Source organism: Roseibium aquae, assembly GCF_008711285.1.
Lineage (GTDB): Bacteria > Pseudomonadota > Alphaproteobacteria > Rhizobiales > Stappiaceae > Roseibium > Roseibium aquae.
Map to the genome: position 1 here is coordinate 54413 of NZ_VXDC01000006.1, position 230686 is coordinate 285098.

197 protein-coding genes, 4 tRNA genes, 4 pseudogenes, 1 CRISPR repeat array and 1 riboswitch (1 of these 207 only partly in view) are annotated in these 230686 nt (G+C 61.1%); of the genes and pseudogenes, 97 read left to right on the forward strand and 108 right to left on the reverse strand.

Features of this window, described 5'->3' with window-relative positions; genetic code table 11:
- Window positions 1–335: 335 nt before the first annotated feature.
- Window positions 336–577, reverse strand: a riboswitch (cobalamin riboswitch).
- 380 nt (window positions 578–957) lie between these two features.
- The 3 genes from F0184_RS10780 (at window position 958) to F0184_RS10790 (ending at window position 5322) form a co-directional block, all read left to right on the forward strand.
- Window positions 958–3045, forward strand: a complete 2088-nt coding sequence (locus F0184_RS10780; protein ID WP_150496199.1) for a S9 family peptidase — start codon at window positions 958–960, stop codon at window positions 3043–3045.
- Between the two features lie 167 nt (window positions 3046–3212).
- A complete protein-coding gene (locus tag F0184_RS10785) occupies window positions 3213–4799 on the forward strand; it encodes an ABC transporter substrate-binding protein (protein WP_150496200.1) in 1587 nt (528 codons plus the stop codon).
- A 169-nt stretch (window positions 4800–4968) separates the two neighbouring features.
- Window positions 4969–5322 (forward strand): hypothetical protein, encoded by a 354-nt coding sequence (locus F0184_RS10790; protein ID WP_150496201.1) that lies wholly within the window; start codon window positions 4969–4971, stop codon window positions 5320–5322.
- A 22-nt stretch (window positions 5323–5344) separates the two neighbouring features.
- On the opposite strand, the gene F0184_RS10795 is transcribed toward F0184_RS10790, so the two are convergent.
- The 4 genes from F0184_RS10795 to F0184_RS10810 form a co-directional block, all read right to left on the reverse strand.
- Entirely contained in the window at window positions 5345–6262 is a 918-nt protein-coding gene (locus tag F0184_RS10795; protein ID WP_150496202.1) for a c-type cytochrome, read from the reverse strand.
- A 204-nt stretch (window positions 6263–6466) separates the two neighbouring features.
- Window positions 6467–6928 carry a c-type cytochrome gene (locus F0184_RS10800; RefSeq protein WP_150496203.1) on the reverse strand — a complete coding sequence of 154 codons (462 nt, stop codon included), beginning with the start codon at window positions 6926–6928 and terminating at the stop codon, window positions 6467–6469.
- Window positions 6929–7090: 162 nt separating this feature from the next.
- Window positions 7091–7690: a superoxide dismutase gene (locus tag F0184_RS10805; RefSeq protein ID WP_150496204.1), complete on the reverse strand. Its 600-nt coding sequence runs from the start codon at window positions 7688–7690 to the stop codon at window positions 7091–7093.
- A 176-nt stretch (window positions 7691–7866) separates the two neighbouring features.
- A complete protein-coding gene (locus tag F0184_RS10810; RefSeq protein ID WP_208998429.1) occupies window positions 7867–8670 on the reverse strand; it encodes a DUF6159 family protein in 804 nt (267 codons plus the stop codon).
- 372 nt (window positions 8671–9042) lie between these two features.
- Between F0184_RS10810 and F0184_RS10815 the strand changes: the two genes are divergently transcribed.
- Together F0184_RS10815 and F0184_RS10820 are read left to right on the forward strand one after the other, a co-directional pair.
- Window positions 9043–9633, forward strand: a complete 591-nt coding sequence (locus F0184_RS10815) for a thermonuclease family protein (protein WP_244299123.1) — start codon at window positions 9043–9045, stop codon at window positions 9631–9633.
- Between the two features lie 207 nt (window positions 9634–9840).
- Window positions 9841–11019 carry a YbfB/YjiJ family MFS transporter gene (locus F0184_RS10820; RefSeq protein ID WP_208998430.1) on the forward strand — a complete coding sequence of 393 codons (1179 nt, stop codon included), beginning with the start codon at window positions 9841–9843 and terminating at the stop codon, window positions 11017–11019.
- An 11-nt stretch (window positions 11020–11030) separates the two neighbouring features.
- Here F0184_RS10820 and F0184_RS10825 read toward each other — a convergent pair whose 3' ends face one another.
- Window positions 11031–11888, reverse strand: a complete 858-nt coding sequence (locus tag F0184_RS10825; RefSeq protein WP_150496207.1) for a branched-chain amino acid aminotransferase — start codon at window positions 11886–11888, stop codon at window positions 11031–11033.
- A 448-nt stretch (window positions 11889–12336) separates the two neighbouring features.
- On the opposite strand from F0184_RS10825, the gene F0184_RS10830 reads away from it, so the two are divergent.
- Window positions 12337–12765, forward strand: coding sequence for a VOC family protein (locus F0184_RS10830; RefSeq protein WP_150496208.1), 429 nt, complete (start codon window positions 12337–12339; stop codon window positions 12763–12765).
- 109 nt (window positions 12766–12874) lie between these two features.
- On the forward strand, window positions 12875–13537 hold the full coding sequence (locus F0184_RS10835; RefSeq protein ID WP_150496209.1) for a haloacid dehalogenase type II: 663 nt from the start codon (window positions 12875–12877) through the stop codon (window positions 13535–13537).
- A gap of 9 nt (window positions 13538–13546) precedes the next feature.
- On the opposite strand, the gene F0184_RS10840 is transcribed toward F0184_RS10835, so the two are convergent.
- On the reverse strand, window positions 13547–14311 hold the full coding sequence (locus tag F0184_RS10840; RefSeq protein ID WP_172972073.1) for an outer membrane protein: 765 nt from the start codon (window positions 14309–14311) through the stop codon (window positions 13547–13549).
- 198 nt (window positions 14312–14509) lie between these two features.
- Between F0184_RS10840 and F0184_RS10845 the strand changes: the two genes are divergently transcribed.
- The 5 genes from F0184_RS10845 (at window position 14510) to F0184_RS10865 (ending at window position 19754) form a co-directional block, all read left to right on the forward strand.
- Window positions 14510–15103, forward strand: a complete 594-nt coding sequence (locus F0184_RS10845; protein WP_150496210.1) for a DUF2975 domain-containing protein — start codon at window positions 14510–14512, stop codon at window positions 15101–15103.
- A gap of 9 nt (window positions 15104–15112) precedes the next feature.
- Window positions 15113–15694, forward strand: a complete 582-nt coding sequence (locus F0184_RS10850) for a DUF2975 domain-containing protein (protein WP_150496211.1) — start codon at window positions 15113–15115, stop codon at window positions 15692–15694.
- 37 nt (window positions 15695–15731) lie between these two features.
- Window positions 15732–15956: a helix-turn-helix domain-containing protein gene (locus F0184_RS10855; RefSeq protein WP_150496212.1), complete on the forward strand. Its 225-nt coding sequence runs from the start codon at window positions 15732–15734 to the stop codon at window positions 15954–15956.
- Window positions 15957–16117: 161 nt separating this feature from the next.
- Window positions 16118–16489 carry a hypothetical protein gene (locus F0184_RS10860; protein WP_150496213.1) on the forward strand — a complete coding sequence of 124 codons (372 nt, stop codon included), beginning with the start codon at window positions 16118–16120 and terminating at the stop codon, window positions 16487–16489.
- Window positions 16490–16745: 256 nt separating this feature from the next.
- Entirely contained in the window at window positions 16746–19754 is a 3009-nt protein-coding gene (locus tag F0184_RS10865; protein ID WP_150496214.1) for an HD domain-containing phosphohydrolase, read from the forward strand.
- 262 nt (window positions 19755–20016) lie between these two features.
- Here the strand turns inward: F0184_RS10865 and F0184_RS10870 are convergent, their stop codons facing one another.
- On the reverse strand, window positions 20017–20844 hold the full coding sequence (locus tag F0184_RS10870; protein WP_208998431.1) for a lytic murein transglycosylase: 828 nt from the start codon (window positions 20842–20844) through the stop codon (window positions 20017–20019).
- A gap of 379 nt (window positions 20845–21223) precedes the next feature.
- Between F0184_RS10870 and F0184_RS10875 the strand changes: the two genes are divergently transcribed.
- A complete protein-coding gene (locus F0184_RS10875; protein ID WP_150496215.1) occupies window positions 21224–22543 on the forward strand; it encodes a bifunctional diguanylate cyclase/phosphodiesterase in 1320 nt (439 codons plus the stop codon).
- Between the two features lie 38 nt (window positions 22544–22581).
- Here F0184_RS10875 and F0184_RS10880 read toward each other — a convergent pair.
- The 4 genes and pseudogenes from F0184_RS10880 to F0184_RS10895 form a co-directional block, all read right to left on the reverse strand.
- Window positions 22582–22689 (reverse strand): annotated as a pseudogene (locus F0184_RS10880) (transposase); the annotation flags it as partial.
- Between the two features lie 41 nt (window positions 22690–22730).
- Window positions 22731–23585 (reverse strand): hypothetical protein, encoded by an 855-nt coding sequence (locus tag F0184_RS10885; RefSeq protein WP_206668335.1) that lies wholly within the window; start codon window positions 23583–23585, stop codon window positions 22731–22733.
- A gap of 138 nt (window positions 23586–23723) precedes the next feature.
- On the reverse strand, window positions 23724–25892 hold the full coding sequence (scpA, locus tag F0184_RS10890) for a methylmalonyl-CoA mutase (RefSeq protein ID WP_150496216.1): 2169 nt from the start codon (window positions 25890–25892) through the stop codon (window positions 23724–23726).
- Window positions 25889–27910, reverse strand: a complete 2022-nt coding sequence (locus F0184_RS10895; RefSeq protein ID WP_150496217.1) for a methylmalonyl-CoA mutase subunit beta — start codon at window positions 27908–27910, stop codon at window positions 25889–25891. The genes scpA and F0184_RS10895 overlap by 4 nt, the downstream gene beginning before the upstream one ends.
- Before the next feature lie 297 nt (window positions 27911–28207).
- Here F0184_RS10895 and F0184_RS10900 point away from each other — a divergent pair, with 297 nt between their 5' ends.
- Window positions 28208–28534, forward strand: coding sequence for a hypothetical protein (locus tag F0184_RS10900; RefSeq protein ID WP_150496218.1), 327 nt, complete (start codon window positions 28208–28210; stop codon window positions 28532–28534).
- Window positions 28535–28546: 12 nt separating this feature from the next.
- A complete protein-coding gene (locus F0184_RS10905; RefSeq protein WP_150496219.1) occupies window positions 28547–29248 on the forward strand; it encodes a helix-turn-helix transcriptional regulator in 702 nt (233 codons plus the stop codon).
- 116 nt (window positions 29249–29364) lie between these two features.
- On the opposite strand, the gene F0184_RS10910 is transcribed toward F0184_RS10905, so the two are convergent.
- Both F0184_RS10910 and F0184_RS10915 read right to left on the reverse strand, forming a co-directional pair.
- Entirely contained in the window at window positions 29365–29772 is a 408-nt protein-coding gene (locus tag F0184_RS10910) for a DUF4332 domain-containing protein (RefSeq protein ID WP_150496220.1), read from the reverse strand.
- Between the two features lie 42 nt (window positions 29773–29814).
- A complete protein-coding gene (locus F0184_RS10915) occupies window positions 29815–30204 on the reverse strand; it encodes a DUF2267 domain-containing protein (RefSeq protein ID WP_150496221.1) in 390 nt (129 codons plus the stop codon).
- Between the two features lie 161 nt (window positions 30205–30365).
- Here F0184_RS10915 and F0184_RS10920 point away from each other — a divergent pair, with 161 nt between their 5' ends.
- From F0184_RS10920 to F0184_RS10935, 4 genes are all read left to right on the forward strand, one after another.
- A complete protein-coding gene (locus F0184_RS10920) occupies window positions 30366–31925 on the forward strand; it encodes a helicase HerA-like domain-containing protein (protein WP_206668336.1) in 1560 nt (519 codons plus the stop codon).
- Between the two features lie 270 nt (window positions 31926–32195).
- A complete protein-coding gene (locus F0184_RS10925; protein ID WP_150496222.1) occupies window positions 32196–33584 on the forward strand; it encodes a dipeptidase in 1389 nt (462 codons plus the stop codon).
- Between the two features lie 72 nt (window positions 33585–33656).
- Window positions 33657–34238 carry an LOG family protein gene (locus F0184_RS10930; RefSeq protein WP_150496223.1) on the forward strand — a complete coding sequence of 194 codons (582 nt, stop codon included), beginning with the start codon at window positions 33657–33659 and terminating at the stop codon, window positions 34236–34238.
- 168 nt (window positions 34239–34406) lie between these two features.
- Complete coding sequence (locus F0184_RS10935) at window positions 34407–35036, forward strand: DUF1131 family protein (RefSeq protein WP_208998433.1); 630 nt, start codon at window positions 34407–34409, stop codon at window positions 35034–35036.
- A gap of 21 nt (window positions 35037–35057) precedes the next feature.
- Here F0184_RS10935 and F0184_RS10940 read toward each other — a convergent pair whose 3' ends face one another.
- Window positions 35058–36095, reverse strand: a complete 1038-nt coding sequence (locus F0184_RS10940; RefSeq protein ID WP_150496224.1) for a phytanoyl-CoA dioxygenase family protein — start codon at window positions 36093–36095, stop codon at window positions 35058–35060.
- Between the two features lie 174 nt (window positions 36096–36269).
- Here F0184_RS10940 and meaB point away from each other — a divergent pair, with 174 nt between their 5' ends.
- From meaB to F0184_RS10955, 3 genes are all read left to right on the forward strand, one after another.
- Window positions 36270–37277 carry a methylmalonyl Co-A mutase-associated GTPase MeaB gene (gene meaB / locus F0184_RS10945; protein WP_150496225.1) on the forward strand — a complete coding sequence of 336 codons (1008 nt, stop codon included), beginning with the start codon at window positions 36270–36272 and terminating at the stop codon, window positions 37275–37277.
- Window positions 37274–37879 (forward strand): pyroglutamyl-peptidase I, encoded by a 606-nt coding sequence (locus F0184_RS10950; RefSeq protein ID WP_150496226.1) that lies wholly within the window; start codon window positions 37274–37276, stop codon window positions 37877–37879. The genes meaB and F0184_RS10950 overlap by 4 nt, the downstream gene beginning before the upstream one ends.
- Before the next feature lie 145 nt (window positions 37880–38024).
- Entirely contained in the window at window positions 38025–38465 is a 441-nt protein-coding gene (locus F0184_RS10955; protein WP_150496227.1) for a YHS domain-containing (seleno)protein, read from the forward strand.
- Window positions 38466–38606: 141 nt separating this feature from the next.
- On the opposite strand, the gene F0184_RS10960 is transcribed toward F0184_RS10955, so the two are convergent.
- Window positions 38607–38894, reverse strand: coding sequence for a hypothetical protein (locus tag F0184_RS10960; RefSeq protein WP_150496228.1), 288 nt, complete (start codon window positions 38892–38894; stop codon window positions 38607–38609).
- 219 nt (window positions 38895–39113) lie between these two features.
- Here F0184_RS10960 and F0184_RS10965 point away from each other — a divergent pair, with 219 nt between their 5' ends.
- Window positions 39114–40487 (forward strand): TIGR03808 family TAT-translocated repetitive protein, encoded by a 1374-nt coding sequence (locus F0184_RS10965; RefSeq protein ID WP_150496229.1) that lies wholly within the window; start codon window positions 39114–39116, stop codon window positions 40485–40487.
- Between the two features lie 9 nt (window positions 40488–40496).
- Here F0184_RS10965 and F0184_RS10970 read toward each other — a convergent pair whose 3' ends face one another.
- From F0184_RS10970 to F0184_RS10985, 4 genes are all read right to left on the reverse strand, one after another.
- On the reverse strand, window positions 40497–41297 hold the full coding sequence (locus tag F0184_RS10970) for a dimethylarginine dimethylaminohydrolase family protein (protein ID WP_150496230.1): 801 nt from the start codon (window positions 41295–41297) through the stop codon (window positions 40497–40499).
- Window positions 41298–41327: 30 nt separating this feature from the next.
- Entirely contained in the window at window positions 41328–42353 is a 1026-nt protein-coding gene (locus tag F0184_RS10975) for an asparaginase (protein WP_150496231.1), read from the reverse strand.
- Between the two features lie 37 nt (window positions 42354–42390).
- Window positions 42391–43572, reverse strand: a complete 1182-nt coding sequence (locus F0184_RS10980) for an aminotransferase (protein ID WP_150496232.1) — start codon at window positions 43570–43572, stop codon at window positions 42391–42393.
- 264 nt (window positions 43573–43836) lie between these two features.
- A complete protein-coding gene (locus tag F0184_RS10985; protein ID WP_208998434.1) occupies window positions 43837–44511 on the reverse strand; it encodes a substrate-binding periplasmic protein in 675 nt (224 codons plus the stop codon).
- A 389-nt stretch (window positions 44512–44900) separates the two neighbouring features.
- Between F0184_RS10985 and F0184_RS10990 the strand changes: the two genes are divergently transcribed.
- Both F0184_RS10990 and F0184_RS10995 read left to right on the forward strand, forming a co-directional pair.
- Complete coding sequence (locus F0184_RS10990; protein ID WP_150496234.1) at window positions 44901–46700, forward strand: adenylate/guanylate cyclase domain-containing protein; 1800 nt, start codon at window positions 44901–44903, stop codon at window positions 46698–46700.
- A 213-nt stretch (window positions 46701–46913) separates the two neighbouring features.
- On the forward strand, window positions 46914–47252 hold the full coding sequence (locus tag F0184_RS10995) for a hypothetical protein (protein ID WP_150496235.1): 339 nt from the start codon (window positions 46914–46916) through the stop codon (window positions 47250–47252).
- A gap of 12 nt (window positions 47253–47264) precedes the next feature.
- On the opposite strand, the gene F0184_RS11000 is transcribed toward F0184_RS10995, so the two are convergent.
- The 3 genes from F0184_RS11000 to F0184_RS11010 form a co-directional block, all read right to left on the reverse strand.
- Entirely contained in the window at window positions 47265–48650 is a 1386-nt protein-coding gene (locus F0184_RS11000; protein ID WP_150496420.1) for a homospermidine synthase, read from the reverse strand.
- Window positions 48651–49093: 443 nt separating this feature from the next.
- Entirely contained in the window at window positions 49094–49660 is a 567-nt protein-coding gene (locus F0184_RS11005) for a GNAT family N-acetyltransferase (RefSeq protein WP_150496236.1), read from the reverse strand.
- A 15-nt stretch (window positions 49661–49675) separates the two neighbouring features.
- On the reverse strand, window positions 49676–50806 hold the full coding sequence (locus tag F0184_RS11010) for a type III PLP-dependent enzyme (RefSeq protein ID WP_150496237.1): 1131 nt from the start codon (window positions 50804–50806) through the stop codon (window positions 49676–49678).
- Between the two features lie 922 nt (window positions 50807–51728).
- Here F0184_RS11010 and F0184_RS11015 point away from each other — a divergent pair.
- The 4 genes from F0184_RS11015 to F0184_RS11030 all read left to right on the forward strand — a co-directional run bounded on the left by F0184_RS11015 (window position 51729) and on the right by F0184_RS11030 (window position 55122).
- The gene (locus F0184_RS11015) at window positions 51729–52073 is read left to right on the forward strand and encodes a hypothetical protein (RefSeq protein ID WP_150496238.1); all 345 of its coding nucleotides are present in this window, start codon (window positions 51729–51731) and stop codon (window positions 52071–52073) included.
- 153 nt (window positions 52074–52226) lie between these two features.
- Window positions 52227–53573 carry a radical SAM/SPASM domain-containing protein gene (locus F0184_RS11020; RefSeq protein ID WP_150496239.1) on the forward strand — a complete coding sequence of 449 codons (1347 nt, stop codon included), beginning with the start codon at window positions 52227–52229 and terminating at the stop codon, window positions 53571–53573.
- Window positions 53574–53650: 77 nt separating this feature from the next.
- A complete protein-coding gene (locus F0184_RS11025; protein ID WP_150496240.1) occupies window positions 53651–54622 on the forward strand; it encodes a hypothetical protein in 972 nt (323 codons plus the stop codon).
- Between the two features lie 83 nt (window positions 54623–54705).
- The gene (locus F0184_RS11030; RefSeq protein WP_150496241.1) at window positions 54706–55122 is read left to right on the forward strand and encodes a nuclear transport factor 2 family protein; all 417 of its coding nucleotides are present in this window, start codon (window positions 54706–54708) and stop codon (window positions 55120–55122) included.
- 564 nt (window positions 55123–55686) lie between these two features.
- Here F0184_RS11030 and F0184_RS11035 read toward each other — a convergent pair.
- Together F0184_RS11035 and F0184_RS11040 are read right to left on the reverse strand one after the other, a co-directional pair.
- The gene (locus F0184_RS11035; protein WP_150496243.1) at window positions 55687–56691 is read right to left on the reverse strand and encodes a hypothetical protein; all 1005 of its coding nucleotides are present in this window, start codon (window positions 56689–56691) and stop codon (window positions 55687–55689) included.
- Between the two features lie 215 nt (window positions 56692–56906).
- On the reverse strand, window positions 56907–57866 hold the full coding sequence (locus F0184_RS11040; RefSeq protein WP_150496244.1) for an EF-hand domain-containing protein: 960 nt from the start codon (window positions 57864–57866) through the stop codon (window positions 56907–56909).
- 243 nt (window positions 57867–58109) lie between these two features.
- On the opposite strand from F0184_RS11040, the gene F0184_RS11045 reads away from it, so the two are divergent.
- Window positions 58110–58838: a response regulator gene (locus F0184_RS11045; protein WP_150496245.1), complete on the forward strand. Its 729-nt coding sequence runs from the start codon at window positions 58110–58112 to the stop codon at window positions 58836–58838.
- Entirely contained in the window at window positions 58835–60229 is a 1395-nt protein-coding gene (locus F0184_RS11050; RefSeq protein ID WP_150496246.1) for an ATP-binding protein, read from the forward strand. The genes F0184_RS11045 and F0184_RS11050 overlap by 4 nt, the downstream gene beginning before the upstream one ends.
- 20 nt (window positions 60230–60249) lie before the next feature.
- On the opposite strand, the gene F0184_RS11055 is transcribed toward F0184_RS11050, so the two are convergent.
- Genes F0184_RS11055 through F0184_RS11065 form a run of 3 tightly spaced genes read right to left on the reverse strand, consistent with a single transcriptional unit; the run spans window position 60250 to window position 61328 of the window.
- Window positions 60250–60648: a (R)-mandelonitrile lyase gene (locus tag F0184_RS11055; RefSeq protein WP_150496247.1), complete on the reverse strand. Its 399-nt coding sequence runs from the start codon at window positions 60646–60648 to the stop codon at window positions 60250–60252.
- A gap of 9 nt (window positions 60649–60657) precedes the next feature.
- Window positions 60658–61005, reverse strand: a complete 348-nt coding sequence (locus tag F0184_RS11060) for an antibiotic biosynthesis monooxygenase family protein (RefSeq protein ID WP_150496248.1) — start codon at window positions 61003–61005, stop codon at window positions 60658–60660.
- A 5-nt stretch (window positions 61006–61010) separates the two neighbouring features.
- Window positions 61011–61328, reverse strand: a complete 318-nt coding sequence (locus tag F0184_RS11065) for an NIPSNAP family protein (protein ID WP_150496249.1) — start codon at window positions 61326–61328, stop codon at window positions 61011–61013.
- A gap of 76 nt (window positions 61329–61404) precedes the next feature.
- Between F0184_RS11065 and F0184_RS11070 the strand changes: the two genes are divergently transcribed.
- Window positions 61405–62094: an ArsR/SmtB family transcription factor gene (locus tag F0184_RS11070; protein WP_150496250.1), complete on the forward strand. Its 690-nt coding sequence runs from the start codon at window positions 61405–61407 to the stop codon at window positions 62092–62094.
- Window positions 62095–62197: 103 nt separating this feature from the next.
- Here F0184_RS11070 and F0184_RS20520 read toward each other — a convergent pair whose 3' ends face one another.
- The 3 genes from F0184_RS20520 to F0184_RS20525 all read right to left on the reverse strand — a co-directional run bounded on the left by F0184_RS20520 (window position 62198) and on the right by F0184_RS20525 (window position 65192).
- Window positions 62198–62362 (reverse strand): hypothetical protein, encoded by a 165-nt coding sequence (locus F0184_RS20520; RefSeq protein WP_172972074.1) that lies wholly within the window; start codon window positions 62360–62362, stop codon window positions 62198–62200.
- A 524-nt stretch (window positions 62363–62886) separates the two neighbouring features.
- Window positions 62887–65049, reverse strand: coding sequence for a malate synthase G (locus tag F0184_RS11075; RefSeq protein ID WP_150496251.1), 2163 nt, complete (start codon window positions 65047–65049; stop codon window positions 62887–62889).
- Window positions 65046–65192 (reverse strand): hypothetical protein, encoded by a 147-nt coding sequence (locus F0184_RS20525; protein WP_172972075.1) that lies wholly within the window; start codon window positions 65190–65192, stop codon window positions 65046–65048. The genes F0184_RS11075 and F0184_RS20525 overlap by 4 nt, the downstream gene beginning before the upstream one ends.
- 130 nt (window positions 65193–65322) lie before the next feature.
- Here F0184_RS20525 and F0184_RS11080 point away from each other — a divergent pair, with 130 nt between their 5' ends.
- From F0184_RS11080 to F0184_RS11090, 3 genes are all read left to right on the forward strand, one after another.
- Window positions 65323–66240, forward strand: coding sequence for a DMT family transporter (locus F0184_RS11080; RefSeq protein WP_172972095.1), 918 nt, complete (start codon window positions 65323–65325; stop codon window positions 66238–66240).
- A gap of 170 nt (window positions 66241–66410) precedes the next feature.
- Window positions 66411–69017, forward strand: a complete 2607-nt coding sequence (locus tag F0184_RS11085) for a cation:proton antiporter (protein ID WP_208998435.1) — start codon at window positions 66411–66413, stop codon at window positions 69015–69017.
- A gap of 118 nt (window positions 69018–69135) precedes the next feature.
- Window positions 69136–69888, forward strand: a complete 753-nt coding sequence (locus F0184_RS11090; RefSeq protein ID WP_150496252.1) for an SDR family oxidoreductase — start codon at window positions 69136–69138, stop codon at window positions 69886–69888.
- Here the strand turns inward: F0184_RS11090 and mnmC2 are convergent.
- A complete protein-coding gene (gene mnmC2 / locus F0184_RS11095) occupies window positions 69872–70645 on the reverse strand; it encodes a tRNA (5-methylaminomethyl-2-thiouridine)(34)-methyltransferase MnmC2 (protein ID WP_150496253.1) in 774 nt (257 codons plus the stop codon). The two genes, F0184_RS11090 and mnmC2, sit on opposite strands and share 17 nt — an antisense overlap.
- 86 nt (window positions 70646–70731) lie before the next feature.
- Here mnmC2 and F0184_RS11100 point away from each other — a divergent pair, with 86 nt between their 5' ends.
- Window positions 70732–71898 carry an NAD(P)/FAD-dependent oxidoreductase gene (locus F0184_RS11100; protein WP_150496254.1) on the forward strand — a complete coding sequence of 389 codons (1167 nt, stop codon included), beginning with the start codon at window positions 70732–70734 and terminating at the stop codon, window positions 71896–71898.
- A gap of 8 nt (window positions 71899–71906) precedes the next feature.
- On the opposite strand, the gene F0184_RS11105 is transcribed toward F0184_RS11100, so the two are convergent.
- Window positions 71907–73343, reverse strand: coding sequence for a hypothetical protein (locus F0184_RS11105; protein ID WP_150496255.1), 1437 nt, complete (start codon window positions 73341–73343; stop codon window positions 71907–71909).
- 311 nt (window positions 73344–73654) lie between these two features.
- Between F0184_RS11105 and F0184_RS11110 the strand changes: the two genes are divergently transcribed.
- Complete coding sequence (locus F0184_RS11110) at window positions 73655–74128, forward strand: YbaK/EbsC family protein (RefSeq protein WP_150496256.1); 474 nt, start codon at window positions 73655–73657, stop codon at window positions 74126–74128.
- A 15-nt stretch (window positions 74129–74143) separates the two neighbouring features.
- Here the strand turns inward: F0184_RS11110 and F0184_RS11115 are convergent, their stop codons facing one another.
- The 4 genes from F0184_RS11115 to cysQ all read right to left on the reverse strand — a co-directional run bounded on the left by F0184_RS11115 (window position 74144) and on the right by cysQ (window position 79095).
- The gene (locus F0184_RS11115) at window positions 74144–75154 is read right to left on the reverse strand and encodes an NAD-dependent epimerase/dehydratase family protein (RefSeq protein ID WP_150496257.1); all 1011 of its coding nucleotides are present in this window, start codon (window positions 75152–75154) and stop codon (window positions 74144–74146) included.
- A 114-nt stretch (window positions 75155–75268) separates the two neighbouring features.
- A complete protein-coding gene (gene cysN / locus F0184_RS11120) occupies window positions 75269–77206 on the reverse strand; it encodes a sulfate adenylyltransferase subunit CysN (protein WP_150496258.1) in 1938 nt (645 codons plus the stop codon).
- Window positions 77207–77208: 2 nt separating this feature from the next.
- Window positions 77209–78138 (reverse strand): sulfate adenylyltransferase subunit CysD, encoded by a 930-nt coding sequence (cysD, locus tag F0184_RS11125; RefSeq protein WP_150496259.1) that lies wholly within the window; start codon window positions 78136–78138, stop codon window positions 77209–77211.
- 63 nt (window positions 78139–78201) lie between these two features.
- Window positions 78202–79095, reverse strand: coding sequence for a 3'(2'),5'-bisphosphate nucleotidase CysQ (gene cysQ / locus F0184_RS11130; protein WP_150496260.1), 894 nt, complete (start codon window positions 79093–79095; stop codon window positions 78202–78204).
- A 228-nt stretch (window positions 79096–79323) separates the two neighbouring features.
- On the opposite strand from cysQ, the gene F0184_RS11135 reads away from it, so the two are divergent.
- From F0184_RS11135 to F0184_RS11145, 3 genes are all read left to right on the forward strand, one after another.
- On the forward strand, window positions 79324–80703 hold the full coding sequence (locus tag F0184_RS11135; RefSeq protein ID WP_150496261.1) for an aminotransferase-like domain-containing protein: 1380 nt from the start codon (window positions 79324–79326) through the stop codon (window positions 80701–80703).
- Window positions 80704–80840: 137 nt separating this feature from the next.
- A complete protein-coding gene (locus F0184_RS11140; protein WP_150496262.1) occupies window positions 80841–81233 on the forward strand; it encodes a DUF983 domain-containing protein in 393 nt (130 codons plus the stop codon).
- 239 nt (window positions 81234–81472) lie between these two features.
- Window positions 81473–81976 (forward strand): PilZ domain-containing protein, encoded by a 504-nt coding sequence (locus F0184_RS11145; RefSeq protein WP_150496263.1) that lies wholly within the window; start codon window positions 81473–81475, stop codon window positions 81974–81976.
- A 107-nt stretch (window positions 81977–82083) separates the two neighbouring features.
- Here F0184_RS11145 and F0184_RS11150 read toward each other — a convergent pair.
- A tRNA-Gln gene (locus F0184_RS11150) sits at window positions 82084–82158 on the reverse strand.
- Window positions 82159–82532: 374 nt separating this feature from the next.
- Here F0184_RS11150 and F0184_RS11155 point away from each other — a divergent pair.
- Window positions 82533–82609 (forward strand) — tRNA-Pro (locus F0184_RS11155).
- Window positions 82610–82860: 251 nt separating this feature from the next.
- On the opposite strand, the gene F0184_RS11160 is transcribed toward F0184_RS11155, so the two are convergent.
- Window positions 82861–83934 carry a tartrate dehydrogenase gene (locus tag F0184_RS11160; protein ID WP_150496264.1) on the reverse strand — a complete coding sequence of 358 codons (1074 nt, stop codon included), beginning with the start codon at window positions 83932–83934 and terminating at the stop codon, window positions 82861–82863.
- Between the two features lie 139 nt (window positions 83935–84073).
- On the opposite strand from F0184_RS11160, the gene F0184_RS11165 reads away from it, so the two are divergent.
- From F0184_RS11165 to F0184_RS11175, 3 genes are all read left to right on the forward strand, one after another.
- Entirely contained in the window at window positions 84074–84988 is a 915-nt protein-coding gene (locus F0184_RS11165; RefSeq protein WP_150496265.1) for a LysR family transcriptional regulator, read from the forward strand.
- 151 nt (window positions 84989–85139) lie between these two features.
- On the forward strand, window positions 85140–86135 hold the full coding sequence (locus F0184_RS11170; RefSeq protein ID WP_150496266.1) for a TAXI family TRAP transporter solute-binding subunit: 996 nt from the start codon (window positions 85140–85142) through the stop codon (window positions 86133–86135).
- Window positions 86136–86489: 354 nt separating this feature from the next.
- Complete coding sequence (locus F0184_RS11175; RefSeq protein ID WP_150496267.1) at window positions 86490–87176, forward strand: hypothetical protein; 687 nt, start codon at window positions 86490–86492, stop codon at window positions 87174–87176.
- Between the two features lie 46 nt (window positions 87177–87222).
- Here the strand turns inward: F0184_RS11175 and F0184_RS11180 are convergent, their stop codons facing one another.
- The 9 genes from F0184_RS11180 to hmgA all read right to left on the reverse strand — a co-directional run bounded on the left by F0184_RS11180 (window position 87223) and on the right by hmgA (window position 97088).
- Window positions 87223–89463: a sensor domain-containing phosphodiesterase gene (locus F0184_RS11180; RefSeq protein ID WP_150496268.1), complete on the reverse strand. Its 2241-nt coding sequence runs from the start codon at window positions 89461–89463 to the stop codon at window positions 87223–87225.
- A gap of 100 nt (window positions 89464–89563) precedes the next feature.
- Window positions 89564–89767, reverse strand: a complete 204-nt coding sequence (locus F0184_RS11185) for a DUF2783 domain-containing protein (RefSeq protein WP_150496269.1) — start codon at window positions 89765–89767, stop codon at window positions 89564–89566.
- 1 nt (window position 89768) lies between these two features.
- The gene (locus tag F0184_RS11190) at window positions 89769–91379 is read right to left on the reverse strand and encodes an FAD-dependent oxidoreductase (RefSeq protein ID WP_150496270.1); all 1611 of its coding nucleotides are present in this window, start codon (window positions 91377–91379) and stop codon (window positions 89769–89771) included.
- A complete protein-coding gene (locus tag F0184_RS11195; RefSeq protein WP_150496271.1) occupies window positions 91376–91927 on the reverse strand; it encodes a DinB family protein in 552 nt (183 codons plus the stop codon). Before F0184_RS11195 ends, F0184_RS11190 begins: the two co-directional genes overlap by 4 nt.
- Window positions 91927–92877: an MBL fold metallo-hydrolase gene (locus F0184_RS11200; RefSeq protein ID WP_150496272.1), complete on the reverse strand. Its 951-nt coding sequence runs from the start codon at window positions 92875–92877 to the stop codon at window positions 91927–91929. The genes F0184_RS11195 and F0184_RS11200 overlap by 1 nt, the downstream gene beginning before the upstream one ends.
- A 55-nt stretch (window positions 92878–92932) precedes the next feature.
- Window positions 92933–93463, reverse strand: a complete 531-nt coding sequence (locus tag F0184_RS11205; RefSeq protein WP_208998436.1) for a hypothetical protein — start codon at window positions 93461–93463, stop codon at window positions 92933–92935.
- Between the two features lie 117 nt (window positions 93464–93580).
- Window positions 93581–94591, reverse strand: coding sequence for a fumarylacetoacetate hydrolase family protein (locus tag F0184_RS11210; protein ID WP_150496273.1), 1011 nt, complete (start codon window positions 94589–94591; stop codon window positions 93581–93583).
- Entirely contained in the window at window positions 94588–95463 is an 876-nt protein-coding gene (locus F0184_RS11215; RefSeq protein WP_244299125.1) for an MBL fold metallo-hydrolase, read from the reverse strand. The genes F0184_RS11210 and F0184_RS11215 overlap by 4 nt, the downstream gene beginning before the upstream one ends.
- A gap of 254 nt (window positions 95464–95717) precedes the next feature.
- The gene (gene hmgA / locus F0184_RS11220) at window positions 95718–97088 is read right to left on the reverse strand and encodes a homogentisate 1,2-dioxygenase (RefSeq protein ID WP_150496274.1); all 1371 of its coding nucleotides are present in this window, start codon (window positions 97086–97088) and stop codon (window positions 95718–95720) included.
- Between the two features lie 204 nt (window positions 97089–97292).
- Between hmgA and F0184_RS11225 the strand changes: the two genes are divergently transcribed.
- The 5 genes and pseudogenes from F0184_RS11225 to F0184_RS11245 all read left to right on the forward strand — a co-directional run.
- The gene (locus F0184_RS11225) at window positions 97293–99326 is read left to right on the forward strand and encodes a methyl-accepting chemotaxis protein (RefSeq protein WP_150496275.1); all 2034 of its coding nucleotides are present in this window, start codon (window positions 97293–97295) and stop codon (window positions 99324–99326) included.
- Window positions 99327–99469: 143 nt separating this feature from the next.
- The gene (locus tag F0184_RS11230) at window positions 99470–99790 is read left to right on the forward strand and encodes a hypothetical protein (protein WP_150496276.1); all 321 of its coding nucleotides are present in this window, start codon (window positions 99470–99472) and stop codon (window positions 99788–99790) included.
- A 255-nt stretch (window positions 99791–100045) separates the two neighbouring features.
- Window positions 100046–101338 (forward strand): hemolysin family protein, encoded by a 1293-nt coding sequence (locus F0184_RS11235; RefSeq protein WP_150496277.1) that lies wholly within the window; start codon window positions 100046–100048, stop codon window positions 101336–101338.
- A 136-nt stretch (window positions 101339–101474) separates the two neighbouring features.
- Window positions 101475–102965, forward strand: a complete 1491-nt coding sequence (locus F0184_RS11240; protein ID WP_150496278.1) for a bifunctional metallophosphatase/5'-nucleotidase — start codon at window positions 101475–101477, stop codon at window positions 102963–102965.
- Window positions 102966–103169: 204 nt separating this feature from the next.
- Window positions 103170–103292, forward strand: a pseudogene (locus F0184_RS11245) (IS3 family transposase); the annotation flags it as partial.
- 99 nt (window positions 103293–103391) lie between these two features.
- Here the strand turns inward: F0184_RS11245 and F0184_RS11250 are convergent.
- Entirely contained in the window at window positions 103392–104624 is a 1233-nt protein-coding gene (locus F0184_RS11250; RefSeq protein ID WP_150496279.1) for a sensor domain-containing diguanylate cyclase, read from the reverse strand.
- 455 nt (window positions 104625–105079) lie between these two features.
- Window positions 105080–106555: a helicase HerA domain-containing protein gene (locus F0184_RS11255; protein ID WP_150496280.1), complete on the reverse strand. Its 1476-nt coding sequence runs from the start codon at window positions 106553–106555 to the stop codon at window positions 105080–105082.
- Window positions 106556–106816: 261 nt separating this feature from the next.
- Here F0184_RS11255 and F0184_RS11260 point away from each other — a divergent pair, with 261 nt between their 5' ends.
- Window positions 106817–107623: a substrate-binding periplasmic protein gene (locus tag F0184_RS11260; RefSeq protein ID WP_150496281.1), complete on the forward strand. Its 807-nt coding sequence runs from the start codon at window positions 106817–106819 to the stop codon at window positions 107621–107623.
- An 18-nt stretch (window positions 107624–107641) separates the two neighbouring features.
- Here F0184_RS11260 and F0184_RS11265 read toward each other — a convergent pair whose 3' ends face one another.
- On the reverse strand, window positions 107642–109000 hold the full coding sequence (locus tag F0184_RS11265) for a malonyl-CoA decarboxylase (RefSeq protein WP_150496282.1): 1359 nt from the start codon (window positions 108998–109000) through the stop codon (window positions 107642–107644).
- Window positions 109001–109276: 276 nt separating this feature from the next.
- On the opposite strand from F0184_RS11265, the gene trhA reads away from it, so the two are divergent.
- Window positions 109277–109924, forward strand: a complete 648-nt coding sequence (gene trhA / locus F0184_RS11270; protein ID WP_150496283.1) for a PAQR family membrane homeostasis protein TrhA — start codon at window positions 109277–109279, stop codon at window positions 109922–109924.
- Between the two features lie 13 nt (window positions 109925–109937).
- Here trhA and F0184_RS11275 read toward each other — a convergent pair whose 3' ends face one another.
- A complete protein-coding gene (locus tag F0184_RS11275; RefSeq protein WP_150496284.1) occupies window positions 109938–110675 on the reverse strand; it encodes a L,D-transpeptidase in 738 nt (245 codons plus the stop codon).
- 198 nt (window positions 110676–110873) lie between these two features.
- On the opposite strand from F0184_RS11275, the gene F0184_RS11280 reads away from it, so the two are divergent.
- Complete coding sequence (locus F0184_RS11280) at window positions 110874–111908, forward strand: dipeptidase (protein ID WP_150496425.1); 1035 nt, start codon at window positions 110874–110876, stop codon at window positions 111906–111908.
- A gap of 398 nt (window positions 111909–112306) precedes the next feature.
- Window positions 112307–112993 (forward strand): GntR family transcriptional regulator, encoded by a 687-nt coding sequence (locus F0184_RS11285; RefSeq protein WP_150496285.1) that lies wholly within the window; start codon window positions 112307–112309, stop codon window positions 112991–112993.
- Between the two features lie 39 nt (window positions 112994–113032).
- Here the strand turns inward: F0184_RS11285 and F0184_RS11290 are convergent, their stop codons facing one another.
- The 5 genes from F0184_RS11290 to F0184_RS11310 form a co-directional block, all read right to left on the reverse strand.
- Window positions 113033–114655, reverse strand: coding sequence for an ABC transporter ATP-binding protein (locus F0184_RS11290; RefSeq protein ID WP_150496286.1), 1623 nt, complete (start codon window positions 114653–114655; stop codon window positions 113033–113035).
- Window positions 114656–114669: 14 nt separating this feature from the next.
- A complete protein-coding gene (locus F0184_RS11295; protein WP_150496287.1) occupies window positions 114670–115797 on the reverse strand; it encodes an ABC transporter permease subunit in 1128 nt (375 codons plus the stop codon).
- An 11-nt stretch (window positions 115798–115808) separates the two neighbouring features.
- Window positions 115809–116732: an oligopeptide ABC transporter permease OppB gene (oppB, locus tag F0184_RS11300; RefSeq protein WP_150496288.1), complete on the reverse strand. Its 924-nt coding sequence runs from the start codon at window positions 116730–116732 to the stop codon at window positions 115809–115811.
- A gap of 106 nt (window positions 116733–116838) precedes the next feature.
- Window positions 116839–118425 carry a peptide ABC transporter substrate-binding protein gene (locus tag F0184_RS11305; RefSeq protein WP_150496289.1) on the reverse strand — a complete coding sequence of 529 codons (1587 nt, stop codon included), beginning with the start codon at window positions 118423–118425 and terminating at the stop codon, window positions 116839–116841.
- 223 nt (window positions 118426–118648) lie between these two features.
- Window positions 118649–119128 (reverse strand): BA14K family protein, encoded by a 480-nt coding sequence (locus F0184_RS11310; RefSeq protein WP_150496290.1) that lies wholly within the window; start codon window positions 119126–119128, stop codon window positions 118649–118651.
- A 196-nt stretch (window positions 119129–119324) separates the two neighbouring features.
- Between F0184_RS11310 and F0184_RS11315 the strand changes: the two genes are divergently transcribed.
- Window positions 119325–121136, forward strand: a complete 1812-nt coding sequence (locus F0184_RS11315; RefSeq protein ID WP_150496291.1) for an ABC-F family ATP-binding cassette domain-containing protein — start codon at window positions 119325–119327, stop codon at window positions 121134–121136.
- Between the two features lie 306 nt (window positions 121137–121442).
- On the opposite strand, the gene F0184_RS11320 is transcribed toward F0184_RS11315, so the two are convergent.
- From F0184_RS11320 to fabI, 8 genes are all read right to left on the reverse strand, one after another.
- Complete coding sequence (locus tag F0184_RS11320; RefSeq protein ID WP_150496292.1) at window positions 121443–122330, reverse strand: dihydrodipicolinate synthase family protein; 888 nt, start codon at window positions 122328–122330, stop codon at window positions 121443–121445.
- A gap of 16 nt (window positions 122331–122346) precedes the next feature.
- Window positions 122347–123060 carry a pseudouridine synthase gene (locus F0184_RS11325; RefSeq protein ID WP_150496293.1) on the reverse strand — a complete coding sequence of 238 codons (714 nt, stop codon included), beginning with the start codon at window positions 123058–123060 and terminating at the stop codon, window positions 122347–122349.
- On the reverse strand, window positions 123060–124106 hold the full coding sequence (locus F0184_RS11330; RefSeq protein WP_172972076.1) for a class I SAM-dependent methyltransferase: 1047 nt from the start codon (window positions 124104–124106) through the stop codon (window positions 123060–123062). The genes F0184_RS11325 and F0184_RS11330 overlap by 1 nt, the downstream gene beginning before the upstream one ends.
- Window positions 124107–124179: 73 nt before the next feature.
- Window positions 124180–124755: a GDYXXLXY domain-containing protein gene (locus F0184_RS11335; protein WP_150496294.1), complete on the reverse strand. Its 576-nt coding sequence runs from the start codon at window positions 124753–124755 to the stop codon at window positions 124180–124182.
- Entirely contained in the window at window positions 124752–126104 is a 1353-nt protein-coding gene (locus F0184_RS11340) for a DUF2157 domain-containing protein (protein WP_150496295.1), read from the reverse strand. Before F0184_RS11340 ends, F0184_RS11335 begins: the two co-directional genes overlap by 4 nt.
- A 99-nt stretch (window positions 126105–126203) precedes the next feature.
- On the reverse strand, window positions 126204–128210 hold the full coding sequence (locus F0184_RS11345) for a methyl-accepting chemotaxis protein (protein ID WP_172972077.1): 2007 nt from the start codon (window positions 128208–128210) through the stop codon (window positions 126204–126206).
- 237 nt (window positions 128211–128447) lie between these two features.
- Window positions 128448–130997 (reverse strand): DUF3141 domain-containing protein, encoded by a 2550-nt coding sequence (locus F0184_RS11350; protein WP_150496297.1) that lies wholly within the window; start codon window positions 130995–130997, stop codon window positions 128448–128450.
- Between the two features lie 10 nt (window positions 130998–131007).
- The gene (fabI, locus tag F0184_RS11355; RefSeq protein ID WP_150496298.1) at window positions 131008–131772 is read right to left on the reverse strand and encodes an enoyl-ACP reductase FabI; all 765 of its coding nucleotides are present in this window, start codon (window positions 131770–131772) and stop codon (window positions 131008–131010) included.
- Window positions 131773–132080: 308 nt separating this feature from the next.
- On the opposite strand from fabI, the gene F0184_RS11360 reads away from it, so the two are divergent.
- Complete coding sequence (locus F0184_RS11360; RefSeq protein ID WP_150496299.1) at window positions 132081–134843, forward strand: sensor domain-containing protein; 2763 nt, start codon at window positions 132081–132083, stop codon at window positions 134841–134843.
- 10 nt (window positions 134844–134853) lie between these two features.
- Here F0184_RS11360 and F0184_RS11365 read toward each other — a convergent pair whose 3' ends face one another.
- Window positions 134854–135750 (reverse strand): alpha/beta hydrolase, encoded by an 897-nt coding sequence (locus tag F0184_RS11365; protein WP_150496300.1) that lies wholly within the window; start codon window positions 135748–135750, stop codon window positions 134854–134856.
- Between the two features lie 335 nt (window positions 135751–136085).
- On the opposite strand from F0184_RS11365, the gene F0184_RS11370 reads away from it, so the two are divergent.
- From F0184_RS11370 to F0184_RS11380, 3 genes are all read left to right on the forward strand, one after another.
- Window positions 136086–136793 carry a ParA family protein gene (locus tag F0184_RS11370; RefSeq protein ID WP_150496301.1) on the forward strand — a complete coding sequence of 236 codons (708 nt, stop codon included), beginning with the start codon at window positions 136086–136088 and terminating at the stop codon, window positions 136791–136793.
- Window positions 136794–137121: 328 nt separating this feature from the next.
- Window positions 137122–138732, forward strand: coding sequence for a peptide chain release factor 3 (locus F0184_RS11375; protein ID WP_150496302.1), 1611 nt, complete (start codon window positions 137122–137124; stop codon window positions 138730–138732).
- A gap of 585 nt (window positions 138733–139317) precedes the next feature.
- A complete protein-coding gene (locus tag F0184_RS11380; protein WP_150496303.1) occupies window positions 139318–140709 on the forward strand; it encodes a diguanylate cyclase domain-containing protein in 1392 nt (463 codons plus the stop codon).
- Between the two features lie 47 nt (window positions 140710–140756).
- Here the strand turns inward: F0184_RS11380 and minE are convergent, their stop codons facing one another.
- The 3 genes from minE to minC all read right to left on the reverse strand — a co-directional run bounded on the left by minE (window position 140757) and on the right by minC (window position 142685).
- Entirely contained in the window at window positions 140757–141020 is a 264-nt protein-coding gene (gene minE, locus F0184_RS11385; protein ID WP_150496304.1) for a cell division topological specificity factor MinE, read from the reverse strand.
- The gene (gene minD / locus F0184_RS11390) at window positions 141017–141838 is read right to left on the reverse strand and encodes a septum site-determining protein MinD (RefSeq protein ID WP_150496305.1); all 822 of its coding nucleotides are present in this window, start codon (window positions 141836–141838) and stop codon (window positions 141017–141019) included. Before minD ends, minE begins: the two co-directional genes overlap by 4 nt.
- 61 nt (window positions 141839–141899) lie before the next feature.
- The gene (gene minC, locus F0184_RS11395; protein ID WP_150496306.1) at window positions 141900–142685 is read right to left on the reverse strand and encodes a septum site-determining protein MinC; all 786 of its coding nucleotides are present in this window, start codon (window positions 142683–142685) and stop codon (window positions 141900–141902) included.
- A gap of 291 nt (window positions 142686–142976) precedes the next feature.
- On the opposite strand from minC, the gene F0184_RS11400 reads away from it, so the two are divergent.
- Both F0184_RS11400 and F0184_RS11405 read left to right on the forward strand, forming a co-directional pair.
- Window positions 142977–144176, forward strand: coding sequence for an FIST signal transduction protein (locus F0184_RS11400; RefSeq protein ID WP_150496307.1), 1200 nt, complete (start codon window positions 142977–142979; stop codon window positions 144174–144176).
- The gene (locus F0184_RS11405) at window positions 144176–145594 is read left to right on the forward strand and encodes a sensor histidine kinase (RefSeq protein WP_150496308.1); all 1419 of its coding nucleotides are present in this window, start codon (window positions 144176–144178) and stop codon (window positions 145592–145594) included. The genes F0184_RS11400 and F0184_RS11405 overlap by 1 nt, the downstream gene beginning before the upstream one ends.
- Window positions 145595–145911: 317 nt before the next feature.
- On the opposite strand, the gene F0184_RS11410 is transcribed toward F0184_RS11405, so the two are convergent.
- The 6 genes from F0184_RS11410 to F0184_RS11435 form a co-directional block, all read right to left on the reverse strand.
- A complete protein-coding gene (locus F0184_RS11410) occupies window positions 145912–147864 on the reverse strand; it encodes a sensor histidine kinase (protein ID WP_150496309.1) in 1953 nt (650 codons plus the stop codon).
- Complete coding sequence (locus F0184_RS11415; protein WP_206668338.1) at window positions 147849–148724, reverse strand: phosphate/phosphite/phosphonate ABC transporter substrate-binding protein; 876 nt, start codon at window positions 148722–148724, stop codon at window positions 147849–147851. Before F0184_RS11415 ends, F0184_RS11410 begins: the two co-directional genes overlap by 16 nt.
- Before the next feature lie 101 nt (window positions 148725–148825).
- Window positions 148826–150031 (reverse strand): HD domain-containing phosphohydrolase, encoded by a 1206-nt coding sequence (locus tag F0184_RS11420; RefSeq protein ID WP_172972078.1) that lies wholly within the window; start codon window positions 150029–150031, stop codon window positions 148826–148828.
- On the reverse strand, window positions 150028–151041 hold the full coding sequence (locus tag F0184_RS11425; RefSeq protein WP_150496311.1) for a response regulator: 1014 nt from the start codon (window positions 151039–151041) through the stop codon (window positions 150028–150030). The genes F0184_RS11420 and F0184_RS11425 overlap by 4 nt, the downstream gene beginning before the upstream one ends.
- A gap of 180 nt (window positions 151042–151221) precedes the next feature.
- The gene (locus F0184_RS11430) at window positions 151222–152211 is read right to left on the reverse strand and encodes a DNA-binding response regulator (RefSeq protein ID WP_150496312.1); all 990 of its coding nucleotides are present in this window, start codon (window positions 152209–152211) and stop codon (window positions 151222–151224) included.
- A 102-nt stretch (window positions 152212–152313) separates the two neighbouring features.
- Complete coding sequence (locus tag F0184_RS11435) at window positions 152314–154302, reverse strand: putative bifunctional diguanylate cyclase/phosphodiesterase (RefSeq protein WP_150496313.1); 1989 nt, start codon at window positions 154300–154302, stop codon at window positions 152314–152316.
- A 265-nt stretch (window positions 154303–154567) separates the two neighbouring features.
- Here F0184_RS11435 and F0184_RS11440 point away from each other — a divergent pair, with 265 nt between their 5' ends.
- Both F0184_RS11440 and F0184_RS11445 read left to right on the forward strand, forming a co-directional pair.
- The gene (locus F0184_RS11440) at window positions 154568–155461 is read left to right on the forward strand and encodes an HD domain-containing protein (protein WP_172972080.1); all 894 of its coding nucleotides are present in this window, start codon (window positions 154568–154570) and stop codon (window positions 155459–155461) included.
- 140 nt (window positions 155462–155601) lie between these two features.
- Window positions 155602–156819, forward strand: coding sequence for an AGE family epimerase/isomerase (locus F0184_RS11445; protein ID WP_150496315.1), 1218 nt, complete (start codon window positions 155602–155604; stop codon window positions 156817–156819).
- Window positions 156820–157017: 198 nt separating this feature from the next.
- Here F0184_RS11445 and F0184_RS11450 read toward each other — a convergent pair whose 3' ends face one another.
- The 7 genes from F0184_RS11450 to F0184_RS11480 are packed head-to-tail and all read right to left on the reverse strand — an operon-like array spanning window position 157018 to window position 163121.
- Entirely contained in the window at window positions 157018–157458 is a 441-nt protein-coding gene (locus tag F0184_RS11450; RefSeq protein WP_150496316.1) for a DsrE family protein, read from the reverse strand.
- A 24-nt stretch (window positions 157459–157482) separates the two neighbouring features.
- On the reverse strand, window positions 157483–158472 hold the full coding sequence (locus F0184_RS11455; protein ID WP_150496317.1) for an SLAC1 anion channel family protein: 990 nt from the start codon (window positions 158470–158472) through the stop codon (window positions 157483–157485).
- Window positions 158473–158480: 8 nt separating this feature from the next.
- Entirely contained in the window at window positions 158481–158840 is a 360-nt protein-coding gene (locus F0184_RS11460) for a DUF5368 domain-containing protein (protein WP_150496318.1), read from the reverse strand.
- 28 nt (window positions 158841–158868) lie between these two features.
- Window positions 158869–160194 carry an NAD(P)/FAD-dependent oxidoreductase gene (locus F0184_RS11465; RefSeq protein ID WP_150496319.1) on the reverse strand — a complete coding sequence of 442 codons (1326 nt, stop codon included), beginning with the start codon at window positions 160192–160194 and terminating at the stop codon, window positions 158869–158871.
- Window positions 160187–160342 (reverse strand): cytochrome bd-I oxidase subunit CydX, encoded by a 156-nt coding sequence (gene cydX / locus F0184_RS11470; RefSeq protein ID WP_150496320.1) that lies wholly within the window; start codon window positions 160340–160342, stop codon window positions 160187–160189. The genes F0184_RS11465 and cydX overlap by 8 nt, the downstream gene beginning before the upstream one ends.
- A 17-nt stretch (window positions 160343–160359) precedes the next feature.
- Window positions 160360–161511 (reverse strand): cytochrome d ubiquinol oxidase subunit II, encoded by a 1152-nt coding sequence (cydB, locus tag F0184_RS11475; protein WP_150496321.1) that lies wholly within the window; start codon window positions 161509–161511, stop codon window positions 160360–160362.
- Window positions 161512–161516: 5 nt separating this feature from the next.
- Window positions 161517–163121: a cytochrome ubiquinol oxidase subunit I gene (locus tag F0184_RS11480; protein ID WP_150496322.1), complete on the reverse strand. Its 1605-nt coding sequence runs from the start codon at window positions 163119–163121 to the stop codon at window positions 161517–161519.
- A 305-nt stretch (window positions 163122–163426) separates the two neighbouring features.
- On the opposite strand from F0184_RS11480, the gene F0184_RS11485 reads away from it, so the two are divergent.
- On the forward strand, window positions 163427–163882 hold the full coding sequence (locus F0184_RS11485; RefSeq protein WP_150496323.1) for an RrF2 family transcriptional regulator: 456 nt from the start codon (window positions 163427–163429) through the stop codon (window positions 163880–163882).
- 19 nt (window positions 163883–163901) lie between these two features.
- Here F0184_RS11485 and F0184_RS11490 read toward each other — a convergent pair whose 3' ends face one another.
- The gene (locus tag F0184_RS11490) at window positions 163902–164816 is read right to left on the reverse strand and encodes a hydrogen peroxide-inducible genes activator (protein ID WP_150496324.1); all 915 of its coding nucleotides are present in this window, start codon (window positions 164814–164816) and stop codon (window positions 163902–163904) included.
- Between the two features lie 108 nt (window positions 164817–164924).
- Here F0184_RS11490 and F0184_RS11495 point away from each other — a divergent pair, with 108 nt between their 5' ends.
- Both F0184_RS11495 and F0184_RS11500 read left to right on the forward strand, forming a co-directional pair.
- The gene (locus F0184_RS11495; RefSeq protein WP_150496325.1) at window positions 164925–165575 is read left to right on the forward strand and encodes a peroxiredoxin; all 651 of its coding nucleotides are present in this window, start codon (window positions 164925–164927) and stop codon (window positions 165573–165575) included.
- 256 nt (window positions 165576–165831) lie between these two features.
- Window positions 165832–166146, forward strand: a complete 315-nt coding sequence (locus F0184_RS11500; protein ID WP_150496326.1) for a (2Fe-2S)-binding protein — start codon at window positions 165832–165834, stop codon at window positions 166144–166146.
- A 178-nt stretch (window positions 166147–166324) separates the two neighbouring features.
- Here the strand turns inward: F0184_RS11500 and F0184_RS11505 are convergent.
- From F0184_RS11505 to F0184_RS20530, 9 genes are all read right to left on the reverse strand, one after another.
- Window positions 166325–166400: transfer RNA gene (locus F0184_RS11505), tRNA-Phe, on the reverse strand.
- A gap of 356 nt (window positions 166401–166756) precedes the next feature.
- Entirely contained in the window at window positions 166757–166951 is a 195-nt protein-coding gene (locus F0184_RS11510; protein WP_244299129.1) for a DNA gyrase inhibitor YacG, read from the reverse strand.
- Between the two features lie 63 nt (window positions 166952–167014).
- Window positions 167015–167644, reverse strand: coding sequence for a Maf-like protein (locus tag F0184_RS11515; protein WP_150496327.1), 630 nt, complete (start codon window positions 167642–167644; stop codon window positions 167015–167017).
- A gap of 38 nt (window positions 167645–167682) precedes the next feature.
- Window positions 167683–167901, reverse strand: a complete 219-nt coding sequence (gene infA / locus F0184_RS11520; protein WP_006939340.1) for a translation initiation factor IF-1 — start codon at window positions 167899–167901, stop codon at window positions 167683–167685.
- Window positions 167902–168012: 111 nt separating this feature from the next.
- Window positions 168013–168465 carry an arsenate-mycothiol transferase ArsC gene (locus tag F0184_RS11525; protein ID WP_280176944.1) on the reverse strand — a complete coding sequence of 151 codons (453 nt, stop codon included), beginning with the start codon at window positions 168463–168465 and terminating at the stop codon, window positions 168013–168015.
- Window positions 168466–168471: 6 nt separating this feature from the next.
- Window positions 168472–168975: a UPF0262 family protein gene (locus F0184_RS11530; RefSeq protein WP_150496328.1), complete on the reverse strand. Its 504-nt coding sequence runs from the start codon at window positions 168973–168975 to the stop codon at window positions 168472–168474.
- Between the two features lie 14 nt (window positions 168976–168989).
- Window positions 168990–170285: a histidinol dehydrogenase gene (hisD, locus tag F0184_RS11535; RefSeq protein ID WP_150496329.1), complete on the reverse strand. Its 1296-nt coding sequence runs from the start codon at window positions 170283–170285 to the stop codon at window positions 168990–168992.
- Window positions 170286–170347: 62 nt separating this feature from the next.
- Window positions 170348–170785 carry a DUF2948 family protein gene (locus F0184_RS11540; RefSeq protein ID WP_150496430.1) on the reverse strand — a complete coding sequence of 146 codons (438 nt, stop codon included), beginning with the start codon at window positions 170783–170785 and terminating at the stop codon, window positions 170348–170350.
- A gap of 273 nt (window positions 170786–171058) precedes the next feature.
- The gene (locus tag F0184_RS20530) at window positions 171059–171280 is read right to left on the reverse strand and encodes a hypothetical protein (protein WP_172972082.1); all 222 of its coding nucleotides are present in this window, start codon (window positions 171278–171280) and stop codon (window positions 171059–171061) included.
- 135 nt (window positions 171281–171415) lie between these two features.
- Here F0184_RS20530 and F0184_RS20535 point away from each other — a divergent pair, with 135 nt between their 5' ends.
- On the forward strand, window positions 171416–171910 hold the full coding sequence (locus F0184_RS20535) for a DUF3124 domain-containing protein (RefSeq protein ID WP_172972083.1): 495 nt from the start codon (window positions 171416–171418) through the stop codon (window positions 171908–171910).
- A 59-nt stretch (window positions 171911–171969) separates the two neighbouring features.
- Here F0184_RS20535 and murA read toward each other — a convergent pair whose 3' ends face one another.
- Window positions 171970–173259 (reverse strand): UDP-N-acetylglucosamine 1-carboxyvinyltransferase, encoded by a 1290-nt coding sequence (murA, locus tag F0184_RS11550; RefSeq protein WP_150496331.1) that lies wholly within the window; start codon window positions 173257–173259, stop codon window positions 171970–171972.
- A gap of 664 nt (window positions 173260–173923) precedes the next feature.
- On the opposite strand from murA, the gene F0184_RS20540 reads away from it, so the two are divergent.
- The 4 genes and pseudogenes from F0184_RS20540 to F0184_RS21125 all read left to right on the forward strand — a co-directional run.
- On the forward strand, window positions 173924–174064 hold the full coding sequence (locus tag F0184_RS20540) for a hypothetical protein (RefSeq protein ID WP_172972084.1): 141 nt from the start codon (window positions 173924–173926) through the stop codon (window positions 174062–174064).
- Window positions 174055–174129, forward strand: a tRNA-Thr gene (locus tag F0184_RS11555). Before F0184_RS20540 ends, F0184_RS11555 begins: the two co-directional genes overlap by 10 nt.
- Before the next feature lie 89 nt (window positions 174130–174218).
- Complete coding sequence (locus tag F0184_RS11560; protein WP_150496332.1) at window positions 174219–175817, forward strand: tyrosine-type recombinase/integrase; 1599 nt, start codon at window positions 174219–174221, stop codon at window positions 175815–175817.
- Window positions 175818–176020: 203 nt separating this feature from the next.
- A pseudogene (locus F0184_RS21125) lies at window positions 176021–176140 on the forward strand (transposase domain-containing protein); the annotation flags it as partial.
- A 223-nt stretch (window positions 176141–176363) separates the two neighbouring features.
- On the opposite strand, the gene F0184_RS11570 reads toward F0184_RS21125, so the two are convergent.
- On the reverse strand, window positions 176364–176606 hold the full coding sequence (locus tag F0184_RS11570) for a BrnA antitoxin family protein (RefSeq protein WP_150496333.1): 243 nt from the start codon (window positions 176604–176606) through the stop codon (window positions 176364–176366).
- A 7-nt stretch (window positions 176607–176613) separates the two neighbouring features.
- A complete protein-coding gene (locus F0184_RS11575; RefSeq protein ID WP_150496334.1) occupies window positions 176614–176892 on the reverse strand; it encodes a BrnT family toxin in 279 nt (92 codons plus the stop codon).
- A gap of 275 nt (window positions 176893–177167) precedes the next feature.
- On the opposite strand from F0184_RS11575, the gene F0184_RS11580 reads away from it, so the two are divergent.
- Window positions 177168–177362 (forward strand): DUF898 domain-containing protein, encoded by a 195-nt coding sequence (locus F0184_RS11580; protein WP_150496335.1) that lies wholly within the window; start codon window positions 177168–177170, stop codon window positions 177360–177362.
- A gap of 14 nt (window positions 177363–177376) precedes the next feature.
- Here F0184_RS11580 and F0184_RS11585 read toward each other — a convergent pair whose 3' ends face one another.
- The 6 genes from F0184_RS11585 to F0184_RS11610 form a co-directional block, all read right to left on the reverse strand.
- Window positions 177377–177727 carry a hypothetical protein gene (locus F0184_RS11585; RefSeq protein ID WP_150496336.1) on the reverse strand — a complete coding sequence of 117 codons (351 nt, stop codon included), beginning with the start codon at window positions 177725–177727 and terminating at the stop codon, window positions 177377–177379.
- A complete protein-coding gene (locus F0184_RS11590) occupies window positions 177712–178026 on the reverse strand; it encodes a hypothetical protein (protein WP_150496337.1) in 315 nt (104 codons plus the stop codon). Before F0184_RS11590 ends, F0184_RS11585 begins: the two co-directional genes overlap by 16 nt.
- Window positions 178026–178670, reverse strand: a complete 645-nt coding sequence (locus F0184_RS11595) for a hypothetical protein (RefSeq protein ID WP_150496338.1) — start codon at window positions 178668–178670, stop codon at window positions 178026–178028. The genes F0184_RS11590 and F0184_RS11595 overlap by 1 nt, the downstream gene beginning before the upstream one ends.
- A gap of 133 nt (window positions 178671–178803) precedes the next feature.
- A complete protein-coding gene (locus tag F0184_RS11600) occupies window positions 178804–179394 on the reverse strand; it encodes a KTSC domain-containing protein (protein WP_172972085.1) in 591 nt (196 codons plus the stop codon).
- Entirely contained in the window at window positions 179394–179684 is a 291-nt protein-coding gene (locus tag F0184_RS11605; RefSeq protein WP_150496340.1) for a hypothetical protein, read from the reverse strand. Before F0184_RS11605 ends, F0184_RS11600 begins: the two co-directional genes overlap by 1 nt.
- A complete protein-coding gene (locus F0184_RS11610; RefSeq protein WP_150496341.1) occupies window positions 179681–179896 on the reverse strand; it encodes a hypothetical protein in 216 nt (71 codons plus the stop codon). Before F0184_RS11610 ends, F0184_RS11605 begins: the two co-directional genes overlap by 4 nt.
- 149 nt (window positions 179897–180045) lie before the next feature.
- On the opposite strand from F0184_RS11610, the gene cas3 reads away from it, so the two are divergent.
- From cas3 to F0184_RS20545, 11 genes are all read left to right on the forward strand, one after another.
- Window positions 180046–182541 carry a CRISPR-associated helicase Cas3' gene (cas3, locus tag F0184_RS11615; RefSeq protein ID WP_150496342.1) on the forward strand — a complete coding sequence of 832 codons (2496 nt, stop codon included), beginning with the start codon at window positions 180046–180048 and terminating at the stop codon, window positions 182539–182541.
- A gap of 10 nt (window positions 182542–182551) precedes the next feature.
- The gene (locus tag F0184_RS11620; protein ID WP_188656271.1) at window positions 182552–184051 is read left to right on the forward strand and encodes a CRISPR-associated protein Cse1; all 1500 of its coding nucleotides are present in this window, start codon (window positions 182552–182554) and stop codon (window positions 184049–184051) included.
- A complete protein-coding gene (locus F0184_RS11625; RefSeq protein ID WP_150496343.1) occupies window positions 184044–184574 on the forward strand; it encodes a type I-E CRISPR-associated protein Cse2/CasB in 531 nt (176 codons plus the stop codon). The genes F0184_RS11620 and F0184_RS11625 overlap by 8 nt, the downstream gene beginning before the upstream one ends.
- Window positions 184567–185706 carry a type I-E CRISPR-associated protein Cas7/Cse4/CasC gene (gene cas7e, locus F0184_RS11630; RefSeq protein ID WP_150496344.1) on the forward strand — a complete coding sequence of 380 codons (1140 nt, stop codon included), beginning with the start codon at window positions 184567–184569 and terminating at the stop codon, window positions 185704–185706. The genes F0184_RS11625 and cas7e overlap by 8 nt, the downstream gene beginning before the upstream one ends.
- Window positions 185703–186392 (forward strand): type I-E CRISPR-associated protein Cas5/CasD, encoded by a 690-nt coding sequence (gene cas5e, locus F0184_RS11635; RefSeq protein ID WP_150496345.1) that lies wholly within the window; start codon window positions 185703–185705, stop codon window positions 186390–186392. Before cas7e ends, cas5e begins: the two co-directional genes overlap by 4 nt.
- Window positions 186389–187123, forward strand: coding sequence for a type I-E CRISPR-associated protein Cas6/Cse3/CasE (locus tag F0184_RS11640; RefSeq protein WP_150496346.1), 735 nt, complete (start codon window positions 186389–186391; stop codon window positions 187121–187123). Before cas5e ends, F0184_RS11640 begins: the two co-directional genes overlap by 4 nt.
- A 4-nt stretch (window positions 187124–187127) precedes the next feature.
- A complete protein-coding gene (gene cas1e, locus F0184_RS11645) occupies window positions 187128–188003 on the forward strand; it encodes a type I-E CRISPR-associated endonuclease Cas1e (RefSeq protein ID WP_150496347.1) in 876 nt (291 codons plus the stop codon).
- The gene (gene cas2e / locus F0184_RS11650) at window positions 188003–188296 is read left to right on the forward strand and encodes a type I-E CRISPR-associated endoribonuclease Cas2e (RefSeq protein WP_150496348.1); all 294 of its coding nucleotides are present in this window, start codon (window positions 188003–188005) and stop codon (window positions 188294–188296) included. Before cas1e ends, cas2e begins: the two co-directional genes overlap by 1 nt.
- A gap of 64 nt (window positions 188297–188360) precedes the next feature.
- Window positions 188361–190342: a CRISPR direct-repeat array (repeat unit 29 nt; unit sequence GGTTCCCCCGCACCCGCGGGGATAGACCC).
- A 413-nt stretch (window positions 190343–190755) separates the two neighbouring features.
- A complete protein-coding gene (locus tag F0184_RS11655) occupies window positions 190756–191115 on the forward strand; it encodes a hypothetical protein (RefSeq protein WP_150496349.1) in 360 nt (119 codons plus the stop codon).
- Between the two features lie 465 nt (window positions 191116–191580).
- Window positions 191581–192651 (forward strand): hypothetical protein, encoded by a 1071-nt coding sequence (locus tag F0184_RS11660; protein WP_150496350.1) that lies wholly within the window; start codon window positions 191581–191583, stop codon window positions 192649–192651.
- A 1512-nt stretch (window positions 192652–194163) separates the two neighbouring features.
- Complete coding sequence (locus F0184_RS20545; RefSeq protein WP_172972086.1) at window positions 194164–194454, forward strand: hypothetical protein; 291 nt, start codon at window positions 194164–194166, stop codon at window positions 194452–194454.
- Between the two features lie 51 nt (window positions 194455–194505).
- On the opposite strand, the gene F0184_RS11670 is transcribed toward F0184_RS20545, so the two are convergent.
- Window positions 194506–194763, reverse strand: coding sequence for an addiction module antitoxin (locus F0184_RS11670; RefSeq protein ID WP_150496351.1), 258 nt, complete (start codon window positions 194761–194763; stop codon window positions 194506–194508).
- Window positions 194764–194981: 218 nt separating this feature from the next.
- On the opposite strand from F0184_RS11670, the gene F0184_RS11675 reads away from it, so the two are divergent.
- The 6 genes from F0184_RS11675 to F0184_RS11700 all read left to right on the forward strand — a co-directional run bounded on the left by F0184_RS11675 (window position 194982) and on the right by F0184_RS11700 (window position 202986).
- Window positions 194982–195830, forward strand: a complete 849-nt coding sequence (locus F0184_RS11675) for a substrate-binding domain-containing protein (RefSeq protein ID WP_150496352.1) — start codon at window positions 194982–194984, stop codon at window positions 195828–195830.
- Window positions 195831–195833: 3 nt separating this feature from the next.
- Window positions 195834–197264: an ATP-binding protein gene (locus F0184_RS11680; RefSeq protein ID WP_150496353.1), complete on the forward strand. Its 1431-nt coding sequence runs from the start codon at window positions 195834–195836 to the stop codon at window positions 197262–197264.
- Entirely contained in the window at window positions 197251–198498 is a 1248-nt protein-coding gene (locus tag F0184_RS11685) for a sigma-54-dependent transcriptional regulator (RefSeq protein ID WP_150496354.1), read from the forward strand. The genes F0184_RS11680 and F0184_RS11685 overlap by 14 nt, the downstream gene beginning before the upstream one ends.
- 167 nt (window positions 198499–198665) lie before the next feature.
- Window positions 198666–199187, forward strand: a complete 522-nt coding sequence (locus tag F0184_RS11690; protein ID WP_150496355.1) for an arsenate reductase (azurin) small subunit — start codon at window positions 198666–198668, stop codon at window positions 199185–199187.
- Between the two features lie 13 nt (window positions 199188–199200).
- Window positions 199201–201666 carry an arsenate reductase (azurin) large subunit gene (locus tag F0184_RS11695; protein ID WP_150496356.1) on the forward strand — a complete coding sequence of 822 codons (2466 nt, stop codon included), beginning with the start codon at window positions 199201–199203 and terminating at the stop codon, window positions 201664–201666.
- Between the two features lie 63 nt (window positions 201667–201729).
- Window positions 201730–202986, forward strand: coding sequence for a molybdopterin molybdotransferase MoeA (locus F0184_RS11700; protein ID WP_150496357.1), 1257 nt, complete (start codon window positions 201730–201732; stop codon window positions 202984–202986).
- A 21-nt stretch (window positions 202987–203007) separates the two neighbouring features.
- Here F0184_RS11700 and F0184_RS11705 read toward each other — a convergent pair whose 3' ends face one another.
- Entirely contained in the window at window positions 203008–203379 is a 372-nt protein-coding gene (locus F0184_RS11705) for a hypothetical protein (RefSeq protein WP_208998451.1), read from the reverse strand.
- 52 nt (window positions 203380–203431) lie between these two features.
- Window positions 203432–203566 (reverse strand): annotated as a pseudogene (locus F0184_RS11710) (helix-turn-helix domain-containing protein); the annotation flags it as partial.
- Window positions 203567–204205: 639 nt separating this feature from the next.
- Here F0184_RS11710 and F0184_RS11715 point away from each other — a divergent pair.
- Window positions 204206–204466 carry a hypothetical protein gene (locus F0184_RS11715; protein ID WP_150496358.1) on the forward strand — a complete coding sequence of 87 codons (261 nt, stop codon included), beginning with the start codon at window positions 204206–204208 and terminating at the stop codon, window positions 204464–204466.
- A gap of 113 nt (window positions 204467–204579) precedes the next feature.
- On the opposite strand, the gene F0184_RS11720 is transcribed toward F0184_RS11715, so the two are convergent.
- Window positions 204580–205014 carry a hypothetical protein gene (locus F0184_RS11720; protein ID WP_150496359.1) on the reverse strand — a complete coding sequence of 145 codons (435 nt, stop codon included), beginning with the start codon at window positions 205012–205014 and terminating at the stop codon, window positions 204580–204582.
- 549 nt (window positions 205015–205563) lie between these two features.
- Between F0184_RS11720 and F0184_RS11730 the strand changes: the two genes are divergently transcribed.
- Complete coding sequence (locus tag F0184_RS11730; RefSeq protein ID WP_208998439.1) at window positions 205564–213168, forward strand: type I polyketide synthase; 7605 nt, start codon at window positions 205564–205566, stop codon at window positions 213166–213168.
- 53 nt (window positions 213169–213221) lie between these two features.
- Entirely contained in the window at window positions 213222–214550 is a 1329-nt protein-coding gene (locus F0184_RS11735) for an aminotransferase class I/II-fold pyridoxal phosphate-dependent enzyme (RefSeq protein WP_150496432.1), read from the forward strand.
- Window positions 214551–214624: 74 nt separating this feature from the next.
- Here F0184_RS11735 and F0184_RS11740 read toward each other — a convergent pair whose 3' ends face one another.
- From F0184_RS11740 to F0184_RS11755, 4 genes are all read right to left on the reverse strand, one after another.
- A complete protein-coding gene (locus F0184_RS11740; RefSeq protein WP_150496361.1) occupies window positions 214625–215467 on the reverse strand; it encodes an SDR family NAD(P)-dependent oxidoreductase in 843 nt (280 codons plus the stop codon).
- A gap of 211 nt (window positions 215468–215678) precedes the next feature.
- Complete coding sequence (locus F0184_RS11745; protein WP_150496362.1) at window positions 215679–216971, reverse strand: capsule biosynthesis protein; 1293 nt, start codon at window positions 216969–216971, stop codon at window positions 215679–215681.
- The gene (locus F0184_RS11750; protein ID WP_208998440.1) at window positions 216964–218316 is read right to left on the reverse strand and encodes a capsule biosynthesis protein; all 1353 of its coding nucleotides are present in this window, start codon (window positions 218314–218316) and stop codon (window positions 216964–216966) included. Before F0184_RS11750 ends, F0184_RS11745 begins: the two co-directional genes overlap by 8 nt.
- 208 nt (window positions 218317–218524) lie before the next feature.
- The gene (locus F0184_RS11755; RefSeq protein ID WP_150496364.1) at window positions 218525–219655 is read right to left on the reverse strand and encodes a polysaccharide biosynthesis/export family protein; all 1131 of its coding nucleotides are present in this window, start codon (window positions 219653–219655) and stop codon (window positions 218525–218527) included.
- A gap of 537 nt (window positions 219656–220192) precedes the next feature.
- Between F0184_RS11755 and folD the strand changes: the two genes are divergently transcribed.
- The 6 genes from folD to F0184_RS11785 all read left to right on the forward strand — a co-directional run.
- Window positions 220193–221104 carry a bifunctional methylenetetrahydrofolate dehydrogenase/methenyltetrahydrofolate cyclohydrolase FolD gene (gene folD / locus F0184_RS11760; protein ID WP_150496365.1) on the forward strand — a complete coding sequence of 304 codons (912 nt, stop codon included), beginning with the start codon at window positions 220193–220195 and terminating at the stop codon, window positions 221102–221104.
- A 314-nt stretch (window positions 221105–221418) separates the two neighbouring features.
- A complete protein-coding gene (locus F0184_RS11765) occupies window positions 221419–223314 on the forward strand; it encodes an autotransporter assembly complex protein TamA (protein ID WP_150496366.1) in 1896 nt (631 codons plus the stop codon).
- Window positions 223315–223335: 21 nt separating this feature from the next.
- Window positions 223336–227697, forward strand: a complete 4362-nt coding sequence (locus F0184_RS11770; RefSeq protein WP_150496367.1) for a translocation/assembly module TamB domain-containing protein — start codon at window positions 223336–223338, stop codon at window positions 227695–227697.
- A 172-nt stretch (window positions 227698–227869) separates the two neighbouring features.
- Entirely contained in the window at window positions 227870–228265 is a 396-nt protein-coding gene (locus tag F0184_RS11775; RefSeq protein ID WP_244299133.1) for a helix-turn-helix domain-containing protein, read from the forward strand.
- Window positions 228266–228456: 191 nt separating this feature from the next.
- Window positions 228457–229914, forward strand: coding sequence for an NAD-dependent succinate-semialdehyde dehydrogenase (locus F0184_RS11780; protein WP_150496368.1), 1458 nt, complete (start codon window positions 228457–228459; stop codon window positions 229912–229914).
- Between the two features lie 135 nt (window positions 229915–230049).
- Window positions 230050–230686: the beginning of an ArgE/DapE family deacylase gene (locus tag F0184_RS11785; protein WP_150496369.1), read on the forward strand. 650 nt of this gene lie beyond the right edge of the window; the window shows 637 of its 1287 coding nt (coding positions 1–637); its start codon is at window positions 230050–230052; its stop codon lies off the right edge, out of view.

Below are 230686 nucleotides of genomic sequence, written 5' to 3' on the forward strand. Positions count from 1 at the left end.
CTTTTTCCGGATTTCGCTCCCGTCGGGGGTGGATACGAGTTCAATATGTAATGTTATTACATTACATTTACCGGGCATGGCAAGCGGGTTCCCGCCGACCGGTTGGGGCTGCGAATACCTGGCCATGCCATTTGCCGCCATGGCCCGCGCCGCGCGCGCGCCGGGGCTGCCAGCAAACATACCAATTTCAAAAGCGGAAAAAGTGGATCTCCGGCTCATAACGCCCTCCGCGTTGCAACGGGGCGGGAAAGAGAGCCGTCATGGTGTTTTGAGGCGCAATACGCCGGGTCAGTCGCATCATGGCATCCGTCTCCTCCGGGGCACCCCGCCCGGGTTGATGATGAACGCACATGGCAGGTCTCCTGACTCGCGGGTCGCCGCTTGCCCGTTGCCTTCCCGGTTGTCAGGTTCCCATTGATTTCGGGCCATTGATACCAGTGGCGTCAGCCGGGGTCGCTCGCCGCTCACAGTTGCGGGGGCAGTCACGGATTTGGCGCCTGATGGCTACACCGCACCGTGTTCCCTTTTCATCCCGGCCTGAACTTCAGCGCCGGAAACCATGAACTCCACGTTGATAGACCGGGGCAAAGACAGCGTCAATTGAAAGTGAGGGATCTGGATCGCGCTTCAACGCTGCCGTGGCTTTCTCCTCATTTTGAAAAATTCAGACCGAGGGTATGGCACAGTCTACCCAACTGCACAGTGTCATCCCCGCCCCCGAGCGGGGAACCAAACCCATATCGTGCCCCAAACACTGGTGTGCCATATGAAAGCCGAACGGAATGGATCCCCGATCAAGTCGGGGATGACATCGGTGGTGTGGCGGGGCTGGTGCCCAAGTCAGGCCTGACGAAGGAGGGGATCTCGCCCGGTCTCGAAGACTGCATCACGGCTCGAGCACGGTCCTCCACCAACCGCCCCCTTGCCATCGCCGTTCAAACCCCCTAGCTCAGCGCCATGACAAAGACACCGACTCCTCCCCGCGCGGACGCGCGCCCGCTCATTCTGAAAACCCACGGCCTTGAGCGTCAGGACGACTATGCCTGGCTGCGCGCCGAAAACTGGCAGGAAGTGATGCGCGAAGGCCGCGCCGCCCTCTTCGACGACATCGAAGCCTATCTCGATGCGGAAAACGCCTACCAGCAAGCAGTCATGGCGCCAACGGAAGAGCTGCAAGAAACGCTCTTTGCCGAAATGCGCGGGCGGATCAAGGAGGATGACAGCTCCGTCCCCGCTCCCGATGGGCCTTATGCGTACGGTCTGAAATTCGAGACCGGCGGCCAACAGCCCATCTTCTTCCGCACGCCGCGCGACGGGGGCGCGGAAACCATTCTGCTGCACGGCGACAAGGAAGCTGAGGGCAAGACCTATTTCAAGATTGGAAATGCCGGCCAGTCGCCCGACCACACCCTGTTGGCCTGGGCCTATGACGACAAGGGGTCGGAGTTCTACAGCCTGCGGTTGCGCGACATCGCGACCGGCACGGACCTGGACTACACAATCGAGAACACCGGCGGCGGCGGCGTGTTCTCGGCGGACAGCCGGTATCTGTTCTACATCCGGCTCGACGACAATCACCGCCCGTCCAGGCTGTTCCGCCACGAGGTCGGCACCGATCCGGCCGGAGATGTGCTGGTCTACGAGGAAAAGGACCCCGGTTTCTTCATGGGTGTTGGCAAGACCCAATCGGACGAAACCATCCTGATTGACATCCACGATCACGAGACCTCGGAGGTGTGGATGATCCCGGCGGACCGGCCGCTTTCCGATCCCGTTCTGATCGCCCCGCGCGACACCGGCGTTGAATACTCGGTCGAGGATCACGGGGACAACCTATATATTCTGACTAACCTGGGAGATGCTGAGGATTTCAAGATCGTCACCGCGCCGAAGGCCACACCCGGCCGGGAGTTCTGGAGTGACCATGTCCCGCACAAACCCGGCTGCCTGATCCTGTCGCACACGCTGTACAAGACCTTCATGGTCCGGCTGGAGCGCGAGGACGGACTGCCCCGGATCGTGATCCGCCGCCTCGCGGACAATGTGGAACACCAGGTCGCTTTCGACGAGGAGGCCTATTCGCTCGGGCTCGGCGGCGGCTATGAATTCGACACGCCGACGATCCGCTTTTCCTATTCCTCCATGACCACACCGGCGCGGACCTACGACTACAATGTCGAGACCCGTGAACGGGTGCTGCGCAAGGAACAGGAGGTGCCGTCCGGACACACCGCCTCCGACTACGTCACGAGACGCCTGCAGGCCCCCGCGCCGGATGGCGAGACGGTGCCGATCTCCCTGTTCTATCACAAGGACACGCCGCTCGACGGCTCGGCGCCCTGCCTCTTGTACGGCTACGGATCCTACGGCATCTCGATCCCGGCGAGTTTCAACACCAACGCGTTGTCGCTGGCCGACCGGGGCTTCGTTTATGCGATTGCCCATATCCGGGGCGGCAAGGACAAGGGATTCCGCTGGTACAAGGACGGGCGCCGGGAGAAGAAGACCAACACCTTCACGGATTTCATCGCGGCAGCCGATCACCTGGTGGCGCAAAACTTCACCGCCTACCAGCGGATCGTCGCCCAGGGCGGTTCGGCCGGCGGCATGCTGATGGGCGCGGTCGCCAACATGGCGCCGGAAAAATTCGCAGGGATCATCGCCGAAGTGCCGTTTGTCGACGTGCTCAACACCATGCTGGACGAAACCCTGCCACTGACCCCGCCGGAATGGCCCGAATGGGGCAACCCGATCACCGACAAGGCCGCCTTCGAAGCCATCGCCGCCTATTCTCCCTACGACAATGTGGCGGCCAAAGCCTACCCGGTGATCCTCGCCGTGGCGGGCCTGACCGACCCGCGCGTCACCTATTGGGAACCGGCCAAGTGGGTGGCGCGGCTCAGGGCCACCATGACGGGCGGCAATCTGCTGATGCTCAAGACCAACATGGATGCCGGACATGGCGGCGCGTCCGGCCGGTTCGACCGCCTGAAGGAGGTTGCGCTCAATCAGGCTTTCGCCCTGATGGTGGTCGGCAAGGCTTAGGCGGCCCGGTGGTCTCCCATCCCGGGCCGGCCCAGGATGGCAAGGCGGCGCCAGCCTTCACGCAAAACTGAACATGCAACTCCGCACGGATCGGTGCAATGGCGTATCCTTGGCTTGGCAAGGCCGAGAGGCAGTCTCGCCTGTTCCTGTGTCCGATGGAGGTTCCGATGTCTTTGCCCAGCCGGCGCGTGCGCCATCTCCTTCTATCCGCCGGTTTGGCCGTCGCAATTTCAAGCGGCGGCGCGTTCTCCAAGGAACTGCGCTGGGCCTCCCCGACCGATCCGCAGACCATGGATCCGCATGCGGTCAACTCCGCCCCAGTGCTTGGATTCTTGAACAACATTTACGAAGGTCTGGTCCGGCGCGACAAGCAAATGCAGATCGAACCCTCCCTGGCCACGGATTGGGAACCGCTCGGCGACGAGGGGTGGCGCTTCCATCTGCGCCAGGGCGTCACATTCCATGACGGGGCGCGGTTCACCGCCGAGGACGTTCTGTTTTCCTATCAACGCGCCTCTTCCGAGCAGGCCGACACCAAGTCCTGGTTCGCGCCGGTCAAGGAGGTCCGGATTGTCGATGAGTACACAATCGACTTTCTGACCCACGCCCCCGACCCGATTTTTCCCGATTCGATCGCCAACTTCCTGATCATGGACAAGGATTGGGCGCAGGCCAAACAAACCGAACGTCCCGCGCGCGATACGGAGACCTACGCGACCCTGTTCGCCAACGGCACCGGCCCGTTCCGCCTGACCGGGCGGGAGCCTGGCCTCAGCACCGTTGCCGAGCCCTTCGAGGCCTGGTGGGACACGCCGGAACACAATCTGACGAAAGCCACCTTCCTGCCCATCTCCAATCCGGCCACGGCGGTCGCCGCCCTGTTGAGTGGCGAAATCGACCTGATCGAGCCGGTGCCGGTGCAGGATGTCGAGCGGATCGCCCGGCATGCGGATCTGACGCTGCACCAGGGGATCGAGGCCCGGGTGATCATGCTCGGCTTCGGCCACAGCCACGACGTTCTGAAGTATTCCGACGACATCAGGGACGAGAACCCCTTCCAGGACCCGCGGGTCCGCAGAGCGGTTCAGCACGCGATCCAGGCCGATGTGATCGTCGACACGATCATGCGCGGCAAGGCGGAAGTGGCCTCCCAACTCGTCAGCCCGCAGATGAAGGGCTACAGTCTGGCCGCGGCCGACCGGTTTGCCTTTGACCTGGACGCAGCCAGGGCCCTGCTTGGCGAAGCCGGTTATCCGGACGGTTTTTCCTTCGGTCTCATGTGCACGAATGACCGCTACATCAACGATGAGAGCATTTGCACCGCCGTTGCGGGGATGCTCGCCAAGATCGGGATCCGGGCGAACCTGACAGCCATGCCCGTGCGCAACTACTGGCCGGAACTGCGCGCCGGTCATTTCGACATGTATCTGCTGGGCTGGTCTCCGGGAACGTTCGATGCCGAGCATCCGGTCCGCTTTCTGGTTGCCACGCCAAACGAGGAGAAGAAGCTCGGCAGCTGGAACTTCGGCGGTTACTCCAACGCCCGGATCGATGAACTTCTGCCGCAGGTTCAACGGGAAATCGATCCGGAGGCGCGCCAAGCCATGCTGGATGAAATCGCGGCGCTGGTTCGGGATGAGGTCGCCTACGTGCCTCTGCATGTTCAACCGCTTCTGTGGGCATCCAGATCGAACGTCAGTCTGACGCAACGGGCCGACAACATGATCATGCTGCGCTGGATCACGGTGGAATGACACAGGCGCAGCCTATCCCCTGCCGGATGCAGACGCGCCAGCCGGCCAGCGTACCGGGAGCGCGGCTGGTTTTGTTTTCAGGCGATCTTGGCAAGGCGTCCAAAGACTTGTACCGGTAGCCCTGCCGGGCCGCGCGCGGCGCGCCCCTCAGGACTGGGAAGGACGGAACATGTTGCGATTGGGTCGCATCCCCTCATCACTGCCGAAGCTTGCCGGGACCATGGCGCTCGCCGTTTTTCTGGCGGGATGCCAATACCAGAGTGCGGATGACCTTCTGTTCAAGCCGGTGGTGACCCCGGACAATGCCCCTGAGACCTATGGCACGCAATTCAGCTGCCGCGGATTTCAGGGGCCAGGCTACAAGGGAACGGCCGCCGGGCAATATTTTGACTTCGGTGTAACCCGGAACTTTTCCCGCGTCGGATGTTTCAAGACGCAGTCGGATTGCCAGGCCTTCTTGAACTATATGAGCGGCTTCATCGACCAGGTGGTCTATAGCCGGTGCCAGCCGGTCAGGGTCTAGCCTCCCTGACCCGGGCAAGCGCTCAGTTCGAAGGCGGCAGGGCCTTGAGATAAACGGCGATGGCTTCCCGATCCTGTGCGGGCAGCCGCGTCATGTTTTCCTGCACGGCGACCATCTCACCACCGACCGAATCGTAGTCCGGCGTGAAGCCGCTTTCCAGATAATAGGCAATGTCCGACACGCTCCATCCGCCGATACCGGCATCAGAGGGCGTGATATCGGGGATCCGGCCCTCTCCCGCCGGGTTCGGGGCACCCGCCATCCAACGGCCGGTCTCAAGCCCCCCCAGGGGCCCGCGCGGCGTATGGCATTCGGCGCAGTGCCCAGGCCCCTCGACCAGATAGCGGCCGCGCTCCCAGAGTGCCGGATCGGCATCGCCGGCCTCAGGTTGCGAGATCGCGAAGTCCGGCCGGAGATAAAGACGCTTCCACAATCCGACCGTCCGGCGGATGTTGAATGGAAACCCGAGCTCGTGATTGCCCGGAACCGTCTCGACAGCCGGCAGGGTTGTCATGAAAGCGAACAGGTCCGCCACATCCTGCAGCGTCATGTGCGTGTAGGAGGTGTAGGGAAAGGCCGGGTAGTAGTTCGCGCCGTCAGGCGCGGTTCCCTTGACCATCGCATTGACGAACTCAGGCAGCGACCAGGCGCCGATCCCCGCACTTTCGCTCATGGAAATGTTCGGCGCGACGAAGGTCCCGAAAGGACTTTCCAGGCGGACGCCTCCGGCCAGAACAAGCTTGTCTTCGCCTTTCGCCTCTGGGGCGGCATGGCACGATGCACAACCGCCGGCCCAAAACAGCCGTTCCCCGTTGACCGCATCGCCTGGCGTCAGGGCGGCCAGCGCTTCGGTGCTGACGACCTGCGGCGCCGAAAGGACCCAGGCGCCCCCGAAACCGGCGGCCCCCAATATGGCGAATGCGACAATGAGTTTCTTCACTGTGCGGGATCCCCTGACCTGCGCGCATTGTCCTTGCGCATCACATTGTCCTTGCGCATCAAATTGTCCTTGCGCATCACATTCGCGCGCGGCGGGCGGTCATTTCCGCCCGCCTGTTGTCCCATTGCGGCCCGCGGCCGCCCACCAGGCGGGCAGCCCGGTCCGGACGCGGCCGCACGCAACCTAACGTGAAGGCAATCGGGTTTACCGCTTCACGCGGAACCCTTCGTGGCACGATTTGCAGGTCTGCAAAACCGGACCGAAGGCCGCCTTGAACGCGTCGAGATCGGCGGGTCCGTCCTTGCCGGATGCCTGCATCGCCCCGCCCGTGGCCGACGCGAATTTCGCGAGTTCCTGAGCGAACCCGGCACGATCCTCCCAGATCGCCGCCGCGGCCGTGGTGTCGCCGCCGCTTTCCGATCCTTCGGGAAAAAAGTCACCATAGGACAAGGCCGCCGCATTCATGCTGGCAATCGCCGCCTTTCCGGCGGCCGGGGTATAGGCGATCTCGCCCTTCATCATGCCGCCACCAAGCCCGGCGGCCGCGCCAACCGACTGCATCACGGCCTTCCGCACGGCAATCGGATCTCCAGCCGCCTGGACCGATACCACCGGCCCTCCCAAGACCACCGCGCCCGCGACCAGACCCAACATCACTTTCCGCATTGCCTCTTCCTCTCATGCTCCAGGGCCGGCGGCCCAAAGTCTCCCAACGCAACTGTAGGCTCGCGCTTGTGAAGGTGGCAAGACACTGAAAGGTGAACGGAACCAACGAAAAAACCCCGGCCAAGGGGGCCGGGGCTTCTGACGATTGAAAGGCCGAAAGGATCAGGACGCGGCTTCGTACAGCTCGAGGACGTAGTCCCAGTTGACAAGGCTGTCGACGAAGGCTTCCAGATATTTCGGGCGCGCGTTGCGGTAGTCGATGTAGTAGGAGTGCTCCCACACGTCGACGCCGAGCAGCGGTGCCGCGCCATGAACGAGCGGATTTTCGCCGTTCGGGGTCTTCATGATTTCCAGTTTGCCGTCCTTGAGCGCAAGCCACGCCCAGCCGGAACCGAACTGGCCGACGCCGGCCGCGATGAAGTCGGCGCGGAACTTGTCATAACCGCCCAGATCGCTGTCGATCTTGGAGGCCAGCGCAGCGGGAAGCGCGGTGCCACCGCCATTCGGTTTCATCCATTTCCAGAAATGAATGTGATTGAAATGCTGGCCAGCATTGTTGAAAAGCGGCGCGTTCTTGCCGTAACTTTCCTTCACAACTTCCTCGAGCGATTTGCCCTCAAGGCCACTCCCGGCAAGCAGCTCATTGCCCTTGGAGACATACGCCAGATGATGCTTGTCGTGGTGGAATTCCAGTGTTTCGGCCGACATATACGGGCCGAGCGCATCGTAAGCGTAAGGAAGATCCGGCAATTCAAAAGACATGGCAAAACTCCTTTGGGTCAAGTGACCGGCGGGAGGCGCATAGGTGAACTTCCATACCCCCCGCTCCGTGCCGCAACATAGGAGCCGAAGTCTTTTGCGGCAATGACCCGCAGCTTAAATAAAGAATATTTTTCTTGCTTATTCCGAGCGGGATTTGGGTCCACTGCTTCCCGGTGTCAGGCCTTTGGCTGGAAAGCGTTGCGGATGAGCTGGGAATCGAAGTTTTCCGGCGTGACGCCTTCAACCGCGTAAATGTAGAGCGCTGCCCGAAGGATCGCACTCAGCGTTGAGATGACCAGCACGCAGATCATAACCCAGATCACCGCCAGCCCGATCATCGCATAGCCGGAAACCGGATCGCGATCGGCCAACTGGATTCCCAGGAAGATCAGGAGGATCGCCGGTAGGATGCTGATGACATGCAGCGCGCCCAGTCCGATGTGCCCCACCAGGGCCTCGCCCCAGGTCTTGCGAACGGCGGACACGGACCGCTTGACGGCCTGAACCGGACCGACGCCGTCCACCACGAGGATCGGGACCGCGAAGTATGTGGCCACGGCCCAGCCCGCGCCGAGCAAACCGACAAAGAACCGGCCAAGCCCTTTCAGCCGGTTCTCCAATTGCTCCAGCAAAAAGCCCACACTGGCGGTCACCAGCGACCAGAGCAGGATTTGGGGCAGATGCCGGGTGGCGAGCCGGAAGCCGTCGCCGACGGTCGGGTTCCCGCCGGCAAAGCGGATCAACGCACAGCCGATCAAGGCGGCGTTGAAGTAGATCATGATGAAGTAGTTGACGAAATAAAAGGCGAACAGGCCCGCCAGAACGCGTGGATCGTTCTGTAATTGTGGATTGTTTTCCAAGGCCTGTACGAAGTTCTGGAGTTCTCCGCTCATGTAAAAGGGATATCCGACGCCGGCAATCACCGCGACCAGCGCCAGCGTGCTCATGACCGGAAAGAGCAAAAGCTCCTTGTCAAGCATCAGAACCTTCCAACACGCCCCTGCAAGAGTGAACGCCCGAAACACCTTGTCCATCATCGCGCTGCCTCCCTGAGGACCAAATCCGCGAGCAACGCTACGTCAGGAACCTTGCCATTCCCTGAAGCTTTCCCGCGCCCCTGTCCCGCATGGCGTCACAAATCGTGTCGAAGCCCGTCCATCCACAGGCAATGGTGGCGGTTTTACCGCTTCTCAAGACCTTCGATTGAAGGCTCACCGCCCGACGGTCAGCGTGGGTTCGTCAAAGGCAAGTGAGTCGAAACCATGAAACATGCGTCCACCCGCGTGGCGCTGGTGATATGCGCCGCAGTTTTTAGCCTGTCAGGGCCAACCGCCCCCGGGGCTAGCACGGCCGTGCAAGTCGTCGACGGCGACGCGCTCGTCGTGGCGGGCGAACGGCTGCGCCTGAACGGCATTGATGCGCCCGAACTGGGCCAGACCTGCCACGACGGCTCGGGACGGAAGGTGAAATGCGGACACCGGGCCAAAGCGCATCTGGAACGCCTGATTGCCGCCGGATCTTTAACCTGCTCCGGCGACACGATGGATGCATATGACCGGCGCATCGCGACATGTTTCGTGAACGGGCAGGACATCAACGCCCGGATGGTGCAGGACGGGCAAGCCCTCGCCTTCCGCAAGTATTCCAACCGGTATGTGCGCGAGGAAACGGCCGCACGCCAGACCGGCGCGGGTCTGTGGAACGGAGCATTCGACCCGCCCTGGGACTACCGGGCCGCCCGCTGGCGGATCGCGCAAGCGGATCAAGCCGCGCCAAACGGCTGCCCGATCAAGGGGAACATCTCGTCCAATGGGCGGATCTATCACCCGCCCTGGTCGACCTCCTATGCACGGACCCGCATCGATCCGTCCCGCGGCGAACGTTGGTTCTGCTCGGAAGCCGAAGCGCTTGCCGCCGGCTGGCGTCCGCCGCATGGCTCGTGAAACAAGATCCGGCAAGGCGGCCGGGGCTCATCGCCATGCCGCACAAGACCCGGAAACGCGCAAGCGGCCCGCTACGAGGCGGCCCGCTTTCCCGGGTATGACCGGGCCTGGATAACAGCGCCGGGATAACTGGACCGGGCCGCTTGCCGAAACCCGCTGCCGAACGCTAGGGTCTTCGCGCCCGCCTTCTCTGTCCGGACCAATCCCGTGCCGACTTCCCCGATCCCGCAGCGCCCGGAATGGCTTGCCCTAGGCGGGCTTCTTGCCCTGGCGGCCGCAATGGGGATCGGCCGCTTTGTATACACGCCAATCCTGCCGTTCATGGCGGACAGCGTGCCGCTTGGCACCGGCGAGGCCGGTCTGATCGCCTCGGCGAATTTCGCCGGTTATCTCGCGGGGGCGCTTGCGGCCAGTATTCCCGCTTTGTCCGGCAATCCGAGGGTCTGGTTTCTTGCGGCCCTCCTCGCCAGCGCCGTTACCACCGCAGCCATGGGCGCCAGCGGCAGCTTCGGCGCATTCCTCGCGCTCCGGTTTGCAGGGGGGCTGGCCAGCGCCTTCGTGCTGGTCTTCGCCTCCACGCTCGTCCTGGACCGGCTCAGACAGGCCGGGCGGCCCGATCTCTTCGCCCTGCATTTCGCCGGGGTTGGAGCGGGGATCGCGTTGTCGGCCCTGATGATTTCCGCAATGGCACGATCGGAAGCGGAGTGGCAGACCCTGTGGTTCGTGTCGGGCGCGGCAACGCTCGGGTTTTGCGGTCTTGCGGCGATCTTGACGGCTGGCGGCCCCTCCGGCCCCACCCCTTCCGGTGCGGTCTCCAGCGCACCCAGCCGTCCGCTGAGGACCCGGTTCGATGCGGCACTCGTCCGGCTGATCATCGCCTACGGGTTGTTCGGGTTCGGCTATGTCATAACCGCCACTTTCGTGTCCGCGATGGCCCGCACAAACCCATCGCTGCAGTCCGCCGAACCCTATGTTTGGCTGATCGTGGGGCTGAGCGCAGCACCCTCCATATGGGTCTGGAACCGGGTCGCGACCCGCGCCGGCCGCAAAGCCGCGCTGGTCGCGGCCTGCCTGGCGGAGGCCGCCGGCGTTGCCCTGACCGCCATTGGCAGCACGCCGGCCGTCTTCAGTTTTGGCGCGGGGCTGGTCGGCGGCACGTTCATGGGCATCACCGCGCTAGGTCTCGTGGAGGCGCGCGCAAGGGTCGAAACACGTGGCGGCAACACCCGGCAGATCCTCGCGCTGATGACCGCAAGCTTCGGTCTGGGGCAGATGGCCGGGCCGACCGCCGCGGGGATCATGCACAGTGTGGCCGGATCCTTCGCGGCCCCCAGCCTTGCGGCGGCTGCCGCGCTTTTGATTGCCGCGATTCTGTTTTCCAGATGACCGGCCCGCGGTCAGGCGTGGGCGAAATCCCAGTATAGCTCGCGGGCCTTGGCGCCGATCGGACCGGGTTGCAGGTCACGGGTCTCAATGCGCTTGACCGGCGACACCTTGTTGTAGTTGCCGGTCGAGAAAATCTCGTCCGCCTCGAGAAAGGCATCATATCCGAGCGTGCGCTCATGCACCTTGTAGCCCGCGTCGCGCAAAAGCTTGATCACGCGCTGGCGGGTGATGCCGTTCAAGAACGTGCCATTGGCGGCCGGCGTGTGAATCTCACCCTCCTTGGCCATAAAAATGTTGGCCGAGGTCAGTTCGGCGACATTGCCCAGCATGTCGAGCACCACCGCGTTGTCGAAGCCACGCGCCTTGGCTTCCATCATTGCCCGGGCGTTGTTGGGATAAAGGCATCCGGCCTTGGCGTTGACCGGCATGGTTTCCATGGTCGGACGGCGGAACGGTGACAAGGTGATGGCCGCCGCCGTGCCCTTCGGTGCCATCGGCGCATCGAACAGGCACATGCAGAAGCGCGTGCTGTCCGGATCGGCGGCGATCACGCCGGGTCCGTCACTTTCAGCCCAGTACATGGGCTTGATGTAGATCTGTTTGTCCGAGGAGAACTTGGCGATCCCGTCCTGGCAGAGTTCCAACATCTCGCCCACGGCCATGGTCGGCTTCATGCCCAGCGCGAGAGCCGAATCGTTCACCCGCTGGCAGTGAAGATCGAGATCCGGCATGACGCCTTCGAAAAACCGGGCGCCATCGAACACGCTGGAGCCAAGCCAGGCTGCATGGGTGCGCGGCCCCATGATCGGCGGATTGCCCTCATGCCATGCTCCATCGAACCAGGTCCAAGTCTCACTCCAGCCGCTCATGTTCGCTCCATCCCCATGTCATTCATGGCTCATGTTTTTGCTTGCACGGGACAAAACGCCGTTTCGCGGCAGAGGTCAATAGCTTGCCCGAGAGCATCGGAAATGCGGATATTCCCTTCGTTTTTCACCGCCAAATCAGCTATTTTGTTTCTTTCTTCTTCGTAATCTGGAACCCTTTGCCCCCACACTGAAAACCTTATGAGCGAGATAACGAAACTTTGTCGCGTCCACGGCGCGCCGCATGGCAAGATGCTCGATCGGACGGCGCGCGCACCCGCTGGTCCGGACGGATAGGCTCTGCCGGATCGCGATTTTCCCGGACCGGTATCCCCGTCCCCCATGGTCCAAATGGGGTGTCCGGCGCGCCATTTGACAGACAACCGGCGAATCCAATACGCCTTGCCCGGTGATTATTGATGTTGACTTTATTGAGGAAAATTGGCGCGAAATGGACCAGCGGATCAGCATGATTACCCTTGCGGTCGACGACGTTTCGCGCACGCGCCGCTTTTTTTCTGAAGGTCTGGGCTGGACGCCAATTGACGAGCCCGGCGGCAGCATCGTTTTCTTTCAGATTGGCGGCAGCATCCTGGCGATCTATGGACGCGAAGCACTCCAGCATGATTTGGGCAGACCGGTGTCCAACGAGACCTCCGGCGCAGTCACATTGGCATGGAATGGACGCAGCGAGGCAGAGGTCGACGCCGCCTATGCAAAGGCGCTTTCGGCGGGTGCAGAAACGGTGACGGCTCCAACAGCCGTCTTTTGGGGTGGCTACTCGGGCACGGTCGAGATCCCTGGCGGGCACCTTCTGGAGATTGCCTACAATCCGTTCTGGCCGATCGCGGGCGACGGATCTGTGACCATTCCGCAATAGGCCCGGCGGCGCGGACCTAGAGTCCGCCAGGTCAGACCAATGGCGCCTTGACGCGCCGCACCCAACCCGATTTGCTTCGCCCACCTTTCGGACAAACTCGGAGCTTGTGATGTCCCGCGCAGCCTATGTCTTTGATGCTTATGGCACTTTGTTCGATGTGCACGCTGCCGTCCGGCGCCATGCGGAAAAGCTCGGTCCCGATTCGCAGCGTTTGTCCGCGCTTTGGCGGGAAAAGCAGCTGGAATACTCCTGGGTGCGGGCGCTGATGGGCCAGTACAAGGACTTCTGGGTCCTGACCCAGGAGGCGCTGGACACGGCATTCGCCTTGGTGCCCAGCGCCGACAAGAGCCTGAAGGATGATTTGCTGAACGCCTATTGGACCCTGGACTGTTATCCGGAAGTGCCGGAGGTGCTCACGCAGTTGAAGACCACCGGCGCGAAAATGGCCATCCTGTCCAACGGATCACCCGAAATGCTGGACGCCGCGGTCAAGGCCGCCGGATTGGCGGATCTGCTAGACGACGTTTTCTCCGTTGATGAACTGAAGACCTACAAGACCGATCCGCGGGTCTACGAACTGGCGACGTTTGCCTACAGGGTTTACCCGGACGCCGTCTCCTTTCAGTCCTCCAACAGGTGGGACATTGCCGGCGCGACCGCCTTCGGCTTTCGAACCGTCTGGATGAACCGCACCGGCATGCCCGACGAATACCTGGACCTTGCCCCGGCCGCCGTGCTTTCCGACCTCACGGGCTTGCCGGGACTGGGATGACAAGCGGGATCAGAAAGCCCTCGATATTCCAAGCATCAGGCGGTGATTTCCTGCCGATCGCTTGATTGTGGTGCCGTTGAAGTTTTCCTTGTCCTCCCCCAGCACGCCGGTAAGCGCGTAATCCGCCCGCACCCGCCATTTATCATGGGCCGCGACTTCCAGTCCCGCTCCGAGCATCGGACCGAACTGCACCTCCGATTTTTTTCTGCCGTTCGCTTCGAAAGTGTATTCCGTGGCCGCCAGACCCGCTGACAGGTATGGCATGAAGTTGCCGATCGGGACCCCGGCCCGGCCCCTCAAGCTTGCTGTCCACTGACTGCCGCCCTTGATCGCCCCCACTCCCGAAAGCGTGCCTTTGCCCTGACCGCCGAGATAGGCGCCGCCTGCTTCAACGCCAAGGACAAAGCGGGAGACTTCCCAATTGTAGCCGGCGAAAGCCCCGAAGGCGGCATCGGTCCGGTCGAAGTCGGTTTTGGCACTGCCGGCCTCAGCTTCGGTGCCGCTTTGCGACAATCCAGCTTCGAAACCGGCATAGGATCCGGCCCATATGGATCCCGGCTGAAACCCCTCTGGACCCTGTGCCGACGAAAACTCTCCGAGATCGGCCGCACGGGCCGATCCGACCAAAGCGGTGAGAACCGCGCACAACATCAAAGGTTTCACCATCCACGTCAACACGGGCCGGTGATCTGCGGATACCGGTGGGCCTTTTCGGAATGCGCCGGTGGGACGGGTCGGTCCCGCCAGGACGTAGGCGCTCGGGATAGTTTGCATGTTCTGTCTTGCTCCAAAAATGACGGACAACCGCCTCGCTTCTAAATATTATTGCGAGACAATAATTTTTAAATCTTAAAATTATAATTTTTTGTCAATGAAAATATTTTCTTCTTGCCATCTCGACAAATTGTCCATAAACAGCACGGCAATCGGACCTCTTCTCAAAAGGGGCCATTGACGACAAAGGAGGCGAGCATGGCTCTTTCCGGTAGCCCGGTCAGCACTGAGAACGACCGCAAGAAGCGTGACACGCGAATCCGCCGTCTATCGGCTTTCATGAAATGGTTCGTCACTGCCACCCTGGCTCTGGTGATCCTTGCCTGGGGTCTCTTGATCGTGGCCCTGGTCGTGCCCGAACTGATCGCCGACAACACGGACATGCTTGAGTGGGGGGAAATCGAACGCCCGCTTCTGGAGGTCCCTCAAACACAGAGATTGGGTTTTGTGGTTCTGATCACAGTGATCTTCTCGCTGATCGGCGCGACCTGCTGGAACATGCGCCAGCTCTTCGAGCGTTTCCGCAAGGGCGAGTATTTCGCGACACAAACCTTGACGCGGATCGTCTCGATCGGCACTTGGCTGCTTAGTCTTGCCGTTTTCACGGTTCTAAGCGGCCCCGTAGGGTCCGTTCTCCTGACCATCGACTATCCACCCGGCGAGCGCGTCTTGCATGTGGAACTCGACGGCGGAGAACTGCTGCTGTTGACGTTCGGTGGCCTGATGCTGGTTTTCGGCTGGATCATGCGCGAAGCCGCGCTGATCGCGGACGAAAACCGGCAGTTCGTCTAAGGAGAGCCTATGCTAGACACCAATCCGAACATCCCGGACTGGGCCGTGCGCGCGCGCCGGATCCAGGTGGCGTCCCGTCTGCTGAAATGGATCTGCACCTTGGGCACGGTGGCATTCGGGGTTCTTTCCGCCGGCATTGTCGCAGCCCTGCTCGTTCCTTCCTTCGACCATTTCGCGGCCGACACCTCCGTCAGTTTCGAGGACTGGGAACGGCCGTTCGCCGAGATCCCGCTGGCTCAAAGGATCGGGCTGGCAATTTTCCTCCTGCCGGGTGCCGCGAGTTTGATCGCCGCCGCCTGGGCGTTCCGCACGTTGTTTGCCCGCTTCGAGCAGGGCCGGTTCTTCGATCCGGCAACCGCCGTATGGTTGATGGCCGCGGGCGCGGCCCTGCTGGTTCACGGGCTCCACGATCTGGTCAGCGACCCGGTGCGCTCGGCGCTTGCAAGCTGGGACCAGGAAGAGGGAATGTTTCTGTTTTATATCGATGGCGGCGAACTGTTTTTCCTCATCTTCGGCGCCCTTGTTCTGGTCTTCGGCTGGATCCTGCGCGAGGCGGCCAGTATTGAGGAAGAGAACAAATCGTTCGTGTGAACCTTTCCATCCCCGGATGATCGCTCAGAGGTCGTGAATGCCCATAGTCATCGAGTTGGACGTCATGCTCGCCCGGCGCAAAATGCGGTCGAAGGAACTGGCCGAACGCATCGGCATAACCGAACAGAACGTCTCGCTTTTGAAATCGGGCAAGGTGAAGGGCGTGCGTTTCGAAACGCTGGAGCGGATCTGCGAGGCCCTCGACTGCCAGCCGGGCGATATCCTCATCTACCATCCGGACGAGCCTGCCGCCAAGGACTGACCCCTGACTCGCAGTTGCGCGCCAACGTTACTTTTCCCACTGGAATTATCTGCTGAAACCCGATTTCCGCAAGCCTGGGGCAAGCCCGGCCGTCTATCCCCGATCTATATGCAGGGTTTTTCAACTTTTAGTTGATTTCTTTGAAGATCAGGATCGGCCCCATGACTGACCCCAAAGGCACCCCGGATCGCCACCAGGATACCGGCCAGCGTCACACCCCCGCACCGCGCACGCGCCTGCGCAAGGGGCGGATAGCCACGCTGTCGGATGAGCCGGTGAGCGATTGCACCCTTTTCGATGTCGAGGAAGGCACTATCGGCATTACCCTTCCGCAAAATATCCAGCTGCCGAACGGCTATCTGCTTTATGACGAGCGGGAACATACCGTGGGGATCGCGCGCACAAGCTGGCGAACCGGCCTTGAACTGGGCGTTGTCTTCAATGTGACGCCCATGCCTGTGAGCTACTTTCGCAAGCATCACGCCAAAGCCCTGAAGGAAGCGCAAGCCGGTACTCCGGCATCGAAACTATAGGTCCAGAAAACCTCGCGCCTGCGCATTGGAACGGATAGTCTTGATGTCTGCAACAAAGACAGTGGACGCTGGTTTCCCTCTACTTGCATCACGGCGGACAACTATTGCCTTGGAGCCAAACACGGGTCGAGTCAGGGTTTTCTTCAGGCCCCCTCACCCCTCCGGTTTGCACGTCGGCCATTCCGGATACCGGATCAAGGCCACCGGGTAAATCCGGCGCATGATTTAACGGCACATACACCAGAAACGTGCCTCAATGGCGAGACCGGAAGGCATTTCCGTCCATTCACTCTGGGTAGGCATCGCCATGATTGTTTCCAGACGGCTTCGCCAGACACTGCAGTTCCATTTGAGCGTGGTGTTTCTTGCGCTTGTCCTCACCGTCGGATCGGTGATCGGCTGGCTCACCTATTCGCGGATGGGGGATGTCATTGCCGATGCCTCAGGAAATCTCTTCAACGTGACCAGCACGGAGGCTTTGGCCGGACTGGAGCGCCTGTATGCACCCGCCGAGCTTGCTGCCGAAGTACTCGCCCGGCATGATATCACATGGGCTGAAACCTTGGCGGAGCGGCTGGCACACATGCCGGTTCTGGCCGGCTTTCTCGATGAGGCCCCCGCGCTGGCCGGCCTTTTTGTCGGTTATGACGACGGTGACTTCGTCATGCTGGTGCCGGTGCGCGACGAGGCCGCGCGGCGCCGCTATGCCCCACCGGCGGGAACGTCATTCGTCGTCCAGGCGGTCGACCGTTCGCCCGGTGAGGTGGCGCAGGGCCGCTTCGTGTTTCTCGATTCCGCTTTTCGGGTACTGGGCGAAGAAAACAGAACGACCTATGCTGCCTATGATCCGAGGACCCGGCCCTGGTTTGAAAGAGCCACGGCAGAAAACGTTCAAATCAAAACGGACCCTTACATCTTCTTCACGGCCCAGACACTGGGTCAGACGATTGCCCTGCGAAGCGCCGCCGGGACGTCAACGGTCGGTGTGGATATATCGCTCTCTACACTGGCGGAGTCGCTCAGTCGGGAACGGATCACAGAGCGCGCAGAGCTTGCCTTGTTTGACCGCGACCTGCGCATGATCGCGCATCCCGACAAGACGAAGGTCGTCAAGATTCTGCCGCCCGCAGCGACAGGAGGCGGCCCTGCCCTTGGCCGGTTGTCGATCGAGGAAATGGAGGGATCCGCCCTGTCGTCTGTTGCGAAGGCTGCAGTCGCTGCGGGCGTAACAACCGGCACGGACAAGACCCTGAATGACCGGCTGCGCATTGACGGTGCTGCCTGGCGCATTCAGGTGGCGCCTCTGGAGATCCGCGGATCGACACCTTACTACCTCGCCATTGCGGTTCCGGAAGCCGAACTGCTGGCTCATGCGCGCCTGCTGCTGCAGCACGCCGCGCTTGCGATCGCCGTTATCCTGCTTCTTGCTGTCCCCATCACCATGACGGCTGCGCGGCTCATCGCCAAGCCGGTGCGTGCCTTGTCGGCGGAGGCAGAAAAGATCCGGCGCTTCGACTTCGCCGACCCAGTCGAGGTGGACAGCTTCATCATCGAAATCGACGATCTTGCCCGGTCGATGAATGACATGAAATCGGCCATCCGGCGGTTTCTGGACATCAACAAGACCATTTCCGAGGAAACCGATTTCGACCGGCTGCTTGACACGCTGCTGCAGGAGACAGGCGGCATTGCGGGCGCGCGGCGTGGTGCCATCTATCTGGTTTCCGAAGACAATGCGGTGCTGCAACCGGCCGCGGCCATGGGCGGGTCCCTCGCCCTGCTCCAAGCCTTTCCCCTTGACGGGCTCCCCGGCATTCTCCAGCACGCCTGTACCCACAACAAGACCTACGCAACCCCCGTCAGCGGCGCCAGCCTGGCCATTTGCGGCGGGGATCCGGCGGCCGAAGACAATCCGGACCGCAATGCCGTGATCGTGCCGCTGTTCAACCGGGCCGGGGCGATGATCGGCATGATGACGCTGGTGAGGGAGGAAACGGGGAACAGCGCACTGATCGGGTTTGTCGACGCCCTCTCCGGAGCGGCCGCGATTGCGCTGGAAACACGGCAGCTGATTGCCTCCCAGAAGGCGCTGTTCCAGGCCGTCACCCGAATGATTGCCGGCGCGATCGACGCCAAAAACCCCTCCACGGGCGGGCACTGCGCACGCGTGCCGGAACTCACCAAAATGCTCGCCGAAGCCGCGCACGCGGCCAGCGAGGGTCCCTTCGCCAGCCTCACACTCACCGAGGACGACCGCGAAGCCATCCACATCGCCGCCTGGCTGCATGACTGCGGCAAGGTCACCACGCCGGAATATGTTGTCGACAAGGCCACCAAGCTGGAAACGCTGTATGACCGCATCCATGAAATCCGCATGCGCTTCGAAGTGCTCAAACGCGATGCCTGGATCGCCTTTTGGAAAGGCGTGGCGGGCGGCGGCGATGCGGCAAAAATGGCCGAAAAGCGGCAACTGGAACTGGCCGCGCTCGATGCCGATTTCACCTTTGTCGCTGAATGCAACCAGGGCGATGTCTTCCTGTCGCCGGAGCGCCTGGAGCGGCTCCAGGACATTGCGGCCCGGACCTGGACCCGAACCCTGTCCGACAGAATCGGCATCGGCCATGAGGAACTCAGCCGCAAGGCCCAGATCCCGGAGCCGGACCTGCCCGCTGCGGAACCGCTGCTGGGCGACCGGCCGGACCACATTCTGCCGCGGCGGCCGGAAGACCGGTTCGAACCCGGCAACCCCTGGGGCTTCAAGCTGGCACAGCCCGAACACCTCTACAATCGCGGCGAACTCTACAACCTGTCGGTCGCCAAGGGCACACTGACGGCAGAGGAACGCTACAAGATCAATGACCACATCGTGCAGACCATCATCATGCTGTCGCGCCTGCCCTTCCCGCAGCATCTGCGGCAAGTGCCGGAGCTGGCTGGCGGGCATCACGAAAAGATCGACGGCACCGGCTACCCCCGCGGTCTGACACGCGACGAGATGAGCCCGGTCGCCCGCATCATGGCCATTGCCGACATTTTTGAAGCACTCACTGCCGCCGACCGGCCCTACAAGACCGGCAAGACCGTGTCGGAAGCGCTGAAGATCATGGGCTTCATGGTCAAGGACGGCCACCTCGACCCGGACCTTTTTGACCTGTTCCTCACCTCTGGCGTCTGGCGCGAATACGGCGAACGTTTCTTGAAGCCGGAGCAGATCGGTGTGGTGGATGTCGACGCGCTGCGTCCCGGTCCCCGGGTGGCCGCGTAAGGTCAAGCGGCCCGCACCTCAGCGGTTTTCTCAAGCGGGCACAACGCATGATTTACCACGGGCCGCGTTTTGCACGTCAGGTCCCCGGATGGGGATGGCCCGCCGCGCCGGTCCGTCGCATAACACAAGGGCACCAGACACACGCCTGGTCCTCTGGGGCGCAGCCCGCGTCTCCCTGTCAGCAGAAAACTTCGCCGGGTGCCTTGCGCCCGGCTTTTTTCGCTGCAAGCCGGTCCTTCATCACTTCAGGACGGAACACCGCTCATTGGTCGATCAGACCGGCGGCATAGGCGATGGCGCGCTGATAGTTGCCGCTGTCGTTCCAGGTCGACAGAACCCGGAAATTGGCCGATCCGTCCGCGAAGGAACCGCCCGGGCGCCAGCCGTTCTGGCGCAACATGTTGGCCGCGGTCGCCAGCGCGTCGGCCGCGTTGTTGGGATCGGCGCGGCCGTCGCCATTTCCGTCGGCGGCAAACCGCACCCAGTTGCCCGCCAGAAACTGCATGTGCCCCAGTTCGCCGGAGGGCCCGCCCCGGCTGTTGCCGTTGATCAGGCCCCGGTCGACCAGCTGCAGGGCGGCAATCGCATCGTCCTCGAAGCGCGGATGGCGGCGGCAATAGGAGGCCAGGGTGACGGCGCCGCTGACAATCGGCGTTTCGCCGGTATAGCCGCCCCAGCTGGTCTCATAGCCCCAGATCGCCACCAGAATGGACCCCGGCACGCCATAGCGCTGCTCGATGGCCTGGAACAGACGGGCATTTTGCTGCAGCCGCCGCTTGCCGTTGGTCACGAAGGAATTCACGCTGGAAAACCGGCTTTTCAAAAACTCTTCCGGGCTGCGGTGGCGCATGCTGGACTGGGAAGCGGGATTGGATTCGAACCGCCAGGTGATGCCCGACAGGCGCGCCTCGCGCAGCGCCTGCATCCCCCTCTGGCCGACCCCGTAGGAGGTGGCCTGCTGGGCCAGCTGCTGCTTGTAGGCGTCGAACTGCCCCTTGCTGGTGATGCACGTGGCGGCGGACGCCTGCGCCGCCAAAAGCGCGCCTGCCCCAGCCAGCACCATGCGCCATGTGGCCCGTTTGCCTGTCATTCCCATCTCCCCAAAGAAATCGCCCAAAACCCTCTCGCCAAGGCCGGCTGACCGAAGCCCCCACCCCGAAGCGGCGAGGATCCGCCGAACCGGTATGCCCCCGCTCCTCCGGTTCCATACACCGGCCGGATCACCATTATATTTACGCAATTCGATCTTTGGCTGTTTTTCGGCCGTTGCCAATCGCCTTTTTCGCCGCCAGCCGCCAGGCCCTCATGGCGTCGCAGGCAAGGTCTTTTCGCGGCGAAGGCCGCCGACCGGTTTTGACCGCGATGTGACAGCTTGGCCTTGTGCCTGCGCCAAGGCGCGATATTCTGGGGCTCAATGACCGATCTGACAGACGGGTCAGAAACGGCGAGGCAACCGCACAGGGACGCGTTTGAGACCATCGATCGACATCGCCGACAGCCCGGCCGCCTTGAAGCGCCGGATCGCGGAGCTGGAACGGCGGCTGGAAACGGACGATCTCACCGGCCTGCCGACAAAGCAGTGGTTCTATCAATATTTCAGCGATCACGCCCGGGTTGGCGACGCCGTCCTTTTCATCGATCTGGATGATTTCAAGTCGGTCAACGACACTTACGGCCACGCCACGGGCGACCAGTTGCTGGTCGGGATCGCGGCGGCGCTGGACACGTCGATGAAAGGAATTGGCGTGGTCGCCCGGCTCGCGGGCGACGAGTTCATCGGTCTGCTGCACGGACCGGACGAGCAACGGCTTGAAGCCGTGGGGGCCGGGATCATCGCCGCCATCGGCGCCTGCCGCGTGACAGCCGGGGAACTCGCCGTTTCGCGGCATGCCTCGCTGGGGCTGGCCCGGGTCCGGCCCGGGATGCAGCCGCGCGAGGCGCTGATCGAGGCGGACAACGCGCTGCGGGAGGCCAAGCGGTCGGGAAAGAAGCAGGCGGTCCTGCTGGAAGAGCGCGCCCTGCAGCTCACCCCCGGGCGGCCGAGCCTGGAGGAGGTGCATCTGGGATTGACCCGGCAGGAGATCGGCTACTACCTGCAGCCGGTCTTCAACCTCGCCCGGTCCGAATTGTGGGGCTATGAGGCCCTGCTGCGCTGGCGGCGCGCCAATGGCGAGGTGCTGGGCCCGGCCCAGTTCCTGACGACCATGACAAAGGCCTATGGCTATGGCGCTGATCCCCCGCTCGAGGCGGCGCACGCGGCGGCGGCCTGGGCCGCGCTCGACCAGGGCAAACACATCGCCTTCAACGTCTCCAGCGCGTTTCTGGCGCAAGTGGCCGACCAGCGGCTGGACTGGGTGCAGAAGATCGTGGGCGACATCCCGGCCGAGCGCATCGTGCTGGAAATCGTCGAGACGGTGGTCGACCATAAATGCAGCCGGATTGGCAAGGTGGTCGCCGACTTGCGCGACAGGGGCGTCAAGGTCGCGCTGGACGATTTCGGCATCGGCCAGTCCACCCTCTCCCGGCTTCAGACCATCCCGGTCGATTACGTCAAGATCGACAAGCATTTTTTGAGCGCCGCCGTACGGAGCGGGCGGGACCGGGACATCCTGTTCAAGATGATCGACCTGATCGGCGCGAGCGGGGCCAAGCCCATCGTCGAAGGGATCGAAACCGCAGAGCAGCTCGCCCTCGTCCGGCAAACCCCGGCGGAGTTCGGACAGGGGTTTTTCCTCGGCCGCCCGAACCCCGTGAGCCATTGGACCGCCACACCGCCATCGATCGGCTGACCGCAGCGGGGCCGTGACCATTCCCGGCGGTGGTCTTAAAGCCTTACGGCATGGTTCGCGTACTGATGCAGGTAGCGTGCGCTTATGTGATGATGTTGGCCGCGCACCATGCGGCGCAGGCGAGCGAAGAAGCTTTCTGCTTGGTTCAATGCCTCGATGTAATGGCGGTTGAGACGGTACAAACCCCCTAGTCAGATATTTCAATAATCTGATGGAGATCGATAACTGAGTAGGCCGCAGGCTTACCGCCATTCACCATTTTAACGATAACGTCAACGATGAAGCCTTTTTTGTAAACGTTGTCATCAGCTTCGCGGATTTCGTGCTTTATCTGCTCTTCAGCGATCTCTGAACCATAGACCAATGGCATTGATTTATCGGATAATTCTTCAATCCGTACCAATTCGCCGGATCGCTTTCCGACATTTGCATCATTGACGTCAGACCGGGTAAACACCATCAAAACACGTCTATGAGTTTCGGTTTCCGGTTTGGCTAACATTTTTCGTCGGTCTTCAATGTTTTGTAGCACGGCACGAGCTTCTGGAGCTTTGAACTCGAATGATGCTTTGATTTGTCTTTTGCCATCCTCAAAATGAGCAGCTTCAAGCCGATGCCCACCGATTGGGTCGTTTGCTATTGATTGTGCTGCGTCTGCCCAATCTTTCAATTCTTTTGGTGTTTCGAGCTCCCCGTCAGGTACCTCGCCTTTTCGAAGAAAGGTGAATCTCTGGCCCCATCGCTTAACAAAATCCTCAAGGATTAAGACTTGATCCATATTACCGATTGATGTCGCGGCGATTGCCACCAACCCCGTGAACAAGTCGGCTTCGATGCATCCGCTACGAACTTCACGGACGTACATTTTTGGATCAGATTTTACGTTGTCATAGGTTGTTTCAACAAATCGCTCAAACTCATTGGCAAGCGACGTGAATGCGCCCACGAAATCTCGCAATTCAACAGGTTCATCCGTATCAATTTTTAAGGTCAATACTGCCGACTGCTCCCCCATGAGTTGAGAATACGATTTTTCAATCACTTGTCCACTCTGCAAATGGCTTGGTGCGTTTGCTACCTAATGCCGAGGCTGCTGTGGGCTTTGCCTGTTAAGGGGCTCTGGGCACACACATCCCGTGGCAATCCCCAAGAGCCATGCGGTGCTTGTGCTCAGACAAACCTACTCCGCCGCTTGTGCGGGGCCGTAGCCGAGCTGCGCGTTGAGTTTGGCGATGAGGTCGATGGCGGCTTCCGCGATGACCGTGCCGGGGGGGAAGATGGCGGCGGCGCCCGAGGCATAGAGTTCGTCATAATCCTGCGGCGGGACGACGCCGCCGACCACGATCATGATGTCTTCCCGGCCCTCGTCGGCCAGCGCTTTCTTGAGCGCGGGCACCAGCGTCAGGTGGCCGGCGGCGAGTGACGAGACGCCGACCACGTGGACATCGTTCTCCACCGCCTGGCGGGCGGCCTCGTCCGGGGTCTGGAACAGCGGGCCGATATCGACGTCGAAGCCGAGATCGGCGAAGGCCGAGGCGATCACCTTCTGGCCCCGGTCGTGCCCGTCCTGGCCCATCTTGGCAACCAGGATGCGCGGCCGGCGGCCGTCATTGTCCTCGAATTCGGCGACCAGTTTCTCCACCTTCTCCAAGGTTCCGGACATGGCGCCCGCCTCCCGCTTGTAGACGCCGGAAATCGACTTGATCTCGGCCTTGTGCCGGTCGAAGACCTGCTCCATCGCCAGCGAGATCTCGCCGACGGTGGCCATGGCGCGCGCCGCCTTGACCGACAGGTCCAGAAGGTTGCCCTCGCCGCTTCTGGCGCAGGCGGTCAGCGCTTCGAGGGCTGCCTGGGTTTCGGCCTCGTTGCGCTCCGCGCGCAGGCGCTGGAGCTTTTCGATCTGGGCCGCGCGCACCTCGGCATTGTCCACCTTCAGGACGTCGATGGGCTGTTCCCGGTCCGGCTTGAACTTGTTGACGCCGACCACCGTCTGCGCGCCGCTGTCGATGCGCGCCTGGGTCTTGGCGGCCGCCTCCTCGATCCTCAGCTTGGGGATGCCCTTCTCGATGGCCTTGGCCATGCCGCCGAGGCTCTCCACCTCGCGGATATGGGCCATCGCCCGGGCGGCGAGATCGGCGGTCAGCCTCTCGACATAGAACGAGCCGCCCCAGGGGTCGATCACCTTGGTGGTGCCGCTTTCCTGCTGCAGGAAGAGCTGGGTGTTGCGGGCGATGCGGGCGGAAAAATCCGTCGGCAGGGCCAGCGCCTCATCGAGCGCGTTGGTGTGCAGCGACTGGGTGTGGCCTTGGGTGGCGGCCATCGCCTCCACACAGGTGCGGATGACATTGTTGAAGACGTCCTGCGCGGTCAGCGACCAGCCCGAGGTCTGCGAGTGGGTTCTGAGCGACAGGGACTTGGGATTCTTCGGGTCGAAATTCTCGCGCATGAGCGTTGCCCAGATCAGGCGGGCGGCGCGGAGCTTCGCGACCTCCATGAAGAAGTTCATGCCGATCGCCCAGAAGAAGGAGAGCCGCGGCGCGAACTTGTCGATGTCCATGCCGGCGGCAACGCCTGCGCGGGCATATTCGATGCCGTCGGCGATGGTGTAGGCGAGTTCCAGATCCGCCGTCGCGCCCGCTTCCTGCATGTGGTAGCCGGAAATCGAGATGGAGTTGAAGCGCGGCATGTGCTCGGAGGTGAACTTGAAGATGTCCGAGATGATCCGCATCGAATGCTTGGGCGGGTAGATATAGGTGTTGCGGACCATGAACTCCTTCAGAATGTCGTTCTGAATGGTGCCGGACAGGTCCTTGTGGGCGACGCCCTGCTCCTCGGCGGCGACGATATAGAGCGCCAGAACGGGCAGCACGGCCCCGTTCATGGTCATCGACACGCTCATCTTGTCGAGCGGGATGCCGGAGAACAGCGTGCGCATGTCATAGATCGAGTCGATCGCAACGCCCGCCATGCCGACATCGCCGGCCACCCGCGGATGATCGCTGTCATAGCCGCGGTGGGTGGCCAGATCGAAGGCGACCGAAAGCCCTTTCTGGCCCGCGGCCAGATTGCGCCGGTAAAACGCATTGGAAGCCTCGGCGGTCGAAAAGCCCGCATATTGGCGCACGGTCCAGGGCTGCTGGACATACATGGTCGGATAGGGCCCGCGCAGGAACGGGGCAAGACCCGGCCAGGTGTCGAGGTGTTTCAGATCCGCGATGTCGGCCGCGGTGACGACCGGCGGCACGTCGATGCCTTCGGGCGTGGTCCAGTCCGCCATTTCCGGCGAACGGGCGGCAGCGCCGAGACGGTTCTGGAAGGCAATCTTCGAAAAATCCGGAATGCGGGTCATGCCAAGTCCTCCTGTGCCGGCGACGCATCGTCCTCCGCCAGTCCCAAAAGCCGGTGCGCGTCCTGCAAAAACGTCAGCAGGTCCCCCCCAGCATACAGGAAGCTGTCCACGCCCGCAGCCCGCAAGGGCTCTTCCTGCTCGCCCGGCCGGCCGGCCAGATATAGATGGGCGGCGCCCGCCGCCTTCAGTGCCGTGGCCGCCGCGGGTCCCTGTTCGGCATAGACGCGGTCGGACGACACGAGGCAGGCCAGCCGCGCGCCGCTTTGCTTGAACTGCGCAACAAGGCTGTCCAAACCCTCGACAGGCTCGCCCCCGGCCGAGGCCAGGCCGCCGGCGGCAAGGGCGTTCTTCGTCCAGGTCGCGCGCGCGGTGAACTCGGCGAGCGGTCCAAGGCATGCGAGGAAGACGGCCGGACGCCGCCCCGTCACGCGCATGGCGTGATCGGCGCGCCGGCGCAGGGCCTCGAAAGGTTCGGCGTCGCGCTGGCAGTCAAGCGGCCGGACGATCGTCCGCGTGGCGGCCTCCGCACCCAGCCCGCCCTGGAGCTCGGCCACCCGGGCCCCGTCCTTGAACGCCTTGACCAGCGCTTCGAACCGCGCGCCCCCGCCCGCTTCGGGCAGCGTTTGCGTCATGTCCACCTCGCCGACATCCTGCATCGGCACGTCGAGCACCAGAACCGGCTTTTCCTCCAGATCGGGAAACTCGCTCACGCCGGTCACCGGCCGTTTGCGGCTGGCGATCGCGCGGGCCCGCTCGGCGCGTGTCTCATTGAGCCTGTCCTGAATGAAGCCCGGTTCAAGCGCCCGGCCCAGCCCGCCCTTGGCCTCGATCTCCTGAAAGAAGGCCCAGGCGGCATCGGCCATCTGCCCGGTCCGCGCCTCGATGGCGCCCGATCCGGCGGACGGGTCGGCCACCTTGTGCAGATTGCTTTCCTCGATGAGGATCGACTGGGTGTTTCGCGCCAGCCGCCGGGCAAAGGCATCGGGCAAGCCGACCGCGGAGGTGTGGGGCAGCACCGCGACGCTATCGGCGCCGCCGATCCCGGCGGAAAAGGCCGCAACCGTGTTGCGCAGCAGGTTCACGAAAGGGTCCCTTGCGGTCAGCATCCGGTGCGAGGTCTGCATGTGCAAGGCCAGGGCGTGGTCTTCCAAGCCGCATTCGGAAAGGACACAGGACCACAGGCGGCGCAGGGCGCGGGCCTTTGCGACCGTGCCGATCTGATCGGCATCGGCCACAAGCGTGAAGCCGATCAGCGCCGCCCACCTGGCGGGATCGATCCGGCTGTGTTCCATGGCCCGCAAATACTCGACGCCGGTGGCCAGAACGCATCCCAGTTCCTGCGCGGCGCTTGCGCCGCCATCATGCCACGGCCGTCCGTCGGCTTCCGCCAGGATCGGTGTGGCCCCGAGGCGGCTCAAGGCGAAATAGGCATCGGCGGCGCGGGCGACGCCGTCCGACAATCCGGCAAGGGCCCATCCGCGCCGGGCGAGCAGACCGTAATAGTCAAAGCCGGCATGGATCCGCACCCGCGACGGGTCCAGACCGATGTGGTCCAAATACGCGACGAGCAGAGGAAGCACGGTGGTGCCCTCATGACCGGCGACCAGCCGGAGATCGATCAGATCGAGATAGACCCCGGACAGGAGCTGGTCCATATCCTCCATGCTGTTCATGCAGATGCCGCCGCCCGGCTGCGCACCGGAGGAGCTTGCGAACACAAGTTCGAGACCACTGGCGCCCCCCTCAAGATCGTCGAGGATCTGCGCATTGGCCAGTTTCACGTCGGGATGATCGATCCGCTGGATGATCGACCACGGCCGCCCGGCGGGCCGCGCCATCTGCGGCTGCGCATCGGACCGCTTCGGATAGAGCGGCTCGACGGCATATCCGTCCTCCGTCCGGGTCTGCAACCGGTCGCGGCTTGCCCCCTTCAAGGCGGCATCCACGGCCGCCAGCCAATCGGCCCGGTCCGCTCCCAGAAACGCCTCGGGGATTTCGAAATCAGTCAGGTCGGTCATCACAGTCTCCCATTGCGTCGGTTTTAGTCCCGAACTCGAAGTCATGGCAACTCAACAGAAGACCAACCCGCCAACGGCTCCCGCCGGTCAGTGCCGGGCGGAGGCCACACCCCACACGGACAAACCGGTCCGATCCGGCCCTGGCCGCGCCCCGGCACCCGGCCCGGCGCAAGATCGCGCTATGAAGAAACGGCGCCTGGCCCGAAGGACACAGGCCAGCAACAGATCCGTTTTTCACAGGGGTTTCACGGTCACCGGGCTGTCCAAAAGCAACCCGAAAGGCAAAATAGGGAAACAATGCAGACCCTTACGGCAGAGCGCGCGCATTACACTCTGGACCTGCGGAAGCGGCAAATGTGGAGGATCATGCCAAGTTTATGGCGTGAAATGCTAAATCACGCAAATTTCCCTATTGGTACCTTGCGCAATTATATTGTAATTTATCAGAACTGCCGTATGGGCATGAAAAAAATCAACAACGAAGACGGGAGGTCGAAAGCAAAACTTTCCACCGAACGACCAAACGAAGCAAATAAAAAAAACCCATCGGCGGAACGCTACGTAATCCTGCCTGAACAGGTGTGGCGGTTCGTGAAAAACAGCAGCGCAATGTTGCGAACATAATGGATGTGCACAATGTTTGACCAGACCGAACTCAAAAGCAAATTGAGAGCGATTTCCGAGTCCACCGCAGCCCACCACGTTTTGGACATCGTTGAGTCCAACCTCAGACGGATGGGCGCAACCCATGTTCTGATCACGGGTTTGCCGATGCCGAACCGGCCCATCGACAGCCTGGTTCAACGGTTCCGCTGGCCCGACCAACGCAATGACGGCATTGAAAGCACGTCCCTGTCCGCCAATGACAGCGCATTGATGCTGGGGCTTGCCAGCGACCGCGCCATGACTTGGACCATTTCTGCCGGGGACATGGAGCACTCCGATTTGCTGGCGGCCGCTGGCGAAGGCAGTCAGATCGTGGTGATCCCGGTCACCGAACTCTACCCGTTCCAAGCCTTTGTCTATGCCAGCGGACCCGCGCTTCAGCCGACCAAATGGGAGTTGTCGGCTCTTGAGGTCTTGTCCTCCGCGGCATTCTCGCGCCTGCGCGACCTTGGCGTCATCTCCGGCCAGCGGCCGGGTGCCCTGTCGACACGCGAGCGCAAGGTGCTCGAGCTGACCGCGTTCGGCAAGACGGCCGGTGAAATCGCCGAGGTTCTGGATATCTCCCAGCGTACCGTTCATGCCCATCTGCAGAACGCCAGTGTCAAATTGAACGCATCGAACAAGACCCACACGGTGGTGGAAGCCCTGCGCTACGGCCAGATCCGGGTGTAACGGTCCCGGCCATACTGCGGCCGATGTTTGAACAAGATCCCCGGCCATGCCGGGGATTTTTTTACGCGGACGCCTGAGCCATCAGCCCAGGCGTCTTGGGTCACGAGACCGGCAGTTCAGTAGGTCATCATCGGCGGCAATTCCTTTGCCTGCTCGACCCATTTGACCACTTGCGACTCGCTGGGGACCTGGCGGACAAGCTTTTTCGTCTCGTTCACTTCAGCCATCTTCGCCGCCAGATTTTCCGGTTTGCGGTGCTTGAGCTCCTTGACCGTATCGACACCCGCGGCCTCGAGCAGCTCGGAATACTCCTCGCCAACCCCGTTGATTCGCATCAAATCGGCCATATTCGCCCATTTAAGGATCCGCTTTTCCTCGATCCCGGTTTCCTCGGCCAGTGCCTTTCTTCCCTTCGGGTCCTTCGCCCGCTCCAGATAGGCTTCGGTGGTCTTGATCCCCACGGCCCCCAGTTTTTCCGCGTAAACCGGACCAATTCCCTCGATTTCACTGATCGCATAGGCCATCTGTCACTTTCTCCTCCGCCGGACCAATGACCGTCTATGGGGCTACACGATTTGGTTTAGGCCCGGGATCTTTGAAATAACTTCGTCGACGGTCTCTTCCCCCGCTTTTTCCTTAGCATAAGCGACGAGTTCTTGGGTTACGGATTTGATCTCATCCATCGAAAGGCCGGCGGATGTGAGTTCGTTCAAGGCGGCCATGGCCGCGCCCATCCCGCCCATCATATTGCCGAGGCCGGACAACATGCCGCCGGACTTTTCGGCCGCCTTCTCATCTACCAGTTCACGTGCTCCGGGAAGGGCCGCGAACACCTCCGCAACCTTGTCTTCCGGGCCCGCTTTTTCCAGGAAACCGAGGATGATCCCGATGGCCTTCCGGGATGTTTCGGCTGAGATATCGGCTGCCTGTGCAATCCGGTCGATGAGGTCCTGCATGTCGTTTTTCTCCCTGACGTGCCAAGGCGGCCATGGGGCCGCGTATTTCGACACGCTATACGCCAGAAGAGACAGCGCGTCGACGGTGACAAGGGCCCTGCGGGGTGCTTTGCTTACGCCAAACTGATCAGACAGATTCGCAGCGCATTCAGGAGGCACCCGTGGGTGATCACAGTTCGATTTTCATCGGTGGGGCCAATCGGGACATCGAGCTGGCATTGAAGCTTGCAAACCGCCACGGCCTGATCGCCGGGGCGACCGGTACGGGAAAAACCGTTTCGCTGCAGATCCTGGCCGAAGGCTTCTCGGCGGCGGGCGTCCCGGTTTTCTGCGCCGATATCAAGGGCGACCTTGCTGGACTGGCAATGCCCGGCGAACCCAAGGACTTTCTGGACAAGCGCGCCCAAACGATCGGATTTGCGGACCGCTACACGTATGAGGCGTTCCCGGTCGCCTTCTGGGATGTCTTCGGCAGCCAGGGACATCCGGTCCGCACAACCTTGTCGGAAATGGGTCCTCTCCTGCTGTCCCGCCTGCTGGAGCTGAACGATACCCAGGAAGGTGTCCTCAACGTTGCATTCGAGCTGGCCGACGACAATGGGCTCCTGCTCCTCGACCTGAAGGACCTGCAGGCGCTCCTGACCCATCTCGCCGACCGGGCCTCGGAACTGTCCAAGCTTTACGGCTTTGTCTCGAAGGCATCGATCGGCGCGATCCAACGCCGGCTGCTCGTGCTGGAGCGCCAGGGCGCGGAGCATTTCTTCGGGGAACCGGCCCTTGATATCCGCGATCTCTTGCGCGTCGCACCGGATGGCCGGGGACTGATCAACGTGCTCGCCGCCGACAAGCTGATGCAGGCTCCGCGCCTTTACGCAACGTTCCTCCTCTGGCTCTTGTCGGAGTTGTTCGAAGAGCTGCCCGAAGTCGGAGACCCGAAGAAGCCCAAGCTCGTGTTCTTCTTCGACGAAGCGCATCTTCTGTTCAACGATGCCCCGAAGGCGCTGATCGAAATGGTGGAGCGGGTGGTCCGGCTCATCCGCTCCAAGGGCGTGGGCGTCTATTTCGTGACACAAAATCCGATGGATCTGCCCGATACCGTGCTGGCCCAGCTCGGCAACCGGGTGCAGCATGCGCTCCGGGCGTTCACACCACGCGACCAGAAAGCCGTGCGCGCCGCCGCCGAAACCTTCCGCCCGAACCCGGACCTCGATACGGAACGGGTCCTCCAGGAACTGGGTGTGGGGGAAGCCCTGGTTTCAACGCTGGAAGGCAAGGGGATCCCGTCGGTCGTGGAACGCACGCTGATCCGCCCGCCCTCGTCCCGGCTCGGACCAATCACCGAGGCGGAAAGGCGGGCGGTGATTCAGGCCAACGCGGCTTTCGGTCTGTACGAGCGTGTGAAGGACCGGAAATCAGCCTATGAGATCCTCGCGCAGCGGGCCGATGAAACCTCCCGCCTGGAGCAACGCCAGCGCGGATTGGAAGAAAAAACCTGGCGGGATGAGGGTGTACCCAGACGCACCCGCTCCGGCTTCCAACTGCCCGACTTTGGCCGCGACGACCGGTCCCGGCCCGAAAGCATCGCCCAGAAAGGCCAGCGCCGGCGCAGCCGTGACACGGCTTTGGAGGCGGGCCTCAAATCCGCGGCGCGCAGCTTCGGAAGCTCCCTCGGCCGGGCGTTGGTGCGCGGACTGATGGGGTCTTTGAAACGCGGCAAATGACAGGTTGGTGGCGATGATGCGCGATCCGGACCAGGCAAGCGAAAGGCGGGCTTTGGCTGTCGGGAGCAACTCCAGGAAACGGTGCAAGACAGAGACGGTCTTTCCGCTGGAGCCAATGCCCCCGCATGATGTGAGGGGACACAGCCAGCGCGCGGAAAACACATCGATAATCCACTGACAAACGAATTGCGCTTTGCGCCGCGATATGGCCTGTTAGGCGCCCCACGGCTCAAGGCCGCCCTATTGAAAACACCCTTGGAAGGATGCGCGATGAGCACCATCGACACCGTCCTCGCCCGGATCGATCAGGATCTGGATGCGAGCCTCGACCGCTTGTTTGATCTCCTGCGGATCAAGTCCATTTCAACCGACCCCGCCTACAAGGACGACTGCCGGGAGGCGGCCGAGTGGCTGGCCAGGGAACTGACGGCGATCGGGATCGAAGCCAGCGTGCGGCACACGGCGGGCCACCCCATGGTGGTGGGCCACCGCAAGACCGGCAAACCCGGGCCGCATGTGCTTTTTTACGGCCACTATGATGTCCAGCCGGTCGACCCGCTGGACCTTTGGACCCGCGATCCGTTCGACCCTGCCCTGGTCACCCGCGAGGACGGCTCGAAGATCATCGTTGCCCGTGGTTCGGCGGACGACAAAGGCCAGCTCATGACATTCGTGGAGGCCGCGCGTGCCTATATGGCCGAGACGGGCGACCTTCCGGTCGATGTATCGATCCTGTTCGAAGGCGAAGAGGAAACGGGCTCGCCTTCGCTGGATCCGTTTCTCCAGGCGCACAAGGACGAATTGAAGGCCGATCTGGCGCTGGTGTGCGACACCGGCATGTGGGACGCCACCACCCCGGCCATCTCCATCATGCTGCGCGGCATGGTGGGCGACGAGATCGTCGTGCGGGCCGCCAACCGCGACCTCCACTCCGGCCACTACGGCGGCTCGGCGCAAAACCCCAACCACATTGTCGCCAACATCATCGCCGGCCTGCATGACGAGACCGGACGGATAACACTGCCCGGGTTCTATGACGGCGTGGTGGAGATGCCGGACGACATCACGGCGATGTGGGACAAGCTCGGGTTTTCGCTCGACACGTTCCTCGGCGAGATCGGCCTGAGCAAACCGCGCGGCGAAACCGGCCGCAAGCCGCTGGAACACATCTGGACCCGGCCGACAGCCGAGGTGAACGGCATGTGGGGCGGCTACCAGGGCGCCGGATCCAAAACGGTGATTCCCGCCCAGGCCCACGCCAAGTTCACCTTCCGCCTTGTCGGCGACCAGGACCCGGACAAGATCCGCGAGAGCTTCCGCGCCTATGTGCGCTCGAAAATCCCGGAGGACTGCTCGGTCGAGTTTCTGGCCAAGGACGGCAGCCCGGCGCTGCGGCTCGACCCGGACATGCCCGCTCTCGCCAAGGGCAAGAAGGCGCTGCATGACGAATGGGGCGTGGAGGCCGCGTTGATCGGCATGGGCGGCTCGATCCCGATCGTCGGCGATTTCAAGCGCGAACTGGGCATGGACACGCTTTTGATCGGTTTCGGTCTGGAAGACGACCAGATCCATTCGCCGAATGAAAAATACAACCTGACCAGTTTTCACAAGGGAATCCGCTCCTGGGCCCGGGTGCTGGACGAACTGGCGAAGAACTGACCGGCCGGCGGGCGCGGACCGAAATGGCCCGTGCACGCTCCTCTCCGCCCCCCTGCTCACGGGACAAGGCAAATGAAATCCATCTGTGTGTTCTGCGGCTCCAGTTTTGGCGCCCGCGCCCTTTACACCGACGCCGCGCGCGCCACGGGGCGGGTTATAGCCGAAGCGGGTCTGACGGTCGTCTATGGCGGGGCGTCCGTCGGTCTGATGGGAGTGGTCGCCGATGCCGCGCTTTCGGCCGGCGGAACGGTGATCGGTGTCCTGCCGAAAGTGCTTGAGGAAAAGGAGCTCGCCCACAAGGGGCTCACCGAACTCCATATCGTTGACAGCATGCACGAGCGAAAGGCCCTGATGGCCGACCTTTCCGACGGGTTCGCGGCCCTGCCCGGCGGGGCCGGCACCATGGAAGAGATTTTCGAGATCTGGACCTGGGGACAGCTCGGCCTGCACCGCAAACCCTGCGGCTTCGTGAATATTGACGGGTTTTATGATGGTTTGATCGGGTTCTTAGACCACCAGACACGGGAAGGGTTCATGAAGCCGGTCATGCGCGACATGGTGAAAGTGGCCCCCACACCCGAAGACCTGATCGCGCAGTTCAACCGCTACGAGCCACCTGCGACGCCCAAATGGATCGGCAAGGACGAGACCTGAGCGGAAAAGGCCAGCGGCGGGCGCCGACGCGGCTTTCGGCGGGAATGCGGCGGTTTGGCGGATACACATTCCGACCGGCCCCGGCACTCCGAACGGCAAGCCGAAAAACGTGAATTGTATGACCGGTGGCTTTTGCGCGGGTCCGGCCGATGTTAAGAGGCCGCCACCGTGAACGACACCCCAACAGTGCCGACCGAGAAAGTGGTTTTGATGCGTTTTTCCGTTGCAGGAAGTTTTTTGGGCCTGTGCCTTCTCGCAGGCGCGTGCTCTCCCTCGAGCGATCTCGAGACACCCGCCAGCAGCTTCAGGACATCCAACCTGACCTTGATCCAGATCGATGACGATCATGTTGGCGGGATCAACGCCGAAACGGCCTATGGCCCGAAATCAATCGAAGCGGCCCTGCCGGGGTTCACCACGGAGGGGATCCAGAGCGCGGTTGAAGACAACACGCAATGGGCTTTGGCCGCCTTCAATTCGGACGGGTTTCAAGTGCTGCAGATCTTCAAGGGGCCGAACGGCAGGATTGGCGCCGTGCATGGCGTGACCCACCATCTGGCCGGGCCGAATGGCGAGCGGATCGGGATGACCTTTTCCGAGATCGGTACCGCGGCGGCCGATTGCCGGGTGGGCCGCAACCTGTGGCGCGGCATGGCGATCTGCACATCGGAAGGCCATCCGAATATCGAGCTGGTCTATGCCATTCCCGGCTATCAGGGACCGTTCGACCGGCTGCCGCCGGCAAAGGAGCTTTTTGACGCCGAGCTCCAGCGGATCCTGTGGACCCCGAAAACCTGACGGCAAATGCACGGCGGCGGGCTACACCCGCGGCCGATCGGTGATCAGCATATCCCCGACAGGACGCCACACCGAGCCACGGCCGCCGCGCCGTTCCATGAAATCCTCGGCAGCCAGCGCCAGCGGCAACGCCCGGTCCTTCACGCCGGGCAAGGCCTTCACGTCCAAGCCCGTCCACGGCAGGAAAGGGTTGCGCCGCATGTGCCAATGGACCTCGGACCGGATCGTCGGTTTCGGCGAGGGCGTGCGGCCGTGAAAGGCATAGGTATCGGCCACGATCAGAGTGTTTTCCGGCACCACCATGCGCTTTGGCTGGGGAAGACCCAGCGCCTCCAGTTCGTCCGGCCGGATCCGGAACGATCCGCTGGCGTGGTGGGAACGCGGATCCCGTGCCGCCGTTAACGAACACTGATACTCCCACTCCAGCCGTTCCGGCGTGAGTTTGTGCGATCCCGGCACGAAACAGAACGGACCGTCGTCCTCGCCCACGTCCTGAAGAAAGAGCCAGGCCTTTGAGGTCGCGTGGAAAGTGTCCGCGTGCACATCCGATTGCGGGTCTTTTTCCGGCTGACCGTGCGGATCCACGATGACGGTCTGCAAAAACGAGATCGGCACGCCGCCCTGGGCCGCAGCATAACGGATCAGTCCGAGGGCGCGCGGATCGTGAACCGCCGACTTCAAAGCCGGGTTCTTCTTGAGAACATCGGGCGGAAGCGGCGTCATGCGGGTCACGGCCTGACCTTGCCGCATTTCGCGGCAGGGCAAGGGCTGGCCGAACACCTCTTCCTTGAGCTGTGCGTAAGTCTCCGCAGGCAGAAAATCGCGGACGAGCACATAGCCGTTCTCATCGAAAAATGCCTGATCCTCCGGCCGCAATGCCCGCCCCAGGAGCTTGCGACGATGCGCGGCCATGCGGGCCGCGAGGCGCACCCGCTTACGATGCAGTCCCCAGGCATTCAGCCGCTCACTGCCAAGAAAAGGGTTCTTGCGGGGCGATTTGTCGGTCCCCGCCAGTCCAAGCAGCCAGATCGGCGCTTTCAGATAGTTCAAGGGTGTCACAGCGCGCCTTCCTCATTTCAGACGGTCTGGTGAGGCCTGATGAAAAACCTGATTGCCGCAAAACGCAAGCTGCGGGCGTCGTCGCACGTGATCCGTCCACCGCTCAGACCTTGGATCAGCCTTTGTTCAAGTTCCGCCGTGACCCGTCGCGATTCCTCGGGTAAGCCTTGTGCCATGGCGACACAAACTCTTTCCCGAACAGATCCGGCGGCCCTGGCGTCAGCCCTGCGCGCGGGCAACAGGGCCGCGCTGGCCCGCGCGATCACCCTGGTGGAATCCCGGAAGATCGAGCACAGGCGGACCGCCCACCTGTTGATCCAGGACCTTCTTCCCCTGACTGGCCGGGCGCACCGGGTTGGCATTACCGGGGTTCCCGGCGTCGGTAAATCCACCACCATCGACACCCTGGGATCCAATCTGACCGCCAGGGGCCACAAAGTCGCCGTGCTGGCGGTCGACCCGTCGTCCACACGGACCGGCGGCTCGATCCTCGGCGACAAGACCCGCATGGCCCGCCTCGCGGTCGATCCGAACGCCTTCATCCGGCCGTCCCCGTCCGCAGGCACATTGGGCGGGGTCGCGGCGAAGACGCGCGAGACCATGCTGTTGTGCGAGGCAGCCGGCTTCGACGTCATTCTGGTCGAAACCGTCGGCATCGGGCAATCGGAGACAACGGTTGCCGACATGGTGGATTTCTTCCTGGTCCTCATGCTCCCGGGAGCGGGCGACGAGTTGCAGGGCATCAAGAAGGGTGTCCTTGAAATCGCGGACATGATCGCGGTCAACAAGGCCGATGGCGAAGGGGCCGACCGGGCGCGCGCGGCCGCCTCGGACTACCGGGCCGCCCTGCATATACTCGCCCCCAAATCACTGACCTGGTCTCCCCCGGTCGTCACTGTCTCGGGCCTTGCCAATGAGGGCCTCGAAGCCCTTTGGGAACAAATCGAGCTGCACCGGTCCAAGATGACGGCCACGGGCGAGTGGCAGAGCCGGCGCGCGGATCAGCAGGTCGCCTGGATGTGGGATCTCCTGCAACAACGGATGATGGACGCGCTTAGGTCCAACCGGAAGACCGCCGGACGGCTTGCCGAACTGGAAGGCTCCGTGCGCGCGGGCGAAACGGCAGTCTCGCTTGCCGTTGACGAACTCTCGGCGCTGATTGGCCTGGCCGATATCCCATGACAGGGCGAAAGACCATTCTGGTGACCGGGTTTTCCGGCTTCCCCGGCGTTCCGGTCAATCCGACGGAAAGGCTAATCAAGGACCTGGCCCGGCGGTTCCCCCGCTCCTCCAGCAACGCCTTCGTGTTTGCTGTCCTGACGCCCGCTTGGGACGCGCGCGAGATGACAACGCGGATGATCGCCGAGGAGGTGAAAGCCGACGCAGTCGTCCATTTCGGGGTTGATGGCAAAGGGCGGACAATCCGCATCGAGACCCGCGCCGCCAACCGCGCGACGCGGTGCCGACCAGACACCGCCGGCCAGCGCTTCGCCTCGGCCTGTCTCGATCCGAAAGGTCCAAAATCCCGTTCTTCCACATTATCCGTGCGGCGGCTGGCCGCCGCGGCCCGGCGCAGCGGCGCGGCCGTCGAATTGTCCCGCGATGCCGGAACCTATTTGTGCAACGCCACGCTTTGGGACACGCTCGGTCTCGGCATCCCCGCCGTGTTCGTTCACGTTCCGGCCCTGCCGCGCGGACGGAATGATCCGCGCCCCGGCTACCCGCGGATCGAGGCGGCCACGATCCACATCTTGCGGGAAACGGACCGGATCCTGCGCTCTTGAGACAGTTTTGTTGAGGGCAGGACCGCCCTTCACGACCGCCTCACCGGCATGTTGGTTGCGGTGAATGCCGGTCCGTTCCAATGTCAGGTGAGCGGCAGCCGGGGAACGGCTTGGCCGGATTTGGATGCATACCGGGGACCACGACATGCTCAGTCTCACACGCCTTGCCCTTTTCGCTGTGTTTTTGACCGGCTCGGTGTTTCTGCTTGTTGCCGACCTGAAGGCGCAAAGCCCGGATCTGGCGATCAGCGGCTATGATCCAGTGTCGTATTTCACTGGCCGGCGGCCCGTGGAAGGCAGTGCCAGCCACAGCACCGTTCACAACGGGCGGACCTATCATTTCGCGACGGCGGAAAACAAAGCCAGGTTCGTTGGCGATCCCGAACGGTACGCTCCCCGGTATGACGGTTATTGCGCCTTCGGCGTTGCCCGCGGCTACAAGGTCGGTATCGATCCTTTGTCGTACAAGGTCGTCGATGGCGCGCTCTATCTCAACTATTCCCGATCCGTGCAGCGCCAATGGAGCCGGGATATTCCGGGCTTCATCGCTCAAGCCAACGCCAAATGGCCGGCGCTGAAAAACTAGAGGGTCGGGCGTCCTGTCAGAAGCGCCCGAAGATGCATGGCAACCCGAGACCCGATCGGCTTTGGGTGCGCAATCGGTCCCGGCTGAAAACCCGCAGGTCCAGGTGGCGCGGTGCCGGTCCCTTGAAAAGGGATCCCGGCCCTAGATCCGGCGCCCGGTTTCAAGGTGGAACGCCTCGCGATGCTCGGTCAGGAAATGCCTCAGGGCCATGAAAAGCTCGCGCGCATGGTGCCGGTCACCCCGGGCAAGCGCCTCGCGGATGTCATCCTTGATCATGGCGGAGATCTGAACGGCCCCGCGCGGCTGATCGAGGAGATAGGCACCCAGAGCCGCCGCGGCGATCTCGCTGATGTGCTCATGTTCGGCGAGCGCCATGACCTCCGCTTCATCCAGGCCACTCATGTCGATACAATCTTGAATGGTTATCATGCCGGGTCCTCCCACCCGTTACATGGTTAGCGTAATGCTTAGCCGTCTGAATTGTCCTTGATGCGGATCAATCCGCTCTCGCACGCGCCCGGGCCGGTTCCAAAACGCCCTTTCTGAGCGGTTTCGGGAACAAAAAGCGCCAAGCGGCACGGCTCTTGCGAGGCATGAGGTCGAGACCCCACCCTGTCCGATAATGGGACATACTGGAGCCCGATCCGCATGAAACCGACACAACATCCGTCCCTAAGCCGCCGGATGTTCCTCGCCGGAACCGCCGTGTGCCTGTCCGGCACAACCGCCCAGGCCCTGGTGCAACTCGCCGAGATGCGCGGGTCGATCGATGCCGGAGACCTGGGCCTGATACCGAACGCAACGTCCGACCAGAGCCAGGTGTTTCAGACCGCCATCAACCGGGCGGTGGAAAAGGGGCGTGCCTTGTTCGTCCCGGCCGGCACCTATCCGGTCGCCAACCTGCGTTTTCCCTCCGGCACGATGATCGTCGGCATTCCCGGCCGCACGCGGCTGATCTATCAAGGCGGGGGCGGCCAGCTGGCCCGAGCCGAAGGTGTCAGCCATGTCGAACTGCGTGGCCTCACCTTCGATGGAGCCAACCGGACCATCGGCGATTTCACCGAAGGGCTGGTGCATTTCATTGCTTCCCGGCACATCACGCTGGACAATTGCGAAATCGTCGGATCCAGCAGAATGGGTCTGTTGCTGGACCGATGCTCCGGCCGCGTGGAAAACTGCCGGATTTCAGGAGCCGCGGAGGCGGGTCTGCGCTCCAACGAGGCACAAGGCCTCGAAATCACCGGCAACACCGTCAGCGACTGCGCCAATGGCGGCATCTGGGTGCATCGCTGGCAAGAAGGCGAAGACGGGACGCTGGTGTCCGGCAACCGGGTTGAACGGATCGGCGCGAAATATGGCGGAACGGGTCAATTCGGAAACGGCATCAACGTGTTCCGGGCCCACGGTGTCGTGATCTCCAACAATCGCGTGACCGATTGCGCCTTCTCCGCGATCCGGTCGAATGCCGGCTCGAATGTTCAGATCCTTGGCAATTCCTGCGTGCGGTCCGGCGAGACCGCGATCTATTCCGAATTCGGATTTCAAGGTGCGATCATCGCAAACAATCTTGTCGACGGCGGCACGATGGGCATATCGATCGCGAATTTCATGGATGGCGGCCGCATGGCCGTCTGCTCGGGCAATCTGATCCGCAACCTGTCGGAAACCGGTCCATACCCGCCCGAGGTCGCGGGGTTCGGCATTGGGATCGCCGCGGAAGCCGACACGACGATTACCGGCAATGTGATCGAAGGCGCGCCCAAGTTCGGCCTGCTTCTGGGCTGGGGCCCCTACATGCGCAATCTGGTTGCGTCGCAAAACATCCTGCGCGAATGCGATACCGGCATCGCCGTCACCGTGGTCGACGGCGCGGGTTCCGCTGTTGTCACCAACAATGTGATCCAGGGCAGCCGCCGCGGCGCAATCCTGGGCTACCGATGGCTGGATCAGACCACAAACGAACTCAACGGCTCCCTGGCCTTTGCCAACCTGTCGATCGAAGGCAACCAGATCGCGGGCTGAGGCCCGCGCTCAAGACCGTGCGAAGCGCAGCGACAGGCAGGACAGGCCGCCATCGACCTTGCGCGCCTCATGGGTTGGAACGGCGACGGTCTTGAACCCCGCCGCTTCCACGGCCGCCAGGGTGCGCGGAAAGCCCTCGGGAACCAGCACGACATCGTTCACCCGGATGACATTGGCCGCGTAGTCCTCCCCGTCAGGGACCACCACAAGCTTGCGATCCCCGAACAGGCCACTCTCCGCGATCGCTTGCGCCGCGAGAATGACGCCCCCGCCGAGGGTCGAACAGGCGGTCTTGAGATGCAGAACCCCCGGCGGGGTTTCACAAACCCGGGCCGTGTAGCCCCAGGCTTCCAGAATGCGCTTGAAGTTTTCGGCCCCCTGCCGGTCGGTCCGGGCCGACAGGCCGATCAGGATTTCGTCATCCAGCATCAGAACATCGCCGCCATCGACATAGCCACCTTCGGGCAAATTGACCACAATGTCGAAGAAGCGTTCGATATCGGGCTGGATCGCGGCCGCCTCGCCTTCCCGGCTCTCCGCGCCGGGGCGAAGGACAATGGCCCCTTCCGGCAGGCAGAAGGCGGGATCTTCGACGAAACAGCTGTCCGGAAAGTCTTCAAGCGCGGGCAGGACCTCGACCTCAAGGCCCGCGGCCTTGAGCGCGTCAACGTAAAGCGCGTGTTCCTTGCGGAACGCTTCGCCGCTCGGATCGCCGTGATCGGTGGCCCGCAATCCCCTGGCCACGCTGTCCGCCGGGGTGCGCGTGATCGCTTGGGTAAACTGCCAGGACAGGCCGGGACGGGTGTTCATGATCGCGTTCCTTCTGAAAACGGCTGGACATCAACCGATCGACATCAGCGCGGCCAAAAAGTCCGGCGCCGGGCGAACCTCGCCCGCGCGGACACCGCGGCGTGTCTGGATTTCCGGCGTCACTTGCCGCGCGAGAACCTCTGCCTGCTCCTCATCCGTATCGAGCAAGACCTCAAGAAGCGCCGCGGTCATCACTTCTGCGGCGCGGGTCGCACCATCCTCGCATTTCAGGGCAAAACCAAAGCCGAGCTCGGGGATGGATCCGCAAAAGACACCCTCCGCCCCGGTCTTCACGAAGACGCGTCCCCGGAAGGCATCCATCACTTCGGTGCAGAAACGGCCGGCTCCAGCGACCATGTAGGGCTCGTTGACGCAAGCCTCGTAGAGGCGTTCGCAGGCGCGCGCGCGCCCGGGCGACAGACCTTCGCCGGTTCCAAAGACGGCAAAAGCCCGCGCAAATCCATCCAGGGGCGCCGCGTAGGTGGGGATCGAGCACCCGTCCGTGCCACAGATATCCGCCGTCAGCTTCTGACCGGTCATCTGTTCCAGAACGATCCGGATTTCCTGCTGCACCGGGTGCTCAGGCGCGACATACCCGGCGGTCGGAGCGCCCAGAACCCGCGCGAGACCCAGGAAAGCGGCATGTTTTCCCGAACAGTTGTTGTGCAGCGCGCAGGGCTGCTCGTCGGCCTGGATCAGCTTGGCCGCGTCCTCCATGCGCTTGGGCCATTGCGGTCCGCATTCCAGCGCCTCTTCGGTCAGGCCGGCCTTCAAGAGCATGATCCGCGCGGATTTGGCGTGCACCTCTTCCCCATTGTGAGAGGCGCAGGCGAGCGCCAGTTCCGCATCGTCAAAGTCGAGGGCATCCGCCGCCCCAGACTCAAGCAGCGGCAAGGCCTGCAGCGCCTTGATGGCGGAGCGCGGGAAAACCGGCGTCCCGATATCTCCGAGGCTGAACACGGTCTTTCCCGCGCTGTCGGCAATGACAAGAGCCCCGCGGTGCCGGCTTTCGACCAGCGGGCCACGGGTTGCCTCGACGAGGACCGGATTTTCCATGGGTCAACTTTCCTGGATTGCAGTTGCAAAGGGCCGGTCAGCCTGCCGCCGACCGGGCCGATGGAGAAAGATAGGCTTCCAACCGTGACAGGGCCTCGTCAATCACCTCATCCTTCTTGCAAAAGCAGAAGCGAATGAACCCGCCCGGTGCATTGTCCCCGTAAAATGCGGAAACCGGCACCGTGGCCACACCGGCCTCTTCGACAAGGCGTTCGCACGCCGCCACGTCGTCCTCGCCAAGACCGAGCCCGGCGATTCCGCAGGTCAGGAAGTAGGTTGCATCGCAGGGCAGCACTTCAAACCCCAGACGGCTCAGCCCCGCCGCCATCCGGTCGCGCTTTGCGGCCATATCCTCGGCAAGGCCGGTATAGTAGGTATCGTTCTTCGCCAGCCCGAAGGCCACCGCCTTTTGCAAGTTCGGCGGCGTCGTGAACGTGACATATTGGTGCGCCTTGGCGATCGGGTCGAGCAGGTGGGCCGGACCGGTGATGTAGCCGACCTTCCATCCGGTCAGGGAGAAGGTCTTGCCAGCGGATCCGATCCGCACGCAACGCTCCCTCATGCCCTCGAAAGTCATCAAGGGGCGGTGCAGATTGCCGTCGAACACCAGATGCTCGTAGACTTCGTCACAGATGGCATAGACATCATGCGCGCGGCAAAGCCGGGCGATCTGCGACAATTCCTCCTGCGAGAAAACCTTCGCGGTCGGGTTCATCGGATTGTTGATGAGAATAGCCTTGGTGTTTTCCGTGAAGGCCTTTTCGAGCGCGGCGATATCGAGCTCCCATTTCGGCGGGGTCACCCGCAGCCGCACCGGAATCCCGCCGGCGCGTTTGACCAAGGGCAGATAGCAGTCGTAAAGCGGTTCGATCATAATGACCTCGTCGCCCGGCTCGACCAAAGCCATCAGTGTATCGGCGAGGGCTTCCGTTGCCCCGGACGTCACGACCACCTCACGAGTCCAGTCGACGTCCAGATCATAGAACCGCTTGTTGGCGGCGGCGACCGCCTGGCGCAGTTCCGGCAGCCCCAGCATCGGAGGATACTGGTTCGGGCCCTCCATCAAGGCCTCGGCGGCCACCTGCCGAATGTCCTGCGGACCATCGACGTCCGGAAACCCCTGGCCCAGGTTCACCGCCTGATTGGCCATGGCCCGCCGGGACATGGTTTCAAAGATGGTCGTCTCAATCCCCGTGAAGACCGGATTGGTCGGCTTCATCGCAACGCCTCCCGCAACGATGCGGCGCTCCCGCCGCTTGCGCTTGATTTTTCCGCCTTTTACGCGGCTGAAGCGCGCCCGTCGAGAACAGCTTTTGCTTCATTGCAGCAATTCGAACGACATCCTCACCCCGAAGCCGGGGAAAGACACAAAACTGTGCTGCAGATGCAGTTCGGTCCGGAAAGGCCCCTTTGGTTCGGGTGCGGCGGTAGGGTCGGCGGGAAGAACGGCACGGGTCCGCGCGGGCGTTGAGCCGCCCAAGACCTATTGGACAGCGAGCTTTCCGTAGTATTCGTGGGCCGCATTGGCGACGAAGCCTTCGTCCAGAAGCTCGCGGATCACGCGATTGAATTCGTCGATCCGGGCGGCCCATGGAGACTTCCTGGAGATCCCGATATAGAGGCCCACGGCATTGCCCGGCCGAAAATCCGCCTTCTCGATAACCTCGTCGAGACCTTCGCTCTTGATAAAGTAGTCCAATTGGCAATCGGTCCCGATGATTGCGTCGAGGCGATTGTTCTTGAGCATCCCGATCAAGCTGATCTCTTCGGCAACGCCCATTTTACTGAGCGTTTCGTCCGTATCGAATTGCTCGAAATAGGCGGAATGCAAGACATAACCGACACTCATCTGGCGCAGGTCCTCGTACTCGGACAGGTCCCGCGCCCGCCCCTTTTGGGTATAGAACACCGTCGAGCACTGGAAGTAGGGCGTTTCGGTATAGGCAATGTATTGGGCCCGCTCCGCCCTGTAGGCCAGCCCGGTCATCAGGTCGATCGTTCCCGCCTCCATCGACTTCAAGCTCCGGCCCCAGGGAAACCGCAGCGCAAGTACGTTGATTTCCATGCGGCGGGCGACTTCGTTGATCACGTCAAGATCCAGGCCGACGAACCCCCACTCGGTCCGGATGCGGAAGGGAGGCCAGTCGTCGGTCCCCATTCTGACCTCCGCCTGGCCTGATGCCGATGCCAGGTTTGCGTGAAAACCAGCTCCAGCGATCGATGTGAGGATCACAAACAGGCCTGTGGACAGGATACGCATGACACGGCGGCTCTAGGGTTTGAAAAACGCTTTCATACGAAAGTTGTAGTGAGCTGCGGGTTCCCAAAACAGATGTCACAATTCGCACTGCAGTAAATGACATTAGTGGTAGTTTTCCCAACTCTTTTGGCCGGGATCGCCATTTCCCTCACGGTCGGCGGAAACGTCCAAGCGCCGCACGACACGCCATCAAACCGGCTCCGGCGGACTTAGATCTGGCGCGGACCGACGGGTTGGCTCTATACCTTTCCACAAGTCCCAACGAACCGTAGCCGGATCCCGTCCCCTTGTTACGCCATCTGCATCTCACGCCGACACTGACCGTCGTGATTGGCCTGTTGGTCGCCGCCACGGCAGGCCTTGTGCTCGCCGTCCAGGCGATCACATCGGACCGGGTCGCCCGTGAGATGGGAGCTGAGCTCGTGACCACGGGCATAACCGCGCTGAGGCGCGAATTCACCGGGCAGCTTGACAACATCGAGGAACAGGCGGCCTTCATCTCGCGTGCCATCAAGACGGGCACGGTGCTGCTGGAGGGGGACGAAGGCCTCGGTGCCTTCACCTTCGGCAGCTTGGCCGGAACACCTCAGGTATCGCTCATCGCCATCATCCCGGCCGGCGCGAGCGCGATCGTGATCCAACGCGGCGCCGATGACGGTGTTCTGGTGACGGCCCGCGTCCCCCGCGACGGACTTCCCGCAGCCCTCGGCACCCCCGACAAATGGGAGGGTGGCCGTGAGGCCTTCTGGACGCCGGTGTCCTACAGGGCCGCCATGGATCAGAGCCTTGTGACCTACATTCTGCCGGTCTGGAAAGACGGCACCTTCCTTGGAACGGTCGCGGTCGGGGTGTCGCTCGATTTGTTGTCGGCTTTCACGGCGCGGATATCGGGCGAGAACCTGAAGGTCTACCTGATCTACGATGACACCCATCTGCTGGCCCACCCGGACCTGCTTAAAGTTCGTCCGGACCGGTCGGTACGCGCGCCCATGGTCCCGCTGGATCAGGCTCCCGATCCGTTCCTGCGCGCCTATGGCAGTATGGAAATCCTGGAAGCGAGTCATACGTTGCCCGAACGGATGACCCTGCGGGTCGGGGTGTCAGATACGGGCGAACGCCGTCTGCTGGTCACCGAAGTCACCGCGGAAGAGTTTGGCGCTCTGCCGGTAACGGTCGGGTCGGATTTTCCCGCCGCCTATCTGGAGCACTCTTTCGACGAACTCTACCAGGCCCTTTTGATGGGCATCGCCATGCTCGGGATGTCGCTGGTGGGCGCGGCCCTTCTGGCTCATTCCATTGCCAAACCGGTGCGCCGCGCGGCCGAGAGCGCGAACCGGGTCGCAGGCCTGGATTTGGAGCATGTGGCTCCTCTGCCGCCAAGCCCGATCACCGAACTCGACAGTCTGGCAAGGGGTTTCAACGCAATGGTCGCGGGCCTGAGGGCGTTCAACCGCTATGTGCCCAAGGCTCTCGTCGAAAAGCTCCTGGCCGAAGGCCGGGCCGAGGCCCCGCCCGAAACCCGCCGGGTCGCCGTCCTGTTTACCGATATCGCAGGCTTTACCTCCGTGTGCGAGGGGGCAACGGCCAGCGAGACGGCGAACTTCATCAATGACCATCTGGCGCTCATTGGCGGCCAGGTGCGAGCCCATGGCGGCACGATCGACAAGTATATCGGGGATTCCGTCATGGCGTTTTGGGGCGCGCCGGAGGAAATCGACAATCCGGCGGAACAAGCCGCCCATGCTGCGCTGGCGATCGCCCGCGCCCTGAAGGAAGACAACCGTGCCCGCGCGGCCCGGGGCCTTCAGCCCGTGCGCCTGCGGATCGGGCTGCACGTCGGCCCGCTGGTCGTGGGGGATATCGGTGCCCCGGAGCGGGTGAACTACACGGTGATCGGCGATACGGTGAACATCGCCTCCCGGCTGGAAAGCCTTGGCAAGGAAATCGATCCCGGCGCCGAGGTCATCATCCTCTGCTCGCGCGAGGTGGCCGGCGAGTTGGATCGCGATATCGGGATTGCCGATGTCGGTTCGCAGCAGGTGAAGGGACGCGGACAGGCCGTGGATGTCCTGCGCCTTCTCCCCTGATCCCCCAAGCCGCGAAAACAGAAGAGCCGCACCAATACCTGCCCAACACCCCAAGATTTATTCAAGGTTCGATGATGTTAATAAAAAGTAAACAAATAGTATTTGGGCATTAGGTTGTTTTGACTAGCGAAAACTTCCATCGGGTTTTCCAGCGATTTACGGCAGCCTTTTGAAGTGGCTACACTGATGATCATTCGATGCAGGAGGCGTTCGATGACCGTCAGAAAAGACTTGAGAACCATGCTGGAACTCTCGCGGCCCGAAGCCGCGGCCCTGCTTTACGTTCCGCTGGGCCATCTTGACGCCTTCCTCGCCAAAGAGAAAATCGAGTACGTGTACCACGGTGCCGAACCCCGAGTCCGGCTGCATGATGTCATGGCCTACAAGCGGAAGCGCGAGACGGTGCGTGCCCGTGCCTTGAACGAAATCGCAAAGCTTAATGCGGCCATGTCCCCGCCAACGGTCTTGACCGCACCGCTGCCGCTCGCGGCGGCCGCCGAAGACGAGGCCGCCGGATCGGATCCGGCGGCACCATCGCCCGCATTCGTTTGACCGGTCAGCTGATCAGCGCACCAGAATGTTCTTGAACTGCCAGGGATCGGTCGTGTCGAGGTCTTCGGGAAAAAAGCCCGGACGGCCCTCAAGCGGCGTCCAGTCTGTATAGTAGCCCTTCACCGGCCCGAGATACGGCATCTGGATTTCAAGGCAGCGCTTGTAATCCATCTCGTCCGTTTCCACGATGCCCGCTTCCGGGTTCTCCAGCGCCCAGACCATGCCGGCCAGGACCGCCGAAGTCACCTGAAGCCCGGTGGCGTTCTGATACGGGGCGAGTTCGCGCGTTTCCTCGATCGTCAGCTGCGAGCCGTACCAGTAAGCGTTTTTCCCATGGCCATAGAGCAGCACGCCAAGTTCATCGGCCCCATCCTGGATTTCGGTCTCGTCGAGAACGTGCAAGGTCTCCTGGATCTTTCCGGCCGAGCCGAACAATTCATGAAGTGACAGCACGGCGACGTTCGCCGGATGGTAGGCATAGTGGCATGTGGGCCGGTATTTCAGCTTCTTTCCGTCTTCCAGCGTGAAGTAGTCGGCGATCGAAATCGCCTCATTGTGGGTGACCAGGAAACCGTATTGGGCGCCGGGGGTCGGGCACCAGGTGCGCACGCGGGTGCTGGCCCCCGGCTGCTCCAGATAGATCGCCGCCCGGCAGCCCTTCTTGTGTTCCTTGGCGTTTTTCGGCTTCCATTTCTCATGGGTGCCCCAGCCCAGTTCGGCCGGCTGGAAACCTTCGGACAAAAAGCCTTCGACCGACCAGGTGTTCCAGAAAGCTTCCATGGGCTTGGGCTCTTTCGCCCGCTGCGTGTCGCGTTCGGCGATATGGATCCCCTTGACACCGACCTTGCTCATCAGCTTGGCCCAGTCCTTCCGGGAGGACGGCTCTTCGAACTTCAAACCGGTGTCGGTCGCAATATCGACCAGTGCTTTCTTCACAAACCAGGACACCATGCCCGGGTTCGCGCCGCAGCAGGAAACCGCGGTGGTGCCGCCGGGGTTTTTCTTCTGTTGCTTGCGCACGGTTTCGCGCAGCGCATAGTTGGTGCGGTCGGAAGCCTTGGCGCTGTCATCGAAGTAGAACCCCGCCCAGGGTTCGACGACCGTGTCGATGTAAAGAACACCGAGCTTGCGGCACAGTTTCATGATGTCGAGGGAGGACGTATCGACCGACAGGTTGACGCAAAAGCCCTGCCCCTCGCCCTCGGTCAACAAGCCGGTGAGGATCTGCTCGTAGTTCTCCGGGGTCAGAGCCACCTTCTCGAACGTATAACCCCGCTCTGTGACCAGCTTGGCATCGGTATCGACCGGGTCGATGACGGTGAAACGGGTCTTGTCAAAGTTGAAATGACGCTCGATGAGCGGCAGGGTGCCCTTTCCAATCGACCCGAACCCGATCATGACCATAGGGCCGGTGATCGTGCCATGCACCGGCCAGTCCGCCTTGACCGCCGCATCGGGCTGACCGGACGCCGCTTTAGCCACCGGCTTTTTCGCAGCGGAGGCCCGGCGCGGCGATGTCTTGCGCGCGGCAATTTGCTTGTCTTGGGCGGGCTTGGCTTGGGCGGGCTTGGCGCTGGCCCTGCGCCGTTTGGCGGCCGGCTTGTCCGCGGGCGTTTTGGCAGGGGTATCACCGGTGTCATCGGTCATTGTCGGCATTTCTCCTATGGTCTATCGCACCGGATGCACCGCTCCGGCCTTCATCTGTCCGGCCCTTCTTCAGACGAACGGATCACTCGTTGATAAAAAGCGCACAAATTGCGCTTTTGCAAGCGTGTTGTGCCCGGCTTCCGGCCGGGCACAAGATGCCGTCCCCGACACACATACGTATGACGGGCAAGGGATCAACCGCTACGGGACCTTCCCCGGCGCGGCAGCAGGAGATGCTCGGAAAGCCCCGTGCCCGTGCCGGAGGGGCACAAGTCGCCAGCGGCCTTCAGGCAGCCCGTCAACGTGGCGGCATGACCCGGGATCAGGTCGGCGGCAAGGAACCGATGACGATCGACGGGTCCGGGCAACGCAGCCCGGTCCAAAAGACCGGGTGCGAAGCCGAAACGCCGGTAGTAGGCCAAGTCCCCAACCAGCAACACCGAACCGAACCCGCCGATCGCGGCGCGCGTCAACGCATGCCGTACCAACCGGTCGCCGGCCTTCCGGCCGCGCAACTGCGGGGCGACCGCAAGCGGGCCAAGCAGAAGAGCAACGCGTTCCGCGTGATCGCGCACAAGCCACAGACGGACCGTTCCGGCGAGTTCCCCCTCGCCGGTCACGGCGGAAAAGGCGAAGGCCGGCACCCGGCCCTCGCGCAGCCGCTCACTGGTCTTTTCGCGGCGGTCGAGGCCAAAGCACAGGTCGAGCAAAGCCTCGCGGGCGCCGCAGTGCTGCGGCGCCTCGTCCAGAATATCGAACATGATAATGCCCGCCGATCAGATCACATAGGATGCAAGGGGGGCGAAACCGTTGAACCCGACCGACGAATAAGTGGTCGTGTAGGCGCCCGTTGCCTCGATCAGAACCTTGTCGCCGATCGAAAGACTGACCGGCAGAGGGTACGGTGTCTTTTCATAGAGCACGTCCACGCTGTCGCAGGTTGGTCCGGCGAGCACGCAAGGAACGGTTTCCGCACCGTCCTTTTCGGTCCGGATCGGATAGCGGATAGCCTCATCCATGGTTTCGGCCAGGCCATGAAACTTGCCGATGTCCAGATAGACCCAGCGCACCTCATCCTGCTCCGACTTCTTGGAGATCAGAACCACCTCGGCCTCGATCAGGCCCGCATTCCCCACCATGCCGCGGCCCGGCTCGATGATGGTGGCGGGCAGGCGGTTGCCGAAATGCTTGGTCAAGGAACCGAAGATCGCAGCGCCGTAGCTCGGAACGCCAGGCACATCCTTGAGGTAGCGGGTCGGAAAACCGCCACCCATATTGACCATTTTCAGGTCGATCCCGCGAACCGCCATTTCCTGGAAGACCCCGGCTGCCATGGCGAGAGCGAAATCCCAGGCCTGGAGGTTGGCTTGCTGGGAGCCGACATGGAACGAGACGCCATAGGCTTGGAGACCGAGCCGGTGGGCGTGTTCAAGGACATCCGGAGCCATGGCCGGATCGCATCCGAACTTTCGGGACAGCGGCCATTCGGCGCCGGCGCCATCGCACAGGACGCGGCAGAAGACGCGCGATCCGGGTGCGGCACGGGCGATCTTTTCGACCTCTTCGGGGCAGTCCACGGCGAAAAGGCGGACGCCATAGGCATGGGCTTTCGCAATGTCGCGTTCCTTCTTGATGGTGTTGCCGTAGGAGATGCGGTCCGCCGACGCTCCGGTCGCCAGAACCATTTCGATTTCACCGACCGAGGCGCAGTCGAAAGACGACCCGAGGCTTTCCAGAAGGCTCAGGATTTCCGGGGCCGGATTGGCCTTGACAGCGTAATAGACGGACGTGTCGGGCAGAGCCTTGGCAAAGGTCTCGTAGTTGTCGCGCACAATGTCGAGATCGACGACCACGCAGGGTCCATCGTCATCGCGGCGGCGCAAAAAGTCGCGGATGCGTTCGCTCATGGGGTAGCCCCCTTTCCATATCTTCAGCTGCAGCCGCGCGCATGCTGTTCGGCGCGCTGCAGGTTCACGTCGCAGGGTGCTGCAAAAGCACTCGTCCGCCTCAGGTTTGGAGCCCGAGGGGGAGCGGCTTTAAACAGCGACGGTTGGGCGAAACCGCTCGAACTGGAGCAGCGCGCTTTCCCGCGTCGGAAATGCCGTTGATTGGATCGGAAGACCGAACCGCACGTCGGGCAAGGATGTAACAAGTGCCTCTTCTGTTACCCCGGGGGTTGGAGACCCCGGCAGAGACCAAAAGGGCCCTCTTACGTCGTTGCTTTCAGCCGTCCGGATTGACTGCCCCGCCCCTTGGCGGTGTTTTACGGCAGCTACCCCTTAAGAGATCCGAGTTATGGACAGATCCAAGTGTCGAACCCCATGAACGGCCACGGGCACGTGCGAATTTGGGCAGCGCGTAGATAAGCGACAATAATCCGCAGCGCAAGCGCTTTTTGCCAAAAAACGCATCGGTGGCGATAGCGGCCGGCGATTGCCGGGCGGCGACAACCGGACCGCCCCACTCAGCGTGCTGGGGAGCCGTTGCGCGGCTCGCCGGACCAGCGCCCGCCCTGCCGGCCATCCCTGCCCTCCGACCGGTCGCAGGTGCCTTTCGCGCAAATCCGGCGCGCAGATCCGGCGGCCCCTTCCGGCGCGGGAAATTTTAGTTTGGGAGCAGGCCCCGGATCGCCTTGCGAGCGACGGCGGAACACTCATGGAGGGGTCGTGTGCAGGGACACGGCAACGGGGGGCTGGGGGCGGGCGGACAAACGCCTCGGCCCCAAACGGGACGCAATTCCTAATTTAAATTTTATACTGACATATATCTTAAGTGGTGATAACTTCCGCGAGTGACGTAAAGTCACCTTTACTTATAAGGGAGATGATCATGGAAGACAATGAAGTTGCCAAACTTCTAGCCGATGCCCAGGTGGGAATTGGCGCGGCTTTGAAAAACATGAAAAAGAGCGGCGTCGCCATTGGCGGTCTGGCCGCCGGGGCGGAGGCGGCGGCCGGCAACCTGGCCTGCGATTCCGGCTGTGATGCCCTTGCGCTCGGCGCGGAGCGCGACATGAAGGTCAAGCGGGTCATTGAACTGGAGAACTTCGCCGCGTCGAAGGGCGGTCAGCTTGAACTCCAGAAAATCCTGAAAACCGGACCGGAAGTCGCGGGCCACAACCTCGGCTGCGATTCCGGCTGCGGCTCCGAGGCGTTTGTGAAGACCCTCCGCTGACCGGCTGCCGCACAACCTATCGGTCATGCAACTTGCGCGAAGCGGGCGTCGCGGTCCCGAAGCTGTTTTCGAAAAGCGGCTCCGGGACCGCGATGCGGAAAAGCGTCCAAGCGGGCCGCCGTCTGCCGGGAACGGGGGGATCGGGAGAGGTGAATGTTGAAGCTGTCCAAGTACTGCATCGCGTCCGAGCCTTTTGGAGATTTTGCCTCGGGTGACACCAAACATGTCCTTTTGTCCGGCCGGACCGGCGAAATAAGGGTGATTGGCGCGCAAGGCTGGGACCTGCTCAGCGCGCCGGACTTTTCGGGCAACGATCTACCGGGGGATCTGCGCTACGAGCTCATGTCCATCGAGGCGCTTGTCCCCGAGCAGGAAGACGAATTGACCGTCATCCTGGACCGCAACCGGGCCGCGCAGGAAGACACCGGCCAGTTCTATCTGGTGATTCAGCCAACGGCCTCGTGCCAGCTTGGCTGCGGCTATTGCGGCCAGGCCCATACCAGCCAGAAACTCGACGATCTCGACACGGACCGACTGGTCACCATGGTCTCCGAGAAGCTGGAAACCGGCCGGTTCGAGCATTTTCAGGTCGGCTGGTTCGGGGCCGAACCGCTCAACGCGCTTTCAAAGATTTACGAGCTCAGCGTCGCATTCGAGAAAGCCGCCGCAAAAGCCGGTTGCAGCTACGGCGCGAAAGTGGTCACGAACGGCATGAAGCTTACCGTGCCCACGGCCCTGAAGCTGGCGCGTGAAGCCGGTGTCCGGCTTGTCGAGATCACTCTCGACGGCGATCGGGAGTTTCACGACAAGCGCCGTTTCACAAAGAAAAACCAACCCTCCTTCGACCGGATCTACGGCAATCTCTTGAAGGTTGCCACGCACCCGGACATCGATTTTCAAATCAACATCCGCGCCAATGTGGATGAGCACAATGTGGAGGGCGTGTTCGCGCTGATCGACCGCTTGGCATCTGACGGGCTGCAAGAGCGGATCCGGTTCTACACCGCGCCGGTCCATTCCTGGGGCAACGATGCGCATCTTCAGGCCGTGGAACTGGCTCGTTACGCGAAATGGGAACTCAATTGCCTCGCCTATCTGGTGAACAGGGGGTTCCGCTCAGGTCTCGTCCCAAACCGCAAGAACGTCGTCTGCATGGCCGCGATGAAGAACGGATTGCTGGTCGATGCCTACGGGGAAGCCTTCGACTGCACGGAAGTCTCCTATGTGCCAGCCTACGGGTCTGACAATACCTACAAGATCGGCACCTTGGCCGAGGGAATAGATGCGAACAAGCGCAAGATCTTTTCGGAGTATCTGGGCAATGTGAAATCGGGCGAATTGCCCTGTGCGTCCTGTGAAATCCTGCCGATCTGCGGCGGCTCATGCCCCAAGCAATGGAATGAAGGCCTCACCCCCTGCCCGCCGACCAAGCTGAACATCCGTGGCCGCCTCCTGCTGCACTATTGCGCGTCCAAAATCCGTGAAGAGATCCCCGCGTGACGCCCGGAAACGGCAAGACCGCGCCGAGACGAAGCCCCGCCGGGACAAGGGTTGCGACAAGGAAGGGGAGCGCGCAGGTGGCGCGGCTGCTCGACACCGCCCAACGTGCCCTGCAGCCCGCGTCCGGCCAGCCAGACGCCGCCTCGTTCGACCGTCAGTTTACCGAAGAGCTGATGCGGATCGTACCGGAAACGGACATCATCGCCCTGCAGGCCTGCGCCCTGCGCCGCAAGACAGCCCTTTCTCATGCCCGCCAGGGAGCGCGCCGCCAATCCGCGCAGGTCTTTTCGGAAATCCGGCAGCTTCTGGCAGGAGCCCGGCTGGCGGCGCCCACCCAATTGACGATTTCATCGTTTCTCGCCTCCGCCGAAGCCTATCACCATTTCAAGTTCAACGAGCGCGGCGAAGACACGGCGAAGCTGATGCTGTCCCTGCGGCTGGACCGCGTCCTCCATGACCGCTACCGGCTCGAGTCCATCGATATTCATCGCCTGCAGACCGTGTCCAACTTTGCCCGGATGAAAAAGGCGGACGGCGACCTGCCGGGCGCCCTCCGCCTGCTCTGGCAGGGCATTTTGTATTGCAACGCGGACAGGTCTGCGTGGCCCTTTCCCGAACTGGCCCTGCGCCGGACGGGCGTCCGCGGATCCGCGGTCTGGACAACGATGGCGGGGCAGCTTCTGGGGGAATTCGCGCTCATCATCTCCGAAACCCAATCAGGCCCCCGGCGCGGCGAGGTCATGGCCTGTCTCAAAAGCCTTTCGGCCGATGCGGGGGCACCGCTGCCCGAGGCCTGCCGCGCGGCGGTCAGCGCCAAACACGCCTTGTTGAGCGGAGACGAGACCGGGGTTCTCGCCGGAGCGGAACACGCCCTCAGCGCAGGTTTTCACGACAACCCGCTCGTTTGCCTCTTGCTGCTGAGGGATGCGCGGCAGGTCCTCGAGCAAACCAGTCCGCGCGATGCGAAGATCCTGGTCAAGCTGATGGATCAGGCCCGGGCCAGTTTCCAGAGGATCCCGAAGCTTTTGCTGGAAGCGGCCCCCGCCTGAGCCATGCCGCGCGCCGAATAGTCTTGACCTCACCTTAACTCGAGGCCCCAAAGACCTGTGTCCCTGCCATCAGGAGACACGCGATGATCCCCAAACAAGACGCCGCCGAATGGCTGAGAGCCTACGGGCAAGCCTGGATCGACGGCGACCCGACAGCCGTGGCCGCGCTTTTCGGAAGCGCTGCGGCGTATCACGAAACGCCGTTCGACCCACCCCTGAAAGGCACCGCCGCCATCCGGTCCTACTGGCAGGCCGGTGCCGCCGAAGCCCAGGCAGACGTGACCTTCGAAAGCGAGATCTGGAGCTTGTCGGGCAGTGTGGTGATCGCCGGATGGCGGGCCGCTTTCACCCGCATTCCCTCCGGCGCCCGCGTGGACCTCGACGGCGTCTTCCGGCTTGTGCTGAAAGAGGACAACGGCACCGTGCTCTGTACAGAGCTGCGGGAATGGTGGCACCGCAAGGAGCACCCCCGTCTCCAACCCTTCCATGAGACGGCTTGAACCTAGCCTGCACCATCTGGGGTCACATGTGCGGTTTTTAAGATGCCAGCCGGGCGGATCACTCGGTGTGCAGCGGTCGGGCACCGTTACCGGCGTCAGCTTGACGTGTCACCGCAAGGGCAGCGGGCAATGGCACAGGGCTGTCCGCCCCAAGGCGTATGGACGTCTTTTTCACCGACTGCGACCGGTTGCGCGCAACCAACTAAATGTATTCAATCGGAGTTTTATGTATTCTTATGTATACACACCATATTCTTATATCACATCTTTGCGTAAATCAAAGTTTACACCATGTCATTTTGACGCACATTCACGATAACGAAAACCAGAATGACCGCGTATCCGTAAATCATCCAAATAAAAATACTTGGGGGAAAAGTAACTCTGAAACATGGATACACACATGGCTGAACTTGCATTCCCGCTGCTGAACACGGTTATTCTGAGTGCCCCGCTTGCCTATTTGTACGCCGATCAGGCGTTCAACAGGGGTAGCAAATCCGGCAAGTAACAACCTGCGCCCGGCAGCCAATGCCGGGCGTTGTCAATGGTTTACGCAGAGGATCACACCTTCTCGAAAAGCGCCCTGAGAGCCGGATGGATGACCGGGCTTTCCTCGCTGATGAAACGCAACAGCGCCTTTTCATTGTCATGCAGCACGCCGTCGCGGCCAATGCGCTCGACCAGCCATTCGGCCTCCGTTTCGGTGACGACTTCATTGACGGCAATTTCGGCTTCCATGGCTGCGCCGCGCGCGGCCGCCGCATCCGGCTCATCCTCGCGATATGCATCGCGAATGCCGGCCAGCCCCCCGCCGAACATCGCACGGAAGAACCCTTTCATGCCCCCATCGAAGCCACCTTCACCGGCCAGCCAGTCCTCCCGGGCCAGCGCAACCTCCCGCGGCGGCGGGGTGAAACCTGACAGGGCCATCACATGGTTGGCGATCGCCTTTGCGAACAACTCCGACCAGGCCGGTGCGTTGCGGGCCTGCGACGTGGCTTCGTTGATATCGAACAGAACTTCCGCCTCGGGACGCGAGATCGCGATACTGCCGCACCCTGCCCCGGCATAGAGCAGACGGCGAAGCAGTTCCACCTCTCCATCCAAGATCACGCCGGGCTCAAGATCGTGACCGCCACGGGTTGCACCTGTTCCGCTGATGACCGAGTCCTTCACGATCCGCAACGCGAAGACCTCAAGGGCTCGCGGAGCCTGGCGGGCCTTTTCCAGGACATGGATGACAGCATCGAGTTCGGTGCGGGTGCACACGCGCCCGTCATGAGAGACGGCCCGGATCAGCCAAGCGGCCAAATCCTCGGTGATGTAGCCGGCCGGGTGCACCTGGTGGACCAGCAGATCCGCCATCGCTTCGGGAAACAGCTCGTGCCAGGCGGAGTCGGCATCCGAGACCTGCTCGTTCAACCGGAACAGCCCGGCCGCTTCCGCAAGGCTGACAGCACCATCGCCGCCGTAAATCGCCTGCCGCAGCCGGCGCACATCCTCGCTGGCGACCTTGCCCCTTGCTGCGATCTCATCAATCAGCGTGCTCAGCGCGTGTTCCGGCATTGCCCATACTCCTCCCTGCCACTCGGCGGTATCCTGCAAGGAGGAGGTGAAAATTACGATAATCCGGCGCTTCGATCTCCCGGACAGCGCCTTTACGGTCCGCAGCAGAGCAGTGGGAGGGCGCACAGAACGGCCCGGCGCCGGTCAGCCCGGCTCTTCCGGACGGGACCGGAGAGCACCGGGCGGACCGGGCGCCCAGGAAACCGCTGGCCGGCTTAGCCGCGCTGACCGCCCTGCTTGCCGTGATGGCGGCCGTTCTTGCCGCCCTTGAAATCCGCTCGGGTCACGACACCATCGCCGTTGCTGTCGAGCCGGCTCATCATGCGCGCTGCTTGGGTGGAGCGCTCCTCCGGGGAGATCGCCAGATCTCCATTTTCATCCAGACGCTGGAACATCGCCACCACCCGGCTGTCGTTGATCGCCAACCAGGCCGGTGCAAAGTCCTCCAGCGCAAAGGAACCCGAGCCATTGGCATCGGCGGCCGCGAACAGCTCGCCGCGCACGGCGTCGAATTCTTCGCGGGTGACACGCCCATCGCCATTCTGGTCGAGTAATTCGACCATCATCCGCATCGGGCCGGCTCGACGGCCGTCATCCCCGAAGCGGCTGCCGCCATTGCCGCGGTCTCCGGTTTCGGCCCTGCGTCCCTCGCCCATACGTTGACCTTGGCCCAGGCCTTGACCTTGGCCCTTGCCTTCATCCGGGCCCTGGCCCGGCTTCATGGCCCCCTGCCCCCGGCGCTCGAAGCGGGCGAACATCCGGTCGGACACTCTGTCATATTCGGCCCTTGTCACGGTACCGTCGCCATCACGGTCCAGTCTCTGAAAAGCCCGGATCCTGGCATCGGCGCTTTGTTCCAGGAACCCCGCCTTCATCTCGTCAAGGCTCAGGCTGCCGTTCCCATCCGTATCCGCCCCGGCGAAGTTGGCGGCGGACGCCTCTTCGATTTCCGCGGAACTGATCGAACCGTCGGCGTTGACATCAAAGCGGTCGAACAGACGCTGCATGTGCCGGTCCCCGCCGGGACCGCCACGCATCATCCGGTGCTGGCCCGGGCCTCCGCCCTCTTGCCACCCCGCGCGGTCGCCGGCATGGGCGGACACGCCGCCCAGGATGCCTGTCCCCGCAAGGCTCAGGGCGACAACGGCAAGCGAAACAGTCGCAAGTTTGTTCATCTTGGCTCTCCTTCTTCACAATGCGGCGGACATGCCGCTGTGGGATGAGCTCAATGTGGGCGCGACCTGTCGCATTTTTGTGCCGGCGGGAGCGTGCAGTTGTCGCCGTTTGTCCGGATCGGGCCATCTGATACATCTTGTTACAACTTGGCCTGGCGGATCATGATGAATGGCAATGAAATCGGGCGGGATCCCGCTTAAACCCGCAACAGAAAGCCGGTGGACACCAGTCGGAGCGCATTCGTGAATACCCCGAGCCCGCATATCCTCGTCGTCGACGACCATCGCGACATCCGCGAGACGCTCGCGCGCTACCTCGTCAAGAACGGCCTTCGGGCCAGCACGGCGGACAGCGCCGCGCAGGCCCGCAAGGCGCTGAAAGCTGCCGCTGTGGATCTGGTCGTTCTGGACATCATGATGCCCGGCGAAGACGGGCTGTCGCTGTGCCGCCATCTGGTGGAGACCAGCTCGCAGCCCGTCATCCTTCTGACCGCCATGGCAGACGACACGGACCGGGTGATCGGGCTGGAAATCGGCGCGGATGACTATGTCACCAAGCCGTTCAACCCACGTGAGTTGCTGGCCCGGATCCGTGCGGTCCTGAGGCGGACGACCCAAGGTGCGCGGGACCGGGATCCGGTCGAGCACGAGGAGCTCCACTTCGAAGGCTGGCGGGTTGATATCACCAAACGGGAGCTGTTTGCCCCCAATGGCCGGAGCGTGCCGCTGTCGAGCGGCGAGTTCCAGTTGCTCCGCGCCTTCCTCAAGCGGCCGAACATGGTCCTAAACCGGGATCAGTTGATGGACCTGACCTCCGGCCGCACGCCCGGCGTGTTCGACCGGTCTATCGACAATCAGGTCTCGCGCCTGCGCCGCAAGATCGAAACCGATCCGAGGGACCCGAGGCTGATCAAGACCGTCTGGGGCGGCGGCTATATGTTCACCGCGCCGGTTCGGGACAAACCGTCATGATACGTCTCCCGAAACCCGGCCTTTGGCCCCGCAGTTTCGCCGGCCAGCTTATTCTCCTGCTGCTTCTGGCCCTTTTTCTGACCCAGGCGTTCAGCCTGTGGCTGTTTCACGATGCCCGGCGCGTGGCACTGATCGAGGTGGCGCGCGACAACATCCTCATGCGCACCGTGTCCATGGCCAAGTTGCTGGAAGACACGCCAACGGCCATGCACTCCCGCATTCTGGAAGCCTCGACCAGCCGCTTCGCCAGCTTTTGGGTGGCGGATGAACCGATTGCCCTTCAGACGGGCAGCAGCGCCTCCGAGCAGCGCCTGCGATCCATCATGTCAAACCGGTTCGACCCACCGCGGGACGTCCGGCTCGATCTCGAAGAGCCGCGCCGGTTCGGAACAGACCGGAAAGACACATCACCCGAAGCCGCGGACCGGCGCAAACGGCCGGAAAGCCGGATCGGCCGGCGGGACGATCTCTCGGTCTCCATTCCGTTGCAGGACGGCCGGTATCTGAATGTCGCGACCAGCTACCGCCCTCCCCCGCAGGCCTTCGTTCCGCTGATCGTGCAATTGCTCTTGATGGCGCTTGCCACGATCCTGATCGTCGCGTTCGCCGTGCGCCGGATGGCCCGGCCGTTGCGCGATCTGGCGCGCGCCGCCGACAAGCTCGGACGGGGGGAAGACCTGGCTCCCCTACCTCAGCGGGGTCCCAGCGAGGTCCGGAGCGTCACGTTGGCCTTCAACGACATGCAGGATCGATTGACCCGTTTCGTCAAGGACCGGACCCGCATGCTGGCCGCGATCAGCCACGATCTGCGCACGCCAATCACTTCGCTGCGCATCCGGGCGGAGTTCATAGAAGACGAGGAAAACCGGGAAAAGATCATTCAGACCCTGGAGGAAATGTCGGCGATGGCCGAGGCGACCCTGGCATTCGCCCGCGATGAGGCGGCGCTGGAACGGGGGGAACCGGTGGATTTGCTCACCCTCCTGCGCGACCTCACGGACGAGCAGGAGGACCTGGGCACCCACGTTGCGCTCAACCCGGCGCCCTCCGTCCTGGTTCCCTGCCGCCCGGTTGCCCTCAAGAGGGCCCTTCGCAACCTGATCGACAACGGCGCGCGTTACGGCGAGGCGGTCACGCTCACCCTGGCCACGGAAGGCCGGGATGCGGTCATCCGTGTCCAGGACGAAGGGCCGGGCATTCCCGAAGAAAGGCTCGGCGAGGTGTTCGAGCCCTTTGTCCGGCTGGAGGCATCCCGAAGCCTGGAAACCGGCGGCATCGGGCTCGGACTGGCGATCGCCCGGTCCATCATCCATGCGCATGGCGGAACGATATCACTGTCCAACCGATCCGAAGGCGGGCTGACCGCGGAGGTCCGGCTGCCGCTGGCCTGACCGCGGTTCGTCCAAGCCGGTCAAGCGCCGGAATATTGCGCGTCGCTGACCGGCTCGAGCCAGTCCGCGGCCGACCCGTTTTCCTGTTCCTGGATCGCCAGATGAACCATCGACGTCTCCGGGGCGGCGCCATGCCAGTGTTTCACATGGGGCGGGATCCAGACGCTGTCGCCGGGCCGGATCTCCTGAACGGGTTCGCCATCGACCTGAATGCGGCCGACGCCGGACAGGACGTGGAGCGTCTGCCCCAGCGGATGGGTATGCCAATTGGTGCGCGCGCCCGGTTCAAACGCAACCCGGATCGCCATGACCCGGGCCGGCTCGGGCGCGTTGACAATCGGGTCCTGCCAGACCGTACCGGTGAAATAGTGCGGATTGGCGCGCATGGTGGGACGCTCGCCGGCCTTGAAAATCTGCATGAGAACCTCCTATCCGCCATGTTCGGCAAGACTGTCGGCCGGAGCCTCGGCCCGGTCGAACATGCCATAGTCCCGCATCACGCTCACGACGCGAAGGCGATAGTCCTTGAAATAGTGGTTCCGCCCCGCTTTCTGGGCCTTGCGGTGCTGCGAAAGCTGACGCCAGGCATCGAGTGCCGCCTCATCCCGGAAGAACGAAATGGAAAGCAGCTTGTCCGGATTGGTCAGGCTCTGGAAGCGTTCGACGGAGATGAACCCGTCGATCCGCTCGACCAGCGGACGCATCTCCGCCGCCATATCGAGATAGGCCTGATTTTTGTCAGGATGGGGTTCGACCTCGAAAATGACGGCGATCATGCGGTTCAACTCCCCTCACCTTTTGATGCCAGCTTCAGAAATGTTCGATCCTCCCGCAAGAGGAATTTTTCCTTTTGCGCGAAGAGATAGTTTTCTCTGCCAAGCGGATCATTCGTCAGGCGCTGGCGATAGGCTTCGTACTCGGCAAGGCTTTCGATGTTGTAGACGCCATAGGCAAGTGTGCTGGAGCCTTCGTGCGGCGCGTAGTAGCCGATCAGGTCGGCTCCGCAGCGCGGGATGGCGACACCCCAGTTGCGCGCATATTCCTCAAAAGCGGCCTTCTTAGTTGGGTCAATATGATAGCGAATAAAACAAGTGATCATTGCGTGCACTCCTGTGGTTGGTGTGCCCGGCTTGTGCCATGTTGCCGAACGCAAATGCTTCGACTAGGAACGAAGTATGAAAGAAGGACCGGATATTGCCCAGATTGGCGCGCTGATTGGCGATCCTGCACGGGCCAACATGCTGACCGCATTGATGAGCGGCAAGGCTTTGACCGTTTCCGAGCTTGCGCAAGAAGCAGGTGTTGGCCTTTCAACCGCCAGCTCTCACCTGACAAAGTTGCAGGATGGAGGCTTGCTGAGCCAAGCCAAACAGGGGCGACACCGATACTTCACCTTGGCGGGACCGGAAGTGGGCGAGGTTCTGGAAGCGTTGATGGGCCTTGCCGCGCATCAGGGCCATTTGCGAACACGCACCGGGCCGAAAGACCCAGCCTTGCGAGCGGCCCGCGTCTGCTACGACCATCTCGCTGGTGACATGGCGGTTCGCATATTCGACAGCCTGTCACAGCGAGACTTTCTTTCCCTTGACACTCACACAAGCAGTCTAGCGCTCACTCACGAAGGCGAAAATTTTGTCGAGAAGCTAGGGATTGACCTTGAACCGCTCAAGAAGGGCCGACGCCCGGTTTGCCGCTCCTGTCTGGATTGGAGTGAGCGCCGAAATCACTTGGCTGGAGCGCTCGGCGCAGCCCTCCTGACCCGTTTTCAGGACCTCGGCTGGGCCCGGCGAGAAAAAGCGAGCCGAATCGTTCAAATCTCGCCTGCCGGACAGCAAGAGCTTTTGAAGGTCTTTCCCGTCGCCTGACAAAGACGTTCCCACCCCAAAAACAACAAACCCGGCTCGAAAGCCGGGCATGTTGTCACGAACGCGGGTGAAGCCCGGCCCGGATCGGGCCATTTTTGGCCCCTTACTTGGACCGTTGCCGGAATGGCCGGGTCAAGGGTCCCGTATCTGCGATCGGAACGGCTTCCTGCTTCAATCGGTACAGCCAAGACGGGAACCAGCGGCCCCGGTCCCGATTATAGTCGAGACGATGGGCAACGAGAAAGCAGCGTGCGGTCTCAAGATTCATGGTCATCTCCTTATGGTTTTAAATTTGTGACCTGCACCTTGAATATAGGCGCACAAGGTGCACTTTTCAAGCGCACTCTGTGCATCATATGTGTGAAACGGCACGTGAAACGGCTAGCGGGTTGATGCTGCCGGACAAAAAGCCCTGCATTTTTTCCAATTCCCGCTTCAAGGATTGCGGGCCACGCACCGCCAGGGGACTGAACACGTGCCATGGTCCGCGCCGCCGGACCAGCCAGAACCGGGGGGATCTTTTCCTTCCCTCCCCCTTGTGGGGAGGGCAAGGGCGGGGGTGAGCGTCTCTCCGCACGACACGGTTTCGGGATCGGGTGAGATGTCCCCCGCCCCCAACCCCTCCCCGCAAGGGGGAGGGGAACGGGTCCCAACATGATGCCGCCCACCCTCCCCGCAAGAGCAAGTCCCGTCAGGTTGAACCGGCACGCTCCAATCGGCCCGGGAAAGTCCCAAACGCAAAAAGCGCGGGCCGGAGCCCGCGCCTCTTTGCTGCGATCGTGCCTAAAAGGATCAGGCGGCAGTCCTCGCCTTGAACTCGATCCGGCGGCGGTGCAGCACCGGCTCGGTGTAGCCGTTCGGTTGCCGGGCGCCGTCCAGAACCAGTTCCAGAGCGGCCTGGAACGCCACGGAGCCCTCGAAATCGGCCGCCATCGGCCGGTAGAGCGGATCGCCCGCATTTTGCGCGTCGACCACCTTGGCCATCTTTTTCATGGTCTCGACAACCTGCGCCTCGCTGCACACCCCGTGCCGCAGCCAATTGGCGATATGCTGAGACGAAATCCGCAAGGTCGCGCGGTCTTCCATCAGACCGACATTGTTGATGTCCGGCACCTTGGAACAACCGATCCCCTGCTCGACCCAGCGCACCACATAGCCGAGAATGCCTTGCGCGTTGTTGTCGAGCTCGGCCTGGATGTCCTCCGGCGCCCAGTTGGGACGCTCGGCCACCGGGATCGACAGGATGTCGTCCAGCTTGGCGGGGTCGCGGGATTTCAGTTCGGCCTGCCGCTGCGCGACGGACACCTTGTGATAGTGCAGCGCGTGCAACGTGGCGGCCGTGGGCGAGGGTACCCAGGCGGTGTTGGCGCCCGCCATCGGATGGCCGGTCTTCTGTTCCAGCATCGCATTCATGAGATCCGGCATCGCCCACATGCCCTTGCCGATCTGCGCATGGCCCGGAAGCCCGCAGGCAAGGCCGACATCGACATTGTTGTTCTCGTAGGCGCCGATCCAGGTGGCCGCCTTCATGTCTGCCTTGCGGATCATCGGCCCGGCTTCCATGGAGGTGTGCATCTCGTCACCCGTCCGGTCCAGGAAGCCGGTGTTGATGAAGAACACGCGGTCCTTGGCCTGACGGATGCATTCCTTGAGGTTCACCGTCGTGCGGCGTTCCTCATCCATGATGCCCATCTTCAGCGTGTTGCGCGCCATGCCCAGCGCGTCCTCCACCCGGTTGAAGATCTCGCAGGCAAAGGCGACTTCTTCCGGTCCGTGCATTTTCGGCTTCACGATATAGACGGACCCGGCGCGGCTGTTGGTGTTGGTCCCGTTCGGGCCAACATCGTGGAGGCCGATCAGCGCGGTGATCATGCCATCCAGAAGACCTTCCGGCACCTCGTTGCCGTTCCTGTCGAGCACCGCATCGATAGTCATCAGGTGGCCGACATTGCGCACCAGCAAAAGCGAACGGCCATGCAATGACAGCGCCGAGCCGTCCGGCGCCGTGTACTGACGGTCCGCGTTCATCCGCCGGGTGACCGTCTCACCGCCTTTTTCGAACGTTTCCTCCAGGTCGCCCTTCATCAGGCCCAGCCAGTTCGAGTACACAATCACCTTGTCTTCGGCGTCGACGGCAGCTACGGAATCCTCGCAGTCCATGATCGTGGACATGGCCGATTCCAGGATGACATCGCAGACATGCGCCTTGTCGGTCTTGCCGATCGCATGCTGGCTGTCGATGTTGATTTCAAGGTGCAGGCCGTTCCTGACCAGAAGCACCTTGTAGGGAGACGCGGTATCGCCGGCATGGCCGGCGAATTGCGCCGGATCGCGAAGACCTGTCATGCCGCCGTCCGTGGCAAGCGACAGGACGCCGTGCTCGACCGCAAGCCCGGTGATATCCGCCCAGCTCCCGGCGGCCAGCGGCGCGGCCTCATCCAGGACCTTGCGGGCATAGGCAATGACCTCAGCCCCGCGCGCCGGATCGAACCCGCCCGCTTGCGGCCTGGAGCCCATGGCGTCGGTGCCATAAAGCGCATCGTAGAGGGAACCCCAGCGGGCATTGGCGGCATTCAGCGCATATCGGGCGTTCATGACCGGCACGACGAGCTGCGGGCCGGCAACGGATCCGATTTCCGGGTCGATATTGGCGGTGCCGACTTGGAAATCGTCCCCTTCGGAAACCAGGTAGCCGATCTCTTCCAGAAACGCCTTGTAAGTGCCCATGTCCGGCGTGCCCGGATGGGCGCGATGCCAGGCATCGAGTTTTTCTTGAAGCGCGTCCCGCTTCTCCAGAAGCGCCTTGTTCTTCGGCGCAAGATCATGGATGAGCGCGGACAGGCTTTTCCAGAAATGCTCGGGCTCTATTCCGGTTCCAGGCAGGGCCTTGCCGTTCACGAAGTCATAAAGCTCCTCGGCGACTTGCAGTCCGTGGCATTCAACTCGCGGGCTCATACGTTCTCCGTGACGATCAAAAGGCGATCCAACATCGCACAGGCGGAAGGGACCGCCAGATTGCCACCAGTTCTGTCGCCTTGCCCGCCCAGCGTCAACCGGACCCGGCCGCGCAGTACCTTTTCCATTTCGGAAACAAACATGGAAATTTTCTCTGGCAAACAAGGCAAGCCCGTTCACAACCGGAGCGGCCTTGTTTCCGGCCACAAACTGCGCCATGTGGAGACGTCACAAACGCTGGCCGCTCGACCGGCGCACGACCCGGACCTGCTCATGACCCCCGCCTCTCCGACCCTGGGCAGCCGTTTATACGGCAATGCCATCCTGCTTTTGATCCTCACGACGCTGTTCTGGGGGGGCAACGCCGTGGCCGGACGGCTTGCGATCGGAGAAGTCTCGCCGATGGTCGTGGTCGCGTTGCGATGGGTCATTGTGGCCGCCCTCATGTGCGGCTTTCTGTGGCCCCGCATCGTTGCCGAATGGCCGCTCATGCGCCCCCATTTTCCGCGCATGGTCCTCATGGCCGTGTTCGGCTTCGTCGCCTTCAACTCGCTGTTCTATATTGCCGCCCATTCCACGACCGCCGTCAATCTGGGCATCATTCAAGGTTCGATGCCGATCTTCGTGCTTATCGGGTCGGTGCTGGCTTTCGGCACCCGCGCCCGGGTACTCCAGGTGGTCGGGATCCTGGTGACGCTTGTCGGCGTCACCCTGGTTGCCTCGCAGGGAAGTCTGGAAGTGCTGATGACCCTGTCCGTCAATCCCGGCGACGGGATCATGCTGATTGCCTGTTTTCTCTACTCGTCCTATGCACTCGCCCTGCGGAACAGGCCCCAGGTTTCGGGTCTCGTGTTTTTCGCGGTTCTTTCGATGATTGCCTCGGTCGCCTCGTTGCCGGCCCTGGGCTATGAAATCGCCACCGGCACCGCTCAATGGCCAACGCCGGAAGGCTGGCTGATCGTGCTTTTCATCGCGATTTTTCCCTCCTGTCTCAGTCAGATTTTCTTCATGCGCGGCGTGGAACTGATCGGCCCGGCCCGCGCCGGTGTGTTCATCAATCTGGTGCCGATCTTCGCGCCGATCCTGGCTGTGCTTGTTCTCAACGAACCGTTCCGCTGGCACCATGGCCTTGCCCTGGCGCTGGTGCTGAGCGGGATCTTCCTGTCCGAGCGGAAAGCCAAAGGTCACTAGAGCATCTCCTGACAAGAATGACTCACTTTGCGATCAATCTTGTCAGGAAAAGATGCTCTAACACTTGAAAGTTGCGAGCAATTTCTCACCGGTTAGATTGGAGCGCACCGCTTCAACCTGACCGGGAATTGCTCTAGCCTGCACAAAAAAGCACTTTCAACAGCTTGGAAATGCTGGCGCTTGCGTTCACATTGCGGCTCATGGAAACACCGATCGTCGTTGGCGCATTCGCGCTTTTGCTAGTCACAATCTCGCTGCTTCAACCCTTGGCCCGGCGCCTTGGCGTGGCCCCCTCGGTTCTGGTCGCCATGGTGGGCACGCTCATCGGCATCGGCGCCACCTACCTGCTGTACACGCCGCGAACGGATCTGTTCAACGAGATCGCCAATGTCTTTGTGAATCCACCTCTGGATTCGGAGCAAATTCTCTACATTTTCCTGCCCATCCTCTTGTTCCAGACCGCGCTGACCCTCGATTTCCGCCGGATCATGGAAGATATCGGTCCGATCCTTGTCATGGCGGTGGTTGCCGTCCTGGTTGCGACGGTGTTCATCGGCTTCGCCCTCTATCCGCTGTCGGGGGTTCCCCTTGTGGCCTGTCTGCTGCTTGGGGCGATTGTCGCCACCACGGACCCGGTCGCCGTCGTCGCCATCTTCCGGGACATCGGCGCCCCGGCCCGGCTGGGCCGGATTGTGGAGGGCGAGAGCCTGTTGAACGATGCCGCCGCAATCGTTCTGTTCGTGATCCTTCTGGGCATCCTGACCGGCGAGGCCGAACCAGGCATTTTGGAGGCCGCGGTCGCCTTCGGCCGATCCTTCATCGGCGGCCTTGTTGTCGGTGTCCTGATGGCTCGCCTGTTTGTCCTGCTGCTGCCGCTCATGCGCGACCTGCCGCTGGCCCAAGTCACGCTCAGTCTGGCGCTTCCCTATGTGATCTATGTGCTGTCGGACCAATTCGCCGATGTCTCTGCGGTCGTGGCGGTGGTCGCCTCGGGGGTGGTCTTCAGCCTTTATGGCCCCTCGCGGATTGCCCCGGACAACTGGACCTTTCTCAACAATGTCTGGGAGCAAATCGCCTTCTGGGCTTCGTCGCTGATCTTCGTGCTTGCAGCCATTTTGATCCCGCGGCTGGCGGCCGGATTTCAACTTCTGGACCTGCTGCTTCTGGCGGTTGTCGTGGTCTCGGCACTGGCGGCCCGCGCGCTGGTGATCTTTGGCATTCTGCCGGCCCTGAGCATGTTTGGCCGCAGCGCCGCCGTGAACACAAAGTTCAAGACGGTGATCCTCTGGGGCGGCATGCGCGGCGCCATTACCTTGACCCTCGCCCTGAGTGTCGCCGAGCATCCCGCCCTGTCCGACGAGATCAGCCGGTTTGTGACCAATCTGGCCACCGGCTTCGTGCTGTTCACGCTGCTGGTTTACGGGACGAGCCTGAAGGCCCTGATCCGCTTCCTCGGGCTCGACAAGTTGACGCCGCGCGATCAGGCTGTCCGCAGTCAGTTCCTTGCGCTGGCCCTGGCCGATGTTCAGCAAAAGGTCGCACTGGCGGCCAACGACTACCAGATCGACCCGGGCATCGCCGGACCGGTGACCGCCGACTATGCAAAACGGGCTAAGACCGCGGTTGACAATGCCGCCCAGTCCGAAGGTCTCACCGACAAGGACAGGGTCACCCTCGGACTGATCGCGCTTGCCGACCGGGAACGGTATCTGGTGCTTCGGCATTTTCATGAAAAGACCGTCTCCATCCGGACCATAGGTCTGCATCTGACGGCATCCAGCCGGATCAGCGACCTTACCCGCACAGAGGGGCGCGCCGGCTACAACCGGGCCAGCCGAGAGCCGCTCAAATTCGGCTGGGGCTTCCGGTATGCGCAATTTCTCCAGAGGCGACTGGGGATTACCCGTCCGCTGGCCACACGCCTTGCGGACCGGTTCGAGTACCTGCTGGTGTCCCGCATCATTTCCAGGGAGCTGATCGCCTTCAACCGCAGCAGGATCCGGCCGCTCGTCGGCCCCAGGGTGGGTGATATCCTTCATGAAACGCTGGCAAGCCGCCGGGGCGAGGTGCTCAAGGCCATCGAGGCCCTGCGCCTGCAATATCCCGAATACGCGGATGCCCAGGAAACCCTGTTCCTGAGCCGGACCGGCGTCCGCCTTGAAGAAACCGCCTATGCGGAAGCCCACGACCAGATGCTGATCGGGGCGGAACTCTACAACGATCTCCAGCGGGAGATCGGGCAGATCCGGCAGAACATCAACGCCCGGCCAGACCTCGACATGGGCATGAAGACAAAGGACCTGCTCGCCCAGCATTCCCTGTTTGCGGATCTTTCAGAGACGCGGCGCCGCGACATTTCCAAGATGATGCGACCTGTGTTCGCGACCCCGGGGGAGAAACTGATCAGCCGCGGGGAGCGCGGGGATGCAGCCTATTTCATTGCCTCCGGCGCTGTGGAAGTGCTTACCGATACCCATTCCCTGCGGCTGGGCCGCGGTGACATTTTCGGTGAGATTGCCCTGGTCACAGGCCAGCCGCGCAGCGCGGATGTGGTCGCCCTTGGATATTGTCAGCTGCTGAAACTCAATGCGGCCGATTTCCGGAACCTGATGGACAAAGCGCCGGACTTGAAGGCCCATGTCGACGATCTCAGCCGCAAACGGCAGCGGATGAACGAGACCGAACCACCTGCCGGCGATGCGGGGGGCGACAAAACAGGCGGGGAGGCCAGCGGCACGGTGGCGGATACCAGCGAGCCGAAAGCCCCCAAGACCTAGAACAACCCATGATAGGGAGATCCCTGTTGCACCACGCTTCGCGCCGTGCTCCAGTGCCCTCATCTCGCCGGAAGCCGCGCCGGCAAGAAACCGGAAGAGCGGATTTGGGGGGGATTGAATGAGCGTCGAGGGGCAAATTGTTGCGATCACGGGGGCAAGTTCGGGGATTGGAAAGGCCACCGCCCGCGCCTTTCTGAGCAAGGGCGCATGCGTCGTGCTTGTTGGCCGACGGGAAGACAAGCTGCATGAAGCGGCCGATGGTTTTGACCCCGCCCGCGCCCTGTGCGTGCCCTGCGATGTCAGCGACCAGGCCGAAGTCGAGCGGCTCTTTTCCCAGATTTCGGACCGTTTCGGACGCCTGGACGTCGTGTTCAACAATGCCGGCACGAATGTCGCCGCCGCGCCAATCGACGAAATACCGGTCGAAGACTGGCAAACCGTCTTGAACGTCAATCTACATGGGGCGTTTCTGGTGGCGCGCGCGGCCTTCGCGATGATGCGCCGGCAAACCCCGCAAGGCGGGCGGATCATCAACAACGGCTCCATTTCGGCGCATGTCCCGCGGCCGGGTTCGGTGCCCTACACCGCCACCAAACATGCCATTACCGGCCTGACAAGAACGCTCTCCCTGGATGGACGGGCGTTCAACATCGCTTGTGGGCAGATCGACATCGGCAACGCCGCCTCCGAAATGACCGCCCATTTCGATCAGGGCCTGCCGCAGGCCGATGGCAGCGTCAGACCGGAGCCTGTGATGGATGTCGCTCACGTGGCCGATGCCGTCGTTCAGATGGCGGACCTTCCGCTGTCCGCGAACGTGCAGTTCATCACCATCATGGCCACCGCCATGCCGTTTATCGGCCGGGGATGAGGGATGTGTCTGCCGGACCGGGCAACACACCTTCGACCATTTCCCGCTTGCCCGCGAACCCTTTGGCTTTTGCGATGGAGAAACCGGCCGCGATCAGGTTGCGCCGGACCCAGCCGGCGGAGGTGTAAGTTGCCAATGTTCCACCCGGAGCCGTAAGGCCAGCCGCGGATTTCAGAAGATCTTCCTGCCAAAGCTCGGGATTGCGGGCCGGGCTGAATCCATCGAGAAACCAGGCGTCGACCGGCGCGACCACGACCTTGCCCGCGACCGCCTCGACCCGCGCCCTTCCGGCTGCCGCGTGCGGCTCCACCTGCGCGATCATCTGCCGGGCATCGCCGATGCCCAGAACCAGATCGGCCCCGTCAAAAGAAAGGATCTGCCAACCGGGCGCCGGTCTCCAACGGTCCAGCAGCGGTCCTGTCAAGCTCGCCAATTCTGGAAAGGCGGCAAGCGCGCGTTCCAATTGATTCCGGCTCAAGGGATGAAGTTCAAAGGACAGGAAGGTCACATGCGGCGCGGGATCCATGGCCGAAAGCGCCTCAAGGGTCGCGAGGAAATTGAGGCCCGTTCCGAAACCGAATTCACCTATCGTGAACGTGTCCAGGCCGACCCACCGGCCGGGAAGGCGATTGCCCCGAAGGAACACGTGCCGTGTTTCGGCCAGCCCCCCCGCCTTCGAAAAATAGGTGTCTGCGAACTGGCGGGCCCGCGGCACATCGCCGTCCAGCCATTCCAAATCCGGTGTATCCTGTTGCATCGCGTCCCGCTGATCCGTTAGACCGCACGGGGTGCGTGACTACACCGCGCGCCGCTTCCTGTCACCAGTCCGGATCCGTGTTCACCGTGCCATCCCCGCTTTCCGATCCCCCTTTCGATCTCGTGGTTTGCGGCGGCGGCGTGTTTGGCCTCAGTCTCGGCTATCGGGCCCTGAAGTCCGGGCTGAAGGTTGCCGTTCTGGAAAAGGACCGGATCGGTGCCGGTGCCAGCGGGGGCCTGCTCGGCGCCTTGATGCCGCACATGCCGGCGCGCTGGAACGCGAAAAAGGAATTTCAATATCAATCGCTGAAAGGCATGGCGGACCACATCGCCGGGTTGGAAGAGGCGACCGGCCTGCCCACCGGATATGCCCGATGCGGCCGCATCCTGCCGTTGACCAGCGAAGACAAGCTGATCCATCACCGGGAGCGGGCGCAGGAGAGCCGGTTGCGCTGGTCTCCCCAAGCCACCGGCTTCACCTATGAGGTGGAACCGGCAGGCCGCCGCTCGGACTGGCTGTCGCCTAGCGCGGCGCCGTTCGGTCTTGTGTATGAGACGCTCGCCGCGCGCCTTTCCCCGCGCGCCTATCTCGCGGCGCTGGCCGCATATATCTCCGCCCACGGCCAACTGCTGGAAGGCGCCGACGCCCTCGCCTTTGACGAGCAAACCGGGCAGGTCCGGCTTGCTTCGGGCGGCACGATCGCCGCCGGCGCCTTCGTCTATGCCAACGGCTACGCCGCGTTCGCGCAACTGTCCGACCTGACCGGCGAAACCATCGGGCGCGGCGAGAAGGGCCAGGCACTGATCCTGGAAGGCAGCGGACTGGAAGGCCGCCCGGCGATCTATTGCGACGGTCTTTACGTTGTGCCGCACGACAACGGCACGGTTGCTGTCGGCAGCACTTCGGAACGCCATGCGACAGATACGGCTGTGGACCCGGCTGCGACGAAAGAGTTGCTCACCCGCGCGATCCGGTTCTGCCCCGCGCTCGAGGGGCGCGCCATCCAGGAGGAATGGGCCGGGGTCCGGCCGCGCTGCCACAAGCGCGATCCCATGATCGGCCGCTTGCCCGGCACCCGGCGCACTTACGCGGCCCTCGGCGGGTTCAAGATCTCCTTCGGAATCGCCCATCTGATCGCCGACGCGCTGGTTTGCGAGATTGTCGGGACCGAGCCCGCGATCGCGCTCCCGGAAACATTCCGCCCCAGCCATCATTTCGGGGTAGAGCGGGTTGAAGCGGACGCGCACAGGTAAACCGAAGCCTATTTGTTTCCAAGCAGCACCTCCAGCGCGGCAAGACGCTTGGGATCCAAGTTCCTGAGCTGCTGGGCGATGCTCAAGGGCGGTTGTCCATTTCCGGCGGACGAAGGGGATGGAGCAACGGCGGAAACGGCCTCACCGGTGCCCGCTGCCTCTCGCGGAGCACCTGAAGGGGCTGGCTCCCCGGACGGCGCAGCCGCAAGGGCCGGTGCGGGTTTGCCCGCGGCAATCAGCGCTTTGTCCAGATCATTGAAAACAAGCCCGCTGCCGACGCCGTTCCGCAGATCTTGCAGACCCATATTGTCCATTTTCACGAGGTCCTTGAAGGGAACTCCTCCCAGCACATCATTGCCGAATATCCCGTCGGCATAGACCGCGAGCGACGGGTCTCCGCTCGATTCGGCCTGTTCTTTCCGTTCATTCGAGAACGCGTAGTAGCTCTTGTTGATCTGGAACAAATCGTTCTTGGCGGGGTTTTCAAGCAGGAGTGCGATCTCCGTATCCATGAAGTCATTACCTTGGATATCGATCACGTCCCGGATCACGGCCAAACCACGTCCGGCGAGGTTGGCCGACACAATCTTGTTTCCCCGCTCAAGAACCGGGGTAATGGGTTCCCGCGCCGCGCTGTCGTTCAGGGTGTGATAGTCGTAAAAATTGAAACTGCTCAGGGCTGCGGCGGTTTCGCGGTCCCCCGGACTCATGGATTGGCTGGCAAGCGACAAGGCCAAGCCGCACTCCATCAGGCTGTGATGGTATTGGAGGACCATGCAGGCAATCGGCACCAATTCCTCGCCGAGCCGGATGGCGCTTCCCGCCTGGATCTGCAGCCGCTCCTTGGTCACCTTTGGATTGATGCGTTCCGCCAGCCAATAGGCAAGGACATCCAGGGCATCCGTGGTGGTGCCCGAAATGTCCGCCCCGATATAGGGGCCATAGAACCGCTCCATGAACTTGACTGTCGACCGGTCCAGCAATTGCAGCTTGAAAATCCCAAGATCGGGATGTTCGCTCAGATCGAAATCCTTCACAGGCTGGCGCGCACGGTTCGCCCTGTTGAAGGCGAGCTGGTTGCGCAACTGGGCACGAAACGCCTCGACCGTGGCACTGTTGTCTCCCCCGCCGCCCTCTTCGATGTATTCGCCGACCAGCCGCAGCACATCCCCGATGGCGAACACGTCGAGGATCGTGCCATCGTCCGCGACAAAATCGCGGCTGCGCATTTTGGCGGCCGCCAGCTTGTCTTGCGCCTTTTGAGGACCCGCGGCCGGCAAGGCGTTCAGCCAAATGGAAAACGCGCTCGCAAAAGCACTCGCCGACGCCGATCCAGATTTGAACAGCTCGTTTTCCAGGATATCGAACATCGTCGAAATCTGAGCGGATCGCAGCAGGTTGCGGGCCTGCTGAACGGCTCTTCCATAAATGACAATCGTGGCCATGCGGCGGTCCTTTCGCTTATCCCTCAATGCCCGACCGGGTGTATCGGGAAGGACGCGCGAACCGCATGGTTGTGACCACCAGCCAGCAACCGGCATCGAATTGGCCAGCGGCGCAAGCGCGCCGGAGGTCCGAACCGCATGCCGCGGCGCATGGGCGAAACCGGTCCCCTTCCCTCCGCGTGCGCAGGCCCGTGACCGAACCGTGTTGCACCGGACGCCGGAAGACGGCAATTTGACCGCCAGACCCGTCCTTCAAGGTCCGGTCAAGCGTCGGACCGGCACCGCCCCACCCCGAACCCGGAAGTCCGCTCATGAGCCTTGACACTGTCCGCGCCCATTTGGCTGACGTTGCGCCAGATCTGAAAATTCTCGAAACCAGCGACAGCAGCGCGACCGTTGAACTGGCCGCGGCCGCATACGGGGTTGCCCCTGCGCAGATCGCCAAGACCCTGTCGATCCGGCTGAAGGACGAGGTGTTCCTGCTCGTTGCCCGGGGCGATGCGCGGATCGACAACAAGAAGGCCAGAGCCGCGTTTGGCGGCAAGATCAAGATGCTTGGCCTTGAGGAGGTCGAACAGATCACCGGGCACCCGGTCGGGGGCGTTTGCCCCTTCGGCCTTGCCCGGCCGCTGAAGGTCTATTGCGACATATCCTTGAAGGCCTTCGACGAAGTGATCCCGGCCGCCGGCTCGACGAATTCGGCTGTTCGGGTCAGCCCGGACCGGCTGGCCGCGATCACGAATGGCGCATGGGTGGATGTCTGCGTGGACCCTGCATCCGGCTGACGGATCGGAATGGGGTCAAACCTGATAATAGTCCCGGTACCAGGCCACGAACCGGGCCACCCCTTCTTCGACCCGCGTTCTCGGCTTGAACCCGGTCAGCTCCTGCAGCAGCGCCGTATCCGCCCATGTCGCGGGGACATCGCCGGGCTGGATCTCCATCATATTGCGCTGCGCCGTGCGCCCGAGCGCCGTCTCGATGGCGGAGATGAAGTCCCCCAGCTGAACGATTTCCGAATTGCCGATGTTGACGATCCGCCACGGCGCGACCGGCGAAAGGCTGTCGCCATCGGGAACATTCCCTCCTTCCGGGCGAACCGGCACGGCATCGATCAAGCGGCGAATTCCCTCAACAAGATCGTCGATATAAGTGAAGTCGCGCTTCATGTTGCCATGGTTGTAAACGTCGATCGGCTCGCCATTTAAAATCGCGCTTGTGAACTTGAACAAGGCCATGTCCGGCCGGCCCCACGGCCCGTAAACGGTAAAGAACCGGAACATGGTGACAGGCAAATCGAACAGATGCGCATAGGAATGGGCCATCGTTTCCGTGGCCTTCTTTGTGGCCGCGTAGAATGACATCTGGTGATCGGCCTTGTCCGTTTCCCGGTAAGGCATCTGTGTGTTGGCGCCATAGGCCGACGAGGTTGAGGCCAGCAGCATGTGTTCGGGTGGAAAGGCCCGGGCCGCCTCCAGGAGTTCGAACGTGCCGCAGATATTGCTCTCCAGATAGGCGCGCGGCGCTTCGATCGAGTATCGCACTCCCGCCTGAGCCGCCAGATGGACGACGATCTGAGGGCGTTCCTTCTCGAACAGCCCCATCAGCAAACCGGGCGTTTCGACATAGTCGTTGACCGCGCGGAAGCGTTCGTTCTGCAACAGCCTCTGCTGGCGCCGCTGCTTCAACGCCACATCGTAGTAATCGGTCATGGCATCGAGACCGATGACCCGGAAGCCATCATCGAGCAACCGTTGGCTGACGAAGGACCCGATGAACCCGGCCGATCCGGTGACAAGCACTGTTTTCATGATGCGGCGAGAATCTCCAGCGGTGATGCGGCCACACCACTAGACCAAATCCCGGCGAGATTGAACCATTTCCGCTCAATCCCGCCGGTGTCCCGAAAGGTCCCGGCACCTTGCTCAGATATAGGCGCCGGTGTCGGCGAATTGGGAGCTGGTCAGCAATCCGTTGTCGCGCAGGTAGGACAGGATCTGTTCGGCGGCAACGTCCGGATCCGAAACGCTCCGAAGATGGATTTCCGGGTTTTCCGGGGCCTCATAGGGGCTGTCGATGCCGGTGAAGTTCGTCAGTTCGCCCCGCGCCACCTTGGCGTAAAGGCCCTTGGGATCGCGCTTCTTGCAGTCCTCGAGCGGTGTGTCGACAAATACCTCGATAAACTCCCCCTCCGCCATCAGATCGCGCGCCATCCGGCGCTCTGCCCGGAAAGGCGAGATGAAAGAGACCAGCGTGATCAGGCCCGCATCGGTCATCAGCTTGGCGACTTCCGCCACGCGGCGGATGTTTTCCACCCGGTCCGTAACGGTGAAACCAAGGTCCCGGTTCAGCCCGTGACGCACGTTGTCGCCGTCCAGCACATAGGTGTGCTTGCCATCCAGGTGCAGCTTCTTCTCCAGGATGGAGGCAATGGTGGATTTGCCCGCGCCCGACAGGCCCGTGAACCACAGGACCACCGGCTTCTGTCCCAACCTGTCCGCCCGCGTCTGTTTGTCGATATGCAGTGACTGCCAGTGGATGTTGCTCGCCCTGCGCAGCGCGAACCAGACCATCCCCGCCCCCACCGTCTGGTTGGTCATCCGGTCGATCAAGATGAAGGATCCGGTCTCCCGGTTGGCTTCATAAGGGTCAAAGGCAACCGGCGCCGACAGGCTCAGGTTACAAAACGCGATCTCATTGAGGTCCAGCGTCTTGCCAGCGACATGCTCGAACGTGTTGACGTTGATCTTGTGCTTGATCTCCGTCACGGTCGCCGTCACCGTTTTCGGCCCGATCTTCAACAGATAGGACCGGCCCGGCAGAAGCGCCTCGTCCGCCATCCAGATGACATGAGCCGCGAACTGGTCCGCCACGTCCGGGCGGGCGGCCGTCCCGGACAGAAGATCTCCGCGGGAAATGTCGATCTCGTCCGCAAGCGTCAAGGTCACGGCCTCGCCGGCCCGGGCTTCCCCGGCTTCGGCGTCTGCGACAAGGATCTGCCGGACTTTCGACACCTTGCCGGGTCCGGCGACCACAACCTCATCGCCCACGGCGACCCGGCCACTGGCAATCGTTCCGGAATAGCCGCGGAAGTCGAGGTTCGGCCTGTTGACCCATTGCACGGGCAGGCGGAAGGGAGCGTCCAGCTCGTGCTCGCCCACCTCGACTGTTTCCAGATGGTCCAACAAGGTCGGCCCGGTGTACCAGGGCATGGCTTCGCTTTTCACCGTGACGTTGTCGCCGTAGCGGGCGGACATCGGAATCGCCTGGTAGGTATCGAAATCGAAGCCGCTGGAAAACGCCTCGAACTCTTTCCGGATCTCGTTGAAACGGTCCTCAGAATAGTCCACCAGATCGATCTTGTTCACCGCCAGAACGACATGCCGGATGCCCAGCAGGGAGGCGATGAAGGCATGCCGGCGGGTCTGCACCTGAAGTCCGTTGCGCGCATCGACCAGAAGCACGGCAAGATCAGCGGTCGAGGCGCCCGTCGCCATATTGCGGGTATATTGCTCGTGGCCGGGCGTGTCCGCCACGATGAACTTGCGTTTGTCGGTCGCAAAGAAGCGGTAGGCGACATCAATGGTGATGCCCTGCTCGCGCTCGGCCTCCAGACCATCGACCAGAAGCGCCAGATCGATTTCGTCTCCCACGGTACCGTGTTTCCTGGAGTCCTTTTCCAGGGCCGCCAGGTGATCCTCGAAGATCAGCTTCGTGTCGTAGAGGAGCCGCCCGATCAGGGTCGACTTCCCGTCATCCACCGAACCGCAGGTCAAAAACCGCAACTGGTCCTTGGATTCCTGCGCTCTGACGTACTCGGCAACCGCCGCATCCACACCCAAAGTCTCTTCCGCGAATGCCATGATCAGAAATATCCCTCGCGCTTCTTCTTTTCCATCGATGCGCTCTCGTCCTTGTCGATCAGCCGCCCCTGCCGCTCGGAGGTGCGGGCAATCAGCATTTCCCGGATGATGGCAGGCAGCGTGGCCGCCTCCGATTCAATCGCCCCGGTCAGCGGGTAGCAGCCGAGCGTGCGGAAACGGATCATCTTTTCCTCGACCTTTTCCCCGGGCCTCAGCTTCAGCCGGTCGTCGTCCAGCATGATCAGCATGCCGTCGCGCTCCACCACCGGGCGCTTGGCCGCCAGATAAAGCGGCACCATCGGAATGTTCTCGGTCAGGATGTATTGCCAGATGTCGTGCTCGGTCCAATTGGAGAGCGGGAAGGCGCGGATGCTCTCGCCCTTCGCCACCCGGGCGTTGTAAAGGTTCCAAAGCTCCGGACGCTGGTTCTTCGGGTCCCAGCCGTGCGACGCATTGCGGAAGGAAAACACCCGCTCCTTGGCCCGGCTCTTCTCCTCGTCCCGGCGCGCGCCGCCAAAGGCCGCATCGAAGCCATACGTGTTCAGCGCCTGCTTCAAGGCTTCGGTCTTCATGATGTGCGTGTGCACCGAAGACCCGTGGTCGATCGGATTGATCCCCTGGGCCACGCCCTCCTGGTTGGTGTGCACGATCAGGTCGAGGCCGTATTCCTTCGCGATGTTGTCGCGGAAGGTGATCATGTCCCGGAATTTCCAGGTCGTGTCGACATGAAGCAGCGGAAACGGCGGCTTGGACGGATAAAACGCCTTCATCGCAAGGTGCAGCATCACGCCCGAATCCTTGCCGATCGAATACAGCATCACCGGATTGGAGAATTCCGCCGCGACCTCGCGGATGATGTGGATGCTCTCCGCCTCCAACCGGCGCAAGTTGCTCAGGCGTTCGATTGTATTTTGTGAATAATGAACATTCATGGTTGTGCTGCGTCGCGCGCCGAGGCGCGATCCCTTGTTCAAGGTCTCATCTCGCTTGGGCGGTCAGGTCCGCCCGGTGCAGTCCGGCAAAAGCTCGATATGGCTCAGCGCGACAAACCCCGGGTTCGTCAGATCGCGCTTTGTGGCGTTGGCCGGCATCCGGTATGCCAGACAGGCGCGGGATGGCAGTTCGAGCAGACAACCGCCTGCCGCCCGGACAATCGCGTGACCCGCTGCAATGTCCCACTGCATGGTCGGCGTCAGGCGCGGGTAGATATCGGCCCGACCGGCCGCAACCCAACAGAGCTTGAGCGAAGAGCCCACCGACACGCGCTTGCTGACATTCAATCCGGCAATCAGAGCCTCGGTCTCCGCTGATCCATGGGACCGGCTGACCAGCGCGCAAATTTCATTCTCCGGAACCGCCCGGACGCGAATAGGCGTCACATCGACCAGGCGCCCCTGGACGACCCGGGCGACACAGGCACCCCCGCTGTCGCCGGGATCGGACACCCCCAGTCCCGGCAAGCGGCCGCCCCAGTAAATCTCACCCAGGGCCGGGGCGTAGACCACCCCGAAAACAGGAACTCCGGCATCCACCAGGGCGATGTTCACCGTGAACTCGCCAATCCTGTTCAAGAACTCCTTGGTGCCATCAAGCGGATCAACGAGGAAAAAGCGATCGCTGGCGTCCGGGATCGTGCCCGCCTCCACTGCCTCTTCGGCCACGACTGGCACAGCGGGGAAACCCGCCCGCAACCCATCCAGAATAACCCGCTCCGCACGCCCATCCGCCTCGGTCACGGGCGAGCCGTCGGATTTTTGCACGGCCTCCACGTCCGCACGGGCATAGACGCTCATGATCTCGTCACCCGCCCGGAGCGCAAGGGCGATCAGCGACCCGATCTCCGGGTCGGTCTCCGGCGCAGTGGTTTGGCCGCTTTCAGCCGCAGACATCACGTCTGTCTCCGTTTCCAATCAACTTGGCGCCGACAATAAAAAGACCGCCGGGCAAGCCACAAGGAATATTGTTCCACCGATTGCGGCAAGCGTAGAAAAGAAAGGCCGATTATCGCCTGCGAGCCCGGATGCCCCGCGAGAAACGGACAAACCTATCCTGCAAACTCTTTTTTACAGACAATATTGCTGCTATTATCCATACAAATTGACCCATCGAGACGCTTCATGACCGATTGGCTGCCGCCACTTTCCTCCACCGACCGGCCGCTTTACAGAGCCATTCTTGACGCCCTGCGCCGCGATATCGTCAGCGGCCGGCTGAAAACCGGAGACCGTCTGCCCGCGCAACGACAGCTGGCGGAGCGTCTCAGCATCGATTTCACCACAGTCAGCCGCGCCTACAACCAGGCGCGGGCCCTTGGCCTGATCGAGGCTCATGTGGGGCGCGGCACGTTCGTCGCGGGGCGCGGCATGCAGATGAGCGGAACGGGATCCCGGCGGGCCATCGACATGAGCATGAATCAGCCGCCTCCCATTGCGGATAACGGCTTGGCCACACAACTGCGCGGCATGATGGCACAGTGCCTGACCGCCAATACGGTGGAACTGTTGCAGGCCTATCGCGGCGCCGGGGGAACGGAAGCGGACCGGATCCTTGGTTGCCACTGGCTGGAAAGGCGCAGCCTGACAGTCCCGCCCGACCGCCTGCTGGTGGCCCCCGGCGCTCAGGCCGCCCTGCTTGCAAGCCTGTCCACGCTGGCCCGCGAAGGCGACACCCTCCTGTGCGACGCCCTCACCTATCCCGGTTTCCGGGCCGCGGCGGCGCAGTTGCGGCTCAAGGTCTGCGGACTGGCCACCGACGCCAATGGCATTCTCCCCCAGGCGCTGGACACCGCCTGCCAAAGTCTGGGGGCCCGCGTCCTTTATCTCTGCCCCACCTTGAACAATCCGACCACGCTGACGATGTCCGGCGACAGGCGCGCGGAGATCGCCGGGATCGTGCGGCGGCACGATCTGCTGCTGCTGGAAGACGATGCTTATGGCGCGCTGGACCCGGACGCTCCGCCGCCGCTTGCCGCACGCGTGCCCGACCGGACGATCTACATCGGTGGCCTGGCAAAATGCCTGTCTCCCGCCTTGCGGATGGCCTATATGGTGGCCCCGGATGCAGGGCTCTCTTCACGGCTCGCCGGGGCGTTGCGGGCATGTTCGGGCATGACCTGCCCGCTCAGCACGGCCGTCATGCGGGGATGGAGCGAAGCTGGCCTGGCCGAGGCCGCCCTTGCCGCCATACGGGCGGAAACGGCCAACCGCCAGTCTATCGCAAGAGCCCTCTTGCCGCAGAACCTCCTGATGACAGACCCCAGCGCGTTCCACGCCTGGCTGACCTTGCCGGGCGCCTGGACACGTGGCGAATTTCTGCTGCATCTGCGCGCCAGAGACATCGGCGCCGTGGCCAGCGACGCGTTTTCCACTGGGCCCGCGCCGGAAGCCATCCGGCTCGGCTTGGGAGCGCCGGAAAGCGCCGACGACTTGACCCGCAGCCTGACGGCAGTAGCCGATCTGCTCGCGCAGCCCCCCGCGCTCGCCGGCGGAATTGTATGACACTTTGACGCGACAATAAGACATACAATATCCATTCATTTGACTCCGGATTTTTGCTAGAACTCCCGGACATTGAAGAAGTGGCGTGGCCCGGATCTTTCGGCACGGCCCGCCTGATTTTGTTGGGAGTCATCCTCATGACCGGCACACATTCCACCGCATGGCCCAAACTGCCCCCCTATACCACCGGCCCGCGGGGCCTATGCCCGCGCTGCGGTCAGGGAAAACTGTTCAACGGCTTCCTGACCCTGCGCCCGTCTTGCGAGGTGTGCGGACTGGATTACTCATTCGCCGATCCGGCCGACGGCCCGGCCTTTTTCGTGATTTGCTTCGGCTGTATTCCCAGCGTTGCGCTGGCGATCTGGATCGAGATCGCCTACACGGCGCCTTATTGGGTCCACCTGTTCACCAGCCTGCCGTTTCTGCTTCTCACCTGCATTCCGCCCCTGCGGCCTTTGAAGGGATGGCTGGTCGCCAGCGAGTACTTCTATAAGGCCGGAGAAGGAAAACTGGCGGATCGCGGCAGCTGACCGGCCGAGGTCGTGAAGGGCGGCCCGCCAGGCAAGCCCCGCCGAAAACCAATGCGTGCCAAGAAAAGGACCGACCAGGACTTGGATACGCCGCATCCGGGCCAGTTCAAACAGATCTCCGGCCGGTCTCTGTCATGGCCGGTCAAATGCGTTTTCTGTCTGTTTGTTTAGAAAACGGCAATGGACTTACGATAATGTACGGTCCCGTGTAACTGGCAACGGAGCTTCAGGCTGTGGCTGTGTCGGACGAAACTGACAACCCGCAGGACGGATCTGACGACCCGCAGGCGGAGAACGCCTATTTTGACGCGGACCTGCCCCGCGAGCGCCGGTCGCGCGTTCTGAAAAAGGGCAAGCTGATTTTCGATGGCGGCTTGCGCAGCGTACCTGTGCTTGTGCGCAACATCTCCAACAGCGGTGCCAAGCTTCAATTCGAACAAGCGTACCTGCTTCCAAAGGTGTTCACCCTCCATATCGAACTGGACGATTTCGAGGTCGAATGCGAACGGCGCTGGGAAAACGGGCTGCACTGCGGCGTGGCGTTCGTTGGCGACAAAAAATATGTCGGCAGGGAGCGGGTCCAGGTGCTCAAGCCGTCCGATCACGAGCTCGTTGAGAAAATCGATGCGGATCGGGTCACTCTGGATGGGTATTACCAGCGGGCTCATACACCTGGCCAGGCCGCGCCCCGCGAACCAACCCCGCCGAAGTCGACGCGGCGGGTGTTCGGCAAACGCCGCTGACCCCATCGACCCACGCGAGCCTCTACCCTCGAGAACGGCGATTGAAGCGGATCGCAAGAGCTGTCACTCGCCTGCGCGCCATCGATATCCAGCAATGTTCGGAAAACTGGCTGGGGTGGAAGGATTCGAACCTTCGCATGGCGGTACCAAAAACCGCTGCCTTACCGCTTGGCTACACCCCAATGCCGTGGTGAGGGTGTATAGCGGGGCGTTTGCGGGAGTGCAAGGGTCCTTTATGCGTTTTCTCGCCGCTGCCCCGGATGTTTTCAACAGGCTTCAAAATGGCGCTTGAGATCCCGGTTTTTGGATCGCCGGCTAAACGCCGGCGATGCCCGGATTGAGTGTTTCTCCATGATCCGGCGGCAAAACTTCCGCCGTTCCCGGCAGGGGAAAGGCCCTGGCGCCGGCGGATCGAGACGCACTTGCCCCGGACATGAAAAAGTCCGCCACAGTCCGAAGAAGACCCTTGCAGGATCAAAACCGGAGTGATAATTACCCGCTCCATCAGTGGCGGTGTGCCATTGCCCGGCCATGATGAAACATCTTGGCAGAATGTCGGAGTGTAGCGCAGCCTGGTAGCGCACCTCGTTCGGGACGAGGGGGTCGGAGGTTCGAATCCTCTCACTCCGACCATTTTTTGAATATCCTGATTTTAAAGCGGTTTTCCAGCGCCTCGAACGAAGCGAGGGACCCGGAATTGCATACCAATTACTGGGCCAACGGTTCAGGCGGGTCCTTCGGACCTGACTGCCCAAGAATTCCGGATGCCCGAAGACGGCGTTGGCTGCTGGCGAACCAAAAACCAAGCATCCCGCCCTTCGATGTCCGCATTGCGCCCCGATTCAAGCGGCCGGAAAACTGACGCGGCCTTCGAGATGCCCAAGTTACGTATTCGATCCGTGGATTGCCTGGATAACGGCATCGGTCACTTCGCGCGTTGTCGCTTTGCCACCGACATCCGGCGTGAGGATGCCGGCATCGCAGACCCGCTCGACCGCAGTCATCAGGCGTTCACTGGATTCCAGCTCGCCGAGGTGATCCAGCATCTGCGAGGCCGTCCAGAATGTTGCAATGGGATTGGCAATGCCCTTGCCCGTGATATCGAATGCGGATCCGTGGATGGGCTCGAACATCGATGGAAACCGCCGCTCTGGATCAATATTGGCTGTAGGAGCTACGCCCAAACTGCCGGCCAAGGCACCGGCCAGATCGGACAGGATGTCCGCATGGAGATTGGTCGCAACAATGGTATCGAGGCTTTGCGGGTTCTTGACCATTCGAACGGTCATCGCGTCTACCAGCATTTTATCCCAGGTCACATCCGGGAACTCTTTCGCGACTTCCGCGGCGATTTCATCCCACATGACCATACCGTGGCGCTGCGCATTGGACTTGGTCACCACCGTTAGCAGCTTTCGCGGGCGCGATTGCGCCAGCTTGAATGCATATCGCATGATGCGGGTGACACCGGCACGGGTGAAGATGGCGACTTCCGTGCCCACCTCTTCCGGCAAACCACGGTGCGCACGCCCGCCATTTCCGGAATATTCGCCTTCCGAGTTCTCGCGCACAATCACCCAGTCCAGATCCCCAACCCCAACGCCCCGCAGTGGGGAAGTCACGCCGGGAATAATCTTGGTCGGCCGGACATTGGCGTATTGGTCAAACCCCTGACAGATCGGCAGGCGCAGGCCCCAAAGGGTGATGTGGTCGGGGACGTCCGGCGCGCCGACAGCTCCGAAATAGATCGCATCGAAGGGCTTGAGCTGGTCCAACCCGTCTGCCGGCATCATCTCGCCATGTTTTTTGTAGTAGTCCGATCCCCAGTCGAAAAAGGTGAGATTGAACCGCACATCTCCAGCCCGTTGCGCAAGCGCGGCCAGGACCTCAGCGCCAGCATCGATCACTTCAGGCCCAATGCCGTCCGCCGGTATGGCTGCAATCTCAAAAGTGCGCATATCAAATTCCTATTTTCGTTAAAGGGGCTTAGTCGCCCTGCCCATGGACCGCCGCATCTCTTCCCATAGTTTGCAAGTCCGTGCCGTTGCAGCAATGGCAAAACAATCATATAAAAAATTGTTATAATCGGGACGTGATATGGAACTCCGTCAACTCAGGTGCTTCATTGCAGTCGCGGATACGCTGCATTTTGGAAGGGCCGCTCAAAAGCTGAGCATGCTTCCGGCATCCCTGGGTCGGCATATCAAGTTGCTGGAAGACAATCTCGGCAGCCGGTTGCTTACCCGCACGACACGCAGCGTCGTGCTTACCCCGTCAGGCAATGAATTCCTGACCGCGGCACGGGACATCGTGGAGAGAGCCGACAGACTGGAGGCGTCATTTCGCGAAAGCCAACGCAACAAAACATCGGTTCTGCGGATTGGCGCGATCGACAGCGCAGCGGTTGGCCTGATTCCCCAGATCCTTCCCCATTTTCGGGATGCCCATCCGGACATTGATATTCAGCTACTGGAACAAAAGACAATTCGGCTTTTGCCCCGTTTGCTGACCGGACGTCTCGATGTCGCGATCGTCCGCCCGCCCGAGATCGTTGACCAGCGCCTGATGCTGAATTCCCTGTTCCATGAGACGGCTGTCGTCGCGGTGCCCAGTTCCCATCCGCTCGCATCCAGGGCGACGCTAACGGTTGAGGACATGGCGGATGAACCCCTCATCGTCCCCGACAAGGGATCCCGGCCCCACAGTCATGACCTGACCATAAAGCTGTTCCTGGAAGCTGGTTTGAGTGCACGCGTCGCCCAAATTGCCGAAGAAAAGCAAACCATTGTCAATCTGGTGAGCACCGGGGTTGGCATCGCCATCGTCCCGCGCTGGATTTCCCGGCTCGCGGTCGGCGGTGTGACGTTTGTGTCCCTGGATTTGCCATCGGGATCGGCAAGAAACAGACTGGCGCTTTCCGTTGCCTGGGTCCGGGACACCAGAGATCCGGCCCGGGATGCATTTCTGGACGTGCTCCACCAAAAGACGGAGCAGTTGGCGCAATCGGCATGACGCCTATTATTAAAATTAATTATATAATTTGTGTGATCTGGGTCGATCGAAGCGATCGAACTAACCTTTCTCCGGTCAGAGCCGCGTCTCTATCCCGCAAAGGAGGTTGCGGGCTGGGACAGCAGGCTCCAACCAAAATCCGGAGGAGCACATGAAAATCAATCTGATAACCGGCGCCGTCGTGATCGCCGCCATCACCGCACTGCCAGCTGTTGCGGACAGCCAGGCGCTGGACAAGACGGGCTGGCCCGAAAGCTTCACCGTTGGAACCGGCTCACAAGGCGGAACATATTTTGGATATGGCACCGGTTGGGCAAACATCGCCGGTGAGGAACTCGGCGTTTCCGGCGCGGCGGAGGTCACAGGTGGTCCGATGCAGAATATGGCTCTGGTGCATTCCGGCGATCTGCCGTTTGGCATGACCACGATGGGCCCCGCGGCGGAATCCATAGCTGGCTCCAACCCGATTGCGCCCGGCCTGAAGATGGACAAGGCCTGCGCCATGTTCCCGATGTATCAAACACCGTTCTCCATCACCGCGTTAAGCTCATCGGGCATTACGTCCGTTGCTGACATACCGGAAGGCGCGCGGATTGGTTTTGGACCGGCCGGTTCCACGTCCGACACCTATTTCCCGCGCATGATGGAAGAACTGGGCGTCAAGTTTGAAAGACGCAACGGGGGCTGGTCGGACCTTGGCAGTCAGTTGCAGGATGGTCTGCTGGACGTGATCGCATTCGCGGCCGGCGTCCCTGTTCCAGCGGTCAGCCAGCTCGAAGTCCAGACGGACATCAACATTATCGAGTTCACGGAAGAAGAGCAGGCCAAGATCACCGGGGCGTTCCCAGTTTCAGATTTTGACATTGCCGCGGAAACCTACAGCTCTCTGGATAATCCGGCCCGCTCGGTTTCCATGTGGAACTTTGCGATCGCAAACTGCGACCTTCCCGAGACCTTCGTCTACGGCGTCGTGAAGGCCGTGATGTCCGACAACGAAAGAATGGTGAATACACATAAGGCCGCTCGCTCGACCCTGCCTGAATTCTGGGATCGCAACAAGGTGATGAAATGGCACCCGGGCGCCTCCCGCTGGTTCCAGGAAAATGCGGGCGCGGATATTCCTGCCGACATGATCTACAGCAACTGATTGCCGTCTTTGCCTGCACGGAGTTCCCCCGTGCAGGCTTTTTTCCGGCCCCACCGAAAGGCACGCGGCGTTCCATCCGACCGAGACAAGCGGCAGCGCCGACGCCCGTGGACGGACATGGCGGGCCACCTATTGCTCCATAAGCGCGATACCATTTGCTAACCAAATTGCGTGAAACACGCGCGTATTCTCGGCCATTGACCATTTTTAGGCGTTTTGTCGGCTAGCATCCTTTGCATCGTCACACAGAGGGTGCAGCCGGTTCTAGTTCACCAGGCAAGACCGTGCACTCCGGCGTCTTTGAAGGGTGCTCCGGCGGTGAAAAATTCTAGTGCCAAGGATCAGGCCACACGATTGAGCGGTCCCCATATCTGCACCGGGGTGGGCAACCAGGTCACGGCCGTCATCCGTGACAGCCTGTTATGGGCCGCCGATCAGAAGGGAGGCACCCTGACCGCTTCGGAAATCTCGGGCATCATCGACAATGTATCCAGCTCCGAAAGTCTGTTTCGGATTTACCAGCACAACTACAACAAATGCGGCGAGATACACGAACGGCGCAAGTTCGTCATCATGGACAAGAATTTCTTCTCCGTGTTCGTTATCCGGATACTATGCAGGAGAACGGCAAAAAGGGTCTTCAGCGACCAGATCAAGCGCTCCGACCGGTTCTGGGAGGTTCATTTTGCCCGGGCTCAAGCCGATTTTTTCGATACGGAAATCGATCAGGAGTTCAAAGACCACCTTTATGCCCGCTATCGGGATCTGACCCGGATCCATACGGCTCAGCTTTCGCCCAAGCAGATTGTCGGAGATACGGATCTGATCAAGATCGTCCGCAATACGGTGATGCACATGCAAAAGCGCCCCGACTACAGCGAGGCCTTTTCCAACTGCGTCAACCAGGTGCTGTCAAAGACCTATCACGCTTTCGGCCCCTCCCCCATCAAGATTTCGGAGCCTCTGGTGGAGAAATACACCAAAGCTTTGAGAGAGGATCCGCTTCTGGGTCCGAAACCGAAAACGGCCATCCTTGGTTAGGCCGGGCCCGGGCAAGGCGCAAATCCATTAAAGACCGGGACCAAGGCTAGCCGCTGTCCGCGGTCTTCAGCCGCGCAGCGATGGCATCGGCCGAGACCGCATTTCCGAACAGCACACCTTGAACGTTGAAGCAGCCCAGATCGCGCAAGCAGTCCGCCTCCTGTTCGGTCTCCACACCCGTCGCCACCACATTGAGCTCCAGGCTGCGCGCCAGGTCGATAATCGCCTTCACGATCAAAGTGCTCGGTTCGTGCTGCCCAAGGCCACGCACGAACGAGCGGTCAATCTTGATGGTATCGATCGGAAAGTCGCGCAAATGGGTCAAGGAGGCAAAGCCGGCCCCGAAATCGTCAAGCGCGACGGACAGGCCGGCTTTGGACAGGCGTTCAAGCTGTTGCTGGACGATCTGGAGATCCTCGTTGAGCAGTGTCGTCTCACCGATCTCGAACCGGATGGAACCGGGATCGATTCCGGCGTCTTCCAGGCAGGCAAGCGTCTGATCGGCAAATCGGTCCGACTGGAACCAGTGATCGGAGATGTTGAGCGATATGATTCCCGGATTGCCGCCTTCGGCCTGCCAGCCGCTCATATGGGAAAGAACCGTTTCAAAAACGCATTTATCGATGATCCGTGCGCTTTCCGGGTCATCAAAGGCCGGCTTGAAATCATCGGGCCCAAACAAGGTGCTATCCGGCATCCGGATCCGCACCAGGGCTTCGGCGCCCAGCCGGATCCGCGTCCTGGAATCGATAATCGGCTGATAATGCGCCTCGATCCGCTGTTCATGGAAGGCATCGCGCACCCTGTCGATGGCGGCCCGGCGGACGCTGAAAATGTTCTTCAGCCCTTCATGGTAGAACATGGTCCGGCCACGGCCGCTGCGTTTGGCCTTGTAAAGAGCCATATCGGCGCAGCGCATAAGATCTTCCGGCCGCTCCGCATCGTGCGGCGCCCGTGCAATGCCGATCGAGGCCCCGATATACAGGCGCTCCTGGCCGTAAATCACCGGCTGTTTCAAGGCCTCGATCAGGCCGTCCGTCAGCACCCGGAGACCATCGACCGTATCGCGCATATTGGCGGCGGTCGGCACCAGCATGGCAAATTCATCGCCGGCAAGCCGGGCGCAGAACACATCAGCTCCGGCATGGGCTTGCATGCGGTCTGCCATGACGCGGATAACACGGTCTCCGGCGGCATGTCCCAAACTGTCGTTCACCAGTTTGAAGCCATCGAGATCGATAAGGATCAGCCCAAGTCCGCCCGGCGCGGATGCCCCCTTTCTCAAGTCGGCATTCAAGCGTTCATGAAACCACTTCCGGTTGGCCAGACCTGACAATCCGTCGATATGAGCCGCTCGCCAAAGCGTCTGGGCATCCTGGTATTGGCGGGTAACGTCCTGCATCACCCCCAGAACCGTCTGCTTGCCGCCCTCTCCGGATTGCAGCTCACCGGAAAACCGCACGCGCCGCTTCCGGCCCAGTGCGGTCACGAAATCCGCCTCCACATAGGTCGCACGGCCCAGCGCGAAATCCTTCTTGAACTGGTCAACGACACGTTGCCGCTCATCACCGGGAAAAAACTCGACCGCTTCTTCCAGTGACGGAGATGCGCCGATCGGCAGATCGTGAAGGCGGAAAATCTGGTCGGACCAGCTGGTTTCACCCGTATCCCAGTCAATCTTGAACGCTCCGACCTCCGCCATCTGCTCGATCTGTTTCAAGAGCCGATGCTGGGCGGCTAACTCGTCGTGCTGATTTTTGTTGCTGTGCGCGGCGGCCTCGAGATCGGCGGCCGCCTTGTAGGCCCGAACCAGCCCTTCGGTGACTTTCGCCATACGCCGCAATTGGTCGATCTCAGCCGGCAAGGGCTCACGCGGTTTTTGATCAATGACGCACAGGGTCCCGATGTTGTGCTTGCCGTCGATGCTCAGCGGACAGCCCGCATAAAAGCGAATGAAAGGCTCTCCCGTGACCAAGGGGTTGTCGGCGAAACGCCGATCTTCAAACGTGTCGGGCACGATCATAACGTCTTGCCCGGTGATCGTATGGGCACAGAACGCCGCTTCGCGTGGCGTATCCTCCGCATCAAGGCCGCATTTGGCTTTGAACCACTGGCGGTCGGCCTCAACAAAGGAGATCAGGGCGATCGGCACGCCAAATGTGGCCTGCACGACCTGTACCACAGCGTCGAATTCGGGCTCCTGGGAGGATCCCACGATCCCGATTGCCCGCAAAGCCTTGATGCGTGCCTCCTCATGCGGGGGAAGCGGGAAGTTATTTGACGTCATTCAGAATCCCACCTACGCGTGCTTCCGCGACCGTAGGCTGAATTCCATAACAAAATTCGAATACATGCACCTGAAATTTCAAAAGAACTTTCTGCATTCTTTATATTGTAATATTTAACATTGCTTTTTCTATAGAGGACTTAAGAATTGCCCTGTCGCCGATCTCATTGGCGAGGATAAGGATCAGGCGTGCGTTCAACGCATCGCTTTCGTCTTTGCTCAGCCCCTCATGGGCAGCCAAAAGATCTGCATAGAAGTCATCCGGACGGTCAAGATTTGGGGTCGCGGTGGTCGATGCAGACATATCAGAACTCCTTCCCAATTGATTTGGCAACGGCGCCAGCAATCGCTCCCTCGTCAAAACCGGTCCATCTGGCGGCCACATGCTGATCCGGCCGGATCAGATAGACGGCCCGATCGGCCTCGCCCATGTATCTGTCCCGAAGAACCGGATTGAGGCCCGGACCGGTCAGGGTCAGGCCCTCAACGGCAAGGCCGTCACAGTGAAGAGCCGGTGGTACTTCACAATTCATGCCGAGCAATACAAACCGATTGCCGAGCCTGTCGATCAGCCAGCCCTCATCCAGCGGCGCATCCACAACCGGGGCGCCGGGACAGAGCCGCGCCGGCAGGTCCGCCGCGTCCGGCCCGTTCAACGGAGAAACGCGATAGGTGCTCGGCAGGGACAGCCGGCCCGAATTCACCAGCGGACGGGCAAACGCTTGGGTCTCGGCAAGATCAAGCACCGCATCGCGGAACAAGCGACTGACCTCGGACTTCGGCGTGATGAAGTCCGTCGAGCGGCTGGAGTTCAGAATATTCTCGTCAGCCGCGTACACCCGTTCGGCATCATAGCTGTCGAGCAGGCTCTCGGGCGCTTTTCCGGACAGCACAAGATCGAGTTTCCAGGCCAGGTTGTCGGCATCCTGAAAGCCGGAGTTCGCGCCGCGGGCGCCAAAAGGCGACACCTGATGGGCGCTGTCCCCGGCGAAGATCACGTGCCCGTGCCGGAACTTCTCCATCCGCCGGCATTGGAAGGTGTAGATCGACAGCCATTCGAGAGAAAACTCGACCTCCTCGCCGAGCATCTGCTTCAGACGCGGGATCACCTTTTCCGGCCTTTTTTCCTCGTCCTTGTCAATGTCCCAGCCGAGTTGGAGGTCGATCCGCCACACGCCGTCTGGCTGCTTGTGCAACAGCGCGGACTGGCCCGGGTTGAAGGGGGGATCGAACCAGAACCAGCGTTCTGTCGGGAAATCCGCCTGCATGATGACGTCGGCGATCAGAAAATTGTCTTCAAAGACACGGCCCACGAAGTCGAGCCCCATCATGTTCCGGACCGGTGAAGCAGCCCCGTCGCAAGCGATCAGCCAATCGGCGTCGAGATCATAGGACCCGTCCTGGGTGTCGATGGACACGCGGGTATGATCCTCGCGCCGGTCCAAACCGGTAACCCTGTTGCCGCCCCGGATCTCTATCGGCTTTCCCTTCGACTGGAGTTCCCGCGCCCGCTCGACCAGATAAAGCTCACAGTAATACTGCTGGAGATTGATGAAGGCGGGACGCTTGTGATGATCTTCGGGCAGAAGGTTGAAATCGTAGACCTTCCGGTCCTTGAAAAAGACCTTCCCCAGGTTCCAGACCACACCCTTGTTCACCATCGGATCGCCGCAGCCAAGCCGGTCGAGGATCTCAAGCGAACGTTTCGCGAAACAAATGGCCCGCGAGCCGAAGCTTACCTTGTCATTGTCGTCCAGCACGACGACTGGCACATCCTTCATCGCCATGTCGATCGCGAAGGCAAGGCCGACCGGCCCCGCGCCGATCACCACGACCGGATGCCGCACGGGCGCTGCCGCCGACTGGTCGGGCGAAGGCTGATAGGGATAGAGCGGCGTTTCAAATATCTTGGTCATTCGGTGTCCTCCCACAGCCTGTTGGCAAGATGTTTCTCGGCGACAGGATGCCGGTCGAAGCGGATGAAAAACTCGTCGAGCTGGGGCGGCGCGACGGATGTCGAGTCCAGCATAGCGTGCACCTGGCCCCGGTGATGGATCTGATGCTGGAACAGATGCAAAAGCGTATGATCGACGCGCTCGTGCCACAGGCCGTCCCCGCCCCGGTCTTGCGGGACTGTGCGCTTGAGGTCCCGATCGGCCAATCCATCGCAAAACGCAGTCAACCGGCCGTCATGCGCGGTCTGGGCTCCGGCCAGTTCGGCGGCCGTCTCCAGAGCCGGCGCATCAAAGACCGAACGCCCCCGCCCGCTTTCGGTCAAGGCGTCAAGATAATAGCGGTCCACCTGCAGAATGTGGTTGAGCGTTTTGGAGATGGACGGGAAGAAGCCCGCCCGCGCGGCATCAAACTCCGCCGCCGAAAGGGCGCAACAGGCCTCGTAGAGCCGTTCATTGGCGTAGGCGTTGTTGCGCGCCATCAGGCGGAGATGATCCAGCACCAAAGACATCAGCCCTGGAGATCCTGCCACATCCTGGCATCGCGCTCGGCCGTCCAGATGCGCGGCGTATCGATACCGCGGGCCTCGTCATAAGCCCTTGCGACATTGAACGGGAGGCAGTGCTCGTAGATGGCGTAGTCCTTGAACTTCGGATCGCATTCGGCCCGGACCGCGTCCCAGGCTTCTTTCAGACTGCCGCCGCGGGCAACCACCTTGGCGACCGGACGATAGGTGCTCTCCACGAAGTCGCGGGTGCTTTCGATGGCGGCATACACCATTTCGGGACCGACCAGCGCGTCGCCGCGCCCCGGCGCGATCGATTGCGGATCGAACGAGCGGATGGCATCCAGCGTGCCGCCCCATTCCTCGAAATGGCCGTCCCCGCAATAGCAGGCCGAGTGGTACTCGACGATATCGCCGGTGAACATCACCTCCTCATCCGGCACCCAGGCCACGATATCGCCCGCCGTGTGGGCCCGGCCCAGATGCATGAGATCGACCCGGCGGTTGCCAAGATAAACGGTCATGCGCTCGGAAAAGGTGGTCGTTGGCCAGGTCAGGCCGGGGATGCTTTCATGGCCCTGGAACAGGCGCGGAAACCGTTGGAATTCGCTTTCCCAGTCCTCCTGACCGCGCTCCGCCACCATGGCCCGCGCGCCGTCGCTCATGATCACGGTGGGCGCCTGATAAGCCGATGCCCCCAGCACCCTGACCGCATGATAGTGGGTAAGCACAAGGTGGCTGATCGGCTTGTCGGTGACGGAGCGCACCTTTTCGATCACCTTGTTGGCAAGGCGCGGTGTCGCCTGCGCCTCGATGACCATCACGCTGTCATCGCCGATGATCACCCCGGAATTGGGATCGCCCTCGGCGGTAAAAGCCCAAAGATCGCGGCCGATCTCGGTGAAGGAGATCTTCTTTTCTTCCATATCGCCTGCGGAGGCAAATTGCTTGGTCATATCTCTCTCATCTGTTTTCGAACACCGGACCGGCGACCGGGCCAGTTTGGAAATGTCAGTTCGCGGTTTGCGCCAGTTCGCGCAGAATGGCTTTCACCGACAGGACGTCCCCATCAAGGTCGGTCACGATGTCGTCGACAACGGACTGGTCATCCTCCACCACCACGGTGAAACGGGTTTCCCGGTAGGCCTGGAACTCGGCCTGTGTTCCAAAACACGCCATTGCCTGAAACCGGGCAACAACCTGGGTCACACCATTTGCGCTTGACCCCGGTTCGATCGTGAGGTTTTCCAGCGGACAGCCGTCCTGCGCATTGACGATGACGTCCCAGTTGAACGGTGACCCCATCTCTTTTGCATCTTCGGTGGCGGCCGCCTTGCGGTAGAGCTCGGCAAACTCGGTGCTGTAAAGCGCCGCCAATCGGTCATCCGAGAAATAGTCCTCATAGCCCGAAGCCGAGGCCGACCAGTTCGTTTCGGCAAGCGCCATCAGTGACGCGACCGGCGCAGTTGGGTCGGTGGCCAGAGCGGACGCCGGACATAAAACCAGCGCCGCAATCGGCAAAACCTGTCGGATCATCTTCATCTTCTCGTCTCCACTAACGGGCGCGGGGGGCGTCTGACAGGCCCTCTTGCGGCTCCGGCCCAATTCCCCCCGTTATCCGCCGGTTGCGTGACCGGGCAGTGATCGGCGGCGCCGCCTTCAGGCCGCCTTTTCAACTTTCTGCTCAATCGCGCCGAAGACCGAATGCCCTTGCTTGTCGAGCATCTCGATCCGGACCTCATCGCCGAACTTAAGGAACGGGGTCTTCGGCGCGCCGGCGTTGATGGTTTCGATCATGCGGATCTCGGCGATGCAGGAATACCCGACACCGCCATCTGCGACCGGCTTGCCCGGACCGCCGTCCAGCTTGTTGGATACGGTGCCCGAGCCGATGATCGTGCCCGCGCCGAGCGGCCGCGTCTTAGCCGCATGGGCGATCAGCTGGCCGAAGTCGAAGGTCATGTCGACCCCCGCATCAGCCCGGCCAAAGGGCAGGCCGTTCAGGTCGACACGGAGCGGCAAGTGCAGTTTGCCGCCGTCCCAGGCCTCACCCAGACTGTCCGGCGTGACAGCGACCGGCGAGAAGGCCGAAGAAGGCTTGGACTGGAAAAAGCCGAAGCCCTTTCCGAGTTCGGCCGGGATGAGGCCGCGCAAGGACACATCGTTCACCAGCATCACGAGGCGGATGGCCTCGCGGGCCTGTTCCACGCTCGCGCCCATCGGCACATCATCGACGATCACGGCGACCTCGCCCTCCATGTCGATGCCCCAGGCTTCATCGCCCATCACGATGGGGTCGCGCGGGCCGAGGAACGTGTCCGAACCGCCTTGATACATCAGCGGATCGGTCCAGAAACTGTCCGGCATCTCCGCGCCGCGCGCCTTGCGCACCAGTTCCACGTGATTGACATAGGCAGAGCCGTCCGCCCACTGGTAGGCCCGCGGCAAAGGCGACATGGCGTCGTGCTCATGGAACCGCAAAGACGGCACCGCATCATGGCTCAGGCTCTCGGCCAGGACCTGCAGTTTCGGGGCCACCTCCGCCCAGTTGTCGAGCGCCGCCTGAAGGGTCGGAGCAATGTGGTCGGCATAGCTGCAGCGGGTGACACTGTCATTGACGACCACCAGCCGTCCGTCCCTTGTGCCATTCTTCAGTGTGGCGAGTTTCATTGAGCGCTCCTCGTTAGGGTCAGGCCATCGCGGCCGATTGTGATTGGTCCGGCATAGTGGCCCCGAGTGGCCGCCAGCCAGTCTTTTTCGTCAAACCCCGGCAGATCCGCCGGGATCAAATGGTTCAGCACAAGCTGCTTGGCACCGGCCGCCGACGCGATCCGGGCGGCATCGGGAGCCAGCGTATGGCTGTCCATCAGATGGGTGCGCAGACGTTCTCCGTTGCCGGTGATCTCGACGATCTTGTCGACCCCGTCCGCCAGCATGGCCTCATGGACCAACACATCGCAACCACTTGCAAAGCCGGCCAGCGGCGGGAAATAGGTGGTGTCGGCGCTGAAGACAACACACCAGTCGGGGGTGCGGAACTTCAACGCGAAACACTCGGTCACCGGCGGATGCTTGACCCGCAGGGCGGAGACCTCGAGGCCTTCCAACCCAAGCGGCCCTTCGCCATATTCAACGACCGTCACAAAATCCCGCGGGTCCGGTCTTCCCTCATCGGCAATCCGAAGGTCGATATCGTATCTCATCGAGGCCAGGAAGCCCGTCCAATAGGCGGCGGTGCCGGAGGGGCCGAACACCGTCACCGGCGTTTTCAAGCCGGTCGTCCAGGCCGTGTGGATCAGCGGCCCCAGTTCGAGGATGTGATCAGAATGCAGGTGCGTGATGAAAATGAGATCGAGCTCTTTCAGTGTGACACCAGCTTCGACCAGCCCGCGCGTCACCCCCAAACCGCAATCGATGACGCAGCGGCGCCCGCCAATTTCCAGGAGGCTGCTGGTCGGTGACGGCCCGCCAGGGCGGATCGCCGGTCCACCCTTGGTACCCAGCAGCACAAGGCGGTCCTCTATGGTTTTTCGGTCTCCCACGAACTGATTCCCCAGAAAGCCGCCTGAACGCTGATGTTCCAACCAACCCCAAAATGGTCATCCCGGACGCAGCGCAAGCGGAGATCCGGGATCGGGGCACCCTCATTCCATCTGTGTGATGCCGCACATCCACCAGAAACTTCGAGGCTCGCCGATCCCGGCTCAAGGCCGGGATGACGGCAGCGGGCTCGATTCACTTAGAGACCCAAGTCCCGGATCACATCCGGCACGGCAAGGCCCCTGCCCCTTTGCCTCTACTTGTCCCAAGTGCCTTCAGGCGTGCCGTCGTATTTCTTTTCCAAACTGTCCCAGCAGTCGATGTAATCGTCTTGGAGGGGGGCCTCCTTGGCCGCAAATTCCGTCAGGTGCTGCGGGAACCGGGTCTCGAACATGAAGGACATGGTCTGGTCGAGCTTATGCGGCTTCAGATCGCTTGTGGAGGCGCCTTCGAACGCTTCGCGATCCGGCCCGTGCGGCAGCATCATGTTGTGCAGGCTCATGCCGCCCGGCACGAAGCCCTGCGGTTTGGCATCATACTGGCCATAGATATTGCCCATCAGCTCGGACATGATGTTCTTGTGGTACCAGGGCGGACGGAAGGTGTTTTCCATCACCATCCAGCGCTCGCGGAACAGCACGAAGTCGATATTGGCCGTACCCGGCACGCCGGACGGCGCTGTCAGGACGGTGAAAATCGACGGATCCGGGTGATCGAACAGGATTGCGCCGATCGGGCAGTAGGTCCGCAGGTCGTATTTCACCGGCGCATAATTGCCGTGCCAGGCGACCACATCGAGCGGCGACTGATTGATGTCGGTCTTGTGGAACTGGCCGCACCATTTGATCGTGAGCGTCGACGGCACCTCGCGATCCTCATACCAGGCGACGGGTGTCTTGAAGTCGCGGCGGTTGGCCATGCAGTTGGCACCGATCGGACCCCGGCCCGGCAGCTCGAATTTCTGGCCGTAGTTTTCGCAGACAAAGCCGCGCGCCGGCCCCTCCAGAAGCTCGACCCGGTAGACCAGCCCGCGCGGGATGATGGCGATTTCCTTCGGCTCCAGGTCCATGACACCAAGCTCGGTGTAGAACCGCAACCGGCCTTCCTGAGGCACGATCAGGATCTCGCTGTCGGCGGAATAGAAATAGTCATCGATCATGCTGTCGGTGACCAGATAGATATGGCTCGCCATGCCGACCTGCGTATTGACGTCGCCGGCGGTCGTCATGGTCCGCATGCCGGTCAGCCAGGTCAGCTTGTCTTCCGTGTACGGCACCGGGTCCCAGCGGTACTGGCCGAGCGAAATCACATCGTCGACCACATGCGGGGCGGACTTCCAATAAGGCAGATCGATCTTCGTATAGCGGCCCGAATGCTTCACCGAAGGCCGGATCCGGTAACACCAGGTCCGCTCGTTCTGGTGGCTGGGTGCCGTGAAGGCCGTGCCGGAGAGCTGCTCGCCGTAAAGGCCAAAGGCGCATTTCTGCGGGCTGTTCATGCCTTGCGGCAGGGACCCCGGAAGGGCTTCGGTCTCAAAGTCATTGCCGAAACCGGGCATGAACTCGAGCTTCGCCTGATTGATGGAAAGACCACGCGAATCTGCGTGGGCGGTGTTGATTTGGTCCATGGTTGCGTCCTCCCGCACCGTGCTGGCCTCAATTTAGTTTCACTTGTAACCAAATGGATCGTAGCGGTCAAGCGCGACCTCATCCGCCCCGGCCGCAAACGCCTTTTGTGGCCGTCCGCAGGCCATTTCTTCCGAACGGGTAGCTTTGGCTTAACTTTCCCAGCCTACCCTGAGAACAGGTTCGTTCATGCATAAGGTTGCCCGATGTCACTCAGAAACCGCATCTTTTTTGCCGCCACCGGCGTTTTCCTTGTCGGTTTTCTCGCCTTGGTCACATCCATGACCTTGATGATCCAGAGTACGACCAGCAAGTCTGGGGAAGACCTGATTATCAAGACATCGGAAGCACTTTCTCTGGAAGCCAGCGAAACGATCGGCGCGGCGCAATTGGCGGCGCGCGCGGCCGCAGATGCCCTGGAAGGCCTTCAACATGCCGGCGTGACGGACCGGAACGCCTATGGCGCGGTGATGCAGCACCAGATCAGTCAGAACAAGCATTTCGTCGGCGGCGGCGCGATCTTCGAACCCAACATGATCGGAGCCGATGCCGATAGCCCCGGGACGGGCTTTTCCGACGACAGCGGCCGCTTCATTCCCTATTTCTACAACGATGGAGCTTCGGTTGCCTGGGAGCCTTTGATTTTTGGAGGCGATAGCGGGTCGGAAGAATGGTACGACAAACCCAAGAATCTTGGCCGCGACACCGTGACCGAGCCTTATCTTTATCCGGTCAATGGCGTTGATGTTCTCATGGCGACCGCCTCGTCTCCCATTCTGGACCAATCCGGCAAGGGCATCGGCGGGGCGACCATCGACATCTCTTTGGCTGGCCTCCAGGAAATCATCAGTGCCGATCGAGCCTATCAAACCGGCTTTTCCGGTCTCTTGAGCGAAAATGGTGTCTGGGTATCCCATCCCGATACCAAGCTTTTGGGACAGACTGCGGACGCCTCCTATCTTGCAAAGATCCGGGCCCTTTCGGGGGGCTCATCCTTTACAACCGAAGCAGGCATGGCTGAGGTCATCCACGCATTTGAACTCAACGGCACGGGCCAGAACTGGTTTGTCGTGGTTGCCGTTGAGGAAAGCGAGCTTCTGTCGGCCGCGAATTCGACCATGGGCATCGGGCTCCTGATCGCCGCCATCCTGCTGGTCGGCGGAACAGGACTGATGTGGGTGTTGGGCACGACCATCGCAAAACCTGTCCAGGATCTGACGGCTCGCATGCGGGATCTGGCAGCTGGGGACGTGGATACCCAGGTGGCCCACCTCGAGCGCAAGGATGAAATCGGCGAGATGGCCAACGCCCTCGAGGTCTTCGTCGAAAACGAGAAAGAGCGCCGTGTTCTCCAATCGGACACGGAACGGAGCACTGAAGCCCAACTGCATCGGCAGAAAATGATCGATGCCATGATCATCGACTTCGAAGACAGTGTTCGCATGGCCCTTGAGCAAGTCGCGAATGACAGCAGGACGATGGAGCGGACGGCCGAATCTCTCGACACGATCGCACGCGACACCAGCGCCAAGGTCGCGAACGTATCGTCTTCGTCGCAGGTAGCCCAGGGCAGCGTTCAAACCGTTGCTTCGGCCGCGGAAGAGTTGTCGGCCTCCATCTCCGAGATCAGCCGGCAGATCGATCAAACGAAGGAAGTCGTCAGCAGCGCAACCGGCGCAGCTCAGGCATCGAACCAGAAAGTGGAAAGCCTTGACAGCGCCGCACAGAAAATCGGCGAAGTCGTGAGCCTGATCCAGGCGATTGCCGAGCAAACCAACCTCCTCGCCCTCAATGCCACGATCGAGGCCGCGCGGGCCGGCGAGGCCGGAAAGGGGTTTGCCGTCGTGGCCGCCGAAGTAAAGGAACTGGCGACACAGACCGCAAAAGCGACCGAAGAGATTTCAACCCAGATCACCGGCATCCAGGCCTCGACAAAGGACGCCGCCGGATCGATCGAGGAAATCGCGGCCATCATGGAACGCGTAAACGAGTTCACCGGCTCGATTGCCGAGGCGATTTCGCAGCAAGGGGAAGCAACGCAGGAAATCTCGAATAATGTGCAGCAGGCTGCGCAGTGCACCAACGAGATGACCGGCAGCGTCGAGGATGTGATGCACGGGGCGACCGAAACCAGCACATCGGCCGCCGATGTCTTGTCCGTGTCGCAAAGCGTTTCCGCGCAAGCCCAGGAGCTGGGCAAAAAGATCGCGGACTTCCTGGCACGGGTCCGGGCCGCATAAACCCGGCCAACCCAAGACCGATCCGACCCCCGGACGTGAAAATCCGGGGGTATTCTTTACGCCGTTTCCAGCCGAACCTTCTTGCCTGTGCGCCCCTTTCGCGATAAGAACAAAACAAGAACTTTGAACAGATCGAGTTTGCCATGACCGCGCCATTTGCACCTCCGCCCGCATCCGCAGAGCCGACACCAAAACCGGCCGGTGTCGCCGGTACGCTACTGGGGGAGCTCACCCGGACCGATCTCGACACAATGGTGCTGTATCTGGAGAGGGCGCAGGACAGAGCGGAGCGGATCCGCGAGAACACGCCCGCTGGCAGTTATCTGGACCGGGTGCTCGAGCGGACCATCGCGGGCATCGCCCTGGAACTCACCCAGCTTCGCTACCTGCTTGGCGAAAGCAACGAGTTGCCGTCGGGCTTTTCCTCCCCTTTGACCAGACGGCGCATGCATCCCGCGCTTTAGGCCGGCGGGTGGCGGAGCGGCATCAACCAACCGGCCAGAGCCGCCGGTTCCAATGCATCCAAAAAACGTCCGGCCTTGCCCGTCGATCTTGACGGTGCTGTCCATGCGCTCAATGGGCGGGACGCCTCTTGAAAATGCGCCTCGGCCACCACACGACTTTGAATCGGACGCAAGAGCACCGACTTCTCTTTGAGAATTCCCCGGGCCAAACTATTGTCCGGTGAAGTGCCCCCTGTCGGTGAGATCCGTTTCCAAATGGTCCTTGAAACCAGCATCCTGTTCTGCCTGATCCTTCTCAACGGCGCCCTCGCCATGTCGGAATTGGCCATCGTTTCCGCCCGTCCGGCTCGGCTCAAGACACGCGGAGACCGGGGCGCCCTTCTTGCGCTGAAGCTGGCGGAGGATCCGGGCCGGTTCCTGTCGACGGTTCAAATCGGAATCACCCTTGTCGGCGTTCTGTCCGGCGCCTTTTCCGGCGCCACACTGGGCCTGAGGGCATCGACCGCGCTGGAGGCGGCCGGATTGTCCCCGGATGTCGCCCAGCCGCTCGGCGTCGGGTCTGTCGTGGTTGCTGTGACTTATTTGTCCCTAGTGATTGGCGAACTGGTTCCCAAACAGGCCGCCCTCGCCAATCCGGAAGGCATCGCCGCGCGCGTGGCGCCGGCCATGACGGTGCTTGCATTTTTCGCCGCGCCGCTGGTCTGGGTCCTGGACAATTCGGGAAAACTCCTCTTGTCGGTGTTGGGGCTCGACCGCAACCAGAAGCAGCGGGTTACGGACGAAGAAATCCAGCTTCTGATCTCCGAAGCAGCGACGGATGGCGTGATCGAAAAGGGCGAGACCGAAATGATCGCCGGCGTCATGCGCATTGCCGACCGCTCCGCGAAAGGCCTGATGACCCCGAGGCACGAAGTCGTGGTGGCGGATGCGAGGGAAAGCCGCGAGCAAATCCTGAACCGGTTCATCGAGAGCGGCCGGACACGCCTGCCTTTGCGGGACGGCGGCGCGGACGAGATCATCGGCATTTTACACATCCGCGACCTGCTGGCCTCACGTCCCGACGCCTTCGATCCGCGTGAGTTGATGATGAACGCCCCGGTGATCCATGACGGCCTTCCCGCCATGGATGTGGTCGACCGTCTTCGCGCATCCAAGGAACACATGCTCCTGGTTTATGACGAATACGGTCATTTCGAGGGCCTGGTCACCGCGATGGATATTCTGGGAGCGATCGCGGGAGGATTCGATGAAACCGAGCACGACGAGCCGAAGATGGTGGAACGGGAAGACGGTTCCTTCCTGGTGGCCGGCTGGATGCCGATCGACGAATTCTCGGTTTCGCTGGGCCTCTCGCTGGCCGATGACGGCGACTATGAGACGGTGGCCGGGCTTGTACTGTTTCTCTCTGCCGAACTGCCGAAGGTCGGGCAGATCGTCCGGTTGGGTGACTGGCGGATCGAAGTGGTCGACATGGACGGACGCAGGGTCGACAAGCTTCTGGTGCAGAAGGTCCCCGTGAGCGCGCCAGATGCGCAGTCCACCAGGTGACCGGAGGCTTACCAAAACAAAAAGTGATCCGCCGCCATTTTCCTCTTCAGGTTGCATTCTGTGAGTTGCTGATATCTCTTTTCAACCGCCAATCCCTCGGCTAGCGTCACCAAACCCGTAACTGGAGATCCCCCTCATGCGTCTTGCCGCCCTACTTGCCGCAGCTTTGCTTGCGTCTGTCTCGACAACCGCATTCGCGAAAGACAGGCTGACCATCGTTCACGTCAATGACCTTGATCGAATGGAGGGGACGGGCGACACCGGCGGTGTCGCCCGGCTCGCCACGGTGATTTCGGATATCCGCGCCCAAGGCGGCACCGTTCTGGCGACCAGCGCCGGCGACAGCATTTCCCCGTCCTTGTTGTCGAGCTTCGACGAAGGCGCACACATGATCGCCCTGATGAACATGGTTGGGCTGGACGCCATGGCGCTTGGCAATCACGAGTTTGATTTTGGCCCCGATGTGCTGCGCACGCGCATCTCGGAAGCGAATTTCACCATGCTTTCCAACAATGCCTACGAGCCGGACGGCACCCTTGTGGACGGGGTTGCGGACAACATGATGGTCGAGGTTGGCGATCATACCGTTGGCCTGTTCGGCCTTACCACCGACGGCACGGCCGTGAAATCCTCACCGGGCGATGTCACCTTCAAGGATCCGGTCGAAGTGGCGGCGGCAACGGCGGCCGCGCTGCGCGAAGCCGGGGCGGATGTCGTGATCGCGCTGGCGCATACGGACCGGCCGGAAGACATCCAACTGCTTGAGGCCGGTGACATTGACCTGCTGCTGTCGGGCGACGATCACGACCTGGTCATCAGCTACAACGGCCGGGTCGCCATGGTCGAGAGCAGCAGCCAGGCCAGTCTCGTGACGGTGGTCACGCTTGACATCGAGACGGTGGAAGGCCGCAGGGGACCGCAGGTCGAATGGAGTCCGGCATTCGAGGTGATCAACACGGTGGCGGTCGAGCCGGATCCCGTTGTGGCGGCCGAAGTGGCGAAATATGAAGCGTTCCTGTCAGCCGAACTCGACATTGAAATTGGCGAGACCCCGGTTCTGCTCGACACGCGGCGGACAACCGTCCGGGCCGCTGAAAGCGCATTCGGCAATCTGACCGTGGACGCCATGCGGCTCGAAACCGGGGCCGATGTGGCGATCACGAATGGCGGCGGCATCCGGGGCGACACGACCTATGAGCCGGGCACGGTGATCACCCGCCGCGATATCCTGACGGAACTGCCCTTTGGCAACAAGACCGTGTTGCTGGAGGTTTCGGGCGCCGACATCCTGGCGGCGCTGGAAAATGGCGTTTCGGCGGTCGAGGATGGCGGCGGCCGCTTTCCCCATGTGTCCGGCATGACCTTCGCCTTTGACAGCTCCAAGCCGGCCGGCAGCCGGGTGTCCGGCGTGATGATCGGCGGCGCACCCCTCGACGAAGGCGTGACCTACCTTCTGGCGACCAACGATTTCATGGGCAATGGCGGGGACGGCTACGCCATGTTCGCCGGCAAGCCAAGCGTGATCGAGGCAAACGCGGCCGAGTTGATGGCCGCGCAGGTGATCCGCGCTTTTGAAACCGGCGGTGCCGTTCCAACGCTCGACGGGCGGATCACCCAGATCAATTAAAACAGGTTCCGGTCGGATTGCCGCATCACGCTCCAATCTGACCGGGACAATTCCTGGTGTTTTCGGAGTGTAGAAGCGGTCTCTCCTGTTTCGATTGATCGCGAGGCGATTCAGTCTTGTCAGGAGAGCAACCAAGCACAGCAATCGGTCGTGGCCTTTGGAGGCGTTCCGGTTTTCCCGAAGGCCGCAGCCGGATGGCGGGACCGGCAGGATGTGTTCGACTACATAGAGATGTTCTACAACCCGAAGGGCAAGCATGTCAGGAACGGGATGCTGTCGCCCTTCGAGTTCAAACGACGACAGGAAATGAGAACCGAGGGTGTCTAGAAAACTCGGGGCGTTTTTATAAAGCGTCCAAAGATGCCCGCCCGCTCAAGACGCGATCAGCTCGGGACGTGATTCAGGTCCGATGAAACGCCCGCTGATCTAGGTCAGCCCCGCGAAGCGCACGCAATTCCGGCCTTCTTTCTTTGCCGTGTAGAGAGCGGAATCGGCGCGGGCGATCAGGTGTTCGGCCACCTCAGAGCCATTGAACAGCGCAACGCCCTGGCTCAGGCTCGTCCGGATGATCTGTCCCTCGTGATGGACCGTCACCGATCCGACCGCGATGCGAACCCGCTCAGCAACTTCCAGAACCACCGTTTCATTCGCATCGGATAGAAAAACAAGAAACTCCTCGCCGCCATATCTTCCCAGATGGTCATAGCCCCGGAGGGTGTGTTTGATCCGGCCTGCCACTTCCCTCAGGACCGCATCCCCACCCAGGTGACCGTGCGTGTCATTGACGGATTTGAAGTGATCGATGTCCGCCATGATGACCGCAACACCATGGTCCTTACGCCGGGCTTTCGAGAGCTCGGCTTCAAGCAGTTCCATGATGGCGCTGCGGTTCAAGATCCCCGTCAACCCGTCGTGCATCGCCTGGTCCTTCAGCTTCTTGTGCGCCTCGACCAGCTGTCCGTTAAGATCATAAAGCTGCTGATAAAGTAGGCTTTTTTCGATGATCACCGAAACCTGTCCGGCGATCTGCAAAAAAGTCTCGTGATGAAGGTCGCGATACGTGTTCTTTTCCCGGCTTGAGAAAAACAGAAAGCCGAGCGGCTTGCCGTTGGCGATCAGCGGGCATGTCAGGCTGGAGTTGATGCCTTCAGCCACAACAATGCGGGTCGCTTTCGAATGCGGGTTCTGCGCCAGATGCGCCTCAAGATCGTTGAGGATCCGCGGCTGGCCGGTCTGAAGGATCTTTTCCAGGCTGCTGCCGGCCATTCGAGCCGAATAGTTCTTGCTGATGCGAAGATCGCGATAATCCGCCTTCGCCCAGAAAGCGCGCAGCTTGCCACCGTTGTCTTCCAGCAACGCGCAGCCGATGCGGTCATAAGGGATAAGCTTGTGAAACGTCTGATAGATCCGTTCCAGAACGTTCTCGGCAAAAAGCTCGCTCCCGATTTCGAGCGAGAGTTCCTGAAATTTCCGGAATTCGTCGAAGCGGGCTTCCAGCCAGTTTCCCAACTGCGCCAGCTCGCTGCCGAAGGCATCAATCGGGTCGGCGATATTGCCGGGAACGGGAACGGCGCCGAATTGCCCGGTCCGCATCTGCCGGACAGCGGCTTCATAGGCTTCGAGACGCTGGAGGTCATTTGCTGTGATTGAGACTGGCATGTTCTTCTCTACTCCTCCACTGTTTGCTCCGCCCGTCTCCTTGCCAGCAACGTCGGGAGCACCCTGACGATCTGATCAGCTGCGACCCGGCCACTGCGGCGTCGAGCCGAAGCTGCCACAGGGCTGACAAGCTCCGCCGCAGCCCCTTCCCAAACCGCCTGCCCAAGAATAAGCAAAACAACGTACCCTGCACTTCAAAAATTACTGAAAGAGGGGCGATATCTTTACTTTCAAGAGAAATGTATTTCTCAAACCTCACCCAATAGTGAATTCAAAGCTACACACAAATAAGCAATCCTGCTTGGAAATGCCGGGCCAAAACCGTTTTCGAAGTTGGGTAGAAAACCGGGCGTCCGGCCAACGGACCCTGCGGCACCCGTGGCGTCACGGCAGGCCGACGGCCCTGCGCGCGGCAGCGCTTTTTTTGAAAAACCGGGTTTGCGCCGATCTTCGGCTTACGCTGCGGCCTCGTCGCCCGGCGCCGTTTGCCACCCCAGATCGGTCAATGTCACGATGCGGTTGCCCCGCAAGTCCGTTGCGCAGACCAGAAACCCGCGCTCTTCCATATGGCTGAGCAGCCAGCGCGCCCGGCCGGGCGACCTCGTTCCATAGACGGTCGCAATTTCCTGGTTGCCCGGACAGGGGGCTTTGGCCAGCGCGGCCTTGGCCAAAAGAAGATAGACCCCGCGCATGTCATCGGGAAGTTCAGCGGCGATGAGTTCGGCCTGCTGCCACGCGCTTTCGTCGACCTCTTCCCTGTCAACACCGGCCCGGGCCACGGAGAGCTTTTCGCGGAAAACCTGAAGATCCGGCGCGCCGCCGGGCAGTTTCGCGATCCGGCACCGCACCTGGAAATCCTGATACAGCGCGGCAATCGGCTGGAATGCAGCATCCGGGTCTTCCAGCATGTCCGCAATGATGGCGTTGATCCTGTCTTCGCGCTCCCCGTAGTCGAGCAAAGTCCGGGCTGGTTCCACAGCGTCCCGCGCGGCCTGGCTCGCTGCGTTGAGTTGATTTAGAACGTCACCAGTGGAGGCAACCGGCTCGGGCGCACGCGGCCGCGGGACCGGCAACTCTCCAGGTGCCGGGGTGAAGATCAGGTCCTTCGCATCGCCCGCGGGCTGATCCGGCAAGGGCAGAAGCTTCGGGCTCCCGCCCCGGCCGGCGGTCTCGACAGGGCCGATCTTCACGGCCAGGGGGCGGCGCGACAAAGCCGGCCCCAGTGCAATGAAATGCCCCCGGTCCAGATTGCGGAACTGTTCGGCCTGACGCCGCTCCATGCCCAGAAGGTCGGCGGCGCGGGCCATGTCGATGTCAAGAAACGTCCGGCCCATCAGAAAATTGGAGGCCTCGGCAGCCACGTTCTTGGCAAGCTTTGCCAGGCGCTGCGTGGCGATCACGCCGGCCAGTCCGCGTTTGCGGCCCCGGCACATCAGGTTGGTCATCGCGCCAAGAGACCGGCGGCGTGCTTCTTCCGTCACCTCGCCCGCCGCTGCCGGTGCAAAAAGCTGCGCCTCATCGACAATCACGAGCATCGGATACCAAAGTTCACGGTCCGCCTCGAACAGTCCATCCAGAAAGGTGGCGGCCGCCTTCATCTGACGGTCCGCATCCAGCCCCTCCAGATTGAGGATCACTGAGACCCTATGCTGACGAACGCGGCCCGCGATCATCTGCAGGTCCTTTTCGGTTCCGACCGCGTCAACGACCACATGGCCGTATTTGTCCGCGAGCGAGACGAAATCGCCCTCCGGATCGATGATCGCCTGCTGAACCCAACTCGCGGACTGTTCCAGAAGCCGGCGCAACAGGTGGGACTTGCCCGATCCGGAATTGCCCTGCACAAGCAGGCGCGTGGCCAGGAGTTCTTCCAGGTCCATGCCGGCGCGCGCGCCGCCCGTCATCTCTCCCATGTCGATTTGAACCGTCATGCGTTTTCCCGGCGCGAAGTTGGCAACCTGGCAGGCCTCTCAAGTCAACTGTGTCGTGCAGGAACGGCGGAGCACGAATCGAATGCCCGCAGCAAAGTCCCATGGCGCATCCGTTGCGGTAACCAAAAAGGAAGGCTGGGGCAAGTAATGCTGAACATTTCCCCGTTATGCTGACGGGAAACTTCACCTGTTTGTTCATCGCAAGCCGCTGGTCTGGCATGCTATGACCCGAATGGCGGAAACGAATGAGGGAAACGGCCAATGACGTTGTTGAAAATCGGTGTCCTCGCTGCCGCACTTCTCCTGCCGGCCAGTGAAGCCGTGAAGGCCGCCGTTTGCGACGCTCCGGTCCGGGTTCGTGTGTCCGCCGATTACGCGCCCTTCAGTTTTGCTGATGCCAAGGGCCGCATAACCGGCATGGACGTCGAGTTTCTCCGGAAAATCTTCGCCAAGATCGGCTGCGAATACCAATTGATTCCGATGCCGTTCAAAAGGTCGATCACCGAATTGGCCGAAGGCCGGATCGACATGATGCCGTTCATGTCCATCACCTATCAACGCCAGCAATTCGCCAGGTTTTCAGCCGCCTATCGCAATGAAACCGTCGGTCTTGTGATGCGCACGGAAGATGTCGACCGGTATGCGATTGACTCCTTGCAGGACATCATCGATCTCGGCCTGATTCTGGGGCACGAGTTGGGGACCTATCGCGGCGAGCTGTTTGAACAATTTCTCGAAACGGACCATGCGGACAGCCATGTCTTTTTCGTGGGCTCGACGGCCGAGGGCATCCGGATGCTCTCCGTGGGGCGGATCGATGCCTATGTGGAGGTCCCGAGATCGGGTCTCGTCGTGGCCGAAGAGCTTGGTCTAGCGGACGGATTGGCGCCGCATCGCTTCATCCTGTTTTCCGAACCGGTCCATTTCATGTTCAGCCAGCGCACCGTTTCGGGGGATCTGATCCGGGCCGTGAACGCGGCGATCCAGGACCTGACGAAGACCGACGACTATCAGAACACTTTCGGCCCGATGGCGCTAACCTCGCAGACGCAGGATGCCGTCAACTGACGCGCCGCGGCCCGAGCCTCAAACCGGCAGCACCGTCTTGGGCGGCTCCTTGACGCCCTTCGCCAGTTTGCCCACCGCCGAGCTGGCCGCAACCTCGCCGGTTGCGGCGAAGGCCTCGTGGTTCCGCTCAATATAGCGCAGATCGTAAAGATAATTGACCAGAAACCCTTGCGCCTGGGTCATCCCGTTCGCCGACAGATCGCCGCGCCAATTGATCCGTTCCAGACGCGCGCCGTTGCCGATGTGAAACCGGGCCACCGGATCGAGCGGCCGTCCGTTGCGGCCTTTTTCCCGAAGCAGATAGTGCGCGCAGAGCGGAACGAGGGCGGCCTCCATTTGTTTTTGGAGATCGGGCTCATCAAGCCAGCGGCCATCTTCCAGCGCATCCTGCAGCTCCGGCCCGAGCAGTTCGCCCGACACCGAAGGCTCGCTGGCAAGATCGGCCCGCAACCACCGCGCAAAACCCGGCACGGGAGACAAGGTCACGAAGGTCCTCAGACCCGGCAGCTCGCGACGCAGTTCCTCAACCACCTGCTTGATCAGGAAGTTGCCAAAGGAAATGCCGCGCAGCCCGACCTGGCAGTTCGAGATTGAATAGAAAACGGCGGTCGTCGCCTCTTGCGCCCGAAGCTCCGCCCGTTCTTCGGCAAGAATGGGACCAATGGCCGCCGGGATGTCCCGGGTCAAGGCCACCTCGACGAAAATCAGCAGGTCATCCACGAGTGCGGGGTGGAAAAAAGCATAGAGACGCCGGTCCTCGAGGCCGATCCGGCGGCGCAAATCCGCCCACCCCTCGATTTCATGGACCGCCTCGTAGTCGATGATCTTCTCTAGAATGGCGGCCGGGGTGGACCAATCGATCCGCTTCATGACCAGAAAGCCCCGGTTGAACCAGAAACTGAAGAGGCGCTCAAAATCCCGGTCGACTTCGCGCAGATCCGGGTGGTCCGGCAGCAGGCCGAGCAAATCGGACCGCATGTCCACAAGGGCCCGGGTGCCGCCAGGCGCAAGGTTGATCCGCCGGATCAACTCCTGACGCTTGGGTTCGGTAGCGGCGTGAAGCTGGCGCACGAGGGCCTGATCCTCCGGCGCGTTCTGACAGGCCGCGAGCGCTGTCTGGACCGCGTCCAGATCGGGCCCGAACCGCGCCAGAAGGGCCTGGAAGAAGGTCAGGCGCTGCTCAGCGCTCAACGCCGCGTATCCGGCCAGAATTTCGCCCGCCAGCGCCACGCCGGAGGCTTCCCCGCGCCCCGACAAGAGCGCTTCGCACAGATCGATCAGCGGCATATCGCCAGACCGGTTGAGCCGGGGTCCGATCAGGGCCCTCCCCTGCTCCGTGATGGATGACAACAATTCGCCGAAAAAACTGGTGTTCATCTGGACCTGACCCCTCGGTTTTTCCGATCTCAACTGCCCGGTCGGGACAGGTCAAGCGCTGCCTTCGTTTTATACTCTGTGCAATTCAGGAGAGCGGCGTGATAGGGAGCGTGATCTTGCATGCGACCGATTGTTCGGGCAGTCTCGCGCCCGCAAATAGGCGCATCCGACAAGACAGCGTGAGCCGCTGCGGCTGGTCCCGGCGACCGGGCCGAGCATGGCGCATAATCGATGCACAGCGGATTGAATTGACGAAACGATTGCCGGGAGTGGCGGATGGAACGTGTACAGACCCTCAATGAGATGATCGCCGACGGGGCGGTGCATGTGATCGGCATCACGCTGGGGCTGGCCGCCACGATCTCGCTTGTCTGGGTCCTGTGGAACACGCCGGATATCGGCCGTCAGGTCAGCGTTTACATCTATGCCGGATGTCTGCTGGCGATGCTCACCTGCTCGGCGCTGTACAACATGTTCGCCAAGACCAACAAGTCCGGGCTTCTGCGCCGGCTCGATCACGCCGCCATTTTCATGATGATTGCGGGCACCTATACGCCGCTTGCCGCCATGATCATCGGCGGATGGACGGGCGGCATTCTGCTCGCGATCGTCTGGACCGGCGCAATTGCGGGGGCGATCATCAAACTCGTGAGCCTGAACCGGATCGACAAGATTGCCCTGCCGATCTATCTCGGCCTGGGCTGGGTGGTCGTGTTTGCGTTCAAACCCTTGATGGACAACGCCTCCGGGTTCGGTTTCCTCATGATCCTGGCCGGTGGACTGTTGTACACGCTTGGCACGATCTTTTACTCTTGGAAAAATCTGCCATTCCAGAACGCGATCTGGCACGTGTTCGTCCTGGCCGCCGCCATCTGCCACTTCACCGCAGTGTATCATGACGTCGCGCTGGCGGCAGCACTCTGAGTCCGCTTGCGGTCTAGGTCGACACCGCCTGATCTTCGGTCAGCACAACCACCTTGGTGCGCAGGGGCACCCGGTTGAACAGATCGATCACATCCTGCTGCCACATCCGGATACAACCGGAAGAAACGTTCTTGCCGATGCTCTTGGGATCCGGCGTGCCGTGGATCCGGTAGAGCGTATCGACCGGACCTTCCCAAAGATCCATCGCCCGCGCGCCCAGCGGATTTTTCAAACCGGACGGGAAGCCTTTCTCCCAATATTTTTCAAGATTGGGGCGCCGCGCGATCATTTCCCGCGGAGGGCGCCAGATCGGATGGACCCGCTTCACCCGGACCAAAGCCTCCCCGGACCAGGCGAAGCCGGCACGGCCGACGCCGATCCCGTATCTCAACGCCTTGCCGCCCGGCAACACCCAATACAAGAAGGTGTTGTATGGATCGATCACGATCGTGCCCGGACGCTCGCGCGTCTCATAGTCCACAACCTGACGCCAGAACCGCTGGTCAAAAGCCTTGTAGTTGACGGTAGGCCAGGTGTACTCGCCATCCGGCAGCGCGGCATAAGCGGAGGCGTAATCGAATTCCTCATCCGGCAGAGCCGGCTGATCGGGCAGTCCGACTGCTTCCATACTCTGGCACCCGGCCAGCACCCCGGCCGTCAGGAGCGCGCCGCCGTAGAGAAAGCCCCTGCGGCTCAACAATCCGCGGCGCGCGGCGGATAAACGGCTTTGTGTCCGGCAATCGCTCATCATGAAGAATTCCAATCCAAAGACCGGCCGTTCTTGGCGCAAACGCGGCCGGGTTGGCAAGACACATTTACGGGAAGGACCAAAACCGCTGCCGGTTTTTCCATTTTTCCGCTCGATGTTCCATGCTAGGCGGGTAAGCGAAACAAGAACAGTCCCCGTAGGTCTCCTGTGTCCCCAGCCGCGACTTCAACCCATACTCCAATTTTCGATGGCCACAACGACACGCTCTTGAAGCTTGAGATCGACGCTGGCGCGGGGCGTGAACGCGATTTCTTTCAGCGCTCGCAACGGGGTCACATGGATCTGCCACGGGCGCGCGACGGAGGGTTCGCCGGCGGCCTTTTCGCCATGTTCGTTCCCTCCAATCCGGATCAGGATTTTTCCAAGCCCTTCAATCCGCGCGATCCCGCCAATTATGCCGAATTGCCGCAACCGGATGCGCTTGCCTTCACCCACAGTCTTATGGCGCGGGCCTTTCGGCTGGAACGGGCATCGGGCGGGCGAATGAAGATCTGCCGGAATGCCGCCGAAATCCGTAGCGCCATGCAACAGGGACAGGTCGCCATATCGCTGCACATGGAAGGCGCCGAAGCCATCGACGGCGATTTTCACGCGCTTGAAGTTCTTTATGCCGCGGGCCTGAGGTCGCTCGGACCGGTCTGGAGCCGGAAGAACATCTTTGCCGATGGCGTTCCGATGGCATTCCCCTCCTCGCCCGACACAGGCCCCGGTTTGACCAGTGCCGGCCGCGCGCTCGTCACGGCCTGCAACCAGCTCAAGATCCTGATCGACCTGTCCCATCTCACCGAAAAGGGATTCTGGGATGTCGCCTCGATCACGGACGCCCCCCTGGTGGCAAGCCACTCCAACGCCCATGCGCTTTGCGCCAGTGCCCGAAACCTCACGGACCGGCAACTCGACGCGATTCGTGAAAGCCGGGGCCTCGTCGGGCTCAACTTTCATGTCGCTTTTCTGAGAGAGGACGGTCAGCACCGGTCCGCCACGGCTTTGGACGTCATTGCCCGGCATGCCGCCTATCTGGTTGAACGCCTTGGCGAGGACCATGTCGGGCTTGGGTCCGACTTCGACGGTTGCATGCCCCCGGCCGATCTCAAAGACGTGTCACGGCTGCAATACCTTCTGAGCGCCTTCCGAAACGCGGGCATGACCGACGCCATGGTGGAAAAAATCGCCTGGAAGAACTGGCTGCGGGTCCTGGAAGAAACGCAGTCTTGAGGTGAATCCACCCACTCGCGAAAATGTGAAAGCCCTTTCACATTTCGATGATTGCGTTTCGAAGCGAACCACGCAACGATCTTTCGTGTTGGGCACATTGGCAAGCACAGTGAGACTGCCCCACCAGCGCGAGTAAGCTGGTCGAACCTGGGTTGGTTTCCAAAAAATGCCAAGGCTCCACAGAAACAGTTTTGTGCCGGCCCCATCGGCAATCTTCAGCTACAGGTCAGCTCCCCTTTTGAGATGGCTGGCTCAGCTTGATCAATGCGGAACGCATAAGCTTTGCGTTGCGTTCATCGTGTGACTACGAGGCCCGCCATGTCGGAAGCCAGGGCCCTCGGGTTGGACGTCTTTTTTGGTCTTTTTCCAACACTTGATTGCGACATTCACCTCTGCTCATGACATCCCGCAAGGCACACGGTGTTTACAAGAAGCTCCAGGAACGCATCCTGATCGGAGATCTGACCTCAGAGAGCCCGATCACCGAACAGGCGTTGGCCGAAGAGTTCGGCTGCGCCCAAAGCACCATTCGGGAGGCGCTGCTGCGTCTTCAGGAAGATGGTCTTGTCGACCGCCGTGGATACCAGGGAACATTCGTCACCCATTCGGGAAATGACGAGATCCTGGTGATGATCCGGCTGAGAATGGAAATTGAAGCGGTCGCAGTTCAGCGGTTTCTTGAAGGATACACGCCAGAGCAGATCACGGACTTGCGCGCGAAAGCCGACACCTACAACGTCAGACGCCGGGACCGGGATCGGCTGGGCGTGTCAGATGCCGATGTCGATTTTCATCTCACGCTTTTGGAAGCGGCCGGCATGCCGCTCCTTGGACCTATCCTTCGCCGAACGCTTTTGCACCTGCACCGCTTCATCGTCTCCCAGCACCGCGACAATCTGGTCTGGATCGACAAGATCGAAGCGTCACACGAGGCCATCCTGGACGCGGTGGAGCGGCGCGATGCCCCTCTGGCCAACAGATTAATCCTGCAGCACGGCACGACCAACACCATCGAGGTCAAATCGGAAATCTACCGCACCGTCTTCTCCCGGCTGAAGGGCGTTCCGCTTGGCTGGACCGGATAGCGCTCAAGGTGGAGCCTCTTCCAAGCGCTGCGAAAGACATCAGGCCGGGAGCGGGCCGGCCAAACGCTCTTGGGTCAACATGGCGGCCCGGATCAGTTCACGGGTATAAGTCTCCCGGGGAGCCTCGAAGATATTCTGCGTCGGCCCGGCTTCCACGACCTGGCCGCGCTTCATCACCATCACCGTATCCGCGATCGCCCGGACCACCGCCAGATCGTGGCTGATGAAAATGTAGGTCAGGCCATGGGCCGCCTGGAGCTCGCGCAAAAGCTCGACAATCTGTTTCTGAATGGTGCGGTCAAGCGCCGATGTGGGTTCATCGAGAACGACAAGATCCGGTTTGAGGACCATGGTGCGGGCAATCGCGATCCGCTGTCTCTGGCCGCCGGAAAACTCGTGCGGATAGCGGTTGCGCGTGGCGGGATCGAGCGACACCTCCTCCAGAGCCAGACACGCCCGCCGGTCCCGTTCCCTTGCAGACAGGGACGGCTCATGGACCAGAAGCCCTTCCGAGATGATCTGGCCGACCGTCATGCGCGGGCTCAACGAGCCGAACGGGTCCTGAAACACCAGCTGCATGTTCCGGCGCAAGGCTTTCATCTCGCGGCGGCTCTTGCCGGTGATGACGCCGCCCTGATAGACCACCCGTCCCCCGGCCGGCAGAAGATTGAGGATGGCGCGGCCCAGCGTCGACTTGCCCGATCCGCTTTCCCCCACCACGCCCAGCGTCTGTCCCCGGCGCAGGACAAAGCTGACCCCGTCGACGGCCCGCAGCACATGTTTGGGCCTCAAGAACCCGCCGTCGAGCGCGAACTCGACCTCTACCTTCTGCGCCTCCAGGAGCACCGGGGCCTGCGGTGGCACAGCCGGCTTGCTGCCCGCCGGTTCGGCATCCAGAAGCATCCGCGTATAGGGATGAGCGGGCCTGGAAAAGATCTCCTGTGTTCTGCCGGTCTCGACCACTTCGCCGGTCTTCATCACATAGACCCGGTCGGCAATCTGCCGCACGATTCCCAGATCGTGGGTGATGAAGATCACAGCCATGCCCAGGCGTTTTTGAAGGTCCCGCAATAGCTCCAGGATCTGGGCCTGGGTCGTCACATCGAGAGCCGTGGTCGGCTCATCCGCGATCAGGACATCCGGGTCGTTGGCGAGCGCCATGGCGATCATCACGCGCTGGCGCTGCCCGCCGGACATCTCGTAAGGGTAGGCTTTCAGCTTGCGCTCCGGCTCGGGGATGTTCACCAGTTTCAGAAGCTCCAGCGCCTTCGCCTGTGCCTGCTTCCAGGACAGCCCGCCATGGACGACCATCGGTTCGGCCAACTGCCGGCCAACGGTGTAGAGCTGGTCGAGCGAGGTCATCGGCTCTTGGAAAATCATCGTGATCCGGGCACCACGGATCTTGTTCAACTTGCCGGTGGACAATCCAAGGATGTTCTGACCGCCATAGATCACCACGCCCGACGTGCGGCCGTTGGACGCTAGCAGCCCCATCGCGGCCATCATGGTCTGGCTCTTGCCCGACCCGCTTTCACCAACAATCGCGACCGTTTCTCCGGCGCCGACCTCAATATCGACCCCCTTCACCGCCGCGATCGGGCCGGTTGGGGTATCGAAATCAACCTTCAGGCTCCGGATATCGAGAACCGTATCATTGGCCATCTGTTTCTCCCCCCTCACCTGTCTTTCGGATCCAGCGCATCGCGCAAGCCGTCCCCGATGAAGTTCAGGGCGAACAGCGTCGATGTCAGGAAAATGGACGGGAAGATCAGCATCCAGGGCGCGCCTTGGAGATTGCGGGCGCCTTCGGAGATCAGCACGCCCCAGCTGGTCATCGGCTCCTGGATCCCGAGCCCGAGGAAGGAGAGAAAACTTTCCAGCAAGATCACCTTGGGCACCAGAAGGGTCATATAGACAACGACCGGGCCGAGTGTGTTGGGAATGACATGACGGCGGATGATCCCGCCATCGCCGACCCCCATGGCCTCGGCCGCCTGCACATATTCCTGCCGTTTGATGGTGAGCGTCTGGCCGCGCACGATCCGCGCCATATCCAGCCACTCGACCGCTCCAACGGCAATAAACATCAGGACGAAGTTGCGGCCGAAGAACACGACCAGCATGATCACGAAGAAAATGAACGGAAGCGAATAGAGAATGTCCACGACCCGCATCATGAGCTGATCCACCCGCCCGCCGAGATAGCCGGACGTCGCCCCGTAAACCACGCCGATGCTGATGGCGACGGTTGTGGCGAGCAGGCCGATGGTCAGGGAAATCCGGCCCGCGATGAATGTCCGCGTCATCAGGTCCCGCCCGTTGGCATCCGTTCCGAAATAGAAGTGCAGATGCTTGATGTCAGCGGCCAGGGTCGCGCGGGTGTCATTGTCCGAAAGATCGCTCAACACCGCGTTCTCGAACATGTCGCTGCGATCGATATAGCGGGTCGAGCGGGGATCGATGCTCCGGCTCGACGTGACCCTGGCCACAACCCGGTCCCCGGTCCGCTCATAGCTTTCCAGCCTCAGGCGCGCCCGTTTGACCAAAGCCTCGAAGGCCGGTTGCACCTGGTCCGCCTTGGGATAGGCCTCAAGGCTCGCCGGCACCTTCACATAGTCCCGGTAGACCGCGTCATAGTCATGCGGCGACAGGATCGGCCCCAGAATGGACAGCAGGGTGATGACGGCAAGCACGATCATGCTGGCGACCGCGGCCCGGTTGGCCAGCAGACGGTCCCGTGCGTCGTCCCAAAGTGAACGTCCCTTTTGGGGACCAACGACAGTTTCCGGGCTTGTAACAGCCATGTGGCGGTTCCTCAGTCGTAGCGCACGCGCGGATCCAGCAGCGCGTAAAGCAGATCCACGATGAGATTGAAGATGATGACAAAGCACGCCACGACGACAACCGTCCCCATCACGAGCGTGTAGTCCCGGTTCAGCGCGCCTTGCACGAAATACCGGCCGATGCCGGGAATCCCGAAGATCGTCTCAACCACGACGGACCCGGTGAGAAGGGCAGCCGCGGCCGGCCCCAGATAGGACACCACCGGCAGGATCGCGCCACGCAGCGCATGCACCCCGATGACCATGTAGGCGGTCAGCCCATAGGCCCGGGCCGTGCGCACATGATTGGAGCGCAGGGCCTCGATCATGGAGCCGCGTGTCAGACGGGCAATGACCGCGATCTGCGGCAGCGCCAGCGTCACGACGGGCAGGACTTTGTTGACGAAGGCACCGTCTCCCCAACCGCCGACGGGAAGCCAACCGAGCCAGACCCCAAGAACAAGGGTCAGAACCGGCGCCACGACAAAATTCGGGATGGTCACGCCCAGCGTCGCTGCCGCCATGACCCCGTAATCCGCGGGTCCGTTCTGGCGCAGCGCCGCTACGACGCCCAGCATGCCGCCAACGGCCAGGGCAAGACAAAGCGCGCTCAAACCGAGCTGGATCGAGATCGGCAGACTGGCCGCGAACAACTCATTGATCGTGAAGTCCCGGAAATAGAAGCTCGGACCGAAATCCAGCTGTGAGATGGACCGCAGATACAACAGGTACTGGGTCCAAAGCGGTTCGTCCAAGTGATAGATCTTGTTCAGGTTTTCCATCACCTTGGCTTCCAGGGGGCGCTCCAGGTCGAACGGCCCGCCGGGCGCCACCCGGATGAGGAAAAACGAGATTGTCACGATCAAAAAAATGGTCGGGATGGCCCCGAGCAATCGTCCGAGCACATAGCGGCTCATGGGCTTGCCCTTCTCGCTGAAGCGGTGGTCTTGAGCCGTTGCCGGCGCCACCTTGCAAAACCGGCGGCGGCGGAAACCCCGCCACCGCCAATTCCGTTGCTCGCGGTTACTCGGAAATACTCATCCAACGGGTCGGATGAATGTCCTGAAGATTGTCTTCAAACCCGCTCACCTTGTCGGAGACGAGGTTCATCGAGCCGAAATACATCAGCGGGATGAACGGCAGGTCGCGCATGAAAAGCGTTTCCGCCTGCTTCAGTATGGCGGCCCGCTTTTCAAGGTCGACGGTCTTGGCCGCCTCGTCCATCAGCGCGTCGTATTCCGGATTGTTGTACCGGGCATAGTTGAAGCCATCATTGTCGGATTCGACCATGAACAGGAAGTTCTGCGGATCGGAGTAATCGCCGATCCACCCGGCCCGGGCGACATCGAAGTCGCCGCGATCGCGCAGGTGCGCGTAGTGGGACGCGACATCGGTGTTCAGCATGGTGACTTCAACCCCGAGCGGCTTCCACATATCGGCAATCGCAACGGCTGTGTTCTTGTGGTTTTCCGAGGTGTTGTAGCGGATCTCCAGCTTCAGCGGATTGTCTGGCGAGAACCCGGCGGACTGAAGAAGCTCAATCGCCTTGTCCTCACGGTCAATCAAGGACAGGCCTTTATAGTCGGCATAGGCCGGCTCGCCATAGTTGCCGATCCCGGGCGGCACGAAGGAATAGGCCGGCACCATGACGCCGCCCCAGATTTCATCGGCCAGGAACTCGCGGTCGATGGCCATGGAGAGCGCACGGCGCACGTCCGGATTGGACAAAGCCTCGTCCTCATGATTGAGGGCGTAGTAGTAGTTGCCGAGATAGGGCGCGACCCGGAACTGCGGGCCAAGCTCTTCCTTCATGAAGGCGACCTGTTCGGTCGGGGCGTCGTTGTTGGTGTGGAGTTCGCCAGCCTGGAACCGGCGCAGGGCCGCCCCGCGATCTTCCGTCGGATAGAAGATGACGGTATCGATCTGCACATTGTCCGCGTCATGGTAGAAGGGATTTTTCGTCGCCTTCAGTTGTGCGTTCGGGGTGAACTCGACCAGCGTGAACGGCCCGTTGGTCACGATGTTCTCCGGCTTCACGAAATCCGTGCCGTGAGCCTCGACAGTGGCCGGGTGGACGGGCAAGCCTGTCTGGTGCCCCAGCAGGTCGATGAAATACGGCGTCGGCGCTTCGAGCGTGATCTCCAGCGTCCGGTCGTCGAGCGCTTTGACGCCCAAGTCCTCAACAGGCATGTCGCCAGTGTTGACCGCCTCGGCGTTTTTCACCGGGTACAGAATGTTGGCGTATTTGGCGCCGGTTTCCGGATTCATGATCCGGCGCAGCGAATAGACGAAATCTCCGGCAACGACCGGATCCCCGCTGGACCATTTCGCATTCTCGCGCAAAGAGAACGTGTAGACGGTGCCGTCGCCGGACACGGACCAGCTTTCAGCCACGCCAGGGATGATTTCCCCCTTGGCGTTATGGGCGACCAGACCTTCATAAAGATCGCGCAAGATATGAGCTTCGTAGACCGTCGATGTCTTGTGTTGATCGAGCGTTTCCGGATCGCCGGTATTGCCGCGATGGTACACCACCTCGGCAAATGCCGTCAGCGACGTGGCTGCCATAAGCGCCGCTGCCAGCGCGGTGGCGCGCAGGGACTTTTTCATCTGGATTTCCCCTCTTGGTTGTTGTCCCACTTCAGTGGGTAAGCCCGGACGATTTCACGAGCACGCGCGGGGATCAAGCCCTTCCTAACGTCATCTTCCGCTGTTTTTTGCTACTTTATCGCAGATATACGGGAAACATATCCACAGCGAATAGAATTTTCCGCTTTCTGTTTGAAAAACGAATTTTTCTCCCACTTCGATTCGGTTTGGACGGAGCACAACCTTAGCGGCAGTAGCGCCGTTTACCGCTGTAGGCCAGATAGGTGCCCGACCGGGGATCGAAGGATTTGAATTTGCGCGAGCAATAGGCAATCCACTCCGGCGTGAACGGGACCAGCCCGTTCTTGGCGATGGGAATACCGGCGGGCGCCGCATGGCGGGGAACGGGGGCGGGCAGGATATATGGCACGCCCGGATAGTATTTCGGGCGGTAGGGGCGATAGACACGGCGCGGATAGTAGCGCGGCGGATAATACCGGGGCGGCGCGTAGCCCGGGCGGCCGTAATCGTACCGGCGGGTATCGTAATAGATGACCCCCTTGCCGGTTCCCACCACGATACCCGATCCGATATGGACCCCGCCGTAAACGCCCTGATAGTGCCACTTGCTGCCGGCATCCGCGGGCACACTCAAAAGGAAAAAGGCACTGAAGACGGCAAGCAGGGCCGCTCCGGCTTTCAGAAATGCAAAGTTCCGCATCATCACGCAAACCTCTCCGGTTTTCACGCGCGGTGCCGCGCGGTCCGTCTGCCGCCCCCTTTACCGGTGGCCAGTTTAACCCAAATGCCCTGTCACGTCGCGGGTCCTGTCCGCAATTTGGATCACGGGTCTTGCATTTGATCCGCTTATCGGGTTCCTGACCTCGAAATTCCCGCCCAACCGTCAATCCAAGGGTTCCATGGCTCCCCCTCTCCTGCACCTTCGCGACATTCATCTGACATTTGGCGGCACGCCGCTTCTCACAGGCGCGGAAATTGCCGTCAGCGAGGGAGACCGCCTGTGCCTTGTGGGACGCAATGGATCCGGCAAGTCGACACTCTTGAAGATCGCTGCCGGCATGGTGGAAGCGGACAGCGGCGAACGGTTCTTCCAACCGGGCCGGACCCTGCGCTATCTGCCCCAGGAGCCGGACCTGAGCGCCTATGCCACGACCCTGGACTATGTGAACGAGGGATTGACGGCTGGCGACGATCCCTACCGGGGGCAATACCTGCTGGACGTTCTGGGTTTGAGCGGCACGGAAGACCCCAAAAGCCTGTCCGGCGGCGAAGCCCGGCGGGCAGCCCTTGCCCGCACATTGGCGCCCGAGCCGGACATTTTGCTTCTGGACGAGCCAACCAACCATCTGGACCTGCCGGCCATCGAATGGCTGGAAAGCGAATTGAAGAGCCTCAAATCCGCGCTTGTCCTGATCTCGCACGACCGCCGGTTTCTGGAAAACCTGTCCCGGGCCACGGTCTGGATCGACCGGGGTCAGTCGCGGCGGCTCGACAAGGGTTTTGCCCATTTCGAGGCGTGGCGGGACGAGGTGTTCGAGCAGGAAGAGATCGACCAGCAAAAACTCGCGCAGAAGATCAAGCGTGAAGAGCACTGGATGACCTACGGGGTCACCGCGCGGCGCAAACGGAACATGCGCCGGGTCCGGGAACTGGCGGATCTGCGCAAACAAAAGCGCGAGCATCGCGGCCCGCAAGGCACAGCGAAACTCTCCGCAACGGAAGCCGAGGTGTCTGGAAAACTGGTGATCGAGGCAAAGGGCATCTCGAAAGCTTTCGTCGGCCGGACAATCGTCAAGGATTTTTCCACGCGCATCCAGCGCGGCGACCGGGTGGGCCTGGTCGGCGCAAACGGGGCCGGAAAGACAACGCTTCTCAAGATGCTGACGGGTGAGCTTGGCCCTGACAGCGGGTCGGTGCGTCTTGGCACCAATCTGGAGATGGTGACGCTCGACCAAAAGCGGGAGATGCTCGACCCCAATGACACGCTGGCCTCGGTGCTGACCGGTGGACGCGGCGACACGGTGGTGATCGGCGAGGAAACCAAACATGTCATGTCCTACATGAAGGACTTTCTGTTTTCGCCCGAACAGGCACGGACCCCGGTGGGGGTTCTGTCCGGCGGCGAGCGGGCCCGGGTGATGCTGGCGCGGGCGCTGGCCAACAAGTCCAATCTCATGGTGCTCGACGAACCGACCAACGATCTGGATCTGGAAACCCTCGACCTTCTTCAGGAGCTTTTGGCGGACTACCAGGGCACGGCCTTGATCGTCTCCCACGACCGGGACTTTCTCGACCGTGTCGCCAGCTCGGTGATCGTGTCGGAAGGCAACGGCATCTGGCAGGAATATGCCGGCGGCTATTCCGACATGGTCGCCCAGCGCGGCGAAGGAGTGACAGCGCGGGCGAATGAAAAAGCTGCCCCCGCCAAGAAGCCGAAAGCCTCCGGCCCTGCGGTCACCGTTGCGCCCGGCCCGCGAAAATCAAAGCTGAGCTTCACCCAGCAGCACCTGTTGAAAACCCTGCCAGACACCATCGCCGGGCTCGAACAAAAGCTGGCCAAGTTGCAGAGCGACATGGCCGATCCGGATCTTTATTCCAAAAATCCGGACCGCTTTGCCAAACTCACCGCAAAAATCACCGAGCTGACAGAAGAAAAGGACAAGGCCGAAGAGCAATGGCTCGAACTGGAGATGCTGAACGAGGAGACTTGACCCGCTAACGGCCCTATTCTTTGCCTGTGAAGCAGTTCGCCCCCAAATGGGGACTGCTGGGCAACGGCCAAGGCGTTAGGTCCGTAACTGTCTTCAGCGCGCCGGCACCGGCGCCCGAACCAACACAAAAAATGTGCACGGAAGACCCCATGCGAAGGCCCTCCCGTCGATCGGGAGGGCCTTTTGCACGCCGGATGGCGGCAAGCTTGCTTGCTCTTGGCCACGCTCCCCATCCAACGCGCGGCAACCGCCCAACGGATGCCACCGCGCGAACGATCCGGATCCGTCAGCCGGCCCTGCTGCCATTCAGTCCGCTAGTGTCTCCAAGGCTGCAGCGACCCGGCTTTCGGCGTCCCGCTCCAGCGGCAGCAGAGGGCGCGGCAGGCTGCAGGTTGTCAGCCCCATTTGACCCGCAGCCGCATAGACCACCCGCAAGGAGCCGAATTCCTTGAACAACGCCCAAAATGGCGCGAGTTTCATGTCGATCCGCCTGGCGCCGACCTCATCGCCCCGTCGCGCGGCCTGGGCCAAACTGGCGGCAAGCTCCGGCAGAAGACCTCCGATGACGCTGTACCACGTGTCGGCGCCGCAAAGCAGCGCTTCGCCGCATCCCCAGTCACCGCTATAGCCGACGGCAAACTCGGCTGGCAGCGCAGCGCGCAAGACTTCCAAATCTTCTCCAAGGCTTCGCGCGGCGGGCAAAGGCATCTTGACGGCCGAGACCGTATCGAGGGCAGCAAGTCTGACAAGCAGGTCGAGATCGAAGGTAAAATGCGTGGTACCGGGATTGTTGTAGATGCACAGGGGCAGGTCGGTGACTGATGCGACAGCCTTGTAATGCTGGTAGGCTTCTTCCTGTGTCAACGGCGTATAAGAGACCGGTGCCATCAAAAGCGCATCCGCGCCTGCAGCCTTCGCGTCGCGTGCATGCGCGCAGGCCTCATCGGTGCGCAGCGCGCCGACGCCGACAATCAAGGGCACATCGCGGTTGAGCACCTCTACTGCGACATCAACCGCCCGGCGCCGCTCCGACCTGCTCAGATAAGCAAAAGTCCCCGTGCTTCCAAGCAACCCGACTGAGCCTACGCCCGGGATCTTCAAACGCTCCAAGAGACCCGCCAATTCCCTGATATCGACCTCACCCGCTTCATTCGCCGGCGTAATTGGAAAAGCGGACAGTCCTGAAAACATCATGGTGACCCCCTCGTGCTCAAGCTTCTGGCGTGATCGAAAATATCCGCGCCTTGTCGGTTTCATCGAGCAAGCGCCAACTCCCCTCCTCCAGAGCGTCCAGTTCCAGACCGCCGATGCGGATGCGGGAGAGCGTCACGACATGATTGCCGGTGGCGGCGAACATGCGGCGGACCTGATGATACCGGCCTTCATGCAGCGTCAACCGGACATGCGTTTCGCTGAGAACCTCAAGCGCCGCCGGCTTGAGCGGTTTCGTCTCGCTCTCCAGCATCATCCCGCCGGAGGCAAACAGTTTGCCTTCATCTCCGCGCAAGGGCCGATCCAGCGTGACCTCGTAAACCTTTGGCACGTCCGATTTGGGCGAAATGACCCGATGCAGGAAGGTGCCATCGTCGGTGAACAGCAGCATCCCGGAGGTTTCCTTGTCCAGCCGCCCGACCGTGGACACGGGCGGTTTGCGCAGACGGAACCGGCCTGGCAGGAGATCGTAGACCAGCCGGCCCTGGTCCTTGGTGGAACAGGTGTAGCCAAGCGGCTTGTTCATCAGGAGCACCATGCCCGGTGCCGGGTCCAGCGGTGCGTCATCGAACAGGATGTCCTCGTGCGCCGTCTTGCTGTCGGGTTTGAGCTTTGTGCCGCCACAGTCCGTCACCCAGCCGTTGCGGATGGCGGCCTGGATCTCCTTGCGGCTGCCGTAGCCGAGGTTGGCGATGAGCTTCACCAGACGCATTATCGCTTGCCCTTGCCCTTGACCGCGCGGATTACCTTGTAGCCGCCCTCATCCGCCACCATGTCGGCACTCGCGAAAAGGTCTTTCAGCGTGTGCTCATAGGGCAGATGCCGGTTGGCAACCAGGAACAACACCCCGCCCGGTCTCAGCCCGTCGGCGGCCGCGCGGATGAATCCTTGCCCGATATCGGTCCGCCCGGTGCTGCCGGTCTGGTGAAACGGCGGATTGGTGACGATGAAGTCATAGGGGCCGTCGATCCCCCGGGTCACATCCGACCAGATCCCGGTCAGCGTCATCCGGTCCCGATAGGCGGCAAGGTTCTTTTCGGCCAGATCGAGCCCGCGCTTTTCGGCCTCGTACAGATCAAGGCTGGCAACCTTCGCCGCCTTGTCCAAAAGCCCCTTCGCCAGCACGCCAAACCCCGCGCCCAGATCGGCGCCCCGCCCGCTCAACGTATCGGGCAGATGGCGGATCAGGAGCGCTGTCGCCGGATCCACCCGGTCCCAGGCGAACAGGCCCGGACGGCTGTGGAACGCGCCGTCCATGACCGCGCGCGCAGCATCGAGAGCCTGCCAGTCGCCGATGAGGGAGGCGTTCATACTGGATGCCTCGACCGTCTGCCAGACCGCCCGGCACTTGTTCTTCACCAGCTTGCCGCACCCGCCCATGAGCGCGGTAAAGTCACTTTCCAGCGTTTTGGCCCCTTCCGCATTCGGCGCGCAAGCGGCAACCACACCGCCGGACCGAACACGGGCCGCGGCCCTCGCCAATTGTGCGCGCGCCTCTTGCCTCTGACGGGACGGCAGGACAAAGACCGCATCGAAGTCTCCTCCATCGGCCTCCGGCACAACCGTCCGCCCGGCTGCCTGAAGTGCGTCCCGGTCCGGCGCGAAGCTCTGTTCGCACGTCAGCTGGAAACCGTCGAAGACGGAAAGCCCCAGCCCGGCCCGCGCGCGCATGAACAAAACACGCGCGCCTTCTGCCAGATCGATCTGGCCGGTCTCGAGCGGCAGGACAAGGGTTTCAAGCGCGGGATCGCCAATCATGTGAGCTCTTTCAATATGAACGCGCGGTCTCTTGCCGCGCGAACCGGCTGCTTATCCGGTCACGGCTGGAAAATCAAAAGGCCGCGTCGGATTTGAACGGTTCGCCATCCACCAGCAGGCGAATGGGAACGGACCGGCCATCGCCGCTCAAGGCAATGACAAGCTGCACGCGCTCGGCCGGAAGGCGCTCGATCCGGCGGCCCGCGCCCTCGGGCAGAAAGAAGGCATCGATGCCGTAGTCGATGACGATCCGGTCCGGACCGGCGCGCTCCACGGTCCCGGCCAGCGCCAGCGGTCCGGCTGCGTCGCGGCGGGTGGCGATCCGCACCGGCTGGGCCAGACCGGCTTCGTCTTTCTCCAGTCCAACGAAAACACGGTCGCCCCTGTCAATCGCCTGTCCTTCGACAGCCAAATTGGCGGGCAGACGGCCGGCCGCCAGGTTCAAGATGACATAATCGCCGCGCAGCAGATCCCGCGGGTCCACCGGCACCAACTCCAGCGTGACCTCCTGACCGCCCAGTTGCACCTGAAGCCGCTCGAACAGAGGCAGAGCGATCAGGCCAAGCTGCAGGACGGCAATCAAAATCCAGCGCGGATAAGCCCACTTGATGCTCTGTCTTGAAGCCCGCGGGGCGGCGGCAGTGCTCATGCCGTGCCCTCCCCTGGTTCCTGCGCCGTAGCCCTGCTCCGGGTGAGCCAGCGTCCGGCGATCACCGCAAGGCCGAGGAGGAGAAGCCCGGCCAACAGGAAGAACACCGCCTGTCCGAGCAAGGAACCGACCGTTTCATGCAGCAGCCAGAGCAGCGCCACAGCCAAGCCCGCATAGCCGCAGAACGTCCAGAAGCCGTTCTTGTAGAGCGTACCCATGAGGCTGACGGCGATGAGCGCGGTCAAGCTGCCGGCCGCCGCGAGCACCAGATTTGGCACCAGCAAAGGGAGCCAAATTGCGATCCCGGCAACAAGCACGGCGGCAAACAGTCCCCGGGCCTTCGGCGTTGCGAAGGACAAGAGGAAGCCCGCAAGGTTCAGAAGCACGGCGCCCACGACGGGCACGAAAACCGGCGCGATCGTGAGAGCCGTCCAGACCCCGGCGAGCCCCGGCCCTTCGTGGACGAAGAGGCCCACGACCGCCAGCCCGGCGAGGATCGCCACTCCGAAATCCTGCGCAGACAAAGCCAGCAGCCACCGCCCCTGGCTGCGGTCGGGATAATCGCTGCACCATTTCACATAAAGATCAGCCACGGCCCCGGCCTGGATCAGGGTGGCCGCCACTCCAACCGTCCCCAGAAGGACCATCGCAAACCCCGTCCCATCGGAAACCCCCAAACGCTCTCCCGTATCGGCGAGCCAGCGGCCATAGGTAACAAGAAACAGCGCGATACCGGCCCAGCGCGACAGGCGCATAGGGTGCACCGCAGGGTGCAGGGCAACCGCAACAAGCAGTCCGAGGCCGATGAGATCGCCGGTCAGGGTGGTCTCGCCGATCTCCGCGCGCCCGGTCTGCCACAAGATGGCGGCAACGGCCGCCACCAGAAGCGAGGCGCGCGAGCCCGCCAGCCAGGCGGCCGCCAGCGCCCCGAGGCAGACCAGCAGCGACCCGCCGGCCCAATCGGCCGGCAGATGAAAGATCTGTCCGACCAGCGCCATTCCAGCGACAAAGGTAAGGGTGGCGAATGCGGTCGCCAGATCGGCAATGCCCCTCCGCCCCCGCGCGGCCCAGCGCGCGGCAAGCATATGGCTGCCAAGCACGAGGACGGCTATGCCGACCAGTTTCTCGGCCTTGCCGATGCCCTCCCAATTGGCCGCGATAAAGGCGGCCACCGCGAGGGCGACGCACACCACTCCGATCCCGCCCAATACCATGGGAAGACGGGAGCGGCCGTCGCCGCTTTCGAGATCCGAGAGGATGCGGGCAGCGCCCTGAGGCGTGACCCACCCTTCAGCTTGCCACAGTTCAAGGTCGCGGCGCAGGCGTTTATGATAGGAACTATCGAACATTCGCAGCATGATCCATTGCAGGTGCTGCGGAGCTTATCGCAATTCTGGCGCCGGCCACAGGGGGGGCTTGGAGAGCCTTTCGGACCACTTTGCCGGAGATCAGCCTCCCCTTGCGTTGCCCAGGAACCGGATGCCACCACGGTTTCCATCGCTCCAAACGGCTTCTCCAAGTTGCTCTTTACCTTGGAAATGCACCTTCATGGTTCGGCCCACATGCGCCTGTTCAAGGCCCGACACTCCCATCCCCGTCCGCGAAATGTCGTGAACGTCCACGGACTTGCTGCCGTCGGTGGTTTCGACACGCGCCTCACCATAGGCCATCCGGCGCGAAAACTGCCGCTGTTCGTGGTCGACCAAGCCGTGACGCAAGGTCTGATGCAGTTGGACAAGCCCCTGGATGACCTCCTTGCTGGCGGCTTCCAGTTCCTGAAGCGCGGCGAACGCTGTCTTCGGATCGCTGGCCTCGTGCGCGGCCAATGCAGCTTTTGCCGAGGCGTGCACGCGCTCATGCGGTCCAACCAGGGCCTTGAACACCGGAAGATCCCGCACCTGTGGGCTTTTGATCGCGTCGTACCATTTGCCAAGCCGGCAGGTGTGATGGTCCGGGACTTCATGGGAGGCCCAGTTTCCAAGGCCGGTCACCGTGTCCACGACACGTTTCTTGAACAGCACATGGTCGATCCGCGCTATTTCGACAAGCGACAGATCGGAATCGGCCTCGAAGTACATTTTCGCACTCTCTGCGAACTGCTGATTGCATTTTTGCAAAACACCTTGAACGTCGTGCAGACACTCGTCGTTCGTCTGATTCAAATCCGCCACACGCGCGACATTGCGGGCGATTTCGTGACTTGCCTCTTTCTGCTGCCCGAGAATCTCCGTGATGTCGCGCACGCGCGCAGACACGCTGGAGACCTGCTGCTCCATAGACTGCATGATCTCGTTGGCCGAGGAGATCGCAAGCTCTCCGTTTTGAACCGCGCCCTGGGAATTGGCGATCGAGCCCTGTATCATTTCCATGCCGCTGCGCAGCGCTTCGATCCGCTGGGAGATATCCTCCGTGGCCTTGCTTGTCTGCGAGGCTAGCGCCTTCACCTCTGACGCCACGACCGCGAATCCTTTCCCCGCCTCACCGGCACGTGCGGCCTCGATCGTCGCGTTCAACGCCAGCAGATTGGTCTGGTTGGCGATGGTTTCGATCACGGTCAGAAATTCACTGATCTGCATCGCCGCCTCGTTCAGATCCGACAGGCTGGACGAGGTTTTCTGGGAGGTTTCCGCAATGTCCGACATGGCTTGCGAAACGGCCTGCATTTTGGTCAAGCCGTCCTGCGCCGAGGCGGTGGTGGCATCCGCTTCCTGCGCGGCGCCCTCGCTGTTCGTGGAGATCTGCTCGATGGACGCCACGAGCTGATCGGCGGCGGCGGAGATTGACTGGCCATTTTCGCTGGCCGACTGCGTGTTCCGCGACAGCTGTGCGACCGACATGACGATCTCATTGAGATCGCAAACCATATTCGCCGTGATCTTGAGACTTTCGAGATTTTTCACCTCGCGCTGTTCGTTGTCCTTGCTCAACCGGTCAGCTTCCTCAAACGCCTTCTGCGCGAGGATCATGTCGAGGAAGAACCGGGAAATCAGCGCCTGTACCGTTTCCGTTGCCTTGGAGCGGGAAAACCGGTGGTGCGCCATCACCACCGGCACGGCCTCGTTCAGCAGGCGTCCAAAGGCCGCCATCAACCATTCTGCGTCCAATCCAATCCGCACATGGGCCTGACCGATCCTGGCGGCCTGGCCTTCGAACTCAAGGTCCGGCGCATTGTTGAACATATATTCCCAATGGCTGAACTGGCGCTTCTTCAACCCGTCCGGCTTTTTGGCGTGATCGCCCATCTTGGCGCGCAACGCGTCGGTGGCGATCATCTTGTCGTAAAACCGCTCCATGATTTCCGGAAGCCGCGGCTCGATGGTGTGCCAGGCCTCCTTGACGGACTTTTCCGAGCCGCCTTTCGGCAGCATGAAATCAAGCAATTCACCGAGCTGCATGGTGTCTGTATTTGCAATATTGCTTGTTTTTGTGCCGTTCGACGCAGGTTGTGCGGCCATCGATCGATCTCCGGAAGTTGAGGAGGCTGTCATCTACGGAAATTTGTCCGAAATTTGTTAAAAAAATAGTCATCCGGTATTTCTGGTAAAATACCTATCCAGAGCCCGCCGCGGTCCTCGCACCGCACAATTTATGCCCCACGCAGCCGGGCCGGCACCGCCCGAATGACAAAGGCCGGACCACACGGATCCGGCCTTTACGCGGAGACATTCCGCCCCCTTTAATGCCCTGCCGGTTTACTCGGCGGGTTCATTCGCGCTTTTGCCACGGCGCGGCGCGGGGGAACGTTTGCGCGGCGGCTCGGCTTTCGCGGGCGCAACCGACCCGGTCGCCTCAGCCATGACCGGCACCGGTGGAGGGGTTGTCGCGGATTTGGGTGTGCGGGATGTCGGCTCAGATGTTTGGAGCGGATCTTCCGTGATATCGGAGGCGACCGGCGGCAGTCCAAGCACCTCATGAAAGGTTTGCAGCATTTCCAGCGTATGCGGTGCCATTTCGTCGATCGCGCCTGGAATATACTGGACGACCTTGGCCGCCAGTTCCCGGTCCTTTTTGGTTTTCAGCAGCTTCGGCAGGCTGGAAACCGCCTCGTCTCTGGCGAACTCCACGATCAGGTTTTGCTCGTTCAGGATCATCGACCGCTCGTCGACCGTCAGCGACTTGAAAGGCTCGTCATTGGTCAGCACATGGGCGGACCGCTCGAGCCGGTCACGCCTGACGTTCCCCCGGCTGTCGGCAAGCAGGATCAGCATGCGGATGACCGCTTCGCAGAAACCGCCTTCATCGATCCGCATCAGGGCCGACTGCACAGCCGGCAAGGCGCGCAGGTCCTCTTTGCGTTTCAATGTCCGGCCAGGCTGATGGGTCCGGCCGAACCAGCGCATGTAAGGCGTTCCCCACATCGCGAAAAACATGTTTTCATACATCGTGTCGCGCACATCGCGGTACAGATCCAAGCTCTGTTCAACGATGGCCGCGGTGATGTGCTCGGCCTGCACGAACGGGTTGTCCGAGCCGGCCGGCTTGCGCTCCCCGCGGACCCGTTGCGCCCACTCGGCAAGAGGCGCGACCATCGGGTTTTGGCTTGAGAACGCGGCCCGCTGAACGCGGAGAGGATGGATCTGCCGGCGCAGTTCGGCGGACTTTTCCGTCACACCGGCCTGCACCCAAGGACGCACACACACATCGTAGAACTCCGCCTGCTGTTCGGAGTTGCGCGCCACCGCCGCAAAGGGCACCTCGTCGTCCCGTCCGTCATCGAGGGTTTGAAGATCCTCGATCTTGCGCTCATGGAAGCTGACCGTGAACGTGCGGTCCAGAAGGGGGCCTTCGTAGTCGTCGATTTTCATCTCGTAGAGACCCGGCGCCAGCGCCTCGATCGTCTTCAGCGTCGAGGTGACTTCGGAATGCTCCTTGTTGGCAATTTTCGACGACACGAAAATGCCGAGGTGGCCGACCTGCTCATGGATCATGTAGATGATGCGCTGGCCACGGATCGCGATCTCGCGCTCGTCGGCATATGTATCTGCGATCCAGTTCAGCGCCTGTTGCGGCGGCGTGATGTTATCGCCCCAGCTGGCAAACACAATGATCGGCGAGCGGATCTGCTTGAGGTCGATGCTGCGGCCCGGCTCGAGGCGGGCCTCGTTCTTGGCCAGGCGGTTGCCAACAAACAGCTGTTCCACGATCCATTTCATTTCCGCTTCATTGAGCAGGAAATAGCCGCCCCACCACCGTTCAAACTCAAGAAAGCGCTGTTGCTCGGTATCAACCTTTGAGTACAGGTCGTAGTATTTTCCAAAATAGTTGCGAGCAGGATTGAGCAGCTCGAAATTCTGAACAATATCCGCGCCGTCGAAAACGCCGTGACCCAGGTCGGAATACAGCATGGCATTATAGGTTCCGCCCAGAATGCCGCCATTGTAGCGCATCGGGTTTTCGCCAACCTTGCCGGACCAGGTCTGAACCGGGGACCCGTTCAACACGATCGGCCCCGTCAGGTCCGGGTTCATCGCCGCAAGCAGCAAGGTCGCCCAGCCGCCCTGGCAGTTGCCGGTGACGACCGGCTTGGGCGCGTCGGGATGCAGATCCATCACCGTGCGGACGAAGCTGGCTTCGGCATGGGTGACATCGGCCAGCGTTTGACCCTTTTCCGGCATTCGCTTGAAGCCGACGAAATAGACCGGATGACCGTCCTTGAGGGCAACCCCGACCTGGCTGTCCGGCTTGAACCCCCCAATGCCCGCGCCGTGTCCGGCCCTCGGGTCGATGATAATGTAGGGACGCTTCCACTCCTTCACGGGAAAGTCCGCTGGCGGCACGATTTTCAACAGCATGTAGTTGCACGGGCGCGGCAAATCCGCCCCATCGACCACGACCTCATAGTCGTAGATCAAGACCGGAGGACAGCCTGCGGCCTCATGCTCCAGAAAAATGTCGCCGCGCCGGCGCAAGGTATCCAGCGTGAGCACCATGCGCTGGCTGGCGTCGGTCCAATAGGACTGCCAATAGTCCATCAGCGATCCGTCGGCATGATGGTCTTTCACCGTTTCCGCGAGATGGCCAAGGGCGTCGACATTCTTTTGCGCCCGCGCCTTGTGGGTCGTGGAAATCGTGTTGAAGTGGCTCGTAAGCGCCCGCAACATCAATTCACTCATGTTGGAGAACTCGGTGAATTGCGCCTGCATCGCCACGACCCGGTCGCTCGGTGACCAGGCGGTTGCATCGGTCATGGACTTCAGGAACTCGTTCTGGCCTGCTTCCAGTGCGTCGAACACGTCTTTCATGGGTCTCGTCCTATCCGATTATGCTGTAGCCGCCGTCGATGGGGTGCACACCACCGGTGACGTTGAAGGCTTCCTTGCTGGCGAGAAACGCCGCGTATGCGCCCACGTCGTCAATGGTTGCCAGGTGATGTGTCGGCGCGCGTTCGGCGGCATCGTTCAAAAGCGCGTCAAATTCCGCGATGCCCGAAGCGGCCCGCGTCTGGAGCGGTCCGGGGGAGAGGGCATGAACCGAAATACCCTTGGGACCGAGTTCGGCGGCCGCATAGCGGACCGTGGCCTCAAGGGCAGCCTTGACCGGTCCCATCACGCCGTAATGATCGACCACTTTCTGCGCGCCCATGAAGGAAACGGTCATGCATGTACCGCCATGGGACATGAGGGGCTCGCATTTCTGTATCAATCGCAAGAAAGAGTGAACCGAGATGTCCATCGCCAATGAAAACCCCTCGGCTGAACAGTCCACCACGCGGCCGTGCAGATCTTCCTTTTTGGAGAAGGCGATGGAATGGAGCAGCGTGTGCAGTTCGCCCCATTCGGAGTTGATCCGGGCCATCAGATCATCGATCTGGTCTTGGAAACGCACATCGAGCGGGGCGATGATCTTCGCACCGAGCTTTTCGGCGAGCGGGCGCACATGCGGCTCCGCCTTTTCATTCAGGTAGGTAACAGCCAATTCCGCGCCTTGCGCCGCGAAGGCCTTGGCACAGCCGTAAGCGATGGACTGGTCATTGGCGATGCCCACGACGAGGGCTTTCTGGCCGGTCAGGTCAAACATCAGTCTGGCGAGCTCCGTATGCGAGGCGGGTGTATCTTCGTTCGCATTTTATCGCAGTGCAACATGCCAAGTATGACGCTTTGGTTACTTTTGTCGATTCTAAGCGTTCTTACGCAGGCACGCCCTCGGCATTCCACGTAGCCCCCCAAAACCGGCACGTTAAAAAACAAGAAAACTCAAGTCGGGGCGAATGGTATTGGGCAAAAATACTAATCGTAAAACCACCTTATACTTCCGACTCTGATCTTTGAAACCGCTTGTAAACAATTCAATCTTACGTTTCATGGACAACAGAAAGCGCAATTGCCATGTCAGTGAAACGCCGAAGCCGAAGCAAAGGACTCAATTTCAAGATCCACGGTGTTGCGGCATGCATCGTTTTCACAGTCATGCAAACGGATCTGGCCCGGGCCGAGCGTCCGCCGGAATTCGGGCTGGACCAGTTCGCGAAATTGAACGACGCCCAGCCCTTTCCGGTTCTCCTGATAGACCCCGCCAGCGGCGACATCACCTATGCCAATCCGGCGGCATCCGAGTTTTACGGCTACACCCGGGAGCAACTGGACAGCCTGGCGATTCAGGAGATCAACCAGCTTACGCCTGAAGAAGTTGCGAACGAGCGCAAACGAGCGGCCGAACAAAACCGTAAATATTTCATCTTTCAACATAAGCTGTCGGACGGCAGCCTAAGAACGGTAGAAGTCAGATCGATCCCGATCACTGTCGAGGGTCAACAACTTCTGTTTTCCACGATCAACGACATCTCGGCGCAACGGGAAGCGAATGCCGGTCTTTGGCACTACCAAGAGCGACTCGAGCGGGCGGTAGAGCAAAAACGTCAGGAGCTCGAAACGCATTACACCCACCAGCGGACGTACTTAGGTGTCGTCGCGGGCCTTTTGTTTTTGCTTCTTGTCGCGGTCGGGATTTACGCCCGTCTCTTGCATCTCTCGCGCAGCACTGTCCGCGAGGCCAACCGCCATCTTCGGCTGGCCGACCAGGTGTTCGAGAATGCCAGCGAGGGTATTCTGGTAACAGATGCGAACGCCAGGATCATCCGGGCCAATCCCGCTGTCAGCAAGATTTCCGGATACGACATGGAGGAGATCATCGGTTCGAATCCGAGGATATTCTCTTCAGGGCGCCAACCCCCCGCGTTTTACAAGGAGATGTGGGAGAGCCTGAGTGGAACGGGAAGCTGGTCGGGCGAATTGTGGAACCGGACAAAGACCGGAAAGGACTATGTCCAGCGGGCCGCCTTGGCGGCGATCCGTGACGATGACGGCAAAACCACGAACTATGTGGCCGTATTCTCCGACATCACGGCCCTGCTGAACCATCAAAAAGAGCTTGAGCACACCGCGCATTACGACGCACTGACCCAGTTGCCAAACCGCATGCTCTTGCTCCTGCGCATGAACGATGCGATCGAACTGGTCAGATTGGAGGATGCTTGGGGAGCGGTGCTTTTCCTCGACCTCGACGGCTTCAAGACCGTGAACGATCATTACGGCCATACCCTGGGCGATGAACTGCTGATCGCCGCATCCCGCCGGATCCTCAGGCATTTCCGGACGGAAGACACATTGGCGCGGCTTGGCGGCGACGAGTTCGTGGCGGTGGTGGTGGGGCTCGAATCCCCGATGCAGGCTGAGGAACTGGCACGGCGAATACTGGCGGAAGTGGCCAAACCCTTCGAACTGGAAGGCACGAGGCTCACGATTTCCACCAGTATCGGTGTGGTCACCTTCAACGCCCGGACCGAGACCTCGCCTGACCAATTGCTCCGGCAAAGCGACGCGGCCATGTACCAGTCGAAGCTGCAAGGCAAGAACCGCTACACGGTCTTCAATCCGAAGACCGAGCTTGCCATCACGACATTCAATAACAAAATCAATGCATTGTCAGAGGCCATAGACAACGAGGAACTGATCTTTCATTTCCAGCCGAAGGTCGATGTCGTACGCGGCCAAATTCATAGCGCGGAAGCGCTCGTGCGGTGGAACCACCCAACGGACGGCCTTCGGCTGCCCGGCAGCTTCCTGGAGGCGACGGAACACCCGGACCTGTCGCGCAAGCTGGACGGCTGGACCTTGGCAACCGCTTTCCAGACCCTCGAACGTTGGCAGACTGCCGGTCACAGCGTCCCGCTGTCGGTCAATATCGACCCGCGAAATCTGGCCTCCGGATGGCTGCACAATGAGCTGAAAGTTCTCATTGGCCGGTTTGAAACTGTCGACCCGAGCTTGCTGGACGTCGAAGTTCTGGAAAGCACCGACGCAACCCGTGACCGGAAGGTCGGCGATGCGATCCTGGATTGCAACCGCCTAGGCGTGACCTTCTCGATCGACGATTTCGGAACAGGCTATTCGACCCTGACGCATTTGCGGAACTTGCCGGCAACCCACGTTAAGATCGACCAGAGTTTTGTTCAGAACGCAATCAACAACCTTGAGGACCTGGCGATCGTCGAGGCCGTGCTCGGGCTTGCAACAACCTTGAACCGGGAAGTGATTGCCGAAGGCGTCGAAACCAAGGACCACCAGAACCTGCTGATCAGCATGGGTTGCTCTCTGCTTCAGGGCTATTCACTGGCCCGCCCGCTGCCCGAAACGCACTTCTTGTCCTGGCAAGCCCAATTCGTGCCGGATCCGGACTGGGCGCGTCTCATGTCGCTGTCCAAGCGCCACGCAAAACTGCTCTATTTCCAAGTCGAACTGCGGAATTGGGCCATGGCGATCCGCAGCGGCCAGCAACCGGACACCCCCCTGCCCTGCTTCTCGGGAACAGAAAACCTTCACAAAATCTATTGGCCCTGGCTGAACAAGCAGGGAATGAGTCTGTTTTCAGACAGCCCGCACTACGCGGTTTTGCTGCAACACGCGGGCGAGCTTCGCGTTGCCACGGCCCCATGCCTGACCGAATGTCCGCAAGACAGTAGCCGATGCCGAACCGAAGTGCTCCAGCTCGAAGAACTGGCGGACATCTGTGTGTCCACCATTGACGACATCATTCTCCGCCGGCCTGAAATCGTTGATCTGGCACCACCGCAAAGCGTGTTCTTGCGCTAGGTTCCATGTCCTAATGCAGCGAAAACATCCAGTTCAGGACGCTGCGCCAATCCGTCATCCGGATCGGCGTCCCGTGGGAGCCGGTGTCGAACAAGGTAAAGCGGATCGGATAGCCCGGTGCGATGGATCGGATCTGGTCAAAGAACCCCGCCTTCTGCCGCCAGTCATAGACGGCATCGTCGCTTCCATAGGACATGTGGATCGGGATGCGGCGCTGCAGGACCGACGGGTTGAGAACCGCGGGGTCAGCGGGAGACCCGAGCAGGATCAGGCCATCGATCTGGGCGGCATACCGGGGGGTCTTCAGAAGGTTCCAGCAGATGATCCCGCCCATGGATCCGCACGCCACAACGACCTTGGCATTGGGGGACACCATCTTCTGGTGCTGCACGAGCGCCGCGACATCCGCCGTTCCCCGCGCCCCGAAATCAGAAAACTCCGCCGACAGATAGGCCCCGCCATTGCGGACCATCAGATTCTGGATGCGATTGAAGTTCCCGCCAAAGGTGACGTCGTTCACACCTTGAAACCGGTTGCCGCCTTGACCGTGGACGTAGATAACCGACGCTGACGCGCCCCCGCGGACCTTTCCTACGCCCATGAAATTGACGGTCCGGCCGTTGGCCTGCAAATCGTAGCCCTGCCGCGAACGCCGGGGCTGGTAGGAGACGTAATTGCCAAAAACCTCGCGTTCTGGAACCTTGTCGCGGCCATGCAGATCCCGCTGCTTCGAATATTCGACGACGAGAAAATCGCCGTTCCGGGAGGTTTCAAGGATGCGCTTGTAGGAGAACAGGCGGTCCTTGAAGGGCGCGAGCGTCTGCCCCGCAACGGGTCCCGACGCGCCAAGCAACAGACCGGCCATCAGAAGGATGGTTTTCGCAGACCGGAGTTTCAGCACTGACATGAGCGGCCCCCTGCTTGGATGCGGATCGCCGGGCATGAACGGCGACACTCTCTCCCCTACCCGTCATCGCGAAAACCTTCAAGGCGGTATGGACCTTAAGCCCCGGCGGCTCGATCTCTGCTTCGAAGCCTCATCAACGACCATGCGCATATATATCACTTGTCGATAATACGAATATTATTTCGTGTTTTACCGGCGGTCTTTTTGTCATTTTTCTATCGGTATTTTTTGTTTTTTCAATCTTTGGGCAATTTAATAGATTATTAACCATGATTTACTGAAACTGCGAAGCAAGGTTGCCAGAACAGCGGCCGGGTCGGTTCAGGAGAACATGTATGCCCATCATTTCTTTTGCAAATGCCAAAGGTGGCGCTGGAAAAACGACCGCCGCACTCCTGCTTGCGACGGAAATCGCGTCCCTGGGGAAAACCGTCACGATTTTCGATGCCGATCCCCAGAAATGGATCTCGAAGTGGTCTGAACTTACCGGAAAACCCGACAATATCACGGTCGTGAGTTCGGTCTTTCCCGCGACAATTTCGGGACAGATCCACGATGCGGAAGCAACGTCCGACTACATCATCGTCGATCTGGAAGGCAAGGAGAACCTGATGGTGGCAAATGCCATCTCCGTCTCCGATCTCGTCGTGATCCCCATCCAGGGCTCCTCCATGGACGCGCGCGGCGGCGCGAAAATCCTGAGACTGATCTCGAAACTCGAAACCATTGTACGCAAGGATATCCCGCACTGCGTGGTTCTGACGCGCACCAACGCCGCCGTCACCACACGGGCGATGAAGGCTGTGCAGGATTCACTGAAGACCAATGGCGTCGATGTCCTGTTCACGCCGATCGTCGAAAGGGCGGCCTATCGCGATCTGTTCGAATTTGGGGGCGGACTTGCGGATCAAGATCCCGCGCTCGTCAGCAATATCGAAAAGGCGCGGGAAAACGCCCTGCGTTATACGGCTGAAATTCTGGAAAGGACGGTTGATCTTCCCAAGAAACACTCCTGGTTCCAGACCTTCAGAAAAGCGTCATAGGAAACAGGTTACTATCACATCACATTAGAAGTAATTCCAAAACACGTGCACCTCCCCATCCCAGATGGCCGGGCGATGAAAACCGCCCGGCCGATCCTTTTCGGGCCAGCCTTTTTCAAGGCGCGGCTCCTTCCGGAGATGCCGTCCCGGGCTTTGGGCCTCCAGCCTTGAAAATCGGCTCTGGAAATCGCGCGGATTCCCTTTTATGGCTTGCGCTGACGGTAACAGTGTATCCGCCTCAGCGACGGCATTGCGCACGCGTCCCGATCCTTGACAAATCAGAGAGATCGAAGCGACGCGAACCCGCGGGCGGACCAGGGAGAACTTCATGTCAGCTGCCAATGGGCTGAATGGCGAGGCGCCTTACGCCAAACGCCGGACCTTCGCGATTATCTCGCATCCGGATGCGGGCAAGACGACGCTTACGGAAAAGCTGCTTCTGTCGGGTGGCGCGATCCGTGCCGCCGGTCAGGTCAGGGCCCGCGGTGAACGCCGCCGCGCCCGGTCGGACTGGATGAAAATCGAACAGGAACGGGGCATTTCCGTCTCGTCCTCGGTCATGACGTTCGAGCGCAATGGCATCATCTACAACCTTCTGGACACCCCGGGTCACGAAGACTTTTCCGAAGACACCTACCGCACGCTGACGGCCGTGGACGCCGCGATCATGGTCATCGATGCCGCCAAGGGGATCGAGAGCCAAACCCGCAAGCTTTTCGAGGTCTGCCGCCTGCGGGACATTCCCATTATCACCTTTGTGAACAAGATCGACCGGGAAGGGCGGCATGCCCTGGAAATACTGGACGAGGTTCAGGAGGCGCTGGCGCTCGATGTTTCGCCCATGACCTGGCCGGTGGGCATGGGGTCGGACTTCTTCGGGGTCTATGACTGGCAAAAGAAGCTCTTCTACACTTCGGATGGCGAACGCGGCGGCGCTTTCACACAAACCAAGACGGTCTCCGGCCTGGACGATCCCATTTTGACCGGCACCGTGTTCGACCGCATCATGGACGAGTTGCAAGAAAATGTGGAACTGGGCGCTGAAGGCTACGCCGCTTTCGACAAGGACGCCTTTCTGGAAGGCCATCTGACACCCGTTTTCTTCGGCTCGGCCCTTCGCGACTACGGGGTCGAGGAACTTCTTGATTTCATCGCCGCGCATGCACCGGCCCCGCATTCCCAGGCTGCGACCGGGGGCCGGACGATCATGCCGGAAGAGGACAAGGTCACAGGATTTGTCTTCAAGGTGCAGGCCAACATGGACCCGAAGCACCGGGACCGGATCGCCTTCGTGCGCTTGTGTTCCGGCACGTTCAGGCGCGGCATGAAGCTCAAGCATGTACGGGCAGGCAAACAGATCGCCGTCTCGGCCCCGATCTTCTTCTTTGCCGAGGAACGCGAAATCGCCGATCTCGCCTATCCGGGAGATGTCATCGGCGTTCCGAACCACGGCCAGTTGCGCGTCGGCGACACACTGACGGAAGGCGAGGAGATCCACGTTACCGGACTGCCCGCCTTTGCACCGGAAATCCTGCGCCGGGTCCGTTTGTCCGACACGATGCGGGTCAAGCAAATGCGCCAGGGCTTGCAGGATCTCGCCGAAGAAGGCCTGGTCCAGATCTTCAAGCCGGATATTGGCTCAAACTGGATCGTCGGTGTCGTGGGCGTCCTGCAATTGGATGTGGTTGTCGACCGGCTGAAGGCCGAGTACGGAACGGAGATCGGTTTCGAGGCCGTCAACCTCTCCACGGCGCGCTGGATCGAGACTGATCAGGCCACGCTCCAGAAAATGATCGAAGCCCATCGCATGTCGATCGCCAATGACCGCGATGACAGGCCGGTGTTCCTGTTCAAGAATGCCTGGGAAGTCGGTTACATCACGGACAAGTATCCAGACGTGACGTTTCGCGAGACCCGCGAAATTGTCTACGAAGCCTAGAGCAATTTCAGTAAAAGTTGGAGACTTTTACGCTCGCGAAATCGCGTAAAACAGGAACATAGAGCATTTCAAGTGATTCAGATTTCACGAGAAATGCTCTAGATCAGCGTCAAGGCGGCCGCCGGTCATCCCCGAGCGTCCGCCACGGCGTCAGCGCCTTTGGGCCATCGCCCGTTTCCGGAGCGCTGCCCCCGCCCGGGGACCGGCCGCCATTGCTGCGCTTGGGCACAGGCCTTGCCTGTTCAGGGAAATCAATCCGGCCCGCCACATGGTAGAATTACCAGTATTCCTTAAGGGAATTCTACCCTTTCCCTTCACACTTCATGAACCAAAACGTTGAGTTATCTAATTATTCAACTGGAGATGGAATTTTTTCATCAATATTTCGGTTGTTTTGAATAACGTTCTAGCCGGACCGCCCCCTGGCGGATACCGTTTTGAAACCGATCCAGTCGAAGCAACGTGAGCATCTGTTTGACGACCAACCGGACATTGGCAGGTTCAAAGGCTTCTTTGCCATTTCTTGCGCATCCCCCCGATATCCTGCCCCAGACTTCGCCCAAAAAACGCATCTCCGGGTTGTTCATGCCGTTCTGGACGGTGTTTGCCCTCGGCGCTATCGGTTTGCTGGCCTTCGCGACAATCCTGATGATGTCCCTCGATCGCCAGGCGGTCGCAACATCGAAACAGATATTCACATCAGCCATTGCGGACCAAAAACACAGTCTTGCAAACATCGCGATGGAATATGGCTTCTGGGACGCCATGGTCGAAAACACGGTCTTCGAGCTGGATCCGGAGTGGGTGAAAAACAACGTTGGGACCTATATTTACGATCAACTCGAACTCTATGGAATGCACGTTCTCGACGGCCAGAACCGCACCCGCCTGTCCCTCGTCGAAGGTGCGTTTTCCGATGCCGATCCCACCGCTCTCTACGGCCAACAGCTTTCGGTTCTGGCGGCCCGGGCCCGAGACATTGATCACGATGCGGACCCGATCGCCGTGACGGCGATCATGGGTGACCTGGCGCGATTGTACTTGGTCGCCGCCGTCCGGCTGACGACCTATGAATCCACGACAAAGATCGGCACGGATCACGTTCTGATCGTCAGCCGGGAACTGCATGGACAAGCCCTGTCCGATCTCGAAGCCCGATACGATCTGCCAGACCTGAACGCGGCCGACGAACCGGCCGGTCCATTTGACGCTTCTTACGAAATCCGCGGCCCTGACCGGGCGGTCCGGGGATACTTTGTCTGGAGGTCTCCCCTGCCGGGCTCGAAGCTGCTGCCGTACATTGCCGTGACGATCATATTGATCTACACGGCCATGTTTCTGGCGGCCCGAATGTTCCTGCAACGCACTGGAACGGTCGTCGCAGCGCTGGAGAGCGCGCAGATCGAAGCCCGGACAGCAAACGAATTGCTCGCGCAAAAGCTGCTGACGGATCCCTTGACCGGACTTGGGAACCGGCGCGCCCTCGATCAGCAGCTGAACGATCTGGAAAACAGCTCTCCGTCGGACAATGGCGCGGCGCTGCTCTATGTCGATCTGGATCACTTCAAGGAAGTCAACGATACCCATGGCCACGAGACCGGCGATGCGGTTCTGCAACACACGGCCCAAAGCCTGAAGCGGCTTGCGCCGGACGCCTCCGTATTCCGGCTGGGAGGCGATGAATTCGTCATGATCTTCGACGACAAGCCGCGAAACGCGGTGGAAGAGGTCACGGCGAAGATCGTCTCGGAGCTTCAAAGGCCGCTGATCGTGGGGGACCGGACCTGCACGTTCGGCGCAAGCATCGGGATCGCCTTTCAGGCCGACTCAACCAACCTGCTCCGCCATGCGGACAACGCGCTTTATGCGGCAAAACGAGACGGCAAGGGACGCTATGTGGTTTACGATCCCAATCGCTCTTCGCGGCCGGCCGGTTCACAGCCGGCCCGGGCTTTGCCACCTGGACGATCCGCGTAACGGGCACCGGCCCCGCCAGTCGCGACAAGCCGCGATCCCGGTATCGCTCAGGATGCCTTCTTTTCCTGAGGCAGTTCGATATCGATCCCCAGCGTCATGACGTCGCCCGTGCGATCCATCTCCAGCCGCACGGAATCGACATCGATATCGACCCGCCGCTTCACCACTTCGAGAATGTCCTCGCGCAAGGAGGAGATCAAAGCGGCATCGGCCCCGTCGTTGGTCCGTTCATGGGCAAGCAGGATCTTCAGGCGGTTTTTGGCGACGGTGGCGCTCTCCCCGCGGCGGCCAAAGAGGTTGAGGAGGTTCATGCCGCCCTCCCTTTGAACAGCTTGCCGAACAACCCTTTTTTCTCGCTCGGAATCGTGACCGGGAGATCCTCGCCAAGGAGACGTTGCACGGCCTCCGTATAGGCCCGCGCCGGGGCGCTGTTTTCATCGGACATCGTCACCGGCATGCCGACATTCGAAGCCTTGAGAACGTCCTTGCTTTCGGGCACGACGCCGATCAGCGGAACGGAGAGAATGTCCACCACGTCGTCCACCGCCAGCATGTCGCCCGACTTTGCCCGCTCGGCATCGTAGCGGGTAATCAGCAGGTGCTTCGGCATCCGCCCGCCCTGCTCTGCCACGGCGGTCTTGGCGTCCAGAAGACCGATGATCCGGTCACAGTCGCGGACCGACGAGACTTCCGGATTCGACACGATGATCGCCTCGTCGGCATAGCGCATGGCGAGCGTGGCGCCGCGTTCAATCCCGGCCGGGCTGTCGCACACGATCCAGTCGAAATACATCCGCAATTCGCTGACGACGCTGGCCACGCCCTCATCCGTCAGAGCGTCCTTGTCACGCGTCTGGGACGCGGGAAGAAGGTAGAGGTTCTCCAGACGCTTGTCGCGCACCAGCGCCTGCTTGATGGTCGCCTCACCACGGACAACGTTCACCAGATCGAACACGACCCGGCGCTCCGCCCCCATGATCAGGTCGAGATTGCGCAGACCGACATCGAAATCGACCGCACAGACCTTGTATCCCTGCTTGGCCAACGCGGTTGCGATCGCGGCCGTCGATGTGGTCTTGCCGACGCCGCCCTTGCCCGATGTAACCACCAAAACCGTGGCATTGCTCATGATATGATCCTATGTTTCTGGGGCTGCCGGAGACGGGACTTGGGAAGAGCCCCCACTCTGGTCAGCCCAGTTTTTCAAACACCAGCGTTTCGTCTTCAAAACGGATCTGGGCAGGCGTGTTCATCCAGGCGTCCTCGAAATCGTCGGCGACCTTGTAAAGACCGTTGATCGATACGAGTTCGGCATCCAGCTTGCCGCAGAAAATGCGGGCGTTCTCGTCGCCCGCAACGCCGGCCAAGGCGCGGCCCCGCAGCGCGCCGTAAATGTGTATCGACCCGCCCGCGATCACCTCGGCTCCGGAACTGACAGACCCGATCACCGTCACATCCCCGCCCGGGTGCATGATCCGCTGACCGGACCGGACGGGTTCGCTGATGACAATCGATGACCCCGATCCAAAGGATTCGCCAGACGCGCGTTCCCCGGCGAGGGCCGTTTTGCCGTCCAAAGGCTCTGCAACTCCGGAGCCCGCTTTTTTTCTAGGGGCAGGTTGATCCGCGCCGTCTCCGGATGCACCGTTCTCAACGTCTCCAGCCGGAGCGTCGGGCACGCTAACGTCGGATGTCAGGCGGCCTCCGGAAAAGCTCGGCGGCATTCCGGGTTTCAGCCGGCTTCCCGCCACGCCGTCGATGCCCATCACCCGGATCGTGCGCTGCGCCATTCCGTCCAGAATGGTCTCCAGATCTTCGATCGCGATTTTCTGACCCCGGACATCCAGAATGATCGGCCGGTCGATGAAAAAGCCAGGCGAACGCGCAATGATGCGGTCGATCTCGCCAAACCATGCATCCAACGGCGCATCGGGCGTCAAAACAATCGCAATGAAGGACTTGCCCTTGAATTTCATGAAAGGGTTCGAAGCTCTCGCAAATCAGATGATAATTTCGTTAAAACTAACATCAGGATGACGCCATAATGGGGCGCCGATCGGTTTTCCACTGATATAAGCGACAATAAACACCGGGATCCGGCAGCAAATGTCGCCTTTGGCGGGGTTTCACCGCCCAAGGCCGGCCAACAAGGCGCATGGCCGTGACGGCATTTTCGCAGGGGAAAGGACACTCATCCCCATTTGGGAATAGTTGTTTGCAGTCCCACAACTATTTTGCGGCAAACTGGTTCAGAGTTGGAGGATTCCGTGACCCGCATCGCAACCGGCTGCAGTGCCGACCCAGACACGAATACCGCCGTGCAGGCCTGCCTCGACACGGTCCTGGATCAGTTGTCCGGTGAACCGCATTACCTGATGGTTCACGCGAATTCGGCCTATGACCGCGATCACCTTCACAAGGCCCTGCGGGAGCGGCTGCCGGAAACCTCCATACATGGAGCCACCTCCTGCCTCGGGGTGATGACCGACAAGGCTCTGTGCAATGCACCTGCCAACGGCATGGGTGTTTGGGCCGTGACCGATGACGGCGGCGACTTCGGCACCGGCATGGCCGAGATTGGCGAAAATGCCCGGCAATCGGCCGCAAACGCCGTCCTCAGCGCTTTGGCGGACGCTGGCCGGACTGGGGAAATTCCCCAGATCGTCTGGATCAGCGCCTCACCGGGACAAGAGGAGGATATTCTCGCGGGAATTCAGGATATCGTTGGAACCGATGTCGCCATTGTTGGTGGCTCGGCCGCCGATGACGAGATCGCCGGCCAATGGTGGATGTTCACACACCAGGGAACCTGCTCCTCTGGGATTGTCGTCAGCGTGCTGTTTACCTCCTTCTCGATCGGGACGGCGTATCACAGCGGATATAGCCCTTCGGGCAAGCATGCTGTCGTAACCAAGGCACACGGGCGTATTGTCGAAGAACTGGATGGCAGGCCGGCCGCCGAGGTCTATTCCGAGTGGACGGGTCAAACCTTTGCCACAAGCGGAACCGATCCGGTCAATGTGCTCGGCTCGACCACACTGCAACCGCTCGGGCGCGAGCGCGGAAATCTCGCAGGTTCTCCCATTTATATCCTCAGCCATCCGGAAACCGTGCGCCCGGATGGCAGCATCAGCCTGTTCACCGACATATCGGTTGGAGATGTGCTCCATCACATGACCGGAACGGTGGAATCGCTGATCGAGCGCCCGGTGAACGTGTGCGCGTCCGCCATGGAAATGGCTGAACTGGATCAGGGCGATATAGAGGGCGGGATCATCGTCTATTGCGCGGGCTGCATGCTGACCGTCCGGGACCGGCTTCCCGAGGTCCGTGACAACCTCTTGAAAACATTGCCGGGCGTGCCGTTCATCACGACCTTCACGTTTGGAGAGCAGGGGCCCGTTCTGGATGAGGTCAACCGCCACGGGAACCTCATGATTTCCGCGGTGCTCTTGGGAGATCATTGATGACCGAACGGGCCGCGGACCTCCGCGATTCGCTGGTGGAACTGGACCGGCTGCGGCGGCGCGAGGTGCTTCGCCGGCGCGAGAGCGAAAGCATGCTTCAGGCGCTCAAGGTTCTCGCCGACCAATCCGATGATTTGCAACTGCCGGCCGCGATGCTGGCAGCGCTGCGGGACATGTTCGCCCTCGACGGAGCCGCGATCCTGAAGGACATCGGCGCCATCGGGCTGTCGAGCGCTCAAGTCCCGGAAACCAGAGCGATCCAGGCCCTTCCCGAGCGCACCTGTTTCGCCGTTTGGCGAACGCTCCCCGAATTCAAAAGCTATATCAGCAAGAACCCGCGGCTCATACCCGACAGCCGCAAGGTGCCCGCTCTGGCCGAAAGACTGGAAAATCACGGCTCTTACATGCTCGGCGGGCTGAACGTTTCGGAAGACCGGGCGTTGATGGTGGTGTACCGCGCCGCCGCCCGCGACAGCTTTTCACCGGACGAACTCGGCCTTTTCCGGCGGATCCTGCCTCTCGTCGAACAGGCCCTCGTAAGGCAGCGGGAGCGCATCGTACGGGACCGGCTCGAGCACGAATTGCGCGAAAAGCAGAAAATGGAAAGCCTCGGAACGCTGGCCGGCGGCATCGCGCATGAAATCAACACGCCGCTCCAATATGTGACATCCAATCTGAGCTATCTCGATGAGGCGGCGCGCAAGCTGCTCGCCTTCGCGGAGAACCTGAAAAAGCTGGCCGAGTATCCGCCGCGCACCCAGGGCCTTCACGATCAGATCGAGCACCTGAACGATCTTTGGGAGGAAATCGACGGCGATTTCCTGCGCGAGGACCTTCCGGACGCCTTCGAGCAATCGCGGGACGGTCTGGACCGTATCAGCCGGATCGTGCAGGCGATCCGCGAGTTTTCCCACCCCTCCTCGGACCAGGAGGGGGACATCGATCTGAACCATGAGGTTGAAACCGCTCTCATCATTGCGGGCAACCAGTGGAAGCACATTGCCGAATCAACCACTGACCTGGATCCGTCCTGCCCGCAGATTTTGGGCGCCTCGGACAATATTCGCCAGGCGCTCGTCAACCTTCTCGTGAACGCGGCCCATGCCATCGAGGACCGGCTTGCGTCCGGCGACAAAACCCCGGGCCTGATCCGGATCGGCACCCGCGTGTCGGACGATAGCGTTATTGTCTCGGTTTCCGACAACGGAATCGGCATGAGTGAAGACGTGCGGCACAAGATCTTCGATCTGTTCTTCACGACCAAGGCACCGGGGCGGGGCACAGGTCAGGGGCTGGCGTTGTGCTACACCATGATCCAAAATCTTGGCGGCCGGATCGATGTGAAGACGGAAGAAGGAAAAGGCAGCTGCTTCTATTTGCATCTGCCTCTGAAAACCTGCGGAACCGAAGCCGCCTGAGAGGGGCAGTGCTGTCAACCGCGGGTGTAGGCCGGCGGCTTGACACGTCCGGGCAAACCCGCAGGCCGGGATGCAAGTCCGCTCATTTTCCAGACCATTTTTCCCAGACGATTTCTGAGACGGCCGGCCGTGAACTTCCGGTCGTTCTGTCAACGCGCCTCCGTGGCAGCGTTACATGGCGGGAGATTGACGACCAACGCCCGGACCGATGAAGCCAGCTATCGCTGCATGAAGTGCCACATTTTTCGAACCTTCAGGCCCGGCCGCGGCAGGCCCGGCGGTGATGGGCGATCTCCCACTGGATGACCCCGCCCCCCTCAGGCGGCCTTGCCCGCGGATGGACTTGCGTGTTCGGCGACCAACGGCTCCACCGGCAATTGAATGGTGAATTCAGCCCCCTTGCCCGGTGCGGAGCGGACGCTCAAACGGCCCTTGTGCTTAAGCTCAACGATTGATTTGCAGATCGACAGCCCCTGCCCCGTGCCCTTGCCGGGCGCCTTGGTTGTGAAGAACATGTCGAAGATCCGCCGGGCCGTCGCCGCGTCCATCCCCGGGCCATTGTCGATCACCTTGATAAAGCAACTGTCGTGCGTTTTGGAGAGCTGAACGCGGATTTCCCCTTTGCCGGTCTCGTAGTCGTGGGTCTGTGCATATTCGCCGATCGCATCGGCCGCGTTCACGATCAGGTTGATCACGACCTGCGAGATGTCGCCCGGGTAACAGGGGATGGTCATGTCCGGCTCGCTGGCCTCGATCTTCAGATCGGCGGCATGGCGCCATTGCGAGCGGGCGACCGTCGCTGCGGTTTCCACCAGCCGCTCCAGATCAACCTCCTGCTTCTCGGAATCGTCCGGATGCGCGAACTCCTTGATTGAGTGGACGATTTTGCCGATCGACGCCACTCCATCGCCCGCCTCCGAAAGCGCGGCGGGAATCTCTTCCTTCAGGAACTCCCAATCGAGTTCCTCAAGCTCGGCAAGAACGCCGGCCCGGTCAAGTTCCGGCAGTTTGTCGACAAACCCCATCACGTCCTCGAAGGCGCCCCGCAGAAACTTGAGATTGTCGCCGATGAATTGTGTCGGAGTGTTGATTTCGTGAGCGACACCGCTGGCCAATGTGCCGAGCGACTCCAGCTTGTGCGTCTCCATGAGTTCTTGCTGCAGGAGCCGGTTCTTCTCATTCGCCTGATAGAGCTCCGTCACATCGGTATCCACCATGACCATCCCGCCAGAGGGCACCGGCCGCTGGGTGTGCATCATCACTCGGCCGTCGGGCCACGCGCTTTGCCATGTTTGTTCCGTTTGCGTCTCGAAACGCTGCAAACGCTCCTCGAGCAGTTTCTGAGCCGATTCCCCAATCGACGACGGCGCGTTGGCGACAAGACGTAAAACCACATCCTGAAAGGCGCAGCCGGTGACCGGATTATCGGAAAAGAGACCGTAAACGCTCATGGCCGTCCGGTTGACAAAGGTCAAACGCCCGTTTTCGTCGGTAATGAAAACCGCCTGCGGAACGCTGTTGATCGCGTTGTGCAGCAAGCTTTCGGCGAACAGCCGGCGGGCCTCCGCCATATCGCGCTCGCTTTCCGCCTGATCCGCGTATTCCGCCAGGGCGCGGGACATCTGGTTAAAGGCATCCGCCGTCACCGCCATCTCATCCTTGCCATTAATCTCGATCTGATAGCCGAAATCACCCGCCGCAACTTTCTGGGCGCCGTCCTTCAACCGGTAGAGGTTGCGGGTCAGGAAGGACCCGAGCAAGAATCCGAATACCGCGACAAGCACGACAACAGCGGCCGCGATGGCCACCATACGCTTGGTTCCCGCGGCCAGAACATGGTTCAGCACATCCGTGGACAATCCGATGGCGACAGTTCCGAAATTGGCGCCGCCGACGAGGATCGGGGCCTGGATATCGATCCTGTCGTCATCGGCTGCCAGGTTCTGCTCATTCTCAAACGGCCGGGACAGCAGGACCGAGGTGTCTCCCCCCTCCGACAGAACCAGACCGTTGTTGTTGCGGATCTGAATGTAGAGAAGCCCCTCGTTGTTGAGGCCTTTCTCGACCAACGCATCCAGGGTCGCAAGGTCAAGCGAAACGACCGCATCGGCTGTCATGGATGCCAGCAGTTCCACCGTGGTCTCGGCCCGGGTCATCAGTTCGCGTTCATTGGAACTGCGGAGATCTTGAAGGCTTGTCACAATCATGAACCCAAGAAGAACGACTTGGATCAGTCCCACGCCTAAGAAGGTTTTCAGCCGGAATGACATTGGGATGCTCCTTCAGACCGGATGTCGGTTTGCTCCTTGGAGAGGTTCAGCGCGCGAACATCGTCCCAGTCATCGTCGCCGGCCCGCACCACGCCCTTCATGGCCAATCCCTCCAGAATCCGGGTGTCATCGAACCCGGCCATAACTTCTGCGAGATGGTCAACGACCTCGGGATCGACGCGAGGCGCGGCCGCAAACGCATGCGGGGTGTATGCAGCCGTCTCATGGAACACGTGCAATCTCGATTTCAGGTCTTCCGGAAGACTTTCGAAGGTCCGCAGCACACCACCGCCGGCCGGGAACAGTCCGATGTCCACCGCCCGGTAGACCGAATCGTGAGATTTCACATAGACCGGCTCGATCTCGATCCCCAGAGCAGCCATTTCCGCGCGCGGCAGCACGCTCGCGCCAAATGCGGCGGGGGACGGAAAGGCTACTTCGGCCTTGTTCAAATCCTCCAGGCTCTGGATGCCGCTGTCCCGCCGGGTCACCAACACCCCTTTCAGGGCCTTGTCCGCCTGCTTGGCGAAGGCGCGATATCCGGACGTGTCGTGGAACGCGACATAGTGATAGGGGTTCATGTAGGCGATGTCATAGGCGCCTTCCAAAAGGCACAGCTCGAATGTCGGTATATCCTTGGCCGTCGCAAAAGTGATCGACAAGCCCGTGCGTTCCTCGAGCGCGTTCAAGAACGGCACCCACATTTCCGCAAGCCGGGTGGCCGATTGTTGGGGAACCACCCCGAAGAACAGCGTGTCCGCCCGTGCCGGAAGGCTCGAGATCGCCTGAAGGCAGGCGGCCAACATCAGCCCAAGAGAGAACTTGGCGCCAAAACGGGATTTCGATCGAACTCGCAACATGGTCTCACTTCCGGTCTTGATGTCTACTATGCCCGCAAGGCACGCAGGAAAAACTCCTATCCGGGACCACAGTCGCAACAACGTTCCCACAAGGTGAATATTTAGCCAACGGCGCGCTGCGGAACGGTATTGAGGGGCGCATCCACGTCCCGCCAGATCTCGAACTCCAGATCCGAAGCGGAGATGGAATTGAGCATTTTCAGTCGCTTGAGCGTCACCGCGCTGATCTGGTTCCCGGCAGCGAGCAACAGCCGGCCCGATGGGTCCCTGATCTCGCGCGCGAGCGTATCGCCAGGCGTCAAATGGTCGACGCCAACCTTGTGCCGCGCTGACCCGAGGCCGGCGGAAAAGCGTTCGTCGCCGCCCAGGACACCGCAAATGGCCTCCCAGATCAGCGGATCATACCGGGCCATTTTCGGCTCCAGCAGAGCGAGACAGTCCCGGAACACCGGTTTCTGACCCGCCGAGACTTCCGCCAGATCGATCAAGGGACAAAGGATCCGCGCGGCTTCGGGCAGCGCGTCACCGGCGATCTCATCGTTCGGGAAACCACTGCCGTCAAAGCCTTTCCGGCAGTATTTGATGGCCTCCGCGACCCCTTCCATGCGTGGAATGGGCCGCAGGAGATCGCTGGCTTGCGAGAGCGCGCTTGTCACGAGTTCCCGTTCATCCCCGGACAGATCATCACCACTCAAATAGCGGTCGGCAACAAAGTCGGGAAGCGTCAGGCAGCCCAGGGAACTCAGCATGCCCGACACGCTGATCTCGAGAGAGGCATCGGAAGCAACCACCTTGCCGACCTTGCGGGCCCATCGGTGCATCAAGGTCGCGCGTTCATGAGCCAGCGGCCTTGAGACGGCCAGGACTTCGACAAGGACCTTGATACTGGCAGACAGGGACTGCTCCAGAAGTTCCCGCTCGCCGACCAACTCCTGATGCCTCTTCAGGCTGTCCTCGATGGTCTTGATCAGAGTATCTGAATTGCAGGGTTTTGTGATGAACCGGAAAATGCTTCCATTATTGACAGCATTCACAGCGGTCTTCGGGTTGCCATCGCCTGTCAACATCACCCGGATAGTGGCCGGATTTTTCCGCGCAATCAGGCTCAGCAGCCGGATGCCGTCCATTCCCGGCATGTTCTGATCGCTGACAACGACCGCAAAAGGCCCTCCCTGCCGCATCTTTTCGAGCGCATTCTTTGGGCCATCGGCCAGAACGAGGTCGACAACCCCGCGCAGCGTCCTGCGAACCGAACTCAAGATGTGGACGTCGTCATCCACAAACAGCACTTTGCGGTTTTCTGTCATGCAGCAACCTCCATACCCTCCGGCCGGCTGGAACGGACTGCCTCGGCGATCAGCTCTGGCCATCTGGTAAATTCCGCATTGGGCTCCAAGAGGCTGAGAGTCCGCAATGCGGAGGTCAAAACCTCCGGCAGACCAAACAAAACGGAGACATAGGCGGCGCGCCGGGCCACGTGTCCCAGGGGCGCCTCGGGATCGACCACCGTCGAGCGAAGGCAAAGGCCGGAAATGTAAACGGCGTTCACCTCGTCCGGTGTCAGATCCAGTTCCTCGGATGCCTGAACGGCGGCGTTCGCCAGGGCGGATGCCGTGCCTGGCGCCACCGCCTCGGGCAACCCGTCAGGGGCCGGCTGCCCGAGGCGGTTGACCGATTCCAGCTCCGCCAGGCGTTCCAGGCCGATATGAGACACAGCCCGGCGGATGCTGCAGGTCGAAATCGAACGCTTGAAATAGGTCGAATTCGCCATCTGCAACACGCGCAAGGAAAGGCTCGGATCCCTTTTGACGATGCCCGCGACATCATTCACCGTCGCGGTCTCGTCGCTCAGCTTTGCTTGCAGTTCCCCCAGCAGGAAGGCCGGCGTGTGCAGATTGTCGAGCAAGGCCATTCCGCCTCCGCGGAGCAGGTCCTCATCGCGCCCGCGCGCCTCGACAACCTGCTTTATGACAGAGATCAGGGCATCCGGCGTGCAAGGCTTTGCAAGGAAGCGATGACTGCGGCCGACGATGCGGTAAATCTCGTCGAGCTTGGCTTCACCGGACAACACGATCCGGATGATTTCGGGATGATATTCGGAAATCCACTCGAGCAGGCGCGTTCCGTCAACCTCCGGCATACGCATGTCCGTAACGATCAAATCCACACGTTCTCTGGTGATGATCTTGACCGCCTCGACTCCTCCAGCGGCAAAATGGAGTTGCCAGTCGTCGCGGAATGCGCGGGTGTGTCTTTTGACACCGCGAAGGATCAACGGTTCGTCATCTACGAAAAGAACGCTGATTTTGTTTGTCATTGAACACGCCTCGGTCAGATCGTCATGATTATGACTTGATGTATCGTGACCGGAGTGAGGCGCCCATCCCCATATGGGTACGACTCAACCTCACCGTCGAAATGTGCGGGGTCCGGCGATAACCCTGCGAGAAAGGAACCGGGTCGGATCGTCGATGGAGCCCGCCTTGGCCCCGTTCTTCTAGCCGGTCTTGCGGCGCGCCCGGATCAGACTGGCCGGCGTGCTCAGAATAAGCTGCACCAGATCGACCTGGCGGTTCACGCCCGTCTTTTGAAAAATGCGCTTGAGGTAGGTCCGCGCGGTCTCGACCGTGACCTTGCTGCTTTTGGCCGCGGCTTCGATGGTTCCACCACATGCAATTGTTTGAACCAGCGCCGCTTCAACACGGGTCAGCCCAAACAATTCCACAAGACTGTCAACCGACGGAGGCTCGAACCGGTCAGGTGCCGACAACAAGATCGCAGCACGCCCGGCTCCAAGCGGCATGACAACAACCTTCAGCTCGTCGGCTTCGTGGTCATCCAGCAATTTCACAAAGCGCGGCGCGATGTCAGCGGACTGGATTGCCGAGTCAACGGCCTTGCTGAGCGCGTCTTGGCCCTTGGCGGTCTTGACCCGCAAATGTCCACGCGGATCCAGAACCACAAGACTGCTCGACTTTGCCAATTCATCGGCGCTGTCATTCAAATAGGCGACTTTGAGGTCCCGGCCGACAACGACCACCGCAGCCGACAAATGCGCCAGGGCCGCGCTGGCCAGATCGCCCGGATTGTCGCGGGTCAGATTCACAGCGGCCAAGGCGGCATCGATCGCCTCCACCAGATCCTCGGTGCTGGTCGGTTTGGTGAGGAACCGGAAGACCCCGGCCGAATTAATGGCAGTCATGGCCGAATCCAGATCGCCATTGCCGGTCAGAAGAATGTACTCGGTGTGGGGCGGACCAAACTCCTGGATCTGCAGGATCATTTCGAGCCCGGTCAGGCCGGGCATGCGCAAATCACTCACCACCACATCGAAGGGCTGCTCACGGAACCGCTCAACGGCCGCCACCGGGTCGCTTTCATAGTGCATGGACCAACGTCCCGACTGGGCACGCAACACGCGCCGCAGGGAACTGAGCATTCGCTCTTCATCATCCACAAAGAGGATTCGGGATATCGACTGGTCCATGGGCCCGTCTTAGCACCAAATGTGTAAATCAATCCTCCACACGGGATGGGCCGACGGCCCTGTTGCTGGAAAATCGCCGGCACTGCCGCTGCGTTGCTGGGCCTAATGAAGGCTTGGTTCCAACGGCTCCTCCAATGACCGCGACGTGAGAACGAAGGGGGATGCATTCAGGTCCTCAAATGACATTGGCTTGCTGTAGAAATACCCTTGGGCAACCTGATAGCCGAGCGCCGCGAAGACATCGCGCTGATCCGCGGTCTCGATCCCCTCGACCGTCAGTCGCGCGTCCATCGTGTTGGCAAGCGAGCGAACGGTCTCGACAATCGACCGTGCACGATCATTCGCTATGGCTTTTGCGACAAAGCTTCTGTCGATCTTCAGTTCGTCCCAGTCGAACTCGGTCAGATAGGACAGGGCGGAATAGCCCGTGCCGAAGTCATCGAGAGAGATCGCAACCCCCATCGCCTTGATCTGCTCCAGCGTTTGGCGCACGCGTTTCGTATCGCCGATAATGACGGACTCGGTCACCTCCAGCTTCAACCGGTCCGGCTGAAGGCCGGTTTCGTCCAAAACCTCGCGGGTGAAGCGGGGCACATCGTCATTCAACACCTGCAGAACGGACAGATTGACGGACACGGTTGGGCGTCCCCGCATGGATGCCGCATCCTGGCAAGCCGTGCGCAATATGTGACGGCCGATATCGACGATGCCGCCGGCGCTTTCCGCGGCCGTGATGAACTCAAGCGGAGGAATCATGCCAAGCTCAGGATGTTTCCAGCGCGCGAGAGCCTCCATCCCGACCATCTTTCCGCTCTTCATGTCGAACTGGGGCTGATAGACAGGATAGATATCGGCGTTGCGGATCGCGGTCTTGAGGTCTTCCTCGATCCTCCGGCGGCGGCGCAGTCCGGCCCGCAAATCAGGGGTGAACTGGACCAGGCTGCCTGATTCCTTCAACCGGGCTTCATGCAGTGCCAATTCAGCGTTCAAGGCAAGATCCCGATCACTGATACCGCCCTTAGGAGCCAGCGCCAGCCCGGCACTTCCCGACAAACGTGCGCTCATATAGGCGTTTTTCTGCGGCGCCTTGATCACTTCAAGCAGCAAAGCCGCAGTCTTGCTCAACTCGGACGCACTGCCCCCGCCCCGCAGGAGAGCCATGAATGTCGTGTTTCCGGTGCGGGCCAGCATGTTGCGCGAATCCAGAGCTTTCAGGCTCATCGACAACCGCTCCGCCACACATTCGAGAGTGCTGTCCCCCACCTGAAACCCGTATTGCTCATTGATCTGCTTGATGCCGTCGATTTTGAGCGCGACCAGCGCGAACCGCTCCGCATCGTCCACCGCCTCAAGCGCATCTGAAATGTTACGCATGAAGGCGTCGCGATTGGGCAGCCCTGTCAAGCGGTCATGATCGGCTGCGAACGCCGCCTTGTCAGAGTGTTCAGCCGCCTTCCGCCTGATCCGGCTCATGGCAGCGGACTGATAACCGGTCATCAGGAAGAATGCCGCCGCGATCCCCGCAATACCGAGAGCCAATCCCATCTGGATGTCCGCCTCGCGCATCAGGACGGCACGGGTCTGGTTCCGGCTTTCCACCAGGGCCGTATCCATGGCAATGGCGAGCGTCATGTCCTGCGCGTCTATGCGCTCCATGGCGCTGGCAAGGCGCCGTTTGGAATGTGGCGCCTCCAGATGAACGATGGGGTGCCGCAAAGCCTTGACCTCTTGCAGAACCCGCGCGACCTCCGTGCCAGCCGCATGGACAACAGTGGAGGAACCGTTGGTCAACAGCATCTCAACGGCACTCGTGCAGGCGATGAACTGCTGAAAGGCGTGCTGCACATCCGCGATGTGATCGGCCGACCCAGGCGTTGCAAAAAAACGGGTGACGGACAGCTGAAACGCGGCCAGTTCACGGCGCACGTCGGCGATCATGAGGAGCGCCTCCTGGTCGTCAACCTTTTCGATCGCTATGTCGGCAGCGTCATAGATATAGGCTCGGCCGAGAAACAAACCCGCCGCGCCGAGCAAGAGCACCAGCCCAAGGGCCTTGATCGGCCGGGTCAGCAGCGTGGTGAAACTCAACATGGTCAAAACCTTCGGATCTGGCGCCCGCGCGGGCTTCACCCCATGCACAGGCTTTGGTCAATGCCGTCAAATTATGTAAAATCCCACAGATCGATATCCTCATTTGAGGACGTTCTACCTGACCGGCCCGGCATGGTTGAGAAAAGCCTAATGCGGGTATCGCGGGGTTTTGCTGGTGGCGGAATGGCCAACCCGCCCCAAGCGAAACCATAGCGCGCATGGGATGTTCACGGAACGGACACCGATCTGTCTTACGCTCGCGGGCATGAACAAGGACGTCCTCCTCCTGACCCAGGCGCTGGCCTTCGCCGCCCGTGCGCACTGCAACCAGCGCCGCAAGGGCCCGGCGCAGGAGCCCTATATCAATCATCTGATCGAGGTCATGGACATTCTCGCCGCTGCCACCGGCGCCGAGGACACCGAGTTGCTGGTGGCCGGCCTTCTCCATGACACACTCGAAGACTGCGATGTAGGCGAAGCGGACCTCACCGCGCAGTTCGGGGAGCGCGTCAACCGCATGGTCCGGCAGAACACCGACGACATGTCGCTGCCAAAGGCCGAACGCAAAGCCCGCCGCATCGCGGCCATGCTCGAAAAGCCGGCCGACAGCCGGATGGTGAAACTGGCCGATGTGATTTCGAATATGCGCGCCGTGGCAAGTTCACCGCCGGCCGGCTGGACGCAAGACCGAAAACTTGCCTATCTGGCCGATTGCCGCGCCTTGCGCGCGGCGGCACGGGGCACCCACACGAAACTCGAAGAGATGTTCGACCACACCGCCTACACGGTCGAGGCTGTCTTGAGCGGAAAAATCGACGGTGAACCGGCAGGGCTCGAGGAACACCACCTGGATCACAGGATTGGCGACCAGGTGCACAAGGTCTATCTTGCCAACACGCGGATTGAGACCTTCGATACGGCGCTGGTCGAGCGGTTCGCCAAGGCCATCGCCGAAACCTTCCCGACCGTTGTCGTTCAGGAAGCCCACGGGTTTTACGATGGCGTGATGCGCCCGATCCTGATTGCCCGGTTCCGGGCGGGGGAACCGGATGAAGTCGTGTCCCTGGCCCAAAGGCTGTGCCTCGCCTTTCATCAACGGTTCATCGGCATTGAAGTGGGCGGCCGGTATATCCGCGTCCATTCCGACGACACGGGCTGAGACCCGGCCCGCGGGCTCGCACGGGGTCCGTGCCAGAAATTCGAAAATTCGGAAATTCGTCTTTCGCGGTCCCTCCATCCATCCTGAATGGTGCATGCGCCGGTTTTTTGGTATGAGACCCGACGCTCAGGAGCCCTTGCATGACACCCGACCAGGCGCCCGATCTGGAAGCCCGTTTCCAGCAGGACATTTCCAACCTAATTGGTTGGCTAAGACGCGACGCGTTGCCTTTATGGTCCAAGGCTGGCCGCAACGCCGATCATGGCGGCTATGTCGAGCGGCTTGACCAGGGGGGCAGACCCTCTTTGAATGATCCCGTGCGTTCGCGCGTGCCGCTGCGCCAGCTCTATTGCATGGCCAAAGCCGGGACCCGCGGTTTTCTGGGATCCGGAGACTGGGCAGCCGCGTGCCTTGCGGATCTGGCCTGGTTCGAACGGGTGTTTCGCCGCAAGGACGGCTTTTTCGGGAACCTGGCGTCCTCCGATGCGGTGCTGATCGATCCGAGCTTCGATCTTTACAATCAGGCATTTGCCCTTTTCGGCTATGCCGCCGCTGCCCGGGCGATCGAGAGCGCGCGCGGCGAACTGGAACACCGCGCCCTTGGCCTTTTGCATGCCTTGATCCAAGACTACAAACACAAGGTCGCGGGATTTGAAGAAACTGTTCCGCCGTCGGCGCCGTTGCGATCCAATCCTCACATGCACATGCTGGAAGCCTGTCTGGCCTGGGAGGAGATATCGGACACCCCGGATGTATGGGTCCGGCTGGCCGACGACATCGTCGCGATGGCCTTCGACAGACTGATCGATCCCGAAACCGGAGCCCTGCACGAGTTCTTCGATCGCCAGTGGGTTCGTCTCACGGGAGAAATGTGCGCCGTGGAACCGGGTCACCAGTTCGAGTGGGCCTGGCTGATCTGGCACTGGGCCACCCGCCGGGATCAGCGCGCAGCCCACAATGTCGCGTCGCGGCTGTTCCAGATTGGCCGTCAGAACGGGGTCTGCCCGATCCGCAAGGTGGCGGTCATGCGCTTGAACGGCGATCTTTCCATCGCAGATCCGGTGGCCCGGCTCTGGCCGCAGACCGAATGGCTGAAGGCAGCCTGCACTCTGGCGCGCACCAGCCACGGGGAAGAACGGCAGGCCTATCTGGCAGAGGCCCGGGCCGCGTGCCACGCGCTGAGGCTTTTCCTGGAAACGGACACTCCCGGCCTGTGGTTCGACAAGATGATGCCCGATGGGAGCTTCATCGCGGAACCTGCCCCCGCCAGCAGTTTCTATCACATCGTCTGCGCCATCTTCGAAGCTGCCGATACGGCCGGACAGCTTGAGCGGCGACTGCACGGGTCGGCAGCTTGATGAGATTTCCCGGCCGCCGCCACTGAAGGCAACCCCGCGGGTCCGGCGGCCGGATCGACCGGACTTGGAACGGCTCCCGGCCAGATCGAAGCGGAACGCTCCAATCTGACTGGAAAAATGCTCACCCTTTTAAGGTGTTGAAGCATCTTTGGCTGCTTCGATTGATCGCGAAGCGATCCAACCTTGCCCGGAGACCCTCTAGAAGGACATGACCCGGGTATCGTCCGCCATGATGGACTCCGCCATTTCGGGTGGTTTGGCCACAGTGACGCCATCCAGCAGCGCCTCCGGACCGGTGCCCTTGTTGGGCAGATAGATCGCACAGACCTCGACCTTGCCGCCGGCTTGCATGATCTTTTGCATCAGCCCCTGGGGGCTCATGTCCCTTGGTGCCTGACCGGCGGTTGCGCTTGCCGGCGCGTCTTTCAGCGCCAAGTCCCCGGCCGGACCGCACAGGAGGATCTGGGCGGACGCGTTTTGCTGGATCGCCTGCATGGTCAGGACCATGGCCATCAGTTGGGTCTGGGGCTCGGGTGCGGTCAGGATCGTGACCAGCTTGTCCGGCCCGTCGGCCTTTGCCGGTGCCAGGGCAAGCAATGCGCTCCCCACCAGGGCGGCTGCGAATGTCTTCAGGTTCATCGTTTTCTCCTTTTCAAAGAGGGGTTATTCCGGAAGGCAGATTTCTCTGCGAAGGATCGCTTTGCCGGTTCGCACCAGAAGAAGGGCAATGATCGCAATCAGCAAAGCCAGCACCAATGTCCCAAGCCCGCGGTAAGTCGCCGACCCGGTCTCCTGGGCATGAACGAAACTTGCGATCGAAAGCGCTGCGACGGGGAAGGACAAAGCCCACCAGGACAGCGCAAACGGGATGCTTCGGAAACGCTGGGCCTGCGTCACAACAATCAGGAAAAAGACATAGCCCAGGCTGAGGAGGATCTGCCCGAACGGTCCCGGGTCCGGCACCAGATGGCTCCACGCCACATAGGCGACCGCCGGCGGGGCGATCAGGATGGTCAGGGTCGGCACCAGCCGTCCGGGCAAGGGGTCATGAAAGACCAGGCGGTTCATCACCAGGGTCAAGAGTACAAGCCAGAACAGAAGGCCCGCCGAGAAGAACAGCCAGGACAGATCGGTATAGCCCAGTTCGACCCCGGCTATCGGCACGAGCACATTCCCGACCGCGGGGATGAACCAAGCCGGTGACAAATGCGGTGTCTGGAAGGGCCGGTGGCTGATCCAGCTTCCGATCACGGCCAGCGACAAGACTCCTTGGACACTGACGCCAATCAGCCAAATGGCCTCGGCCGCGACCGGGGAAATCGGCAGCAGCGCTGTAGCCAACAGGATCGTCGAGATGGAGATGGCCGGGAAGAAGGCAACCTTGACCGGATGGTTCCACTCGGCAACCACGGCAGACGGCATGCGGATCGCCTTGGCCAGATAGCCAACCGCCACAGCGGCCAGCAGCAGACAGGAGACGAGCAGGGCGAACCCGGACACCGTTGCGGGAAAGCCCCAGGCGCGCTCTGCGCCGCGCAAAGCCAGCGTCAATCCCAACATGCCCATGCCGATGGCAAAGAAGGTGACCGGATAGTGTTCCAGACGGGTCAATGCCCCGTCTGGAACCTGGGTATCGGGCGTGGTGGAGGACATGGGTCTTCTCACCAGCGCGGTTGGGGTTTGCCACGGATCAGGGACTGAAGCGTGTAGACCAGGATCGCCATTCCGATGGCACCCACCACACCGACAGCAAGATACACGATCACGTCGATCGGACCGCCCAGATCGCTGATGCCGGAGTGGGTCATCACCTGAACAAACCAGATCGCGGCCACGGCACCGACCGGCATCGACAGTTGCGCCAGAAGAAACTTGCGCATGGACATGGACCGGTCACGGATCAGGACATAGAGATAGGCGGCGGTGATCGCCACCGCGACAAGCACCATGGCCCAGAACACGAAGGGTCCGAAAACCTCTTCGAAAACGGCAATCATCATGCCGGGTGTCAGCTCTTTCACGGATCTTTCCTCCTCTTGGACGGCAGGGTCACGCGCGCCCGCGCAGCATGGCGTTGTAGGTTGCCTTGAGCGCGATTTCCTTCATCAGCCAGGACACCCACAGCTCCTCCAAGGGTGCAATGACACCGGGAAAGGACGGCGTAAGATTGTTGTCGTAGTCGAACTCCACCAGCATGGCCCGGCCAACGCGGGTGATCAGCGGACAGGACGTGTAGCCGTTGTAGGTTTCGGTTCCCTCGCGGCCGGCGATCTCGGCGACCAGATGATCCTCCACCACCGGAACCTGCCATTTGACGCTGGCCGCGGTCTTTCCCTTGGGCACACCGGCCACGTCGCCAACGGCGAAGACATCGGCATAGCGGGTATGGCGCAAGGTCGCCTTGTCGACCTCGACCCAGCCCTCTTCGACCCACTTGCCCGTCTTCCAGGACAGCGGGCTGTTCCTCACCACATCATGGGCGCGCATGGGCGGGACGACATTGGTGAAATCGAAGGGCAGTTCGACAGCGCCTTCCGGGGTGTTGAAAGTGGCGATCTTCCGTCCCGGATCAATGGCCGTCATGACGTGATTGTAGACACTCTTGACCCCGCGATCCTCATAGAGCATTCGCACCTTCTCGTTCACAATGGGAACGGAGAAGAAGCTTGCGTTGTGGGCGGCATAGACCATCTCGACCTTGCCGCGATTGCCTTTGCGCCGTGCGTAGTCTTCGGTCAGAAAGGTGTATTTGAGCGGCGCACCGGCGCATTTCATTTCCGTCGCCGGCCGTGTGAACAGCGCAACGCCGCCTTCATCGGTAAACCGATCCATGGCAGCCCAGGTTTTGGCCGCGTAGTCCGGCCCTGCGTAGACCGACCCGATGCCGTTGGTGCCGATCAGATCGACGGACATTCCGTCGATGGCGTCGTAATCGAGTTTGAGCCCGGTCGCGACGACCAGATAGTCATAGTCGAGTTTCGTGCCACCGGACGTCGTCACTGTCTTGGCTTCCGGGTCGATCTCCTCGGCGCTTTCCGCGATCCAGTTCACCGAACGCGGCAACCAGTCCGTGGTCTTGGTCACGGAATAGCCGGAGGGCTTGAGACCGGCAGCAATCAACGTATAGCCAGGCTGATAGTAATGATCCTGACGCGGATCGAGCAATGTGATCTCAGCCCCGTCGAGCCGGTCCGTCAGCCGGTTGGCCAGCGCCGTTCCAGCCGCACCAGCCCCGAGAATGAGAATCTTGGCCTTGGTCTCGACCGGAGCGGCAGAGGCTGGCGCAGCGGTCAGACCGGATCCGAGACCAACAGCACCGCCGCCAAGAGCGGTGAGTTTCAGAAAATTTCGCCGATCGATAGAAGTCTTATCCATGGCGCCCCCTCCCCGTATCGGAGGTCTCACCCCTTGCCTGAGCGTCAGCGAACACAGCGTTGTCCTGCTGGAACTCAAGCCACATCGCGTTCACCACGGCGAACATCGCGGCAGCGAACAATCCCAATATCCAGGCAAAATACCACATCGTTTCCTCCTCTTTTTTCAGTAAACGGTGTCCGTGTTGGACCGCACTTCCTCTTCGGTGACCTTGCCCCAGAGCACCTTGTAGACCCAGGCGGTGTAAGCCAGGATCAGAGGCATGAAGATCACCGTCGCCACCAGCATGACAAACAACGTCAGATGCGACGATGAGCTATCCCAAACCGTGAGCGAAGATTTCGGGTCGATCGACGAGGGCAGGATGAACGGGAACATGGTCAGTCCCACGGACGAAATCATGCCGAAGATCGCGAGCTTGGAGCTCAGCAGGGTCGAAACTTCCCGGCCTGCCCGCAGCCCGAGAAAGGTCAGGACCGCGCCGACAATTCCCAGAACCGGAGCGATCGCGATCCAGGGCCGCTCGGCATAGGCCGCCAGCCAGCTGCCGCCCTTCGCGACCTCGGAAAAGAGCGGGTTGGACGGACCATCCGTCACGCTGGGGCTTGTGAACGCATAGCCGTCCAACCCGATGGCCAACCACAGGCCGGCGAGGAGAAAGCCGAGCAAAGACCCGGCCGCCGCGTAGCTGCCATAAACGCGCGCCCGCTCGCCGACGACACCGTCGGCCTTGAGCGACAGCCAGGCTCCGCCATGCATGATCAGCATGGCAAGCGACGTCAGCCCGGTTAGAAGCGCAAAAGGATTGAGAAGACCGAAGAAGGAGCCCTCATAGAGCGGCATCAGATCTTCGGTGAACCGGAAGGGCACGCCCTGCAGGACATTGCCGACCGCCACACCGAAAATGAGCGCCGGAACTGCACCGCCAATGAACAGGGCCCAGTCCCAGGTCTGCCGCCAGCGGACGCCGTCCCGCTTGGACCGGTACTTGAAGGCGACCGGCCGCAGGATGAGAGCGGCGAGGATGAGGAACATTGCCATGTAGAAACCGGAAAAGCTCACCGCGTAGAGCGGCGGCCAGGCGGCAAAGATCGCCCCGCCCCCGAGAATGAACCAGACCTGATTGCCCTCCCAGACCGGGCCGACCGTGTTGATCGCCACCCGGCGTTCGAGATCGGTTTTCGCAACGAAGGGAAGCAGTGCGCCCACCCCCATGTCGAAGCCGTCGGTCAGGGCGAAGCCGATCAGGAGAACGCCCAGCAACAGCCACCAGATGACGCGCAGGACTTCGAAATCGATGAGTTCGTGCAAGATCATAGGACTTACTCCGCAGGCTGGAGACCGGCTGCCGGGGCAGCCCGTGAAGCTGAAGGGGCGGACCCTGAGACCCCCGCCGTTTCCGGCACGTCGAGATAGGGTCCCTTGCGGATGTATTTGATCATCAGGCCCATCTCGATCAGGAACAGCACGCTGTAGAGGGCAATGAACCCGGCGAGCGTGATGGCGACCTGGGTGATGCTCAGGTGCGAGACCGACAGCGCCGTCGGCAAAACACCGTCTACGGTCCAGGGCTGGCGGCCATATTCGGCGACGAACCAGCCGAGTTCGGCCGCAATCCAGGGTGCCGGGATCATGATCACGGCCAGATAAAGGGCGGGCCGCGGGAAGGTCATCTTCTTGAAGCTTGCGACAAAGAAGAAATAGGCCATGACACCGATGAAGGCGAAGCCGAGGCCGACCATGATGCGGAAGGCCCAGAACAGCGGCCAGACGGTGGGCACCGTGTCTTCCGCGGCCTTGGCGATGTCCGCCTCGGTGGCATCGCGCGGATCATCGACATAGCGTTTCAAGAGATAGGCGAAACCGAGATCCTTGCCATGCTGCTCGAACAGGGCGGTCGCATCGGCCGGCGCATGCTTCGGGTCCTTGCGGATATCCATGAGCGCGCCATAGGCGATGATCCCGGAACGGATGCGTGTCTCGGCATCCTCGACCAGTTCCGCAATTCCCGGAATTTCTTCGGTGAGCGAGCGCGTGCCGATCAGGCCCATCGCATAGGGAATGTGAATCGCATAGTGCGTCTCGCGTGCTTCTTGATCGGGAAACCCGAAGGCGGTGAACGAGGCGGGAGCCGGCTCGGTCTCCCACATGGCCTCGATGGCGGCGAGCTTCATTTTTTGCGAGTGCGTCACGGAGTAACCGCTTTCGTCGCCCAGAACGACGACGGACAGCGCCGAGGCCAGCCCAAAACTCGCGGCAACAGCGATCGACCGGCGGGCAAGCTCCGTGTGACGCTCTTTCAGCAGATACCAGGCCGACACGCCCAGCACGAAAACGGCCGCCGTGACATACCCGGCAGATACCGTGTGGACGAACTTGGCCTGCGCGACCTCGTTGAAGACGACATCATAAAAACTGGTCATCTCCATCCGCATGGACAACGGATTGAACTGTGCACCAACCGGGTTCTGCATCCAGCCGTTGGCGATCAGGATCCACAGGGCGGAGAAATTCGAGCCGATCGCAACCAGCCAGGTGACCGTGAGGTGACCGACCTTGGACAGCTTGTCCCATCCGAAGAAGAACAGGCCGACAAAAGTCGCCTCCAGGAAGAACGCCATCAGCCCCTCGACCGCCAGCGGCGCCCCGAAGACGTCCCCGACATAGTGGCTGTAATAGCTCCAGTTCATTCCGAACTGGAATTCCATCGTGATCCCGGTGGCAACGCCCAGAACGAAGTTGATCCCGAACAGGGTTCCCCAGAACTTGGTCATCTGCCGCCAGATGAGACGGTTGGTCATGACATAGACCGTCTCCATGATGGCGATGATGATGGACAGCCCCAATGTGAGGGGCACGAAAAGGAAGTGATACATTGCTGTCATCGCAAATTGCAGGCGCGACAGCTCGACGACATCCAGATCCATGGGTAGGCTCCGTTTTAATGTGTATTTCAGATACACCTTAGAAAGACAGCTAACACCGACCCAGGCGCAGGACCATACGTAGAAACATTCATTTTTTCGAAATTAATAAACTCTCCCTGATTTCATGTGCTTCGTCACATGTACGGGCAAATCCGGACTCGGTTGGGCGCTTGGGCCTCATGCGCTAAGAACCCAACCGATGCCCCGGATGGCTTTGCTCCGACCTTGCGAAACCCGCCTGGCCGCTTGAATCGGAACGTCAAAAGATATATTTGGGACTCATATTCTCGATGGAACCAACTGCCATGCGCCTGACGACCCGGACCAACCTTGCCATGCGAATCCTCATGTTCTGCGGGGTTCACCCCGACAGGATCGCAACAAAAGGGGAAATCGCGCGGGCCTGCCATGCACGGGAATCGCATATCGCCCAGGTGGTCAACATGCTGGCGCAAAGGGGGTATTTGACGACAACCCGTGGCCGCGGCGGCGGCATCATGCTCGCCTCCCCGCCGGCTGCGATCAATGTCGGCGAGATCATCCGGACCATCGAACCCACCTCCGAATTCGCCGAGTGCTTCAAAAGCGAGGGCAACACGTGCCCGCTGACGCCCGCCTGCCGCCTGAAGTCCGCTCTCAGCGTCGCGCTCGGCGCGTTTTACGGCGCCCTCGAAGGCCTCACTCTGGAAGATCTGGTGGGCGGCAATACCGGACTTGCGGATCTTCTGTCCCTGACCCCGCCGGCCGGCGCCGCCGCCTGACGACCACGCCCCTTCGCGGTTATCTTGCCGCCCGTTGCCCACGGGCAACGACCGTGGCCATAACCTCGGCGAGGCGGGAAATCTCTTCTTTTCGCGGGGAGTGTTTCCGGCAGGCCAGCGCGACCTTGCGCGGCAACGCGCCCTCCAGCGGCACCAGTTTGACGTCATAGCCGCGGGTTACCCCCGCGCGAATGGCAAGATCGGGAAGCAACGTCGTTCCCAATCCCTCGGCCACCATGGCCACGAGCGTGGGCAAGCTGGTCGCTTCGAAACTGCGGTCCTGGGCCGGACCGTTCCGGCCGAATGCGGACAGGGCATGGCGCTGCAGGCAATGCCCCTTTTCCAGAAGCATCATTTCCAGTTCCGCAAGGTCCGTCTTGGCCAGGCAATCGCAAGCCGCCAGTTCATGGGACGCAGGCACCGCCAGTTCATACCCATCGTCGAACATCTCAAAGACGGCCAGATCACCCAAGTCATACGGCAGGGCAATCAGGATGGCATCGAGACGGCCGGCCTGCAGCGCGTCGAGCAAATCATCGGTCACCGCCTCGCGCACATAAAGGCGCAAGTCCGGGTAGCGCTTCTGGATATCCGGCAAGACCTGCGGCAGGAGATAGGGCGCCAGCGTCGGAATGGCGCCGAGCCGAAAGTCACCCGAAAGCGCCCCTTTCTGGCTTTTCGCGTAATCGACGAAGGCCCTTGCGTCGGACAGGATATCCCGCGCCCGGCGCGCCAACTCCCGGCCGACCGGGGTCAGAGTGACGCTCCGCCGGGTCCGTTCGGCAACGCTCACGCCGAGCCCCGCCTCTAGTTCCTTGATTCCGGCACTCAGCGCGGACTGGGTGACATGGCAACGCTCGGCCGCGCGCCCGAAATGAACCTCTTCATCCAGGGCCGCGAGGAATTCAAGATGTCGTAGGTTTGGACGATACATGGGTCCGCTAATCGAATTTGGTGATCACAGAGGACAGTTATATTCGTTTTTCTTTAATTTCAAAAACACGCATATTCAGGCCATCGCATTCAACCGATGGAGCCTCTCATGACCATATCGCCTGACAGCCGGCCAGTCTTCCCCGAACTGAACAAGCCCGCGCCGGCCTTTACCGCCCCCACGACCCACGGCCCGATCAGCCTGTCGGATTATCGCGGCAAATGGCTGGTGCTGTTCTCGCACCCCGCTGATTTCACGCCCGTGTGCACGACTGAATTCATCGGTTTTGCCCAGGCCAAACCGGAATTCGACCGTCTGAATTGCGCGTTGCTCGGCCTGTCGATCGACAGCCACTATGCGCATATCGCCTGGATGCGGAACATTGAGGAAAAATTCCAGGTCGAGATTCCATTCCCCATCATCGCGGACCTGTCCATGGAAGTCGCCAACGCCTATGGCATGATCCAGGTCGGCGCATCGGATACCTCCGCCGTGCGCGCCACCTTCATCATCGACCCGGACGGCGTCCTGCGGGCCATGGCCTATTATCCGATGACGAACGGCCGGTCCGTCGCGGAATTCGTCCGCCTCGTGGAAGCGCTGCAAACCTCGGACGCCAACAAGGTCGCGACACCGGAAAACTGGCATCCCGGCGATGAGGTGATCGTTCCGCCGCCTGCCACAGCGGATCTGGCCAAGACCCGGGCCGGCGAAGGCTACAACTATGTGGATTGGTACTTCTCCAAGCGGGCCCTGTGAACAGCCGGCAGGGTCTGGCCGGAACGCGGCCTGCCCCTGCCCCTGCCCCTTCTCCGGCCCCTGACATTGGCGATGGGGCGTGCCGACCGGCTTGGATCGGCGGGCGGTAGACCGGCAACGGTTCCCGCCCGCTGTCTTGCGCCAAGTGTCCACCGTGGTCCAGGATATGGGGAGAATTACAAACTTGACTTTTCTATTCCAGTTAATAATCTGCCCGTAAAGGTGAGGATTTTCGTCAAGTTAAAGAGACGCTGGAATGCTGGTCTGCAGCTGCAACGTAATATCGAAACGGGACATTGAAGAGGTGGTTCGGTCGTTTCTGGCGGTCGACCCCTGGCAGCTGATCACACCGGGCAAGGTCTATCACGCGCTGCAAAAGCGCGGCCGTTGCTGTGGGTGTTTTCCGAACCTCATCAACATCATCGTCGCAGAGATCGAGAACCACCACCGGCAAGCAGAAACCCCGGAAGCCGATATCCTGCCATTCCTCGCGCAATTGAGATCCGAATACGAGCGGACCCAGGACCTGCGCAAACAGGCCGTGTCGAGACGACGCGCGCTCGCCTCCTGACGTTCCGCTTCATGCGTTGACCTGCGGTTCGGCAACACGTCTTGCCATCTTGGACACGGGCACACCTACCCATGCGGAACTTGCGGAGGGGCTCACCCTCATGGTCCATTTCGAAGCGGAAAACCGCGCGGTTTTCTGACCTGGCAGGTCTTTTCAATTTGGTAAATACAGGGATAAGTGGTGCCCAGAGCCGGAATCGAACCAGCGACACGCGGATTTTCAATCCGCTGCTCTACCAACTGAGCTATCTGGGCATTTCACTGGCGCGGATCAAGTCCCGCCGCTGAAGTGCCGCCGTTATAGAGGCTGGTTTTGAGCTTGTCCAGCACCCCGGCAAAGCTTTTTTGATTTTCTTTGTGCTTGTGCAGCTCGTCTGGGGAAAAGCCTAGACCCTTGTTTTCAATGTCGATTTATCGCTGCGCGGCACCTTGTCCAGACCATATGGCCGCCAGGGCTCTCTCCGGTGCCCAAGGCACGCCCGATCCCGTCTCTCCCCGGTTCAACGGGCGACGGCCTCGCGCCCACAGGCCCGGTTTGACGGGCCCAGCCATGCCCCATGGGGAACGTGAAGGGACCCGTTAGACCGCGCGGTGGGAACAGATCCGGCTCTCTATTTCGGATCCTCTGGATCCTCGATGTCATCGGTCTCGACGACCGGCACCGTGTAACTTTCATTGAACCAGCGGTGCAGGTCGATATCGGCGCACCGCTTGGAGCAGAAGGGATAGGCATCCGGCGTCGAAAGTTTCGAACAGATCGGACACGGACGCATGCGGCGTCCCGATGAACTCGTTTCTTCGCTCATGGCCATTCCTTGTGTTGAAAGGGGCGGTCCGGGCTTGGCGTGCGGACCACCGGCCAGCCCCGGTCAGGCGGCGGCGTCCGCCCAGCCCGCGCGCACCGGAAAGCCCGCGCCCGACAGCAAGGCTACTGTTTCCCCGAGGGGCAATCCCATCACCGCCGGGTAAGATCCTGTCAGCTTCACCACGAAACTTCCCGCCAAACCTTGAATGGCATAACCGCCCGCCTTGCCGCGCCACTCTCCGGAGGCCAGGTAGTCGTCCACTTCGGAGCGGGACAGGCGTTTGAACCGCACGCGGGTCTCGACCAGCTTGGAGCGCACGGCCCCTTTCGGCGTTGCCAGCGCAACCCCTGTGAAGACACGATGGCCCCGGCCCGACAGAAGGGAGAGGCATGCAAGCGCCTGATCCGACAACTCCGCCTTGGGAAGCACCCTGCGCCCGACCGCCACGACCGTATCGGCTGCCAGCACGAGCGCGGGTTTCAGATCGTCGGACTTGTCGGCGATTTTCCGCACAGCCTCGGCTTTTTCCCGTGCCAGACGGCCGGCAAGCGCCCGCGGGGTCTCGAACCGCCTCGGTGTTTCGTCGAGATCGGCCGGGATCAGATGATCCGGTTTAAGCCCGATCTGCTCCAGCAACGCCAAACGGCGCGGCGATGCCGATGCCAAAATCAGGGGAGGAGGAGGCGTGGCCATGGGCGCGGGTGTCTTTTCGTCCGTGGACTGCGAAACCGCTACTTGAAACGGTAGGTGATGCGGCCCTTGGTGAGGTCGTAAGGGGTCATCTCGACAAGCACCTTGTCGCCCGCCAGCACCCGGATCCGGTTCTTGCGCATGCGCCCGGCGGTGTGGGCAATGATTTCGTGGTCATTTTCGAGCTTGACGCGAAAGGTCGCGTTGGGAAGCAGTTCCGTGACCACGCCCGGAAACTCCAGAGCTTCTTCTTTTGCCATATGATATCCTGATTGAGGCGTTCAGATGAGCGGCGAACCTAACGGATCACGATGGGAAAGTGAACCGCAGAATTCCGCTCGTTCCGGTAAAATACAAGCGGCGCGGAAACGCTAACCGCTGGGGGACGGCGCCCAGTCGAGGCGCTTCTTGATACGGGCCATCAACTGGTCGCGGACGCCGCGATAACTGTTGAGTATTTGCTCCCGGCTGCCGGTTGCCAAGGTCGGATCCAGCGTCGGCCAGTATTCCACGTCGACAGCTTCCGCACGGGTGATGTCGAGCGCTTTGTGATGGGCTTCGGGCGCGAGCGTGATGATCAGATCAAAGCCGGATTCGTCCAACTGTTCGAATGTCTTGGGACGGTGGCTTGCCATGTCGATACCGATTTCCGCCATCACCGCATCCACGAACGGGTCGAGTTCGCCTTGGCGCACGCCGGCGGACCGGACATAGATCTCCCGTGGAAAAAGCGTGCGGGTGATGGCCGCCGCCATGGGCGAGCGGACGGAATTCATGCCGCAGGCGAACAGGACGGCGGACGGGCGGAAAACTGCCCCGACCACGCGCCGTCAGCCCTTCCAATGCAAGGCGTAAACGAGTGTGAACAAACGGCGTGCAGTGGCCATGTCGACACCGATCTTCCCATTCAGCCGTTCCATGAGAATGGCCGACCCTTCGTTGTGGACCCCTCTGCGCCCCATGTCGATGGCCTCGATCTGGCTCGGGGTCGCCGTGCGGATCGCCTCGTAATAGCTCTGGCAGATCAGATCGTAGTCCTTGACGATCTTGCGGAGCGGCGTCAGCGACAGAACATGGGTCACCACGGTCGAGCCATCCTCGGTCTTGATCTCGAAGACCAGCTTCTTTTCGATAACCGAAAGGCACAACACGTAATTGGAAGGCGGATGCCCCTGGGGCTGGAAGACGTTTTCCTCGATGAGATCGTAAATCGCGACGGCCCGGTCATGCTCCACATCGGGCGTGGAGCGCGCGATCGACGCCTCATCCAGTATGACGTCGACCAGTTTTCCGGTTTCACCGGCCTGCGATGAGGTCTCGTCCGCCTCGGTCATGATTCTCCGTCCGTCTAAAGGTTCAGTCTGATGGAAACAGACCGCGCGTGTCCGGACAAGCCCTCGGCTTCACCAAGCGCGATGGCCGCCGGCCCCAGGGCACGCAAGGTTTCGGGGGTACACTTGAGAACCGAGGTGCGCTTGACGAAATCAAGGACTGACAAGCCCGAGGAAAACCGCGCGGAACGGGCCGTCGGCAGGACATGGTTCGACCCGCCGACATAGTCGCCGATCGCTTCCGGCGTGTGCCGGCCCAGGAAAACCGCCCCGGCATTCAAGACCTTGTCGAGCAGCTTTTCCGGCTCGGCCACCGCCAATTCCAGATGTTCGGCGGCAATCCTGTTGACCAGCGGCATGGCCCCTTCAAGGTCCTCGACCGTTATGATCGCTCCAAAGCCGGTCCAACTGGCGCGGGCCACCTGTTCGCGCGGCAGGCGGGTCAACTGGCGTTCGACAGCCTCGGCCACCGCCTCGCCGAAGCCGGGATCGTCGGTGATCAGAATCGATTGGGCGTTGGTATCATGTTCGGCCTGCGCCAGAAGATCGGCCGCGATCCAGTTCGGATCATTTTCCCCGTCCGCCACCACCAGCACTTCGGACGGGCCCGCAATCATGTCGATGCCGACCGTTCCGAACACCCGCCGTTTGGCGGCCGCGACGAAGGCATTGCCGGGTCCCACGATCTTGGCCACGGGAGCGATTGCCGCCGTTCCATAGGCCAGCGCGGCAACCGCCTGAGCGCCGCCGATCTTGTAGATCTCCGTAATGCCCGCAATGGAAGCTGCCGCCAGAACCTGCGGGTTCAACACACCGTCGGGACTGGGCACGACCATGACGATCCGCTTCACTCCGGCAACGTTCGCCGGTACGGCATTCATGAGAACCGAACTGGGATAGCTCGCCGTGCCACCCGGCACATATAGTCCCACGGACTCCACCGACGTCCACCGGGACCCCAGTTCCACACCGATCGGGTCCGTGTAGCGATCATCCTTGGGAAGCTGGCGCGCGTGGTGGGCGGCGATCCGGTCATGGGCCAGTTGAAGCGCGTCGCAGACCTCCTTCGGGACCCGGTTCACCGCATCGGCGATCTCCTGCGGGGTGACGACCAGTTCGGCCATGCTTGCGACGGCCAGACGGTCGAATTTTGCCGTGTAGTCGATGACGGCCGCATCGCCGCGGGCGCGCACATCCTCCAAAATGGCGCGGACCGTCTGGTCCACATCCTCCGAAACCTCTCTTTTGCCGGACAGAAGAGCAGCGAAACGGGCTTCGAAATCGATGTCGGTCTGGTTCAGGCGGGTGACCACGCAATCAGCTCCTTGGATTTTCGGTGTGCTTGGCGAAACGGCCGGAAATACAGATTGGCCGGTCAGGACAGATCATGCGACGGGCGGTTCGGCGTGGCCCAGGCCGCACCAAGGTCGCTGAGCTGGACCTCGATGCATTCGACCTCCATGACGATAGAACCGCCACCGGCAAAATCGAGACGCAGGCGGCCCGAGGGGGCGTCATCTTCCTCGAATGTTACCGCGAGCAATTCGAGAACCGCGTCTTTCGCGCCCTGCCGGATCTGGGTGGCCTTCATCGCCTTGACGCGCGCGACCGCAAGGGCGGAGCGCCTGCGTTCGTGATCCCGCGTGCGCGTGTCCGCTTCCTTGTCCCAAACGAACCGGTTCATGATGAAGACGGCGCGATTTTCCTTGTGCAGGTAGCGAACATCGCCCACCAGCATGACCGCGTCCTGAACATGCGCCGAAATCACTTTCAGGTCGTCTTCATCCAGGGCGGAAAGCTTCAACTGATCCATCTTGTCCAAATACGCATCCGGCAGGTCTGAAAAGCGCGCGAGGACACTGTGCATGAGCCTCGCCTTGGTTCGAAGTGTTGACCTAGCGGGGAATGCCGCTTTTGTCTATGTTCAAGGCACAGGGCGCTGCGCAAGTGTCCGCCGAAAAGGCCGGACTTCAACAAAGACCATTCAGCGCCGCTTCCTGCGCCGGACAGGGGCCACCGGCCGCTCTTGGGGAAAGCCCGCCCGAACTTTCCGGACAAGGCGCGTGTTGTGATGGTGGCCCGGCCCTCACGCATCCCCGCCGGTCTCATGCGGGGGGAAGGGCGGGCGCTGCGGGCGCGGGACAAGCCGGAAATAAATGAAACGGCTGACCCAGAGGCCGAAAACCACGAGGAACAGGCCCAATGTCGGCCCATAAGGCATGGGGACGAGAAAAACCGCTGCGAAGCCGCACAGGATGAAGTCCAGCAGGATAAAAAGACGAAGGCGGCGGGCGGATCGCGGGGACATCTTCACTTTTCACCTCCAGTCAACCGCCGGCCGCGCGGCCGGCTGGTCTGCGGGAGCGGTTGTCATCGCCCCTTGTCCTCACGCACAGTGCGGTCAAGCCTTCTTGGCCATCGCCGGAACCGGAGACCGACAAACGTGCGCAGCAATTCCCGCCCTTTCCTCATCATGTGCCTCGTTACCCAATTTGTGGCGGCCATCGCAAGTGGCAAACCGGCCGCCGCGGAAACGGTGCGTTCCCTGCTTAGCCAGACGGTCTATACACCCGCGTACTCCAGGGTGTTTTTGACGCAGAACCGCTCTGAACTGGTGGCGGCGACATTGACCGTTCACAATGTGGACCCGGAGCGGACCATTCAGATCGACCGCGTCGACTACCACGACCAGGATGGCAAGATCATCAAGTCCTTCATCGACACAGAAATCACTCTGCCGCCTTTCGCCTCGAAAGACTTTCTGGTTCCGATGAACGACACAACCGGGGGCACGGGGGCGAACTTCCTCATGGTCTGGTCGTCCGAGCGGCCAGCCCTCGAGCCCATCGTTGAAGCCCTGATCATCGGCGGCAGCGGCACCGCCGGACTGGCCTTTACCACGACGGGAAAAATCATCGGCAGCCGTGCGGCCGAGTGACCGGACCGGCGAAACCGGCAAGGGCCGGACATGCCGGCGGCAAATGATGCGCGCAGCGCCTAGCCCGAGATGCGCTCGATCCGCGCACCGCAGCGCGAAAGCTTGTCTTCCAGCCGCTCAAACCCGCGATCGAGGTGATAGACCCGGTTGATTGTCGTCTCTCCCTTGGCCGCGAGCCCGGCGATGACCAGCGAGACCGATGCCCGCAAGTCCGTGGCCATGACAGGGGCCCCCTTCAGTTCGGATACGCCATCCACCGTGGCGGTGCGGCCATCCACATGGATCTGCGCGCCAAGACGGGCCAACTCCTGAACATGCATGAAGCGGTTCTCGAAGATGGTTTCGGTGATCCGGCTCGCCCCGCCGGCCATGGTCATCAAGGCCATGAACTGGGCCTGCAGGTCGGTGGGAAAGCCCGGAAACGGCTCCGTGGTCACATCCACCGGCTGAATGCCGTTTCCATTGCGGTATATCTTGAGGCCTTCCGGGGTTTCGGTAATGTCAGCGCCGGTTGCGCGCAATGTTTCAAGGGCCGCGTTCAAAAGATCCGCCCGCGCGCCTTTCAGTAGCACATCGCCGCCCGTCATGGCGACCGCCATGGCATAGGTTCCGGTTTCGATCCGGTCGGGCAGCACCGCGTGATGGGCGCCGTGCAGCCGCGGAACGCCCTGGATCCGGATGGTGGACGTGCCCTCGCCTTCGATCCGGGCTCCCATGCTCTTGAGGCAATGGGCAAGATCGACCACTTCCGGCTCCCGCGCGGCATTGACGATTTCGGTTTCGCCCTGCGCCAGCGTCGCGGCCATCATGATGGTGTGGGTCGCGCCGACAGATACCTTTGGAAACTCCACACGGCCGCCGGTTAGTCCGTTGGGCGCGCGAACAACGACATAGCCACCCTCGATCTCGATATCGGCGCCCAGGGCCGCCAGACCATCGATGAAGAAGTCGACTGGCCGGGTTCCGATCGCGCATCCGCCCGGCAAAGACACCCGCGCCTCGCGCATGCGCGCCACAAGAGGACCGATGACCCAGAAGCTCGCCCGCATCTTCGAGACCAGTTCATAGGGAGCCGTCGTGTCCACGATCTCTCGCGCCGTCAGATGCACGGTCTGCCCATCGAGCGCATCCTGGCCATTGCGTTTGCCGTTCACCGAGTAATCGACGCCGTGGTTGGACAGGATCTGGGTCAGAAGCGCGACGTCGCGCAGCCGCGGCACATTGGCGAGCGTCAAGGTTTCGTCGGTCAGGAGCGAGGCGATCATCAGGGGAAGCGCGGCGTTCTTCGCGCCGGAAATCGGAATGACGCCATGAAGCTCCGCGCCCCCGGTGACCTTGATGCTGTCCATATGTTCTTCCCCTGCCGGCGCGGTCTCTGGCAGAAACCGCCACTTTAAAACCGGCCCGTTCAAAAATCGTCAGACCGCCGTCTACCGCCAAGATGTGGCCCATGCAAGGCAGGGGCTGGGCAATCCTGTGTTGGAAAAAGCATGCACCGGAACGCGGAGACCGCGCAAGGCCCGCTCTCCGGCCTGCCGGAACACGGCTCATAATCCGCCTGCTAGCGGGGGCCGTCTTTCTTGGCCGCAGCTTTGCGGCGGCGCAAATTCGCTCTCAAGGCGTCCGAGAGCCGTTCTTCACGGCCTTTTTCCTCGGGTTTACCAGGTTTTGGGTCGGGCTTTTGCGAAGGGTCCGCTTTGTCATTGTTCATTTTGGTGTCCATTGCGCTGTATTGGGGTCTTGTTATTCGTATTGTGGAGGGATCGCGAGCCCGTTTCAGTCTGGCCGGCCGATGGTCCCTGCCGGTCTATTTGCCGCCCGGCGCGCCTAGGTGCAAAATCTTTTCCACAGGGCAGACCATCCGACCGGGCGGAAACGGACCTGAACAGCCCCTTGAACGGACCGGGCGAAGGCGGCGTGAACGGACTGGAGCCAGGCCGGAAACAAGGCCGGATCCTGTGCAGCGATGGACCCTTCTCCGTCCCCTGCCTTGCGGCGGACAGGCGGAAATCGATGGCCCTGCCGGGCCGCGCGAAAAAAAACCTGCCGCCCTGTTGCGCACCTCAGGTCTTTATGGCAAAAGCCGCGTCATTCCGGCAGAGCGCGAACGCGCTGGCCGGGCGTTTTGTCTTCATCGACAACCGGCTGCCGTAGCTCAGGGGTAGAGCACTCCCTTGGTAAGGGAGAGGTCGAGAGTTCAAATCTCTCCGGCAGCACCACTTAACCATCTGAATTCCCATTAAGTATTTGCAATTGGGCCGTTTTTCTACAAAATGCGTCTACAAAGCCGCATACAAAAACGACTTCCATGCCAAGCAAGATCAGACACCTCCATCAAGATGCCCGCGGTCGTTATCACGCTCGAATGGGCGTTCCCAAAAATCTTCGTAGCCAGATCGGTAAACGTGAATTGATAAAGGCGCTGGGCGGAGATCGCAAAGTCGCCTTGCGGGCCCTTCCTGGTGTTATTGCTGGTTTTCAAGCAATTTTGGAATCAGCACGCAAAGAGGTTAAGTTACAATCTGCAGATGAAAATGCGACCATGCTCTCCAAGAGGCCTTTGACCATCGAGGCGATCGCTGCCAAGCATTACTCGCAAAAAATGGCGCTCGACGACGAGCTCCGGGGTTTGCGTGCGGGGTACGCAAAGGTCGGCATAGACGACGGCTATATCTCTGATTTGAAATCGATCTACGCAGGATCTTCATCTAACGAATTAATCAAAGACGTCCTTGGCGATGAACTGCAGCAATATCGACTTCGCGGTTACTACTCTGCCAGTATCGGCAGCGCCGAGTGGCGACGACTTGCCTCCCGCATAGCGTTGGCCGAGCTTGAAGTTATAAAACGAATGTTTGAGCGTGATGATGGAGCATTTGTCAGCGACACGCCCGATTGGCTAAAAGAAAAACATGATCATACCGAAGCGCCTAAGTCACCAATTCAAGATGCAGGCCATGTACGATACGGCCTTCTTGACCTGTTCAAGATGTGCCGCCGCGCCAAAACGGGTAGCGAACAACTTCTTGACAGAACGTCAAAGGCCTACGCTAAACCGATAAATGACTTTATCTCTTTCGCTGGAATAGATGACGCTTCCAAGATTACCAATCTACACATCAGCAAGTGGGTCGATCATCTACAATTTGAGGTTGGACTAGACCCAAAGACAATAAAGGCTCGTTATCTACCAGCCGTTAAACACACGTTGCGCTGGGCGGCGAACCAGGGGCACATCGATCCGGTCGTCTTAACGGCATCGGTAACTGTGCCCAAGAAAAAGGTCGATCGCGACAAGGGATACACGGAAGCGGAAGCCGCAGCGGTTCTTGTGCATGCGATGAACTATAAGCGCCAACAAAACTCACGGGAAAGCCAGCAGTTATCGGCCGCAAAGCGCTGGGCGCCCTGGCTAGCCTACTACACAGGTGCTCGAATTGGGGAAATCGCACAGCTTCGCAAGCAAGATATCCGAACAGAAAACGAGATAAACTATATACACATAACGCCTGAGGCGGGCACAACGAAGTCAGGCCTATGGCGCGATGTGCCCCTACACTTCCAAATCATAGATCACGGTTTTCTGGAATTCGTCGAAAAGGCTCCGGATGGCCCACTCTTCTACCCAAATACTACAGCCAATGAGGACGCCATCAAAGCAACCGAAAAGATTGCTCAACGCATCGGCAAGTGGATTAAAGACGCTGGATTAACCCCAAGTGGCGTTGCGCCAAATCATGGCTTCCGTCATACGTTCAAAACGCTCGCACGGCGATACAACATTCCGATCGAATACATGCACGCGATTCAAGGGCATGCCACAACTAGCTCTGGACAAGAGTATGGCGTCGTCGATCTTAAGACAATGTCGCGCGAAATTTCCAAGCTTCCGCCTGTTAAAATATGAGTTTTCGGTGCAGTCGCGGTACCCGCAACGTTTTAGACACCCCGGCCGGACGAACACCATGTGTGTTGATTTTCATCGAGAACTGACCCGGTATTTCCACCGAGAATTGACCCGCCTTTTTGTGTACGGAACGGCGGTTGCGCCGCGGTCAAGATTTTGGTTTATCGAGAGGGTCGATCACCCCTGCATCAGTAGCAGGTCGGATGACGGTCATCGAAACCGTCAAGATGAACGGGCTCGATCCACAGGCCTATCTGACCGATGTTCTCGATCGCATCCACGATCACAAGATCAACCGTCTCGACGATCTGCTTCCCTGGAACTGCGTGATGTTCGAGCGGCGCGTGCCGACGCAGAATTTCAGCTCCAACGTTTCGAGCTTGTATCCAACGGCCAGAATGTGCATCGCGCATCTTCTTGCGTTGCGCTGTTGATGATCGATCATCGCGCAACACCGCATGGAAAGCGGCTGGTAAATTAAGTCAGTGATGATTTACCTTTTCAGATATGGAAACGCAAGCCATGGCACGCAGCAAAGACCCAGGTTCAGCCCCGGGCCTTGGCATGCTCCACATACTGCCGCAGAACGTCGGCCATCGCGCTGGTGTGTTTCCTGGGGAACTTCTCCTTGAAGAAGCTGATCACCTCCGGATCCAGGCGCAGGCTTGCCACCTGCTTGGTCTTGGGAAGAACCACCCTGGCATCGGCCCAGAACGCTTCGTCTGTTGCCGGAATGTCGGAAAAATCGATGTCCTCGTCGTCCAAGGTCTCGAATTCGGCTTGCGTCATGGGCTGCTTATATCTTCTTGGCATCGTGATAGACCTTTCTCTCTGCGCGATTGGCGGCACGCGCTGAAATCAGACGGCAGGTGCCATTGCGGTCTGTGTGAACGACGGTGGTGATGATCATCGATCTGATCATCCCAATCGTGATTTCGCGGCGCTCGCCATAGTCGAAGCGCGTGTCTGTTTTTGTGATGTGCATACCATCGAACACATGCTTGGCGTCATCAAACGAAATACCATGCTTTTCGATGTTGGCTTTGTTCTTGTTCTCGTCCCACTCGAACTGCATGGCGTCTCTCGTTTGCGTCTTCATAAGATGTATTACATTATGTAATACTATTCAAGAGAAGAACGGTGGAATCGAACAAGCGATTTTAAGAGTCGCTGACGCGCGTTTTCGTTTTCATGTGTGATTGTCTATCGAAGACGCTTGGCGCGCGCTGAGCACGTGTTTCTGTGCGATCTTGAATCGCTTTGACGTGTTGCCTCAACGTATTTTTAGCAAATTTCCGCTTGTATGCCTGCTATACACGCTCGTGTTGGATGCACAAACTGAGGTAGAAAATGGTCAAGGGTAAAATCGTATTCAAAGGCAACTTCTGGGAGTTCTTTTTCATGGCCATCGGCCTGATGATCCTTTCGATCATCACCTTCGGGCTGTTGCTGCCGTACCTGTTCTATTGGCAGCTGAAATATTTCTTCAACAACATGGAAATCGAAATGTACGACAACCGGGCGTCCGTGCCCCAGGCCTATTGAAAAGCGCGGATCAGCTAGAACAGGCCCCAGTCCGGATTGTCCAGCTGATCCGCTGTCGGCTTTGTGCGATTGGCCAGCCGCTTCCTGGTTTGAGCGGCTGCCTCCTCCAGGCGCAGGTCTTGCAGGCCCTTTTCGAACAGGCTTTCGGCGATTTGCGCGGTCTTGGCGATCCCGTGAACGACAAACTTGCCGGCAGGGTCGAAATGACCGGTCAGATATTCCTGGTGCCCCGATCTGTAGCTCACCAGCAGGCAATGAAATTCCAGGCCGCTGTCCAGAATCTCGCGCCTTGAAACATCGTAGCGCAGCATGCCGTTCTGAAGCTCGGCGTTGATGTCGTAGGTTCCGGTCAAAACAGACCCCATGTCGGCTGTGCCTCGATCTTCTTTTCCAGGGCGCGGCGCTCCGCTTCACGCTTGTCGATTTCCATCTGGCCTTTCTTCATGGCGCGAGCGGCTGCGCATTCTGCGGATTTTCGGGCGGTTTCAATGAAATTCTGCGTGTCGATCCGAACAGGCTCCTTGTCTTCGAAGACCCGGTAGATATCGAAGTGGCCAAAGCCATGTGCATCGCTGGCCTGTGCAACGACCACGCGATCACCTCGTTCCGGGTGCGCTGCATAGCTGGCGACAAGAACGTTCTTGAGAAATTCCGGCATATTCATCAAAACACGCCCCACTGCGGATTGAGCTTGTCCTGCTCCAGCTTTTTCAGGCGCTCACGTTCCTTAAGCTCTCGCTCGATCTTCATGTGGTAGGCCTGGTTCAGCTCGATGATGAGGTTGTTGGCGCGCTTGGTCGCTTGCTGTGGATCATGGCACTTGTAGATCATCGGGCCTGGGAGATCGGCGCCGTTGATATGCGCCTCGACCCAGTAATGCGGCTCGCCGTCCTTAAGCGCCGACTTGGCCTGAACGACAGAGCCGTCAAGTGACACGTCCTGGCAGAAGATGTCCGCCATCAGAACGCGCCCCAGGCCGGGTTCCCGGTCATGGCTTCCCGTTTCGATGCCTGCTGCCGGGCCCTGGCTGTCAGACGCTTGTGCTTGACCGCCGTCCCGCTCGGCCCGCCGTTTCATGTCCGCGACCGTTTCCAGGTGCCGCTCCACTTCCCGCTCGACACGCCAATCCATCTGGAACTGCTTGATGCGCCGGAGAACAGGCACACGGCGCAGGATGCTTTTCTGCCACCAGGGCGTGACATAGATCGCCGCGAACACCAGTTTGCGCACGATGTCCTCATGCCAGGTCTGTGCGATCAGTTTGCCGCCACCATCGACGGCGGCATAGGTCGAAGGGGTTTTCCTCATGACGCTGCCTCGCGCAGCGCCAGGCTTTCAGCGTGAGCACGGGCCTTCTCCAGCGTCTGATAGCCCACGCCTGTGCCGTCCACCATGAAGACACGCCCGAAGCGCGAGTTGACCGGCCGAATAGCGGCTGGTTTCAGTCGCAGCGGTAGCGGCCCTTGATGTGATTGTTGTAAAACTTGCCAGCGCTTTCGGCCCGAACCAGATCGTAGACTTCGTAGCCTGTAACATCACAGTACCGATATGCTCCGTTGGGAAAGACGAAGATCACGTCCATGTCTGGGATATATTCCTCAACGTTGATGTCATAATCGATGTCCCGATCGCGGCGATCCGTGCAAGAGGGAGAGCCATCTTCCTCAATATCGAAGCCGCAAGTGATATCCATGTCGCTTCCGAGATATTCGATTTCGATCCAGCCCTCTTCGATATAGATTTTTTCAATCCAGCTGCTGGTGAAATTGACTTCGGAAAAGGACCCAACATCGACATAGCTGCCGTTGGCGAGCTGAATGACTTCTTCTCTATGGAGACCCCACTTACGCGGGTTCTTTTCGGGTATGCCGATGCCATTCACGACACGGACGACTGGCTCAGGCTCTTCCTCCTTAAACCAGCCTGTTTTGGCCGCGAATTCCATACCTCCCGTGATGACACCCGTGCCTATGATGGCAAAAATAAAAATGCCGAACATCGAGCTGTCATCGTCTTTCTTTTTATCCGTCATCAGTCGCATACCTGAACGTTTGACCCGTACCGGCGGCATGTTCGGTTGTAATATTTTCCATCGATCGTGCCGGTCGTGACAGATCGATCGCCATAGTCCTGGGTGGTGAAGTTGAACCGCTTGCCGTCCGCGGTGCCGGAGGTAACCGTTGTGCTCCCAACGCGCGAGGAGCTGGTGTAGTCGGACGACTTGGGATGCACCGGCATGCCGTAAAGGTCAGGGTTGTTTTGTCCGCCGGCGAACGCTGGGAGCGTCATGGCGACAAGCGCGACAAGGGCTGCACGGATCATTCCGCCTCCTGCAGGAAATAGGTGTTTTCAGGCACATCGTCAGCGTCATGCCAGGCGCGAATCTGATCCGCAGCATGCGGAATACTGACAGCGGATCCAACTTTCTCAAGCACTGGAATGTCGGCGCCGCCTGCGCTTGTGAAAAGGTTCTGGCGCTTCAAGATGGTGATGCTGCCAAAAATCTGCGGCGTTCGCATATTGAGACGTGCCACAACAAAAAGGCACCGGACCTCCTGAACACTTGATTTGATTTTGTATTCAATACTTCAAGCGATTGTTTTCTGGCTGCTTTTATAGCAGCATACTTAAAGGTGTACTCTTCGAATTTTAAGAGCCAGTATCAAGGTTCCCGGATGAGACAATGACTGCTTGGGGAAAATCGGACGGTGAAACTGGCGCGCGGCATCACTTGGCACACCATAGTGCAGATGTCGCGGCCGTATTGATTGCGCTGCTCGAGACGCCGACGTTTCGCGCCAGAGCTGAGGCGGCGGCAGGGCAGCCCTTGTCGCCACAGGAAATTTCATGCTTGGGTGCGCTTTCTTTCCTGCATGATATCGGCAAGCTCGCGACCGCATTTCAAATTAAGGCATGGCATGGCAACTCAGGCATAACACCGCGAGGGCATGTACAATGCGGCTGGCTTTGGCTCAGACAGGATGATGCAACTAATGCCCTAGATGGAAACGCTCTGTATTTAGCGCAATGGGGGCCTGACCTTTTAGTTTGGTTTCGTCTAATTTTTGCCCATCACGGTCGCCCAGTACCAATCCCCGACGAAAATTGGGGCCGTGATGCCTTCGCACCGCTATCGGGCTATAACTGGAGGGACGAAGAGCGGTCGATGGGCAAGGCCCTGATTAAATGGTTTCCAGAAATCAGCGATCATGCGCCCCCGCCCCTCACACATGAGTTCGCACATTTCTTCGCTGGGCTTCTGGCTCTTGCGGACTGGGTTGGGTCGGATCGGCAGGTGTTTGATTTCATCGAAGAGTTTGATCCGGCCTACTGGACCATAGCCACTCAAAAAGCGCGGCGACATTTGCGCGACATTGGCCTTGATACATCCGACACGCGACTGGCCGGACCGGCGACTTGGCCACTGTTGTCCGATCATCCCGCGCCGCGCCCGGCACAGCGGATTGTCGCAGACGTTGAAACCTCCGAAAAGCTGATCATCCTTGAGGCCGAGACAGGTGCGGGCAAGACCGAGGCGGCACTTTGGCGATTCGCAAAGCTTTTCGAGGCCGAAGAAGTAGAGGCACTTTATTTCGCGGTACCGACGCGCGCGGCAGCGCGACAGTTGCAGGCCCGGGTCAACACCGCCCTAAAGCGGATGTTTGCTGATCCTGTTCCAGAGGCAATACTGGCGATACCAGGGCAGGCAAAGGCAGGCGAGGCGCTAGGCCACCGCTTGCCGGAATTTCGCATGCGTTGGGACGATACCGACGAAGTTCGCCCGGCCCGATGGGCCGCAGAGCATGCCACTCGGTTTCTCGCGGCGCAGATTGCCGTGGGAACTGTTGATCAAGTCATGATGGCGGGCCTTAAAGTAAAGCACGCGCATCTACGCGGCGCGGCGTTATCGCGGGCGCTCATTGTAATCGATGAGGTCCACGCATCAGATGCCTGGATGACCGAAATCCAGCGATCGCTCGTTGCAGACCACCTTGCCTTGGGTGGACATGCAATGCTGATGTCGGCGACCCTGGGCTCAGTGGCACGTGCCGCTTGGCGGAGCGAAGAGCTACCATCACTAAAAATGGCACAGGTTATGGCTTATCCCGCCGTATGGACAAAATCCGAGTGTTTTCCTGTACATGATGTAGACACAACCCGGAAGACCGTTTCTATCCAGCCTCAATGCGGCTGGAGCGGATCGCAAGCTAGCCAGCTGGCAGTTGCGGCAGCCCGCTTGGGCGCGCGCGTTTTGGTGATCCGCAACACGGTCGACCGAGCACGCGAAACTTGGCGCGCCTGTGCCGATGTTAATCCTGAACTGATCTTTTCCTTAAACGGCATCCCCACGTTGCACCACAGCCGGTTTGCTGCTGAGGATCGTGCGAGGTTGGATGCGCGGGTCGAGGAGGCACTCGGCGCAAAGCGCGGCACGGGCGGGATGATAGTAGTGGGCACGCAAACGCTCGAACAGTCACTAGATATCGACGCTGATTTTCTTATCACTGACCTCTGCCCGATGGACGTCTTGCTGCAACGCATCGGGCGCCTCCATCGGCACACGCGCGTCCGGCCACCGGGTTTTGAAACGGCTAAGACGATCGTGCTGCACCCTGGAAGCGGCCTTGATGCGCTGACGCACATGCCCGAGAATGGCCTTGGTGCTTTCGGTAAAAATGCGTCGCTTTCGGGCGTATACCTCGACGTACCCGGTCTAGCGGCAACGCTGGCCGAGGTTGTCAACAGCCCGAAATGGAATATCCCGGACATGAACCGCCAGCTCGTTGAAAGCGCAACACACCCAGAACGCTTAGATCAGATTGCCCGGGAAAACGGCTGGGAGGACTATCGCCGCCGCGTCACTGGCAAGGCCATCGCGGAGACACAAGGTGCGAAATTGGTTACTCTCGACCGCACATTGGAATTTCCCAGCCTATTCCCGGACGACGAGTTCATTGGCACGCGCCTCGGAGAAAAAGGCGCGATCCTCGCCCTGCCTGAGGGCACGATCGGACCTTTCGGACACCCAGTTAAGACAATGGCCTTGCCGGTTCACTGGTCACTCGGGTTGACCGGTGACGAAGAAGTGATCGTTGATGGCGATGGCCCCTTGAGGCTGTCTGTCGGGGAAAAGCAGTTTCAATACGGGGCCGACGGCCTCACCAAGGTCGAGGAGTGACGCGGTGCGGATGAACCTTTTGACCGAACCACTAATCCAGACGGACAAACAGATGCTGAGCCTTCCGGGCCTTCTTGCGGCGATGGCGCGGGGCGAGGTGGCGTCCTTTCCTGCCCTCCGACCGCATCAACGGCCCGCATGGCACATGTTTCTGGTGCAATTGGCGACGCTTGCGTTGTCCAACGCTGGAGTGACCGACCTGCCCGATAATGAGGACAGTTGGAGCGCGGCACTCCGAGGTTTGACCGCCGACTTTCCCGACGACGCGCCATGGCACCTTGTCGTCGAGGATCGCCGCAAGCCTGCCTTCTTCCAGCCGCCCGACCCCGGCGGACTCAAATGGCAAGAGGTGACAACGCCGGATGCGCTAGACATGCTGATCACCTCGCGCAACCACGACCTCAAGCGTAAAATCGCCTATGACGCCGCGCCACAGGACTGGATATTTGCGCTGATCAGCCTGCAAACTATGGAGGGCTTCGGCGGTGCGGGAAATTACGGCGTTGCTCGAATGAACGGAGGTTCGTCATCGCGCATCATGATCGCGCTTGCTCCAATCACAGGCGGTGGCTCGGTCATCGACACGTCAGCGTGGTGGCGACGCGAGGTGAAGCATCTGCTTTCGGGGCGCAGCGGGCTGAGCGGCCAAGCACTGCTATGGTGCCGACCTTGGCCCGAAGGGCAGCTACTTGATCTGATAGGACTCGATCCGCTCTTCATCGAGGTCTGCCGCCGCGTGCGCCTTGTAAATGGCGACACCGGGCTACACGCACAGCGCACGACGTCCAAAGCCGCGCGCATTGCCGCGAAAGAGGCTAATGGCATGACCCAAGACCCTTGGGCGCCGGTTCATCTGGCGGAGGCAAAAACTCTGACATTGGGCGAGCGCGACTGGACTTATGGCCTGCTCAGCGAGCTATTATACAGCGGAAAATGGCAAGAGCCCCGGCTCGTAAATGAGACGGTGAAGGAAAAAAATGAATCGATGGTGCTGGTTGCCGAAGCGTTCGCACGGGGCAATTCCAAGACCGATGGCTTTAAATCCCGCGTCATCCCGGTGCCCAAGGCAGTGCGCAAGGAAATGTTCGGCACCAGGGCGATCGACTTGTCGGATGAGCAGATCAAGACCATAGATCAATTCGACAAGGCGCTGCGTGACGGGTTGGCGTTGATAGCAGCACAGGGCGATCGCGAAAAACGAGGCAAGGCCGAATACGCCCGCACTGCGCCTGCCCGTGCAGCACTGCATCGGCTGGCCGATTCTCTTTTCTTTCCAGCGCTTTGGGACAAGCTCGCAGCCGGCTCTGAAGATGGTCGGAAAGAGGCTCACATGCGCTTTGTCCGTCGCTTGGCGCAGGCCGCGCGGGAAGAATTCAACCGCGCCGTGTCCGGCATTCCCTGTGCGCAGATCATGCGACCCCGTGCCGAGGTACGTGGCCGCGCGGAGCTGAATGCAAGACTAACAAAGATTTTCAAAGACATTGGTGTGAAGGAATTCGAGAATGTCTGACGACGGTGAAGAGGTGGCGCGCCGCGCATTGGCCATTGCGGGCGAGCTTGCGCGTGTTGATCCTGGCGAGCGCGCCGCCGCTCGCCGAATGGGCCCAGAGGGTGCCGCGTTGTTCTGGCGCCTCTCGGCACGGCACGGGATCGCCCGACACGAAGAAGAGAAATGGCGCCGCATTACAAAGTTTCTGGCACTGCTGACCCCAGCCAACGCAACCGACAGCGTGCACCAGAGCAGGCGTGATTTTGGCGCGGTGTTAGCCGACGGCGGTGATGAGTGGGCGCGACTGGACAAGCCCGCATTGTCCGAACAACGCCTCGCAAGGCTTCTTGCCGCGCGGGGGCAATCGCGGCTCGACGCGCTAGAACGAGCGGTACGCGCGTTGGCACGCAACCGTCCGAAGGTGGATGCGCCAAGCCTCGCTTGGGCCGTTCTCAACGACGATACCCGTGCCATCGCGCGCGCTTATTACGCCCGATTCGACCGCAGCGCCGATTTAAACGAAAAGGAAAAGACCGATGCCTGATCCGAGGTTTCTGCAAATTCACTTTTTGGCACCCTATACTGCAGCGCTGCTCAACCGAGACGATGCCGGACTTGCAAAACGTCTTCCCTATGGCGGCGCGTTGCGAACGCGCGTGAGTTCGCAATGCTTGAAGCGTCACTGGCGGCTGGCGGATGATCCGCACGCACTCGCGACAATAGACGGGGCCGATGCGGCCTATCGTTCTCGCGAAATCGTCGAGCACAAGGTGTTTGGTGACTGGGCCGCTGACGTTGACGACAATGTTGCGAACGAAATCAAGGACGCCTTGTTAAAAGTCGTCTACGGTGACAAAGGGACCGATAAAAAATCTCGCCAGACGCTGTTGCTGGGCGAGGTCGAGGTCGCTTACCTGACCAAGCAGGCTAGAGCGCTCGTTGCGGAGGCCGCCGGCGACAAGAAGGCGGCGAAGGAGATCTCGGCCGCCTGGCTTAAGGAACACAAGGCCAATCTCAAGGCCCTGAGCGAGGGTGCGAAACTCCCCGGTGGCCTTACCGGCGCACTGTTCGGGCGCATGATGACCTCCGACCCGCGCGCCAATATCGACGCGGCCGTGCATGTGGCCCATGCCTTCACGGTTCATGCCGAGGAGGCAGAGAGCGATTATTTCATCGCCGCCGACGATCTGGCACGTGAAGAGGATACCGGCGCGGACACGATTCAGGAAACCGAACTCACCTCCGGCCTCTTTTATGGTTATGTCGTGGTGGACATCCCGGGCCTGCTGGGAAATCTTGGTGGCGATGCGGAAATGGCTGGTGCGGTATTGCACAACGTCGTGTACTTGATCGCTGAGGTTTCGCCAGGAGCCAAGCTAGGCTCGACCGCGCCCTATAGCCGCGCCTCGCTGATGCTGCTGGAAGCCGGCGACCGGCAGCCGCGCTCCTTAGCCGAGGCGTTCCGCAAACCATGCCCGCCCGAAACCGGGCAGGCCGTGGCGGCTTTGTCGGACCATCTAGGCGCCCTCGACGCCGCCTACGCGACGGGCGAGATCCGCTGCGTAATGACCCTGGCCAATCAAGATGTGCCGATGGCCAAGCGCGGCACGCTAGCCGATCTGGCAGCCTTCGCGCGCGACCTTCCGACACGCCTCGGCGGACCCGCCGCGGCATGAGCTATGAATGGCTTCATCTGCGCCTTGCGGCGCCCCTCATGGCCTTCGGTGGTGTCGCCATCGATCATGTCGGGCCCACACGGGAATTTCCCTCGGCCTCCGCGCTGACCGGGCTTCTGGCCAACGCGCTGGGGTATCGGCGCGAAGACGGCGCATGTCATCAGGCGTTGCAGGACAGGCTGATTTTCGGCGCGCTGTCAGTCCTGCCCGAGGGGCGCAATATGCCACTGGCGGTTACCGACACCCAGAACGCCAAGCTGGAAAAATCGGACCGTGGCTGGACAACATTGGGGGCACCTGAAGGACGGGCGGGCGCGACTTATGACAGCCCCCACCGCCGCCGCCGCGACTATCTGGTCGATCACGAGACCCGCGTCGTGCTCAGGCTGGCAGCAGGTGAGGGCCCCACGCTAGAGAATGTAGCGACGGCGCTTGATCGGCCCGCGCGCCCACTCTTTATCGGGCGCAAATCCTGCCTACCGGCATCGCCGCTGTTGCAAGGTGATGCCGAGGGGGCAACCGCCTATGCCGCGCTTCTGAGCCTGGGGCTCCATGGGCATGCGATATGGCCCGATGAGGGAGAAGGCCCTGACGGCGCCCTACGCTATGACATAGCGGACCTGCGTAACTGGCACAGTGGCCTGCATGGCGGCAGTCGTGTCGTGATAGAGGGCCAAATCCTATGACCCTGCAATTGATAGAAATGCCGCTGTCGTTGTCGGCACTGCACAGCTGGGCCGGGCAACGCAATGTTGGGTACGGCCTATTCGACGAAGGTGCGGTCCTGCATCACATTCTGGGAGAGGTATTCGGTCCTGCCGTGTTGCAGCCTTTCCGCTTGCTGGTTGCGCCGCGCGCGCGGACGGGCACGCTTTATGCCTACAGCACCGTTGCGGCGGAAGACCTGCGCGCTGAGGCGGCACCGGTGCTGGGGCCGTCCGAAGCTGGGGTCCTGTCGCTCGATGCCTTGCGTTCGATCGCGCGACCCGAAACGACCTGGCGAGAGGGGATGCGCCTTGGTTTCGACCTCAAGTGCCGACCCGTGGTGCGCATAGCCTCACCGCTTAAAGGCAAGGACATACGATTTGCCAAGGGCGCCGAGTTGGACGCATTCTTGGCTGAGTCGATGCGCAACGACCATGCTCGGTCGCGCGAGGATGTTTATTTTGATTGGCTTGCAGCGCGTCTTGCACCGGTCGCCGATCTCGAACGGGAGGCATCACGATTGCACCAGTTCCGGCGCGTGCGAAGCCTGCGTCGCGGGCGGCAGGTGGAAGGCCCAGATGTCGTTATCCATGGTTCCTTGACCGTCTGTGACCCGCAGGGTTTTGCCCGCCTGCTCGCGCGCGGGGTCGGGCGACACCGCAGCTACGGATACGGAATGCTGCTTTTACGACCGCCGCAACGAAAGGCGTGAGCGTATGTTGAAGGGACGGCTTGGGCTGGACAGCGCGAAGGTGCCCCATGCCGACCGGGCTGGATGCCTTTACCTAGCGCGTGGCGCGCTGACGGCCCGGGACGGGACACTTGCCTTTTTGCAAGGCGCGCGGACCGAGGTCGATGCGCTTGACCCTGGCGATTATGCCATTCCCCTGCAAGGCGTGTCGATCATACTACTCGGACCTGGGTCGACCGTCAGCCATGACGCCTTGCGTCTTATTGCCCACGCACGCACTGCGCTGGCCGCTGTTGGCGAAGATGGGGTGCGCATGTATACCGCGCCGCCGATGATGCCGGATCGCTCTGGTTTGGCACGGCTTCAGGCAAAAATTTGGGCTGATGACGACCTGCGCCTGATGATCGCCCGCCGCATGTATGCCCTGCGCCTTGGCGAGGTGCTGCCGCACCGAGACTTGAACGTGTTACGCGGGATTGAGGGCGCCCGGATGAAGGAGTCCTATGCACTATGGGCGAGACGTATCGGCATCGACTGGCGCGGACGCCGATATGATCGTGATAATCCCAATGCAGCGGACCTGCCAAACCAAGCGCTGAACCATGCCGCCAGTGCGTTAGAGGCGGCCGCGGCGATCGCTGTGACCGCGACCGCCACGATCCCTCAACTGGGCTTTATCCATGAGGATGCCGGACAGTCCTTTGTGCTCGACATTGCCGACCTTTACCGGGACACTATTGTGATCCCCTGCGCGTTCAAGGCAGCGCGCCGTGTCTCCGAGAACTATAATGAAAACATTGAGCGCACGACCCGGCGACTCACCGGAAAGGAACTTTCCGACAAAAAGATCATCCCCGAAATGATTGAACGGATAAAGGCACTGATCGAGGGACGGGACTGATGCCCCTGACCATCATCGTAACTCGAGACGTAGAGGCCCGCTATCGCGGTTTTCTCACCTCTGTCATGTTGGAGATATCGGCCGGTGTCTATGTCGCACCGGACATGTCCACGGGCGTGCGGGATCGTGTTTGGAATGTTTTGACCAGTTGGTGGGACGCGCTGCGCCGCGGTTCACTTGTGATGGTCTGGCGCGACAAAACAGTGACCGGCCATCTGCAGATCAAAACGCTAGGTGAACCGCCAAAGCAAATCGTTGATGCCGATGGCATCTTGCTCGTTAAACGCGAGTGAGGCCCTAGCCATTCACCCGCACGCTCTTTGACAATCAAATATAAACAAGCAATTAATTGCGAGAGGTTCCCCCGCACCCGCGGGGATAGACCCGAATACCACGGCGCAATCCATTCCCCCGCCCAGGTTCCCCCGCACCCGCGGGGATAGACCCCTCCATGCACAAAGAAAAGCGCATGACGGTACGGTTCCCCCGCACCCGCGGGGATAGACCCTTCTGTTGACGGATGACAGTTTCCGCACGCGTGGTTCCCCCGCACCCGCGGGGATAGACCCAAAAACGCGCACCGGTCACGCAAACAGCGCTCGGTTCCCCCGCACCCGCGGGGATAGACCCAGCCGGGACGCCTCCTCACACTGCGCGCGGGTGGTTCCCCCGCACCCGCGGGGATAGACCCGTGTAAGTGATGGTGACGGGCTCTTGAAACTTGGTTCCCCCGCACCCGCGGGGATAGACCCACCGCTTGAGGGCCGCGGCCAAGCGCGGGATCGGTTCCCCCGCACCCGCGGGGATAGACCCACGTCCGCAGGCCCGACCCGCGTGTCCAATATGGTTCCCCCGCACCCGCGGGGATAGACCCGACGATAGCGTCTGGCGTCTGGACGTTCTCTAGGTTCCCCCGCACCCGCGGGGATAGACCCAGCATCAAATGCGGGCGATGGACACACCGGAGGGTTCCCCCGCACCCGCGGGGATAGACCCCCGCCGCAGTCTCCCGCGACGGGTCGTTTGGTGGTTCCCCCGCACCCGCGGGGATAGACCTTCACCAACTTGGACGTCGCGTTGGGAGTGGATGGTTCCCCCGCACCCGCGGGGATAGACCCCCCGCCAAGAAGAAGCGGCAGCCCGTGCTAGGGGTTCCCCCGCACCCGCGGGGATAGACCCATCCCCCCGAACATAAGGGCCGAGCCAAGGATGGTTCCCCCGCACCCGCGGGGATAGACCCGTGGTCACGCAAGACGGCGAGCCGGTCATTCTGGTTCCCCCGCACCCGCGGGGATAGACCCGCTATGCAAGCCGCTTTACGTGCAAATGGGATGGTTCCCCCGCACCCGCGGGGATAGACCCGGCTATCGTGTCCAGATCGTCGGCGTCATAGAGGTTCCCCCGCACCCGCGGGGATAGACCCGACAATCTCCGCGCGGTTCATCGGTTATGCCAGGTTCCCCCGCACCCGCGGGGATAGACCCGACTGACACGGAGTGCCTCCGACGAGAACATCGGTTCCCCCGCACCCGCGGGGATAGACCCGGACTTGGCAAATTCCTTGCGCAATTCTTTGAGGGTTCCCCCGCACCCGCGGGGATAGACCCGGGATGCTTCGTATCACGGTCGCGGAAGCCAAGGTTCCCCCGCACCCGCGGGGATAGACCCGGGCCGGAAGACCGAGAGAAGGTCGCCAAATGGGTTCCCCCGCACCCGCGGGGATAGACCCCTCACCCCATCCAACAACAGCCACCTTCAGAAGGTTCCCCCGCACCCGCGGGGATAGACCCGCACTGGATGCCCCTGCAAGAACCACCGGAGGGGTTCCCCCGCACCCGCGGGGATAGACCCGTAAGCGCCTGCGCCCGTCAGTCTTTCCCGGCGGTTCCCCCGCACCCGCGGGGATAGACCCCCCTGGGTGGCGGCGATCAGCTTCGAGGTTCAGGTTCCCCCGCACCCGCGGGGATAGACCCCGGGCCGGATAATCAGGCTGTCCTGCAAGTCGGGTTCCCCCGCACCCGCGGGGATAGACCCCGGCCTCGCATTTGATCAGATCGCCGGGGTTAGGTTCCCCCGCACCCGCGGGGATAGACCCTGGATCGAAGACGCTTGGTACAACGACGAAGAGGTTCCCCCGCACCCGCGGGGATAGACCCGACGATGATCCCTACCTGATCGCCGTCAGCCCGGTTCCCCCGCACCCGCGGGGATAGACCCCGCTATCCGCGCATGAAGCAACGGACAGGATTGGTTCCCCCGCACCCGCGGGGATAGACCCCGGCATGACGGCTTCAGCGTTTGGCTTGGCCGGGTTCCCCCGCACCCGCGGGGATAGACCCCGGGCCGGAGTGCGGTGGTAAGGCCCGGTTCCGGTTCCCCCGCGGAGATACCCCCCCTCGCACAGTGGTCGTCATGGATTGCTGTCGGGGTTCCACCGCACTCGCGGGGATATTCCCCCGCCGAATCCACGCAGGGGTGGGTCTAAACATGGGTCAGTTCTAAGTGAAAAAATTAGGCCTTACCAAGTCAGTTCTCGGTCAAAAGTAACAGACATGACAAATGTCGGTACTGCTGTGAGTGCTATTTCCAGGGTTCTGATTTTCATCGCTGTGATCCTTTTTCATGGTTTCAAACCACAATGCGATATGACGCCAGAAGCGCGGCGCCAAAAAGAAATTCTTTTTAGCTATTCTTGATGGCATTTTGCATTTTTTATTAGTAAAATATTGATAGTTCAGAAATTGAGGAACCAATGTCAAATAATAAGTATACCGTCACGCTTGAAGACAGCACTGCAGACATCATCAACAGCATGTCAGAAAAATCTGGCATCCCAGCCGCAAAAATCATCCGCAACCTTCTAATGTTGAATTCGTCTGACTTGTATTTCTTCTCAGTTTGGTTTGGCAGGCTCAAAAGAGGAACAGATCAGTATATTTGCGGCCGTCATACTCTAATGCATCCAGGTCCAGGGTCACTGATGAGGGATGCCCGGCAGTATGAGGCCAACAATGGGAACAAGATCCTTATCGGAATGGAAGCTCTTGCAGTCGATCCAAATTGCGAAGGCGTCCTTGTCGTCAAAGCGGACAACACGGCTAGCAACACATGATCGCCATGATTGCTGATTGGTTGGCCATTCTTGGCCAGCCACTCCTGGAGCTTACACACCACCTTCGCATCCACCGCGCTCTAATCCGAACTAGGGTGGGATTGCGCCGCAAGGCAAAGCTGCCAACTACCCGCAACGATCTGCCAGAAACCAATGACAATGCAATCTCATCGGAATCAGATCGCGGTGTCGCGTAAGAAGTGTCTTGTTCCTGTCCAATCTTTAGCCCGCGATTTTGCGTCGCCGTGTGAACACCGGTCCACACGGCGATCTACCCCAGTTGTCTGCAAGGTCTGGGCGGCTTAGCAGGCAATATGCGTGCGCGTTTCATGTCGCGTTTTTTGCCAAAATCTAACACGAGCAATTTCTCGCTATATAGACTTGTGACACCGCTTCCAATGTTGGAGCCAACATCCACACTGGGCAGTCCGCGTGCTCAACCGGAACCTTTCAACGAGACCCTTCATGGACGACTTTGATCCCGATCACCGCAAATCGAACACGCCCCTTTCTGATGCGAGAGGTAAGCCTGGCTTGCCCCCTGGGGTGAAGGAGATCGATTACAGCTTTATTGACCGCGCTTGCGAAGCCATTGGCCTCCACAAAGTCGATAAGGAACCCGCGAACACCGAAAGCGTACCGGATGTGGATGCGGACCCGAACGTAGAAGGCAATCAACAAGCCCTCCCATCACCTAAAGACGGCTTTTTAGCCTCTTGCAAAAAGAGCGAACCTTGGGCCCCATTCGATGATGTCGAAAAGACCAAGGCGCGCATGGAGCGATATTCGTCGTCCGACCTTCTGGACAGTCTTTCCGACTTCAAGGACCTGATCGACAGTTCATCCGATGCCGAAGCTTTCACTAAGACAACTCGCAAAAGCTTCATCGCGGCCAATATCGTTTTGAACGAGCGTGTTCGCGCTGCGAACGACCCTGCCCCCGCTCCTGCCTTTCGGCCACAGCCAAAACGCAACAAAGCGCCGAAGGGTCACGCTGCAGATCTGTCGAATATCGTCCGCGTGATCGACATGCACTTCTGTTGGATGATAGGACATCGTCCGGCAGGCCGGCACGTTGTCGCGATTTTTGGTCAGTGTTTTGACTTCGACGAGGCATACCGCTTTGTTACAGCGCGGGGCAGAAATGAAAAGAAGCTCGGTCATCTCGGCCTTGTCGACACGCTGGGTGCCGGTTATTGCAGGTTGGGCAATGCGTCCTTCAAGACCGAGGGGGATCGATCGATATGGCGCTACGTCATTCGCAAACGCGAGCAATACCGGTCGGATCTAATCAACACGCAACTGAAGGCCAGCGTAAACCGCGAGGAATGGGCCAACCTTTTGGCTTCAGGTTATCTGCTAACACGCCACGACATTGCAATTACCGGGCAGAAGCTGATGACGATCATGCATCTTCTCGGTCAAACAAATGGTGATCGTCCAACGCGTTACATGCAAAAGTATGGAGCCGCATGCCGGGCGCTTGGAATCTCGAAACCGGATCATCAGAGCAGGAGCGCAGCAGCGACCGGGTAAGAACAGAGCAAACACAGCGCACCATCATAGCAAATTCGCTGGAACCGCGCAGAAACTCTGAGTTTTTTGACGATGCAAGGTCTCCTAAGAAGCAAGGTGTTAGTGACTACGTCAACATGTAAGAAACTGGAAAAGCCCTTCGGGCTGGGAGCTGCGCTCCGGCCGTCGCCTGCGGCTCCGGACCTGCGCTTGCTCCCGGAATTACTATCGTTCCGGGACAGAAAAAAGAAGCCACAGGAGAAGCAGGATAATTGAGACCCACCGGCTCACGCCTTCGGCGCTCGCGGTGGTCTCGTAGTGAACGTCAACCCATCCGGGATCAACAAAAGCACCTTTCGTTTGGCAAGATACATAGAGAAGCCGCGGTCGCGCCTGCGGCGCTTCCTTGCTTCTCAATCCCGGTCAAGCTGAGCGCTGTCTTCAGGAAGCTTGAAAACACCCACGGGGAGATGGTCTCCGACTCGTACGGGCTGTGCCAGCCCCTTTGAGCGTTCTTTGACAATGTTGGTCTTGCCGTCCCCGTTCCGGGGCTTGGGTTTGGCATCACGCGCCTGGGGGTCAGTGGTTTGCACCCCGCACGCCATCCAGCCGGCACGGCATATATTCCGCCCACCACACTGTGAACGACTCGCCAAAGCCATTCTCGAGTCCATCAGCGCGCGGCAGACATGCAAAGCTACCGACACTGCACCCAAACACAAACGCGCGCCTGTGACCCTCCCTGTTGATTCTTGGCGTACGTCGAATGATCAGGCGATCCTTGGTGTGTACGGCGCGCGATTAACATCAGGCGAACCAAGGCTCCGATCGCATAAGTGGAAAATAGGCCCCTTCCCTTCGGCTGCAGCTGAGGACCCGGCCAACTGCCCCACCGGGACAATCAAAAATCGGCACGATCTATTTTGAGTGAGTATCTTGCCGGATCGAGTTGGGGTCTGTTCGCATACAGAACCCGCTGATTTCTGCTGATCCTCACCAGGAGATCGGCGGCAGTATCTGAAACGCGGCGCTCAAAACCGGAAAACGAGTTGACTTAACTGGCACATATTTGAACTTTTGGGACTAGGGCAGATCACGAAAGACGCACCTAGTACGCTTAATACGCCCAAAAAAGTTCACTGAGCAGGCGTCACACTCGACGTTATTGAACATTTGGCAACTTGAAGTTCCGGGGATCCGACCAACAATATTGATCGACGCCCGAGGCATCCCCATCGCCCTCTTGCCCGTTCACTAGGACTTCCATCCTGCGGGCGGATGGGGCTGCTACCAAGGAGGGTGCCGATTACTTCAGCCATTCTCAATGATGTCGAACTGGGGCGGAATGTAGCCAATCGCTGCGGGTTTAAGGAACGGCACGTATAGGGCCGGGAATGAACCACCGGGTCTCGGATAGTAGACCAAGAACCGGACTAATTTTGACTTCCGTCCTAGTCCTATTGCCGTCCGGCGGAGGGGATGAGTCTGGGGTCTAACGTTCTCCAAGTCTGTCGGACTTGTTGCAGTTCGAGCTTGATCCAGATTTCTATTTACAACAATAGCTTAAAAGAAATCTTCCTTGAAGCGGTCCATCTGATGCATCCGCTCGTGGAGGATGGTGGAAATTCCGATGTCGCCGTTCGGCAATCGTCGCCAGTACACGAAATGGCTCTCGTAGCGGAAGAAGTATCCCTCGACCCCGAACTCGGCCGGCACAGACCCCGACATAACGCCGCGTTTCTCGATCTGATCGAAGGCGACGAACAAACCGGTGATGTAGATCTCGGTTTGCGCCTCGCCCAGCGGTCGCGGGTGTATCGGTAGATCTCGTCGAGGCGCAGTGAGGTCGCCTCCTGGAACTGGACCGCCATGGGCTCAGGCCCGGTTCCGCGCGATCACCTCGACTGCGGTTAGCTGTTGATACGACTCCTCCAAGACTGCGAAGGCATGAGTCAACTCGGCCTTAAGACGGTTGAAAGCCTCCTGCTCCGCCCTCTCCTTGTCACGCCGGATCAAGTCCTGGATATACTCGCCGACGTTCTCATAGGCGGCGCCGTCCTCGCCGACATTCGTCGCAACGAACTCGCTGAGGGCGCCGCTCACGCGAACGGTCATGATGGTGGTGCGGGACATGCATCTTTCCTTCGAGCGGATTTGATCAAGATAACCAACACTTCACACGAAACAACAACTGCGTGCGTACGGTCGGCCTGTGGATGTCACTAACGAAACCGTTTAGTTTAAACTTCTGAGTCGTGACAGCGCGGGCCTACTGTCAGCGTGGGTCAATCGATCCGCCATCTGATCGGCAGCAGTGGTCTGGATCCCGGCTGAGGGAGGGGCCTGGTATCATGGAACATTCAATTACCCGACGCATGCTTTTAGGATCGGGAATTGCGGCCTTTCTAGCCAGCAGCGCGCGCGCGCAACCGGCCTTTCGCCTCGGGCTGACGCCGGTGTTTCTCGACAACGACGCCGCTGTAATTGACGGCCTAAGCCGCGCCTTGTCGCACGGGATGGGACGCGAGATCGAATTGGTTCAGCGCCGCACTTATCAGGAAATCACCGGCCTCCTATTGGAGCGGAGTGTCGATGCGGCATGGCTTTGCGGCTATCCCTATCTCCAGCACGACGATTTGTTAGGTCTTGTCGCCGTCCCCGTCTGGCGAGGTGAACCGCGCTACCGGTCCTACCTCATTGTCGGAACCGAGGACGGGGCGAAAAACTTGACTGACCTGCGGGGTGGCACGCACGCATTCTCTGACCCGGATTCGAACTCAGGCTATCTTGTGACTGCGACCAATCTGCTCCGGAAGGGAGAACAGGTCGAGAGTTTCTTCAGCCGATCCATTTTCACCTTTGGCCACCGCAACGTCGTGCGCGCGGTGGCGGATGGCCTAGTGCAATCCGGCAGCGTCGATGGCTATGTCTGGGAAGCGCTCGCGGTGATCGAGCCGGGACTCACCGCGCGCACACGGGTGATCTCCCGGTCGGAATGGCTAGGCTTTCCCCCGGTCTGCGCGCGGCGTGACAACTTGGCCTCCGAACCGGTCCAGGCCCTGCAAACCGCCTTGATGAGCCTCGCAGAGACAGAGGAGGGCCGACTGGCGCTCACGTGGCTACAACTTGATGGTTTCCGGCAGGCGACCCCTGCCCTATTCGACGGCATCGCCGATCGCATGCGTGATCTCGATCCCTGAGGCATGAAGTGGTTTGCTCCCATACCGCTGTCGATCAAGTTGCCGCTGCTTGCGGCGACGATGATGGTGCTTGTTGGCACGGTAGCATCCCACCAGGTCTTGCAGTCGTTGGCGCAGGTTCAAGACGCACGGATCCGGGAACTGGCGCGGATGCATGTCGAGGGACTGTCGGTGGCTCTCGGGCCGCTGGTTTTGAGACGGGACATATGGGAGGTTTACGACACACTTGACCGCGCGTCCCAGGGTGTTGGGGGGCGCCGGATGGTTCTGACTGCCGTGGCCGATGAGCGCGGAAAGATTCTCGCCGCAACCGACCCCCGACGGGTTCCGATGGACAGTGATATCGCCGCGCTTGCTGATGACGCGGTGGCGCTGGATAACTTGACGGTGGATGGAGCCTCGCCCGTACTCAGCCTGCTTGCACCTTTGACCTATCAGGGGCGCATTGTCGGGCAAATTGCAACCGAGTTGGACGTAGCAGACCTACTGTCAGAGCGCCGGAAGGCTCTGCTATTTCTGATATTGGGTAACGCAATCGCAACGGGCCTTCTGTCGGTGGCTGGTTTTTTCGCGATACGCAAAATGCTGCAACCTATCACGACGTTGGCACGCCAGATGACCGAAACAAAAGGAGAGCCGCATCCCATCCCGATCTCTGACATCCCACGGGGCGATGGCGAACTTGCGCGGCTAGCACGCACCTATAACTCTATGGTCGGCGCCGTGCTCGCCAAGGCCGAAGCCGAGAGGCGGTTGGCGGAACGGGAACGTTTCGTAGCACTTGGACGCCTATCCTCGTCGCTCGCGCACGAGATCAACAATCCACTCGGCGGCTTGCTGAATGCGACAGACACGATCCGGAGCTATCCTGATCGCCCCGAAGTGGTGCGAAAGTCCGCCGATCTGATTGACCGGGGCTTGCGCCATTTGCGTGATGTGACCCGGGCAACGCTCGACCAGAACCGCATAGACCCCGAGGCCCGCGCGCTGACACCCGATGATTTCGAGGACATCAAGCTCCTTATCCAACCAGAAATCTCGCGGCTGGCACTGGATCTGGAGTGGTCTGTCGAGCCGACATCGGTAACGGAGTGCAGCCTGTCCGCCGGGCCTGTGCGGCAGATCGCGCTCAACCTGCTGCTGAACGCCTGCTCGGCTGCTGGCCAAAACGGCTGCGTCCGCCTAATGGCACTTACAAGGAACGGCAACCTTACCCTTCAGATCATGAACACGGGCGCGGCCATGCCGCAAGCCGCGTTGGATCGCTTGCTCGAGGACGGTCCGCTCTTGCCCGGTGGTGGCGTCGGGCTGCGCCTGGTCCGCGACCTGATAACGAAATTGGGTGGAGCAATCAGTCATTCGCATGAAAACGGCGTAACATGCGTCGCGGTCAGCCTACCAATATCATGGGAGTCGGCCGATGCTGAGGAATAGGTACATCGTTCTTGTCGAGGACGACGAAATCATGGGCGGGTCACTACTGCAGCGCCTGGAACTGGAAGGCGCTCAGGTTCTTTGGTTGAAACAGATGGTGCGGGCTCTCGGTGCGATCCGCACCCCGAGGAAGCCGATTGATGCGGTCATCTGCGATATTGGCTTGCCGGATGGATCAGGAGAAGAGCTGTTTTTGACGCTCCTCCAAACCGAGACACCTCCCCCCTTCCTGTTCATTACCGGTCAGGGCGGCATCGGTCAGGCGGTCCGACTGATCAAATCTGGGGCTGCGGACTACGTAACCAAACCGTTTGAAATATCGGTACTGCTAGAACGCCTCAGTCTGCTCGTCGGAAACCGCGAGCAACCGATTGAGGACGCAGACTTTCCACCTCTGATGGGGGTCTCAGTCGCGGCACGGCGCATAGAAGCGTTGATCGTCAAGGCAGCAAAGGCCAGCGACCACGTGCTGATCCGGGGCGGGCCGGGAACTGGCAAGGACCTTGTGGCGCGACGTATCCATGACCTGTCGGACCGGTCAGCTGCCCCTTTTGTTTCGATCAATCTCGCTCGAGAAGCCGACACGGAAGCAGCTTTGTTGGGGCATGCAGGCGCGTTCGATACCGTAGGCGAAGGCACCTTGTTCATCAACGCTATTGGCAAGATGGAAGCACAGGTCCAGGCGCAAATGCTGGAACGGCTGAATCAAGAATTTGTCGGCCGGCTCGTGACAGCCTGTGGCAACGATCTTCAGGCACTGATTGCCCAAGGCACATTCAATTCCGAACTGTTCTATCGGCTGACTCGGATTGAAATTCCAATCCCCCCACTAGACAAACGACCCGAAGATGCCGTCTGGCTGCTATTTCAGCTTTATCGTAAGCTGGCTCCTCGCCATGCACCGCAGCTCGAAGGGATCAGCCCTCTTAGCGAAGAGGCCGTTCGGAACCACGATTGGCAGGGCGGCGGTCGGGATCTGAGGTCAAGATTGCTGCGTGGCCTCGCGATGGCAAGAGGACCATTGTTGCAGCCATCCGATTTGTTTCCGGAATTTCTCGTAGGGCCCAATGACATGATGTCGCTTGCCGAGACCCGCGAGGCAGCGGAAAAGGCGCACATCATTGCCGCCCTCGACCGGACCCATGGGCAGATCGGCGAGGCGGCAAAGCTCTTGCGGATTGCCCGAACGACGCTTTGGGAGAAAATGCAGAAGCTCGGCATATCCGGATCCTGACAGTGCAGCTGCCCATGTTCGGAATTCCGAACATCATATTTTTCCTTTTGAAATCTATGGATAGCTGCGGTGCAACATGCCCTTTCATTCCATTGAGAGCCCCAGATTCAAAGGTTAGACTCACCGCGATCATTCAAAACTTGATGAGCCTGGGAGGAGCCTAACCAATGAAGTGTGATCGATTGGTCGACGCGGGACGTCGACAGTTTCTAAGGGGCGGCGTCGCAGCAACGGCCGGCGCGGTTGCCGCCACCGTCATAACGCCGGAGCAGGCCAAGGCGCGATCACTGGCCCGCGTCGACTATCCCGCGAACCGCCTTGCTAACATCGCCGATCTGGTGGTGAACGAGCCGTTGGATATTGCCTATCCCGATGCCGACAGCCCCGGTGTGTTGCTCAAGCTCGGTCAGGCGGTCGAGGGCGGCGTCGGCCCGGATGGGGACATCGTGGCGTTCTCGGTGCTCTGCCCACACAAGGGCTGGCTGATGAGCTACTCGGCCGAGGACAAGACCCTCAACTGCCCGGGGCACCATTCCCGCTTCGATTGCGAAGCTGGCGGACAGCAGATCTGGGGCCATGCGACAAGCAACCTCGCGCAATTCCTGCTCCGTGTCGACGATCAGGGCGACATCCATGCCGAAGGTGTGGACGAGCTGATTTACGGTCGTCTTTCGAACGTCCTGGCATAAGGGAGAAAGATCAATGGCTTACAAGAGACAGATCGATCGTCTGCCGATCATTCCCGCAGATGCAGACGAATTCAACGTCACCTGCCACTACTGCATCGTCGGTTGCGGCTACAAGGCCTACACTTGGCCGATGAACCGCCAGGGCGGCACCGCTCCGAACCAGAACAAGTTCGGCGTCGACCTGAGCGAACAGCAGTTCATGGAATCCGAGGCCTGGTACGCGCCCTCAATGTACAACGTGGTGCGCCAGAACGGCAAAGACGTTCATCTGGTGGTCAAACCTGATGCGAATTGCGTCGTCAACTCGGGCCTGGGTTCGATCCGTGGTGCCCGTATGGCGGAAAACCGGCCCTCCAAGGTGACCGGCACGCAACAGCAGCGCCTGTCCGATCCTTTAGTGTGGCGCAACGGCGTCTGGCAGCCAACGTCTTGGGACGATGCGCTCGACCTCGTGGCACGGGTGACGGCGAAAGTAGCCGTGGAGGGGTCCGAGGACGACATCGTGGTGTCGATGTTCGACCACGGCGGTTCCGCCGGAGGCTATGAAAACACCTGGGGCACCGGAAAGCTCTACTTCGAGAGCATGAAGATCAAGAACTGCCGTATCCACAACCGCCCAGCCTATAATTCCGAGGTACATTCCTCACGTGACATGGGTGTGGATGAGTTGAACTACGCCTACGAGGACTACACGCTGACCGACACGATCTTCATGGTCGGCGCGAACTCGATGGAGACCCAGACCAATCTCTACCTGAACCACATGGTTCCGGGCCTTCAGGGGGGCGCAAAGATGATCGTGGTCGATCCGCGCCGCACGCTGACCATTGCCTCGTCCGAACAATATGCCGGGCCGGAAAACGTGCTTCACCTCGCGATTGCCGAAGGCACGGACATGGTCCTGTTCAACGCCCTTCTGACCCATATCGTCGATCAGGGCTGGGTCGATGCCGACTTCATCGCGGCATCGACCTTTCAAGGTGGCGAAGCGGTCGCCCAGGATTCCGCCCATCCGGCGGGCCTCGGCAGCCTCGACTACGCCATGCAGACCTGCCGCACCACTCTGGACGAGGCGGCGGAAATCTGCGGCGTATCGGCGGCCGATATTCAGAAGGCTGCCGAGTGGATCGCTCAGCCCCATGACGATGGCAGCCGCCGCAAATGCGTGACCTGCTACGAAAAGGGCATCATCTGGGGCAACGATAACTACCGCACCATCGGCGCGCTTGTGAACATCGCGCTGGCGACCGGAAATGTGGGCCGGATCGGCGGTGGGGTCTGCCGTCTGGGCGGCCATCAGGAAGGCTACTTCCGTCCCTCCGAAGCGCATGTAGGCCGACCCTCAGAATATGTGGACCAGTTCCTGATCCGGGGGCTTGGCGGCGTGCATCACATCTGGGCCTGCGATCACTACAAGACCACGCTCAATGCGTCCGAGTTCAAGCGGGTCCACAAGCGGCGCTCCGACATGGTCAAGGATGCAATCGACGGCGCCGCTGGCGGCACGCGCGAGCAGGTGGTCGATGCCATCGTCTCGGCGATCAACGCGGGCGGGCTTTTCGTTGTGGATGTGGACATCATCCACAGCCAGATCGGCCAGAATGCCCACGTTATCCTGCCAGCTTGTGAAGCAAGCGAGATGAACCTCACCTCGATGAACGGCGAGCGGCGGCTGCGGTTATCCGAGAAATACATGGACCCGTTCGGCAATTCCCTGCCCGACGCGCTTATCGCTGCAAAGATGGCTCAGCACATGGAGCGCGTTCTGCGCGAGATGGGCGAGGATTCCTATGCAGACCAGTTCCAGGGCTACGACTGGGAAACCGAGGAAGACGCCTTTATGGACGGCTACGGCCGCGCCCATACAGCAGTGACCTACGAACGTCTGCGGGCCGCCGGTAACAACGGGGTGCAGGAGCCGGTCGTGGGCTATGAGAACGGCCAGCTTGTCGGCACTACGCGCCTCTACACCGACGGTGTGTTCACGCGCCACGGTCGCGAGGATGGCAAGGCGCTGTTCTGTGCGGCGGGATGGAGGGGCTGGCAAGCTCCCGGGAAAGCCCGCGAACAGGCCGCGCACCGGTTCTGGATCAACAACGTCCGCGCCAACATCTTCTGGCAGAACCAGTTCCTCGATCAGGACAACGACTTCGTCCAAGACCGCTATCCGCATCCTTTCGTCGAGATGCATCCCGATGACATGGTCGACCTGGGCCTGAACCCCGGCGACCTGCTCGAAATTATCAACGATAATGGGGTGACGCAGGGCATGGCCTATCCCATGCCGACGCTGAAGCGGAACACGGTGGCGATGGTCTTTGGCTCGCCTGCGGGCAGCCAGGGCAACGTGGTGAACCCAGGCGTGAACGAGCTTGTGCTGCCGGACTACAAACACTGCTGGGGCGACATCCGCAAGATCTCGGATGCTACCGCCCAGACCCGGGGCATATCGTTCAAGTCGCACGAAATCATGCTCTGATTCGATACGTTCGGCCCGCTCCCGACACCGGAGGCGGGCCTTTTTCCTGGGGAGGGGGAAGTCATGTCCAGCCCTGCAGCCTGTTCAACGGGCAAATCCGGGCCGACACTGTCGGTCGATGCGGCGCGCTTGCGTGCCAAAGCCGCCGCCTGCCCAATTGCGGGAAAAGAGATACTACCGATCGATCAGGCGATCGGTCGTGTAATTGCCGCCCCGATCATGGCGGCTCATGCGTTGCCGCCTTTCGACAATTCCGCTATGGATGGCTATGCTTTACGCCTGTCGGATCTGACCGGCGATGGCCCATGGTACCTGCCCATATACACCCGTATCGCGGCGGGAGACGCGCGCTCTCTTACCCTGGCGGCCGGCGCGGCGGCCCACATCTTCACTGGCGCGCCGGTTCCCTTTGGGGCCGATGCCGTTGTAATACAGGAACAGGTCACCCGCGCCAACGATATGATATTGCTGACAGAGCGCCCCCGGTTGGGTCAGAACATCCGGCGCCAGGGTGAGGATGTAGCTCAGGGCGTACAGGCTTTGGCCGCCGGGCTGGCATTGACCCCGCCACGCCTGGCGCTGCTGGCCGGCTGTGGCGTTTCTTCGGTCGCCGTGCGCCCACGTGTGCGCGTGGCCATCTTGTCCACTGGCGATGAACTGTCCGAGCCTGGTAGCACCCTTGGGCCAGGGCAGATCTACAACTCCAACAGGATGCTTCTACGGGCAACCTTGTCGTGTTTTCCGTGGGTTGACCTAACGGATCTTGGCATCGTGACCGACGATCCCACCTGCATTCAAGGGGCAATTCGCCACGCCGCGCAGACCAATGACGTGGTGATTTCATCGGGGGGTGTCTCGGCGGGCGAGGAAGATCACATCCTTGACGTGCTACGTCTTGAGGCGGCTGAGCTTGACGTACTCAAGGTTGCGATCCGCCCCGGCAAGCCGCTGACCGTAGGTCGGCTTGGTCAGGCGCTGTATTTTGGATTGCCCGGCAACCCTTACGCTGCCGCCATCACCTTTTCCCAGATCGCCAAGCCCGCCTTGCGCCGGGCTGCAGGGCTGATGGAAGAACCGGACACCTGGCTACCCGCCGTCGCGGGTTTCACCTATTCCCGCACCACCGGGCGGCGCGAATATGTGCCGGTCAGATGGTCGGAGCGCGACTCGTTTGGCCGCCCGGTCCTGATGCGGCTCGGGCAGGGCGCGTCGGCCTCGATCTCACCTATGGCGCAGGCCATGGGGATCGCCGTCGTCCCTCCGGAAATCGACATGGTCGCACCGGGCCAAGCGCTGACCGTCGAATCCCTGGCCGAATGACGGACAAGGAAACACCTTAACCTAGCTTCGCCGGAGCGCCAGCAGGGCGATGAAGGACGCAGCCCCGATGCCTGCCGTCAGCCAGATCGCCGAGAGGCCCCAGGCCGTCAGCGCCGCGCCGAAGATCAGGGGCGCCGCCGCCTGAAGGATGCGGGCGGGCGCATTCAGCCAGCCGATCCGCCGCCCGTATCCCGCCGATCCGAACAACGCGAGGGGCAGCGTGCCCTTGGCGATCGTCAGTATGCCGTTCCCCGCTCCATGAAGGAGTGCGAAGGCATAGGCAGCCGGTCCCCCAAAACTCACCAACGCGACAGCGGCAGCGGGATGCGCCGCCGCCGCCAAGCGGGTCGAGACAAGCGGATGGAACCGGCGCAGCAGGCCGAACTCCAGCACACGTTAGCGACCGGAGCCGTGTCTGTTGATTTTCACTGAGAACTGACCCGGTAAACGCGGGTTCGACCGTTTCGTCGCGCAGATACCTGCGCACTGTGTTCCGGGACAATCCGGTCCGCCGGGAGATCTCCCGGATCGAAAGCTGATTACGAAAATGCCAGCGTCTGATAACGCTCAACAACGCCATGTCTATCACTCCGTCTTCCCCCGCCGAAAGCTCGCAGGGGTGGGTTTAAACATGGGTCAGTTCTCAGTGAAAAAATCAGGCTTACCGGGTCAGTTCTCGGTGAAAATCAACACACAGCCATAACCAACCTTCCGGGGCTCCGCTCGCCGATGCAGATCGACCCCCGAGCCATCCCCCTCGTTGGAGCGCTCGTTCCCTAGGACTTCCTATCCGTCCACAACAAAGACGCATACAAAATCCGTCTACAAACGAAAACTCGATATTTGATTAAGTATTTGTTTTATATATATTCTTACTCAAATCGTTAGAGTTCAAATCTCTCCGGCAGCACCAGTCTTCTCAATGAGTTACAGCAGAATCTGTCTCAGATCTCGTTCACACTGGATTGTGAGCGAACTCAGCTCCTCTCGCCAAGCGAGTGCACGAAGCAAGCTTCGGCAAAGCTCAATCCCTGAGCTAAGGCAGCTCGCATATGAGTCTGATCCGGCTTTGTTCGGGTTTAAGAACACTGTTCGTATATATAGGTGTTTCCGAAAGTTTTCCTGTTGAGAACATCTACATGTTGTAGCCTGTTCCATATCCTCAGCGCATGGTCGTATTGCTTCTGATTAAGAAGCTTCGAGCCATGAAAGGATATGGATGAAAAGAACTGAAGCGAAACCAATGCAGCTGGCTTTCAATTTCGGAGCTGCAAACGACAACGTACCACGTTCCCTTCCGGCAAATGACAACACATCGAAAGCGGAAAGCGTGGACGAATACGAGCTGGCGGAACTGCGCTGGACTGAAATCGGTGCACTAGCCCGCCAGCTCGAATATGTGGCCGATGGACCTCGGAATGATTCCACTCAACACGAGGCATGTCGGTTAGTCGAAAGCTTGTACGAATTGCTTGCCTGAGCGCAATGTTTTTTTAGCTCGGATTTTCAGTTGTCTGCTGTTTTTATCCGAGCCACGTACAGTGCCCTTTGGCCCCGATCACGCAAATGGTTGGGGCCATGAGGATTTGGCAATCACATGACACCCTTCATCCGCTCAATGACCGCCTGATAGTCTTCCTCAAGTTGCTTTGCTTTTGCCAGCTCTTGAGCAACGCGGGTTTCAACTAGGGGGTTGATCTTGGGGCGGCCGACCGGGTTCACCTGCCCCGAAAGCCTTGCCAGTTCTCGCGAAGCGTTGGCATTGCCCTGAGCTGCCGCCTTGGCCATAGCGCCTGCAATGCGGTCGTTTATGAGGGTGTTCCGCCGTTCATCCAGTTCCTGCAGATCTGCAAGACTGTCCTTCCAGTCAAAGAACCCATCCCAATCGCCGGCAAACTGGTCTCGAACAAAATCGGTGATGTCGAGCGTCTCGACGTAGGCCCGTCGCTTGTCTGTCTGAACCGCCCCCCGTGTTTGCCGGAGGCTCCAACTTCTGAGAAAGTGGAGCCGATATGAGCAAAACAGCAAACAAGTTTTCGGTTGAAGCCCGTGAACGCGCGATCCGCATGGTGCTCGAGCATGAAGCCGAAAATCGCTCCTGGTTCCCCAGCCCCCGGTTTTCCTGCCCCCCCGCCTTCCTGCCGCCCAGGGCTTCCCCGCCCAGTGCCCATCCCACGGAAAGCCTGACCCCGGGGTCATGGGCCCTCGTGCCCGAAAAGTCAAAAAGCCCGCCCCCCGTGACGGATACGCGACAAGTCGAAAGGTCCTGCCGAGCGGCCTCCAAGGCCGGCAACTCTCATTCGCTCACAAAATCAAGAGCGGTGGAAGCTTCGGTCTTGGTGGCCGTCTTGCTCGTTGGACCCTCCCCAAACGCGGACGCGTGCGCAACTTCGACAAATTCGGCCATCGGTTTGCAAGGTGCGACTACAACGTAGCGGCAGTCAAAAAATCATGGTACGTGCATCGCCGACAAACTGGCCAAGCGCAGCCGATAGCTATATCTATGGGCAGCTTGGGGCTGACCGTGCCGTATACCCCACTCATGGCTTCGATGTTTTCTTCGCTTAAGGTTGTTCCGTGGCTTCCCTGACTTCTGATATCAACATCCTTGGTTATTCCAATCGACTGCCGGGCGCGAATTCTCCCTCAGATTTCTGGTCGCTTCTTGAAACGGGGACCTGCGCCGTCACGCAAGTGACCCCGGATCGCTGGCCGCTCGCGCGCTTTGGAAACCCGAATGCGGCCGCCCCGGGCAAAGCTTACACATGGGCCGCTGGACAGCTCGACGACGTTTGGGGATTTGATCCATCTTTTTTCGGCATTTCTCCGCGCGAAACGCTGCAAATGGATCCTCAGCAGAGATTGCTGCTTCAGCTGGTTTGGGAAGCCCTGGAACACGCCAATATCCGGCCGAGCGATCTGGCAGGGTCAAGCACCGGCGTTTATGTCGGCGCGTCGTCGCTGGACTACCATCACCGGTTCGTCAGCGATCCGGCCGCGGCCGACATGCAGTTCATGACCGGCAACACATTGTCGATCGTCTCGAACCGGATTTCCTATATCTACGACCTGCGCGGCCCGAGCTTCACGGTCGACACGGCGTGTTCGTCCTCGCTTGTCGCCCTTCACGAGGCCGTCTGCGCGCTTGAAAGCGGCGTGATCGATACGGCGATCGTCTGTGGCATCAGCCTGCTTCTCAGCCCGTTCGCCTTTGTCGGCTTCTCTCGGGCAACCATGTTGTCGCCCACCGGCCTATGCCAGGCGTTCGATGCCAAGGGGGACGGCTATGTGCGGTCAGAGGGGGGCGTTGTTCTGGTCCTGCAGGCCAACCGGGCAAAAAAATTGCCCGGCACGCGGGCCCATGCGCGGCTCGTGGCCAGCGGGATCAATGCGGATGGGCGCACGGTCGGCTTGTCGCTCCCCTCGCCTTTTGCTCAAGCGGCTCTTCTACGCGAACTCTACGAAGACAAGGGCGTGGATCCCAGTCGGCTGGCCTTTGTCGAGGCGCATGGAACGGGAACCCGCGTCGGGGACCCAGCAGAGGCCGATGCCCTGGGCAAGGTGATCGGACAAAAACGCGCCGCGGCACTGCCAATCGGGTCGGTCAAGACGAATGTGGGCCATTTGGAGCCGGTCTCGGGGCTCGTCGGGGTTCTGAAAGCGATCTTGGCGCTGAAGCACGACCTGTTTCCGAAATCACTGCATTTCGACACGCCCAATCCGGACATCCCCTTCGACGAACTGAACCTGCAGGTGGCGAAGGAACCCGTCCACCTTGTCCGGGATGGCGCAGACCGGATCGCGGGCATCAACTCCTTCGGCTTTGGCGGCACGAACGCGCATGCCATCATCGCCGACGCGCCAGATGAAGGCCCGGCGGACCTGCCCGAGCCCCTCGGTCAACCACTCTTGATTTCCGCACGCTCGGAAGAAGCGCTCAGATCGCTCGCCGGGCGGTATCGCGAGCAGCTGGCCTCGGCGGAGGGGGATCAGGCTGCCGCCGGCCTGGTGCTCACCGCCGCCCACGCGCGCGATCTGCTTGCAAAACGCATGGTCGTGCTCGGCGATACGGTCGCGGAACAATGCGCGGCTCTCGATTCATTTCTGGCGGATCAACCCACGCCTGCCATCGTGTGCGGCGAGGCCGCCAGGGCCGAGGACAAGACGGCGTTCATCTTTTCCGGCAACGGATCGCAATGGGCCGGCATGGGCCAGGACGCGTACAAGACCGACATGCCGTTCCAGAAAGCCTTCGAGAAGGTCGACAAGATCTTCATGGGGATCGGTGGATGGTCTTTGCTGACCATGCTGTTCGCGGAGGATCTGGAGACAGACATCGAACGGGCCGAGGTCGCGCAGCCACTTCTGTTCGCCATCCAGGTGGCGTTGGTGGAGAGCCTGCGCAGCCGGGGCATCGAGGCCGACGGTGTGGCCGGACACTCGGTCGGTGAGGTGGCCGCGGCCTGGTGTGCCGGCGCCCTCTCTCTGGATCACGCGGTCAAACTGATCCACGCGCGCTCCAGTGGCCAGGAGGTCGTCCGCGATCTCGGGTCGATGGCCGCACTTCTTCTGCCGGCCGATCGCGCGCAAGCTGCGATCAAGGAAAGCGGCTTTCCGCAGCTTGAACTGGCCGCCATCAATTCGCCCCGCAGCGTGACTATTTCCGGGGCATCCGAAAGCCTGGAGGCTTTCGCGAAATATGCCCGGAAGAACAAGTGGGCCTTGCGCCGGCTGGGTCTTGCCTATCCGTTTCACAGCGCCCTTGTCGATCCGATCCGCGAACCTTTGCTGAACGCGCTTCAGGGCATCGAGGCCAAACAGGAACGGGTACCGTTCTATTCAACGGTGGATCCGGATGCCGCGCCGGTGTCTCTCGAGCCTGAATACTGGTGGCGCAACGTTCGTGAACCGGTCCGTTTCAGCGACGCCATCTCACGCATGGCTGCGGACGGGTTCGGTGTATTCGTGGAAATCGGTCCCAGGAGTGTCTTGGGCACCTACATCAACGATGTGGTCCGCACGGACGGCAAGAAAGCCCAGGTTCTGGCCAGCTTGGAGCAAAAAAAGGCCGATAGGGACGAAACGCTGTCCCCGGTCGCCCGCGTGGCCGCGGCCATCCTCGCCCATGGTGGAAAAACGGATCTGGACCGGTTTGTCGGGGCCGCCCCGCAAACCTTCCGCGATCTGCCGCACTACCCCTGGCAGAATACGCCGTATAAGCAAGACCCGACGGAAGAACGCGTCGACTTCATGTTCGGCCAGACCTGGCCGCTGCTCGGTTTCCGGCTCCGCTCGGATGCGTCCGTGTGGTACAATCATATCGATGTGGCGAGCCACCCCTGGCTGGTCGACCACAAGGTCGAGGAGTCTGTTGTCTTCCCGGCCGCCGGGTTCTCCGAGATGGCGCTGCGCGCCGTGCTCCGCTGGACCGGGCAGGATGCCGCCGAACTGCGGGACTTCGACATTTTCCGTCCCCTGGTGCTGGACGATGGCGAGGCATTCGAGACCCAGGTCAGGATTTCTCCCGATGACCGTGTGGTGGAAGTGTTTTCGCGCCGCCGTCTTGACGATAACGACTGGTCGCTCCACGCAAGAGGCCATTATGTGACGCCGTCCACCCGGGGCGGCAACCCGTCACTGCCCGAGGATGAACGTGAGGCAGCCTCTCTCGAAAAAGACGCGCTTTACGCGATTACTCGGTCCTACGGTCTCAACTATGGCGACACCTTCCAGCGGGCCCGTTCGGTCGTCGCCCATGACCAGCGCCGGGCGACCGTAACGCTGGACACGCGGGTCTCCGCCTTGCAAACAGTGCCGATGGCGCTGTGCCCCAGCCTTGCGGACGCCGGGTTTCACGGCTTGTTCGCGCTGCTGGAAGGGATCGATAACATCCCTGAAAAGACAAGCTTCCTGCCGATCCGTCTTGGTGCGTTCCGTCTCCTTCAGCCTGACGCCGCTCCTGAAACCGTCCGCATCGAAGTCACGAAGGCTTCCCCGCGTTCGGTTGAGGCGACCTTTGAATATATCGGCGCGGACGGGACCGTCATCGCCCGGCTGACAAAAGCGCGTTTCCGCGCCGTCAAATTGGGCCGGGACACCCGCCAGGACGAACTCGTCTATCATCAGGCCGCTGTCCTGTTGCCGGACGCCAATCGCCGGTCGCCAGTCGCCCATGCCCTGCCCGCAGGCTTCGACGGCTTTGCCGCCGGGCTTGGCCTGACCGATGAAACGCCTTCCGATCTGGACGAATCCAGCATCCTGCTCGAAGCACTGGGCCGCACCGTTGCCCATACCGCCCTTTGGTCTTTGGCCGACAACGGCATTTTCGACGTCACAGCCTTGATACGGACCAATGTGCTGCACGAAACGTCCGCCCCCCTGGCCCATGCCCTGGTCAACTGGCTTGCGGATGACGAGCTTGCGGTGACGCTTGAGGACGGCACGACACGGCTGGCCGATCCCGCCGAAGGCCCCTCGGCCCACGCCCTCATGCAGACCCTGTCTGTCGAGGGCGGGCGCCATATCGCGGAAGCCGCGTTGCTTGCCCGTCTCAAGAACGACTTGCCGGACATCCTCAGGACCGGTTTGCCGGCAACGGCATCCGAGTTCTATTCCGGCAGCCTGTTCGACGCCTATACCACCGCTTCACCAAGCGTGATGTCGCGGGTCTCCGGCCTCACCGATGCCGCCACCGGTCTGTTGAAGGCCTGGCCAAAGGGCAATCCGGCTCGGGTTTTGGTGGTCGGTTCCGGCGCGAGTTCCTTGTTGAAGGCGCTCGACCGGACATTGGACAGCACCCGCATGCAGGTCTGTGTCACGGACCTGAGCGCAGCAGATGTCGGCCGAGCCGCACGGCTTTGGACCGGCAGCACGCTGACCAAATTCGTCGATCCGGACGGCGAAGCCCTGGCCGAACGCGGCCCGTTTGATCTGGTGATCTTCGCCCGCAGCCTGGCGGACTTGTCTTCGGAAAAACATCGCGAAATCCTCGCGCACCTGACCCCCGACGCGGGTCTTCTGACCTCCGAAGCGCTGGCGGCCCCTCTGACCGATCTGTTGCGTGGTATCGGCGCCGACTGGTGGAGCGAAACAGTTACGCCCGAGTTCCCGATTTCGCGGCAGAACCGCGACTGGGCTGCGGATCTGACCGCTTTGGGATACACCTCCGTGACCATGGTGGCGCTGGCAAGCCAAAGCGCGGAAGCCGACCTGATCTTCGCCCAGGCCGGAGAGCGGCCGCAAACTCGGGATGAAACCACGGAAGAAACGCCAGCGCGGCAACCAATCCTCATCCTGTGCGATGAAAGCGGCGCGGAGCGGAAACTCGCCGACGGCCTTGCCGCCTGCCTGACCCGCGATGGGCAACCGGCGAGGCTTCTGGTCCCCGGTTCGCAGACCGCCGAACGGGCCGACGGCGTGTGGACAGTCGCTCTTTGCGCGGATCAAGCCGCCACAGATACGGATCCGACGTTCAAGAAGCTCACTGCGGCCGCGGGTGGCCAAATCGTCTATCTGCTCGGCGCCTACCGGCCTGAAGACGATGCGCTGGAGACGTTGGAGGCGCGCAGCGCGAACCTCATGGCCGTGGTCAAGGCGATCGGATCGGATCCGGCCGCGCTCACAGTGATAGTTCCAGGCGGCGCGCAGGACATCATATCCGGGCAGAACCACCGTCCGGCCCAGACCGGGTTTTGGAACTTCGCCCGGGTTGCGATGAATGAGTATCCGGATGCAAATATCCGGATGATCGACGTCTCGCCAAATCTTGAACCCGGGATCGCGGCGGCCCGCCTTGCCGAGGAACTGCAAACCCCGGGCGCGGAACGGGAGGTGGTTCTGGATGGCCAGAGCCGGGCGGGATTGCGCATTCTGCAAGGCGGGCTCCTGCCCGACACCGAGCTCTCCCAAGGCGCGGAACCGGCTCTTCGTCTGGAAATTCTCCGTCAAGGCGCCCTCGACCAGCTCCAGTGGCAGCCCGTTGCCCGGAATACCCCTGGTCCTCGCGATGTGGAAATATCGGTGGAGGCCAGCGGCCTGAACTTCCGCGATGTCATGTGGGCACTCGGTCTTTTGCCTGAAGAGGCGCTGGAAGATGGGTTCGCGGGACCAACGCTTGGAATGGAATGCTGTGGCACCGTCGTGTCCTGCGGCCCGGACGTGACCCGCTTCAAGCCGGGCGATCGGGTGATCACCTTCGCACCGGCCTGTTTCGCCAGCCATGTCACGGTTCATGAATCCGGCTGCGCGCCCATGCCGTCGACGGTGTCGTCGGAGGAAGCCGCCACGATTCCGGTCACCTTCCTGACCGCATATTATGCCCTGGTTCACCTCGCCCACCTGAGCGAAGGGGAAACCGTCCTCATCCACGGTGGTGCCGGGGGCGTTGGACTGGCCGCCCTTCAGATCGCCCAATGGCGGGGCGCCCGGATCATCGCAACCGCGGGTTCACCGGAGAAGCGGGCAACGCTCGACCTTCTTGGCGCGGATGTCGTTCTCGATTCCCGGTCTCTTGCCTTCGTCGACGAAGTCATGGACCTGACCGATGGCGAAGGCGTGGATGTGGTTTTGAACTCGCTGTTCGGCGAGGCGATGGAACGTAGCATTGAAGTGCTCAAGCCCTTCGGCCGTTTCCTCGAGCTTGGCAAACGGGACTACTACGGCAATACCCGGATCGGTTTGCGCCCGTTCCGGCAGAACCTCACTTATTTCGGCATCGACGCCGATCAGCTTCTGACCCGTCAGCCGAAACTTGCCGAAACACTGTTCGAGAAGCTTGTGGCCCTGTTTGAGGATCAGACCCTGTCGCCATTGCCCTACCGCGCTTTCGATGCGGAGGATGTGGTCGATGCGTTCCGCCTGATGCAGCAGGCGGGCCATATCGGAAAAATCGTACTCCGGCCGCCGCAGGTCAGCGAGCGTCCAGCTCCGGTCGCACAGGAGCTAACCCTCAACGGCAACGCGGTTTATATCGTGGCCGGCGGTTTCGGCGGGTTTGGCGCAGCTCTTCTCCACCGGCTGGTGGACAAGGGCGCCCGGAACATCGCTGTTCTGAGCCGCCGAGGCAGCACAAGCGACGAGGCGCAAACCGTCATCGGCGCGCTTGCGGAACGCGGAGCTGCCGTCACCGGATACCCTTGCGACATTACCGACCCCGCCGCTGTCACACAGACGCTGGACGAGATCCGGGCGGCCGGTCTGCCAATCAAGGGTGTCTTCCACACCGCCATGGTTCTGGATGACCGCCTCATCACGAACCTGGATGCCCAGGCCCTTAGGCGGGTTATGGCCCCCAAGGTCCGTGGCGCGGAACTTCTCGACCGGCTGACAGCCGCTGACCCGCTCGACCATTTCGTCCTTTATTCCTCGGCCACGACGCTTGTGGGGAACCCCGGCCAAGCGAATTACGTCGCCGCAAACGGATATCTGGAAGCCCTGGCGCGCAAGCGGCGGGCGGCGGGCAAACCCGGCCTTGCGGTTGCCTGGGGCGCCATTTCGGATGCCGGATATCTTGCCCGGAACGAAGACGTCAACGAGATGCTGTCCCGCAAACTCGGCCGTCATGCCCTGACCGCCCAGGAAGCTCTGGACGGCCTTGAACGTCTCATGACCCTGCCGACCACGGACCCGCGTCTAGCCTCCATCGGGTATGCCCGCATCGACTGGCAAGCCGCGTCCAAGGATCTGGCCCTCGTCGGAACCCCCCTCACGGACCTTTTGGGTCTCGGGTCCGGCGATGACGATGGCGGACCGGAAGGGATGATCGATCTGCATGCCTTGCTTGAGGGCATGGATCCCGTCACCGCCGCGCAAACCGTTGCCAAATTGCTCGCCGCGGAAATCGGCAAGATCCTCAGAATCGCGCCGGAAGAGATCGATCCGCACAAGCCGCTGTCCGAAATCGGTATGGATTCGCTGATGGCACTTGAACTGCGTATGAGCGCGGAAAGGCAGTTGGGCATAGATATCCCCTTGATGTCGCTCGCAAACGGTGCAACGCTGATGGATCTGTCAAGCAAGGTCGCCAATCGTGTTCTGGGTGGGGAGGGTGACTCCCGCCTGTCCGCGGATGCGCAGCAATTGGCCAATCAGCATGTGAACGGTGACGACGCCGATAGCGAAAACCTGTCCGAGCTTGCGGAGAAAGTCGAAAGCAAGAGCCGAGAATTGGGATCCTTCCTGTGACACAGAATGCGACCGGATCAAGACGCCTGGGCGGAGACGAACGCGCCCGCTTGATGGAAAATCTGAAGGCGGGACGGCGGACCGCCAGGGACCGGCAGCCGGTCGCCGCAGCGCAAAAAGCGGCGTCCAACAAACCAAAGGCTTTTGATTTCAAGAACCTGCCACAAGTGCAGCAGCTTCAGTTGCAACGGGCCGCAGCGGACATGATCGGGATCGAGAACCCCTTCTTCCGCCCGCATGACGGCCTGGCGGCGGGCACCACTTTGATCGATGGCAAGCCGTACGACAATTTTGCGTCCTACAACTACATTGGCCTCAACGGTCATCCGGATGTGAATGCCGCAGCGAAAAACGCGCTGGAAACCTTCGGCACCAGCGTGTCCGCCAGCCGCATCGTGGCCGGCGAACGCGCATTCCACGCGGAGCTCGAACAGGGCCTTGCCCGGATTCACGGTGTCGAATCAGCCGTTGTCATGGTTTCGGGGCACGCAACGAACGTGACCACCATCGGCCATCTGATGAAAAAGGGCGATCTCGTTCTCACAGACACGCTCGTTCACAATTCCATCGCCGAGGGGGTCCGGTTATCGGGCGCGACACGCATCAATTTCCCGCATGACGATCTCGATGCCTTGGAACAGCTGCTGATTTCCAATCGGCACAAGTTCGAGAACGTGCTGGTCATCGTCGAGGGTCTTTACTCCATGGACGGGGATTTCCCGGACCTCAAGCGGGTGATCAAGCTCAAGCAGGATTATGACGCCTGGTTGATGGTGGATGAGGCCCATTCGATCGGCGTTCTGGGCAAGACCGGACGGGGCATCGCGGAGCATTTCGGCATCGACCCCCAGTCGGTTGAGATCTGGATGGGAACCCTCAGCAAGACCTTCTCATCCTGCGGCGGCTACATTGCCGGGTCGAAAGTCCTTTGCGATTATCTTAAGGTCTCCGCGCCCGGATTTGTGTTTTCCGTCGGTCTGTCGCCAGCCCTTGCGGGCGCGGCCATCGCCTCGGTCAAGCTTCTCGAGCGCGAACCGGAGCGCGTTGCGCGGCTTCAGGCAAACGGGAAACATTTCCTTGAATACGCAAAGCAGGCCGGCCTCGATACCGGCCCGAGCCGTGGTTATGCGGTTGTTCCGGTGATCGTGGGAGAATCCGCGACCGCCGCGATCCTGTCCAACAAGCTCCTTGCGCGCGGGATCAATGCCCTTCCCATCATCTTTCCGGCCGTTCCCGAAAAGTCGGCGCGTATCCGCTATTTCATTACGAGCGAGCACACGTTCGAACAGATCGAGCGGGCCGTCGCAATCACCGCAGAAGAGCTTGCGAAGCTCCGCAAGGACGGCGGCGCTGTCGAACGGTTGTTGCAGGCGGCCAAATAAGGCCTCGATATCAGCGGGCGTTTCGAACAAAACGCCCCATGCGCTCGAGATTACATGAAGCGCCGGATCCCGTTTCAACGCTCCGGCAGATTTTTCTGCGCGTCTTCTTGCCTCCCCTCAGCTGGCCCGTAGCGCGGGTCCTGATCGATCTCGGCCGCAAAGCCATTCATGAACAGATCGCTCAACCGCGGTGGCAGGAGGTTTTGCAGGTATATCCCGGCGGCCAGCAGGAAAGGAAAGGCATGCAGGGTTTTTCGCTTCTCGATAGCGCGCCGCATGATCACCGCAGCCTTTTCAGCAGAGATTTCGAACGGTTTCGCCCCTTTGTGCCGCGCGGACATCGGTGTCGTCACGAAGCCTGGACATAAGATCGTCACGTGGACCCCGGACGCCTTCAGCCAGCCGCGGATGGCGTGACCGTAGGCGATCAACGCAGCCTTGGTCGCGCTGTAAGTGGGCATGTCCGGCAAAGGGCGCAATCCGGCGAGAGATGCCACAAGCACGATCTGCCCGCGCCCGCGTGCGCGCATCCGATCCACCAGAGCGGAGACTGTTGCGACAGTGCCCCGGTAGTTGATGTCGATCTGCCGCGCGATTTCCGCATCGCCCTCCCGGCTGCGGCCCGGCCCGAGGCCAGCGGTCACCCCCGCGTTGGCGATCAAGAGATCGACCGGATAGCGGTCGTCGAATTCTTCAAGGCAAGCCATGAGGGCGCGTTCGCTGCGCAGGTCAATCGCCGCGCATTCGCTCTCGCAGCCCATCGCCTGAAGATCGCCCGCGAGACGGGCAAGCTTGTCTTCATCACGGGCAATCAGAAGGAACCGGCGCCCCGGCTGGGCCAGCTCACGGGCAAGCGCGATGCCAATTCCCCCGCTCGCACCCGTCAGCACGATAACCCTCGGGGATGCATGTGCCATGGATATTGTCCTTCCGCTCGATCATTCGGTGGCAGTCCTGCGGTCCCGACGCTTGGGACCCGGACCATCCTTGTTCTTGTTCCCTATGACCGGGTCTGGTGGACGTCAAGGAATGGTTCTTCCGGTCCGCAAGCTCAGAACAGTCCTGAAGCAATTCCCGCGGTTTTGAAATGTTTGGGCATCGGGTATTTCCGGCATAGTGCCCAATACGCTAAAGAGGCACCCCGATCCGCCGGGCGGGCTCAAGCCGCGGCGGGTCGGGGAGATATCCGCCCGGTTCGTTCAATGTCCGTGCGAGAATGCGTTCAACCATGTTCCGGGCGGCCACCGGCACGCCATCCTTGTTGTGGATGGAACCGCGCACCTGGATCGTGGCGGCAATGGCATTCAGGTAGGCCGCGCAAAGATCCATATCAGGCGGCTGGGGGGCATTCCAGAAGCCTGAAAGACCGCCTTGATGCGTCATGCCCTCGATATCGTAGTGCGCGGGAACAAGCGTCTTGACCGGTATGCCGTGGATCAGTGCGTCCAGCCCTGCGGTCGAATTCACCGTGACCACGCCATGGACATGCTGGAAAAGGGAATCCAGATGGCCACCATCGAGAAAATGCACGCGCTCCTTCACCCGGGCCTGATCCGCCGCGCTTGAAATCACACCGCCCCAACCCTCGACGCCGATATCGAGGGGATGGCTCTTCAAGATAAGATGACTTTGCGGTGGGGCATGGGCGGCGAAGTCCCGCACCACTTCGCCGATCACCTGCGAGAAACTCTGATAAGGGGAGTGGCGGCGAAGCTGAAAGTCGCCCTCCAGCTGAAGCGGAAGCAGAAAGATCGACGCGGCCTTGCCAACGACATCCCGAAGGATGGCGTCCGCCTGCCGGTCACGTTTGGCCTTGTTCAAGAGCCGCCAGCCACCGCGCAGATACTCGGGTACCGGATGATAGATCGTATGCCGCTGATAATGCGGATAGAGGACCTGACCGGCGACATTCGCAAGATTGTAGATGACATCAGGAACGGTCTGAAGCCAGAAGGACGAAGGAAACGCCGGCGACCGGTCAACGGGGCCGCAATCCTCCGAAATCCGGCGGATTGCCGAAGGATCGCGGGGGAAATGACTCACTGTCGAAAGGCCATTGCGTTCCAGTGTCATCCAGCCGGGACGGATCATCCCCAGTTCCGTGACGGCGACGTAAACCCCTCTGTCCCGGCCCTCGCCGATCGCAGCCCGGTGGTAGATCCGCTGATCGCCATGAAGCACCAGATCCGTGATCCGATGGTCGTCCATGAACGCCCCAACGAAGGCTCCGAAGTCCTGCGGGCGCCCCTTGAAGGAGGTGCACTCGGGTCCATGCCAATGGAGCCAATCCCCGGCGCAGATGTTGATCCGGAATGCTTCATGACCCATGGCCCTCACGAGGAGCCCCATCTGCCTGTAAAGGGGGGACAGGGGACCTTGCAGGAACAAGACCCTTCGGGTTTCTGGCCCCGTGTCAGCCATTCCAGGCCTTTGTCCACAACTCGCGCTTGCCACGGCGGGCTTGCTGCTCCTCAAACGTCACCGTGATGCCATGCGAGCGGGCGCGGGCCAGACGCGGCGCAGACCGGGGCGCCGTGAACGGGCCATTGACCGTGCCATCGGCGATACGCCGCGCCATGGCCTCGGCTCCGGCAAGGCGGCCTTCCGGGGTGTAAAAGCATCCTTTGACCTGGATCGTCGCGGCCAGAAGCCGTTCGAGATCCTCCACCAGATCCAAGTCCGGTGGCGTGGCCGCCCGCCAGAACTCATCGAGCGGCTTCTGGCAGGTCAGCCCCGGAATATCATACAATGCGATGCCCAGCACCTTGGTTGGACAGGCAACCCGCAAGGCATGGATGCCGGTTGTGCTGTTGATCGTCAATGCACCCGATGCGTGGCGCAGCAGACGGTCGAGGTTTCCGCCATCGATCACATATATGCGTTTCTTCACCCCGTGCTTCTGTCCCAGAAGCCGCAGGATCTTGCGCCAGGGCTCCATGCCATTGTCGAGCGGGTGAACCTTGAACACCAAGCGGGCCGAAGCCGGAGCGGAGCGGGCAAACGAGGCGATCACCTCTTCGGCGGCATCGGCAATATGCTCATATTGGGAATTGTAGCGAAGCTGATAGTCGCTCTGCAGTTGGAGCGGAAACACGTAATAGGGCAGACCAACCGAGATCACATCGTCGATCAGGTGCTCCGCGGTCCGGTTGCGGCTGCGCGACATGGCCAGGCGCGGGATATTGCTGAGATAATCGATCAGCGGATGATACAGCTTGTCCCGCTGGTACTTCGGATAGGCCAAAGCAAAAACCACGTTGGCCATGTTGAACGTGACTTCGTGAAACGCTTCGATCCCCCAGTCGAAAGGATAAAGGGGACGGCGATCGGGAGCCGGGAGGGCGGATGCTTCCTTGCGGATGATGTCCGGATCCTGCGGGAACAGCGAATGCGCCGACATGCCATTCCGCTCCACCGTGATCCAGTCCGGGCGCAAATACCCGAACTCGTAAGTTGTGCAGCGCAGCCCCAGATCCAGACCAACATCGAGCGCCGCCGAATGGTAGGGCAGTCGATCGGCGTAATACACGATATCGGTGACGCCCTTGTCGCGGCAGAACGCGGTCAGCCATTTCGGCCAGTCATCGAGACTGCCGCGGTAGGAGGTGGCGCGGTTGTCGTGCCAACTCAGCCAGTCTCCGGCGCAAAAGTTGATCCGCAGCGTCCGGTGGCCCAACCGCTCAAGCTGATCAGCGACACACCTGGCAAAGATATGCGGCGGCCCCTGAAGGAACAGAACCGTTTTCGCCTCAGGTGCCCGTGCCATCAACATCACCCAATCCATCTGGCGGCTAGAGCCACCGCCAGAGTTCACCTTTCACGATATCCGTGTCCAGCCCCCTGAGCATCTCCTGGCAAGACTGTATCGCGTCGCGATCAATCACACCCGGAAAGATGCACCAACACTTGAGAACCGCGAGCACTTTTTCCGGGTCAGATTGGAGCGCACCGCGTCAACCTGACCGGAAATTGCTTTAGTCGAACAGGTTGCTGGCCGCCGTCGTATTGCTGATCACCGGAGCGATGATCTGCAGGAACTTTCCGAGTTCTGCGGTCGGATGGTTCGCCACATAAAGGATGTCCTTATCGCGCAGTTCAAAGAACCGGGAAATAAAGAAACCTTTCGGATCCCGCAGGCTGAGCCGATACACAACGGGAACGGCGGAATGTCCTGCCAACCGGTCGGCCAGATCCGGCCGGAGACTGCGGATTAATGCGGTGTCTTCAAACCGGAACAAGAAGATCCCGGCAGCATCAGCCCTGTTATCGTTCAAACCACCAACGGTCGCCAACGCCTCGGCAAGGGTGACTGTTTGCGTCTTGAACGGCACCAGGGAATTCGCCTTGACCGCACCGAACGCCGAGAACGTGCGAGGCCGGTGCGACAGCAGGATATTGTCGTTCGGCGCAATCAGGACGTTGTTCTCCGGATATTCGATCAGGTGCTCCAGCCGGGTCGTTCCAGAGCGCGCGCCGCGCTTCAGTGTGACCACGGTCTCGTAGGTCGCATCGCGCGAGCCCCCGGCAATCGCGACCAGATCGAGCAGGCGGGTCTGACGGATCGGAAGAGGGTAAACCCCCGGCTTCATGACATCGCCCACCACCACAGCGGTTGCGCTGTTCTTGTCCCGAAGGCTGACGAGAACTTGCGGCTCCACCGCCTTCCCAACAAGCTTTTGCTGGATGGATTGGCGAAGACCCTCGATGCTTAATCCTGCGGCTCTGATGCGCCCCGCATACGGGATGAAGATGTATCCAGCCTCGTCAATCACCACCGGTATGGCGCTGACGCCTTCCTCCGTGCTGGAGAACAGGCCGTCTCGGGAGGCCTCCCAAATCGAGACGGTCAGGGTGTCGCCGACACCCAGAACCGTGGTGCTGCCACCGCCGCCGACCGACCTGAATTGGTTGGCGAATGCGATTGGACGGTAATGCTGGATGACCTCGATGTTCTCCGGGGACAGATCCACCATCGTGTAGCCGCCCGACAACGAGCCGTTTTCCACTTCATCAGAGGAAATGTTGATCGCACCGGGCCCGTCTCCTGGAAGCGCCGCACATCCGCTGAGTGCGGCTGCAAACAAGAGTATCGTCCAAAACTTCATACTGCCATCCGATCGCTTCGACGCGCGAGTGTTAGCATGGTCTCCCGGCAACTGTCCAAGAAACCCAAACCTGTTACCCGACGACCCCCGGTCCATGTTGCGCGAGGGCAACACCAAAGACCCGCAAAGCCTGAAGAAGTCCTTAAACCAGCTTCATGTAAAGTCAAAATGATCAATGAAACATTGATGTTAACATTTCAAGCGGAGCGCGGCCTCACGCCGGGAACCGGAATGCGGCCAGTGTGCCCAAAGTGCCTGCGCGAGGAACGGCAGGCGCTCTGAAGTCAAACGTCGCCCTGTTGCCGTGCGGGCGATTCTGCAGCCGGCAAACTGCGCGCGGCAGGAATCCCGTGCCCGGATGGAAGACTGGCGCAGAGATGACGCCTGTTGAGTGTGGCGGGCGGAAAACCCGGCCCGGAGGCGGTGGGCGGCGAATGTGGAAAAAAGAAAGACGCTTTCGGCCTTTTCCCGGCATCCAAGCTCTGGCAATAGACGGTCATCCAGCCCCTTCTTCCCACCCACCAGATAGGACATTCCATGACACAGGCTGAGGTGATCGACGGCAAGGCTGTTGCCACGTCCGTGCGCGACGAGATCCAGAAACGAACCGGCGCGCTTTTCGACAGCACCGGCGCCAAACCGGGGCTGGCAGTGGTGCTTGTCGGCGAGGATCCGGCCAGCCAGGTCTATGTCCGCAACAAGGAAAAGACAGCAAGTGAATGCGGGTTTCATTCCGTCAAACACGATCTGCCCGCCGACACGCCGGAGGCCGATGTCCTGACCCTTGTCCAGCAGTTGAACGAGGATCCCGCCATTCACGGCATTCTGGTCCAGCTTCCCCTTCCAAGCCATATCGATGAAAGCAAGGTCCTCCGCCTCATCAAACCGGAAAAGGATGTCGACGGATTTCATCCGATCAATGTGGGCCTTCTGACGACAGGTGAACGCGATAGAGCCATGGTTCCCTGCACTCCGGCCGGCTGCCTCGTGCTCATCAAGCGCGCCCTGAAAGGCGCGCTTTCGGGCAAGACCGCCGTCGTGATTGGCCGGTCGAATATCGTTGGCAAACCCATGGCAAGCCTGTTGTTGCAGGAAAGCTGCACCGTCACCATCGCGCACAGCAGGACCCGGGATCTGCCAAGCGTGGTGCGCGGCGCAGATATCGTCATTGCGGCGGTCGGACGCCCCGAAATGGTGCGCGGTGACTGGATCAAGCCGGGAGCGACCGTCATAGATGTCGGGATCAACCGGATCCCCGCTCCCGAGCGCGGCGAAGGCAAGACACGGCTGGTCGGCGATGTCGCCTATGAAGAGGCCGCTAAGGTTGCGGGGGCGATCACGCCCGTGCCGGGGGGCGTTGGGCCCATGACCATCGCCATGTTGATGGCCAATACGTTGACGGCGGCCCGCCGCCAACTCCATCTTTCCGAGGAAGAGCCTATTTTCTGAGAGATTTGGCTTCCGGTTCCACCTTGTGCCCCAGTGCCACATGACCTTGTGCAGTCGAACGCCCTGTGGTCTACGGTACAGAGACTCTTTTAACCAATCTCGAATAGGGCTTGGGGATTGGGATGGAGGTGGTTCGGGGGGAGCGCGCATCGGCGCGTTGCCCGGTAATGAACGCCCCTAGTTGCAGGCGGAAGGTAGTGACGAGTCAACCGTCCAACCCAGCCGGATCCGGCCGGCTACCAGACGCGTTTTCACGCTGGCAGCGCGACGGTCGGCAGCGAACAGGATATTTGCGCGCGCGCCATGCGTGCAAAATGGTTCTGGCTGCAAGTCTGCTTACAGGTGTCGTGACGCTCGCACCGGTGCCGGCGAAGGCCTTTGAGTTCTTCGGATGGACATTTTTTGAAAGTTCCGAACCACAGGAACAGGCGGTGCCCGACCCGTTGGCCTACACCCCTGTTATCACAGTCTTGAACGGCAACGCGGAGCTGAAACCGCGGCTTGAGGCGGCCTCTGCCCTGTTCACTCAGCGCGAAACCCTGCCCTCTGGCGAAGCCGGGCTGATCTCGCGGGCTCTGGGGGATCGCGACCGGCTTGTCGCGCGGCTTTATGAAGACGGCTATTATGGCGGGACGCTGACCATCGATCTGGCGGGCACCAGCCTCGAACAGACCCTGGCAACCGGCGACATACCCGGCGGCCAGCCCGTTCCCGTCGCAATCACGGTCGATCCCGGACCGCTTTTTTCCTTTGGCAAGGTTCAGATCCGGTTTCAAGGCGGCGACGGACAGGACCTTGACCCGGGACTGTCGACCGATCCGGCCTTTTGGGGCCTGAAGCCTGGCGATGCGGCAAGATCGACGCTGATCCTCTCCGCCGAATCCCGCTTGACGGCCCTGCTCCGCGAACGCGGCTATCCCAAAGCCCGGATCAAGGAACGGGTCATCGTCGCCGACCACGCCAATGATGAACTCGACGTGACCTTGACAGCGGCGTCCGGCCCGCAGGCCCGCTTCGGCGGTGTCAGCGTGAGCGGCTCGGAAGTCACCGATGCGGATTTCATCGTCCAGCAGGCCATGATCCCGCAAGGGGAAGTCTATAGTCCGCAAGTGCTGGAAACCGCGCGCAAGCGGCTTAATGATCTCGGCATCTTTTCCTCCATCCGGATCGTGGAAGGCGAGGTGGCCGGGCCTGACAGCCAGATGCCCCTCACCATCGAGGTCACAGAACGCAAACGGCATGTGATTGGCGCAGGGGCCTCCTGGTCAAGTTCGGAAGGGTTCGGCCTGGAAGCCTATTGGCGCCGGCGCAATCTGTTCGGCCGTGGCGAGCTTTTGTCGGTCGAGGGCTCGGTTGGGCGGATTGGCAACGAAAACCTGATGGATATGGAATATTCGGCCCGCGTCGCCTTCGATAAACCGGGCGCGTTCGGGCCGCTGACCCGCTTCACCACCAGCCTTGGCGCGCGCCAGGAGAGCCCGGACGCCTATACCAGCCGCAGCCTTACGTACGACGCCTACTATGTGCGTGAATTCAACAAGCACCTGTCGGGACGTGCAGGCGGCAAGGTCTACTATGCGAACGAGACCGATGCATTCGGCGACGAGGACTACCTGCTCGTCGGTTTGCCCGCGGACCTCACCTACGATACGCGCGACGACAAGCTGGATCCCAGCCGGGGCATTTTCGCGGTCCTCAGCGCCGAACCGGCCTACGACACGCTGAATCAAAACGCGATGGTGTTCATCAAGGGCACGGCGTCGTCCTATCTCGCACTTGACGAAGCCAGGCGTTTCATTCTCGCCGGACGGATTTCAGCCGGCAGTATTGTCGGTCCGGAGGTCGATGAGATTCCGGCCAGCCAGCGGTTTATCGCGGGCGGCGGCGGGTCCATACGGGGCTATGCCTACCGCAATGTGGGACCAAGGCTGAATGGTGAGGTCACCGGCGGCCGCTCTCTCGTGGAACTGTCCGGCGAAGTGCGCATCAAGGCCACCGACACCATCGGCATCGTGGGGTTTGTCGACGCGGGCAATGCGTTCACCGATGAGATCCCGGATTTCTCGCAACCCCTGAAAATCGGCGTTGGTGCAGGGTTGCGGTACTATACGCCGATCGGACCGCTGCGAATTGATGCGGCCATTCCCCTTGATCCGGAGAAGGACGACCCCGACTTTGCCTTATATGTGGGATTAAGTCAGGCGTTCTGATGAGACGTCCTTGAGAGGGCCATGACCTACGTGACGCGCTTCCTCCGCAGCCTTGTCTGGCTCGTGCTCTTCGTGCTGGCCATACCTGTGGTCGTGCTTCTGGTCTTGCAGGTTCCGGCAGGACAGGCGTTGCTGTCCGGCGTCCTATCCTCGCTCGCCTCCTCCGACAAACGGACAGTTTCGGTGGAGGGATTGTCCATCGGCTTGGGCTTGTCGCAGATCCGGGTGGCGGCCGTTGAACTGGCCGATGAAAACGGCGTCTGGTTCGATGCGCGTTCGCTCGCCGTGGATTGGCGGCCGCTTGAGCTTTTGACCGGCACAGCCAGTATCTCCGAGATCCGGGCCGGTGAGATCCTGCTGGCCCGTTTGCCAAATCCCGCCCCGGACGATGGGCAGGACCCACCCCCCCCTTCCGCAGACGGCTCCCCGCTTCCCGGTATCGGCCTGACGGTCGATCGGGTCGACCTGAAGGACGTATCACTGGGGGCGCCGGTCATCGGCACCGATGTCTCGATTGCCGTTTCCGGGGCCGCCCGGCTCATTCCCGATCCTCTTGTGCTGTCGGCCAGTCTCGATGTGCAGCGGATCGATGGCATCCAGGGGGCAATTTCCGCCGATCTGGAGTTCGCTCCCGAAGCAGAACAACTGTCCTTCGATCTGGACGTGGACGAGCCCCGCGATGGGCTGATCGCCAATCTGCTACAGGTGGAGGGCCTTCCCGGCCTGACCGCCAAGCTCACCGGAAGCGGCCCGCTGACGGATTGGGCCGCCTCTCTGTCTCTCGCGCTGGACAGGCAGCCGACGGTGAGCGGCACCGCCCGCTTGACCAGCGATGCCCAGCAGCGGCAGTTGACCTTCGACCTTGACGGCCAGATCGAGCCGCTCATGCCGCCGGAAGCGGCCGCCTTCTTTCTGGGAACCACCGACATCGCCGGAACGGCCCGGTTCTCGGCAGACTTCAAACCGCTGGCTGCCGACCTCAAGCTGTCAACCGGCACGCTCAATCTGACGGCCAACGCGGTGACCGATCAAGATTTCAGCCGGTTCGACGGCTCCATGGATCTGGACGTTTCGGCTGGCGGCGGGGCGCTGATCGCTGTCGACATGGGCGACCGCCGCGTGGCCTTCGGCCCCGCTAGAATCGAGACCAGGCTCGCCGGGCGGCGGGATGCGGCCGATTGGTCGTTGTCGCTCACCGCGGGACGGGTGCAGACGGCGGAAGGGCATTTCGAGGCGGCAAACCTGACCATCAGCGGTAAGGGCGCCAATTTGACACCCGAAACCCTGGCCAGTGACTTTTCCGTGAAACTTGATGTCTCCGGGGTCTCCGCCGCCATGCCCGAACTGGCCGCGTTGAACGGCGGCATCGGATTGGAAGCAACCGGGCGGCTGGCCCGCCGGCCCCTCCTCGCGGAATTGACCCACGCGCAAGTCACCACATCCGCAGCCACCCTCATTCTGGATGGCGCCAGCGCTACACCGACCGAGGCCAACGCGCAGGGCAAGCTCCAGGTGGCAAATCTGAAAAGCTTCGAGGATCTGGCCGGTCTTCCGCTCACGGGGGCGCTGGCGACCACGTTCAATGTGGCCGGCAATCCGCGGGATCTGACGTTGACAGCGGATCTTTCGACCGCGGCCCGCGGGCTATCCTCCGGGATTGCCGCCGTGGATGGCCTTCTTGGCCCTGAACCGCGTCTTTCTTTCAGGGTTACCGGCAACCAATTATCGTCGCTAGACCTTGAAAACCTGTCGCTGACCAGTGCCGGCTTGATCCTGAATGGGAGCGGTGAATACGAAAACGCAAGTCTGGATTCACAGTTCGACGCCCAGCTTCCGGATCTGTCGCGCATCGATCCCCAATTGTCCGGCAAGCTGGCGTTCGATCTGTCCCTCAACGGCCCGTTCGACGGCCTGAGCGTCGATTTGGAAGGAAACTCAGCGGAGATCCTCCTTGCGGGAACGGCACTCAAGGATCTCCGGATCGATCTGGACGCTCGGGCCCAGGCGGTGGCGCCGCAGGGCTCCCTCAGTGTGACCGCGCGGCTTGGCGACTTACCTTTGTCGATCGAGGCCGATGTGGAAAGCGCGGACGGCACCACGCGCATCGAGCCGCTTGAGGCCCTGCTTGGCAGCAACCGTGCGACCGGCGGCTTTACGATCGGGGACACCGGCCGGGTTCTGGAAACGCTGACAGGCTCAATCGAGATAAACGCGCCTCAGCTTGGCGAACTCTCCCCGTTGCTTCTGACAGACATTGGCGGCGCGCTTTCCGGCTCGATCAAGGCTGTCGGGGACGATAGCGGCTCCAGGCTCACGGCCGATCTCTCGGGCACCAAGATCCGCGGTCCCGGATTCGATCTTGCCAGCACCAGGTTGACCTTTGCCCTGCCCGCGCCGTTCGATCCCGCCGCCCTGCAAGCCGACGTCAGCGTGGACGACCTGTTGGCGGGCGGGCAGCCGATCCACAAGATCACGCTGTCCGCGCGCCCGGGGCCACAAGCAACCGCACTGAACGCCGAGATCCGGTTGTCCGCAGGCGGGTCGTCCGATGGCCTGTCGCTTGCCGGTGACCTGTCCACCATCGAGGGCGGATACCGCCTCGCCCTGTCACAGCTCAACGGTCGGTATCAGCGGCTGACGACCCGCCTTGCCGAGCCTGCGACGGTCGACATCCAGGACCAGGCCGTTGCCATCCCGCAACTCGCCCTGGCTCTCGGCGACGGACGTCTGACCGTGTCCGGACAGGCGGGTGAAACGCTGGACATGAAGGCCGATTTGAGCCGGGTGCCGCTGTCATTGGTCAATGCCGTGCAGCCCGGCCTCGGGCTCGGGGGAACGCTCAGCGGGCAGATCACCGCCACCGGGTCCGCCGATAATCCTGCCGCCGCGTGGTCGATCACAGGTGCCGGCCTGACCGCGGCTCCCTTGCGGGACAATGGTATCCCGGCCCTGGAGCTGACAACGAAAGGGTCCATGCGCTCCAGCCGCATTGAGTTGACCACCGGGGTGAGCGGGCCGTCAGGCCTTGGCGTCACCGCGACCGGCGCGCTGGGTCTGGCAGACCGGCAAGCCATCGACATCAGCCTGGAAGGCGCCGTGCCTCTGGCTCTTGCCCGCAGGCAGTTGACCGAAGCGGGTTTGCGCGCCACCGGCACCATGAGCATCAAGGGCCGGGTCGGCGGTACACTTGCCGCGCCGCTCTACTCCATCGACGCGCTTCCGCAGGATGTGTCCGTCACCGGACTTTCCACCGGCTTCACCGTCAGGAATGTCACCGGCAGTGTTTCCGCCAACCAGGACACGATTGCCATCAAGGACATCCGGGCCGACATCGCCACGGGCGGAACGCTGTCGGCTTCGGGCACGGTCGGGCTCGGGGATGAAATGCCGGCAGATATCTCCGCGCGCATCGATCAGGGCCGGTACATCCAGGCAGGTTTGGTGAACGCGCTGGTCGACGCCGGTCTGAGCGTATCGGGTCCGCTGGCAAGCCCCTCCCGATCCGCCCTGATCTCCGGAACCGTGACCATCAACAAGGCCGATATATCCGTGCCGGAAACCCTTGCCGGAGCGGTTTCCCCGGTGGCCGTGCGCCATATCAACGCGCCGCCAGCCGTGCGAAAGCAGGTGGCAGAACTCGGGGGAGACAAGGCAGACCGGCCAGCGTCCGGTTCCCAAGCCCAGCCGCCCCGGCTCGATGTCACCCTTTCCGCACCGGGCAGGATTTTCGTTCGCGGGCGCGGGCTTGATGCGGAACTCCAGGGCAATCTTCGGATTGTCGGAACCACGGCGGAGCCGCAGGCGATCGGATCGTTCAACCTGCGCCGCGGTCAGTTCAACATCCTGACCCGCAGGCTTCAGTTTTCCTCCGGCAGCGCCACCTTCAATGGCTCGCTGACCCCGGATCTGGCGTTCACGGCCACGACATCCGTGCGCGGCACGCAGATCACGGTGACCGTCTCGGGACCCGCCGATGACCCGGCCATCGCCTTCACATCCGCGCCCGAACTGCCGCAGGACGAAGTTCTGGCCCTTCTTTTGTTCGGCAAGGAGATGGGCAATCTCTCGCCGGCGCAAATCGCCCAGCTCGCCGGCTCTATAGCGACACTGACGGGCGGGAGCGACAACGGTCCGCTCGCCGCGGTTCGCCGGTCTCTGGGACTGGATGTCGTGGACGTGAACACCGATGGCGAAGGCGGCCCGTCGCTTGCGGTCGGAAAGTACATCAACGACAACATCTATCTCGGCGTGGAACAGGGTGCGGGCAGCGAGTCGAGCCGGGTCCAGGTCGATATCGAACTGGACCGCGGCTTGAAATTGCGCGGGGAGGTTGGCGCCGACGGATCCTCCAAGGCCGGCATTTTTTTCGAACGCGAATACTGACGTGCCGGGCATGCCGGGCAAAATTGCGGATCCCCCCTTCCAAACCCGACGCCCGCGTTTGCCCTGCCCGACATGGGGACGCGTGACTGTTGCAGGTTCCCGGCAGCCATGCGAGGTTGAAGAACCTTGGCCGGTGTGCACGGCTGGCCGCCCCGACACGAAAAGGAACGTCATGGCATTGAGACATCTCCAGGAAGCCGCCGACGCCGACATGTCTGGAACCAACAGCGACTACACGCTGGGTGAGCGCATCTGCAAGGCCCGGGACGCCATCGGGCTTTCAACCGCGCAACTGGCCCGCCGCCTCGGCATCAAGACCTCGACCCTCCAGGGCTGGGAAAGCGACCGCTCGGAACCGCGCTCGAACAAGCTCGTTCTGCTTGCCGGTGTCCTGAACGTATCGCCGACATGGCTTCTGGTCGGACGCGGAGCGGCGCCGATGCAGGACGACGCGGCACCGGCGGATCTGGATAGCATGCGGCTTGCGCTTGATCGCGTGCATCGTCATGCCGTGTCGTTGGCCGAGGAAATCGAACAGCTCAAGGCCCGTCTGGAAGACCGCGACTGACCTTGTCCGGGGGCGAGGCCAGCACCAGCCTCCACCTCCCAGTCAGTGCCCCGGCGCAACGGCCGGTCTTTCAATTCCGGCATCGCCATCTTGTCTTGACCCCGATCCTTTTTTAATCAAGTCCGTGACCGCCCAGCGTTTCACTTATCGACCGCGCTATCGGTCCCTTCCCCCTGTTCCCGGAGACGACCATGTCATTCGATCCCGCCCTTCTGAAGCAATTTGTGTACATCAACGGAGCCTGGACCGGTGCCGACAGCGGTCAGGTGATCGAGGTGACCAATCCTGCCACCGACGCGGTGATCGGCACGGTGCCAAATTGCGGGCGCGCCGAAACCGCGCGCGCCATCGAAGCCGCCCATATCGCCATGGCCGATTGGAAGAAGCTGACCGCCGAGGCACGCGGTGACCTGATGCACAAGCTTTGCGATGCCATCCTGGCGGAGCTGGATGATCTCGCCGCGCTTTTGACGAGCGAAATGGGCAAGCCGCTGGCCGAAGCGAAGGGTGAAATCGTTCTCGGTGTGAAATACATCCGGTTCTTTGCCGAGGAGGCCAAGCGGGTCTACGGCGACATCATTCCCTCGCCATGGGCAGACCGCCGGATTCTGGTGACCAAGGAACCGGTAGGCGTCGTCGGGGCCATCACTCCCTGGAACTTTCCGAATTCCATGATCGCCCGCAAACTGGGCGCCGCGCTCGCCGCGGGCTGCACCATCGTGATCAAACCGTCCGAGTTCACGCCCTACTCGGCGCTCGCCTTCGCGATCATGGCGGAAAAGGCCGGCTTGCCGGCAGGTGTCATCAATATCCTGACCGGCGACGCGCCGCAGATTGGCGCGGAAATGTGCGAAAACCCGGCCTTGCGGAAGATCACGTTCACCGGCTCCACCCGGGTTGGCAAACTGCTGGCCGAGCAGGCTGGCAAGCACATGAAGAAGGTGTCCATGGAACTGGGCGGCAACGCGCCCTTCATCGTCTTCGACGATGCCGATCTGGACAAGGCCGTCGCGGGCGCCATCGGCTCCAAGTTCCGCAACAGCGGGCAGACCTGCGTGTGCGCAAACCGGATCTATGTTCAGGCCGGCGTCTACGACGCATTCGCTGAAAAGTTCAAGGCGGCCATCGAGGAGCAGCTTAAGCCCGGCAACGGGCTCGACGCCGGGGTCACACAAGGGCCTTTGATCAATGCCGCAGCCCTAGCCAAGGTCGAGGCCCATGTCGAGGACGCAAAGGGCAAGGGCGCGCGCATTCTGACCGGAGGAACCCGCGTCGGCAATGCCGGCACGTTCTATGCCCCCACGCTTGCCATCAATGCGACACCGGACATGCGGGTCGCCCAGGAAGAAACCTTCGGCCCCTTTGCAGCCCTGTTCCGCTTCGAGACGGAAGACGAGGCGGTCGCCCGTGCCAACGATACCGAATACGGGCTCGCCTGCTATTTCTACACGCGGGATCTGGGACGGACCTTCCGGGTGATGGAACGGCTGGAATACGGGCTGGTCGGGATCAACGAAGGGGTGATCACCACGGAAGTCGCACCTTTCGGCGGGGTGAAGGACAGCGGCCTTGGAAACGAGGGCTCCAAATACGGTCTCGACGATTACCTGAACATCAAATACGCCTGTGTCGGTGGTTTGGGCGTTTGATCCGTGTGATGCTCTAGAGCATCGGGCGTTGTGCTGGAAACGCCCACAGATGCTCGGCAACTCAAAAAGCGATCAGCTTTGGGTGTTAAATCGAGTCCGATTGAACACCCGCTGATCCAAACTCTTGGTGCTGCCATGTCTTTCAAGCTCGCGCCCGCCAGGGCAGATGCGATCTGCGCGGCCGTCGATGCCGCTTTCGAAGACCAGATCGCCTTCCTTCAGTCGATCGTGCAGGTTCCGACCTTGCGCGGCGCGGAGGCCCCGGCTCAAGCGCTTGTCGGGCAGGCGCTTGCGGACCGGGGATACAACGTCGAGACCTTTGGCATCGATATGAGCCAGATTGGCGTCCATCCGGCCTATTCGCCGGCCACCATCGACTACAAGGACACTTACAACCTGATCGGGCGCAAAACGCCCGCCTCCCCGTCCGGCCGCTCGCTGGCGCTCAATTCCCATATGGATATCGTGCCGACCGCGGCTCCGGACCACTGGACCTATCCGCCCTTTTCCGCCCATCGGGACGGCGACTGGCTCTACGGCCGTGGGGCCGGGGACATGAAGGCCGGCTTGTCGGCGAATATCTTCGCCCTGGACGCCATCGGCCGGGCCGGCTTCACGCTCGCCGGACCGGTCCAGATCCAGTCGGTGATCGATGAGGAAGTCACCGGCAACGGTGCCGCGGAGACGATCCGGCGAAACGGCGTCGCCGATGCCGTGCTCATTCCCGAACCGACGGACGAACGGCTCGTATCCGCCAATTCCGGTGTCATCA

Coding starts and splice junctions, on each gene's coding strand:
- F0184_RS11070 (WP_150496250.1), top strand. CDS start 61,405: ATGAAAGAAGGACCGGATATTGCCCAGATTGGCGCGCTGATTGGCGAT.
- F0184_RS11060 (WP_150496248.1), bottom strand. CDS start 61,005: ATGATCGCCGTCATTTTCGAGGTCGAACCCCATCCTGACAAAAATCAG.
- minD (WP_150496305.1), bottom strand. CDS start 141,838: ATGAGCAATGCCACGGTTTTGGTGGTTACATCGGGCAAGGGCGGCGTC.
- F0184_RS10865 (WP_150496214.1), top strand. CDS start 16,746: ATGGCGAGACCGGAAGGCATTTCCGTCCATTCACTCTGGGTAGGCATC.
- cysQ (WP_150496260.1), bottom strand. CDS start 79,095: ATGTCTGCGGCTGAAAGCGGCCAAACCACTGCGCCGGAGACCGACCCG.
- F0184_RS10915 (WP_150496221.1), bottom strand. CDS start 30,204: ATGCAGGACCTCATCGACCGGATTGCACAGGCAGCCGATATCTCAGCC.
- F0184_RS11180 (WP_150496268.1), bottom strand. CDS start 89,463: ATGACGTCAAATAACTTCCCGCTTCCCCCGCATGAGGAGGCACGCATC.
- F0184_RS11035 (WP_150496243.1), bottom strand. CDS start 56,691: ATGCCGGAACACGCGCTGAGCACGCTGATTGATGAGATCGCAGCAAGG.
- F0184_RS11105 (WP_150496255.1), bottom strand. CDS start 73,343: ATGGCCACGATTGTCATTTATGGAAGAGCCGTTCAGCAGGCCCGCAAC.
- F0184_RS11430 (WP_150496312.1), bottom strand. CDS start 152,211: ATGGACCAGTCGATATCCCGAATCCTCTTTGTGGATGATGAAGAGCGA.
- F0184_RS10985 (WP_208998434.1), bottom strand. CDS start 44,511: ATGGGGACCGACGACTGGCCTCCCTTCCGCATCCGGACCGAGTGGGGG.
- F0184_RS11560 (WP_150496332.1), top strand. CDS start 174,219: ATGCCAAGCAAGATCAGACACCTCCATCAAGATGCCCGCGGTCGTTAT.
- F0184_RS11755 (WP_150496364.1), bottom strand. CDS start 219,655: ATGAAGTTTTGGACGATACTCTTGTTTGCAGCCGCACTCAGCGGATGT.
- F0184_RS11405 (WP_150496308.1), top strand. CDS start 144,176: ATGACCGAACGGGCCGCGGACCTCCGCGATTCGCTGGTGGAACTGGAC.
- F0184_RS11455 (WP_150496317.1), bottom strand. CDS start 158,472: ATGTCCTCCACCACGCCCGATACCCAGGTTCCAGACGGGGCATTGACC.
- F0184_RS11330 (WP_172972076.1), bottom strand. CDS start 124,106: ATGATTGGCGATCCCGCGCTTGAAACCCTTGTCCTGCCGCTCGAGACC.
- F0184_RS11775 (WP_244299133.1), top strand. CDS start 227,870: ATGGCATTGAGACATCTCCAGGAAGCCGCCGACGCCGACATGTCTGGA.
- F0184_RS11700 (WP_150496357.1), top strand. CDS start 201,730: ATGTCCAGCCCTGCAGCCTGTTCAACGGGCAAATCCGGGCCGACACTG.
- F0184_RS10895 (WP_150496217.1), bottom strand. CDS start 27,910: ATGACCGACCTGACTGATTTCGAAATCCCCGAGGCGTTTCTGGGAGCG.
- F0184_RS20525 (WP_172972075.1), bottom strand. CDS start 65,192: ATGTTTGTTTCCGAAATGGAAAAGGTACTGCGCGGCCGGGTCCGGTTG.
- F0184_RS11510 (WP_244299129.1), bottom strand. CDS start 166,951: ATGAGCGAAGAAACGAGTTCATCGGGACGCCGCATGCGTCCGTGTCCG.
- F0184_RS10970 (WP_150496230.1), bottom strand. CDS start 41,297: ATGAACACCCGTCCCGGCCTGTCCTGGCAGTTTACCCAAGCGATCACG.
- F0184_RS10955 (WP_150496227.1), top strand. CDS start 38,025: ATGCTCAGTCTCACACGCCTTGCCCTTTTCGCTGTGTTTTTGACCGGC.
- fabI (WP_150496298.1), bottom strand. CDS start 131,772: ATGTTTGACCTGACCGGCCAGAAAGCCCTCGTCGTGGGCATCGCCAAT.
- F0184_RS11745 (WP_150496362.1), bottom strand. CDS start 216,971: ATGGCTGACACGGGGCCAGAAACCCGAAGGGTCTTGTTCCTGCAAGGT.
- F0184_RS11340 (WP_150496295.1), bottom strand. CDS start 126,104: ATGTTCGATAGTTCCTATCATAAACGCCTGCGCCGCGACCTTGAACTG.
- cas1e (WP_150496347.1), top strand. CDS start 187,128: ATGTTGAAGGGACGGCTTGGGCTGGACAGCGCGAAGGTGCCCCATGCC.
- F0184_RS10995 (WP_150496235.1), top strand. CDS start 46,914: ATGACCGTCAGAAAAGACTTGAGAACCATGCTGGAACTCTCGCGGCCC.
- F0184_RS11195 (WP_150496271.1), bottom strand. CDS start 91,927: ATGTCTTTGGTGCTGGATCATCTCCGCCTGATGGCGCGCAACAACGCC.
- F0184_RS10840 (WP_172972073.1), bottom strand. CDS start 14,311: ATGCAAACTATCCCGAGCGCCTACGTCCTGGCGGGACCGACCCGTCCC.
- F0184_RS11570 (WP_150496333.1), bottom strand. CDS start 176,606: ATGACGCAAGCCGAATTCGAGACCTTGGACGACGAGGACATCGATTTT.
- F0184_RS11085 (WP_208998435.1), top strand. CDS start 66,411: ATGCTGGCGCTTGCGTTCACATTGCGGCTCATGGAAACACCGATCGTC.
- F0184_RS11425 (WP_150496311.1), bottom strand. CDS start 151,041: ATGACAAACAAAATCAGCGTTCTTTTCGTAGATGACGAACCGTTGATC.
- cas3 (WP_150496342.1), top strand. CDS start 180,046: ATGACTGCTTGGGGAAAATCGGACGGTGAAACTGGCGCGCGGCATCAC.
- F0184_RS11480 (WP_150496322.1), bottom strand. CDS start 163,121: ATGGATCTGGATGTCGTCGAGCTGTCGCGCCTGCAATTTGCGATGACA.
- F0184_RS10845 (WP_150496210.1), top strand. CDS start 14,510: ATGGCTCTTTCCGGTAGCCCGGTCAGCACTGAGAACGACCGCAAGAAG.
- F0184_RS11490 (WP_150496324.1), bottom strand. CDS start 164,816: ATGTATCGTCCAAACCTACGACATCTTGAATTCCTCGCGGCCCTGGAT.
- F0184_RS11495 (WP_150496325.1), top strand. CDS start 164,925: ATGACCATATCGCCTGACAGCCGGCCAGTCTTCCCCGAACTGAACAAG.
- F0184_RS11410 (WP_150496309.1), bottom strand. CDS start 147,864: ATGTCATTCCGGCTGAAAACCTTCTTAGGCGTGGGACTGATCCAAGTC.
- F0184_RS11050 (WP_150496246.1), top strand. CDS start 58,835: ATGATACGTCTCCCGAAACCCGGCCTTTGGCCCCGCAGTTTCGCCGGC.
- F0184_RS11740 (WP_150496361.1), bottom strand. CDS start 215,467: ATGGCACATGCATCCCCGAGGGTTATCGTGCTGACGGGTGCGAGCGGG.
- scpA (WP_150496216.1), bottom strand. CDS start 25,892: ATGACCCGCATTCCGGATTTTTCGAAGATTGCCTTCCAGAACCGTCTC.
- F0184_RS11345 (WP_172972077.1), bottom strand. CDS start 128,210: ATGGCCGCACAACCTGCGTCGAACGGCACAAAAACAAGCAATATTGCA.
- F0184_RS11380 (WP_150496303.1), top strand. CDS start 139,318: ATGCCGTTCTGGACGGTGTTTGCCCTCGGCGCTATCGGTTTGCTGGCC.
- F0184_RS11640 (WP_150496346.1), top strand. CDS start 186,389: ATGACCCTGCAATTGATAGAAATGCCGCTGTCGTTGTCGGCACTGCAC.
- trhA (WP_150496283.1), top strand. CDS start 109,277: ATGGAACGTGTACAGACCCTCAATGAGATGATCGCCGACGGGGCGGTG.
- F0184_RS11465 (WP_150496319.1), bottom strand. CDS start 160,194: ATGGATAAGACTTCTATCGATCGGCGAAATTTTCTGAAACTCACCGCT.
- F0184_RS11110 (WP_150496256.1), top strand. CDS start 73,655: ATGAGCCTTGACACTGTCCGCGCCCATTTGGCTGACGTTGCGCCAGAT.
- folD (WP_150496365.1), top strand. CDS start 220,193: ATGACACAGGCTGAGGTGATCGACGGCAAGGCTGTTGCCACGTCCGTG.
- minE (WP_150496304.1), bottom strand. CDS start 141,020: ATGAACCTCCTCAACCTCTTTGGCCGCCGCGGGGAGAGCGCCACCGTC.
- F0184_RS11780 (WP_150496368.1), top strand. CDS start 228,457: ATGTCATTCGATCCCGCCCTTCTGAAGCAATTTGTGTACATCAACGGA.
- F0184_RS10950 (WP_150496226.1), top strand. CDS start 37,274: ATGACAGGGCGAAAGACCATTCTGGTGACCGGGTTTTCCGGCTTCCCC.
- cas7e (WP_150496344.1), top strand. CDS start 184,567: ATGCCTGATCCGAGGTTTCTGCAAATTCACTTTTTGGCACCCTATACT.
- F0184_RS11310 (WP_150496290.1), bottom strand. CDS start 119,128: ATGATGCGGAACTTTGCATTTCTGAAAGCCGGAGCGGCCCTGCTTGCC.
- F0184_RS11315 (WP_150496291.1), top strand. CDS start 119,325: ATGGCTCCCCCTCTCCTGCACCTTCGCGACATTCATCTGACATTTGGC.
- F0184_RS10975 (WP_150496231.1), bottom strand. CDS start 42,353: ATGGAAAATCCGGTCCTCGTCGAGGCAACCCGTGGCCCGCTGGTCGAA.
- F0184_RS20530 (WP_172972082.1), bottom strand. CDS start 171,280: ATGTCCCCGCGATCCGCCCGCCGCCTTCGTCTTTTTATCCTGCTGGAC.
- F0184_RS11135 (WP_150496261.1), top strand. CDS start 79,324: ATGACCGATTGGCTGCCGCCACTTTCCTCCACCGACCGGCCGCTTTAC.
- F0184_RS11370 (WP_150496301.1), top strand. CDS start 136,086: ATGCCCATCATTTCTTTTGCAAATGCCAAAGGTGGCGCTGGAAAAACG.
- cysN (WP_150496258.1), bottom strand. CDS start 77,206: ATGGCATTCGCGGAAGAGACTTTGGGTGTGGATGCGGCGGTTGCCGAG.
- F0184_RS11770 (WP_150496367.1), top strand. CDS start 223,336: ATGACCTACGTGACGCGCTTCCTCCGCAGCCTTGTCTGGCTCGTGCTC.
- F0184_RS11030 (WP_150496241.1), top strand. CDS start 54,706: ATGATCCCCAAACAAGACGCCGCCGAATGGCTGAGAGCCTACGGGCAA.
- F0184_RS11290 (WP_150496286.1), bottom strand. CDS start 114,655: ATGGCCAATGATACGGTTCTCGATATCCGGAGCCTGAAGGTTGATTTC.
- F0184_RS11450 (WP_150496316.1), bottom strand. CDS start 157,458: ATGAACCTGAAGACATTCGCAGCCGCCCTGGTGGGGAGCGCATTGCTT.
- F0184_RS11140 (WP_150496262.1), top strand. CDS start 80,841: ATGACCGGCACACATTCCACCGCATGGCCCAAACTGCCCCCCTATACC.
- F0184_RS11210 (WP_150496273.1), bottom strand. CDS start 94,591: ATGAAACTCGCCACACTGAAGAATGGCACAAGGGACGGACGGCTGGTG.
- F0184_RS11250 (WP_150496279.1), bottom strand. CDS start 104,624: ATGCCAGTCTCAATCACAGCAAATGACCTCCAGCGTCTCGAAGCCTAT.
- F0184_RS11010 (WP_150496237.1), bottom strand. CDS start 50,806: ATGAGCGAACGCATCCGCGACTTTTTGCGCCGCCGCGATGACGATGGA.
- F0184_RS11075 (WP_150496251.1), bottom strand. CDS start 65,049: ATGAGCCCGCGAGTTGAATGCCACGGACTGCAAGTCGCCGAGGAGCTT.
- F0184_RS11515 (WP_150496327.1), bottom strand. CDS start 167,644: ATGGCCACGCCTCCTCCTCCCCTGATTTTGGCATCGGCATCGCCGCGC.
- F0184_RS11080 (WP_172972095.1), top strand. CDS start 65,323: ATGACCCCCGCCTCTCCGACCCTGGGCAGCCGTTTATACGGCAATGCC.
- F0184_RS11320 (WP_150496292.1), bottom strand. CDS start 122,330: ATGATGTTTTCAGGACTGTCCGCTTTTCCAATTACGCCGGCGAATGAA.
- F0184_RS11680 (WP_150496353.1), top strand. CDS start 195,834: ATGAAGTGGTTTGCTCCCATACCGCTGTCGATCAAGTTGCCGCTGCTT.
- F0184_RS11655 (WP_150496349.1), top strand. CDS start 190,756: ATGTCAAATAATAAGTATACCGTCACGCTTGAAGACAGCACTGCAGAC.
- F0184_RS11415 (WP_206668338.1), bottom strand. CDS start 148,724: ATGTTGCGAGTTCGATCGAAATCCCGTTTTGGCGCCAAGTTCTCTCTT.
- F0184_RS10850 (WP_150496211.1), top strand. CDS start 15,113: ATGCTAGACACCAATCCGAACATCCCGGACTGGGCCGTGCGCGCGCGC.
- F0184_RS10780 (WP_150496199.1), top strand. CDS start 958: ATGACAAAGACACCGACTCCTCCCCGCGCGGACGCGCGCCCGCTCATT.
- F0184_RS10980 (WP_150496232.1), bottom strand. CDS start 43,572: ATGAAGCCGACCAATCCGGTCTTCACGGGGATTGAGACGACCATCTTT.
- F0184_RS11090 (WP_150496252.1), top strand. CDS start 69,136: ATGAGCGTCGAGGGGCAAATTGTTGCGATCACGGGGGCAAGTTCGGGG.
- F0184_RS11445 (WP_150496315.1), top strand. CDS start 155,602: ATGACACCCGACCAGGCGCCCGATCTGGAAGCCCGTTTCCAGCAGGAC.
- F0184_RS11670 (WP_150496351.1), bottom strand. CDS start 194,763: ATGTCCCGCACCACCATCATGACCGTTCGCGTGAGCGGCGCCCTCAGC.
- F0184_RS11675 (WP_150496352.1), top strand. CDS start 194,982: ATGGAACATTCAATTACCCGACGCATGCTTTTAGGATCGGGAATTGCG.
- F0184_RS10925 (WP_150496222.1), top strand. CDS start 32,196: ATGAGCACCATCGACACCGTCCTCGCCCGGATCGATCAGGATCTGGAT.
- F0184_RS11420 (WP_172972078.1), bottom strand. CDS start 150,031: ATGACAGAAAACCGCAAAGTGCTGTTTGTGGATGACGACGTCCACATC.
- F0184_RS11265 (WP_150496282.1), bottom strand. CDS start 109,000: ATGAACACCAGTTTTTTCGGCGAATTGTTGTCATCCATCACGGAGCAG.
- F0184_RS11695 (WP_150496356.1), top strand. CDS start 199,201: ATGGCTTACAAGAGACAGATCGATCGTCTGCCGATCATTCCCGCAGAT.
- F0184_RS10790 (WP_150496201.1), top strand. CDS start 4,969: ATGTTGCGATTGGGTCGCATCCCCTCATCACTGCCGAAGCTTGCCGGG.
- F0184_RS11530 (WP_150496328.1), bottom strand. CDS start 168,975: ATGACCGAGGCGGACGAGACCTCATCGCAGGCCGGTGAAACCGGAAAA.
- F0184_RS11605 (WP_150496340.1), bottom strand. CDS start 179,684: ATGATCCGTGCAGCCCTTGTCGCGCTTGTCGCCATGACGCTCCCAGCG.
- F0184_RS11160 (WP_150496264.1), bottom strand. CDS start 83,934: ATGCGCACTTTTGAGATTGCAGCCATACCGGCGGACGGCATTGGGCCT.
- murA (WP_150496331.1), bottom strand. CDS start 173,259: ATGGACAGCATCAAGGTCACCGGGGGCGCGGAGCTTCATGGCGTCATT.
- cydX (WP_150496320.1), bottom strand. CDS start 160,342: ATGTGGTATTTTGCCTGGATATTGGGATTGTTCGCTGCCGCGATGTTC.
- F0184_RS11540 (WP_150496430.1), bottom strand. CDS start 170,785: ATGGATCAGTTGAAGCTTTCCGCCCTGGATGAAGACGACCTGAAAGTG.
- F0184_RS11185 (WP_150496269.1), bottom strand. CDS start 89,767: ATGTCTGCATCGACCACCGCGACCCCAAATCTTGACCGTCCGGATGAC.
- F0184_RS10965 (WP_150496229.1), top strand. CDS start 39,114: ATGAAACCGACACAACATCCGTCCCTAAGCCGCCGGATGTTCCTCGCC.
- F0184_RS11065 (WP_150496249.1), bottom strand. CDS start 61,328: ATGATCACTTGTTTTATTCGCTATCATATTGACCCAACTAAGAAGGCC.
- F0184_RS10855 (WP_150496212.1), top strand. CDS start 15,732: ATGCCCATAGTCATCGAGTTGGACGTCATGCTCGCCCGGCGCAAAATG.
- F0184_RS11595 (WP_150496338.1), bottom strand. CDS start 178,670: ATGAGGAAAACCCCTTCGACCTATGCCGCCGTCGATGGTGGCGGCAAA.
- F0184_RS11685 (WP_150496354.1), top strand. CDS start 197,251: ATGCTGAGGAATAGGTACATCGTTCTTGTCGAGGACGACGAAATCATG.
- cas2e (WP_150496348.1), top strand. CDS start 188,003: ATGCCCCTGACCATCATCGTAACTCGAGACGTAGAGGCCCGCTATCGC.
- F0184_RS10960 (WP_150496228.1), bottom strand. CDS start 38,894: ATGATAACCATTCAAGATTGTATCGACATGAGTGGCCTGGATGAAGCG.
- F0184_RS11170 (WP_150496266.1), top strand. CDS start 85,140: ATGAAAATCAATCTGATAACCGGCGCCGTCGTGATCGCCGCCATCACC.
- F0184_RS11190 (WP_150496270.1), bottom strand. CDS start 91,379: ATGACCAAGATATTTGAAACGCCGCTCTATCCCTATCAGCCTTCGCCC.
- F0184_RS11660 (WP_150496350.1), top strand. CDS start 191,581: ATGGACGACTTTGATCCCGATCACCGCAAATCGAACACGCCCCTTTCT.
- F0184_RS20520 (WP_172972074.1), bottom strand. CDS start 62,362: ATGAATCTTGAGACCGCACGCTGCTTTCTCGTTGCCCATCGTCTCGAC.
- F0184_RS11260 (WP_150496281.1), top strand. CDS start 106,817: ATGACGTTGTTGAAAATCGGTGTCCTCGCTGCCGCACTTCTCCTGCCG.
- oppB (WP_150496288.1), bottom strand. CDS start 116,732: ATGAGCCGCTATGTGCTCGGACGATTGCTCGGGGCCATCCCGACCATT.
- F0184_RS11715 (WP_150496358.1), top strand. CDS start 204,206: ATGAAAAGAACTGAAGCGAAACCAATGCAGCTGGCTTTCAATTTCGGA.
- F0184_RS11325 (WP_150496293.1), bottom strand. CDS start 123,060: ATGCGTCTGGTGAAGCTCATCGCCAACCTCGGCTACGGCAGCCGCAAG.
- F0184_RS11335 (WP_150496294.1), bottom strand. CDS start 124,755: ATGAGCACTGCCGCCGCCCCGCGGGCTTCAAGACAGAGCATCAAGTGG.
- F0184_RS10930 (WP_150496223.1), top strand. CDS start 33,657: ATGAAATCCATCTGTGTGTTCTGCGGCTCCAGTTTTGGCGCCCGCGCC.
- F0184_RS11020 (WP_150496239.1), top strand. CDS start 52,227: ATGTTGAAGCTGTCCAAGTACTGCATCGCGTCCGAGCCTTTTGGAGAT.
- infA (WP_006939340.1), bottom strand. CDS start 167,901: ATGGCAAAAGAAGAAGCTCTGGAGTTTCCGGGCGTGGTCACGGAACTG.
- F0184_RS11115 (WP_150496257.1), bottom strand. CDS start 75,154: ATGAAAACAGTGCTTGTCACCGGATCGGCCGGGTTCATCGGGTCCTTC.
- F0184_RS11750 (WP_208998440.1), bottom strand. CDS start 218,316: ATGGCACGGGCACCTGAGGCGAAAACGGTTCTGTTCCTTCAGGGGCCG.
- F0184_RS11285 (WP_150496285.1), top strand. CDS start 112,307: ATGACATCCCGCAAGGCACACGGTGTTTACAAGAAGCTCCAGGAACGC.
- F0184_RS11000 (WP_150496420.1), bottom strand. CDS start 48,650: ATGATCGGGTTCGGGTCGATTGGAAAGGGCACCCTGCCGCTCATCGAG.
- F0184_RS11040 (WP_150496244.1), bottom strand. CDS start 57,866: ATGAACAAACTTGCGACTGTTTCGCTTGCCGTTGTCGCCCTGAGCCTT.
- F0184_RS11690 (WP_150496355.1), top strand. CDS start 198,666: ATGAAGTGTGATCGATTGGTCGACGCGGGACGTCGACAGTTTCTAAGG.
- F0184_RS11625 (WP_150496343.1), top strand. CDS start 184,044: ATGTCTGACGACGGTGAAGAGGTGGCGCGCCGCGCATTGGCCATTGCG.
- F0184_RS11235 (WP_150496277.1), top strand. CDS start 100,046: ATGGTCCTTGAAACCAGCATCCTGTTCTGCCTGATCCTTCTCAACGGC.
- F0184_RS11580 (WP_150496335.1), top strand. CDS start 177,168: ATGGTCAAGGGTAAAATCGTATTCAAAGGCAACTTCTGGGAGTTCTTT.
- hmgA (WP_150496274.1), bottom strand. CDS start 97,088: ATGGACCAAATCAACACCGCCCACGCAGATTCGCGTGGTCTTTCCATC.
- F0184_RS11005 (WP_150496236.1), bottom strand. CDS start 49,660: ATGTTCGATATTCTGGACGAGGCGCCGCAGCACTGCGGCGCCCGCGAG.
- cas5e (WP_150496345.1), top strand. CDS start 185,703: ATGAGCTATGAATGGCTTCATCTGCGCCTTGCGGCGCCCCTCATGGCC.
- F0184_RS11435 (WP_150496313.1), bottom strand. CDS start 154,302: ATGTTGAGTTTCACCACGCTGCTGACCCGGCCGATCAAGGCCCTTGGG.
- F0184_RS10860 (WP_150496213.1), top strand. CDS start 16,118: ATGACTGACCCCAAAGGCACCCCGGATCGCCACCAGGATACCGGCCAG.
- F0184_RS11295 (WP_150496287.1), bottom strand. CDS start 115,797: ATGGCTGTTACAAGCCCGGAAACTGTCGTTGGTCCCCAAAAGGGACGT.
- F0184_RS11200 (WP_150496272.1), bottom strand. CDS start 92,877: ATGACCAAGCAATTTGCCTCCGCAGGCGATATGGAAGAAAAGAAGATC.
- F0184_RS11350 (WP_150496297.1), bottom strand. CDS start 130,997: ATGAAAGACGTGTTCGACGCACTGGAAGCAGGCCAGAACGAGTTCCTG.
- F0184_RS11585 (WP_150496336.1), bottom strand. CDS start 177,727: ATGGGGTCTGTTTTGACCGGAACCTACGACATCAACGCCGAGCTTCAG.
- F0184_RS11305 (WP_150496289.1), bottom strand. CDS start 118,425: ATGAAAAAGTCCCTGCGCGCCACCGCGCTGGCAGCGGCGCTTATGGCA.
- F0184_RS10800 (WP_150496203.1), bottom strand. CDS start 6,928: ATGCGGAAAGTGATGTTGGGTCTGGTCGCGGGCGCGGTGGTCTTGGGA.
- F0184_RS20540 (WP_172972084.1), top strand. CDS start 173,924: ATGGCCCTGCCGGGCCGCGCGAAAAAAAACCTGCCGCCCTGTTGCGCA.
- F0184_RS10830 (WP_150496208.1), top strand. CDS start 12,337: ATGGACCAGCGGATCAGCATGATTACCCTTGCGGTCGACGACGTTTCG.
- F0184_RS10870 (WP_208998431.1), bottom strand. CDS start 20,844: ATGACAGGCAAACGGGCCACATGGCGCATGGTGCTGGCTGGGGCAGGC.
- F0184_RS11165 (WP_150496265.1), top strand. CDS start 84,074: ATGGAACTCCGTCAACTCAGGTGCTTCATTGCAGTCGCGGATACGCTG.
- F0184_RS11275 (WP_150496284.1), bottom strand. CDS start 110,675: ATGATGAGCGATTGCCGGACACAAAGCCGTTTATCCGCCGCGCGCCGC.
- meaB (WP_150496225.1), top strand. CDS start 36,270: ATGGCGACACAAACTCTTTCCCGAACAGATCCGGCGGCCCTGGCGTCA.
- F0184_RS11765 (WP_150496366.1), top strand. CDS start 221,419: ATGGTTCTGGCTGCAAGTCTGCTTACAGGTGTCGTGACGCTCGCACCG.
- F0184_RS11575 (WP_150496334.1), bottom strand. CDS start 176,892: ATGCAGTTCGAGTGGGACGAGAACAAGAACAAAGCCAACATCGAAAAG.
- F0184_RS11205 (WP_208998436.1), bottom strand. CDS start 93,463: ATGAAGATGATCCGACAGGTTTTGCCGATTGCGGCGCTGGTTTTATGT.
- F0184_RS11240 (WP_150496278.1), top strand. CDS start 101,475: ATGCGTCTTGCCGCCCTACTTGCCGCAGCTTTGCTTGCGTCTGTCTCG.
- F0184_RS10785 (WP_150496200.1), top strand. CDS start 3,213: ATGTCTTTGCCCAGCCGGCGCGTGCGCCATCTCCTTCTATCCGCCGGT.
- F0184_RS11440 (WP_172972080.1), top strand. CDS start 154,568: ATGAACAAGGACGTCCTCCTCCTGACCCAGGCGCTGGCCTTCGCCGCC.
- F0184_RS11230 (WP_150496276.1), top strand. CDS start 99,470: ATGACCGCGCCATTTGCACCTCCGCCCGCATCCGCAGAGCCGACACCA.
- F0184_RS11600 (WP_172972085.1), bottom strand. CDS start 179,394: ATGACGGATAAAAAGAAAGACGATGACAGCTCGATGTTCGGCATTTTT.
- F0184_RS11225 (WP_150496275.1), top strand. CDS start 97,293: ATGTCACTCAGAAACCGCATCTTTTTTGCCGCCACCGGCGTTTTCCTT.
- F0184_RS11015 (WP_150496238.1), top strand. CDS start 51,729: ATGGAAGACAATGAAGTTGCCAAACTTCTAGCCGATGCCCAGGTGGGA.
- cydB (WP_150496321.1), bottom strand. CDS start 161,511: ATGATCTTGCACGAACTCATCGATTTCGAAGTCCTGCGCGTCATCTGG.
- F0184_RS11375 (WP_150496302.1), top strand. CDS start 137,122: ATGTCAGCTGCCAATGGGCTGAATGGCGAGGCGCCTTACGCCAAACGC.
- F0184_RS10810 (WP_208998429.1), bottom strand. CDS start 8,670: ATGCTTGACAAGGAGCTTTTGCTCTTTCCGGTCATGAGCACGCTGGCG.
- F0184_RS11735 (WP_150496432.1), top strand. CDS start 213,222: ATGGAAAATCTGAAGGCGGGACGGCGGACCGCCAGGGACCGGCAGCCG.
- F0184_RS11590 (WP_150496337.1), bottom strand. CDS start 178,026: ATGAATATGCCGGAATTTCTCAAGAACGTTCTTGTCGCCAGCTATGCA.
- F0184_RS11620 (WP_188656271.1), top strand. CDS start 182,552: ATGAACCTTTTGACCGAACCACTAATCCAGACGGACAAACAGATGCTG.
- F0184_RS10905 (WP_150496219.1), top strand. CDS start 28,547: ATGTTTGACCAGACCGAACTCAAAAGCAAATTGAGAGCGATTTCCGAG.
- F0184_RS11055 (WP_150496247.1), bottom strand. CDS start 60,648: ATGCAGATTTTCAAGGCCGGCGAGCGTCCCACCATGCGCGCCAATCCG.
- F0184_RS10805 (WP_150496204.1), bottom strand. CDS start 7,690: ATGTCTTTTGAATTGCCGGATCTTCCTTACGCTTACGATGCGCTCGGC.
- cysD (WP_150496259.1), bottom strand. CDS start 78,138: ATGAATGTTCATTATTCACAAAATACAATCGAACGCCTGAGCAACTTG.
- F0184_RS11365 (WP_150496300.1), bottom strand. CDS start 135,750: ATGTCAGTGCTGAAACTCCGGTCTGCGAAAACCATCCTTCTGATGGCC.
- F0184_RS10900 (WP_150496218.1), top strand. CDS start 28,208: ATGCAGACCCTTACGGCAGAGCGCGCGCATTACACTCTGGACCTGCGG.
- F0184_RS10835 (WP_150496209.1), top strand. CDS start 12,875: ATGTCCCGCGCAGCCTATGTCTTTGATGCTTATGGCACTTTGTTCGAT.
- F0184_RS11255 (WP_150496280.1), bottom strand. CDS start 106,555: ATGACGGTTCAAATCGACATGGGAGAGATGACGGGCGGCGCGCGCGCC.
- mnmC2 (WP_150496253.1), bottom strand. CDS start 70,645: ATGCAACAGGATACACCGGATTTGGAATGGCTGGACGGCGATGTGCCG.
- F0184_RS11360 (WP_150496299.1), top strand. CDS start 132,081: ATGTCAGTGAAACGCCGAAGCCGAAGCAAAGGACTCAATTTCAAGATC.
- F0184_RS11500 (WP_150496326.1), top strand. CDS start 165,832: ATGCTGGTCTGCAGCTGCAACGTAATATCGAAACGGGACATTGAAGAG.
- F0184_RS10825 (WP_150496207.1), bottom strand. CDS start 11,888: ATGAGCGGCTGGAGTGAGACTTGGACCTGGTTCGATGGAGCATGGCAT.
- minC (WP_150496306.1), bottom strand. CDS start 142,685: ATGAAATTCAAGGGCAAGTCCTTCATTGCGATTGTTTTGACGCCCGAT.
- F0184_RS11485 (WP_150496323.1), top strand. CDS start 163,427: ATGCGCCTGACGACCCGGACCAACCTTGCCATGCGAATCCTCATGTTC.
- F0184_RS10910 (WP_150496220.1), bottom strand. CDS start 29,772: ATGGCCTATGCGATCAGTGAAATCGAGGGAATTGGTCCGGTTTACGCG.